This window comes from Pseudobacter ginsenosidimutans (genome assembly GCF_007970185.1).
Lineage (GTDB): Bacteria > Bacteroidota > Bacteroidia > Chitinophagales > Chitinophagaceae > Pseudobacter > Pseudobacter ginsenosidimutans.
In genome coordinates, this window is sequence record NZ_CP042431.1 from 7,381,950 (window position 1) to 7,612,635 (window position 230,686).

At 47.2% G+C, this 230,686-nt stretch carries 197 protein-coding genes and 1 tRNA gene (2 of these 198 only partly in view); 67 read left to right on the forward strand and 131 right to left on the reverse strand.

Features of this window, described 5'->3' with window-relative positions; all coding sequences use genetic code 11:
- A protein-coding gene (locus FSB84_RS28910) for an aminotransferase class I/II-fold pyridoxal phosphate-dependent enzyme (RefSeq protein ID WP_130543937.1) crosses the window boundary here: on the forward strand, positions 1-1,129 show its 3' portion. It extends 134 nt beyond the left edge of the window; only the last 1,129 of its 1,263 coding nucleotides appear in the window; its start codon lies beyond the left edge, outside the window; it ends in the stop codon at positions 1,127-1,129.
- A 435-nt stretch (positions 1,130-1,564) separates the two neighbouring features.
- On the opposite strand, the gene FSB84_RS28915 is transcribed toward FSB84_RS28910, so the two are convergent.
- Complete coding sequence (locus tag FSB84_RS28915) at positions 1,565-2,092, reverse strand: thioredoxin family protein (RefSeq protein ID WP_130543938.1); 528 nt, start codon at positions 2,090-2,092, stop codon at positions 1,565-1,567.
- 39 nt (positions 2,093-2,131) lie between these two features.
- Between FSB84_RS28915 and FSB84_RS28920 the strand changes: the two genes are divergently transcribed.
- Positions 2,132-2,713: a UbiX family flavin prenyltransferase gene (locus FSB84_RS28920; protein WP_130543939.1), complete on the forward strand. Its 582-nt coding sequence runs from the start codon at positions 2,132-2,134 to the stop codon at positions 2,711-2,713.
- A gap of 10 nt (positions 2,714-2,723) precedes the next feature.
- Here FSB84_RS28920 and FSB84_RS28925 read toward each other — a convergent pair whose 3' ends face one another.
- Together FSB84_RS28925 and FSB84_RS28930 are read right to left on the reverse strand one after the other, a co-directional pair.
- Positions 2,724-3,329, reverse strand: coding sequence for a LolA family protein (locus tag FSB84_RS28925; protein WP_158644168.1), 606 nt, complete (start codon positions 3,327-3,329; stop codon positions 2,724-2,726).
- A gap of 168 nt (positions 3,330-3,497) precedes the next feature.
- Positions 3,498-6,107, reverse strand: coding sequence for an FtsK/SpoIIIE family DNA translocase (locus tag FSB84_RS28930; protein ID WP_130543941.1), 2,610 nt, complete (start codon positions 6,105-6,107; stop codon positions 3,498-3,500).
- 113 nt (positions 6,108-6,220) lie between these two features.
- Between FSB84_RS28930 and FSB84_RS28935 the strand changes: the two genes are divergently transcribed.
- On the forward strand, positions 6,221-8,146 hold the full coding sequence (locus tag FSB84_RS28935; RefSeq protein WP_130543942.1) for a sensor histidine kinase: 1,926 nt from the start codon (positions 6,221-6,223) through the stop codon (positions 8,144-8,146).
- Here the strand turns inward: FSB84_RS28935 and FSB84_RS28940 are convergent.
- The 4 genes from FSB84_RS28940 to FSB84_RS28955 are packed head-to-tail and all read right to left on the reverse strand — an operon-like array spanning position 8,143 to position 11,293.
- Positions 8,143-9,171, reverse strand: a complete 1,029-nt coding sequence (locus FSB84_RS28940) for a PDDEXK nuclease domain-containing protein (RefSeq protein WP_317132516.1) — start codon at positions 9,169-9,171, stop codon at positions 8,143-8,145. The two genes, FSB84_RS28935 and FSB84_RS28940, sit on opposite strands and share 4 nt — an antisense overlap.
- A 27-nt stretch (positions 9,172-9,198) precedes the next feature.
- The gene (locus FSB84_RS28945; protein WP_130543944.1) at positions 9,199-9,588 is read right to left on the reverse strand and encodes a DUF423 domain-containing protein; all 390 of its coding nucleotides are present in this window, start codon (positions 9,586-9,588) and stop codon (positions 9,199-9,201) included.
- Positions 9,581-10,090 carry a shikimate kinase gene (locus tag FSB84_RS28950; RefSeq protein WP_130543945.1) on the reverse strand — a complete coding sequence of 170 codons (510 nt, stop codon included), beginning with the start codon at positions 10,088-10,090 and terminating at the stop codon, positions 9,581-9,583. The genes FSB84_RS28945 and FSB84_RS28950 overlap by 8 nt, the downstream gene beginning before the upstream one ends.
- 21 nt (positions 10,091-10,111) lie before the next feature.
- The gene (locus FSB84_RS28955; protein ID WP_130543946.1) at positions 10,112-11,293 is read right to left on the reverse strand and encodes an acyl-CoA dehydrogenase family protein; all 1,182 of its coding nucleotides are present in this window, start codon (positions 11,291-11,293) and stop codon (positions 10,112-10,114) included.
- A 117-nt stretch (positions 11,294-11,410) separates the two neighbouring features.
- Here FSB84_RS28955 and FSB84_RS28960 point away from each other — a divergent pair, with 117 nt between their 5' ends.
- Genes FSB84_RS28960 through FSB84_RS28970 form a run of 3 tightly spaced genes read left to right on the forward strand, consistent with a single transcriptional unit; the run spans position 11,411 to position 13,504 of the window.
- Positions 11,411-11,968, forward strand: coding sequence for an RNA polymerase sigma factor (locus FSB84_RS28960; RefSeq protein ID WP_130543947.1), 558 nt, complete (start codon positions 11,411-11,413; stop codon positions 11,966-11,968).
- Entirely contained in the window at positions 11,965-12,555 is a 591-nt protein-coding gene (locus FSB84_RS28965; protein ID WP_130543948.1) for a hypothetical protein, read from the forward strand. Before FSB84_RS28960 ends, FSB84_RS28965 begins: the two co-directional genes overlap by 4 nt.
- On the forward strand, positions 12,539-13,504 hold the full coding sequence (locus tag FSB84_RS28970) for a DUF4097 family beta strand repeat-containing protein (protein ID WP_130543949.1): 966 nt from the start codon (positions 12,539-12,541) through the stop codon (positions 13,502-13,504). Before FSB84_RS28965 ends, FSB84_RS28970 begins: the two co-directional genes overlap by 17 nt.
- Positions 13,505-13,656: 152 nt before the next feature.
- Here FSB84_RS28970 and pyrF read toward each other — a convergent pair whose 3' ends face one another.
- From pyrF to FSB84_RS29000, 6 genes are all read right to left on the reverse strand, one after another.
- Complete coding sequence (gene pyrF, locus FSB84_RS28975; protein ID WP_130543950.1) at positions 13,657-14,460, reverse strand: orotidine-5'-phosphate decarboxylase; 804 nt, start codon at positions 14,458-14,460, stop codon at positions 13,657-13,659.
- Between the two features lie 18 nt (positions 14,461-14,478).
- On the reverse strand, positions 14,479-15,816 hold the full coding sequence (locus FSB84_RS28980; protein WP_130543951.1) for an FAD-dependent oxidoreductase: 1,338 nt from the start codon (positions 15,814-15,816) through the stop codon (positions 14,479-14,481).
- An 81-nt stretch (positions 15,817-15,897) separates the two neighbouring features.
- Positions 15,898-17,097, reverse strand: coding sequence for a kynureninase (gene kynU, locus FSB84_RS28985; protein WP_262713776.1), 1,200 nt, complete (start codon positions 17,095-17,097; stop codon positions 15,898-15,900).
- Between the two features lie 124 nt (positions 17,098-17,221).
- The gene (locus tag FSB84_RS28990; RefSeq protein WP_130543953.1) at positions 17,222-17,641 is read right to left on the reverse strand and encodes a RidA family protein; all 420 of its coding nucleotides are present in this window, start codon (positions 17,639-17,641) and stop codon (positions 17,222-17,224) included.
- A gap of 9 nt (positions 17,642-17,650) precedes the next feature.
- Complete coding sequence (locus FSB84_RS28995; protein ID WP_130543954.1) at positions 17,651-19,108, reverse strand: aldehyde dehydrogenase; 1,458 nt, start codon at positions 19,106-19,108, stop codon at positions 17,651-17,653.
- Positions 19,109-19,122: 14 nt separating this feature from the next.
- A complete protein-coding gene (locus FSB84_RS29000) occupies positions 19,123-19,908 on the reverse strand; it encodes an SDR family oxidoreductase (RefSeq protein ID WP_130543955.1) in 786 nt (261 codons plus the stop codon).
- Between the two features lie 118 nt (positions 19,909-20,026).
- On the opposite strand from FSB84_RS29000, the gene FSB84_RS29005 reads away from it, so the two are divergent.
- Both FSB84_RS29005 and FSB84_RS29010 read left to right on the forward strand, forming a co-directional pair.
- The gene (locus FSB84_RS29005) at positions 20,027-20,557 is read left to right on the forward strand and encodes a 3-hydroxyanthranilate 3,4-dioxygenase (protein ID WP_192909893.1); all 531 of its coding nucleotides are present in this window, start codon (positions 20,027-20,029) and stop codon (positions 20,555-20,557) included.
- A gap of 7 nt (positions 20,558-20,564) precedes the next feature.
- Entirely contained in the window at positions 20,565-21,551 is a 987-nt protein-coding gene (locus FSB84_RS29010) for an amidohydrolase family protein (protein WP_130543956.1), read from the forward strand.
- Between the two features lie 208 nt (positions 21,552-21,759).
- On the opposite strand, the gene FSB84_RS29015 is transcribed toward FSB84_RS29010, so the two are convergent.
- Genes FSB84_RS29015 through FSB84_RS29030 form a run of 4 tightly spaced genes read right to left on the reverse strand, consistent with a single transcriptional unit; the run spans position 21,760 to position 24,638 of the window.
- The gene (locus FSB84_RS29015; protein WP_130543957.1) at positions 21,760-22,656 is read right to left on the reverse strand and encodes a glycerophosphodiester phosphodiesterase; all 897 of its coding nucleotides are present in this window, start codon (positions 22,654-22,656) and stop codon (positions 21,760-21,762) included.
- Positions 22,657-22,682: 26 nt separating this feature from the next.
- Positions 22,683-23,318: an FMN-binding negative transcriptional regulator gene (locus FSB84_RS29020; protein WP_130543958.1), complete on the reverse strand. Its 636-nt coding sequence runs from the start codon at positions 23,316-23,318 to the stop codon at positions 22,683-22,685.
- Positions 23,318-23,512: a hypothetical protein gene (locus tag FSB84_RS29025; protein ID WP_130543959.1), complete on the reverse strand. Its 195-nt coding sequence runs from the start codon at positions 23,510-23,512 to the stop codon at positions 23,318-23,320. Before FSB84_RS29025 ends, FSB84_RS29020 begins: the two co-directional genes overlap by 1 nt.
- Positions 23,513-23,537: 25 nt before the next feature.
- A complete protein-coding gene (locus FSB84_RS29030) occupies positions 23,538-24,638 on the reverse strand; it encodes an Mrp/NBP35 family ATP-binding protein (protein WP_130543960.1) in 1,101 nt (366 codons plus the stop codon).
- A 104-nt stretch (positions 24,639-24,742) separates the two neighbouring features.
- On the opposite strand from FSB84_RS29030, the gene FSB84_RS29035 reads away from it, so the two are divergent.
- The 4 genes from FSB84_RS29035 (at position 24,743) to FSB84_RS29050 (ending at position 27,624) form a co-directional block, all read left to right on the forward strand.
- Entirely contained in the window at positions 24,743-25,381 is a 639-nt protein-coding gene (locus tag FSB84_RS29035; protein ID WP_165434955.1) for a carboxypeptidase-like regulatory domain-containing protein, read from the forward strand.
- Between the two features lie 61 nt (positions 25,382-25,442).
- Entirely contained in the window at positions 25,443-26,339 is an 897-nt protein-coding gene (locus FSB84_RS29040; protein ID WP_130543961.1) for a 3-hydroxybutyryl-CoA dehydrogenase, read from the forward strand.
- Positions 26,340-26,563: 224 nt separating this feature from the next.
- Positions 26,564-26,941 (forward strand): diacylglycerol kinase family protein, encoded by a 378-nt coding sequence (locus FSB84_RS29045; protein ID WP_130543962.1) that lies wholly within the window; start codon positions 26,564-26,566, stop codon positions 26,939-26,941.
- The gene (locus tag FSB84_RS29050; RefSeq protein ID WP_130543963.1) at positions 26,938-27,624 is read left to right on the forward strand and encodes a DUF1361 domain-containing protein; all 687 of its coding nucleotides are present in this window, start codon (positions 26,938-26,940) and stop codon (positions 27,622-27,624) included. Before FSB84_RS29045 ends, FSB84_RS29050 begins: the two co-directional genes overlap by 4 nt.
- On the opposite strand, the gene FSB84_RS29055 is transcribed toward FSB84_RS29050, so the two are convergent.
- The 3 genes from FSB84_RS29055 to ribD are packed head-to-tail and all read right to left on the reverse strand — an operon-like array spanning position 27,621 to position 30,078.
- Entirely contained in the window at positions 27,621-28,364 is a 744-nt protein-coding gene (locus FSB84_RS29055; protein ID WP_130543964.1) for a hypothetical protein, read from the reverse strand. The two genes, FSB84_RS29050 and FSB84_RS29055, sit on opposite strands and share 4 nt — an antisense overlap.
- 23 nt (positions 28,365-28,387) lie before the next feature.
- A complete protein-coding gene (locus tag FSB84_RS29060; RefSeq protein ID WP_225979920.1) occupies positions 28,388-29,005 on the reverse strand; it encodes an IMPACT family protein in 618 nt (205 codons plus the stop codon).
- A complete protein-coding gene (ribD, locus tag FSB84_RS29065; protein ID WP_225979921.1) occupies positions 29,002-30,078 on the reverse strand; it encodes a bifunctional diaminohydroxyphosphoribosylaminopyrimidine deaminase/5-amino-6-(5-phosphoribosylamino)uracil reductase RibD in 1,077 nt (358 codons plus the stop codon). Before ribD ends, FSB84_RS29060 begins: the two co-directional genes overlap by 4 nt.
- A gap of 75 nt (positions 30,079-30,153) precedes the next feature.
- On the opposite strand from ribD, the gene prmC reads away from it, so the two are divergent.
- On the forward strand, positions 30,154-31,017 hold the full coding sequence (gene prmC, locus FSB84_RS29070; protein WP_130543965.1) for a peptide chain release factor N(5)-glutamine methyltransferase: 864 nt from the start codon (positions 30,154-30,156) through the stop codon (positions 31,015-31,017).
- On the opposite strand, the gene FSB84_RS29075 is transcribed toward prmC, so the two are convergent.
- The 3 genes from FSB84_RS29075 to FSB84_RS29085 form a co-directional block, all read right to left on the reverse strand.
- Positions 31,004-31,402: an ExbD/TolR family protein gene (locus FSB84_RS29075; protein WP_130543966.1), complete on the reverse strand. Its 399-nt coding sequence runs from the start codon at positions 31,400-31,402 to the stop codon at positions 31,004-31,006. The two genes, prmC and FSB84_RS29075, sit on opposite strands and share 14 nt — an antisense overlap.
- 33 nt (positions 31,403-31,435) lie before the next feature.
- Positions 31,436-32,134 (reverse strand): MotA/TolQ/ExbB proton channel family protein, encoded by a 699-nt coding sequence (locus FSB84_RS29080; RefSeq protein WP_130543967.1) that lies wholly within the window; start codon positions 32,132-32,134, stop codon positions 31,436-31,438.
- 87 nt (positions 32,135-32,221) lie between these two features.
- Complete coding sequence (locus FSB84_RS29085; RefSeq protein WP_130543968.1) at positions 32,222-33,154, reverse strand: SPFH domain-containing protein; 933 nt, start codon at positions 33,152-33,154, stop codon at positions 32,222-32,224.
- Positions 33,155-33,237: 83 nt separating this feature from the next.
- Between FSB84_RS29085 and FSB84_RS29090 the strand changes: the two genes are divergently transcribed.
- On the forward strand, positions 33,238-34,212 hold the full coding sequence (locus tag FSB84_RS29090; RefSeq protein ID WP_130543969.1) for a YpdA family putative bacillithiol disulfide reductase: 975 nt from the start codon (positions 33,238-33,240) through the stop codon (positions 34,210-34,212).
- Here FSB84_RS29090 and pepT read toward each other — a convergent pair.
- Positions 34,209-35,465 carry a peptidase T gene (gene pepT, locus FSB84_RS29095; protein ID WP_130543970.1) on the reverse strand — a complete coding sequence of 419 codons (1,257 nt, stop codon included), beginning with the start codon at positions 35,463-35,465 and terminating at the stop codon, positions 34,209-34,211. The two genes, FSB84_RS29090 and pepT, sit on opposite strands and share 4 nt — an antisense overlap.
- Positions 35,466-35,503: 38 nt before the next feature.
- On the opposite strand from pepT, the gene FSB84_RS29100 reads away from it, so the two are divergent.
- Positions 35,504-36,352, forward strand: coding sequence for a CPBP family intramembrane glutamic endopeptidase (locus FSB84_RS29100; RefSeq protein ID WP_158644169.1), 849 nt, complete (start codon positions 35,504-35,506; stop codon positions 36,350-36,352).
- A gap of 11 nt (positions 36,353-36,363) precedes the next feature.
- On the opposite strand, the gene FSB84_RS29105 is transcribed toward FSB84_RS29100, so the two are convergent.
- Positions 36,364-36,981, reverse strand: a complete 618-nt coding sequence (locus FSB84_RS29105) for a hypothetical protein (protein WP_130543972.1) — start codon at positions 36,979-36,981, stop codon at positions 36,364-36,366.
- A gap of 96 nt (positions 36,982-37,077) precedes the next feature.
- Complete coding sequence (locus FSB84_RS29110) at positions 37,078-37,530, reverse strand: FKBP-type peptidyl-prolyl cis-trans isomerase (protein WP_130543973.1); 453 nt, start codon at positions 37,528-37,530, stop codon at positions 37,078-37,080.
- A 145-nt stretch (positions 37,531-37,675) separates the two neighbouring features.
- On the opposite strand from FSB84_RS29110, the gene FSB84_RS29115 reads away from it, so the two are divergent.
- The gene (locus tag FSB84_RS29115) at positions 37,676-38,962 is read left to right on the forward strand and encodes an exo-beta-N-acetylmuramidase NamZ family protein (protein WP_130543974.1); all 1,287 of its coding nucleotides are present in this window, start codon (positions 37,676-37,678) and stop codon (positions 38,960-38,962) included.
- Here the strand turns inward: FSB84_RS29115 and FSB84_RS29120 are convergent, their stop codons facing one another.
- Positions 38,963-39,790, reverse strand: coding sequence for a universal stress protein (locus FSB84_RS29120; RefSeq protein ID WP_130543975.1), 828 nt, complete (start codon positions 39,788-39,790; stop codon positions 38,963-38,965).
- Positions 39,791-39,935: 145 nt separating this feature from the next.
- Here FSB84_RS29120 and fmt point away from each other — a divergent pair, with 145 nt between their 5' ends.
- Complete coding sequence (gene fmt / locus FSB84_RS29125) at positions 39,936-40,871, forward strand: methionyl-tRNA formyltransferase (protein ID WP_225979922.1); 936 nt, start codon at positions 39,936-39,938, stop codon at positions 40,869-40,871.
- A 10-nt stretch (positions 40,872-40,881) separates the two neighbouring features.
- On the opposite strand, the gene FSB84_RS29130 is transcribed toward fmt, so the two are convergent.
- The 9 genes from FSB84_RS29130 to FSB84_RS29165 all read right to left on the reverse strand — a co-directional run bounded on the left by FSB84_RS29130 (position 40,882) and on the right by FSB84_RS29165 (position 48,674).
- The gene (locus FSB84_RS29130) at positions 40,882-41,922 is read right to left on the reverse strand and encodes a LysM peptidoglycan-binding domain-containing protein (RefSeq protein ID WP_130543976.1); all 1,041 of its coding nucleotides are present in this window, start codon (positions 41,920-41,922) and stop codon (positions 40,882-40,884) included.
- Between the two features lie 38 nt (positions 41,923-41,960).
- Positions 41,961-42,365: a methyltransferase RsmF C-terminal domain-like protein gene (locus FSB84_RS31325; protein ID WP_225979923.1), complete on the reverse strand. Its 405-nt coding sequence runs from the start codon at positions 42,363-42,365 to the stop codon at positions 41,961-41,963.
- The gene (locus tag FSB84_RS29135) at positions 42,365-43,357 is read right to left on the reverse strand and encodes an RsmB/NOP family class I SAM-dependent RNA methyltransferase (RefSeq protein WP_225979924.1); all 993 of its coding nucleotides are present in this window, start codon (positions 43,355-43,357) and stop codon (positions 42,365-42,367) included. The genes FSB84_RS31325 and FSB84_RS29135 overlap by 1 nt, the downstream gene beginning before the upstream one ends.
- An 11-nt stretch (positions 43,358-43,368) precedes the next feature.
- Positions 43,369-44,901 carry an NAD(P)(+) transhydrogenase (Re/Si-specific) subunit beta gene (locus FSB84_RS29140; RefSeq protein WP_207234338.1) on the reverse strand — a complete coding sequence of 511 codons (1,533 nt, stop codon included), beginning with the start codon at positions 44,899-44,901 and terminating at the stop codon, positions 43,369-43,371.
- Between the two features lie 27 nt (positions 44,902-44,928).
- Positions 44,929-45,246, reverse strand: coding sequence for an NAD(P) transhydrogenase subunit alpha (locus FSB84_RS29145; RefSeq protein WP_127132442.1), 318 nt, complete (start codon positions 45,244-45,246; stop codon positions 44,929-44,931).
- Between the two features lie 15 nt (positions 45,247-45,261).
- The gene (locus tag FSB84_RS29150) at positions 45,262-46,368 is read right to left on the reverse strand and encodes an NAD(P) transhydrogenase subunit alpha (protein WP_130543978.1); all 1,107 of its coding nucleotides are present in this window, start codon (positions 46,366-46,368) and stop codon (positions 45,262-45,264) included.
- 38 nt (positions 46,369-46,406) lie between these two features.
- Positions 46,407-47,204 carry an O-methyltransferase gene (locus FSB84_RS29155; RefSeq protein ID WP_130543979.1) on the reverse strand — a complete coding sequence of 266 codons (798 nt, stop codon included), beginning with the start codon at positions 47,202-47,204 and terminating at the stop codon, positions 46,407-46,409.
- A 100-nt stretch (positions 47,205-47,304) separates the two neighbouring features.
- Positions 47,305-47,796 (reverse strand): dihydrofolate reductase, encoded by a 492-nt coding sequence (locus tag FSB84_RS29160; protein ID WP_130543980.1) that lies wholly within the window; start codon positions 47,794-47,796, stop codon positions 47,305-47,307.
- A gap of 65 nt (positions 47,797-47,861) precedes the next feature.
- Positions 47,862-48,674 carry a thymidylate synthase gene (locus FSB84_RS29165; RefSeq protein ID WP_130543981.1) on the reverse strand — a complete coding sequence of 271 codons (813 nt, stop codon included), beginning with the start codon at positions 48,672-48,674 and terminating at the stop codon, positions 47,862-47,864.
- 98 nt (positions 48,675-48,772) lie between these two features.
- Here FSB84_RS29165 and FSB84_RS29170 point away from each other — a divergent pair, with 98 nt between their 5' ends.
- The 3 genes from FSB84_RS29170 to FSB84_RS29180 are packed head-to-tail and all read left to right on the forward strand — an operon-like array spanning position 48,773 to position 50,181.
- On the forward strand, positions 48,773-49,300 hold the full coding sequence (locus tag FSB84_RS29170; protein ID WP_130543982.1) for an RNA polymerase sigma factor: 528 nt from the start codon (positions 48,773-48,775) through the stop codon (positions 49,298-49,300).
- Positions 49,281-49,538 carry a hypothetical protein gene (locus FSB84_RS29175; RefSeq protein ID WP_130543983.1) on the forward strand — a complete coding sequence of 86 codons (258 nt, stop codon included), beginning with the start codon at positions 49,281-49,283 and terminating at the stop codon, positions 49,536-49,538. The genes FSB84_RS29170 and FSB84_RS29175 overlap by 20 nt, the downstream gene beginning before the upstream one ends.
- A 1-nt stretch (position 49,539) precedes the next feature.
- The gene (locus tag FSB84_RS29180; protein WP_130543984.1) at positions 49,540-50,181 is read left to right on the forward strand and encodes an ATP-dependent Clp protease proteolytic subunit; all 642 of its coding nucleotides are present in this window, start codon (positions 49,540-49,542) and stop codon (positions 50,179-50,181) included.
- Between the two features lie 31 nt (positions 50,182-50,212).
- Here the strand turns inward: FSB84_RS29180 and FSB84_RS29185 are convergent, their stop codons facing one another.
- From FSB84_RS29185 to FSB84_RS29270, 19 genes are all read right to left on the reverse strand, one after another.
- Complete coding sequence (locus FSB84_RS29185) at positions 50,213-50,437, reverse strand: hypothetical protein (protein WP_147122425.1); 225 nt, start codon at positions 50,435-50,437, stop codon at positions 50,213-50,215.
- Between the two features lie 29 nt (positions 50,438-50,466).
- Positions 50,467-50,601: a hypothetical protein gene (locus tag FSB84_RS31550; RefSeq protein WP_262713777.1), complete on the reverse strand. Its 135-nt coding sequence runs from the start codon at positions 50,599-50,601 to the stop codon at positions 50,467-50,469.
- A 312-nt stretch (positions 50,602-50,913) separates the two neighbouring features.
- Positions 50,914-52,314: a coiled-coil domain-containing protein gene (locus FSB84_RS29190; protein ID WP_130543986.1), complete on the reverse strand. Its 1,401-nt coding sequence runs from the start codon at positions 52,312-52,314 to the stop codon at positions 50,914-50,916.
- Between the two features lie 191 nt (positions 52,315-52,505).
- Entirely contained in the window at positions 52,506-53,336 is an 831-nt protein-coding gene (locus FSB84_RS29195; protein WP_225979925.1) for an SDR family NAD(P)-dependent oxidoreductase, read from the reverse strand.
- 13 nt (positions 53,337-53,349) lie between these two features.
- Positions 53,350-54,504, reverse strand: a complete 1,155-nt coding sequence (locus tag FSB84_RS29200; protein WP_130543988.1) for an ABC transporter permease — start codon at positions 54,502-54,504, stop codon at positions 53,350-53,352.
- Positions 54,501-55,661, reverse strand: a complete 1,161-nt coding sequence (locus tag FSB84_RS29205; protein ID WP_130543989.1) for an ABC transporter permease — start codon at positions 55,659-55,661, stop codon at positions 54,501-54,503. The genes FSB84_RS29200 and FSB84_RS29205 overlap by 4 nt, the downstream gene beginning before the upstream one ends.
- A gap of 15 nt (positions 55,662-55,676) precedes the next feature.
- Complete coding sequence (locus tag FSB84_RS29210; RefSeq protein ID WP_130543990.1) at positions 55,677-56,666, reverse strand: HlyD family secretion protein; 990 nt, start codon at positions 56,664-56,666, stop codon at positions 55,677-55,679.
- Between the two features lie 6 nt (positions 56,667-56,672).
- On the reverse strand, positions 56,673-58,127 hold the full coding sequence (locus FSB84_RS29215) for a TolC family protein (RefSeq protein WP_207234339.1): 1,455 nt from the start codon (positions 58,125-58,127) through the stop codon (positions 56,673-56,675).
- A gap of 19 nt (positions 58,128-58,146) precedes the next feature.
- Positions 58,147-58,785 carry a hypothetical protein gene (locus FSB84_RS29220; RefSeq protein ID WP_130543991.1) on the reverse strand — a complete coding sequence of 213 codons (639 nt, stop codon included), beginning with the start codon at positions 58,783-58,785 and terminating at the stop codon, positions 58,147-58,149.
- A 63-nt stretch (positions 58,786-58,848) separates the two neighbouring features.
- The gene (locus tag FSB84_RS29225) at positions 58,849-60,030 is read right to left on the reverse strand and encodes a porin (RefSeq protein WP_130543992.1); all 1,182 of its coding nucleotides are present in this window, start codon (positions 60,028-60,030) and stop codon (positions 58,849-58,851) included.
- A gap of 28 nt (positions 60,031-60,058) precedes the next feature.
- On the reverse strand, positions 60,059-61,114 hold the full coding sequence (locus tag FSB84_RS29230) for a type II asparaginase (RefSeq protein ID WP_130543993.1): 1,056 nt from the start codon (positions 61,112-61,114) through the stop codon (positions 60,059-60,061).
- A gap of 129 nt (positions 61,115-61,243) precedes the next feature.
- Entirely contained in the window at positions 61,244-62,884 is a 1,641-nt protein-coding gene (aspD, locus tag FSB84_RS29235; RefSeq protein WP_130543994.1) for an aspartate 4-decarboxylase, read from the reverse strand.
- 29 nt (positions 62,885-62,913) lie between these two features.
- Positions 62,914-64,614 carry an aspartate-alanine antiporter gene (aspT, locus tag FSB84_RS29240; protein ID WP_130543995.1) on the reverse strand — a complete coding sequence of 567 codons (1,701 nt, stop codon included), beginning with the start codon at positions 64,612-64,614 and terminating at the stop codon, positions 62,914-62,916.
- 299 nt (positions 64,615-64,913) lie between these two features.
- Positions 64,914-67,355 carry a glycosyl hydrolase family 95 catalytic domain-containing protein gene (locus tag FSB84_RS29245; RefSeq protein ID WP_130543996.1) on the reverse strand — a complete coding sequence of 814 codons (2,442 nt, stop codon included), beginning with the start codon at positions 67,353-67,355 and terminating at the stop codon, positions 64,914-64,916.
- A gap of 91 nt (positions 67,356-67,446) precedes the next feature.
- Positions 67,447-67,965, reverse strand: coding sequence for a DUF1440 domain-containing protein (locus FSB84_RS29250; RefSeq protein ID WP_130543997.1), 519 nt, complete (start codon positions 67,963-67,965; stop codon positions 67,447-67,449).
- A 100-nt stretch (positions 67,966-68,065) separates the two neighbouring features.
- Complete coding sequence (locus FSB84_RS29255; RefSeq protein ID WP_130543998.1) at positions 68,066-68,779, reverse strand: LytR/AlgR family response regulator transcription factor; 714 nt, start codon at positions 68,777-68,779, stop codon at positions 68,066-68,068.
- Entirely contained in the window at positions 68,745-69,827 is a 1,083-nt protein-coding gene (locus tag FSB84_RS29260; RefSeq protein ID WP_130543999.1) for a sensor histidine kinase, read from the reverse strand. Before FSB84_RS29260 ends, FSB84_RS29255 begins: the two co-directional genes overlap by 35 nt.
- Positions 69,828-70,100: 273 nt before the next feature.
- On the reverse strand, positions 70,101-71,090 hold the full coding sequence (locus FSB84_RS29265; RefSeq protein WP_158644170.1) for an outer membrane beta-barrel protein: 990 nt from the start codon (positions 71,088-71,090) through the stop codon (positions 70,101-70,103).
- 612 nt (positions 71,091-71,702) lie between these two features.
- Positions 71,703-74,117 carry a mechanosensitive ion channel family protein gene (locus FSB84_RS29270; protein ID WP_130544001.1) on the reverse strand — a complete coding sequence of 805 codons (2,415 nt, stop codon included), beginning with the start codon at positions 74,115-74,117 and terminating at the stop codon, positions 71,703-71,705.
- A gap of 157 nt (positions 74,118-74,274) precedes the next feature.
- Between FSB84_RS29270 and FSB84_RS29275 the strand changes: the two genes are divergently transcribed.
- The 12 genes from FSB84_RS29275 (at position 74,275) to FSB84_RS29330 (ending at position 99,641) form a co-directional block, all read left to right on the forward strand.
- Entirely contained in the window at positions 74,275-78,381 is a 4,107-nt protein-coding gene (locus tag FSB84_RS29275) for a hybrid sensor histidine kinase/response regulator transcription factor (RefSeq protein WP_207234340.1), read from the forward strand.
- Positions 78,382-78,518: 137 nt separating this feature from the next.
- Entirely contained in the window at positions 78,519-81,383 is a 2,865-nt protein-coding gene (locus FSB84_RS29280) for a TIM-barrel domain-containing protein (protein ID WP_130544002.1), read from the forward strand.
- A 42-nt stretch (positions 81,384-81,425) separates the two neighbouring features.
- Positions 81,426-84,512 carry a SusC/RagA family TonB-linked outer membrane protein gene (locus tag FSB84_RS29285; RefSeq protein WP_207234341.1) on the forward strand — a complete coding sequence of 1,029 codons (3,087 nt, stop codon included), beginning with the start codon at positions 81,426-81,428 and terminating at the stop codon, positions 84,510-84,512.
- Between the two features lie 17 nt (positions 84,513-84,529).
- The gene (locus tag FSB84_RS29290) at positions 84,530-86,119 is read left to right on the forward strand and encodes a RagB/SusD family nutrient uptake outer membrane protein (RefSeq protein WP_130544003.1); all 1,590 of its coding nucleotides are present in this window, start codon (positions 84,530-84,532) and stop codon (positions 86,117-86,119) included.
- Positions 86,120-86,153: 34 nt separating this feature from the next.
- Positions 86,154-87,578, forward strand: coding sequence for a hypothetical protein (locus FSB84_RS29295; protein ID WP_130544004.1), 1,425 nt, complete (start codon positions 86,154-86,156; stop codon positions 87,576-87,578).
- A 70-nt stretch (positions 87,579-87,648) separates the two neighbouring features.
- On the forward strand, positions 87,649-89,073 hold the full coding sequence (locus tag FSB84_RS29300) for a cellulase family glycosylhydrolase (protein ID WP_130544005.1): 1,425 nt from the start codon (positions 87,649-87,651) through the stop codon (positions 89,071-89,073).
- A 111-nt stretch (positions 89,074-89,184) separates the two neighbouring features.
- Positions 89,185-91,599 (forward strand): sugar-binding domain-containing protein, encoded by a 2,415-nt coding sequence (locus tag FSB84_RS29305; RefSeq protein ID WP_130544006.1) that lies wholly within the window; start codon positions 89,185-89,187, stop codon positions 91,597-91,599.
- A 92-nt stretch (positions 91,600-91,691) separates the two neighbouring features.
- The gene (locus tag FSB84_RS29310) at positions 91,692-92,279 is read left to right on the forward strand and encodes an RNA polymerase sigma factor (RefSeq protein WP_158644171.1); all 588 of its coding nucleotides are present in this window, start codon (positions 91,692-91,694) and stop codon (positions 92,277-92,279) included.
- Between the two features lie 74 nt (positions 92,280-92,353).
- On the forward strand, positions 92,354-93,559 hold the full coding sequence (locus tag FSB84_RS29315; protein ID WP_130544008.1) for a FecR family protein: 1,206 nt from the start codon (positions 92,354-92,356) through the stop codon (positions 93,557-93,559).
- A 36-nt stretch (positions 93,560-93,595) separates the two neighbouring features.
- Positions 93,596-97,081 (forward strand): SusC/RagA family TonB-linked outer membrane protein, encoded by a 3,486-nt coding sequence (locus FSB84_RS29320; RefSeq protein WP_130544009.1) that lies wholly within the window; start codon positions 93,596-93,598, stop codon positions 97,079-97,081.
- A gap of 9 nt (positions 97,082-97,090) precedes the next feature.
- Positions 97,091-98,485, forward strand: a complete 1,395-nt coding sequence (locus FSB84_RS29325) for a RagB/SusD family nutrient uptake outer membrane protein (protein ID WP_130544010.1) — start codon at positions 97,091-97,093, stop codon at positions 98,483-98,485.
- 16 nt (positions 98,486-98,501) lie between these two features.
- Positions 98,502-99,641 (forward strand): TlpA disulfide reductase family protein, encoded by a 1,140-nt coding sequence (locus FSB84_RS29330; protein WP_130544011.1) that lies wholly within the window; start codon positions 98,502-98,504, stop codon positions 99,639-99,641.
- Positions 99,642-99,728: 87 nt separating this feature from the next.
- Here FSB84_RS29330 and FSB84_RS29335 read toward each other — a convergent pair whose 3' ends face one another.
- The 15 genes from FSB84_RS29335 to FSB84_RS29405 form a co-directional block, all read right to left on the reverse strand.
- On the reverse strand, positions 99,729-102,281 hold the full coding sequence (locus tag FSB84_RS29335) for a TonB-dependent receptor (protein WP_130544012.1): 2,553 nt from the start codon (positions 102,279-102,281) through the stop codon (positions 99,729-99,731).
- A gap of 318 nt (positions 102,282-102,599) precedes the next feature.
- Complete coding sequence (locus tag FSB84_RS29340; protein WP_130544013.1) at positions 102,600-103,328, reverse strand: endonuclease; 729 nt, start codon at positions 103,326-103,328, stop codon at positions 102,600-102,602.
- 109 nt (positions 103,329-103,437) lie between these two features.
- Positions 103,438-103,986 (reverse strand): hypothetical protein, encoded by a 549-nt coding sequence (locus FSB84_RS29345; RefSeq protein WP_130544014.1) that lies wholly within the window; start codon positions 103,984-103,986, stop codon positions 103,438-103,440.
- Positions 103,987-104,134: 148 nt separating this feature from the next.
- On the reverse strand, positions 104,135-105,451 hold the full coding sequence (locus tag FSB84_RS29350) for a MutS-related protein (protein ID WP_130544015.1): 1,317 nt from the start codon (positions 105,449-105,451) through the stop codon (positions 104,135-104,137).
- Positions 105,421-106,800, reverse strand: coding sequence for a MutS-related protein (locus FSB84_RS29355; RefSeq protein WP_130544016.1), 1,380 nt, complete (start codon positions 106,798-106,800; stop codon positions 105,421-105,423). The genes FSB84_RS29350 and FSB84_RS29355 overlap by 31 nt, the downstream gene beginning before the upstream one ends.
- Positions 106,801-106,807: 7 nt before the next feature.
- On the reverse strand, positions 106,808-108,949 hold the full coding sequence (locus tag FSB84_RS29360) for a Gldg family protein (RefSeq protein WP_147122427.1): 2,142 nt from the start codon (positions 108,947-108,949) through the stop codon (positions 106,808-106,810).
- An 8-nt stretch (positions 108,950-108,957) separates the two neighbouring features.
- Positions 108,958-109,146: a hypothetical protein gene (locus tag FSB84_RS29365; protein ID WP_147122430.1), complete on the reverse strand. Its 189-nt coding sequence runs from the start codon at positions 109,144-109,146 to the stop codon at positions 108,958-108,960.
- 11 nt (positions 109,147-109,157) lie between these two features.
- Positions 109,158-111,512 carry a Gldg family protein gene (locus FSB84_RS29370; protein ID WP_130544018.1) on the reverse strand — a complete coding sequence of 785 codons (2,355 nt, stop codon included), beginning with the start codon at positions 111,510-111,512 and terminating at the stop codon, positions 109,158-109,160.
- A gap of 43 nt (positions 111,513-111,555) precedes the next feature.
- A complete protein-coding gene (locus FSB84_RS29375; RefSeq protein WP_130544019.1) occupies positions 111,556-112,479 on the reverse strand; it encodes an ABC transporter ATP-binding protein in 924 nt (307 codons plus the stop codon).
- 38 nt (positions 112,480-112,517) lie between these two features.
- Positions 112,518-113,888 carry a RagB/SusD family nutrient uptake outer membrane protein gene (locus FSB84_RS29380; protein WP_158644173.1) on the reverse strand — a complete coding sequence of 457 codons (1,371 nt, stop codon included), beginning with the start codon at positions 113,886-113,888 and terminating at the stop codon, positions 112,518-112,520.
- Between the two features lie 16 nt (positions 113,889-113,904).
- Complete coding sequence (locus FSB84_RS29385) at positions 113,905-115,344, reverse strand: BT_3987 domain-containing protein (protein WP_130544021.1); 1,440 nt, start codon at positions 115,342-115,344, stop codon at positions 113,905-113,907.
- A gap of 20 nt (positions 115,345-115,364) precedes the next feature.
- Positions 115,365-119,582: a SusC/RagA family TonB-linked outer membrane protein gene (locus FSB84_RS29390; RefSeq protein WP_130544022.1), complete on the reverse strand. Its 4,218-nt coding sequence runs from the start codon at positions 119,580-119,582 to the stop codon at positions 115,365-115,367.
- Between the two features lie 78 nt (positions 119,583-119,660).
- Positions 119,661-120,809 (reverse strand): FecR family protein, encoded by a 1,149-nt coding sequence (locus FSB84_RS29395; RefSeq protein ID WP_130544023.1) that lies wholly within the window; start codon positions 120,807-120,809, stop codon positions 119,661-119,663.
- A gap of 76 nt (positions 120,810-120,885) precedes the next feature.
- Positions 120,886-121,464, reverse strand: a complete 579-nt coding sequence (locus tag FSB84_RS29400; RefSeq protein WP_130544024.1) for an RNA polymerase sigma factor — start codon at positions 121,462-121,464, stop codon at positions 120,886-120,888.
- 272 nt (positions 121,465-121,736) lie between these two features.
- A tRNA-Val gene (locus FSB84_RS29405) sits at positions 121,737-121,811 on the reverse strand.
- A gap of 109 nt (positions 121,812-121,920) precedes the next feature.
- Here FSB84_RS29405 and FSB84_RS29410 point away from each other — a divergent pair.
- Positions 121,921-122,778: a dienelactone hydrolase family protein gene (locus FSB84_RS29410; protein ID WP_130544025.1), complete on the forward strand. Its 858-nt coding sequence runs from the start codon at positions 121,921-121,923 to the stop codon at positions 122,776-122,778.
- Between the two features lie 58 nt (positions 122,779-122,836).
- On the opposite strand, the gene FSB84_RS29415 is transcribed toward FSB84_RS29410, so the two are convergent.
- Together FSB84_RS29415 and FSB84_RS29420 are read right to left on the reverse strand one after the other, a co-directional pair.
- Positions 122,837-123,346 carry a hypothetical protein gene (locus FSB84_RS29415; protein WP_130544026.1) on the reverse strand — a complete coding sequence of 170 codons (510 nt, stop codon included), beginning with the start codon at positions 123,344-123,346 and terminating at the stop codon, positions 122,837-122,839.
- Positions 123,347-123,694: 348 nt separating this feature from the next.
- Positions 123,695-124,918, reverse strand: coding sequence for a proline dehydrogenase family protein (locus FSB84_RS29420; protein WP_130544027.1), 1,224 nt, complete (start codon positions 124,916-124,918; stop codon positions 123,695-123,697).
- A 130-nt stretch (positions 124,919-125,048) separates the two neighbouring features.
- On the opposite strand from FSB84_RS29420, the gene FSB84_RS29425 reads away from it, so the two are divergent.
- Positions 125,049-126,146 (forward strand): mandelate racemase/muconate lactonizing enzyme family protein, encoded by a 1,098-nt coding sequence (locus tag FSB84_RS29425; protein WP_130544028.1) that lies wholly within the window; start codon positions 125,049-125,051, stop codon positions 126,144-126,146.
- Positions 126,147-126,181: 35 nt separating this feature from the next.
- Positions 126,182-126,709, forward strand: coding sequence for an acyl-CoA thioesterase (locus FSB84_RS29430; protein WP_130544029.1), 528 nt, complete (start codon positions 126,182-126,184; stop codon positions 126,707-126,709).
- A 38-nt stretch (positions 126,710-126,747) separates the two neighbouring features.
- Here FSB84_RS29430 and FSB84_RS29435 read toward each other — a convergent pair whose 3' ends face one another.
- Entirely contained in the window at positions 126,748-127,515 is a 768-nt protein-coding gene (locus FSB84_RS29435) for a lysophospholipid acyltransferase family protein (protein WP_130544030.1), read from the reverse strand.
- 131 nt (positions 127,516-127,646) lie between these two features.
- On the opposite strand from FSB84_RS29435, the gene FSB84_RS29440 reads away from it, so the two are divergent.
- Together FSB84_RS29440 and hxpB are read left to right on the forward strand one after the other, a co-directional pair.
- Positions 127,647-128,372 (forward strand): SIMPL domain-containing protein, encoded by a 726-nt coding sequence (locus tag FSB84_RS29440; protein ID WP_130544031.1) that lies wholly within the window; start codon positions 127,647-127,649, stop codon positions 128,370-128,372.
- 84 nt (positions 128,373-128,456) lie between these two features.
- Complete coding sequence (gene hxpB, locus FSB84_RS29445; protein ID WP_130544032.1) at positions 128,457-129,113, forward strand: hexitol phosphatase HxpB; 657 nt, start codon at positions 128,457-128,459, stop codon at positions 129,111-129,113.
- A gap of 379 nt (positions 129,114-129,492) precedes the next feature.
- On the opposite strand, the gene FSB84_RS29450 is transcribed toward hxpB, so the two are convergent.
- Together FSB84_RS29450 and rpsA are read right to left on the reverse strand one after the other, a co-directional pair.
- Entirely contained in the window at positions 129,493-130,014 is a 522-nt protein-coding gene (locus FSB84_RS29450; protein WP_130544033.1) for a ferritin, read from the reverse strand.
- 103 nt (positions 130,015-130,117) lie between these two features.
- Positions 130,118-132,037, reverse strand: coding sequence for a 30S ribosomal protein S1 (gene rpsA / locus FSB84_RS29455; RefSeq protein WP_130544034.1), 1,920 nt, complete (start codon positions 132,035-132,037; stop codon positions 130,118-130,120).
- 230 nt (positions 132,038-132,267) lie between these two features.
- Between rpsA and FSB84_RS29460 the strand changes: the two genes are divergently transcribed.
- On the forward strand, positions 132,268-132,735 hold the full coding sequence (locus tag FSB84_RS29460) for a DUF1572 family protein (protein ID WP_130544035.1): 468 nt from the start codon (positions 132,268-132,270) through the stop codon (positions 132,733-132,735).
- A 313-nt stretch (positions 132,736-133,048) separates the two neighbouring features.
- Here FSB84_RS29460 and FSB84_RS31590 read toward each other — a convergent pair whose 3' ends face one another.
- The 28 genes from FSB84_RS31590 to FSB84_RS29595 all read right to left on the reverse strand — a co-directional run bounded on the left by FSB84_RS31590 (position 133,049) and on the right by FSB84_RS29595 (position 152,289).
- The gene (locus FSB84_RS31590; protein ID WP_130544036.1) at positions 133,049-133,255 is read right to left on the reverse strand and encodes a GDCCVxC domain-containing (seleno)protein; all 207 of its coding nucleotides are present in this window, start codon (positions 133,253-133,255) and stop codon (positions 133,049-133,051) included.
- Between the two features lie 181 nt (positions 133,256-133,436).
- A complete protein-coding gene (locus tag FSB84_RS31780) occupies positions 133,437-133,658 on the reverse strand; it encodes an NAD(P)/FAD-dependent oxidoreductase (protein WP_394367090.1) in 222 nt (73 codons plus the stop codon).
- Positions 133,574-134,674 carry an aminoacetone oxidase family FAD-binding enzyme gene (locus tag FSB84_RS29470; RefSeq protein ID WP_262713779.1) on the reverse strand — a complete coding sequence of 367 codons (1,101 nt, stop codon included), beginning with the start codon at positions 134,672-134,674 and terminating at the stop codon, positions 133,574-133,576. Before FSB84_RS29470 ends, FSB84_RS31780 begins: the two co-directional genes overlap by 85 nt.
- A gap of 380 nt (positions 134,675-135,054) precedes the next feature.
- Positions 135,055-135,867 (reverse strand): type I methionyl aminopeptidase, encoded by an 813-nt coding sequence (gene map / locus FSB84_RS29475; RefSeq protein ID WP_130544037.1) that lies wholly within the window; start codon positions 135,865-135,867, stop codon positions 135,055-135,057.
- 93 nt (positions 135,868-135,960) lie between these two features.
- Entirely contained in the window at positions 135,961-137,292 is a 1,332-nt protein-coding gene (gene secY / locus FSB84_RS29480; protein ID WP_130544038.1) for a preprotein translocase subunit SecY, read from the reverse strand.
- A 163-nt stretch (positions 137,293-137,455) separates the two neighbouring features.
- On the reverse strand, positions 137,456-137,905 hold the full coding sequence (gene rplO, locus FSB84_RS29485) for a 50S ribosomal protein L15 (protein ID WP_130544039.1): 450 nt from the start codon (positions 137,903-137,905) through the stop codon (positions 137,456-137,458).
- A 57-nt stretch (positions 137,906-137,962) separates the two neighbouring features.
- A complete protein-coding gene (gene rpmD, locus FSB84_RS29490; protein WP_130544040.1) occupies positions 137,963-138,142 on the reverse strand; it encodes a 50S ribosomal protein L30 in 180 nt (59 codons plus the stop codon).
- Between the two features lie 26 nt (positions 138,143-138,168).
- The gene (rpsE, locus tag FSB84_RS29495; RefSeq protein WP_127132382.1) at positions 138,169-138,687 is read right to left on the reverse strand and encodes a 30S ribosomal protein S5; all 519 of its coding nucleotides are present in this window, start codon (positions 138,685-138,687) and stop codon (positions 138,169-138,171) included.
- A gap of 34 nt (positions 138,688-138,721) precedes the next feature.
- Positions 138,722-139,075, reverse strand: a complete 354-nt coding sequence (rplR, locus tag FSB84_RS29500; RefSeq protein WP_130544041.1) for a 50S ribosomal protein L18 — start codon at positions 139,073-139,075, stop codon at positions 138,722-138,724.
- 51 nt (positions 139,076-139,126) lie between these two features.
- The gene (gene rplF / locus FSB84_RS29505; protein WP_130544042.1) at positions 139,127-139,681 is read right to left on the reverse strand and encodes a 50S ribosomal protein L6; all 555 of its coding nucleotides are present in this window, start codon (positions 139,679-139,681) and stop codon (positions 139,127-139,129) included.
- A 168-nt stretch (positions 139,682-139,849) separates the two neighbouring features.
- Positions 139,850-140,248: a 30S ribosomal protein S8 gene (rpsH, locus tag FSB84_RS29510; protein WP_130544043.1), complete on the reverse strand. Its 399-nt coding sequence runs from the start codon at positions 140,246-140,248 to the stop codon at positions 139,850-139,852.
- A gap of 89 nt (positions 140,249-140,337) precedes the next feature.
- Positions 140,338-140,607: a 30S ribosomal protein S14 gene (rpsN, locus tag FSB84_RS29515; RefSeq protein WP_127132374.1), complete on the reverse strand. Its 270-nt coding sequence runs from the start codon at positions 140,605-140,607 to the stop codon at positions 140,338-140,340.
- Between the two features lie 22 nt (positions 140,608-140,629).
- Entirely contained in the window at positions 140,630-141,205 is a 576-nt protein-coding gene (gene rplE, locus FSB84_RS29520; RefSeq protein ID WP_130544044.1) for a 50S ribosomal protein L5, read from the reverse strand.
- Positions 141,206-141,294: 89 nt separating this feature from the next.
- Entirely contained in the window at positions 141,295-141,633 is a 339-nt protein-coding gene (rplX, locus tag FSB84_RS29525) for a 50S ribosomal protein L24 (RefSeq protein ID WP_127132369.1), read from the reverse strand.
- An 11-nt stretch (positions 141,634-141,644) separates the two neighbouring features.
- Entirely contained in the window at positions 141,645-142,076 is a 432-nt protein-coding gene (gene rplN, locus FSB84_RS29530; RefSeq protein ID WP_455430513.1) for a 50S ribosomal protein L14, read from the reverse strand.
- Positions 142,077-142,183: 107 nt separating this feature from the next.
- The gene (rpsQ, locus tag FSB84_RS29535) at positions 142,184-142,441 is read right to left on the reverse strand and encodes a 30S ribosomal protein S17 (RefSeq protein ID WP_130544045.1); all 258 of its coding nucleotides are present in this window, start codon (positions 142,439-142,441) and stop codon (positions 142,184-142,186) included.
- An 86-nt stretch (positions 142,442-142,527) separates the two neighbouring features.
- Positions 142,528-142,737, reverse strand: a complete 210-nt coding sequence (gene rpmC / locus FSB84_RS29540; protein ID WP_127132365.1) for a 50S ribosomal protein L29 — start codon at positions 142,735-142,737, stop codon at positions 142,528-142,530.
- A gap of 70 nt (positions 142,738-142,807) precedes the next feature.
- A complete protein-coding gene (gene rplP / locus FSB84_RS29545; RefSeq protein ID WP_127132363.1) occupies positions 142,808-143,227 on the reverse strand; it encodes a 50S ribosomal protein L16 in 420 nt (139 codons plus the stop codon).
- Positions 143,228-143,310: 83 nt separating this feature from the next.
- Entirely contained in the window at positions 143,311-144,132 is an 822-nt protein-coding gene (rpsC, locus tag FSB84_RS29550) for a 30S ribosomal protein S3 (RefSeq protein ID WP_130544046.1), read from the reverse strand.
- An 81-nt stretch (positions 144,133-144,213) separates the two neighbouring features.
- On the reverse strand, positions 144,214-144,558 hold the full coding sequence (gene rplV / locus FSB84_RS29555; RefSeq protein WP_130544047.1) for a 50S ribosomal protein L22: 345 nt from the start codon (positions 144,556-144,558) through the stop codon (positions 144,214-144,216).
- 77 nt (positions 144,559-144,635) lie between these two features.
- On the reverse strand, positions 144,636-144,908 hold the full coding sequence (rpsS, locus tag FSB84_RS29560) for a 30S ribosomal protein S19 (protein WP_130544048.1): 273 nt from the start codon (positions 144,906-144,908) through the stop codon (positions 144,636-144,638).
- Between the two features lie 26 nt (positions 144,909-144,934).
- Entirely contained in the window at positions 144,935-145,774 is an 840-nt protein-coding gene (gene rplB, locus FSB84_RS29565; protein WP_130544049.1) for a 50S ribosomal protein L2, read from the reverse strand.
- A gap of 78 nt (positions 145,775-145,852) precedes the next feature.
- Positions 145,853-146,152 (reverse strand): 50S ribosomal protein L23, encoded by a 300-nt coding sequence (gene rplW, locus FSB84_RS29570; protein WP_127132353.1) that lies wholly within the window; start codon positions 146,150-146,152, stop codon positions 145,853-145,855.
- Between the two features lie 58 nt (positions 146,153-146,210).
- Positions 146,211-146,849 carry a 50S ribosomal protein L4 gene (gene rplD, locus FSB84_RS29575; protein WP_130544050.1) on the reverse strand — a complete coding sequence of 213 codons (639 nt, stop codon included), beginning with the start codon at positions 146,847-146,849 and terminating at the stop codon, positions 146,211-146,213.
- A 47-nt stretch (positions 146,850-146,896) separates the two neighbouring features.
- Entirely contained in the window at positions 146,897-147,514 is a 618-nt protein-coding gene (gene rplC / locus FSB84_RS29580) for a 50S ribosomal protein L3 (protein WP_130544051.1), read from the reverse strand.
- 420 nt (positions 147,515-147,934) lie between these two features.
- Positions 147,935-148,240 carry a 30S ribosomal protein S10 gene (gene rpsJ / locus FSB84_RS29585; RefSeq protein WP_014220852.1) on the reverse strand — a complete coding sequence of 102 codons (306 nt, stop codon included), beginning with the start codon at positions 148,238-148,240 and terminating at the stop codon, positions 147,935-147,937.
- 954 nt (positions 148,241-149,194) lie between these two features.
- Positions 149,195-149,998: a hypothetical protein gene (locus FSB84_RS29590; RefSeq protein WP_130544052.1), complete on the reverse strand. Its 804-nt coding sequence runs from the start codon at positions 149,996-149,998 to the stop codon at positions 149,195-149,197.
- Between the two features lie 104 nt (positions 149,999-150,102).
- A complete protein-coding gene (locus FSB84_RS29595) occupies positions 150,103-152,289 on the reverse strand; it encodes a S9 family peptidase (protein ID WP_207234342.1) in 2,187 nt (728 codons plus the stop codon).
- Positions 152,290-152,760: 471 nt separating this feature from the next.
- Between FSB84_RS29595 and pnuC the strand changes: the two genes are divergently transcribed.
- Complete coding sequence (pnuC, locus tag FSB84_RS29600; protein WP_130544054.1) at positions 152,761-153,402, forward strand: nicotinamide riboside transporter PnuC; 642 nt, start codon at positions 152,761-152,763, stop codon at positions 153,400-153,402.
- A 2-nt stretch (positions 153,403-153,404) separates the two neighbouring features.
- Positions 153,405-154,460 carry an acyl-CoA dehydrogenase family protein gene (locus FSB84_RS29605; protein WP_130544055.1) on the forward strand — a complete coding sequence of 352 codons (1,056 nt, stop codon included), beginning with the start codon at positions 153,405-153,407 and terminating at the stop codon, positions 154,458-154,460.
- 265 nt (positions 154,461-154,725) lie between these two features.
- On the opposite strand, the gene fusA is transcribed toward FSB84_RS29605, so the two are convergent.
- Positions 154,726-156,876, reverse strand: coding sequence for an elongation factor G (gene fusA / locus FSB84_RS29610; protein WP_130544056.1), 2,151 nt, complete (start codon positions 156,874-156,876; stop codon positions 154,726-154,728).
- Between the two features lie 167 nt (positions 156,877-157,043).
- Between fusA and FSB84_RS29615 the strand changes: the two genes are divergently transcribed.
- The 3 genes from FSB84_RS29615 (at position 157,044) to FSB84_RS29625 (ending at position 160,578) form a co-directional block, all read left to right on the forward strand.
- Complete coding sequence (locus FSB84_RS29615; protein WP_147122432.1) at positions 157,044-158,117, forward strand: S8 family serine peptidase; 1,074 nt, start codon at positions 157,044-157,046, stop codon at positions 158,115-158,117.
- Between the two features lie 98 nt (positions 158,118-158,215).
- Positions 158,216-159,655 (forward strand): T9SS type A sorting domain-containing protein, encoded by a 1,440-nt coding sequence (locus FSB84_RS29620; RefSeq protein WP_147122434.1) that lies wholly within the window; start codon positions 158,216-158,218, stop codon positions 159,653-159,655.
- 74 nt (positions 159,656-159,729) lie between these two features.
- A complete protein-coding gene (locus tag FSB84_RS29625) occupies positions 159,730-160,578 on the forward strand; it encodes a glycosyltransferase family 2 protein (RefSeq protein WP_130544058.1) in 849 nt (282 codons plus the stop codon).
- 15 nt (positions 160,579-160,593) lie between these two features.
- Here the strand turns inward: FSB84_RS29625 and FSB84_RS29630 are convergent, their stop codons facing one another.
- From FSB84_RS29630 to FSB84_RS29650, 5 genes are all read right to left on the reverse strand, one after another.
- Positions 160,594-160,791, reverse strand: a complete 198-nt coding sequence (locus FSB84_RS29630; protein WP_147122436.1) for a hypothetical protein — start codon at positions 160,789-160,791, stop codon at positions 160,594-160,596.
- 14 nt (positions 160,792-160,805) lie between these two features.
- Entirely contained in the window at positions 160,806-160,991 is a 186-nt protein-coding gene (locus FSB84_RS29635; RefSeq protein ID WP_147122438.1) for a hypothetical protein, read from the reverse strand.
- A 74-nt stretch (positions 160,992-161,065) separates the two neighbouring features.
- Positions 161,066-161,533 (reverse strand): 30S ribosomal protein S7, encoded by a 468-nt coding sequence (rpsG, locus tag FSB84_RS29640; RefSeq protein ID WP_127132331.1) that lies wholly within the window; start codon positions 161,531-161,533, stop codon positions 161,066-161,068.
- Positions 161,534-161,565: 32 nt separating this feature from the next.
- Positions 161,566-161,946, reverse strand: a complete 381-nt coding sequence (gene rpsL, locus FSB84_RS29645) for a 30S ribosomal protein S12 (RefSeq protein ID WP_130544060.1) — start codon at positions 161,944-161,946, stop codon at positions 161,566-161,568.
- Positions 161,947-162,066: 120 nt separating this feature from the next.
- Positions 162,067-163,131 (reverse strand): branched-chain amino acid aminotransferase, encoded by a 1,065-nt coding sequence (locus FSB84_RS29650; RefSeq protein WP_130544061.1) that lies wholly within the window; start codon positions 163,129-163,131, stop codon positions 162,067-162,069.
- Positions 163,132-163,367: 236 nt separating this feature from the next.
- Between FSB84_RS29650 and FSB84_RS29655 the strand changes: the two genes are divergently transcribed.
- The 13 genes from FSB84_RS29655 to FSB84_RS29715 all read left to right on the forward strand — a co-directional run bounded on the left by FSB84_RS29655 (position 163,368) and on the right by FSB84_RS29715 (position 180,739).
- Positions 163,368-163,955: an RNA polymerase sigma factor gene (locus FSB84_RS29655; RefSeq protein ID WP_130544062.1), complete on the forward strand. Its 588-nt coding sequence runs from the start codon at positions 163,368-163,370 to the stop codon at positions 163,953-163,955.
- 68 nt (positions 163,956-164,023) lie between these two features.
- On the forward strand, positions 164,024-165,175 hold the full coding sequence (locus FSB84_RS29660; RefSeq protein WP_130544063.1) for a FecR domain-containing protein: 1,152 nt from the start codon (positions 164,024-164,026) through the stop codon (positions 165,173-165,175).
- 94 nt (positions 165,176-165,269) lie between these two features.
- Positions 165,270-165,626, forward strand: a complete 357-nt coding sequence (locus FSB84_RS29665; RefSeq protein ID WP_158644174.1) for an STN domain-containing protein — start codon at positions 165,270-165,272, stop codon at positions 165,624-165,626.
- Positions 165,575-168,925, forward strand: a complete 3,351-nt coding sequence (locus FSB84_RS29670; RefSeq protein WP_147122442.1) for a SusC/RagA family TonB-linked outer membrane protein — start codon at positions 165,575-165,577, stop codon at positions 168,923-168,925. The genes FSB84_RS29665 and FSB84_RS29670 overlap by 52 nt, the downstream gene beginning before the upstream one ends.
- Positions 168,926-168,934: 9 nt before the next feature.
- Entirely contained in the window at positions 168,935-169,876 is a 942-nt protein-coding gene (locus FSB84_RS29675) for a RagB/SusD family nutrient uptake outer membrane protein (RefSeq protein ID WP_147122445.1), read from the forward strand.
- 113 nt (positions 169,877-169,989) lie between these two features.
- The gene (locus FSB84_RS29680) at positions 169,990-170,436 is read left to right on the forward strand and encodes a RagB/SusD family nutrient uptake outer membrane protein (RefSeq protein ID WP_147122447.1); all 447 of its coding nucleotides are present in this window, start codon (positions 169,990-169,992) and stop codon (positions 170,434-170,436) included.
- Between the two features lie 32 nt (positions 170,437-170,468).
- Complete coding sequence (locus tag FSB84_RS29685) at positions 170,469-171,449, forward strand: hypothetical protein (protein WP_130544066.1); 981 nt, start codon at positions 170,469-170,471, stop codon at positions 171,447-171,449.
- 11 nt (positions 171,450-171,460) lie between these two features.
- The gene (locus tag FSB84_RS29690) at positions 171,461-172,234 is read left to right on the forward strand and encodes an RNA polymerase sigma factor (RefSeq protein ID WP_130544067.1); all 774 of its coding nucleotides are present in this window, start codon (positions 171,461-171,463) and stop codon (positions 172,232-172,234) included.
- A gap of 105 nt (positions 172,235-172,339) precedes the next feature.
- Positions 172,340-173,257: an ABC transporter ATP-binding protein gene (locus FSB84_RS29695; protein ID WP_130544068.1), complete on the forward strand. Its 918-nt coding sequence runs from the start codon at positions 172,340-172,342 to the stop codon at positions 173,255-173,257.
- A 10-nt stretch (positions 173,258-173,267) separates the two neighbouring features.
- Positions 173,268-175,613, forward strand: coding sequence for a Gldg family protein (locus tag FSB84_RS29700; protein WP_130544069.1), 2,346 nt, complete (start codon positions 173,268-173,270; stop codon positions 175,611-175,613).
- 11 nt (positions 175,614-175,624) lie between these two features.
- A complete protein-coding gene (locus tag FSB84_RS29705) occupies positions 175,625-177,952 on the forward strand; it encodes an ABC transporter permease subunit (RefSeq protein WP_130544070.1) in 2,328 nt (775 codons plus the stop codon).
- A gap of 5 nt (positions 177,953-177,957) precedes the next feature.
- Positions 177,958-179,262 carry a MutS-related protein gene (locus tag FSB84_RS29710; RefSeq protein ID WP_147122449.1) on the forward strand — a complete coding sequence of 435 codons (1,305 nt, stop codon included), beginning with the start codon at positions 177,958-177,960 and terminating at the stop codon, positions 179,260-179,262.
- 148 nt (positions 179,263-179,410) lie between these two features.
- Entirely contained in the window at positions 179,411-180,739 is a 1,329-nt protein-coding gene (locus FSB84_RS29715) for a MutS-related protein (RefSeq protein WP_147122451.1), read from the forward strand.
- Here the strand turns inward: FSB84_RS29715 and FSB84_RS29720 are convergent.
- Entirely contained in the window at positions 180,736-181,833 is a 1,098-nt protein-coding gene (locus tag FSB84_RS29720) for an MBL fold metallo-hydrolase (protein ID WP_130543735.1), read from the reverse strand. The two genes, FSB84_RS29715 and FSB84_RS29720, sit on opposite strands and share 4 nt — an antisense overlap.
- Before the next feature lie 108 nt (positions 181,834-181,941).
- Complete coding sequence (locus FSB84_RS29725; RefSeq protein ID WP_130543734.1) at positions 181,942-182,634, reverse strand: SMI1/KNR4 family protein; 693 nt, start codon at positions 182,632-182,634, stop codon at positions 181,942-181,944.
- 181 nt (positions 182,635-182,815) lie between these two features.
- Between FSB84_RS29725 and FSB84_RS29730 the strand changes: the two genes are divergently transcribed.
- The 5 genes from FSB84_RS29730 to FSB84_RS29750 are packed head-to-tail and all read left to right on the forward strand — an operon-like array spanning position 182,816 to position 186,232.
- Positions 182,816-183,592 carry a hypothetical protein gene (locus FSB84_RS29730; protein ID WP_130543733.1) on the forward strand — a complete coding sequence of 259 codons (777 nt, stop codon included), beginning with the start codon at positions 182,816-182,818 and terminating at the stop codon, positions 183,590-183,592.
- A 47-nt stretch (positions 183,593-183,639) separates the two neighbouring features.
- Positions 183,640-184,242, forward strand: a complete 603-nt coding sequence (gene rdgB / locus FSB84_RS29735) for an RdgB/HAM1 family non-canonical purine NTP pyrophosphatase (protein WP_165434951.1) — start codon at positions 183,640-183,642, stop codon at positions 184,240-184,242.
- Positions 184,243-184,293: 51 nt separating this feature from the next.
- Positions 184,294-184,842, forward strand: a complete 549-nt coding sequence (locus FSB84_RS29740; protein ID WP_147122453.1) for an RNA polymerase sigma factor — start codon at positions 184,294-184,296, stop codon at positions 184,840-184,842.
- 32 nt (positions 184,843-184,874) lie between these two features.
- Positions 184,875-185,792, forward strand: a complete 918-nt coding sequence (locus FSB84_RS29745) for a hypothetical protein (protein WP_130543731.1) — start codon at positions 184,875-184,877, stop codon at positions 185,790-185,792.
- A 5-nt stretch (positions 185,793-185,797) separates the two neighbouring features.
- Positions 185,798-186,232, forward strand: coding sequence for an acyl-CoA thioesterase (locus FSB84_RS29750; RefSeq protein ID WP_130543730.1), 435 nt, complete (start codon positions 185,798-185,800; stop codon positions 186,230-186,232).
- Here the strand turns inward: FSB84_RS29750 and FSB84_RS29755 are convergent, their stop codons facing one another.
- The 3 genes from FSB84_RS29755 to FSB84_RS29765 form a co-directional block, all read right to left on the reverse strand.
- Positions 186,233-186,970, reverse strand: a complete 738-nt coding sequence (locus FSB84_RS29755) for a shikimate dehydrogenase family protein (RefSeq protein WP_130543729.1) — start codon at positions 186,968-186,970, stop codon at positions 186,233-186,235.
- Positions 186,967-187,740: a phosphosulfolactate synthase gene (locus tag FSB84_RS29760; RefSeq protein WP_130543728.1), complete on the reverse strand. Its 774-nt coding sequence runs from the start codon at positions 187,738-187,740 to the stop codon at positions 186,967-186,969. Before FSB84_RS29760 ends, FSB84_RS29755 begins: the two co-directional genes overlap by 4 nt.
- Positions 187,741-187,827: 87 nt before the next feature.
- Positions 187,828-189,243 carry a tetratricopeptide repeat protein gene (locus FSB84_RS29765; protein WP_130543727.1) on the reverse strand — a complete coding sequence of 472 codons (1,416 nt, stop codon included), beginning with the start codon at positions 189,241-189,243 and terminating at the stop codon, positions 187,828-187,830.
- 279 nt (positions 189,244-189,522) lie between these two features.
- On the opposite strand from FSB84_RS29765, the gene FSB84_RS29770 reads away from it, so the two are divergent.
- Complete coding sequence (locus FSB84_RS29770; protein ID WP_130543726.1) at positions 189,523-189,873, forward strand: hypothetical protein; 351 nt, start codon at positions 189,523-189,525, stop codon at positions 189,871-189,873.
- A 178-nt stretch (positions 189,874-190,051) separates the two neighbouring features.
- On the opposite strand, the gene FSB84_RS29775 is transcribed toward FSB84_RS29770, so the two are convergent.
- The 9 genes from FSB84_RS29775 to FSB84_RS29815 all read right to left on the reverse strand — a co-directional run bounded on the left by FSB84_RS29775 (position 190,052) and on the right by FSB84_RS29815 (position 213,456).
- Positions 190,052-190,705, reverse strand: a complete 654-nt coding sequence (locus FSB84_RS29775; RefSeq protein WP_130543725.1) for a hypothetical protein — start codon at positions 190,703-190,705, stop codon at positions 190,052-190,054.
- A gap of 145 nt (positions 190,706-190,850) precedes the next feature.
- Positions 190,851-191,942: a TlpA disulfide reductase family protein gene (locus FSB84_RS29780; protein WP_130543724.1), complete on the reverse strand. Its 1,092-nt coding sequence runs from the start codon at positions 191,940-191,942 to the stop codon at positions 190,851-190,853.
- 20 nt (positions 191,943-191,962) lie between these two features.
- On the reverse strand, positions 191,963-193,441 hold the full coding sequence (locus FSB84_RS29785) for a RagB/SusD family nutrient uptake outer membrane protein (protein WP_130543723.1): 1,479 nt from the start codon (positions 193,439-193,441) through the stop codon (positions 191,963-191,965).
- Between the two features lie 28 nt (positions 193,442-193,469).
- Positions 193,470-197,081, reverse strand: a complete 3,612-nt coding sequence (locus FSB84_RS29790) for a SusC/RagA family TonB-linked outer membrane protein (RefSeq protein WP_158644175.1) — start codon at positions 197,079-197,081, stop codon at positions 193,470-193,472.
- 203 nt (positions 197,082-197,284) lie between these two features.
- Entirely contained in the window at positions 197,285-198,454 is a 1,170-nt protein-coding gene (locus FSB84_RS29795; RefSeq protein ID WP_158644176.1) for a FecR family protein, read from the reverse strand.
- A gap of 108 nt (positions 198,455-198,562) precedes the next feature.
- Entirely contained in the window at positions 198,563-199,162 is a 600-nt protein-coding gene (locus tag FSB84_RS29800) for an RNA polymerase sigma factor (protein WP_130543720.1), read from the reverse strand.
- 127 nt (positions 199,163-199,289) lie between these two features.
- A complete protein-coding gene (locus FSB84_RS29805) occupies positions 199,290-209,657 on the reverse strand; it encodes a LamG-like jellyroll fold domain-containing protein (protein WP_130543719.1) in 10,368 nt (3,455 codons plus the stop codon).
- Between the two features lie 233 nt (positions 209,658-209,890).
- Entirely contained in the window at positions 209,891-211,702 is a 1,812-nt protein-coding gene (gene yidC, locus FSB84_RS29810; protein ID WP_225979926.1) for a membrane protein insertase YidC, read from the reverse strand.
- Positions 211,703-211,806: 104 nt separating this feature from the next.
- A complete protein-coding gene (locus FSB84_RS29815) occupies positions 211,807-213,456 on the reverse strand; it encodes a CTP synthase (RefSeq protein ID WP_130543717.1) in 1,650 nt (549 codons plus the stop codon).
- A gap of 1,003 nt (positions 213,457-214,459) precedes the next feature.
- Between FSB84_RS29815 and FSB84_RS29820 the strand changes: the two genes are divergently transcribed.
- Both FSB84_RS29820 and FSB84_RS29825 read left to right on the forward strand, forming a co-directional pair.
- Positions 214,460-214,906 (forward strand): helix-turn-helix domain-containing protein, encoded by a 447-nt coding sequence (locus FSB84_RS29820; protein ID WP_130543716.1) that lies wholly within the window; start codon positions 214,460-214,462, stop codon positions 214,904-214,906.
- A 2-nt stretch (positions 214,907-214,908) separates the two neighbouring features.
- Positions 214,909-215,325, forward strand: a complete 417-nt coding sequence (locus FSB84_RS29825; RefSeq protein WP_130543715.1) for a hypothetical protein — start codon at positions 214,909-214,911, stop codon at positions 215,323-215,325.
- Positions 215,326-215,331: 6 nt separating this feature from the next.
- Here FSB84_RS29825 and proC read toward each other — a convergent pair whose 3' ends face one another.
- Genes proC through purL form a run of 3 tightly spaced genes read right to left on the reverse strand, consistent with a single transcriptional unit; the run spans position 215,332 to position 219,401 of the window.
- Positions 215,332-216,129, reverse strand: coding sequence for a pyrroline-5-carboxylate reductase (proC, locus tag FSB84_RS29830; RefSeq protein WP_130543714.1), 798 nt, complete (start codon positions 216,127-216,129; stop codon positions 215,332-215,334).
- A 9-nt stretch (positions 216,130-216,138) separates the two neighbouring features.
- The gene (gene rfaD, locus FSB84_RS29835; RefSeq protein WP_130543713.1) at positions 216,139-217,134 is read right to left on the reverse strand and encodes an ADP-glyceromanno-heptose 6-epimerase; all 996 of its coding nucleotides are present in this window, start codon (positions 217,132-217,134) and stop codon (positions 216,139-216,141) included.
- 32 nt (positions 217,135-217,166) lie between these two features.
- Entirely contained in the window at positions 217,167-219,401 is a 2,235-nt protein-coding gene (gene purL, locus FSB84_RS29840) for a phosphoribosylformylglycinamidine synthase subunit PurL (protein WP_130543712.1), read from the reverse strand.
- Between the two features lie 124 nt (positions 219,402-219,525).
- Here purL and FSB84_RS29845 point away from each other — a divergent pair, with 124 nt between their 5' ends.
- Entirely contained in the window at positions 219,526-220,461 is a 936-nt protein-coding gene (locus FSB84_RS29845; RefSeq protein ID WP_130543711.1) for a glycosyltransferase, read from the forward strand.
- Here the strand turns inward: FSB84_RS29845 and FSB84_RS29850 are convergent.
- Entirely contained in the window at positions 220,458-221,603 is a 1,146-nt protein-coding gene (locus FSB84_RS29850; protein WP_130543710.1) for a glycosyltransferase family 4 protein, read from the reverse strand. The genes FSB84_RS29845 and FSB84_RS29850 overlap by 4 nt on opposite strands.
- A 51-nt stretch (positions 221,604-221,654) precedes the next feature.
- Between FSB84_RS29850 and FSB84_RS29855 the strand changes: the two genes are divergently transcribed.
- Together FSB84_RS29855 and FSB84_RS29860 are read left to right on the forward strand one after the other, a co-directional pair.
- The gene (locus FSB84_RS29855; RefSeq protein WP_130543709.1) at positions 221,655-222,896 is read left to right on the forward strand and encodes a hypothetical protein; all 1,242 of its coding nucleotides are present in this window, start codon (positions 221,655-221,657) and stop codon (positions 222,894-222,896) included.
- A 153-nt stretch (positions 222,897-223,049) separates the two neighbouring features.
- A complete protein-coding gene (locus FSB84_RS29860) occupies positions 223,050-225,245 on the forward strand; it encodes a glutamine synthetase III family protein (protein WP_130543708.1) in 2,196 nt (731 codons plus the stop codon).
- A 98-nt stretch (positions 225,246-225,343) separates the two neighbouring features.
- Here FSB84_RS29860 and FSB84_RS29865 read toward each other — a convergent pair whose 3' ends face one another.
- The 4 genes from FSB84_RS29865 to FSB84_RS29880 all read right to left on the reverse strand — a co-directional run.
- Complete coding sequence (locus FSB84_RS29865) at positions 225,344-226,657, reverse strand: MutS-related protein (protein WP_130543707.1); 1,314 nt, start codon at positions 226,655-226,657, stop codon at positions 225,344-225,346.
- A complete protein-coding gene (locus FSB84_RS29870) occupies positions 226,654-227,985 on the reverse strand; it encodes a MutS-related protein (RefSeq protein WP_130543706.1) in 1,332 nt (443 codons plus the stop codon). The genes FSB84_RS29865 and FSB84_RS29870 overlap by 4 nt, the downstream gene beginning before the upstream one ends.
- A gap of 2 nt (positions 227,986-227,987) precedes the next feature.
- On the reverse strand, positions 227,988-230,174 hold the full coding sequence (locus tag FSB84_RS29875; RefSeq protein ID WP_147122455.1) for a Gldg family protein: 2,187 nt from the start codon (positions 230,172-230,174) through the stop codon (positions 227,988-227,990).
- A gap of 146 nt (positions 230,175-230,320) precedes the next feature.
- On the reverse strand, positions 230,321-230,686 hold the 3' end of the coding sequence (locus FSB84_RS29880; RefSeq protein WP_262713780.1) for an ABC transporter ATP-binding protein. It continues 417 nt past the right edge of the window; the window shows 366 of its 783 coding nt (coding positions 418-783); its start codon lies beyond the right edge, outside the window; its stop codon occupies positions 230,321-230,323.

Consider the following 230,686-nt stretch of genomic DNA (forward strand, 5'->3'; position numbering starts at 1 on the left):
GGAAATGATCGTATGGAGTTTGAATAACTACCTCGGACTGGCCAATCACCCTGAGATCAGAAAGGTGGATGGTGATGCTGCTGCGCAATTCGGACTGGCGCTTCCCATGGGAGCCCGCATGATGAGCGGCAACAGTGTTCATCACGAGCAACTGGAAAGAGAACTCGCCACATTCGAAGGAAAGGAAGATGCAATCCTGTTCAATTTCGGCTACCAGGGAATGGTGAGCCTGATAGATGTACTCTGCAGCCGTCATGATGTGATCGTATACGATGCAGAAAGCCATGCCTGTATCATCGATGGCCTTCGTCTTCATGTTGGACATAGCTACGTTTACAAACACAACGATATCGAGGATCTCGAAAAGCAATTGCAACGCGCCAATGCGATCATCGAAAAACAAAAAGCCGGCGGTGTTCTCGTGATCACTGAAGGTGTATTCGGTATGGCGGGCGATCAGGGCAAACTGAAAGAGATCGTTTCACTGAAAGAAAAATATGGCTTCAGGATCCTGCTGGATGATGCGCATGGATTTGGCACACTCGGCAAAACCGGCGCCGGCGCTGGTGAAGAGCAGGGTGTACAGGACCAGATAGATCTTTACTTCTCCACATTCGCAAAATCGATGGCCAGCATCGGCGCATTTGTTGCCGGCCCCAAAGCCATCATCGATTATATCCGCTACAATATCCGCAGCCAGATCTTTGCCAAGAGCTTACCCATGCCACTTGTAATGGGCAATCTCAAACGCCTTGACATGCTGCGCAGTCAACCTGAACTGAAAGACAAGCTCTGGAGCAATGCAATGAAGCTGCAGAAGGGTCTTAAAGAAAAAGGATTCGATATTGGTAAAACTGACTCCGTGGTTACGCCCGTGTACATGAAAGGTGGTGTGGAAGAAGCAACAGCCATGGTGATGGACCTGCGCGAGAATCATGGAATCTTCTGCTCTATCGTGGTGTATCCGGTAATTCCGAAAGGACATATCATCTACCGTCTGATCCCTACAGCCGTGCATACCGATGCAGACATCAATGCAACACTGGAAGCATTCGAAGCAACCAAGAAAAAACTGGATGCCGGAGAATATAAAGTGGCTGCAATCCCTGATATGGCCGAATCCCGTTAACAGGCAAATAACAAAATAGTATACGAGCCGTCTCTTCATGAGACGGCTTTTTTATTTCTCCGGAGCCAGTTACCCGCCGGGAGGCGAGCAGCCGCAGCACCATGAAAACAAAAAGGCCTCCCAAAAGGGAGGCCCCACTAATCAAATACCATTAACCATTAAACCTTATCCTATGAAAATTCAAATATAAGATGATAGTGGTGAAACAATGGTTGCATAGCTTACCTTTTTTTTCGTAAAAGACCAAATCAGTCATCACGAAAAACCTTTGTAGCTATTTGCATTGCAGAATCCTTGCAAAATCGTTTAGTATAACGATTTTGTAGCCCTCGGGCAGCAATATTTCTTTAAGGAAATTTTAATACGATGGAGTGAACTGTAACGGTGATCATTCTGCGCATCTTCAATGCAACACCGGAAATCATCAGGGTTCTTTTACCAGGAAGATTTGAATTCCTTATGCCATTTATCGAAGGAAATCTTCTTATCGTTCCCTTCACCGAAGTATTTCACCAGCAATTCCAGCTCATTGGGAGCCAGGAAACCAGGGATCGCCTGTGGATCGCCATCAACAGGAATGAACACGGTAGTGGGATAGGATAATTGTCCATTGGTGAGCCAGATGGCAAAATCATGAGCCCGGGCGTTCTTGTTGAAATTATATTCCTTCCCTTTCCAGGTAAAAGTCTTTTTGCTCTCTGCATCTATTTTAACGGGATAGAATTTTGATGTCACGTAGTCGCTCACCTGCTTATTGCTGTACGTGCGTTTGTCCATCACCTTGCACCAACCGCACCAGTCTGTATAAAGATCGATGAGTACTGGTCTTTTTTCCTGCTGCATTTTTGCCGTCACATCTTCCAGGCTCAGCCAGTTGAGTTTAGCCTTTTCTTCCTTCGGGCGTTGCGCGCAGGAAAAAATGGTGAGCCAACTGAACAAAAACGCGAGTTTCAGGGTTTGCATACTTACTTTTGTTTAAGATACAAACATAACTCAAATACCATGCATAAAATTGTGCTGGCGGTAACAGGAGCAAGTGGTTCCATTTACCCAAAGCAGATCATAGAAAAATTGTTGAGCATTCATGATCAATGGCAGGAACTGGCGGTAGTGATGACAGACAATGCGAAGCAGGTTTGGGAAACCGAGCTTGACAACAAAGATTATGAGCGTTTACTGCATGATCCCGCACACCATATCACCACCTGGTCTGTGAAGGATTTCCTGGCGCCATTTGCCTCGGGTTCCGGCAAATTCAACACCATGATCATCGCGCCCTGCTCCATGGGTACATTGGGCCGTATTGCCAATGGCGTGAGCTCCGATCTGATCACGCGCGCTGCAGATGTGATATTAAAAGAAAGGCGTAAACTCATCTGTTTAGTGAGAGATACGCCTTATAATCTGATTCATATCCGGAATATGGAAACCCTGACTTTAGCCGGGGGAATTATTTGTCCTGCCACTCCATCTTTTTACAGCAAACCAACTACTATCGAAGAAGTGGCAGCTACCGTAACCGACAGGGTGCTTGACCTGGCCGGTCTCGATATCAAGACCTTCCGTTGGGGCAGCAGCGAATAGCTGCCGCAGATCAGCGAAGATCAACTTCCTCTACGCCGGGATATTTGCTTTTGTCGAATGTGAAGAGGTTATCAGCCAAAGTTGCTTTACCGTTCATGGTATTGACGGTATAGATGAATTTGTTCTGCTGCTTATCCAGCACTTTGGTGCTGTACAGTGTTTGTGTGGCTTTGTTTACCTGGATGTACACTTTGTGGAACTGTTTGGTCTTGTCCACAGGCGTCATCTCTATTTCCTGCAGGGTCTTACCAGCTTCTTTCTTTTCTCCGTTGAGTTTGTACAGAAAATCTTTATCGTAGAAGTTGGTGAACAATTTCTGGGGAGTGATAGTGCTGCTGCTGTTGTCTACCTTGTTGATGGTTACTTCATTGGCAGCTTTGTCGTAAGTCCATACAGTGGTGCCGTCACAGAAGATCTCCTGACCGGCGAGGCTCACTTTGTATTTGTTGCCTTTCATGGACACAGTTCCTTTTTTTACGCCAAGTACCTTACCGGAATTGTCTTCATTCTTGAGCGTGAAGCTGGCCAGTACTCCTTTAAAGGATTTGAACCTGGCGCTAACTGCATCGAGGATTTTCTTGGCAGCAGGGTCATTGCCTTGAGCAAACCCTGACATTGAGATAGAAACAATTGCAAAAAATAAAAATATTTTCTTCATCGGAGATACTTTTCGTAAAGGCCGCAAAGATATTGTTTGCGCGGCACATGTAAGACGATAATTATGCACCAGAGTTTGCACCTGGTCTTCACATTAACAAATTGCTAATGAATGAGCTTCAAATCATTACAGAAAATTGGCAAGATGCTGTTCCAGGTCCATCTCGGTTTTAATCAGCACATCCCGTGCCTTGCTGCCCTGGCTGGGTCCTACCACACCTGCGGCTTCGAGCTGATCCATGAGGCGACCGGCCCTGTTATAACCAAGTTTCATCCTTCTCTGGAGCAGTGAAGTGGATCCGATCTGGTTCTGCACGATCAGTCTGGCTGCATCTTCGAAGAGCGAGTCCCTGTCGTTCAGATCGAAATCTTTTCCTTCCATGTCTTTTTCGTCTACGTATTCAGGTAAGAGGAATGCCTGGGGATATCCGTTCTGGTTGCCGATATTTTCGCAGACACTGTCCACTTCGGGCGTATCCACAAAAGCGCATTGCAGACGGGTGAGTTCACCGTTATAAGAGATCAGCATATCTCCTTTTCCGATCAACTGTTCTGCACCGCCTGTATCCAGGATAGTGCGGGAGTCGATCTTACTGGAAACCTTGAACGCGATACGGGCCGGGAAGTTGGCCTTGATGGTACCGGTGATGATATTTACGGAAGGACGTTGTGTAGCGATGATCAGGTGGATGCCAACGGCACGCGCCAGCTGCGCCAGACGAGCGATCGGCATCTCCACTTCCTTACCCGCCGTCATGATCAGATCAGCAAACTCATCCACTACCAGCACAATGAATGGCAGGTACTGGTGGCCTTTCTGCGGGTTCAGTTTTCGTTTTACAAATTTCTCGTTGTACTCTTTTATATTTCTGGTGCCGGCTTCCTTGAGCAGGTCGTAACGATTATCCATTTCAATACACAGTGCATTGAGTGTATTGATCACTTTCTTGGTATCAGTGATGATGGCTTCCTCTTCTCCGGGAAGCTTGGCCAGGAAATGCCTTTCGATGGTGCGATACAAACTCAGCTCCACTTTCTTGGGATCCACCAGCACCAGCTTCAATTGGCTCGGGTGTTTTTTGTAGAGCAGTGAAACCAGGATGGCGTTCAGGCCAACTGATTTACCCTGACCGGTGGCTCCGGCCATCAGCAGGTGCGGCATGGTGGCGAGGTCAACAATGAAATTATCATTGTCGATCTTCTTACCGATGGCAACGGGCAAGCTATGATTGTTGAACTGGAATTTTTCGGATGCCAGGAGTGATTTCATACTCACTACTGTCTTCTTCACATTCGGCACTTCAATACCGATAGTTCCCTTACCGGGGATCGGCGCAATGATGCGGATACCAAGCGCTGCAAGGCTCAACGCAATATCATCTTCCAGATTCTTGATACGTGAGATCCGCACACCAGCTGCGGGCACGATCTCATACAATGTTACTGTAGGACCTACGGTGGCGCTGATCTTCTGGATATGGATATCGTAGTTCTTGAGCGTATTGATGATCTGGTTCTTATTGTTCTCCAGTTCCGCAGGGTCCTGGATGATCTTCTCACTGCCGTGTTGTTCCAGCAGATCGAGGCTCGGGTATTTGTAATCACGCAGGTCGAGGGCAGGATCATAGGGAGCCAGCACGGCTGCGGGCGGCGCGTCCTCTCCTACCGTATCAGGAATATCTTCGTCTGAGGGTTCTGGTGAGTAGGTCTTGATCTCCAGTTCCAGGTTGGGCGCCTGGGGTTTATTACTGCGCGGGCTGATCACCGGAGCAGGGATCTCTTCCACTTCCTCCTCCTCTTCTTCAATCTCTTCCTCGTCTTCCTCAAATGGTGCTTCTTCCTCTTCTTCGTGCTCCTCTTCCTCCTCTTCTTCGCCTGTATTGTTCAGCACCAGTTCTTCTGGCTCCGGATCCTTTTCAATGATCTGGAGATCGAGCGGGGCTTCCTCTTCCACTACAGGCGGCGGAGCAACCAGTGCACCATTATCTTTTTTAAGCTGATTCTTCTTATTGGGCTTTACCGGCTTCACTTCTTCTTCCTCATCTTTCTCTTCCACTTTCAGTTCTCCTGTTTCCGGGTCCACATTGGCAGGCACTAGCGACGGCTTGCGTTTAGGCATGCTCGGTACCTTGAATGTTGGATTGAAACGCCAGATGATATAAGCAAGGCCGCCTGCAAAAAGCAGCACGAAGGTGCCCACATTACCGAGCATCTTTACCAACCAGTCGCTCAGCATATTGCCCAGAGCGCCGCCCCAGCTGAAGTCAGAGCCGCCTGCAAAAAAAGAGGCAGCCACACTGAAATACAGAACACCGGCAATCAGGTAGCGCAGGTTGCGCCAGATGGAAAACAGTTTCCTGCCGAACAATCCGTTCACACCCAGAACAAAAAAGAATGAGCAGAACAGGAAGGAGGCAACGCCGAATGCATTGTAAAAAAACTGATGTGATATGTATGCGCCGATATTTCCCAGCAGGTTGCTGGTCTTTACTTCGGTGGAAGGCAATAAAATGGATGCCCCTTTGAAGACCTTGTCCTGGTCTTCCCTCCAGGTAAATACGTAGGATACGAAGGCGATAAACAGGAAACAGCAGAGCAGCAATGCCACGGTTCCGGCAATTTTGTGCGTGCGTTCATCTTTCACCAATTCCTTTACGGTAACCTGTTCTTCTTTCTCAGGTTTCAATTTATCCGGATCGGGCGATTTGCTTTTACTGGACTTTAAGCGGTTGGCCATGATTACAAAGATAAGTAGTAGAAAACAACTGTCATATAACAAATAAAAGCTGCACCTGCACTGGGAAAAATTGTATTTTACAAGGCCAAATCAATGGACCGGCCAAACCCAGGATGAGAAACAACCATTACCTGAAACCTTTCTTACTGATAATTCTACTGGTTTCTACCCTCAGGGGTATGGGCCAGTCAGACAGCGCCGTTGTGAATGTGGCCAGGATCAGGTTGGACTCGTCCATTGGCAAATCCTGCTGGTTCGCTTCGCTTCCCAAAGGCGAAAAGATTGCAGACTCGGCCATTCCCTACCTGGTATTCAGACCCGATATCGTAAAGCGCTTCTATCCGCAGTATCCTCCATCGGCGGAACTGATGGAAAAAGACAATTACCTCCGGTTCGCCCTTTACAATGGCAGCGACACCATAAAAAAGATCTTCTTCCTGCCCGCTTTTTATTGCAGGGATATCAGCTTATTCAAATTCTCTGCCGAAGATCCGGCCGGACAGTTCCAACTCAAACCAACCGGTGAAGAATGTCCCAGATTTCCCGGCTGCCAGCTCATCGTTCTCCAACCCAGGGAAAGGGCCGTGTATTACTGCCGCTTCAATTTCGTTCGCACCAATATAAATATTTTTACTCCATATCTGGTTGAGACCGATTATCTCGATGAATGGATCACCCGCAAACGCGATCTCGATTACAGCCTGGACATCGTTACCTATGTTGCTTCCGGCGTAATGCTGATGATGATCTTCTACTCGCTGGCGGTATATATTCAAAACCGCAACAAGGAATTTATTTATTACGCCATCTATACACTTTGTACGGCCTGCCTGCTCTTCGGAAAATCTTACATGAACATGTCCGCCTCATGGTTCCATTATTTTTATGAAGAGTACCTGGACTTCATGATCATGATCGCAAGCGTATTCACCTACCTGATCTTCGTGCGGAAATTCCTGAGTACGGAAGAGAATCATCCCTGGCTCGACAAATTCCTGAAGGTCACACTCTGGCCGCTGGCCATCCTTGCTGCCATCTTCACGATCCTGTATTTCACTACCAGCAAATACGTAGTGCTGAACAATATGGAATTCGTGATCAAGATTTTCTTCCTGCTGATCGCCATCATGTTCATCGTGTATTCCATTAAACGAAAGGATACCCTGTTGAATTATCTCGCAGGCGGAAGTTTTGCACTGATCTTCTTTGCCATTATTTCACAGGGCATCATCATGTTCGGATGGAATTTCAGCAAAAGCATCCTGCTGTTGAACCGCGCCCTCTTCTATTATGAGCTCGGACTGGTGATTGAACTGATCCTCTTCCTCTCCGGCCTCGCATACAAGAATCGCCGCGATATCATCGAAAGAGTAAAAGAAAGGGAAAGGCTCAAGCTGGATAATGAAAGAAAGGAATTCGAAAAACAAATGGCTGTAGTAACGGCCACACAACATGAGCGGGACCGCATCTCCGCCGATATGCACGATGAACTGGGATCGGGCGTTACCGCCATCCGCCTCATGAGTGAGATCCTGAAAAGCCGCATGAAAGGACAGAGTTTTCCTGAACTGGAAAAGATCTCCAACTCGGCCAACGATCTGCTGGGAAAGATGAATACCATCATCTGGACCATGAAGAGCTCCAACGACACAGTGGAAAGCCTGGTGGCCTATATCCGTGCACATGCCATCGAGTATTTCGACAGTACACCGATCGACTGCAGTGTAAAATTGCCTGTAGTAATCCCGCAGGCAGAGATCTCCGGAGAAAAAAGACGCAATATATTCCTCAGCATCAAGGAAGCACTGAACAATGCGATGAAGCATTCACAGGCATCGCAACTGCGTATCGAAATAACTACCAGGGATAACCGATTAGTGGTGAAGATCGCAGACAATGGCGTTGGCATCGACACTGAAAAATTGCGCCGCTTCGGCAATGGACTTAGTAATATGAAACGAAGGATGGAATTGATTGGCGGCAGCTTTCAGGTGCAGAATTGCAAAGGCGCCGTGCTTGTGTTTGAACTTCCTCTTTAATTTAATTCGCAATCCTTTTCCTCAAAACTTTCTATTTCCTTATTTACTTCTTCCAGCAATTGTTTTTCCGTTGGTAAATAAAGTTCATATTGACTTGCGATAATCTGCTTTTGATTTTCGGGTAGTGTGAATTTTACTACTGCATCGTTTTTATTGGCACAAAGCAAGATACCAATGGTTGGGTTTTCGTATGGCAGTTTTTCTATTCGGTCATAATAATTGACATACATCTGGACCTGACCAATATCCTGATGTGTTAGTTTAGTTGTTTTGATTTCAATAATTACAAAACATTGTAATAAACGATTGTAAAATACCAAATCAACAAAAAACTCATCGCCCTCAATGTGTATTCGCTTTTGCCTTGCTACAAAAGAAAAGCCATTACCTAACTCCAATAAAAAATCTTGTAAATGTGTGATAATGGCACTTTCCAAATCTTTCTCGTAGTATGATGCTTCTCTCTTCAATCCCAAAAATTCCAAAAACATGGGATCTTTAATAATTTCTTTGGCTTCTGATGGTTGCTTTTCATTTTGTGCAACTGCTAATACACTCTCTTTATCATTGCTCAAACTACTGTAGATTTGTCGTTCCAACTGGCGTACAGTCCAGTTGTTTTTTACTGCTTCGGCAATATAAAAATCTCTTTTATCTTGGCTATCATCACTTAATATTAGTTTATATTGGCTCCAACTCAATTGTGCATACATTGTATGCACATTCTCAAATGTTCGGTAAAACTGGCGATAAAGGTTGATTTGTCTTGTAGAAAAACCACTTCCAAACTCAGGTTGCAGTTGTTCTGAAAGATATTTAATAAGAAAGGTTCCATACTCTGCACGTTCTTTTCCTTCTTGTTCTTCTTCAAAAATACGCTTACCAATATGCCAGTACATCAGCGTTCGTTGATGGTCAACGGCACGTACAGCCTTGTCTTTTGACTGCTCTATTATGGCTTTTATGTCTGCTATAATTGATTGGCCGGCAAGTATAGTAGGTTTTCTGCTTTTAAGTTGGATTATGTAGTACTCACTGTGCTACATTGAAGTTTATTTCTTCACTGCAACAGCCCTGAACAAGAACAACCATCCAAGTATAAAGAACACACCACCAATTGGCGTGATGGCTCCGATACCGGACAATCCCACTGTTTCAGTTGCCTTCAATGCAGTAAGAAGATAAAGGGAACCGCTGAACAACACAATACCTGCCAGGAAACTGTTGGCAGCATATTTCAGCCAGCGCTGTGAATAGTTGGAGTAAAGAATGGCCACGATCAGTAAGGCAAAAACATGGTAGAACTGATAGCGAACGCCTGTTTCAAAAGTTGACACTGTTTCAGCGGGTACCAGTTTCTTCAATCCATGTGCGCCGAATGCGCCTAATGCAACAGCCAATGCGCCGAGCAGCGCCGCTGTTTTCAAATATCCTTTATGCATGTAACACTGTTTGAATAAAATCATTCATCGAGATCGAATCTTCCTTGTCGATAATCACATCAGCCTGTTCATAATACATCCTTCTTTCGTTCAGTTTCCGGATGATATGATTGCGGAGGTCTTCATCTTTGATATCTTTCAGCAAAGGCCGGTGCATCCTTTCTTTCAACAGTCGCTGCAGTATCACTTCCACATGGGTGTTGAGCCATACCACGATGCCGTAACGCTTCATGAAATCGATATTGTTGAAGAAACAGGGCGTACCACCTCCGCAGGAGATGATCATGCTGTCTTCCCTTTCAACAAGTTCTTCCAGCATTTGTTTTTCAGCGAGGCGAAAATATTCTTCGCCATTGTCTGTAAAGATATCGGCAATGGACTTGCCTTCCTGTGCTACTATCAGTTCATCCAGGTCATGGAATGGAAGTCCCATGCGGTTGGCAACCTGCTTACCCCAGTGCGTTTTACCTGCACCCATGAACCCTATCAAAAAAATCCTCATTGTGGTGTGATGCTAGTGATATTATTTGAATGCGTTGAATCCTGTAACGTCCATACCGGTGATGAGCAGGTGAATATCGTGTGTGCCTTCATAGGTGATCACACTTTCCAGGTTCATCATATGACGCATCACTGAATATTCTCCTGTAATGCCCATTCCTCCCAGCATTTGGCGTGCATCGCGTGCAATATTGGTTGCTATCTCGCAACCATTACGCTTGGCCATGCTCACCTGTTGCGGATTGGCTTTGTGCTGGTCCATCAGCACGCCTACCCTCCAGTTCAGCAACTGCGCTTTGGTGATCTCGGTGATCATTTCAGCGAGTTTCTTTTGCTGCAATTGAAAACCTCCGATGGGTCTGTCGAACTGCACACGCTCTTTTGAATAGCGCAAAGCAGTATCGTAACAATCCATCGCTGCGCCAACGGTGCCCCAGGCGATGCCGTAACGGGCTTTGGTCAAACAGCTCAAAGGTCCTTTCAATCCTTTTACGTTAAGTATATTTTCCTTCGGAACTTTTACATTATCGAAAACCAGTTCACCGGTAGCGGAAGCGCGCAGGCTCCATTTGCCGTGCGTGGTAGGTGTTGTGAAACCTTCCATTCCGCGCTCCACGATCAGTCCGCGGATATCGCCGGCCTCATCTTTGGCCCAAACAACAGCCACCTGTGAAAAAGGCGCATTGCTGATCCACATTTTGGCGCCGTTGAGGATCACATGATCGCCGGCATCTTTGATATTTGTCAACATGCCTCCCGGGTTTGACCCATGGTCCGGCTCGGTGAGGCCGAAACAGCCCAGCCATTCGCCACTTCCAAGTTTGGGCAGGTATTTTTTACGTTGTTCTTCGCTTCCGAATTCGTAAATGGGGTACATCACCAGGGAACCCTGCACGGAGGCGGTGGATCGAACGCCACTGTCGCCTCTTTCCAGTTCCTGCATCATCAGTCCATAGCTGATATGGTCCAGGCCGCCGCCGCCGTATTCCACGGGGATGGTGGGGCCAAAACAACCCAGATCGCCCATCTGTTTAACGATATGCTGCGGGAACTCAGCTCGCTGGGCATAGTCTTCGATGATGGGAGAAATCTCTTTCTTTACATAATTTCGAACTGACTCCCTCACCAGTTTCTGTTCTTCAGTGAGCAATTCATCGAGCGAAAAATAGTCCGGACTAACAAAAAGATCGGTTTTAGCGGCCATGACGAGCAATTTAATGTGTGCTAATGTAAGAAAAATGGAACGATTTGAGGTGGAAGATGCAACATGTTTGAAATGCCTGTGTCTCTACATTAACTTAAAACAATAAAATCATTCATTTTGGAGCTGACTGCAACCATTGTCCAGGATGAGTTGGTGGAACGCTGTAAACGAGGGGACCCCACCGGCTTCGAAGCCCTTTATCAGCGGTACGCCAGGGCTATGTACAACACGAGCCTGCGCATCGTCAACAATACAGGTGACGCGGAAGACGTGTTACAGGAGGCGTTTTTGGATGCCTTCAGATCTTTGAACGATTTCCATTACCGTTCCACATTCGGTGCATGGTTGAAAAGGATTGTGATCAACAAATCCATCAACATACTTCGCAAAAAGAAAATGCAGCTGAGTGAACTGGACGAGAACGGAGTGGAAGCAATTCCTGAAGAGAAAGGAACCGATGAAGCGGAATTGCAGTTCAGAGTAGCCGAAGTAAAAAGATATATCCAGTTATTACCGGACGGGTATCGCGCTGTACTGAGCCTTTACCTGCTGGAAGGTTATGATCATGAAGAGATCTCAGGGATCCTCGGCATATCGCACAATACCGTCCGCACACAATATGTCCGTGCAAAGCAAAAATTATTGAACCTATTGAAACAAGGAGGAATATCATGAGCCAGTTAGAAAACTTCATCCGCGACCATCGTGAAGAATTCGACGGAGAGGAGCCATCACCCAGGGTTTGGAAAGACCTGCAGCAACAACTACAGGCAGATGCCCAACCAACACTAAAAAAAAATAGCGGTGGCAGGGTGCTCACGCTCACTATCCTGAAATGGAGTGCAGCAGCGGCTATCCTGGTTCTGGCAGGGCTCGGCGTGTTCCATCTCATCAGTCGCCCAGCTCCTTCCGGCACTGCTGAAGTAAAAACAAAAAGAGACGATATCCTCCAGAAGATCAATCCAACCTATGCAAAAGAAGTATACCATTTCACCCAGCTCATTGAATTGAAACAATCCGAGCTCAAACAGATCGAAAAAGATAATCCCGAGCTCTACCAGCAATTCCTGGGTGATATCAGTCAACTGGACAGCTCTTATAATAATCTGAAAAAGGAACTGCCCTCCAACCCTAATCGTGAACAATTGCTGGAAGCCATGATCGAGAACCTGAAAATGCAGACAGAATTGCTTAATCAGCAGCTTCAGATCATTCAGCAGATCAAACAATCAAAAACACAAACCCATGTCAAAAGTATATAACGCACTCTTACTCGTCCTCTCCTTCGCCTTTACAGGGACTGCCATCGCATCGGAAAATCCGCTGGTGGAAAAGAAAAAAGTGTACACCAAATCATATCCGCTGAGTGGCAACGATAAAGTTTCGCTCACCAATAAATTCGGTTCACTGAAGATCAATACCTGGACAAAGAATGAAGTGAAAGTGGAAGTGACCATCAGTGCAGAAGCCAAAACCGAAGAACGCGCTCAGAGTATTCTCGATGGCATCACCATCAATGATAGCAAGAACTCTGAAGGTGTCATTTTCAAAACGAGTATCAAAGGCAATAACAACCAACGCTGGGAAAAAGGCGAGAAACAAGGATTCCAGGTGGACTATGAAGTGTTCCTGCCGGCACAGAACCCTCTTTATGCGGCCAATGAATTCGGCCCTCTTGTGATCGGCGATCATTCCGGTGAGGCTACTGTGATCAGTAAATTCGGCAGCGCCAGGATCGGTAAACTGGGAAATGCAAAAAAGATCCAGGTTGAATTCGGTTCACTCATCCTCGATGCGATGAATAACGGAAATCTCGTCATCAAATTCTCTTCTGTTGAAGTGCGCAAAACCAGCGGAGAATTGAATATAGATGTAGAGCACAGCAGTGCAAAACTGAACCTGGACAATGCCGTGAAGAATGTAACGGTAAAGAACAGCTTCTCTCCACTCCTGCTGGATGTGCCTGCTAATTTTTCCGCTACCTATAATATCCGCACCAGCTTCGCCAAATTCAAGAACAAAACAAGTTTCGCTATCAATAAGGAAGATGAAGATGAAAGCCGCGGACCGAAATTCGATTTCGACTACACAGGTAAATCAGGGGGCGGTGAAACTTCCGTAAAAGTGAAAACCAGTTTCGGGGACATCACCATCGGTCATAACCTGCCATTCAAAGTGGAAGAGAAAAACAAGAAAACTAAAGATATTTAGTCTGCCGTTTGTTGAGGCCGTTACCGGAGATTCCGGTCTCAACAATCAGCAATGTATCAAAACTAGCAGTTAGCAGCGTTCCGAAAGGAATGCTCAATGGCGGGATCACTCAGCAATGGGTATCCCGTTTTGTGCGGTAAAAATTAAAAAGATTATTTCAGATAGCCTGCCATTTCCTGCGCATAAGTTTTCGCTGCTTCAGCGGCCTTCTCTGCAAAATCCTCACCATTACCAGCAAAGATCACGGCACGGCTCGCGTTCACCAGTAATCCCACATCCTTGTTCATGGCTTTGGCGGAGATCTCTTTGAGACTTCCTCCCTGCGCACCAACACCGGGTACGAGGTAGAAATGATCAGGCGTGAGGCTGCGGATAGCTGTAAAAGAATCGGCCTGTGTGGCGCCTACCACGTACATGAGGTTTTCGGGTGTGCCCCATTGTGCGGCAGTGGTCAGCACTTTTTCGTAGAGTAGTCCATTGCCTGCGGGTTGCAGTTCAAAGTCCTGTGCTCCGGGATTGGAAGTGAGACCCAGAAGAATGGTCCATTTGTGTTTGTATTCCAGAAATGGCTTCACGCTGTCGGAGCCCATATAAGGAGCTACAGTAATGGCGTCGAAGTTCAGCGTTTCGAAGAATGCTTTGGCATACTGCGTGGAGGTATTGCCGATATCGCCGCGCTTGGCGTCTGCAATGGTGAAATGAGATTTGCCGATATAATCCACCGTCTTTTCCATGGAATCCCAGCCTCTGCGGCCAAGCGCTTCATAGAAAGCGGTATTGATCTTATAGCTGACGCAATAGTCTTTGGTTGCATCGATGATCATCCGGTTGAACTCGAAAACGGGATCTGCTGCAGCCAGCAGGTGTTTCGGGATCTTTGTAATATCGGTATCCAGTCCTACACAGAGATAGGATTGCTTCTTGCGGATCTCTTCCACCAGTTGTTGACGTGTCATGGGCGCGAAGATACAATCCTATAACTGATCCACAATTTCCCGGTGCAAAACATCATCATCCCAGCGGGAATCAATATCTGCGCGCTGCATGACCTGTTGCATGATGGCTTCCTGCTTCATTCCATTGGCCAGTGCTTCGGAATAGCGGATATGCGGACTGAAGGTAACCAGTGAATACGCGGGGATCCATTTATCGGGGAACTTCTCGTTCAGCTTTGCTTCGATCTTTTTCTGCAGCAGGAATTTAGGATCGGCAACCCTGTCGCGCATTTCCGTGAAATTGTTCACAGCCAGGTCTGCAATGGCATCGGCATCGGGCTTGCGCAGCAGCTGGAATTCCTCCAGGATGGCGTCCCAGTGATCGCCATGATGCTCCATCAGATCATCCAGCACACTGCAATCTTCGAAGCCGGCATTCATGCCCTGCCCGAAGAAAGGAACGATGGCATGGGCCGCATCACCGATCAGCGCGAATTTATCTTCACGTACCCACGGATAACATTTAACTGTTACGAGCGATGAAGTTGGGTTATTGAAAAAGTCTTCCAGGTAAGTAGGCATCAGCGGCACTGCATCGGGGAAGGTCTTCTCGAAGAAGTCTTTCACTTTTTCCTTTGTATCGAGGCGGGAAAAAGACTGTGGTCCTTCGAAGGGGAAGAACAAAGTGCAGGTGAAAGTTTTGTCGAGGTTCGGGAGAGCGATGAGCATGAATTCCTTCCTGGGCCAGATATGCAGGGCATTCACATGCATCGCGAAATCGCCTTCTGCATTGGGCAGGATGGTAAGCTCTTTGTAGCCGCAATCGATATAGAATTGCTGATAATTGAATCGATCGGCCTGTAACTGGTGCTGGAGGCGGGCTGCAGAGAAAGCGCCGTCTGCTCCGAAGATCAGATCGGCTTTTACATCTACAGTCTTTCCATTCGTTTCAAAACTAACTGTATTTGTTTTCCAGTCAACATGCGAGCATTTGTGCTCGAAGAAGATCTCGATGCCATTCTCTTCAGCCAGGTCCATCAATTTTTTGTTGAGGGTACCGCGACTAACGGAGTTGATGAACTGCCCTTCCTTGCCGTAAGGCTGGAAGGCACTGCTGCCATCTATGTGATGGATATAACGGCCATGCATAGGGATAGAGATCTCGCGGATGGCATCGGCCAGTCCGATCTTTTCGAGGGCTTTGAGGCCGCGGTCGCTCAGCGCCAAATTGATTGACCTGCCCGCCGCCACAGTTTCTTTTCTCATATCGGGCCTGCGTTCATAGAGTTTCACTTTATGTCCGCGTTTGGCCATGTATACTGAAAGCAAGGAACCAACAAGGCCTGCGCCAATGATCAAGACTTCTTTTTTTTGCACGGCTGGAAAAATTTATTGTGATGATTTTACTTAGAGTCTGGCCAGTCGCTCGCCTCCCGGCGAGCGACTGCTCTCCGGTTATCAGCCAACCACTGAAGTGGCCAGCACTTCCTTAATGATCTGCCCGAACATCCACACATCTTCAAACTTATTATACATTGGCACCGGCGCCACGCGGATCACATTGGGCTCTCGCCAGTCGGCTATCACACCACGATCCATCAATGTTTTGAATACTTCCTTCCCACGCACCAGCATCAGCAGGCTTACCTGGCATCCACGCTCGGATTCATTTTTCGGCGTGATCACTTCCACCACTTTTGTTCCTGACTGTGCATTCATCTCTTCCAGGATGAATTGCAGGTAACCACTCATGGCTTTTCCTTTCTTCACCAGCGCCGGCATACCAGCTTCATCAAAAATATCCACACTCGCTTTATGAGCAGCCATAGATAGAACGGGCGCATTGCTCAATTGCCATCCTTCAGCTGTTGGAATAGGATCGAAACCGGGCTGCATCAGGAATCGAGTCTCTTTTGTATGTCCCCACCAGCCTGCAAAGCGAGGCAGTTCTTTATTGGAAAGATGTTTCTGATGCACGAATGCACCGGCAACACCACCAGGACCAGAGTTCAGATATTTATAACTGCACCAGCAGGCGAAGTCTACATTCCAGTTATGAAGTTCAAGCGGAATATTCCCTGCACCATGCGCCAGGTCGAAACCCGCGATAGCGCCGGCTTTGTGGGCTGCTTCGGTGATGGTCTTCATATCCAGCACCTGACCGCTATAGTAATTCACACCGCCGAACATAACGAGGGCCAGCGAATCCTTATGTGTGTCGATAGCAGTAAGAATATCTTCGATGCGCATGGTATGTTCCCCTTGGCGTGGAGCTATCTCCACCAATGCATCTTTCAGATCATAGCCGTGGAATTTCAGTTGCGTTTCCAGCGCATATTGATCGGAAGGGAATGCCTTCGCTTCACAAATGATTTTGAAACGCTGTTTGGTGGGCCTGTAAAAACTCACCATCAGGAGATGCAGATTCACAGTGAGCTGGTTCATCACCACCACCTCTTCCGGCAGTGCGCCCACGATCTTGCTTACTTTCTCAGGAAAGATCTCATGGTAAGAGAACCAGGGATTCTTTGCATGGAAATGACCTTCAACGCCATATTCAGCCCAATCGTCCAGTTCTTGCTGAACATATGAACGGACAGTTTTCGGTTGAAGCCCGAGTGAGTTACCGGTGAAATAAATTGCGTCTTTGCCATTCACCTGTGGTATGAGGAATCTTTCGCGAAAAGAACGCAGGGGTCCTGCTGATCGGCTTGTTGTGCAAATTCCAGGGTGTTCTGGTAATTCATTCAAATGCGTTTATGGGTATATGTTATAACAGGTTCTAATCGATGGTAGCGATCACTTTCAGCTCGATAGCGATCGGCGTGGGCAGGCTCTTGATCTCTACAGTTGTTCTGCATGCCTGTACGCTGGTGAAATATTCTGCGTAGATCTTATTGTAAATGGGAAAGTCTTTTTTCATGTTAGTGAGAAAAACAGTCACATCCACGATCTTGTCCCAGCTGCTGCCACTGGCTTCCAGCACGGCTTTCACGTTGGCGAAAACAGAATGGCATTCGGCTTCGATATCATATTTCACGATATGGCCTTCCGCATCCAGCTCCAGTCCGGGAATGGAATTGTCCTTGGCGCTTCTCGGTCCGATACCGGAGAGGAAGAGCAGGTTGCCTACTTTTCTTGCATGGGGATAGGCGCCCAATGGAGTGGCTGCCGATGTAGTATGTACTATTTCTTTGCTCATGATAGTTGTTTACAATTGCACACAGATATTCTTTGCTTCGGTGAAAAAGCGCAATGCTTCCCATCCGCCTTCGCGGCCCACGCCGCTGTTCTTCACACCACCGAAAGGTGTTCTGAGATCGCGGAGCAGCCAGCAGTTGATCCAGATGATGCCGGATTCAACGCGTGCGCCTACACGATGTGCGCGGGTGAGATTGCTGGTCCAGATAGTAGCAGCCAGCCCGTATTGCGTGGCATTGGCGAGTTGCAATGCCTCTTCTTCCGTATTGAATTTTTGAATTGTCACCACAGGCCCGAAGATCTCTTCCTGGTTGGTGACGGTATCAGGACCAACACCTTCGATCACCGTAGGTTGAATGAACCAGCCATTTGCGCAGCGGCCTTCGGGTTGCACGGCTTGTCCGCCAACGAGAATGGTGCCGCCTTCTTCTTTGGCTTTTTCGATGCAGCCCATGACCTTTTCAAAATGTACTTTGCTGACAATAGCGCCCTGCTTGCTTTTTTCATCCATCGGGTCTCCCACTTTCAATGCTTTCACTCTTTCTACAAATTCAGTTTTGAATTTATCATAGATGCTCGCTTCCACCAAAATGCGGCTGCCGCAGAGACAGATCTGTCCCTGGTTGGCGAAGGAAGATTGCACGGTGGTATTCATCATCTTTTCCCAATCACAATCGGCGAATATGATATTCGGGTTCTTACCTCCCAGTTCGAGTGATAATTTCTTGAACACAGGCGCTGCAACAGATGCGATACGTGCTCCTGCGCGTGTGCTGCCCGTAAAAGAAATGGCTTTGATAGCGGGGTGCTGAATAATGGCTTCGCCGGTTACCGGACCAGTGCCATGCAGGATGTTCAGCACGCCGTCCGGCAGTCCGGCTTCTTTCACCACACGTCCCAGCAGGAAAGCTGTGAGTGGTGTTACCTCAGATGGTTTCGCGATCACGCAATTGCCTGCGGCCAGCGCTGGCGCTATCTTCCAGGTGAAGAGATAGAGCGGCAGGTTCCATGGAGAGATACAGCCTACCACACCGATCGGTTGACGAAGAGTATAGTTGATGGCGCTGTCCTCCATTTGGTGGCTCTCGGCAGCAAAATGCATGATGCCGGTGGCGAAGAACCTGAAATTGGCGGAGGCTCGTGGTATGTCCACCTTACGGCTCAGCCAAAGCGGTTTGCCATTATCGTTAGACTCAGCTAAAGCAAACAGTTCTTTGTTATCATCGATGAGCTCCGCGATGCGGTTGAGTATTTCGAATCTTTTTTCCAGCGGAGTAACAGACCAGGTGGTGAAGGCTTTCTGTGCAGCTTTAACAGCTACTGCCACATCCTGTTCATTGCTGTCCGGGATCTTGCCGCTCACTTCACCGGTAGCGGGATTGAAGTTATCGATGAAATTTCCACTCAGCGGTCCGATAAAACTGCCGCCGATGAAATTCTCAAGGTGCCAGGGGATATCTTGTTGCATAACGACTATTCAAATTAAATGGATCCTGTTCTTCCGCCATCTACAGGGATACTGGTGCCCGTTACATAGCTCGCCGCAGGCGAAGCCAGAAAAGCCGCTACTGCAGCCACTTCACCGGGATTACCGAACCTGCGCATCGGTACTTCCTTCGTCATTTCTTCAGCCACTTCCTCTTCAGAGATATTCTTGTTCTTTGAAGCGTTCTTCACAATGCCTTCCAGTCTTGCCGTTGTAGTAGCGCCGGGCAATACATTGTTCACAGTAATATTGAACTGCCCGAGCTCGATGCTCATGGTCTTGGCCCAGCTGGCCACTGCACCACGGATAGTATTGGATACGCCCAGGTTCTTGAGCGGTATCTTAACTGAGGTGCTCACGATATTGATGATCCTTCCGAATTGCGCAGCTTTCATTCCCGGCACAACAGCCTGCGTGAGCAGGTGATTGCAGATCAGGTGCTGATTGAAAGTATTGAGGAATTGTTCAGGCGTTGCTTCAACGATCGGACCGGGAGGCGGGCCTCCTGTATTATTGATCAGGATATGAATGGGATTGGACGCCACATGCGTACGCACCACACGGGCCACATCTTCGGGTTTGCTGAAATCGGCTACAAGATAATTGTGTTGCTGTCTCAGTGCAATATCCAGCTTCAGTATCGCCTGCTTCAATGATTCCTCATTACGGGCCAGGAGCGTACAATTGGCGCCGAGCAAAGCCAGTTCTTCTGCAATAGCCAGCCCGATTCCCTGCGAACTTCCGCAGATCAGGGCATTTTTTCCTTCGAGAGAAAGATTCATAGCAAGCTTTTTTATAGGGCTTCAAATGTACACAGATTAATTATGTTTTGGCCTTCCGCTAAAACATTAACTTTACGGCGCCTGACTTCATAATCATTACATTGCTAAAACCTGTCATATGCCAATTGCAGCACCTTTCAACCTGAAGAAATGGATCGATGACCACCGCGATCTGCTGAAACCTCCTGTAGGCAATCAATGCGTTTACAAGGATGCAGAGAATTTTATCGTGATGGTGGTTGGCGGCCCCAATGCACGTAAAGATTATCACTACAATGAAAGTGAAGAACTGTATTACCAACTGGAAGGAAATATGGTACTGAAGATCATCGACAATGGCGAGCCCCGCAGCATTCCCATCAATGAGGGCGATATGTTCCTGCTTCCCCCGATGACGCCGCACAGCCCGCAAAGGCCCGCCAATACGGTTGGACTGGTGATTGAAAAGATCCGTGAAGATGAAGAGAACGAGAAAGACGCCTTCATGTGGTTCTGCGAGAACTGCGGCAATAAGCTGTTTGAAGAATTCGTATTTGTAAAAGATATCGTGAAGCAACTGCCTCCGATCATGGAAAAATTCTATGGCTCCCCGGAGCTGCGCACCTGTAAAAAATGCGGTACCGTAATGGAGCCGCCTGTGAAAAAGTAATCCCCGCATGAAGATCGACATACACACGCATATCATGCCCGAAAAAATGCCCAACTGGGTACAGAAATTCGGGTACGGAGAATTCATTCACCTGGAACATCGCAACTGCAAAGCCTGCATGATGAAAGGTGATAAATTGTTCAGAGAAGTAGAAGACAATTGTTTCAAAGCCACCCTGCGCGAAGAGGAAATGAATGCAACGGGTGTAGACATCCAGGTACTTTCCACTATTCCTGTTTTATTCAATTACTGGGCAAAGCCCGCGGACGGACTGGAGACCTCCCGTTTCTTCAATGACCATATTGCAGAGACTGCCGGTCTGCAACCTGACCGCTTCATTGGATTAGGCACTGTTCCCTTACAAGACATCGGTCTTTCTGTACGTGAGATGGAACGCTGCGTTCATGAACTGAAACTGCCTGGTCTCGAGATCGGCAGTAATATCAATGGCAGGAATTTGTCAGATCCATCTTTCTTTCCTTTCTATGAAGCCGCATCGGAACTGGGTTGCGCCCTGTTTGTGCATCCCTGGGAAATGATGGGCGAAACACAGATGCAAAAATACTGGCTGCCCTGGCTTGTAGGCATGCCGGCTGAGACCAGTCGCGCTATCTGCAGCATGATCTTCGGTGGCGTATTTGAGAAGTTCCCGAAACTGCGCGTGGCGTTTGCACATGGCGGCGGTTCTTTTCCTTTTACCATTGGCAGGATCCAGCATGGGTTTGATGTAAGACCAGATCTGGTGGCGATAGATAACCCGGTTTCACCAAGGGATTATATCGGAAAATTCTGGGTGGATAGTCTGGTGCATGATGCATCGGCTATGAAATTCCTGATCGACACGATGGGAGAAGATAAGATCTGTTTAGGTAGCGATTATCCTTTCCCGTTAGGCGAGCATGTGCCAGGGAAATTGATAGAAGAGATGGATCTTTCGGAGAATATCAAAGAAAACCTGTTACATAAAAACGCCCTGCGCTGGCTGGGTAAATAAAGATAATAAAATAGAAACCCGGCATCTCTTGCTTTAGCTATTGCATTGCAAGTGATGCCGGGTTTGTTATTGGTCCGGTAGGATGAATTATCTTTTATATTGTTTAATCACTTTTCGTTCCATATTCGGGTCAGGCCAAATTTCAATCCTATAAAAATCAAGTTTAATATACCATTGGTTTATTTTGGGGGAAAGTTGAGGCATATTTCTAAAACAGATCAGGATAATCTGAAATGATCCCATCCACTCCCAATGCTTTCAGTTTATCGATGCCTGCTTTATCATTCACCGTCCAGGGAACGATCTTCATATTGAGCAGATGCGCTTCGTCCACCATGGCTTTGTTCACGCTTACAAAATAGGGACTGTAAATAGTGGGCGTAAATCCGAGCTCATCCAGTTGTTGCTGCATACTGCGTTTACTCACGCCTTCCACCAGCGCGGCTGTCATCACTGCAGGATATTTTGCATGCAGCACTTTCAGTGTGCGGAAATCGAAGCTCTGGATGATCACGCGATGGGCAATGCCTGCTTTGTTGATAACACCCATCAAAAGATCAACGAATTCTTCAGGTGCAGGATGATAGATATTATCACCGGCAGGCTGGGTCTTGGTCTCGATATTATAAAAGACTGGCTTACGTCCTTTTTGTTTTACAGCAGATTCTACCTTTTCGATCAATTCACTGAGCAGAGGTTTGGTGGCAGCCATCTTCTGTTGCTTCGGGAAAGCCGGATTGGGTTTCAATCCTACGTCGTACCGCTGGGTTTCTGCGTAGGTCATCTGGAAAATATTCAAGCTTTTTTCTTCGGCTTCAGACACCAGTGAACCATCTGGTTTTGTGGTGATATGATGATTGAAGAAGGGCTCGTGTGAGAGAATCACCTGTTTGTCTTTGGTGATCACTGCGTCCATTTCCAGGGTAGTAATATTGAGATTGAGGGCATGCAGCATAGCGGGAATAGTATTCTCCGGCATGATGCCGCGGCAACCGCGGTGGCCTTCTGCGTCGAATGCGGGTAGTTGCACAGTAGCTTTTTTCTGTGTGGTACAGGCAGCCAGCAAGAGAGCGCCTGCAACAAATGTATAAACGATCTTCTTCATACCCCAATGTTACAGGATAATGCGGATCATTTGTTCTTAAATAATTGTGATGCTCTTTTTTCCATTTCCGCTGCAATGAACTGCGCATCGGCGGAACCTTTCTTTAATTGCGCGATGATGTTATGATAACTCGCTTCATCACGGTTCTGGCTCAGTTTGAAAGTAGCATCCAGCTTCGATACTTTGATCTCGAAACCTACGATCGCTTTTGCCAGCGGATTCACATATTCCGGTGAAAGGTTTTCATATACAGATGGAGAAGCGGGATCATTCTCAAATAGGTTCTGCGTATCGCGCAGGATCTCCAGCAGCATTGATTCACTGGTGAACTCCATCATACCCTGCGCCTGCGCCGACATATAATTCCAGGTGCCGCCGGAACGCGGATTGCTGTACCAGCTGGGGCTCACGTAGGTATGCGGGCTGGTGAAAAGCGCCAGTACGCGCGGGTTCTGTTCAAATGCTTTGTGATGACTGGTCTTGCGCATGATGTGACCAAGAAGAGAAATAGACTCGCCCTGCTGCCTGATCAGCAGCGGCACCTGGGTTGCTACAGGAGCGCCTCCGGCATCGCTGCCGATCAGGGTTGCAAAGGGATGTTGTTGTATGAAGGCCAGCACTGTGGCCAGATCCTTTTCTACGTATTCGGAAAGGTTATACATCAGTACTTTTTCTTCTTTTTCTTTTGCTGTCCGGGTGCATACGGCTTGGCCGATTGCGAACCGGTGAGCTTTTTCATCTGTCCCGGCGGTAAAGGTTTTGATTTTACCACCGTTGTTTTTTTGGTAGTACGGCAGGCTGTACCGGCTACCAATACTGTGAATAAACAAATAACTGAAAGGATCAATGGCTTCATAGTTGGATATTTTAAAGAGATAAATTTAATCGATCACTTCCACTACCCTCGTAGCCGCCAGGTTTGCATTACGCATCGCGATGCTCCTGATGGTATTGGCGGCAAATTCCATGAAGGCGCGTTTCGTTACATTATCATCACTGATCATAACAGGTTTGCCATTGTCGCCACCTTCGCGGATACCCTGCACCAGCGGGATCTGACCGAGGAATGGAATATCGTACTCTTCAGCAAGTTTCTTGCCACCATCTTTTCCGAAGATATAGTATTTGTTATCCGGTAATTCTGCAGGCGTGAAATAGCTCATGTTCTCCACCAGTCCGATAATGGGCACTTTGATCTGCGCCTGTCCGAACATAGCGATACCTTTCTTGGCATCTGCCAGCGCCACTTCCTGCGGCGTGGTCACTACCACAACGCCGGTCACGGGCACGGTTTGCATCAACGTCAGGTGTATATCACCGGTACCCGGAGGCATATCGATGATCAGGTAATCCAGCTCATCCCAATCCACATCGGTAGCAAACTGGCGGATGGCGCTGCTGGCCATGGGACCACGCCAAACAACGGCATTCTTTTCGTCTACCAGTAATCCGATGCTCATGAGGCGGATACCATATTTTTCCAAAGGAACGATCATTCCTTTTTCGCTTCCTTCCACGGAACGCATCATCGGCCTTTGTCCGCGAACACCAAACATGATGGGAACACTCGGTCCATAAATATCAGCATCCATCAGCCCAACAGAAGCTCCGCTGCTGGCGATGGCTAACGCCAGGTTGGCAGCAACAGTACTCTTACCTACTCCACCTTTTCCACTCACAACGGCAATGATATTTTTCACTTTGGGCAGAACGGCCTGGGTATCTTTACGGGTGCTGCTGGTATTGGCTGTGAAATTCACGGTAACGTTCGCATCTTTGTTCACCAGCAATTTCACGGCGTTCACACAGGCATTCCTGATCAGGTCTTTCATGGGGCAGGCCGGAGTTGTGAGCACAACTGTAAAGGAAACATTGTTCCCATCCACCACGATGTCTTTCACCATGTTGAGTGTCACAATGTCTTTACCAAGATCAGGCTCCTGTACGTTGCTCAAAGCCTGCAATATTTTCTCCGGGGTCATTCGTCTAATTATTTTGTTAAAAGAATCGATTGGCTGCAAAATTAACCATTAAGGAGGGTATTTTGTTGAGTGTATTTTATTCATAGTCTGTATATTTGAACTGCATGAAAAGACATTTACTAATCCTGTTGGTAGTCAGCATTATCGCTCCCTTTGCGGCCAACGCCCAATTTGAGAAACTCAAGGATTCCGTTGTTCAATTGTATGGGATTGTGATGACAGCTGATAGCCTGAAGGGTATTCCTTCTGTGAGTGTAGTGGTAAAAGGACAGAACAGGGGTACCGTCAGTAACGAGCAGGGTGTGTTCTCGATCGTAGTGATGAAGGGCGACCAGATCGAATTCACTTCGGTTGGTTATAAAGCCAAACTGGTAGATATCCCGCGCGATATTGAAGGGAACCAGTACAGCATGATCCAGTTACTGGTGATTGATGCCGAATACCTCCCCGCTACCATCATCAAGCCCCGTCCCACGAAGGAGGAGTTTGAAAGGGATTTCGTGAACATCTCCATTCCCTCCGATGCTATCGAGATCGCACGTCAGAATAATGATGAGTCCAAACGCCGGATCCTGGCCAGAGCCCTCCCCTCCGATGGCCGCGAAGCTTCCAATATGATGCTCCGCAATAATGCCAGCAGGTATTATTATTATGGACAAACACCTCCTCAGAATATCTTCAATCCCTTTGCCTGGGCTGAATTCGTGAACGCCTGGAAAAGGGGCGACTTCAAAAACAAATAACTGTTAGTTTTTTTCTACATTTGCCCCGCTTGTACTTATCAGCATATTAAAAAAACATTGTATGTCATTACAACAGGTAGCCGTCATAGGCGCGGGCACTATGGGCAATGGTATCGCGCATGTATTTGCCCAGGGAGGTTTCAAAGTGAACCTCATCGATGTAAACCAGGCCCAGCTTGAAAAAGCTTTACAGACAATCACAAAGAACTTCGACAGACAAATAGCCAAAGGAAGCGCCACTGAAGATCAGAAAGCTGCTGCCCTCGGCAGGATCACCACTTTCAATGATCTCTCCGCCGGTGTACTCAATGCAGAACTGGTAGTTGAAGCCGCCACTGAGAATGTAGACCTGAAGCTGAAAATTTTCAAACAGCTGGACGAATGCGCCAACCCCAATGCTATCCTGGCCACCAACACCTCTTCCATCTCCATCACTAAGATCGCCTCCGTAACCAAAAGGGCCAATAAGGTGATCGGTATGCACTTCATGAACCCTGTGCCGGTAATGAAACTGGTAGAGATCATCAATGGATATGCTACGGATAAAGATGTAACCGACATGATCGTTGCGCTGAGCAAACAACTGGGCAAGGTTCCCTGCGTGGTGAATGATTATCCGGGTTTCATTGCCAACCGCATCCTGATGCCGATGATCAACGAAGCCATTTACAGTCTTTATGAAGGCGTTGCCGGTGTGGAAGAGATCGATACGGTAATGAAATTAGGCATGGCACATCCGATGGGACCATTGCAACTGGCGGATTTTATCGGCCTTGATGTTTGCTACTCCATTCTCAAAGTACTGCACGATGGATTTGGTAATCCGAAATATGCGCCCTGTCCCCTGCTCACCAATATGGTTACAGCCGGTTACCTCGGCGCCAAGAGTGGAGAAGGATTTTATAAATACACGCCAGGCAGCAAAGACCTGGTAGTAAGCGGTATGTTCAAAAAGTAATCGCAGCTCAACTAATTTCACAGGCGCTCCAAATGTTAAAAATGGAGCGCCTGTTTTATTTTATCTGGCATTTCTGAAAAAGATTTCATTGATTTGTAGAACGAAGGGGTGCAATAATTCCTGCTTCAATTTGATAAAGATCCATCCGGGTCTATTTTTTCCGGCACATACTTTGCAACACAAAGTGCTTTCAACAAGCCGGTCTCATTGTTAAACAACTATCGATGACCAACGAAAAATTCTCTTTCCGGGCCAGGGTCGACAGTTTCGGTTATGCATTCAAGGGTATACGGAACCTGCTCAGGTATGAGCACAATGCCATAATCCATCTGATAGCCACAGCAGTGATCATCATTGCGGGCTTATGGTTAAAAATAGAGCGCTGGGAATGGATCGTGATTGTGATGGCCGTGGGTTTCGTTTGGGTAACGGAGATACTGAACACCTGTGTGGAAAGGATCATGGATTTCATATCCACGGAACAGCATCCAAAGATCGGCGTCATCAAAGACCTGGCAGCAGGAGCCGTTCTGATTGCCGCGCTTACTGCAGTAGTAGCCGGCGCATTTATTTTCATCCCAAAAATCATTGCCCTTTTATGAATACTATGAAACTAACGGCCTTCAATATCCGCCGATTTATTCCTTCCGAGCAAATAGATAAAGCGCTTTCGCTTTCAGTATTGTTCAGTATTGCCATGATTGCCGGCAGGATCATTTATACAGGTCATTTCACTTATCTCTTTCTTGTCTGGAATCTTTTCCTGGCCGTATTGCCTTATCTCATTACGAAGGCCATCAGTCGTGAACCACGCCTGATCAACACGCGTATGAAATTCATCATTGTTTTTCTGCTGTGGCTGTTCTGGATGCCGAATGCTTTCTACATCATAACAGATCTGTTCCACCTTGGCTCTACCCCGAATATGCCGCGCTGGTACGACCTCGCCCTGATCCTGAGTTGCGCCTGGAATGGAGTGATGATGGGAGTATTGAGTGTAAGACAAATGGAAAAGATCTGGCATGTACGTGTGCCGCAGATCCGCGAATGGTGGTTCATGGCGCCCGTGATGTTCCTCAATGCCTGGGGAGTATATATCGGGAGATTCCTCCGTTTCAATACCTGGGATATCATTTCCAACCCATTTGTATTGATGGCTGATATTTTTGAAATGATATTGCATCCGGTGGAGAACAGGATCGCCTGGAGCATGGTGCTCTGCTATGCAGTGCTGATGGGCATCATGTATGTGACGTTGAAGCAGTTGAGTAAGGCGATACGTTAAGGTTGTTGTTTACTTCTTTCGTATTCCAGTGTTCTTACTACAAATGAAAGGTTCTCGGTATATGCCTCATCATCAGCATGAGTGAAAAAAGCAGTTGTGAAACGTTCCAGAACAGCATCGCTTCTTAACCATTCGGACAACTCCGGTACCGGCTTGATCTGTTTATCAAAACATTTCATTTCACCCTTGAATAACCAGGAAAATTCTTGATAGATCAATGCAGTAAGTCGCTTGGTGGCAACCGGACTACTTGCTTTTTCCCATGTTGCAAGCAGTTGAGGTAAGTCTGGATATATCTTAACGATAGGAATGAAGTACTCAAGAAAAAAATCATCCCTGGATATCGGAACCGGCTCTTCCAGGATATTTTTCCATAAACAAAGAAGATAATGAGTAATCGCTTCCCGCTCTTCTGTAGGCCAGGTAAGCCATTTAGCAATTTCAAACTTGATGAAGAATACTTCCACTTCAAAAGCCGGACAGTCCAATTCACCTGTCAATTCAAGGATTCGGGGAAGGAAATGCTTGAGATCAGGTTCCATGCCCCAGGTATAAAGGAGGCTGGTTGAAAAAAGACTTAGATCGTTATTGGTTAAATCCCGAAGGGGTTTGCTGAAAAGAAGGCCATTCATTTCTTCCGGGGTACCTTTCAACGGACTAACGCACATATTGATATCACCCGGATAAACAGAGAAGACTTCGTATAAACGCTCAACAGCTAATCTCAATTCCGCTGTCATGAATAAAGTTTGAAGTTGAATACTTAAGCATTCTTCCTTACCTCCACTCCCCTGATATCTTTAAACCGGTACAAAGCCTCTTCCATTCTGGCTTTGGGGATTCCGATCACCAGCTTGCAGAACAGCATCGCTTCCTGCTCTATTACGGTGCAGTTGAGTTGTTTTACGATCATCATCACATCGTTCATCATCGTGTAATCGAAGGTGAGTGTGTAGTTGGCTTCGATGGCTTTCTGAATGGCCGGTGTTACCTGCAATACCATGGAGGCTGCACTTTTGTAAGCATTGATCAGTCCGGGTACTCCCAGCAGGGTACCACCGAAATAACGCACTACTACAATCAAGGTATCCGTGAGCTGTTTGCTGTCTATCTGCCCCAGGATGGGCTTGCCGGCAGTGCCGGAAGGTTCTCCGTCATCGCTGACGCGAAAGGTATTGCCGTCTGTCCCTAACCGGTAGGCAAAGCAATGGTGAGTGGCTTTGGGATGTTCTTTCTTTACATCCTCCAGCCTTTTCTTGAAATCCTCCACTGATGCTACCGGAAAAGCATAAGCGATAAATTTGCTGCCGCGGTCTTTGAATTCGGCCACGCCTGATTTTTCGATAGTACTATAGAAGTCCTGCTCAATCATTGTTGTCATAATGATACCACCGGTCTTGAAAAGACCTGAATTATGTCTGTTAGAATTTGTTCTGTGTAAACCGATTCCGCCATCAGCAGCCTGGGTGCAGGCAATCCTGTTCCTGCTGTGAGGGCTGTGTTGGTGATCACACGGGCCTCGTCCCAATATCCTGAATCGATGAAGGATTGCAGCAAAACTGCGCCGCCTTCCACCAGCACACTGTTGATCCGAAGCTGGTGCAAACACTTCAATATCTGTGGCACCAGTTCTTTTTTCCTGTCGATCTGTATGTACTGAATTCCATTTTTTTCTCCCTGTCTGATGGCATTGATCACGATGGTCTTTGAACCATCGTTGAACAATTGCAGGGTTTTCGGCAATCGAAGATCTATGTCTACCACCAGCCGGATGGGATCAGGCCCATTCCAGTAGCGCGTATTCAGTTGAGGATCGTCCTGCATGGCAGTATTGGTGCCCACCAGGATCGCCGCTTCTTCGGAGCGCCAGCGATGCACAAATCGATTGGTGAGCGCATTGCTGATCAAAAGACGTTCCCCGGGAATGCCGGCAATGAATCCATCAGCTGTTTGCGCCCATTTCAAAATCACATAAGGGCGATAAGCCGTATGATATGTAAAGAATCTTTTGTTGAGTTCCTTTGCATCCTCCTCACAAATTCCCAGGATCACATCGATGCCAGCTGCACGCATTTTTTCTATGCCCTTGCCATCCACTTCAGGAAAGGGATCACGGCAGCCGACCACTACCAAAGGAATTTTATGACGAATCAGCAAATCTGCACAGGGCGGCGTTTTGCCATAATGCGCACAAGGCTCCAGGCTCACATACATCACGGACTGACTGATCAGGGCTTTGTCTGTTTCAGACACTGCATTGATGCAATTCACTTCTGCATGCGGCCCTCCATATTGCTGATGGTACCCTTCTCCGATGATCCTTCCATTATGCACCAACACCGCGCCCACCAGGGGATTGGGTGCAACATGCCCTGCTCCCAGAACGGCCAGTTCAAGGCAGCGCTGCATGAAGCGCTCATGCACCATTATGGATGGATCGGCGATGTTCAGCATTAGAAAAACTAAGGGGATGATTGGATAACGCCTGCAAATATAACGGTTTCCCGCGGCACACCTTAACTTTGCGCCATGACCATCCAGGATGCCAGAGCATATCTCCAATTACAACTCGCTGCTGTATACGAAAACAGGGAAGCCGCCAATATCGCCGATTGGGTATTGGAAAGCCTTACAGGACTAAGCAGGAGCGCAAGACTGGTTCGCCAGCAGGAGCATCTGACTACGGATCAGAAGGCTTTATTCGATCAGCATCTCCCGGACCTCCTCCGCCATCGCCCCGTTCAATATGTGCTGGGAGAATCCTGGTTCCATGGCTTACGTTTCCATGTAAACGAAAATGTTCTGATCCCCCGCCCTGAAACAGAAGAACTGGTGGACTGGATCATCAATGAACACCAGCACCAGCAACTACTACGCATACTCGATATAGGCACAGGCAGCGGCTGTATTCCCATCGCCCTGAAAAAAGCATTGCCGCAGGCTACCGTATACAGTTGCGATGTGAGCGCAGGCGCACTGGAAGTGGCAAGGAAAAATGCCGCTGATCTTGAAGCGGAAATTCATTTCATCCAACAAAATATCTTAGACGATTCACTTTGGGAGCAACTGCCTGAAGTGGATCTCATCGTTTCCAATCCTCCCTATATTCCTGAACACAACAAGGAGAGCATGCATGCCAATGTGCTGGAACATGAACCACACCTCGCTTTGTTTGTGAGCAATAATGATCCGCTCACCTTTTACAGGGCTATTGCAGAATTATCCGGAAAAAAACTGAAAGAAGACGGAGATGTGTATGCAGAGATCCATGAAGACCTGGGGGCCGCCACCCTGGCGCTCTTTCAGGAGAAAGGATTCGGCAGGGTGACGCTCAGGCGTGATATGCAGGAAAAAGATAGAATGATAAAAGCGGCAGGGCTTACTTCACGTTAGCCACTGTTTTGGCGCCGGCCCTGGTGGCCAGTCGCATAATGCGGAACACTTCCCCGAAATAAGCAGATGTATCGGCATTGATCACCACTACGGGTGTATCCACATGCGTCTTGAACTTCAGGATCTCGGCCTTCACCATGGTATCTATCAGCATGGGATCGATCAGTTTGGTGCCCAGGTAATAATTCTGGTTCTTATCGATACTAACCGTGATATGTTGCTTGGCCTTGGTGTCCTTGGTGCCTTTCGGATTATTTACCTTAACGATATTCGGATTGGCGATAGTAGAAACGATCAGGAAGAAGAAAAGGAGGATGAACAGGATATCGTTGAGCGCTCCTGCATGTAACTCCTGGTGTGATCGTAATCTTCTTCTTAAATTCATGAGCTGTTGTTTTTGCTGTCAGCAGTAGTGCGTTTATCGCGTGGGCTCCTGCAAAATATCGATGAACTCTGAGCTGGCGGCTTCCATCCTGTTCACATTCTTGTCGATCTGTGCATTCAGGAAATTATAACCAACATAGGCCAGCAGACCAATGATCAGACCGGAAGCGGAAGTGATCATCTTGGTGTAGATACCACCTGCAATCTGTGCAGGCGTGAAATCACCGGAGGCATTGATATTGTAGAACAACTGCAACATACCGAAGATGGTTCCGAGGAACCCGAACATCGGTGCGATACCGTAAACGAGTGATAGTACAGAAAGGTTCTTCTCCATTTTGTATACTTCCAGCTTGCCCACATTTTCCATGCTCTTCTCGATGGCGTCGATGGGTTTGCCGATGCGCTGCAATCCTTTATCGATCATACGCGCCACTGGATTGGCGGTGTTCCTGGCCAATGCACGAGCAGACTGCACATTGCCGCTCAGGATATTGTCGCGGATGATGTTCATGAAGTTGGGATCGAGATGGCTTGATTTGCGAATGGAGAGCCATCTTTCAAAAAAGAAGAACACAGCCAGAACAAACAAAGCAGCGAGTGGGATCATCAGCGGACCGCCCCTGGTGAGCATGTCCATCACATTCATTGACTGTTGAGAAGCATCGGTTACCGCTCCTACGGTCTGTTTCACCGTATCAGTAGCGCCAATCTGTAAAAAGAACCAGTTCATCCAGTTTTGTTTAAGTTGTAAATGTAAACAAATGCGTGCCTAAAACGATTGCACCCGTTTATATATTTCTTAAAAGATTGTTATGATCTACCTGTCAGATCCGCCTTTCATTTGAAGCATACCCATGATCTGCCCCATTGTTTTTTGCATGCCTTCACTGCTGCCATCGAGGAAAATGATATTACCCTTGCCCACTTCTGCAAAATTCTTGATGGCTTCGGTCCACATACTGAAGAGGATCACATTGGTATCGAGATTTGCCTGCTTCATTTGTTCAGCAGCCTGACTCATACCTTTGGCCACTTCTTCGCGGAAGAGTGCCACACCCTGACCACGCAATTGTGCTGCCTGCCTTTCCGCTTCTGCAGCGATCTTGATGGCATTGCCTTCTGCTTCCGCAGATTTCGTTTTGGTGATCAGCAATGCCTGTCCTTCATTCTCTGCAGCAGCTTTCAGGTTATTACTGGCCACTACTTTGCTCATGGAGTCCAGGATCACTTTATCGAAAGTGATATCGTTGATCTGCAGGTCCAGCAGGTGATAGCCCCAGGTTTCCAGCAGTACATCGATCTGTTCCTTTACATATTCAACGATCTCTTTGCGCAGTCCGAGGATCTCCGCCTGCCTCTTCGTAGCCACAAAAGAACGGATGGTGCCTTCGATAGTACGTGTAAGCGCCTGCATCAGATCACGCTCACTGAGGAATTTGAATGCTACTTTCTTTATGGTTTCTTCATCATCGTTCTGCACAGCATACAAAAGCATACTCTTGAAATATACGTTGGCCTGGTCTGCAGTCACTGCCTGGAATTCCATTTCAACAGAGCGGTTCTGCACACTTACCCTGCGGTTGATCTGTTCGATGAATGGGATCAGGAACCTTAAACCTGGTCTGATCACACGTTGATATCTACCGAACATGGTGATCACGCCAACATATCCCTGGTTGATCGTTTTCAATCCGGCAAAGAGTATCAGCAGGATTACCAGAACATACCAGTATTGTGTGATTTGATGCATAAAGGAAAAATTTGTGCCAAAATACATTTTTTTGATCAGAGAAAAGAGCGGGTGGGTATCTTTGGAATAACTCAAGCGCGGCTATGGAGAATCAGTTTGACCTCATTATCGTTGGCGGAGGCCCTATCGGGCTGGCCTGTGCACTGGAAGCGGCAAAAGCAGGACTGAGCTATGTGATACTCGAAAAGGGATGCCTGGTGAATTCACTCTATCATTATCCCAGTAATATGACCTTCTTTTCCACTTCGGAGAAGATCGAGATCGGAGGCATTCCCTTCGTTTCCAACAATGTAAAGCCCACCAGGCCGGAAGCGCTGGAGTATTACCGCCGTGTAGCCACCAGCAACCAGGTGCACATCCAGCTCCAGGAAAAAGTAACAGGTATCCGCCAAATCAGCAACGGTTATGCGGTAGCCACCAGCAAGAACAGTTACAGCTCCAGTTATGTCATACTCGCAACAGGCTTCTATGATATTCCCGTTCTGATGCATGTTCCGGGAGAAGAGCTTCCCAAAGTAACGCATTACTACAAAGACCCGCATTTCTATGCCATGCAACGCGTGGTAGTAGTGGGCGCCAACAACTCTGCCGTGGATGCCGCGCTGGAAACTTATCGAAAAGGAGCAGCAGTAACGATGGTGATACGCGAGAACAGTATCGGCAAACGCGTGAAATACTGGGTGAAACCTGATATCGAGAACCGGATTAAAGAAGGCAGCGTCAACGCCTTCTTCAACTCCTCCGTAAAAGAAATAAGAGAGACAACAGTAGATATTCAAACACCGGACGGTGTGGTCACCATTCAAAATGATTATGTGATCGCTATGACGGGCTACCAGCCAGACTTCCAGCTATTGCAGCAGTCAGGGATAAGATTATCCGAAGATGCCGTCCGGCAACCTGATTACAACCCAAACACGATGGAGTCGAATATGCCGGGCATCTATCTGGCCGGTGTAGTATGCGGAGGCATGAACACACATGTATGGTTCATCGAGAATTCGCGTGTGCATGCCAGTAAGATCATCGATGCAATAAAAGAGAAAGCAGTCTCCTAAGCAATACTCCCTTTTTCTTCCCAGATCGCGGCCAGGTGCACAGTCATTTCCACAGCTTTCTCCATATCCTGCACACTTACATATTCATGCTTGCCATGAAAAGCCATTTCACCAGTGAAAAGATTCGGGCAGGGCAGTCCCATGAAGCTCAGCCTGGAACCGTCTGTGCCGCCGCGGGCGCTGCTGGCAATCACTTCCATGCCTGCACGCTCAACAGCTTCCTTCGCAAATGCTGCCACCTGCGGATACTGGTCCAGCACTTCTTTCATGTTACGGTATTGCTCCCGCACCTGTACATCTACACGAGCGCCAGGAAAGATTTTCAACGCATCATTCGCTTTATCGCGGAGATAATCAGCATAGGCAGTGAGCTTGCCTGTAACGAAATCGCGGAGAATGAATTCCACCGTCACTTTCTCACCGATACCTTCTATATGCACGGGATGCACAAAGCCATATCGGCCATCGGTGGTTTCAGGGCTCAGCTCATCCTTGGGTAAGGAATCGATAAAGGCAGAAGCCACTTTGATGGCATTCACCAGCTTGTCTTTACCATAACCCGGATGCGCACTCACGCCGTAGAAAGTAAATGTGATGGCATCTGCGGAAAAGGTTTCATCCTCCACCACACCACGTTCACCTGCATCCAGCGTATAACCGAATTCTGCGCCGAGCTGTTCCATATTCACATGATCCACGCCCCTGCCGATCTCTTCATCAGTGGTGAAGAGAATACGGATAGCACCGTGTTTCACTTCGGGATGGGTGATAAGGTAATTGGCCATATCCATGATCACGGCCACGCCGGCCTTATCATCTGCTCCCAGCAAAGTAGTGCCTGACGCGGTGATGATGTCTTCCCCGATCTTTTTAGAAAGATAGGGATGTTCCCTGGTGGTGATCACCTGCGTGGGATCATCGGGCAGCACGATGTCTGCACCTGAATAATTCTCATGAACGATGGGCTTCACCCCTGCTCCGGTGCAATCCGGCGCCGTGTCTACATGCGAACAGAAGCAGATCACGGGCACCTTTTTCTCGGAATTGGAAGGAATGGTGGCGTATACATAACCGTGGAGATCCACCGAAGCATCAGCAATGCCCATGGCCTGGAGCTCCTTTGCCAGCAGGCGGCTCAGGGTAAACTGCTTTTCGGTGCTGGGAGATGTTTTGGAATGCGGATCGCTCTGGGTGTCGATCGTCACATAACGCAGAAATTTTTCCCTCACAGTAAATGAATACTTATCGAACATGGAATTGTATTTTTGGCAAGATATATAATTACCTACAGATGATGGAACGATTACCAGCTATTCCCAACGGTTGGGTCAGGGTTACAGTTTTTCTCCTGTCATATATTTTCTGCGTGGTGCTGCTGGGCGTACTGCTGGCAACATTGGTGATTACCGGCCGGGTGAACCTGCAGCTGACACCTGCCACCATGCTGCAGCTGGTAGCCATCACTTCTTTGGTAAGTCTCTTCCTGGTGGCGGTGTTCAGGATCTATGCAGACAGGCGTTCAATACAAAGCCTGGGACTAACGCCCTTCAGTAAAGACGGCTGGGTGGGGCTTCTGTTGTCCATCGCGATGCTCGGTTGCGGATCACTGTTATTATACGCCAATGGCAATCTGCACTGGGCAGATTATTCCTTCGATCCATATTATTTCTTCATCGGCCTTGGTCTGATGATCCTGGTGGCCTTCTCCGAAGAGCTGGTGTTCAGGGGCTATATATTAGGCAACCTCCTTGAAGTGAGTAAAAACAAATGGAATGCACTGGCGATTTCTGCCGTATTGTTTGCACTGGTGCATATGAGCAATGCGGGGATCAGCTTTGCAGCGATACTGAACCTTCTCCTGGCAGGATTTCTGCTGGGATTGAATTATGTATATACCAGGAATTTATGGTTTTCCATCTTTTTTCATTTCGGATGGAATTTCCTGCAGGGACCTGTACTTGGCTATGAAGTAAGCGGGCTGGGCATTCCCGGCGTTCTACAGGTGGAGCTGAGTGGCAATCCATTGCTGACCGGTGATAAATTCGGATTTGAAGGATCGCTGATGGCAACATTCCTGTTACTCACAGCGATCCTGCTGCTGTATCTTGCCTTTGAAAAAAGAAAATCAGCTGAAGCGTAGATTTCTTTCCATTATTTCTTTTTTGGTGCAGGCTTTTTAGGCGTTGTGGATTTTGCGGCAGCGGCTGCTTCTGCCCTGGCTTTGGCTTCTGCTTCAGCAGCTTCCACATCGGCATACACGATCCTGTATTCAGGAATTGCCAGCGTGCCAAACACATCGGGAAAAATGTAAATGATGTTCTTCTCTGAATTCTGTCCTGCATCAACGAATGTCCAGGTTTCACCATCATCTTTCGACTGACCTACCAGGTAGGAATAGATGCGGCATTTTCGTTCTTCCATCTGTGTATACCTGATCTTCTCCAGTACACATTGCCATTCATCCGTTCCCTTGTTCATGAGGGTGATCATGGATGTTTGCTCGGGTTTGTCCACGTCCTTATTGGGCTCATTGTGATAGTACATGGTTTTGAAATGCTCTTTATAAGCATCTTTACCACCGTAATATTTTACGGCCGAATAAGTGGTGAGATTGTGAAATGCTTCCCAGTTCTCGTAGAAGTAAGAACGCATCATGCTGTCTGCATAGAATTTTGCTTTCCTGGAAATAGAAGCCGTATCCTGGGAAAATGCGGCGAAAGAAATGAGGCAAATGCACAAAGAGATGCTCAGCTTTTTGAGGGCTTTCATAGGGATTAACTTTGCCGCCAAACTATAAAAAAACCCGGTATTTGTCAATACCGGGTTTTTACTATGTTTTATTGCAGCATTCCACAACAGGAATGCTTAGGGCATAATGATGCGGGAAGGGCTGTCAATAGCTACCAGCTCGATGTCGAACACGAGGTCCTGACCTGCGAGCGGATGGTTGGCATCCAGGGTAACAGTGTCTGCGCCAACACCTGTGATCACTACAGGAATCACTTGTCCTGCTCCGTTAGTCATATTCAGGTGCATGCCTGGTTCGGGTTTCATATCGGGAGGGAAGTTAGCAATAGGGAACTCAACGATCATTCCCGGGTCTTTCGGACCGTAAGCCTGTTCAACCGGAATATTGATAGTCTTCTTTTCACCGATGCTCATTCCTTCAACACCCTGGTCGAACCCGGCAATCACTGAGCCGGTGCCTACCTGGAATTCCAATGGCTCCCTGCCTTCAGAAGAATCGAAAGTGGTTCCATCAGTTAAACGACCATGATAATGCACTTTTACAGTATCGCCGTTTTTAGCTTGTTGCATAACAGTAAAGATTTTTAAGGTATAGGTACAAAGTAACAGGAATTATCCTGCCTTGCCAAATCGGAATTACAGGGCATTTCAGGCTCATGTTCGGGTTCCGGCCCGGAGTTTGGACTATCTTTGAGAACCTAAAAGAAGCCAAAGTATGAAGCGAATTCTCAACGTATTGCTGGTTTTCATTGCGTCAGCCATTTCAGTTGCAGCCCAGGACCCTGCCTGGGGCGTAAGACCGGATGATATCAATAATATTATCACAGGCGCAGAAAGAGTTCCGGCCCTGCTTTCACAGTTGAAGGGGAAAAGGCTCGCCATCTTCGCCAATCATACTTCACAGGTAAAAGGAGTGAACCTGGTAGACCTCCTCCACAGCAAGGGCTTCAGGATTTCCGTTGTATTCGGACCTGAGCATGGATTCAGGGGCACTGCAGATGCAGGGGAAAAAGTCAGTAATTATAAAGATAAAAAAACGGGCATTCCCGTGGTATCACTCTATGGTTCCAAACGCCGCCCATCCGCGGAAGATCTTAAAAATGTTGACCTGATGGTCTTCGATATCCAGGATGTGGGAACCAGATTCTACACTTATATTTCCTCACTGGAAGAATATATGATCGCCGCCTTTGAAAATGGTAAGCCGCTGCTGGTACTAGACAGGCCCAATCCCAATGGTTTTTATGTAGATGGCCCTGTACTGGACACAGCATTCCGCTCCTTCGTGGGTATGCAACCTGTTCCTGTAGTGTATGGCATGACCATCGGGGAATATGCAAAAATGCTGGTTGGGCAAAAATGGATAAAAGGAAAATTCAATCCGGGCAACGCAGCAGTAAAAGAGTTCAACAATCATAAGGATCTTATTGCTTTTCTTCAAAGCAAAGAAAAACTGAAGATGATGATCCTCCCCTGCCTCAATTACAGGCATAGCCAGAAATATATCCTTCCCGTGAAACCCTCTCCCAACCTGCCGGATATTCAAAGCATCTATTGTTATCCCAGCACCTGCTTCTTTGAAGGCACCACATTGAGCGAAGGACGGGGTACGCCGATGCCATTCAGAATATTCGGGCACCCCGCACTTCCATCTTCACTGAAAAGCTTTACGCCAAAGGGTGTGCCGGGAGCGGGTAATCCGAAGCTGAAAGACCAGCTCTGCTATGGATGGGAGATCGAAGGATCACCTGAAGAAATATTAAAACAGATCGATGGCAGGATACAACTGAAATGGTTACTCGAAGCATACCGTCTGTTCCCCAAAAAGGATTCCTTCTTTCTCAATAAAGGGGCATTCTTCAATAAACTGGCAGGCAATGCCGATCTGCAACAACAATTGAAAGAGGGAAAGACGGAAGAACAGATCCGCGCCAGTTGGGAACCCGGCCTGAAAGAGTTCAAGTATATCAGGAAGAAATACCTGATCTATTCAGATCTCTGATTAGGAAACAGGCAATACCATTACCGGGATAGAACTATGCCATGCCAGTCTTTTGGATACACTTTTCCTGAAGATGGCAGCCAGGCCATTTTGGTGACGGTGCAGTGCGATGATCAGCCCTGCTTCTTTTTCACTGGTGAAATCATTGATGCCTGTTACGATATCAGGATCGCTTATGTAATGATATGTTGCGTGGTATTTGTCGAGCAGCGAATGTGTATCGCCGATCTGGTCCCTGAGCCCGGTTACATCGCCTTCTGCCTGACTCACGTTCACCACCAGGAGGTCCGATCCCAATGTATCGAGTACTTTCAACAACAGAGGTGTGTCCATTTTTTCCCTTACATCTTTCAGGTCTGTAGCCAGCACTACTTTATGCGGATATTCCACCACAGTTTCAGAAGGCACGATCAGCAAAGGATAACGGATATTTCCCATGACGCGGATCGCATTGCTGCCGATCAGTAATTTTTCCATACCTGTTCTTCCGGTGATGCCCATCACCACGAGGTCGATCATTTTCTCTTCGCAAATGCGATTGATCCTGCTTTCGAGGATAGTGTCTTCCATAAGAAAGCTCACTTCAATACCAGGCCCTGCCAACTGACGGAGTGAATCCTGCCATACTTCCAACGTGTGGATGGTTTCGTTGCGCAATTCCTCCCTGCCCGCTGCAACCGTTGGCATGCTTTCCAGCGCAGTGTTTGCCTGATCGGCATAAAAGATCAGCAGATGTTCTGTTTTCCATTTTTTGGCAAGCATACAGGCGTACTCTGCTGCAAGAAATGCATTATCGGAAAAATCGGTCAGTAAGAGAATGGATTTCATGAAGCTGATTTTTTAAAAATGAGAGGGCAGACGAAGCTAAGGGAATCAGATTACCTGAATATTAAAAAAAGGAATGCATCTTTGCTACTCCAATTTACGAAGTCCCGGGCAAATCTGAACAGCTCATTTTAAAACTCGATATATCATGAAATCATTTAAAGACCTCCGCATCATTTTTATGGGAACGCCTGAGTTTGCAGTAGCATCGCTGGATGCGCTGGTACAGGCAGGAGGCAATATCGTGGGTGTGGTAACGGCTCCGGACAAACCAGCGGGCAGAGGCATGAAACTCACCGAAAGTGCAGTAAAGAAATATGCAGCCGAACGGGGCCTGAACCTTCTCCAGCCGGAAAAGCTCCGCGATCCTCAATTCCTGGAAGCATTGCGCGCACTGGAAGCCGATATACAGATCGTTGTAGCTTTTCGCATGCTACCTGAAATAGTCTGGGATATGCCCCCCATGGGCACCGTGAACCTGCACGGTTCTTTATTGCCGCAGTACCGCGGCGCAGCGCCAATCAACTGGGCTGTGATCAACGGTGAGGCCTATACGGGCGTTACTACTTTTCAACTGCAGCACGCAATTGATACAGGCAATATCCTGCTGCAGGAAAAATTCGCCATCAATGAAACAGATACTGCCGGAGACGTACACGATACGATGAAGAATATCGGCGCTGACCTGCTGGTGAGAACAGTGCAGGAACTGGCCGCAGGAACCATCCGCCCATTACCACAGGAACAGGCAGCCGAAGGAGTGGAACTCAAACATGCTCCCAAACTTTTCACGGAAACACAGAAAATCGACTGGTCGTTACCGGTAGATCAGGTGTATAACCTGATCCGGGGATTGTCGCCCTACCCTACTGCCTTTACTTATTTGCAGGATAAGACCCTGAAAATTTTCCAGGCAAAGAAAGAACATGGCGAACCTTCACTGCATCCCGGAGCAGTGCTGACAGATCACAAAACGTTTTTGAAATTCGCAGCAGCAGACGGATATATCCATGTGCTGGAAATGCAGCTGGAAGGGAAAAAAAGAATGCTTGTGGAAGATTTCTTGCGGGGGTTCCGGTTTTAACAGGCAACTCCTACCACTCCACATTCACATAGAACTTTCCGATAGTAGCTCCCAGCTCTGTGGCTGCTGCATCACTGAGCCTGAGGTTCAATCCGATGTTCTCCTTCATCTCGGGCATTTGTCCCAATACTTTTGCGTAGACGGTTTTATTGGTAGAAGAGAAAGATACTTTCACGATGGTACCAACAGGTACATTATTCATCAGCGCATAGTATTTACCATCTTTCCATCCGCTGTTACTGCGGAAGATAGCAGCATTGCCTGAAGTTCCTTTGCCGGTATTGTTGAAATTACTCCTGAAATAACCTCCTTTGAAGTTAACGGGACCGCTGTTGCCGGGAGCAGGTTCAGCAGTGGCTGGTGCTGTTGCTTTCGGTTCTTCCTTAACCGGTTCTGTCTTCACAGGCTCTGTCTTCACTGGTTCAGCCTTTGGACCAGGTATATCAATCGGCTGGTTTGGTTTGGAAGGAGGAGGAGTTGTTATGGCTACATCTTTCACTGGTGCAGGCTGCGCCGGAGGGTCGGTTTTAGCGATGGGCTCGGCGCTGGTCACCGGTTTATTGGTTGCCATTGCCACCAGCGGACTCTGGCCGGTTTTTACTTTGAGATATCCTACAATCAGCTTCATGCCGGCACGGAGCTGATCATTCGTTACATTATTCCATTTTTCAAGATTAGCGATCGGCACTTTGTTATGACCAATGCTGATTCGATACATCCATTCTTTATCTGCCACCACGTGATGAACAGGCACCAATACTTCATCGGAGGCTTTGGCGCCATCAAGTGTATAGTTCATGTCTGTAAGCGGGATCTTCAGCACCTGGCCAATGGCCAGTGGTTTTTCCATACTGAGACCATTGAACGGCGCCATCTCTTTCGGGCTCTGGTTATAGATACGTCCCACACTGTACCAGTTCTCTTTGGCTGCTACTGTATGCGTGAGATACAACTGAGGTGTAGCTCCATGCACTACCAGCGGGCTCTGAGCAGATACAAACTGAACCAAAAAAAGACCACAGATCAAAAGAAATCGGCTGATGCTTGTCATAGCTTGCTTGTTTCGTAACCGTGCAAATGTAGAATATTTTAATTGCTTCCGCTTTTCAGGATCCGCCAGTTGGAAGGATAATAATTGTTTACCCTGTTGGGCAGGACCTTCACCCAGCCCAATGGCAGATTTTCATATTTCACCAATGCCCATCCAGTGGGAGCGTCCGATAAAATAACTTGTTCCTTTCTCAAATATTGCAGGGCATCCTCCTTTTTTAACGATACCGCAACAGTTGAAGGATGCAGCAGTGTGCTCATCGCCAGCGAATGATCGGGCACCAGTTGCTGCCCGGCCAGTTTTCCAACGGTGATCCCGGCATGACGCACGTATAAATTGTCAGCAACCACCAGCAATTCCTGTTCCAATAATGCAGGGAATGCCAGCAATTGTTCCTGTTGTTTCCACAGCTGAATGCCCGCGTCCTGATTCAGCCAGGGCATTACGGCCGCCACTTCGCCTTTGGACGCTTTTTGTACTTTAGGCTTCTTCGGAGCACGGTAATGGAATTGCCCCCGTCTTTTTTCCGGAAAGCGGCAAGGAAAAATCCTTCGCCCTTCACCTGATCAGGAAAGAACCGGTAACCAGATCCTTTTCTTTCCGGCGATTGTACTTCCACAATATTCCAATCCGCCTGTAATTGCAAAGGCAGTGATTCCAGTTCAAAATTATTCAGTAACCAGTCGATGATCTGTTCATCTTCTTCTTGTGAATAAGAACAGGTGGAATAAATAAGGGTGCCATCTTCAGCAAGCGATGGATAATAATCGGCCAGGATGCGCTGCTGCCGCTGGCTGCAGAGCTGCACAGCATGAGGGCTCCACTCAGCAATGGCTTCGGGCTCGCGCCGGAACAATCCGCTACCGCTGCAGGGCGCATCGATCACCAGCACGTCGAAGAAATTTTCGAGGGAACTGAAATCAGCGGGATCATTGTTGGTCACCATTACATTCGCCCCACCCCATTTCACGAGATTCTCTTCCAGGATGGAAGCGCGTGATTTGATCACCTCATTGCTCACCAGCAAACTATCTGCAGAGATCAGTGATTGCAGGTGCGTGCTTTTGCCTCCAGGCGCAGCACAACCATCCAGCACACGCAATGACTGGTTCAGATCGAGCGTTTGCCGCATGGCCTGCTCCACAAACATACTGCTGGCCTCCTGCACATAGTAGGCGCCCGCATGCAATAAAGGATCGAATGTAAAGAAAGGACGTTCCTGAAGATAGTAGCCATTGTCTGTCCAGGGGATCTTCCCACTCACGGGCAGGCTTATCCGATAAGTTTCCAGTCCACCGGCCAGCAAAGAAGCTTTGGCCGGATTGACGCGAACGGAGGTCACCTGTTCACCCGAGCGGTGAACGGCTTCAAATGCTTCCCGGTGATAGCCGGGCACTCCTTCCAGCGATTGCAGTAACGCAACCGGTAAATCCATATCACTCCCCATTATAAATTTTTGATCTCACCGATCAGATCCTGCAACACTTTTTTGGCATCGCCAAACAACATGGAAGTTTTAGGTTGAAAGAAAAGATCATTTTCAATTCCTGCATAGCCAGGTTTCATACTCCGCTTGTTCACGATCACATTCTTGGCCAGCTCCACTTCGAGGATGGGCATACCATAGATCGGGGAAGATGGATCACTCTTGGCGGCAGGGTTCACCACATCATTGGCGCCGAGGATCAGCACCACATCGGTTGTTGGGAACTCTTCATTCGCCTGTTCCATTTCTTCCAGCTTATCGTAACTCACATCAGCTTCTGCCAGCAACACGTTCATATGTCCGGGCATACGGCCGGCAACAGGATGGATTGCGTATTTTACTTCCACTCCTTTTGATTCGAGTAATTTCTCCAGTTCATGACAGGCATGCTGCGCCTGCGCTACCGCCAGTCCATAACCCGGAACGATCATCACTTTGTGCGCGTAGCTCATCAGCACTGCGGCATCACTAAGCGTGATCTCCTTGTAAGCGCCCTGAGGTTTAATGCCTCCACCACTCGCGGGTTTATTGCTATTACCGAATGAACCGATGAGCACGTTCTTGAGCGAACGGTTCATGGCCTTACACATCAGGATGGTGAGCAGGGTGCCCGCAGCACCAACAAGGATACCGCCGGTAAGCATTACATTGTTATCATACAGGAAGCCACCGCAGGCTGCGGCCACACCTGTGAATGAGTTGAGCAATGAGATCACTACGGGCATATCGGCTCCTCCGATCGGCATCACGAACATGATCCCATAGATCATCGCCAGACCAAAGGTTGCATAGAACAATACCAATGGCATTGATCCGAGATCTTTCGGCACCACATTATCCAGATTGGGATCAGGCCTGGGTTCCACCGTAGCCACCACCACAATCAGATAAGCAGAAAGGGCCAGCACGGCCGTGAGCATAACAAGATTGAAAATATGTTGTCCTTTGAAAGAAAAATCTTTGATCTTACCATTCAGTTTACCCCAGGCGATCATACTTCCGGCAAATGAAACGGTACCGATCACCAGCCCTGCAAAAATGGTCAGCAGTGTTTCGATTGGAACAGGACGCGTCAACACTGCATCCTGGATCACTTCACCTGCTTCGTAAGATTGCACGATCTTGTCCAGGTATCCCATTTTCGCAAAATGCCCGAACTCTATCATGGAGATAAGCGCGGCGCAGGCGCCTCCCATTCCATTGAAGAGGCTCACCATTTCCGGCATGGCAGTCATCTTCACTTTTTTGGCGGCAAGCGTTCCCACGATACCTCCAATGAGGAGGCCACCAAAGATCCATCCGTAGTTATGTAGTTTGTTGCCTTCGTCGTCACGATATAAAAAGATAGTTCCCACAATGGCCAGCCCCATACCGAAAGCCGCCACCAGGTTGCCTTTTCGCGCAGATGCGGGATGGCTCAGCATTTTGAGGCCGATGATGAAAGTAACGGAAGCTATCAGGTAAATAAGCGTGAGTATGTTTATTTCCAACATGTGTAGTCCGGTTCAGTTGTTTACAATCTACTTCTGAGCTTTTTTATTCTTGAACATTTCCAGCATCCTGTCTGTGACCACAAAACCTCCCACCACATTGAGTGTTCCCAGTACCACAGCGAGGAAGCCGAGTATCAGGGCCACGTAATTGTCGGACTCCGCCTTGCCCATCACAATGATGGCGCCGATGATCACCACACCGTGAATGGCATTGGCGCCACTCATGAGCGGAGTATGCAGCACGCTGGGCACACGGCCGATCACTTCGATTCCCACAAACACCATCAGGATCACGATGTAGATCATCTGCTGATTGATGGCTATCCAGTTGAAGACTGATTCCATATCTGAATACGTTTATTAGTTTGAAACTTTTACCCTTTCATGCACAACCTGTCCATCATGAGTGATGCAGGCGCCTTTCACCAGTTCATCTTCCCAGTTCAGATTGATAGCGCCTTCTTTACTGATGATCAGTTGTAAGAAATTAAGAATATTCTTTCCGTACAATTTGCTGGCATCGGAAGGCATGCCTGCCTGCAGGTTACTGTCGCCGATGATGCGTACGCCTTTGTACTGAACGGTTTCATTATTTTTTGTAACAGGGGTATTGCCTCCGGTAGCTGCGGCCAGATCGATAATAACAGATCCGTTGCGCATACTGGAGAGCATGGCTTCAGAGATCAGGATGGGCGCTTTTTTGCCGGGGATCTGCGCTGTGGTAACAACGATATCAGCTTTGGCAATGCTCTGCGCAATCCGATCTTCCTGTTTCTTTTTATATTCTTCTGTCTGTTCAACTGCATAACCACCTGCCTTGCTGGCATCGGCGGCTCCTTCCACTTCAATGAATTTGGCGCCAAGGCTCATCACTTCTTCCTTCACTGCAGGACGTGTATCGAACACTTCCACTACTGCACCGAGGCGGCGGGCTGTTGCAACGGCCTGCAATCCTGCAACGCCTGCTCCCAGGATCAGGATCTTTGCGGGAGCGATGCTTCCTGCCGCAGTCATGAACATGGGAAAATAACGGCCATAGCTATTCGCAGCCAGCAACACGGCTTTGTAGCCGGCGATATTGGCCTGCGAGCTCAGCACATCCATGCTTTGCGCACGGGTGGTACGGGGCAGCATATCCAAACTGAACGTAGTGAGGCCTGCCTGTGCCCATTGCTGCATCACAGCAGGAGCAAAGAGCGGCTGGTACACACCGATAATGATTTTTGAAGAGATAGATTCCTGGAGGGGATGGATGGCCAGGAGGATATCCGACTGTTGGATCACCTCCCCGCGGGATTTTACCTGTGCTCCCGCATTTGTATAATCTTCATCCTGGCTATATGCTTTTTCTCCGGCGCCCTGCTCTGTGAGTACCGTTATCCCTTTTTTAGTGAGGGTTGCCACGGCTTCGGGCAACAGGGATACACGGGTTTCGGAGGCCGGTTCTTTTAAAATTCCGATCGTCATATTCCTCAGTTATGGGTTCAAGATAGTGAAAAATCCGCCTAAAATCGAATGGTAAAATGTTGCTTCACTTTGAATTCCTCGCGGAAGAAAACGATGCCAACAAAAAAGAGGTCGATGCTCATACGCACCTGGGGATGGGCCTTGATTGCCTCCCAGGCGGCCTCCATTTCTGCGCTCCAGTGAATATCATCCAGCACGATCATGGAAAAATTATGTGTTTGCGGCAGTATCTGGTTGAAATAACGCAGTGTAGGCTCCTTGCGGTGGTTACCATCGATGAAGGCCATGTCTACAACAGGCATACTGGCGAGCATTTCAGAAAGGGTATCGTCGAAATTACCTTCCACCAGTTCCACAAAGGGCAGGTTCATGTCGTGGAAATTGAGCGTGGCTTCTGCAGCGATGGCATTGCTCCCCTCTCCTGTTATCACGTATGCATGCGGGTTGGCCATTGCCATATAGCAGGTAGAGATGCCGAGGGAAGTGCCCAGTTCCAGGATGGTTTCGGGTTGATAGTAATTCACCAAACGGAACAGGAGTTGCGCATATTTGGGAGGCTTGGCCGCATGTTTGGCAATGGAGCTGATGCTTCGGCTCTGTGTTTTGGAAACCGTGGAGCCGGCGCCCAGGTCTTCCACTTCTATCACGGCCTGTTCAGCCAGTAGTTCCTGCCGGAGTGCTTCCACTTTATCGTAGGCGGGGTAATGCTTGTTGTCGTTCAGTACATGGGCGATGAATTCATATACGAAAGGGGAATGAACACCATGGCCCTTTCCATTCATGGCAGTGAGGTAGTAACGGATAAATTTTTGTGCTAGTTGCCAGCGCGAATACATGCAAATCTTACTAAGAATTGATTCAATATGGTATCAGTGGATTTCTCAATAACCGGGTGGGCTGGGTTACTATCACAGGTGACCGATGCTGGTAACAGCATTATTTCCTGCGCCAAATTTGAAAACTGTAGGCGTAAATATGTTTCTCATCGGGTTCAAAATCCTGGTGCCATTCCATTTCCCATTCTGCCGGGCTCAGTTCAGGGAAAAAAGCATCTCCTTCTATAACGGTATGAACGCGTGTCAGCACGATCTTTTGTGCCATTGGCAGGGCCAGTTTGAAGATCTCTCCCCCACCTATCACAAAAGACTCCCTGGCATCGGTATCCGCCGCAACTTTCAGGGCCTCTTCCAGGCTGGGCGTTACGATCACGCCCCCGGCTTTCCAGTCTGCCTGGCGGGTGATCACGATATTGGTCCTTCCCGCTAATGGCTTTCCCAGACTCTCGTACGTCTTTCTGCCCATGATCACCGGAAATCCCCAGGTGGTGTTCTTGAAGAATTTCATATCGTTGGGCAGGCTCCAGAGTAACTGGTTGTCTTTTCCAATTACATTGTTTTCAGAAGCAGCCACGGCAAATGAGATGATCATATATCCTTTCTGGTGAGTGATGAGCTGAATATAAGGCCAGCGAAACTACAATATTAATTTGGAAATTATATCGCAACAGGAGCCTTGATGCCCGGATGGCTCTGATAGTTCTCCAGACTGAAGTCTTCGAAGCTGAAACTGAAGAGATCCTTCACTTCTGGGTTCAGTTTCATCTGCGGCAGCGGGAATGGGGTCCTGGTCAGTTGCAATGCAGCCTGTTCACGGTGATTATTGTACAGGTGTACATCGCCGAAAGTATGCACAAAAGTGCCGGGCTCCATATCGCAGACCTGTGCAATCATCATGGTGAGTAATGCATAGGACGCTGTGTTGAAAGGCACGCCCAGGAAAACATCGGCAGAGCGCTGGTACAACTGGCAGCTCAGTTTAGGTTTGCCGCCATTCACTGCAGGCTCCACGTAAAACTGGAAAAGAGCATGACAGGGCATGAGCGCCATCTCAGGCAGTTCTGCCACATTCCAGGCGCTGACAATGATACGGCGACTATCAGGATTTGTTTTCAACTGTTTCAGAACGTCTTTGATCTGATCGAAGGTTTTGCCGTCAGCGCCGGCCCAGCTTCTCCATTGTTTGCCGTATACCGGACCGAGATCACCATTTTCATTGGCCCACTCGTCCCAGATACTCACGCCATGATCCTTGAGATATTTGATATTGGTATCCCCCTGGAGGAACCAAAGTAATTCGTAGATGATACTCTTGAGGTGCAATTTCTTGGTGGTCACCATGGGGAAGCCTTCACTGAGATCGAAACGCATCTGGTAACCAAAATAACTGGTAGTGCCGGTTCCCGTCCGGTCTGTTTTGGACACGCCTTTGTCCATGATCAGGCGCAGTAAGTCCAGGTATTGTTGCATAGGCGCAAGTTAATAAAAAATGGATTCCGTGAAATTTTTTACCTTTTGGGTGATCTTTGCCTGGTTTCTGGCACCAGTATATAAAACCCTGTGTTCATATGGCAACAATTTCAGAACAGGAAATGTTGAGGATCTACCGGGAAACCTTTCCCGCCGTGGCTTTGATGGTGCGCAACCTGGGTGGAAACCTGGAGTCTGCGAAGGACCTCTTTCATGATGCCCTCGTTATTTACTGCGAAAAGCAAAGCGCCGGCAGCCTGGAAATTAACGTTTCCGAAAGATCTTATCTCAAAGGCATTGTCCGCAACCTCTGGAACCGGCAATTCAGGAACCGCCTTTTCACCACTTCCCTCGATGAATCGGATGAGGAAGAAATGTATTACGAAGAGAACCGTCAGAGCGAATCCCTGCTTTCCACTTCCCTGCTCCGGTTCCTTCAGACAGCCGGGAAAAAATGCATGCAATTGCTGCAGGCCTATTATTACGATCAGCAAAACATGCAGGAGATATCTGAACAGTTCCATTTTTCTTCCGCCCGTTCCGCTACCGTGCAGAAATTTAAATGTCTCGAAAAATTAAGGGAACAATTAAAAACATCGGCCCTGTATGAGGAAAGCTTTGCATGATATGGAACAGGCCGAACGCTTCCTCCATCACCAAATGGATGAGGAAGAGAAGAAAGCATTTGCCGTGCGCCTGCTTACGGAACCTGATCTGCACGAACAGGTAACGCTGCAGCAATACAGTTATCGCCTGATCCGATACCAGGCGCGACAGGAAAAAAAGAAACAACTGGAAAAAATCCACCACACACTCATGCAGGACCCGCAATTCAAACAGATCCTGCACCAAATCTTCCCGTAACATGCCAATCATACCAACGGTCATAGACACCACCACGCGTGGCGCCTATGATATCTACAGCCTATTGCTGAAGGAAAGGATCATTTTTCTCGGCACTGCCATCGACGACAATGTGGCCAATCTCATTGTGGCCCAACTGCTGTACCTCGACAGTGAGAACCATCAACCCATCAGTTTGTACATCCACTCCCCCGGCGGCGTGATCTATGCCGGCTTTGCCATCTATGATACCATGAAGATTCTGAAGTCGCCCGTGAGCACCATTGCAGTGGGATTCAGCGGAAGCATGGGCACAGTTCTCCTCACTGCCGGATCGAAAGGCCAACGCTATGCCCTCCCTCACGCTACCGTGCACATGCATCCTGCCGGTGGCGGAGCACAGGGTTACACAGAAGATGTGCGCATCGCTTACCAGGAACAGGAAAGGTTACAGGACCAACTGTTTTATGTAATCGCTAAAAACACCGGTCATTCCTATGAAGAAATTGAATCGATGTACAGAAGGGACAAATTCATGAATGCTGAAGAAGCAAAAGAATATGGATTGATAGATGAGATACTGGGTGATGCGGAAGACCTTGCAGCCATCCGCAACCTGCAGAAATCCTTTTCTCCTGTCGGGTTCAGGAAACACGGAAAATGATTGCAGGAAATCATACTACGCTTTATCGCTGTTAATAACGGCTAGCAGTATACGATTCTCCGCAACCTTCGATATAACCTGTCCTCGATATTTTCAATCCATCACCGGTAATGTCAAAAGTGATGGATTCAGATGGCGCTGAACTGGTAACAGGTCTCAGCAACCTGATCTTTTTATTGCCAGAAACCTCATATTTAATAAAACCCAGATAAGTTGTGATATTCGACCTGAAACTTCCATCAGATCTAAAATCCACATAAAAACTATCCGCAGGGGCTGGTTCTGTTATATCCGGCCCCCGCCGGGATTGATCCATGTCTCCACCAGCCTCCATCTGCCATTGAGTGGCTGATTGTTCGATTTGCTACAGGCAAAAGCAATAAGCAATAACAGGCCAACTGCCAGGAAGGGTTTTCGCATACAGTCAATTTGAAAATTGACAGTGCCGTAATGCTTACAGTTGCTTCCCCTTTCCAAAAAAACGAAAAATTCCGCCTGAGCTGTACAAAATAAGAGCCGGAACGCCGATAATACAAAAACCTGCGCCAGGTACATTTGACCATGGCACAGGTTCGGGCTACTATATCAGGATCTTTTGTCCGGAGATCAGGTACAGAAAAAGAAAAAAGGATAAGGTGGAGAGTTGCCAGGATAAGGGCATCTTCATGTTCAGCAATCCTGGCGCAAAAAAGGATTGCGGGAACATGGGTTGGAGCGTTGCGGGGAAATAGATCAGGCTGTTTCCTTGGATTTTTCAGTCACCGCTTCCGCTGCCGGAATTTCCAATGGTAAAGGTTCCTGACCTTGCTGCCATTGCATCCAGCCGGCATTGAGGGACCGGGCCAGTTCACTATAGATGCGGACCAGCAGGTTGCTGCTGAGTTCCAGTTTGCTCTCAAGTTCTTTTGCTTTCTGTTGCTCTTTCAGCAGATCATCTCTCAAACCATCCATCACCTGCTGACGGGAGTCGATATCAGTGCGCAGCGTTTGATGCTCGTCCTGCATATTGCGGAGACTGCTTTCCAGCTGGTTCACCAGCAGTGTCTTTTCTTCTATCTGTTGCTGCTGCACCTGTTTTTCCTGCTGACTGATCTGCGCAGTAGCGCGCCACTCGATGGCTTCCTCACTGATCTTCGTTATTTCACTTTGCTTTTCTGTAAGCTCTTCTGATAATACCTGGATGCGGTACTCGAATGAGGCGCTTTTATCCTTCATCTCACGGAGATGGTTAGCTGCTTCATCGGCCTTTCTTTCCAGCTGATGAAAATTCTTTATCCGCTGTTCCAGTTGTTGCTGCAGGAAATCGACCTGCAGCTTTTTTTCCTGCGCCAGGTCCTGCAGGTACTCACCTTCTGTGAGCCTGTTCTTCAACAGGTTATTCTCTTCCTCGGTCTTTGCAAGCAGTTCTTCCAGCACAGTGATCCGCTGGGCATCGATAGAAACTGCATCGGATGGGATTTTGGATTTTGAAGCGGGAGCCTGCTGCTGAAGCGCAGCAAATTTATTTTGTAGTTTTTCATTTTCTGTTCGGAGTGCAGCAAGATCAGCCACCAGCTGATCTTTCTCCTGGCGGTGCTGGCCACCCAGCTCATCCACCTGCTGCGAGAAACAGGCTTGTAGTTTTTCGATCTCAGCTTTCGCATTCACTACGGCCTGCTCAGCATCACGCAACTGCTGCTGCAGTTTTTCCTTCTCTTGTGTTGAAAGTGGTTTTTCATCACCTTCATTGGAATGCTTGCCGTTATAGGCCTTGTTGCGGAGATCTTCATATTTGAATTCCAGCTCTTTGTAATCCTCTTTGAGAGTGGCATAATCTTCCTTATACCGGCGAACTTCAGCCTCATACTTTTTGAGCAGGGTGGTATTATCAGGATTGGAACTGGCAAGCCAATCAGGCAATGGCTCCGAAGAAACAGGACCAGTACCGGCGGAACTCCCTGCCAGCGCCAGTTTCCATTCGGAAGCATCGAGCAGCGGGTGGCCCGTGTCAGCCTCTGCAGGCTTTTTCCGGCGACGATAATGCAGATAGATAGTCATTCCTACGGCTACTACAGTTAATGGCACAGCAATCCATAACACAATTTGCAAAAACTGTTTGAACTCGTAGAGCGATACGAGCAGTAAGGACATCATCAGGTTGAAATTTTTTACGTAGAGTTATTCCATCATTCTTAGAGAGTCAGCGCCTTCTGTTCAGCCACTTCTTTTAAATGTTCGATACGGTGAGGGAGTAGAAACTGTCGTAAAAATTTTCGCAATAATGATACCAAAAATGAACAAAAACCTCATTTGCATGAGGTTTTATCCACATTCGCAAAAAAAGATCAGATAATGGTTTTCACAACACCGCCATCAGCACGCAGCGCTGCACCATTGGTGGCAGATGATAATGGACTGGCAACATACACGATCATATTCGCTATTTCCTCCACTGCTGTAAATCTTTGCAGCAATGATGTTGGGCGTGCATCGGTGAAGAAATTCTTCTCCACTTCCGCAACATTGGTATTCTGATCATTTGCAAGGTCCTGCATGAATGTACCCACACCTTCAGACATTGTAGGTCCCGGCAGCACGGCATTTACCGTTACCTTGCTGCCTTTCGTGTATTCTGCAAGGCCCCTGCTGATGGCCAGCTGTGCTGTTTTGCTCATACCATAATGTACCATCTCTTCGGGAATGAATATTGCTGATTCACTTGAAATGAAAATGATCCTGCCCCAGTTCTTTGCAAGCATGGGTTTGAGATAATGACGGCTCAGGCGAACACCACTCATTACATTGATCTCAAAAAAACGTAGCCAGTCCTCATCGGGGATCTCTGTAAATGGCTTTGGCTCGAAGATGGAAACATTATTGATCAGGATATCCACTTCAGGTAACTGCTTCAGCAAGGCATTCACTTCGTCCACTTTTCCAAAATCCGCTGCAATGCCTTCCACCTTTGATCCCGGCACTTTTGCTTTCAATTCCTCCACTGCCTTGTCAACCCTTTCCTGACTTCTTCCATTGATCACCACTTCAGCCCTTCCTGCAATAACAATGCAGCTGTGGCAAATCCGATCCCTGCTGTTGAACCGGTGATCAATGCTTTCTTTCCCTGTAATTGAAAATCCATAGAAAATATATTTGATGATACGGAAGATAACAGCCATCCGGTAAAATGGTTTACACTTTGTATCTGCGGCGGACATTGATGGCCAGCAATATTGCATAGGCCAGCCAGAGTGCTGACAGATGCACTACCTGCGGAATGGCCTGCCACAGATCGCCTCCCTGTTGTACTATAGTGGTGTAAGCTTGCAGAAAAGGTGTGGTAGGCAATAGCGAGCTCAATGCTTTTAGAAAGAAGGGCAGCTCCTCATAAGGCCAGGCATAACCTGTAATGAGAAAAAATGGATAAGTGGAAAATCCCATGAGCTGTACGGCCAGCAATGTGGTCTTGAACAAAGAGCCGAGCCAGAGCGCCATCGGGATCAGCGTGGCAATGAATAAACCGATCAGCAGCACGAGAGAAAAATAGTCTCCCCGTACCGGTAATTTAAGTATGGTGAAATTAACTGTAAGAAAGAACAATGCATAAATACCATAGAGAACGAAATAAAATGCGCCCTTCCCTGCAAAAGCAGTTGTAAAGCGGTTTCCCGCCAATTGATATAATTCGCCGAAGGTCCGCTCCTGCCTTTCCCTGGCCATACTGGCTGCCAGTCCGATCAATAATGTCTGTTGCAGGATCAGCATCAGCAGACCGGGTAACAGGTAAGCCCCATAACTGGTGCGCTCATTGAACAGGGGCCTGTAATCCAATGCCACGGGATTGGTTTCCTGCATGGCGATGGCTTCCGTCATCCCTTTTTTCTGAAAGTATTTCAGGCGGACGCCCGCACTAACGGTCATGCTCACCTGCGTTACAGCACCCAGGAGGTCGCTGGGTGGCAGAAACCTGCTCACGCTCACTGCCAGAACTATATTGGCCTGCTGCAATGCCATCACTTTTTCTTCCAGACCCTTCTGCAAATAAATATAGCCCTGCACTTCTTCCCTGTTCAGCATTTCCTGCGCCTGCTGCACATCTTTCGCTCCCACCACTTTTATTGCCTGTGTATTGTTGAATTGTTCCGTAAGCAGCCTGGATAAAGAGCTCTGATCATCGTCCACCACTGCCAGCGGCACATTCACTTCTTCTTTATCGATATAGATACTGCCGTAGAAGAATGCATAGAGGAGCGGCGCCAGCAGCAGTGTCAGCAACAGGCTATGGTCTGTGGCAATGGTCCGCACTTCGCGGGCCGCAATGGTCCAGCATCTTTTCAGGCCACTCATACGCCAAGGATTTTATTGCATTGCCGCTGCAATACCAGGATGGCAATGGGATAGGAAATTCCAATGAACACCAGCAATGCCGAAATCTCCGGCCTTGCATAGGAAAGCGGCAGGCTCATCGTGAACACTTTGATGAAGCCATCCAGGAACCAGCTATAAGGCAACAAATGCGAATAGAACTGATCATACCAGGGCATGCCCCATTTCGGGAACGTATAACCGCTGAATACGAATGCAGGCGATGTATAGAAGAGCCCTATATCTGTTGCCAGCATCGTATCCTTAACGATAGCAGAGACCATCACACCCAAACCGATACAGGCCAGTGCCATCAGGGAGTACAACACAAAGAAATTCCATCCTCCCAATCCATCGCCGATACTGAATGCAGGGAACACTACCCAGGCCATCAATATCCAGTTGATCCAGCTCACACTGAGATGCGCAATTGTTTTTCCGATAATGATATCCGATGCAGAACCTTTTGCCAGCAATACCAGCTCTTCCATACTGCGCGTAGTATATTCATAATTCAGCATCAGCACGGCCACCATGATGATCATCATCTGAATGGCTACTGTGATCAGCCCTGGCACCAGGTATTCGCGGTAATTGTAATCAGGATTGTACAATGAATAAGTAGACACAACAATCGGCTGCACCAGCGCCATCGCTTTGGAAGGATTCATTCCTTTCTTCACAAGCTTTTGCAATATCACGCCTGAACCACCGGTGAGCAATACCTGCGCAGCATCTTTATAAATGAGTTTGGCAGGCACCAGGTAGGCGGCATTGGTATAAAGCGTAACAGTAGTGGGTTTCCGGCTCTTGATATCCGATTCCATCCTCCGCGGGAAATGAACGGCGCCCATGATCTCGTTGCGACGCATAGCATCTTTCAGCTCATCGTAATTATTGATGCTCCGGGTGAAATGAATGGTCTCGGTTTGTTCCAGTAAGAAAATAAGCTGACGGGTTGCGGCGGAATTATCTTCATCATACACAGCCATCGGCAGATCATACACTTTTTGACCCTGGTAAATGCCGGCATACAGAAAGAACAGCAGCGGCGGCATCACCACCAGGGCCCAGTAATGCACTGGAAGCGAAAAGATCCGCTTCCATTCCCTGAATATGATTTTGACAATTACCGGCATGATACATTTTATGGCTTACCTGATCAGTTCGGCTGTCATTCCTGAACGCAGCCCCCTGATCTGATCTGCATTTTCGGGTTTGCATTCCACTGTGAATGTGCGGAGCTCAAACTGCCCCCTGTCGCGTGTAGGCACCCAGTTCGCAAATGTGAGGGTGGCGTTTATCTTACTAACGGTACCCTTCATTCGTTGCGGCGTGCAGCCGGGAATATCGAGTGTCACTTTCGCACCTTCGCTCAATCCTTTCATATCATCCTGCCTTACATTGAAACGGACAAAATAAGTGCCCTGTTCCTGGATGGTCATGATGGGATAGCCGATGGAGATGATCTCCCCTTCCTTCACGATCAATGTGGAGATGATGCCATCGTTGGGCGCAGTAATGCGTGTATTTTCCGAGATGGATTTGGTGAGCTCATAGGCCTGCTCAGCCTGTTTGAGAATGGCATTGGCGGCTGCGATCATTTCAGGTTGTGTTCCTTTTTGCAGCATCTCCCAGTTGAGCCTGGCGATCTCCATTTCCTTTTCTGCTGCCTGCATTTTGAATTGAATGATATCCCGCTCTTCGCCAGACACTACTTCCTTATTGTAGAGATTCTGGATCCGCTCAAACGTGGTCCTCGCAAGACTGTACTGGTCCTGCGCGATCTTGTACACATTATTGGAACTGGCCACCAGCTCGGGTCTCGGGCCTTTCTGCAAAAGACTGAGATTGCTTTGTGCCGCTTCGATGGCAGCCAGTGCCTGGTTGTTGATGGCATTGATCTCCTTGGTGCGGACAACGCCGAGCAATTGTCCCTTCTTCACGGTATCGCCGGAATGTACCAATAAGGTGTCCAGCTTTCCCGGAAATTCCGCCGCTACATCAGTGAATTCAGCATCCACCATTCCCAGCAATGCATTGGACGCAGGTTCAGCAGCTTTCCTGAACAGGAAATAAAGGGCGATACCCAGCACTATCACCGGGATCAGAACGGCCCAGTAGTTTTTAAAAAAATTAGACATAGGCAATTATTTCAGGTATGCGGTGATCCGGCTGGCAGATCCAGTTGCGTCCAGGTAATCTGCCAATGCCAGGTAATATCCCAGCACGGCGGTGTAATAGGCTTTGGTGATCTCTTCTTCCACCAGCAAGGATTCATTCACTTCACGTGGTGTACTCATCCTGTTGCGCATCCGTTCTTCCACCTGCTGTGTGGTGAGCGCTGCGGTAGAGCGCGCAGTATCCATGGCAGCGATATCATTCCTCAATGCACTCAGTCTGTTCTGCGCCACGCGCACGCGGGTTTGCAACAGTCCTTTTGTTTGATCGGCCGCAATCTTTGCTTCTTCCAGTAATTCTTTGGAGGCTTTCACCCGCTTGATGGTTTGCGTACCATTGAAGATGGTCCACTGCATTTCAACGCCCACCAGCCAGGGTGGGATCGTCAGCGGAAGATCTTTCTGATAAAGCTGAAGACTGCCGATAGCAAAAATATTCGGCAATGAAAATGATTTGCTGCCCTTGAGACTGGCCTGCGCAAGGTCCTGCTTGCTCTCGATAGCGAGATAAGCCGGATTGGCGGCCCAGAAGTCAGGGGAAAAAGATGGAAGTTCCGTTACAGGTTTATAAGGTAGTGTGTCCGTAATAGTTAGTATGGTATCGATGGGCATGTTGAGCAGTTTGTTGAGCTCTGCAAGAGCTGTCTGCTTTTCCAGTTCCTGGTTCTGTAACCTGCTCCTGGCAATGATCACAGCAGTGCTGGCCCAGTTGCGCTGGTAAGGCGGTAACAAATTCTGTTTCACCATTTCATTGGCATCATATTCGATCCTCGAAAAACTTTTGACGATCTGTTGCTGGCTTTGCAGGATATTGTTGAGATACATGATGCGCAGGTACTGCAAAGCGATCAGCAGTTCCACCTGTTGATTGGCCAGTTCGAGATTGTGACGGCCCGACTTCACTTCTGCCGCAGCCACATCCTGTACTGTTTTCAGCTTATTGCCCAGCCAGATGGGCTGCCTTACTCCCAGTGCAGCGGTGAAATATTGCTGCTTGCTGAGCGCCGGATTGTAATCAGGATAAAACGTATTGAGGATATTCTTTCCTCCATTGTAAATGATGTTCTGCGCATTCTGTGAAAGATCATTGCCGGTGATGGCCTTGTACACCTCATTGGCAGTGTTCACGGCTTGCCGGGAGGAGCCTTCCAGGATGCCATCTTTTACCTGTTGAAGATTTACTTCGAGAGGCTTACTGAGATAGTTGTAACCGGCCAGCAGATCGATCCTGGGAAGATAGGATTGCTTTTCTGCCTGCAGAGCGTACTCTCTTGCTTTCAGGGAGGCGCCGGCCTGTTTGATCAGTAAATTATTATTCCGCGCAAGCGTAAAACAATCTTCGAGGGAAATGTTTTGAGCGCCCGCGCGGAATAACATTCCCGTGAGGAACAAAATCGTTAGCGTTGTCAGGGCTTTCAACTGCATACGCAAAAATTTTTGTGCACTATTTACCAGGGATCACACCTTTCTTCACCATATCTGTAACCACCGTTTTGGTGAAGCCACTTGCCAGCGTTGCTGCATTGCCGGGGTCAAAAGACCGGGTCTGGGCAGAGTACTCGAGTCTGTCTTCCGATACATTGTACAGGTTCGCTTCCAGCACGTAATTGGTGGTATTGGTGTAATAGCCGGGTTCGTAAACGCGGTCGTACATCGTTCTCCAGGAGCGCCAGTAACGGCTGTAATATGTGAAGTACGGCGTGTAAGACACGCGGCCCGGTGTATAGTATTTTTCTTTTTCCTTATCCAGCAGGGTGAGAATAACGATCCCGTCATAACCATCACTTTTTACCTTGCTTACCACATCGGCATCAGACATTTTCTCAAAGGCTTTCGGGCCATAGGATTCGGAAGCGGTGATAGCATTTACATTATTCGCTTTTAATGAATTCACCATTGCTGCTTCCACATTGTCCCTGATAGATCTGTCTTTGTTTCCGGTCAAACCAACTACCAGTACTTTATTGTATTGTTTAAGGTTGGCATTTTCCGCTTTCCAGGAGCTCAGCAGTTCGGTACTGCTGCAGGAGGCAAGGGTGAGCATTACCATCAATGCGGCCATCCCTGTAAAAAACTGTTTCATATTGTTGTATTTAGATGAATAATGTTGTTCATATCATCATCTACAATATTGCTGCCATCCGCCTCAGAGTACATGCAACGGGGCTATAAATCCAAGAGATACCACCCCGGTATTATAGTTCTTTTGACCCAGCACGTCCTTCGCATATTGTGTGTAGTTGTATACCCGGCCAACATAGTTGGCAAAGAATTTCAGGTTGAGCTCCTTGAAGGGAAAATATTCCACGGTAGGAATAAAGCCCCATCCGGTACGCAGTTTCCTGTCTTTATCAGGATCAGGATTTCCTTTCCAGCTGGCCACATCCATGAAACCTACAAAGCTCAGGTTGAGTTTTGGAAGAACGAGATAATCCAGTTTCACCCAGTGGCTGAGATAGGCAACATCCTGTGCAGCAAACCTGTCGCCGCCCGTATCAGGCTTGAATCCTGTAACGATCCCTTTTCGATCCAACTCTTCCTTGCTGTATTTGAAATCATAGGCAAGCTGGAATCTTCCAAAATCCAGTTGATTACCCAACGCCAGGTAATGCATGTAATTACTGCGCGCCTCCTTGAAGATGCTGTAGCTCCAGATGGTCTGCCATTTGCCTCCGAACATCTTGCCTCTCCAATTGGCTACGCCGGCAAGCGGAAATCTTGATTCGGTAATACCGGGAATAGTTCCGTAGATCTCCTGGAAAGTACGTGTGCGGCTGTTCAGCGCCTGGAAACTGAATGAATGATTTTCACTTGCCTGAATGCCGATTCCCATACCCAGCAGGAAGTTGTCTGAGTTTTCGATGATATCTGAATACTCGTAGATATCGATCGGATTAAGATCGAATTCGATACCGCCCCAGTCTGCACAAAGCTTACCGATGGAAAAATTCAGCTTACCGGTTGCCTGCACCTGGATATAGGCAAGGTCTGTGGAACTGCTCATATTGTCTTCCGACTGTGGCATAGTATTCCTTGTATAGCGATCGCGGAAACGGAAGTAAACCTTGTCGTGGATCTTACCTTTTATCTCCAGCCTGAACTGGTTCATGATGAATCGCCCTCTTGTATATTCCCCATCAGCGAATTCATTACGGAGACTGCTCTGCATATTGGCGATCACATTGATATTGCTGAGCAGCTTCTGTTTGATCTCCGGTATCAGGGGCTTCTGGTAATAAAAGGTATCGATCTGCTTGGCCCCTTTTTCCTGCGCCCATGAGGTGATGCATAAGAACAGGAATAATAAGGCCGCTAAAAATTTTCTCATAGATTTTCCGATTTGGTTCTAACCAGGATCAGTATTCGAAAAAATATTGCTGCAATTGTTTCCTGTCTTTTGTTTTTGTAAGCCCGAGCATGAGGAGAATCCTTGCTTTCTGCGGACTGAGATTATCGCTCACCATGGTGCCGAGTTTTTCATCATCGGTTTCATCAAAGAGTGTAACGCGGCCGGTGAAAACACGGGATGATCTCACAATGCTCACACCTTTCTTCACTGCAGCCATCACGGCTTCGGTGTTGGCCTTATTGAGATTGCCGTTACCGAGGCCGCCGGTGATCACACCATCCACGCCATCGGCCACATAGGCATTGAGAGCAGTGGCCGGTGCATCACAGTAAAGTTCGGCTACTGCTACGCGTGGCAGTTTGGTAAGGCCTGAAATATCGAATGGCGTTTGTTTATTGGCTTTATGCACAGAGTTGAAATAGTAGATCACTTTTCCATCATACACCTGTCCGAGCGGGCCGCTGTTGGGAGCAGCAAATCCATTCACATGGGTGGTGCTTACTTTCTCTACATCGCGTGGGTCCCAGATGGATTCATTGAATACCAGCATCACTCCGCGGCCTTTTGAAAGCGGGCTGGCAGCCACTGTAACAGCATCATAGAGATTCTTCGGGCCGTCCGCGCTGATGGCGGTGGAAGGCCGCATGGAACCGGTCAGCACAACAGGATGATCGTACCGCACCGTCAGGTTGAGAAAGTACGCTGTTTCCTCCTGTGTATCGGTTCCATGGGTGATCACAATACCATCTGCTTCATTGTTCTTGAAGATCTCATTGATTCGTTTGTTCAGCTTGATCCAAATGTCTACTGTCATATCCTGGCTGCCTACATTGGACACCTGTTCGCCGGTAATGGTTGCCACTTTGTCTATTCCCGGCACTGCCGCAATCAGATCTTTCACCGGAAGTTCACCGGCTTTGTAAGCGGAGCGATCCGCAGAAGCCCCTGTTCCTGCAATCGTTCCGCCTGTGGCCAGTATCACCACTCGCGGTAATTTCTGTTGCTGTGCAAACAGGGTCTGTAGCAGCCCTGCAAAAACTAAAAGAAGAATGGTCTGTTTCATGGTCTTCCACTTTAAGTGAAGGGAGTAATGAATTTTGCCGGTAAGGCGGAAAGCTTAAGTAGTTCCATTCGCGATTTGTTCCGTCTTCCCGCCTGACCGGCAAGAAATGTTTTATGATGAATTATTTTTCTAATTTCCTTTCCATGCGTTTACATATTCCCGCATGATCTGTGTGATAGCCTTCCCGATCCTTGGATAATCAGTGGTATCGAGATTGGCGAGCGAAACACGAACAGACCATTCCGGGCCGTCGAACCCACCGCCATTCAGCAATACCACGCCGGTTTTTTCTGCCAGCCTGAAAAGAATGTCTACAGGTTCAAAATGACTGGTGAGCCATTTGGTGAATGCATCGCCATACACTTTGGTGGCCCAGATCCTGATATCGATCTCGGTATAGTAACCTGCGCTCATGGGATCGGTCACCAGCGGTATTTCCAGTTCTTTCCACAGGAGTTGCAGTCGCTTGCGAACCAGGTCCTGTGTCAGTTTCTTGTATTTGTCTCTTTTATCCAATAAGGCAAATCCTGCAAAAAGCAACATCTGTGTTTGTTGCGGAAGGGAAAGACCGGCAGTGTGGTTGAGTGCCACATCACGGCTATCTGCCACCAGCCTGTCTATAAAACTCAGCTTCTCCGGTTCCAGTGTGATACTGGAATAGCGTATCGTCAGCCTTGCCTTTTCATGGTCCGGCAGTTGCGCGATATTCTTATCAAAGATGTTTCGGTCGCTTACGGCAATCACGCCGAGACGCCAGCCGGTGCATCCGAAATATTTGGAGAAGGAATACACGCAGATAGTATTCTCCGGGATAACGGCCATGAGAGAACGAAATCCGGGAACGAAAGTGCCATACACATCATCCGTTACCACAATCAGGTTGGGATTGTGCTGTTTGATGATCTTCACTATCTTATTCAGACTACCCGGATGGATGGCCACGGAAGGCGGATTGCTGGGATTCACCACAAACAAAACTTTCACCGCGGGATCCTTCAGTTTTTCCAGCTCTTCATCAGGGTATTGCCAGGTATGCCTTCCATCTTTGTTCATTGACCTGGCAGCAATATTGACTACATTGAATTCGAATCTATCCAGCTTAGGGATCTCGATATATGGCGTGAAAGTGGGCACCATCAGCGCGATGCTGTCTCCTTTCTTCACCAGGAAATTCTGCTGAAGGGAATCGAACACATAGCACATGGCTGCTGTTCCACCTTCCACTGCAAACAACTTGAAAGGATTTTTCGGTTCGGTACGATCACACATTTCCTGCACGATATAATCGCGTACTACCGCTTCCATATGCGTGAGCATACGGTCAGGAACGGGATACTGATCACCGATAATACTTTCAGCAAGCTCATGTACCCAGTCGTCTGCATTGAACTTATGCTGTTTCAGTCCGTATTTGTACAGTCCTTTCAGCAGATCGATGCCGGGCGCTTTCTTATGACTGGTGAGAAATTTTTCGAATCTCCTGGCGATGCCTTTCTTTTCGGGAATACCTGCCAGGCCTCCGGCAAGATCCGCAATGCGGCGGCATTCCTGCAAGCCGAACAAACCGAGTGTAAAGAAAGCTTCACGCGGCGTGGTAGCGATCCAGTTAGGATTGCCACGACCTGCATTCAGCATCAGCGAAGAATTCTTTTTGCTCTCATCCTGCGCCAGGCTGATGAGTGTATTCTTCAACTCGAATGGACTAAGCTGTTCCAGCTTTCGTTCCTGCCTGCGTGTTGTTTTGATCTTTGAGAGAGTTGATGTAGCCATTGGATTATTTTTTTCCGGTGTACAATGGATCATTTCATGAGCAGCACAATCACTACGCCCCAGATGATGAGCAGGGTATTGCCTACTGCATACGTAACGGTGTAACCCAGTGCGGGCGTTTTACTGTCGAGCGCATCCTGGATAGCGCCGAGAGCGGCAGTAGTGGTGCGGGCGCCTGCAGTGCAACCAAGCGTGAGCGCAGGATGGAATTTGAACACATACCGTCCCAGCAGCACGCCTACCAAAAGAGGGCCCAGTGTTGAAATAGCTCCGACGAGGAACAGACTTATGCCAACCTGCTTGAATCCATCAACGAAACTGGGCCCGGTGGTTATACCTACTACAGCGATAAACATGTTAAGGCCCACATTATTCATCACCCAGAGCGCAGGCTCCGGGATCCTGCCGAATGTGGGATGCCGGGAACGTAGCCAGCCGAAGAAGAGACCTGCGATCAGTGCGCCGCCACTTGTACTCAGACTAAGCGGAACGCCACCGATATGAATGGTAAGCACACCGATCAATCCACCCACTACAATACCCAGCCCCACGAACATCATGTCTGTTTTGTTGGTGGGCCGGTCAGGGTAACCGATATGGATAGCCGCTTTATCTACAGCCTTTTTGGTGCCTACCAGTTCCAATACATCGCCCCTGTCTATTTGTGTGTCCGGAAGCACAGGCACGGGAATATCCGCGCGTTTGATGCTCCGGATGAATATGCCATGCATATAATCCTGCTGACGTAATTGTTTAACAGACATTCCTCCCACTCCTTTCCTGCTCACCAGCACGGGCAATACCTCTGCAGGAAAATGAAGCAAATCATCGTCCACCACCTCAGGCCCCAGCAGATGCGATTCCCCGGCAAATGCCTCCCGTCTGCCACTCAGCACCAGCTCATCACCTTTCTTCACTACCGTACCAGGTTGTACTTCTGTAACCTGCTTGCCTACACGAACACGCTCCACAAAAAGACGGCGGTTATTGTCCATTAAATATTTTTCCACTTCCTGTACAGTTCTGCCATTGCTGAACCAATCATTATCGATCTGGAAAGCGCGATAGCTGATCACGGGATTGGCAGGCATCATACCCGGATCACCCGATTCATCACCACTACCCATACTCGCTTCCAGTTCTTTGCTTTTTTGTCTGACAGCAGGAAGCCCACCCAGCAGCCTTGGCCCAACGCTGGCCAGGAACCAGGCGGAGCCTGCAGTTCCGAAGAGATAGGTTACGGCGTAACAAACAGGAATGGCATTGATCATACTGGTTTTCTCTTCCTGCGATATGCCCAATTGATTGATGGTATCGCTGGCCACACCGATCACGGCAGAGATGGTTTGAGCGCCTGCCAGCAAACCGGCTGTCTGCCCTGCATTGTAGCCCATCACTTTTCCGCAGAGCCAGGGAAATACAAGACAAAGCACACAAACAACGGCAGCGAAGATCATCTGCGGCACACCATCTTTTTTCAGGCCACGAAAGAATTGCGGGCCTACACTATAACCCACTGCAAACAGGAACATGAGAAAGAAAACTGATTTTACATTCGGGGAGATATCGATCTTCATCTGACCGATCAGCACACCCACCAGCAATACGGCTGTAACAGTTCCCAGTGAGAACTTACCGATCTTCAATGGTCCTATCGCAAAGCCTAATGCCAGTGTGAGAAAAATCGCCAGTTCCGGGTATTGTTGAAACACGTGTACAAACCATTGCATAAGGAAATATTTATGTTACAACAGCCAATGCGTTTGCAGATGGCTGAACTGAAGCAATCGTAACAAGAAACGGGAGTTACACAATAATCTAACGCCTATGCCAGACCGATAACCAAAACATATTGGAAGCAGCACAGACTTTCAGGGAATGAAACAGGACAATTATTAAACGCTAAGGCTTTGCGACTGCAGAACAGCAGTCATTTGTGAGCTAGACGGTAAAGGTTGGGGAAGGTTGAGCTAATACTTAAAAGTAGTGAATATTCTTATTCAAGTCATTAAAAATCAGGAAATATATTTTAGTGAACAGGTACAAACTTCAACAAACTTCCTTTCGTTGCAGAAAATACGATCAGGTCATCAATGGATTCCCTTATTAATTGCTTTCCAATATAAATGGCCACTCTCCTGCCTTTCCAGGGGTTATCCAATTTAAGTACAGCATTCGCCATTGCTTCTGCTTCAACAAACTCCACCTGTCCGTTAGCGAAAGACGAGCTCACCAGGAATCCCGACCTTGCGGCCAATTTGAAACTGGCCTTCCACTGTTCAGGCCAGGCAGGGAAAACCCGGATCACGGGGTCTTCGCCTGGTGCAGGCGGCAGGCTCTGGCAAAGCGCCAGCTGCAGGGCTTCCGCAGCCCTACCCAGTCTTTGCACACTGGTGGTTTGAGCACCTTCGCGCAGATCCATCCGGTTCCGCAAAGGAATTATCTCCGCTGTTCTCAACTGTGCAGGAATAAGATATTCTGTGGCCTCTTTCAATCCCAGGGTAATGCCTGCAACAGGCAGTTTCGATAACACAAATACTTTTGAATCTTTACCGATGCCCTGCGGATAATAATTGTGATAAGTATTGCGAGCAATGCGAAGCGTGGCAGGGTCCGGGTTCTGCAGGGTACAAAGATCGAAGAACCAGACAGGCATTGTATTGCCGTCCGGCCTGCGCCCGGCATTGCCCTGCTGCACTGGCGGGAGTGAGCCCACCCAGGCATTGCCTGCTTCATTCAGCGGTAACGGACTGAGGTGCTCCAGTACATTTTTCCATTCCCGCTGCAGGCCCTGATCAATTTTCAAAATCATTGCAGCCCTGATGGCCACCGGAAAGATGCCGCGCATTGAAGAGATCTCTTCTACTGTATTGTGCCCGTTCCAGATGGATTCATTATCGTTCACATGACGTATATGGAACAGGCCATCCTCCTCCTGCCGGAAATTGGGAAAGTTGCGATAGAATTCCGCCACGCCTTTCAGCATCGGATAGGCGAACTGTTTCAGAAACGCAGTATCCTGCGTATACTCGAACTGCATCCAGTACTGATATGCGATCTTTGCCCCGCGCGAAAAAATATGCGTGGTATGTCCGAAAGCGCCGCCGCCTTTATCGCCGGTATGCCAGATCCCGTTTTTCCATCCTTCATCTTTCTTCCAGTTCCATCGGCTGATGAAGGGTAGTAACGTATAGGAATAATCGATGAAATGTTGTGATCTGTCTTCCCATTTCTTTTTACACAAATACAGCTCGCGCATTTCCGCAGCAATATCTTCAGGCAGCGGTGGTGTTGGATCGAATCCGGTTACTTCGGGAATGAATACGCCTTTGCTGCCCCACTGTTGCTCTGCTGCCAGTTCATAGCTCCGGTAAGCATTGCTGTACATATTGAACATGGGCTGCAGGAGATCGGTATGATTGGTAGCGAACAATGCATTGTACAAACAGCTCTGATTGGCGCCCCAGTAGAGCCCGCCCCATTTACGTTCATCGCCGCCGGTTGTCCAGAGCATGCCATTGAACTTGGTGGGGTAACTGCCGCGGGAACTGGACGCCATCACATAGAGATAGTATTGGTAATGCTGTTGTATGAAATCAGCATCGCCATTGGCGCTGCTGCATTGAATGTATGACCTTTTCCAGAACTGGTGCCACCATGCACGATGTTCACGCAATAAAGTTTCATTCGAAATGGTGCGGGCTTGTTTGAGTATTTGAATGGCCTTTGCCGCTATATCCTCTGTAGAATCGAAACTGGCAGCAGTTGCTATCAACACACGGTTCCGGGCTGAGCCCCTCAATAACAACCTTACCACACCCTGCTCATCCTGCACAGCTTTTGCATGCGCGTCCGCCTGTATCGCCACTGCGGATGCGCAATAGTACTGGTCTTCCGTGAATTGCTGGGTGAGTACGATATAATCTCCCTGCACATACGCTTTGGATAAGGCACGATGATTGCCTCTGCGCATATCAGGTTTGCGGAGAGAAGACAAAACAACCTGAACGGGTAATTTAATTTTTCGGTTGTCCTTAACTGATACACTCATTACATCGCTGACTGCGCTGGTAAGAATGCTGGCATCCACGCCGCCTCCTTTCACCTGTACAGTGGCGTCATAAGCATCCAGGTGCTGGCTGAAACCGGTATTGGTGAACACCGCTGTTCCGAAATCGATGCTTACTGTGCCGGTTCCGTTACAATAATCCGTATGTCTTTCAAAGAAATTATGGGAAGATGAATTGTTGCCGAATACATCCACCCTGTTGAGCTGGAATTTCAATGCGGAAGGGATAGTCCAGACCAGGCTTCCCATGCGGCCGTTTCCGGTGGGCATGCCATCTTCACTCCTGCCAACTGGCGTTGCATAGTGAAGGTCCGATGCATTTACTATTTTCCGGTAATCAGTTTGAGCTGAAAGTTCAAAAGCACAGAGAAATACAAAAAGCAGTGGGATACATTTTATCATGGCGCCTGATTCTATTCCCAATTAACTGCATTAATCAGCAGACAGACGCCATGATATTGGCTTACTACTAAACAATCTTAACCCTTCACGATCAATTTTCAGGATACTGTTGTTTTTTACTGTAGTATTTGCGGGCCATTAACGCGATCGGCAGCCCGATCATGAACATCAGTATCACGATATTGATAGCGGCCCTCTCCCAGTTGAATGGTGCGGGCCTCAGCTTCGATAAGGGAATTACCAGGCCATTCATGATTGCCCAGGCCACGATCCCGTACAAACATCCCCAGAGCAGTGGATAACGTTGGAGAAATGGCAGATAGGGGAAAAGAAGAAAATAGACAGTGGCGAACATCAGGGCAAAACAATAATGGAACAGCAGTCCAACCAACCCCATACCTATACCGCCTTCGAATGCGGATCTACCAATGGCGCCGCTGGCAATTCCCTGCAGGATCCGCAATGGCTTGAACTCGCCGGACATGATCCCGTTCAGGGTTACAGCGGCAATGATATCCAGCGTTCCCGCTACCAATCCTGCCAGCAGAACTGCTTTGATCACGGACCTGCTGGCCATGTGAACAGGTGATGGTGTTGTAATGGTTGACATATCGAAGGGTTTCTCTAAAATTACCGTTTTACAGAAACGGATAAGACCGAAATCAACCAACAGCGGCCCTGCGCACACAGATAGCAGTTTCCGTTACCATTCAATCCTGCTCCAGCGCGCGCAGCACCAGCTCCTTGTAGCTCCTGCCGATGGGGATCAGTTTCCCTCCCACTTCCACGTCCGTTGCGGTAAATGCATCGATCTTGTCCTTCGCAACAATGAAACTGCGATGAACGCGCAGGAAATTATTCCTTGCAAGCAATTCCTCGATCTGTCCCAATTGGAATTTTGTGAGGATGGTCTTGCCTTTGGTAGTGATGCGGATATATTCTTTGAGGCTTTCGATATAGAGCATTTCATCGAGATAAACTTTCACTCTTTTCTTGCTCACGTTGAAGAAGAAATAAGTGCGTGCAGGAGTAGACGCTGCATTTTCCGCAGCGGGCGTCCTGGCATCCTGCTGTGCTTTCAGTTTGTTCACGGCCATGAGAAAACGGCTGAACTCGATCGGCTTCAGCAGGTAGTCCACCACGTTATGCTCATATCCCTGCAGCGCATATTCCTGATAGGCGGAAGTGATGATCACGGCTGGTGGATGTTTCAGCGATTTAAGAAAATCCAGCCCTTTGAGCTTGGGCAGATGGATATCGAGGAAAATAAGATCGATGGGCTCTTTCTGCAATGTTTCCAGTGCGTAGATGGCATCATCGCATACGCCCCTCAGTTGCAGGAATGGGATCTGCTGAACATAATCCTTCAGCACTTCGGCTGCCAGGGGCTCATCTTCCACTATGATACAACGCCAGGTTTGCATGATTGTTGAGATTAATGGTAAGATGTACTTTGAAAGTATTGGGTTGATTGTAAACGTCGAGTGTATGATGTGCATACATGAGCTCAAGCTGCCTGCGCACATTGCTGAGCCCGATGCTGTCGGTTACTTTGTCCTTGCCATTGTCTTCCTTGGTGTTTTCGATAGTAAAGGTAAGCATCCCTTTTTTCAGGGTCAGTGCAATATGCACATAGGAATCGAATCGCGTTTCGCTGACGCCGTGCTTGAAGGCATTTTCCACGAAAGGCAGCAATAGCAGCGGCGCCACCATTTGTGTTTCAGCATCCAGCTCTTTGTAAAATGTGATAGTGAGGCGATCGCTGTAGCGGATCTTTTCCAGTTCGAGATAATCATCCAGCATCCTGATCTCTTCAGTGAGCGGAATGAAATCCTTGTTGCTTTCGTAGAGCATGAAGCGAAGCAGTTTGGAAAGTTTCATCACTACATCAGGAGTATCTTCAGATTTTTTTCGCGCGAGTGCATAGATATTGTTGAGGGTATTGAAAAGAAAATGCGGATTGGTCTGGTTGCGGAGGTATTTCAATTCGGTTGCGTGCTTTTCGCGCAGTAATTTCTTTTCCCTGTCTTTCCCCGCCAGTTGAATGCGTCCCAGACGGATGGCCACGGCCACTCCGGCTGCAAAGCCTATGTCCATCACCGCTAGTAGAGTTCGACTGATATCTAGCAGTTTCTTTTGCGGAGCCAGATCATAGATGGCATAAGGGATCACATAATGATTGAAGATCACGCGGTATAGCAGTACAGCGAGTACGCACATCAACGCTGCCATTCCGATATTCTTTCGAAGGGAACCTTTCTCATTCAGCACGCGGTTCACGGTAACATACATGAGATAATAAGCCAGTAAAATCTTAGGAATGTTCAGCACCATGATGATGTGCAGCGATATCCACCATTGCTGCCATTGTGTGAATTTGTGCAGTAAAGGCTCCATCCAGACCATTTCCAGCAGGGTGGCCTGTAAAGTATAAACGAACCAGAAGCCGAAATGGAGGAAGAATCTTTTCATGTATCCTTAAAAATCGGAAAAAATATCCGGTGGTGCGAAAAAAACTACGGGAGCAGTATTGCATCTTACAAACAACAGGATTCGTGGAAAAATAGAAAAGAGAAATAGGCGTTCTTTCATTGACAGGCAAGCGCTTACAAGTCGAAACATATACAAAACCTGTCTTTCTGCCGGTAATAAAAAAATTGATATACCGGCAGAAAGACTGGCTAAGTACAAACAATATTAACCCTTGAACTTTGCTGGTGAGCTTTAAGCAGGCACTATTTCAACCTATAATCTTACTCTCAGTCCAAGGTTAGCACCCAGCCCACCAATATTGATATATGATTTCAGGTCGTTTGCCGGAGCATTATCATTCTTGTAATGTGTAACGGTACCGGTTGTGCCGGTAGGTGTATTGGAGTTCTGGTCAAGCGTGGTAACATAGTCGGTATTGCGTTCCGCCACACTTAGATCGCCAAGACCGCGGTTGATATCGCCGCCTACCTGCTGACCGGTATTGGTGTTGATGATCTTCGTGTTCTCGTTATAGGTAGTCACTTCTTTGTTCTTGCTCCGAACGGGAACATTCCTGTACTCTGCTTCCAGGAAAAGTCCCAGTTTTTCATTGATCTTGTACGTGCATCCGAGCGCGCCCTGAAATCCGATAGTTGGATTGGGATGGATCTCTTCTTTACGGTGAATGGCGGTCCTGGCTACAACAAAAGAAGGTTGACCGGCCACAGCGCTGGTTCTGCTGGCATCGGTCTCGATATAAAGCCTTCCCCAGACCGGCACCACAAATCCGAATCGTACATAAGGGTTGAATTTATCGTAGCCCGGGCTCAATACAATGCTGGGTGCGATATCAATGGCCTGCACATTGCCTTTCGATTCAATTCTTCCCACTTCTGTTTCTGTTCCCTGGATGGTGGTCACATTCCTGGTCATCAGGTTTTTCTTGCTGCTGAAATAGTTTGCAGTGAGCTCGATGGAGATATGTTTGTTGATCACATAACCACCGGTGATGCCACCGCGAACACCTTCACCATAAGAGCCGGTGAGTACTTTCTCGCGGATCTTGGTGGTGGCTCCGGTGCCGGGGTTTATGGCATCATGCTCATCGCGCGGAGGATATGGACCAACATCAGGGAATTGTCCGGGAGAAACACTGAAGAAGTAACCACCTGCTACTTTAATGTAAAAACCTTTACCCCATTGTGCATTGGATTGTGTAGACACGGCAATGGCTGCCATCGTTATCAGGAGAATACGGCGCATAAAAAATCGTTTGGTGAACAATAGGTAAGTTGAATGCAAAAATGCTGCCTCGCATTTTGCTGAATTACTACAGAGAAGGAGAATGGAGGTGAATATAAAGATAACGAAAAAAGGCAGATAGGGTTTGTGATAAGCTTTCACCATTGCAGCTGATACATAGAACTGCCGCATACGAAAAGGGTATGCGGCAGTTATTAGATATGAGAAAACTATTCTTTATTTTTCAAATCAGTACCCAGTCCGGTTATTTGCAAGTTGGAATTTCTTTCCAACCTTCGGCGGGCTGTGTTTCAAAGGTTATACAGGGGCCTGGACGTGGAAATTTTCTTTCACTGTAATTACAATATTCGGGTTTTGAAGCTGAAATTTTTAAAAAGGCCAGCTCGCCTTTCTTAAAAAACCGGCAACATCACCGATCTCAAATTTGCATTCAGCTCATTCTTCTTAATCTGCTCTTCATCCTTAGTCTCAGCAAAAAAAAGTAATATTATTGTGTATACGATGGCTCCGAAAACAAGTATTAATCCGAGTAAATTCTTAATTATCGTTGAGTTCACCAGTTTATCGGTTTAGCATTGAACAGACCTTCTTTACTACTTAAACTTTGCTCATTTAATCCACACTCAGATTCTTCGCCTCCATTTGCTGATGCAATCTGATCAGCACATCACTCTTCGCTTCTTCCGATTTGAATACATCGGCACACCAGAAATAAGCTTTCACATCATAGCCGTTCTCATTCACTTTGGTGAACAGCACCTGCGGCTCCCTGTTCTCGAATACGAACTCAGAAGAACCGATGGCTTCCTTGATGGCAGAAGCCACCACTTCCATGTCCTTACTACCACTAACAGACAAATCCATTTCCAGCCTGATCTGGTTATTGGTAAGCGTATAGTTCACGATCTGCTGACTAAGAATATCACCATTGGGTATGATCACTTCTGCGCCATCGGCCGTCATGAGTGTACTGGAGCGAAGACCGATCTCGCGCACGCGACCAGTTTTATCCCCCACTTCCACCGAGTCTCCTATCTGTAACGGACGATCGAAGATGAGGATAATGCCCGACACAAAATTGTTCACGATATTCTGCAAGCCCAAACCGATACCAACACCCAATGCGCCCAACACAATGGTGATCTTATCAACCGGCACACCGGATGCGGCCACAGCCAGCAGGTAGCCCAGACAAAGCAGCACCAGCCTTGCGATCAGTAATCTTGATCGCTGGCTCTTGTTGTGCACCTCATCATCATTACCCGTATCGCCAAAGAAATAACCCACATATTTCTGTAACAGGTGTGCAATCCAGATGATCATGAAGAAAAGCAGCACACCACCAAGCGTGAAACTGGCATTGCCGATGCTTCGATCTCTGGAAAGGAAATCAGACAGCCCGTTGAGCACATTCGTATAGATATTAAGGTTAGTGGTGAATACGATCACCCACAATATGACCACAAGGAAGAGCAGCGGCTTGCGGAATCCGTTCAACACGGGCTCATAATCCAGCCTGGAGCTTACACCACGCTTCGCGCGGCTGGTAACGATCTGCAGCAGTATCGCTTCCATGGCGATCTTGCTGAACACGGCCAGTCCGATCGCTTGTGTGAAAGAGAAGATGGCTGTATTTCCGAGGATCTGCGCCAGCGAGAACCGGCCAGAGATATTACAGAGAATACTGAGTACATTCATCACATTGTGCAGGATGATCACGAAGCGGAGGAATCCTTTCAGCTGCAGATTATCCTTCATGCGTGTGAGGAACATCCAGCCGAAAAATACACTCAATCCATTCAGCAAGATCAGCCAGAGGCGAATGCCCAGACCAGGATCAGCCACATGGTGCATAAAGGAGAAACAAATGTACAGCACCACCATCGCCATCCAGTTCCAGAACAATTTGCGCGGCCATTTTTTCCAGCAGATGATACTGAGGATCACTAACAGCAGGAACTGCATGGATTCGATATAGGCAGAAGGCGCATGCAGATCAAACAGCGGTGCAATGGAGAACATGATGATGAAGGCCGAAACGATATACCCCGATGGCAGGTAATCGAATTCCATTTCCTTCAACGATTGCAACCCGTTCAGTTTTTTCAGTTTCCTGATATTGCGGAACATCCAAAGGAAAAAGATAAAACCGATCAGCAGCAGGAAAAGCCGTTTGTTACCACTGTCTTTGAAATAATATCTAAGCGCCTTCCGTTCTCCATCATACACTTTATCGAAGGATGATTTGGCGTAAGCTGATAAATGAGTGGTATCGCTTTCCCAGAGATAATTGTATTCTTTTCCAAAAATGCGCGCAGCAGAAGTATCCAGCAGGCTTTCCACTTTTTCCAGCAATTGTGTGGCAGTGATGGCATGAGAAGAGGTCTTGGTCTGCAGCATGTTCACTGTGGCCAGGCTCTCTTTCAAATGTGTGGTGCTTTTTCGCCAGTTCTGGCGCATGTCTTTCAGTTGTGCACTGAATTGCTGCCGCATGGCGGTATCGCGGTACAATTGACGCAGCACTGTGTCCTGACGGAAGGTTTTCAGGCTGCTGCGGAGATCATTGAGCCTGTGTTCGGTGCTGTCAAGCAATTCCCGGTGGTCTTTTGCTTCGCGCTGGATATTCATCAGGAGTGTGCGGAACACCTGGAGATTGCGGAGATTGAGAGCGCTGGCGTTATTGAGTACATTGTCTTTGAGCACGGCCAGGACGGAATCATTGTCTGCCTGTCTTTCTATGATCAATTGAACGCCGAGGCCCAGCTCACTTTTGTTGTCCACGTTATCGAGCATCACATAGTTCTTCTCGATAGCCAGCTGAAAATCGCTGCTGGTGAGTTTGGCGGAGTCGGCAAAGAGTTCATTGAAGCCGCGTTGCCTGCGGGCGGTGTCTGTCCGGTTATTGGTGGTATCCCGGAACTGACGTGATGAATCGGGCAGATTACGCTGAATGCGCGCGGAATCCTGCGCAAAGCTGGTCAGGGTAAAAAGATGAAGGATACAGATCAGTATCAGAGGGTTTTTCATGTTGCGTATTTTGCTTTGCTAAACTATAAAAAGAAAACGATAAAATGCAGGGTGCCGGCAGACGCCCGCTTCCCCGCCATAGTCCGATTATGCCGTTACCTGTTTTTTAGGTAAATTGATAAGGTTCCTCAACCAAAACACTGATCAGAAAAACACAATGATGTTTTCGCTGAAATACACGTTGCTGCTAATCGCCATTCTTTTGGGCATCCCTGCTATATCCCAGTACGAGCAATACACTTTTTCCCGGATCGATGTAAGCGCCGGCCTTTCCAATAACCAGGTGAACAGCATCCTCAAAGACAAATACGGATTCCTCTGGTTCGGAACCATGAGCGGCCTCAACCGTTATGATGGCTATTCCATCAAAACCTTCAGGAAAGGTCTCGACAGCAATTCGCTGGCCGACAATTACGTCAGCACCATCTGGGAATGCCCCGGCAACAAACTCTGGATCACTGCCCGCCCGGACGTTAGCATCATAGATCTTTACAACGAAAAGATCAGCCGGAATACAGAACAATACCTCCGTTCACTATACCTGCCAACAGGCAGCATTACATTGATCAAAAAAGACAGGAACAATAATTTCTGGTTCATCTACGCCAACAAAGGCGTGTACATGGTGAACCCCGGCAAAACACCAGTGTTTTACGACAGCTCCGAAGGCAAACGCAGCATCGCTTCCAACGATATCACCGGAATGGCGGAAGACCGGCAGGGCGCCATCTGGCTGGTGCACCGCAACGGCATACTGAACAGGATCGATCCCGTATCCGCAACCGTCACCGCCACCATCGATCAACTCAAAAAAGCGAATAATGGAAATTACAACTGGAGCATTTTCATAGATCGCGACAATGATATCTGGGCCAATACAGGAGACCCCAGAGGCTTATTTTATTACAATCATCAAAACATCATCCAGTTCAACGAGAACAATGCACAACACCGTCTCAATACCAACCTCATTATGGGCGTGGCGCAGGACAATAATGGAATGATCTGGGTAGCCACAGACCATGGCGGCATCAATCTCATCAACAAGCAAAAACAATTCTCCATTCAATACCTGCTCAATGATCCCGAGAACAACAAGAGCATTGGCCAGAACAGCATCAATTCTTTATACAAAGACAATCATGGCATCATCTGGATCGGCACCTACAAACAGGGCATCAGTTATTTTGATGAGAACGTGGGCAAGTTTGCGCATTACAAGCACCGCGCCACCGATCCGCATAGCCTGCAATACGATGATGTGAACCGGTTTGTGGAAGACAAAAAGGGTAATATCTGGATCGGCACCAATGGCGGCGGCCTCATCCACTTCAACAGACAGAACAATAAATTCACGCAGTACCTTCACAACCCATCGGATCCGGGCAGTATCAGTAACAATGTGATCGTGAGCCTTTGTATCGATCATGAACAAACGCTATGGATAGGCACCTATCTCGGTGGCCTCAACAGTTTCGACGGAAAGAAATTCATCCGCTACCGCCACAATGATTCCATTCCTGAAAGCCTCTCCGAAGACCGCGTCTGGGAAATACTCGAAGACTCCCGAAACAATCTCTGGATCGGAACACTCGGCAAGGGACTTGACATACTCGACAGAAAAACAGGAAAGTTCTCCCATTTCCGAAGCAAGGACACCGGCACTTCGGCTCTCCGTTCAGGTTTTATCATGGCGTTAATGGAAGACAAAAAAGGAAATCTCTGGATCGGTACCGCAGAAGGAATCGATGTATACGATCCACACACCAATCTCATCACGCACTACGGACAAAATATTCCGCCCAAAGGGCTCAGCAATTTCAATGTGCTTTCATTGCTGGAAGATGGCAATGGAAAGATCTGGATCGGCACCCGCGAAGGCCTGAATTATTTCGATCCTGAGAAAAATACCTTCAAACATTTCTACCGCGAAGATGGCCTTGCAGACAATACCATCCTCACCATTTTGCAGGATGATCACAACAGTCTCTGGATCACAACGCCCAACGGTCTCAGCAACATTCTGCTGAACAAAGAAACCGGCGGAGGGAATATCATTGCCAGCATTCGCAACTATGAAGAAGTGAGTAATCTGCAGGGAAAAGAGTTCAATGAGAACGCAGCTTTGAAAACAAGGTCAGGCGACCTGATCATCGGCGGCCCCAACGGATTCAACATCATCAATGCGGATTTTAAAGACAAGCAGCAACCCGCTCCCGAACTGGTGTTCACCAATTTTCAGGTATTCAACAGGAATATCGCTGCCGGCGATACCCTCAATAACCGCGTGGTATTGACCAACGCCATCAACGCCACCAGTGAGATCAAGCTCAGGTTCAATGAGAACGTTTTCTCCATCGAATTTGCCGCGCTCAACTTCTCCCATTCAGCCGCCAATAAATATGCTTACAAGCTCGAAGGATTCAATGATGAATGGCTGTACACAGACGGTCATCAACGCAAAACTACTTACACCAACCTCGATCCCGGCTCTTATGTGTTCAAGGTAAAAGCCATGACCAACGAAGGCACCTGGAGCAGTGAAAAAGAATTGCACATAGTGATACAGCCTCCTTTCTGGCGAACGCCGCTGGCCATCATCCTCTATGTGCTGGCCACAGCAGGAATTCTATTTTTGGCACGCAGGATCATCGTGGAGCGCACACGCATGAAATACGAAGTGGAACAGCAACGCAGGGAAGCAGACCGTATGCATGCCATCGATAACATGAAAACGAAATTCTTCACCAATGTAAGTCATGAGTTCAGAACGCCGCTGAGCCTGATCCTCTCTCCGCTGGACAAGATCCTCAAACAATCCCATGACCCCGCACAGAGATCACAGCTGCAGCTCATCCACCGCAATGCCAAACGACTGCTGCAACTGATCAACCAGCTGCTCGACTTCAGAAAGATGGAAGTGCAGCAGTTTGTACTGCATCCTGGCTTTCATGATATTGTGGCTTTCTGCAAAGACATCAGTCAATCGTTCTCCGATATCGCCGAACAGAAGAATATCCGTTTTTCCATTTACAGTGATAGTGAAAAACTGGAAACCTGGTTCGATAAGGACAAACTGGAAAAAATACTGTTCAACTTATTATCTAACGCCTTCAAATACACGCCACAGAATGGAGAGATTGGTATCAGCTTCGAACATACGAAAGACAGCTTCCTGATAAAAGTCAAAGACAGTGGTATCGGCATTCCGCCCGAACAGCATGAGAAGATCTTCGAACGGTTCTTCCAGCTGGATGTTCCTGAAAGTATGCTCAATCACGGCAGTGGCATCGGACTTGCCATCACCAAAGAGTTCGTGCGCCTCCATGGAGGTACGGTTCAGGTAGACAGTGAGCCCGATAAAGGCACCTGCTTTCTCGTTTCCCTTCCCCTGAAAACCGCCGGCGAAGTGAATGGCATCCATCCGGAAACCATTCCTGTTCCAGAAACTATCGTCAATACGGAACCATTGGTAAATGGCGTTCCTGCAGACAAACCCGGTGCCGCTACCATATTAGTTGTGGAAGACAATGAAGATTTCCGTTTCTATCTCAAAGACAATCTCAAGTCAAAATACAATGTGATCGAAGCGGTGGATGGCCGGGACGGCTGGCAGAAGGTGAAACAATTTATGCCTCAGCTGGTGGTGAGCGATATCATGATGCCGAACCTCAACGGTATCGAACTGAGCCGGAGGATCAAGAACGATCCCCGTACTGCCCGCATCCCCATCATCCTGCTCACCGCCATGGACAATGAGGAAGCACAGCTGGAAGGATACAAATCAGGCATCAATGATTATATCTCCAAACCCTTCACATTCGGGATACTGGAAACCCGGATCAGGAATATCCTTTCCCAGCATCAAAAAATGGAAAAGAATATTCTGGGAAAAATGGAAGTGAGTCCGCAACAACCCGCTATCAGCTCTGCCGATGAGCAGTTCATGAAAATGGCGGTGGAGGCTGTGGAAAAGAACCTGGCCAATGCCGACTATTCCGTGGGTGATCTGAGCCGCGACCTCTGCATGAGCCGGGTGGCCGCCTACAAGAAGCTGCTTGCGCTTACCCGCAAAACACCGGTGGAATTCATCCGGAACATGCGATTACAGCGCGCCGCCCAGTTATTATCCAGGAGCCAGCTCTCCGTTTCCGAAGTGGCTTATGAAGTTGGATTCAATAACCCAAAAAACTTTTCGAAATATTTCAAACAGGAATTTGATATTTTGCCATCCCAATACCAGAAAAACAGTACGAACAACTGATACTATTTTAGCCCGGCATCGCCCCTGCCGCCATTCAGTTAACATTTGATACCCCAATCGTGAACGATTGGCCCCCCTTCTACAGTGCGCGAGCAATTAGATTTGTATTCGTTAACAACAAAATCAAACTGCTTGTCATGCTGAGAAAAAAATTCCTCGCATTCAGCTTTGTGCTATTCAACCTGGTGGCCTCCGCCTGCCCTGCCACCTCCTCCTTTGTGATCACTTCAGATGGCGTGATCGTTTACCCGGACGCAGACTATGCACTCAATACCCAGGCAGTACAGATCCAGGTGATTGCGGACAATATCATTCATGTTACGGCAAGTCCTGATAAATCACAGACAGGCTTCACCAGCCTCAGCGTGATCCCGCTTTCCTACCGTCCCGACTGGAAGACAACCTCCACCAAAGAGAAAGTGACCATCAAAACCAAACTGCTCACCGTTGAAGTGGTCCTGCAAACCGGTACTGTTTCCTTTTTCGATAATAATGGAAAAAAGATCCTCGCCGAAAAAGGGATCGGTGGCCGCCGCTTCAGGCCCGTTGCATTTGAAGGACAAAGATCCTGGAACATCACCCAGGTATTTGAAACAAATGAAGCAGACGCCCTCTATGGCCTCGGCCAGCACCAGGATGGTCTCTTCAACTACAACGGACAGCAGGTAAAGCTTTTTCAGAACAATACCGAAGTGGCCATTCCCTTCCTGCTCAGCAACAAGAACTATGGTATCCTCTGGGATAACTATTCCATCACAACTATCGGCGATATCCGCCCGTATCATCAGCTCTCCTCCTTCAGGTTATTCTCGAAGAATGGCGACAATGGCTGGCTCACCGCCACCTATTACAAAGACAGGGAAGGAATGATACCACAGCTCACCCGGGCCGAGACCTCCATCGATATTCCTTATCTCGATGATTACAAACATGTGCTCCCCGCAGGTTTCGTTGCCTCCAAAGGTTCCGTTACCTGGGAAGGAAGCATCGCATCGGATTTCAACGGACTCCATAATATCCGCATGACCTATGGCGGTTATATCAAAATATGGATCGATGGAAAACAGGTATTGAACAAATGGAGAAGAAGCTGGAACCCCGCACCCGCTGTGTTCGGCATCGATATGGAAGCAGGAAAGAAATACCCCATCCGTATCGAATGGATACCCGAAGCCACGGAAGTATACCTCACCTTCAAATGGATAGAACCATTACCAATAACCGAAAAGAACGATTTTGCTTTTTCCTCCGAAGCCGGCAAACAGCTCAATTACTATTTCGTACACGGAAAGGATATGGATGAAGTGATCAGCGGTTACAGGACCATCACTGGTAAAGCATCACTGGTGCCCAGGTGGGCTCTAGGATTCTGGCAAAGCCGTGAACGCTACAAAACACAGGATGAAGTGATCAATACAGTAAAAGAATTCAGGGACAGAAAGATCCCGCTCGACAATATCGTGCTCGACTGGAATTACTGGAAGGAGAACGATTGGGGCAGCCAGGATTTCGATACTGCCCGCTTTCCAAATCCCGACAGCATGATCGGCATCCTGCACAACAAATACCATACAAGGTTCATGATCTCCGTTTGGCCCAAGATCTATGAAGGCATCGATGTATACAAACAGTTCGATGCCAAAGGATGGCTGTACAAACGCAATATCGCAGACCGCATGCGCGACTGGATCGGTGAAGGCTATACCAGCACTTTCTATGACGCCTTCAATGAAGACGCGCGCAATGCCTTCTGGGACCTCATCCACAAAAAGCTCTATGTGAAAGGCGTGGACGCCTGGTGGATGGATGCCAGTGAGCCCGATATCCATTCCAATGTAACACCGGAAAAAAGAAAGGAGCAAATGATCGCTCCCGCTTCACCATATATCTCCGCCGAATACCTCAACGCTTACCCATTGCAAAATGCCAAAGGCATCTATGAAGGACAGCGCGCCGCCGAGCCCAACAAGCGCGTATTCATCCTCACCCGTTCCGGCTATGCAGGCTCCCAGCGATACGGCGCCACCATCTGGAGCGGAGATATTGGCGCAAGATGGGACGATATGAAGAATCAGATCGCGGCAGGCCTCAACTTCTCCATGAGCGGGCTCCCCTACTGGTCCATGGACATCGGAGGCTTCATGGTGGAAGACCGTTACCAACGGGAACAAATGACCGAAAAAGATCAGGAAGAATGGCGGGAAATGCTCACACGCTGGTACCAGTTCGGTAGCTTTACACCTGTGTTCCGTGCGCATGGACAATTTCCTTATCGCGAGATCTGGAACATCGCACCCAGTGATCACCCCGCTTACAAAAGCATCCTGTACTACCAACAACTGCGCTACAGGCTGCTGCCCTATATCTATTCCATTGCCGGAAGAACTTACCATCATGACTATACGATCATGCGCGGCCTTCCTATGGATTTTACTTCTGATTCAATGGTGCTGTCTATCGGCGATCAGTATATGTTCGGTCCCAGCCTCCTGATCAGTCCTGTGTACAGCTATCAGCAAAACAGCCGTCAGCTCTACCTGCCCAATACCAATGGCTGGTACGATCTCTATACCGGGAAACATCATACAGGCGGACAGCAGATCACTGCCGAAGCACCATACGGAAAGATACCCGTATTTGTGAAATCCGGTTCCATCCTGCCTTTCGGGCCGGATCTGCAATACACCGATGAGAAACCTGCAGACACCGTTACATTATTCGTTTATACCGGAAAGGATGCAAGCTTCACGCTGTATGAAGACGAGAATATCAACAACAATTACGAAAAAGGGATCTGCTCCAATATCGATATCAACTGGAATGAAAGCGCCGGAACACTCACCATCGGTGAACGCAAGGGGCAATTCAAAGGCATGAGAGAAAAGAGGATATTCAGGCCCGTATTCATCTCACCAGGTAAACCTACCGGCATCGATCAACCGAAACCAAAAACAAAGGATATACGCTACAACGGAAATGCTGTCACCATTAAACCAACATAAAACCGAACCGCTTTTCATTTAAAAACTGCCAACCGCTTCTATATGAAAAAATCTGACAAACTGCTGAGAGCATCCTCGGCCTGGATGCTGCTTGTCTTCCTATTGACCAGTATAGCGCTACAGGCCCAGACCTCCCGCATCCAGGGAAGGGTGCTGTCGAAGACCAATTCCACTCCGCTTGAAGGCGTTACTGTTAACGTCAAAGGGACCAATACCACTACTCTCACCGATGCAGACGGGCGATTCACGGTAGATGCCAGATCAGGCGATCTGCTGGCCATCTCCTTTGTTGGGCATCGTCCTGTTGAAGTAAAGATCACTGAAGCCGCTTCCTACGAAGTATTGCTGGAGGAAAATATCAGTCAGCTTGACGATATCGTAGTGATCGGTTATGGAACGCAGAAAAAGAAACTCGTTACCGGCGCCAACCTGCAGGTGAAAGGTACAGACATCCAGAAACAAAACACCACCAATGCTTTGCAGGCATTGCAGGGACAGGCACCCGGCGTGCAGATCACCAGCACATCAGGACAACCAGGCGCAGGCATGAACGTGATCATACGCGGTAAGGGAACCATCGGTAATTTCGGGCCGCTCTATGTGGTGGACGGCGTGAATACCGGCGATATCTCTTACCTCAACCCCGCCGATATAGAAAGTATCGATGTGCTCAAAGACGCTGCATCAGCCGCCATCTACGGCTCACAGGGCGCCAATGGCGTTATTCTCATCACCACCAAATCCGGCAGGAACAGTCCGCGCCCCGCCGTTACCTACGATGGATTCTTCGGTATTCAGAACCCTGAACGCAAAGCCAAACTCCTGAATGCAAAGGAATATGCTACCATCATGAATGAAGCAGCAGTGAACTCCGGCAAACAACCTTACTTCACCCAGGAGCAGATCAGCAACTTACCCGTGAACACCAACTGGATGGACGAAATGTTTGTGAAAGATGCCGCCACGCAAAACCATGTGGTGGGTGTTACCGGAGGCAATAACGCTTCCGTATACTCGATGAGCATCGGTTATACGGCACAGGAAGGAATGGTGGGAGGCAAAAGCCTTTCCAATTACGAACGCTACAGTCTGCGACTGAATTCCGAGCACAGCCTTTACCAGAAGATCATCAGGATAGGACAGCATCTGACTTTCAATTACGAGAAAAGCATTGGTATCGGTGTGGGCAATATCTATAACAATACCCTGCGCAATGCATTTGGTGTTAGTCCATTTGTGCCGATGTATGATTCTGTCGGGAAATTCTGGGACAACAGCAATTCCACCTGGAACAACGGCGAAGCCAATCCCTATGCGCTGATGCATTACACCAACCAGCGCCGCAACAATAACCAGCGCGTTTTCGGTGATATATACCTGGTAGTGGAGCCCATAAAAGGGCTTCGTTACAGATCCGCGCTTGGCCTCAACTACACCGCTTACGAAGGAAGATCATACAGTCCGATCTATAAACTTTCAGTTTACAACTTCAATGATTTTACCCGCGCCGCACAAAACATGAGCCGCGGAAGAACCCTGCAATTCGATAACCAGCTCAACTATTCCAGGAATATCAAAGGCGGACATTTTGTGGAAGCGATGGTGGGCACTTCTGCCATCAAAACACAGAATGCCGGCATGTACGGTCAGAACCGCGACCTGATCCTGGCTGATCTCCGGTATGCCTGGCTCACCAATGCCACCAATACCGATGGCGCCAATATCTCGCTCAATGGCGCACCCTATGAAGAAGCGCTGCTCTCTTACTATGGTAGATTGCAATACAATTTCAATGAGAAATTTCTCTTCAACGCTACCATTCGCGCTGATGCTTCTTCCAAATTTGCAGATGGACATCGATGGGGTTATTTCCCATCTTTCTCTGCAGGCTGGATCGCCAGCAATGAAAGTTTTCTGCAATCATCTTCATGGCTCAATTTCCTGAAACTCCGCGCCAGCTGGGGACAGGTAGGTAACCAGGCCGTTGATGGCAACCAGTATGTTACTCCTATCATCTTTGCCAATACCAATTATATTTTCGGAAATGTGGAAGGCATCAATACGCCCGGCGCTTACCCGGGACGGTTATCCAATCCCGCCATACACTGGGAAACCGGTGAACAGACCAATGTGGGTATCGATGCCACTGTGATGAAAAACCTCAATATCAATTTCGATTTTTACATCAAGGATACGCGCGACTGGCTCATCAGGGCTCCGGTGCTGGCCACTGCCGGCGCAGAAGCACCCGTGATCAATGGAGGTACTGTTCGCAATACCGGCGTGGAGTTGGGACTCAACTGGCGCGGCAAAGTTGGGGAACTTAGTTATACTCTCAATCTGAACGGAGCATACAACAAGAACAAGATCGGTAAGATCCCCACACAGGATGGTATCGTTCACGGCAATACCAATACGCTGTATGCAAACTCCCTTGAATTCTACCGCGCACAGGATGGCTATCCCGTAGGCGTTTTCTGGGGATTGAAAACGAATGGCATTTTCCAGTCCGAAGCAGAGCTGGCCGCACACAATAAAAACGGAACAATGATCCAGCCCAATGCACAGCCCGGCGATGTGCGTTATGTTGATATCAACAATGATGGCGTGATCAATGAGAACGACCGCAGTATGATCGGCGATCCAAACCCGGACCTCACCTATGGTTTCGGTATCACAGCGGAATACAAGGGATTCGATCTGATCATACAGGCCAATGGCGTAGCCGGCAATCAGCTGGTACAGTCATGGCGCAATCAATCGGATGCCAAAGCCAATTACTCCACTGCCATTCTTGATCGCTGGCATGGGCCCGGCTCTTCCAACAGGATACCACGCGTTACAGAAGACAACAGGAACTGGACACAGTTCTCCGATCTCTATATCCATGATGGCGATTTCCTCCGCATCAGCAACATCTCTGTCGGATACGATTTCGCCCGCATCGCTAAAAAATCCTTCCTCAGCAAACTGCGCATCTACGCAGCCGCACTCAATGCCATCACCTTTACCAAATATGAAGGCATGGACCCCGAGATCGGTTACGGAGAAGGGTTCTCTTCGGGTGTTGATCTGGGTTATTATCCCAGACCCCGGATATTGATGATCGGTGCAAACTTTAAGTTCTAAGCTCAACTGTTTCAATTATGAAAAAGATTCAACTCTATACATTGCTGTTGGTGCTGATACTTTCAGGCTGCACCAAAACATTCCTCGAAGTGGAAGATGTTACTTCCGTTACCGAGCAGAATTATTACAAGACTCCTGAAGACGCTTACAAAGCGCTGGTAGGCTGCTACGACGGCTTACAACAGGTTTGGAAAGATGGCATCGCTTTACCAGTGGCCGCAGAAGTAATGGCCGACAATACTTTCGGCGGCACCGGAAACTCAGACGGATTCGGTTACCAGATGATGGACGAATTTGATAAACTCCGCTCCCCTGCCGATCAGAATCTTTTTAATCCCAACTGGATCAATTACTATCATGCGCTCTACCGCTGCAATATGCTGCTGAGCAAAATGGATCAGATCGATTGGGCAAACTCCGAATCACTCCGGCCTGTATACGAATCCGAAGCCAGGTTCCTCCGCGCTTATCTATATTTCGATATGACTCGCCTGTGGGGCAGCGTTCCGCTCATAACGGTACCAACAAACGAAAATGTGCCGCAGGCAAGTCCTGATGATATCTACAAACAAATTGCGGAAGACCTGGAATTTGCTGCACAGAATCTTCCCGCAACCAAATACACATCACAGTCGCCTGCTACTTATGGCCGCGTTACCAAATGGGCTGCCGAAGCCCTGATCGGAAGAGTTTTCCTTTTTTACACTGGCTATTATGGTAAAACTGATCTCGCAGGAGTGGTTACCAAAGCAGAAGCCACTACCTGGCTCGTGGATGTGATCAACAACGGAGGATTTGGGCTGGTAAGCAATTTCGCTGATCTCTGGCCCGCAGCTTCCGTAACCACATATGCAGGAGAAGACAATAAAGAAACTGTCTTCGCAATCAAATACACTTTCACCAGCGATTACGATGGCAATACCGATGGCAACCACTGGCTGGTGATGTACGGCCTCCGTGATCAGTTCTCCACTCCCTACGGTAATGGCTGGGGTGGCGGCACTGTCAACCCGAAACTCTGGAATGCATACCAGGCAACTGATACAAGAAGAGAAGCCAGTATCATTTCCATCGTTGATGAAGAGATTGATTTCAAGATGAAAGGAAATCAGCGTGAGTACACAGGTTACTATGTGAAGAAATATACGCCCACTTGTGATGAGGATGGTAACAGCATCGCCGTGAACAAAGGTGGCGCCAATTTCATGGTGGGTCAGTTCCAGGATTATGTGAGCATCCGTTATGCAGATGTATTGCTGATGGCTGCCGAGCTTGGAGCTGCCAGTGCACAGGATTATTTCGATGATGTTAGAAGAAGGGCTTTTAAGAATGCATTCAGTTCCATTCCTGCCAGCCTGGAAAATATCCAGAAAGAAAGAAGACTGGAATTCGCACTCGAAGGCCATCGTTTCTATGATCTGCTCCGGCAGGGCGTTGCCACCGCTGCCAATACCATCGCGGAAGTATCAACCGTGCAGAATGGCGGCGTCAGCACTACCAAAACAATTACTGCTGCAAAGATCAATGAAACGAAAGGACTGGTGCAGATCCCTTACACACAGATCACACTGAGCAATGGTGTGCTGAAACAAAACAATGGATGGTAAGCATTCTGTTCACTTCAATCTTAAACTGAGTTGTATGAAACGAAATATTATTTTTATCTGGACCATGCTGGCGGGATTGCTCCTGGTGAATGCATGTAAGAAACCAGATCACTCACTGGGCGATCCGCTCGCTACTGATCTGATAAAATTCGATATAGTACAGGACTTCAATAAAGATCCCGGTGGTAATACCGTTTATCTCATCAATCAAACGCCCGGCACTGTACCCATGTGGGATTATGGCACCGGTAAATCCATCCGTCAGATCGATACTGTCCGCTTCGCATTCAAAGGCGATTACGTGATCAGGTTCTCCGCAGCCACCGGTGGTGGCATCGTTGAAAAACCTTCAGTGACCATCAAGGTAACGCAGGACAACCTGAACTACGTGAACGATCCGCTCTGGATACTTTTGGCAGGCGGGCCAGGCAATGAAAAAACATGGGTGCTGGATGCGAATGCCAATGGCGATAAGAAAAAATATACAAGCCCGATCTATTTCGCGGGCATGGACAATGCTTACGGCACAAAAAGTGATGATGGCCAAACTGTATTCTGGGGCAAGGTCTGCACCAAACCCGATGGTCCCAATTGCTGGACCTATGACCCTAATTACACCAGCGATACCTGGGCAGCAGAGAAACGCGATTACGGGCATATGACCTTCAGCCTCAAAGGCGGTCCATTCCTCACCACCGATCACAAAGGCGTTGCCGGCTACAATACAGAATCCGGCACCTACTTCCTCGATATTAATACCCTCACACTTACCACAACCAGTGCCACGCCGTTATTTGTGAGCTATTCTCCCAACGATCTTGTTGGCTTGAACAGCTGGAAGATACTGTCCCTTACAGAAGATTTCATGCAGCTGGCTGCAAAGAATAAATCGAAAGATGAATACCAGGTGCTCAACTTCATGTCAAAGACCTACAGCGATAACTGGACGCCGCCACCCACCGAAGAACCCAAACCCGATTCAGGATACAATCCTGTATTCGCGCCCGGTGAACTGATGACCATGCTCACCGGCGGAACCAGCTCCGGCAGGTTCTGGCAACTGGATGCAACAGGCAACCCCGTTGACTGGATCGCGAAAGGCATAGGGTGGACAACCGGCCCGGCTTCATCTGACAACTGGGGCTGGAATGCAGGCTGGACGGCCGCTGTCAGCAATGCCTGGATCCGCTTCGACAATATAGGAGGCAATCATTACACACGTTATCAAAACGGCGCCACTACCAACGGTACCTTCAGCATCAATGAAGCCACCAATGAGATCACACTTTCCGGTAATACACTTTTACTGAATCCCGATAGCTGGATGAGCCCGACAAACAACGTACTGAAAGTAGTGAAGGCTTTCCCGCTTAGTTATCGCACATCTGGTATCTGGTTTGGAACTTCCTATGATGCAACAAAAGACGAATGGCTTTCTTTCCATTATGTAATACCATAGCAGGCAGGTATAAACGCTCCGTTCGTAAAAAGGCGGGGCGTTGCTTTTTCCTGTGGATAAAAATGAAATAATGCGCATAGCCTTTCTATTTATACTCATGCTGTTCCTGGATGGATGCAGCAAAAAATCATCGGCGCCATCGCTCGAGCTGGGATCGCTTATTGAAAACTTTCCTGCAGCCGGTGGCAGTAAAGATATTACCGTTACCACCAGCGGCAGTTTTGCTGCATCTGATACTTCTGCATGGTGCCTCACCACTGCCGGCAACGGTAAGTTCACCGTGCTGGTACAACCGAATATCACCACCGCGGAAAGGAAAACAGCCATTACTATAACGGCAGGCAGTAATCGAAAAGAGTTCATGGTGGTACAGGCAGGCGCCGAACCTGTAGATCCCAATGGAGGCGTAGTGCCCGACAGTATTCCACCGGACGCGAGTGGCATGCGCGATATCACCCCGCAAACACTGGCCCAGGAAATGGTACCAGGTTGGAATATCGGCAACTCGCTGGACGCAACCGGTGGTGAAACTGCCTGGGGTAATCCGCTTATTTCCCAAAGACTGATCGACTCTGTGAAAAAAGCAGGTTTCAAATCCATCCGTCTGCCCGTTGCCTGGAGCAAATTCAGTGATGCCGATGCATTCACCATCGACACCAACTGGATGCGTCGCGTGGAAGAAGTGGTGAATTATGCATTGAGGCGTGATATGTATGTGCTGATGAATATCCATTGGGATGGCGGCTGGATGCAACCCACCAATGCAAAAAAAGATTACGTGAACAACCGGCTCAAAATAATGTGGAAACAGATTGCGAAAAGATTCCGCAATTACAATGATCATCTCATTTTTGCAGGCACCAATGAAGTGATGGCGGATGGCGATTATGGTACACCTACTCCGGAATATTACAATGCACAGAACAGTTTCAATCAAACCTTCATCAACGCCGTTCGCGCTACCGGTGGCCGCAATGCGCACAGGAACCTGGTAGTGCAGGGTTTCAATACCAATATCGGTCATACCATCAATTTCTTTCAACTGCCAACCGATCCGCGCGCCAATAGGATAATGGTGGAAGTGCATTACTACGATCCCTTCAATTTCACGCTGAATGAGAACAGCAATATCACACAATGGGGAAAGGATGCCACCGATCCCGCCAAAACCGAGACCTGGGCAAATGAAACCTGGGCCGATGATCAGTTCCGGCAAATGAAAACAAAATTCATCGACAAAGGAATTCCTGTGATCCTCGGCGAATACGGCGCCATCGCACGAACCAGCCTCGGCAGTCCGGAAGCTAATGCAGATCATGCAAAATACCGCCTGTACTATCTGCAATATGTAACACAGTCCATCAAATCACATGGACTGGTGCCGATGTACTGGGACAATGGCTTTCCCGGCGACAAGAGCATGGCGCTCTTCAACAGGAACACAGGTGAAAAATATTACGCAGATATTATTAGTGTGATCACTTCAAATAATTAATTTACGTGCAATGTCTCAGGTTGATTCGGCAGTCTACGGCAGTTTGGTCTGCCTGTCAGAATGAGGCATTGTACCTAAATCCATTGATACAATATTGAAAAAAGAGAATGCATGAAACCAACTGCTCTGTACATCCTGTTGTCTGTTTTTCTATTTGTTGCCCAAACACGCGCTCAGCATCTAACCCGCGAGAACTTCGATCAGGACTGGAAATTCAAACTGGACAGCGTCAACAATTATGCGAATCCAGGTCTTGCAGACAATAACTGGCGTTCATTGCAACTTCCACACGACTGGAGCATTGAAGGCAGTTTCAGTAATGACCATCCTGCCACGCACAATGGCGGCGCATTGCCAGGCGGCATTGGCTGGTACCGGAAAACATTCACCGTTACTGCATCTGCAGAAGACAAAAGAATCTATATCGAATTCGATGGCATCTATTGTAACAGCGAGGTCTGGATCAATGGACAGTATCTCGGCAAACGCGCTCACGGCTATATCTCTTTTCAGTACGATCTCACACAATACCTGCATTCCGGTAAACCGAATGTGATTGTTGTAAAAGTGGACAACTCATTACAGCCGAATTCAAGATGGTATTCCGGTTCAGGCATCTACCGTCATGTATGGCTGACAACCCTCGCTTCCACACATATCGATCACTGGGGAACATTTGTAAGAAGCAATCATATCAGTTCCTCATCTGCCGATATCCATATCGAAACAAAAATAAGGAACAATGAAGCCCGGAACCGGAAATTGCAACTCGTCACTACCATCTATGACCGAAACAGAAATAAAATTGCTTCCGGCACAAAGGAATTAACAGCTGTGCATGGCACGGCAGTGCCGGTGGAACAGACCATCAGCATCAACAATCCACAACGATGGTCTGTGAATGATCCTTACCTCTACACCATCGAATCAATATTGAAAGATGGCAATACAGAACTCGACAAATACTCCACTACCCACGGCATCCGCAGTTTCAGCATGGATATCGACAAAGGATTTTTCCTGAACGGAGAACACCTGAAGATCCGCGGCGTGTGTAATCACCATGATCTCGGTGCGCTCGGAACAGCCGTGAATACCCGCGCCATCCAAAGGCAACTGGAAATACTGAAAGCCATGGGATGCAATGGTATCCGAACTTCGCACAATCCTCCCGCTCCCGAACTGCTGGACCTCTGCGATAAAATGGGTTTCATTGTAGTGGACGAAACCTTCGATATGTGGAGAAAAAGCAAAACAACATACGACTACTCGATCTACTGGGATGATGAGCATCAGCGCGATCTCCGCGATCATATTCTCCGCGACAGAAATCATCCTTCCGTTTTCTTCTGGAGCATCGGTAACGAGATCATTGAACAATGGGGCGATAGTACCGGCATGGCCATGGCGTTGGAGTTGAGCAGCATCGTACGCGCACTCGATTCCACCCGCATCGTGATTGCCGGCAACAATGAGCCGGGCCTCAACAATAACCTCATCCGGTCAGGAATGTCGGATGTGGTAGGCTACAATTATCAGCAGGCGCAATGGAAGGATTTTCGTACCACATGGCCAGGCAAAAAATTCATCGTCACAGAAAGCACTTCTGCCCTCGCTACACGCGGCCATTACGATAAGGTTCCCTTCCACACCATTCGCCGCTGGCCATCACGCTGGGACAAACCTTTGTTGGACGGCAATGCCGATCATACTGTCTCAGCCTATGATCATGTCAGCGCTCCCTGGGGAAGTACACACGAAGAATCACTCACGCTGCTGGAGAACAATGATTTCATTTCAGGCATGTATATCTGGACAGGCTTCGATTATCTCGGAGAGCCTACCCCCTACACATGGCCCAGCCGCAGCTCCTACTTCGGTATCATCGATCTGGCGGGCTTTCCCAAGGACGTGTATTATCTCTATCAAAGTGCATGGACCAATACACCCGTGCTGCATATCTATCCTCATTGGAACTGGAAGAGCGGAGACACCGTAGATGTTGTAGCTTATTACAACAATGCTGATGAAGTGGAGCTCTTCCTAAACGGCAGATCATTGGGTATCCGAACAAAAGAAAATGGAAAAATGCACGTGAATTGGCGCGTTCCATTTGTAGAAGGAACAGTAAAAGCTGTATCGAAAAAAAATGGACAAACAGTGCTGGTAAAAGAGATCAAGACCGCCGCGGCTCCCGCATCCCTGCAATTAACGGCAGACAGGCAGCTGATCACGGCCGATGGCAAAGACCTCAGCTTTATCACCGTAAAACTATTTGATAAGAAAGGCGTACTGATCCCCGATGCGAAACATCTTGTACAGTTTTCCATTTCCGGACCAGGCACCATTGCAGGCGTGGACAATGGCGATCCGGTAAGTCATGATTCCTTCAAAGCCAGCCAGCGAAAATTGATGGCAGGCATGGCGCTGGTGATTGTACAATCTTCACGCAAACCAGGCACGATCACTGTTACTGCAACAGCAGATGGAGTGAAAGCTGCCAATATTACTATCAACGCAAAATAATCAGGTTGTGGCAGGCCACTTGCCGCCCGGCGAGCGGCTGCCACACTCCGAAATTCGCCCAACATCTTTATATTGCAGGTACAAACCTGCGATTGACAGCAACAGTTCATCATAACAACCCATCTGCCCCGGATACGGTAAGCATTATCAACAGCAATACCTTCCGGGAATTGTACCAGCGGTACCAGCCGGGTCTCTTCTTCCAGGCCTATGCTTTATTGCAGAACCAACAGGAAGCGGAAGACATCGTAACGGATAGTTTCATGAAACTCTGGAATGCCCGTGCACAATTCAATTCAGCAGGCGCAGCTGTGAACTGGATGAGAATTGCCACACGCAATGCCTGCCTTGACCTGCTGAAACACCGCAAAATTGTTCAACACTCACTCAATGAAATAGCAGGCCAGGCAGACAAAGAATGGTACCATGAAGACCTGCTCGGCGAACTGCTGCAGGAAATTCACACCGCAGTTGAACAACTCCCCGAAAAAAGCAGGGAAGTATTCCGCCTCCGTTACATTGATGGATTGAAGAATGAAGAGATCGCCGGCCAACTCGGTATCCGCCACCAGTCCGTCAGGAACCACCTGGCCACTGCCCTGAAAACACTCAGACTGAAATTGCTCGACAAAGACCATTTACTCCCCATCCTTCTCCTGATGCTGAAACTAAGAGACTAAGCCTTCTCCTTCAACCGGATTTTTTTTTCAGAACGGACAGTACAAATCAAATTGCTGATCGTTCAATAATACTGATGGACAGAATTACACTGGACAGGATCAAACCGCTCCTGCGCAAATACATCGATGGGTCACTCAGTGAAGATGAAAATCGAATACTGGAAAAATGGGCCAACGCAGAACCTGCAAACCGCTCATTGATGCAGCGTATTGCCGATCCGGAACAACTGGAAAACGATCTGAGATTATTGCAGCGATCCAACAGCAATATCTTAACCAGGCTGCAGACTGCCATTCCTGAATTGCAGGATGAAAAAACAGTACAGGTTCCGGTAGTGCATCGCATTCATTTCCTCCGCAGGGGATTTGTAAAGTATGCGGCCGCTGTTGTACTCATCGCCGGAGTAGCAGGCTGGATCTGGTTTGCATCGAAATCATCAAAACAGGATAATGAAGGCATCGTTGTACAGGACCAACAGATGATACAACCCGGTGGCAACAAAGCAGTACTTACACTCGCAGATGGCACCACTATTATTTTGGACAGCAGCGCCAATGGCGCCATCGCGCAGCAGGGCAATACCACTATTGAAAAAACCAGCAATGGAGCTATCCGTTACCATAGCGGCAGCGCATCAGGTGCAGTCATGAACAACACCATGCGCACACCAACAGGCGGACAATACCAGCTCACGCTTCCCGATGGCACCAGGGTTTGGCTGAATGCCGAATCCAGCATCACCTATCCTGTAGCATTCAATGAACAGGAAAGAAAAGTAACTATCACCGGAGAAGCCTATTTCGAAACTGCCAAAGATCCTTCCAAACCTTTCCTTGTGAACGTGAACAACCGGAGCACCATCACTGTATTGGGCACTGCATTCAACGTGAATGCCTATGACAATGAAAGTTTGCTTACCACCACTCTTTTGTCGGGCTCTGTACAGGTGCAATCGGATCAGCAGAAACTAATACTGAAACCAGGACAGCAATCCCTGCAATTGAACAACAACGCAATCAGCATCGCGCCAACAACAGACCTTGAAAGAGCAATCGCATGGAAAAATGGAAAATTCGATTTCAATGGCCTCGATCTTCCTGCCGTCATGAGGCAACTGGAAAGATGGTATGATATAAAAGTGGAATTCACCGGCCTGGTTTCAAAAGAAACCTTCAGAGGCAGACTTACCAGGGACCTTAACCTCACGCAGGTATTGGGCATCCTGGGCAATATGGATGTGAAATACAGGCTGGAAGGAAGAAAACTTATCCTCTATTAATTCGGAACAATCCTGTTACTAAACGCTAAACCAACTATGCAACCAACTGCTTATGTTGCAGGGAAGGCTTTCTATGCCCGCCTGCAAAGAACCAAACCACTATTGCTTATGAAGTGCATGATCTTTTTCCTGCTCATCACCATCTCTCAGGCTACTGCCAAAGGATGGGCGCAAACCGTTACTTACACTGCAAAGAACGCCAGTATTGAACAGGCGCTTGAGGCAGTGAGAAAACAAACAGGCTATGAATTCTTTTTCCGCGCCTCGGACCTCAAAGACGCTAAACCCGTTACCATTCAAAGCCGCAACATGCCGCTGGAAGCTTTCCTGAACCAGCTGTTCAAAGACCAGCCCGTTACCTGGGAGATCAGGAACAAGAACATAGTAGTAACACGCCGGCCAACGCCTACGCCTGACCGCTCTCTTACACAGGCAGCGATAGTTGTAACCGGTCGTATCACCGATACAGCAGGCCATCCGTTGCAGGGCGCCACCATTTCAATCAGGGGAAAGAACAATAGCACCACCAGTGATCAGCAGGGCCTGTTCAGCCTCGAAGCCGCAACAGGCGAAACCCTGATCATTTCCTATGTTGGATTTGAAACCACTACTGTAACAGTAAGAAATGAAATGCAGCCGCTCTCCATTCTGCTGAAACCCGCCAGGAAACTGGAAGACGAGGTGGTAGTGAGCACCGGTTACCAACGGCTCCCGCGCGAAAGAGCAACTGGTTCTTTCGGAGTGATGAACCAGGCAGCCATTGAAAAAAGAAGCAACCTCAATATCCTAAGCTATCTGGAAGGACAGGTACCAGGACTGCTCACCGCCTCCGACGGCAGGATCACCATCCGCGGACAAAGCACCATGGTGAATGCCAACAGGGATCCCCTGATTGTTGTAGATGGATTTCCTATCGAACGTTCCGTTCAAACCATCAATGCCAATGATGTTGAAAGTATTTCCGTATTGAAAGATGCTTCCGCAGCTTCCATCTGGGGCGTGAGAGCCGCCAACGGAGTGATTGTGATCCAGACGAAAAGAGGACAATCCAGCAGAAAGCCGCTCGATGTCAATTTCACTTCCACTTTTTCCATTACACCTGTTCCCGATTTTTCAGAACTGCCCTTCGCTTCATCATCCTCCTTTATGGATTTCGAAAAATTCAGGGTGGACAATAATCTCACTTTCTTTTCCGGAAAACCCAGACCTGCCATTTCTCCTGTAGTGGACGCTTATCTCAACAATCCTTCTTCAGTTGCACAGCTGGTGGAATCATTGAAGGGCAACAACGCTTATGACGAGTTTAAAGATCTCTTCATGCATCCCGCCACCAGACAGCAATACGCACTGGCATTATCAGGAAGAGGAGAAAAAACATCACACCGCGCTTCATTCAGCTACGATAAAACAGGAACAGAATTCAAACAGAATATCGCCAACCGTTTTGTGGCAGACCTCTTCGAAACAGTTGAGCTGCATCCCTCCCTGCGTGCAGAACTGGGATTGAATTATGTCAGAAATAATTCCAGCAATAATGGAATGAGTTACGATGATCTGCGCAACCTCCTGCCCTATCAAAGGATCATGGGCGATGATGGCTCCTGCATTCCGCAACCAAATACCTTCTACCAGGCCGATAAAGACGCATTGGTGGCAACAGGATATCCGTACAACTGGAATTACAATCTTCTGCAGGAATTCAGGAATAAAGCCAATAAGACCCTTACCAATAATGTTACAGGGATCGTTGCCCTGAACTACAGGATCATGGATGGCATTGTTGCCCACGCAGGTTACCAGTATGAATCAGGCAATACCAGCATCACCAACCTGTACAATGAAGAAACCTGGTTCACCCGCAACACCGTGAATTTCTCTACTTCCATCAGGAACAATCTCCCGGTTTCAGGAATTCCCAAAGGCAGTATCTACCGCGAGAACAACAATAATTTCTATTCACACACTTTCCGCGGCCAGCTGAAATTCGATCGCAGGCTGGGTAAATCACCCAATCATTATCTCACTGCCATCGCAGGCATGGAGATCAGGGAATTGGGCGACAAATCATCCACCCAAACCAAGTACGGTTATGATCCGCAGAGTCTTCAGTTTGCCAGAGTGAGCTACACTACCAACTATACCGATGTGCTCGGCGCCACCAAACTAATCCCCGACGAAACAAGATTTATCGATAACAGAAATCGATTTGTATCTTTTTTCAGTAATGCAGGCTACACTTTCAACGACAGGTATACATTGAATGCCAGCGCCCGCCTTGACAAAACCAATCTCTTCGGCTCCAGCAAAGAATACCGCAATGTATGGCTCTGGTCTGCCGGTGCAGGATGGCAATTGCACAAGGAACATTTCTTTGATGTACCTGTGATCAATTCACTGGTACTGCGCGCCACTTATGGCATTAATGGAAATGTGGACAGAAGCACCAGTCCGTTCCTGATCGCCAATGTTTCCACCGATCAGCAAACCAATCGCCCTTACGCATACGTAGCCAATCCCGCCAATCCATTGCTGCGCTGGGAGAAAACGACTGTTACCAATTTCGGTATCGATTTCAGTTTGCTCAAAAGCCGCATCCGTGGCTCGATTGAATATTACAACAGGCAGAGTGAAGACCTGCTGGGCGATGCTACCGTGAATGGCACTTACGGATTCAACAGCGCTTATATCAACTATGCAAGTCTCAACAACCGTGGCGTTGACATTCGCCTGTCAGGCGCAGTACTAAACAGGGAATTAAGATGGATCACCACCCTGAATTACAGCTACAACAGGAATAAAGTAACCAAAGTGGACTTCCCGCAAAAAACTGTTGGCTCCTACCTGAGCGTGATAGCACAGAAAGACAAGCCGCTTGATTATCTCTACAGTTATCGCTGGGCCGGCCTTTCCGATGCAGGCGTTCCAAGGGTCTACAATGAAAAAGGTGAGATCATCGATTTCAAAACTGATCTGGCTGATCCTGCAGCCCTCATGTATGAAGGTTCCAGCGTTCCACCTCACTATGGTGCATGGATAAATGAATTCAGTTACAAACGTTTTTCCGTAACTACCAATTTCACTTTCAAATTCGGGCATTATTTCAGAGTGCCTGTGATACAGTACCAGTCGTTGTTCTCCGGAGCTGTGCCCGTTCGCAAAGAATGGGATGCGAGATGGCAGAAACAGGGTGATGAGAACCTTACCAATGTTCCCGCTGCTCCCACCAGTATCACAGGTCTGAATGTGTACGACAAATATTACCAGTACGCTGATATCAATGTGGAAACGGCTTCCATCATCCGTTTCAGGGAGCTGCTGATCAATTATACGCTGCCGGCAAAAATTTCAGCGCGCTATCCCGATGCCAATATCGTGATCGGATTGCAGGCAAGGAATCTCGCATCATTGAATTTTAACAAGGCCGATCTCGATCCCGAATTCCAGCAATTTGTGCCCTTTTCCAATTCTCTTTCCCTGCCTCCCCGTCCTGAACTCTCATTGATCATCAGAGCAAACTTTTAATTGAATCTTATGCAACGCATACAATATATCTTTCTAGTACTGGCCGCAATGGCCATGGGGTCTGCATCCTGCAAGAAATACCTCGACATAGTTCCGAAAGGAAAGATCATTCCTGAAAAGACCGCAGACTATCGTTTGCTGCTGGACCAGGTGAATTCCGCCGGCAAATCATCCGGCTTCGTGAGAAGTTTCAGCAACGACCTGCTCATGAGCGACGATTTGCAGGTGACGCCTTTCTCTGCCAATTTCTATGGCCCCGCTGATCAGAATGTGCTCAGTTTTGCAGAACATTTTTACCAGGATTTTGAATCAGATCCTGACTGGGAAGCTTTGTACAACCAGATCTATGTAACCAACCTGGTGATCTTACAGGTAATGGATTCAAAGAACGGAACAGAACCGGAAAAAGCGCAACTGATGGCGGAAGCAAGGGTACACAGAGCTTACGCTTATTTGACTCTCGTAAACCTCTATGCGAAACATTATGTTGCAGCAACAGCATCCACCGATGCCGGCGTACCGCTGCGCAAAGGACTGGACTTCGAAGAAAAGCTCAACAGGGCCAGCGTGCAGGAAGTGTATGACCTGATCATCGACGACCTGAAACAGGCGCTTGGTCACCTGCCTGAAGCGCCTTCCATCACCCTCAACTACAGGCCCGTGGAAGCCGCTACCAATGCTCTGTTGGCAAGAACCTATCTCTACATGAACAATATGCCCGAGGCATTTAAATATGCAGACGCTTCACTCAAACTCTATGATGAACTTATCGATTACAATACACTTCCCCCCTCCGCTAATTTTCCCGGAACGCTTGCACTTCCGCAGGGACTACAGAACAAGGAAGTGCTTTTGTACAAATCCGTGACCAGTGCTTCATCCCTCTTTTATGCAGACAGTAACCTCATGAAATTGTACGACCTGCAACATGATCTCAGGGGCACCGGAAGATTTGCCAGCGATGCCATCTTCGGTTTGAGCTTTGGCTATATTAATTCCGACTGGTCCGGAAGAACTCCAACCAAAGGGCCTTCCACTGCGGAGATGTATTTGGTACGAGCAGAAACCTATGCCCGCGCTGGTCAAATCAATGATGCCCTCAACGACCTCAACACGCTGAGAAGTTCCCGGTACAAAACCGGCAGCAGTTACCAGCTATCCGCAGCTACTCCTGCAGAAGCGCTGAACCTGGTGAAGGAGGAAAGAAGAAGGGAACTGGCCTTCCTGGGATCCCGCTGGTTCGATATAAAACGATACAATACTTACGATAACAGCAATATAACGGTCATACACAAACTGAATAACAATACCTATACCCTTCCCCCATCCGGCGCCAGAACGGTGCTGCCTATCGGGAGGAAATACATCGCCCTCAATCCGGAAATAACTCAGAACCCGCGATAAATCAAAAAGTAAAACCATGCAAAAGAAAAACGATCATTTCAAACCCTTGTTCCTCCTGCTGTTCACAACAGTAAGCCTCTTCGCACAGGCCCAGAAAAAATTCGAGCTTAAAGGAAAAGTGTCCGAAAGGGACGGACAACTGGTACAACTGGTCCGCGATTATTATGGTAATGCCTCCGTGCTGGCTACTGACACAGTTCGCAACGGTCAGTTCCATTTGTCCACTTCTGTGGAAGAGATCATTCCTGTGTATGTAACTATCCGTGCAGGTAAACAGACCAGCAGTTTCAGTGTGATACTCGAACCCGGAAAAATGAATTTCATTCTCTATCCCAGTGGCCGCAAAGCTGTTACCGGTGGCAAATACAACAAGCTGCTCTTCGGTTATGAGTCGCAACCCGAGTTCATCAAAGCAGATGATGCCATGCGCGCAAACCAAAAGAAGGGACTGGAAAATATCAAAGACCCGCAGGAAAATTATGAAGCCATGCAGGTGTTCCTGAAAAGAAATGAATTGAGAAGTTACCATCTCCAAAAAGTATTCAACACCAGCAAGGACCTGCGTACACGGGTAATGGCCGCAGTGCTGGAAGAATTACAGCCAGACAGGCTCAAATCCATGGAGCTGGTGAATCAGGCAGCGCCTGTGCTTGGAGAGAATAGTCTGCTCATACAGACTGCACGCAAAATGAACCAGAATCAGGAAATGTCTATCAACATGCGGAAAGGCAGGATGAATGGTCAGGCATACATCGATTTTACTGCAGCCTCTTTGAAAGGCGACAGTGTACAATTGTCGAAATTACTGGGAAGCAACAAATACACACTGCTGCAGTTCTGGGCATCCTGGTGCGTTCCCTGTCGTCATGAGATCCCCTTATTGAAAAAACTGTACAACAGTAATCAGGAAAAAGGTTTCGGAATAGTAGCCTTTTCGCTGGATGAGAATAAGTTCGCCTGGACCAAAGCTTCGGAAAAAGAGAATTTCGTTTGGCCGAATATTTCCGATCTGAAAGGATTTACCAGTAATATCATCAAACAATACCAGGTATCAGGCATTCCCGCCAATGTGATCATAGATCAGCAGGGAAAGATCGTAGCAAGCAATCTCGTGGGAGATGATTTGGAGAAGAAGATCGAAGAACTGATGAAATGATCCTGTAAGGATTGAAAACTAAAAAACGGCCTGAGCCCGGTTCATCACCGGTTCAGGCCGTAACACTTAAAACAGATAAGAGCCTTATCAAAAAGAATATCGTACAGTTACTCCATAGGTACGTTGATCGCCCAGTACAGCAGCATACTGACCTGCATTACCTGCAGCAACCAGCAATTGTTCATAGTAATCTTTGTTGAAGAGGTTGCGGCTCCAGGCGAAGAACGACAATCCATTCAGCAGGCGAAAACCAGCCCTGACATTCGCGATCGCATAACCATCAACGTAGAGGTAAGCTGAAGAAGATGGACTGGAGGAGAATTTGGAACGATAAGAACCATCGAATCCAAAAAAGTATTTTCCATTTTGTCCGATGATCTTTTTGGGATTGGTAGACAATTCGCCGCCCAATGATCCTGCCCATTTGGACACGCCGGGCAGCTCGCCACCGGAAATATCCTTGAATGCTGCAGCGCCTCCTGTTTCTTCCAGGGGTACCGGTGCATTCTTGAAGGATTCATACTTTGCATCTGTATAAGCCACGGCGCCGTAGAAGGAAAAATTATCATTGATCCTGTAGTTGGCATCTAACTCTGCCCCATATACGCGCACTTCTTCCGCATTGGCGAGATAGCCACGGTTCACGCCTACTTCAGCAGTTTGCACCTGCGTTTGAAAATCCTTCACCTGTGTATAATGCACAGCCAGGTTCACTGTAAGGCCTCCCAGCGGGTGCGTTTTGGCGCCCACTTCATAGTGTGTTACTTTCTCCGGAGCGATCTGCGCCAGATCAAGCATTGGCTTGCCAGATGCTGTAGGCAAACCGCCGAGATTCACACCAATCGGTTTGTAGCTGGTAGATACAGTAGCAAATGTGTTCACCTTGTTGGATAAATTATACTGTACAGTCAACTGACCGGAGAAATTATTTTCATCAACATCCTTTGTGAATGCCTGGTTGGAATACACAAGGTTCTTCAGAGCGATGAGTGCAGGATCATCGGTCTGCAAACCACCATAGGTCTGACGATCGTAATCCACTTCTTTTTTGTCGTAGTTCCAGCGAATTCCGGGAAGGATGTGCAGGCGGTTGGTGATGGCCCAGTCGATCTGTCCAAACACCGCGCCACCAAAGCTTTTCAGCCTGGATTTGGTTTTGATGCCAAAGCCGTCGAAGAGACCCGGCGTTTTCCATAATTCGCTGGTGGTGCTTTGTGAAAAGCGCCACTGCGCTGACCCCGATTCTTCTATATGCACAGGATCCGTCTTCAGGTCCTGCCCGATAGCGAATACACCGATCACACCACTCAGACGATTTGAGAAATTACCTGCATAGCGGATCTCCTGCGTCCATTGCTTATGTTTGGAAGTTGCCTGTGACAAAGACAATACAGCAAGACCGGTGAAGTCGCGGTCATTGGACGGGTCCCAATTCCAGTAACGCCAGGCAGATGTGGAGGTGAGCGTTCCGTTACCAATCTTCCAGTCGATATTTAACGATACGCCGCCCAGTTCATTGCCTGATCTCCAGGTGGTATTGTGATCGATCACACGGTCAAATGCATTTCGGCTGGGCAACTGATAATTGAGGTCTGCAATGATCTGATCAAACTGACGGTAGGCGGCTCTTTTAGTGGTTACAACGCCTGCGAGCACCTGCGCATAACCATCAGGGTGTTGCTCAGAAACATCACCCGTGAGCGTTATATTGAGGTTCTCGGTTGGTGTGAATAATAATTGTCCTCTTACACCCAGGTTGTTCAAAGTATTTTCTTTTTTTCCCGTTGCCACATTTTTCAATACACCATCACGGTGTGTGCCGGAAAATGAAATGCGGCCTGCCAGTTTGTTTTTGATCAGCGGGCCGGTCACCGATGCTTTGGATTGAATAAAACCAAAATTGCCGTAACTCGCTTCAAAGTTGAGACCTGTAGTGAAACTGGGCTTTCGTGTAGTGATATTGAAAGCGCCGGCAGTAGTGTTCTTTCCGAACAGTGTGCCCTGCGGGCCGCGCAGCACTTCAATCTGTTCAACATCGATAAAATCAAGTGTGGTGGCTGCAGGACGTGCATAATAAACACCATCCACATAAAATCCCACGCCGGGATCGATACCATCATTGGTCAATCCAAAAGTAGAACCCAACCCGCGGATATTGAGAGTAGTATTCCTGGGGTTGGATGAATACAACTGTACAGTAGGAACCTGTTCCTTCAAACGATTCACATTGAAAGCGCCTGTGGCTTCCACTTGTGCCCCTCCTACAACAGAAATAGGAATGGGAACATTCTGTGCAGACTCGATACGTCTCCTTGAAGTGATCACCACTTCAGTAAGGTTGTAATCAACGGACAAAACAACATTGAGCGGTGATGCAGGATTATCACTGATCTCCACCTCCTTGTTGGCAAACCCTGCAGCGCTGAAACGAAGAATAAAAGGGGGCGCTTTTTTAGAGGTAATAGAGAAGTTACCGTGACCATCAGCAATAGCGTAATTGCTGGTTCCGCGGATCAGTACGGTTACACCAGGTAAACCTGCGCCTGTACTGTCTTTTACCCCCCCCGTCACAACATACTGAGCGGAAGCGATGGCGGCCAATAATAGCATCGGCAATAACAATTGGAGTTTCTTTCTCATAGCAAATAAGTATTCCGGGTTAAAAGTTTTGAAAACGAAATCGTTGGTGACACTGAAAAGCAAAAGACTAACACTTGGGAGAGAGGCTTCCCCAACAACAGAAGGAACAACAACAGGTGCGTGCAAAAATCATTAGTCTATCAAATTGGTAGACAAATATATTTAAAGTTTCGTTTCCGCAATAGTTTCACTAAAAAAAATTGGGAGAAGAGAGAGAAAATAGCTGTAATTGCAGTATCCAGCCGGCATAATTGCCGGCTAATCAATCAGTTCCTCTGAAGTAAAAAAAATGAATTCTGCAATGCCTCCGAACAGCATTCAATACTCCTTTTGACAATTCTCACAAAAGAAAGTTCTTCTTTTTGTTTTGCCCAGGTGTGCTTTATGCAGTGGGATCCTGCAGCGTGGACATTCTTTTTTTGTATGTACCTGCCAATGTTTTTTAAGCACATATTCCTTTTTCCATTTCAGGAAATCGAAAGCATATTTCACCACTTCCTGAACCAGTTCCTTTCTTTTCTTCGCAGGGAGGTGGCCCGTTTTACTGGCGGGATGTACGCGGATGCGAAAGAGGACTTCGTTCTTGAAAATATTTCCTGCGCCAGAGAAAATGTGCTGATCGAGGATGGCATCGCAAACCAGCATATCAGGAACTTCTTTCAATTTATCTAATGCCTTTTGATCGCTCCAGGATTTGTTCATCACATCAGCGCTCCAGTCGTAGACTTCATCCAGTGGTTTTTCGATCAGTTGCACAGAGCAGGCGTAGAAATTTACTTCGCCTTTGGAGAATTGAAGCGTCAATCGTGGTTTGGCAGTCTTGCGTTCATTGATAAGATAAGAGCCGAAGAGGAGGAAATGGATCCGCACTGTGAATTTCGGGAAGCAGATGAGGAAATGTTTACCCCAGGTTTTGAAAGTGACAGTTTTGTTCTTCAGTATTTGCAGATCGAATGCTTTTGAAGAACCGGCAACGGCCAGTACTTTTTTCCCCTTGTATGGATCAAGGCTTTCTTTGAGAATAACAATGGAGGGTCCTTCCGGCATATGGGAGCTGTTGCAAACGACGGGCCATGGTGAAATGAAAAAAAGAAAAGCCCTGCAATGCAGGGCTCATAATATTTTTGACGATTCAGGAGAGTGCTCCGGACCTTTGTTATTTGCCAAACAATCCGGCCAGGTTATCCAGGATCCCGCCTTCTTTATTTGAATCGTTGTTTCCTTCGGTTTTGTTTCCACCGATGGCAGCAGTCAGATCATTGAAGTCTGTTTTTCCATCTTTATTGATATCCAGGCTGGATGCGATATTACCCAGATCGAAACCACCGCCGCCCTGGCCGCCGGTCAAACTACCAAGGATAGACGAAAGATCAAATCCGCCGCCGCCGGACTTATTGAACAATTTGCTGATGATCATGGGCAGGATTGAGCTGGCGAGACCACTGGCCTGAGCTCCGCTGATGCCCATCTTGCTGGAAAGATTGCCGGTCAGATCAGACATTACATTTTGCACTACCGGGTTGTTTTCTTTAGCAGCATCGTTTCCGGAAAACATGCTCATGATATTGGCCATTCCGCCATTGCTCATGAGGTTTTGGATGCTTCCAACAATGGATTCACTGGCAATATTGCTGACTACTTCGTTCTGATCATTGGGAACATCGGGGTTTTGCTCAACAACTTCCTGGGATGTTGATTTGATCATTGACATTAATTGCTCCATCATAGACGTACTTTTTAGTGAAATGATGGTGTATGTTAAGCTAAATTTCCGGAATTGAAGTTAAATTTTTTGTTACGTGTAAGTTCATTTATGCCAATAATCCGGCAGAACTGTCAGAATTATTGGGTATTTACTGTTCCAGCAATTCCAAAACCCCTTCATTCCTGATGATCATCATCCCCTGCCTGTCTTCCGTTACCCCTTCTTTCAGCTGATAAGGATACTGAGGTCGATGCCCATCCATAATGGTTGGCATGTACCGGAATTGAATATTATGCAGGCCTTCAAGAGAGGCCCCCACTTCAATAATATGTGTTGAAACGATGAATAAACATTGCGTATAATCCGCAAATCCTTCTATAACTGCGAGAGTTCCATCATAAGCATCCTTCACATTGGTGCCTTTGAACAATTCATCGAACATCAATAACAAACTTTTGCCGCTGGCGGCGGCTTCGGCAGCTTGTTTCACGCGAACCACCTCTGCATAAAAATGGCTATAGCCCAGACCAATATTATCCGCCACATTGATACTGGAATACATGCCTTCCCTCACTGAAAACTCCAACCGCGAAGCAGCTACCGGAAAACCCATATGCGCCAGGTACATGCCGATCCCTACTGATTTCATCAGGGTAGACTTACCTGCCATATTTGCTCCCGTCAAAAAGATCATATTGCTGTTTTTATCCAGCAGCAGGTTATTACCCACAGCTCCATCCAGATTGGGATGACGCAGTCCTTCAGCCATAAAAACATTCTCTGGTGCCGACAGAGCTTTCGCATATCCGAATCCTTTGTCGAGGGCCACTTCACTCACTGCGATATGAACATCCGATTCATAAATGAATGCTAAGATATCTTCCAGTTGCTCATGCAGCCTGCCTTTAAGCAAATGATCATACATAGCGAGCAGCTGTAAAGGCAGTGCCTGGTAAATATCGGTATTGTATAAGCGCTCAATCAACTTATCTGATAGTATTGCTTTAATAGCTGACACCCTTTCTGCATATGGAAATTCCGGATGCGGCATTGAATTCACGAATATATAGCACTTATTAAGCGTTACGATGGTGGCCTGCAACCCCTGCACCATTTTTTTATAACGTTCATCGCGTGTAAGAGAGCTCAATAACTTTTTCAGCACCGTTCTTCCCCATACAAGCACAGTATTCCGGCTGGTTCCGGAGTCGAGGTACTCTTGCATGAGATTCACCTGCTGTACATCAAAAGGAAAAGCAAGGCGTGCATTTTGATGGAATCTGAATATGCTGCTTCGATCATTGATAGCAACAGCATCCGTCAACGGATAACGGAACATATTATCCAGCAACTGCTCTCCTCCTCTTGTTCTCACACGATTGAACAAATGATATACGGAACCCTGCCTGAATTTTGCCAGCAGGTTCAGTTCTTCTATTGTTTGTTTGTCTGTATTGAATTGCATGATGATGATTGATGGTGTACCTGTTTTGATAGCAGCCGGGTCTCCGATCCTGCATTTTTCTTTCCATGTTTCAAGATCTCGAGAATGCCTTCATTCCGGATAATGATCATGCCATGCCGATCATCGGTAATGCCCTTTTCCAACCGATAGGTATACTCAGGGGTATGTCCATTCATCCGGGTGGGCAGGTACAGGAATCCTATATTTTTCTGAGACGCAAGGTCCTCTCCTGCTTCCACAATATGAGAGGAAATGATGCAGAGACTTTTATTATGCCTGGCAAACCCTTTGATCACAGCCACTGTAGCTTCATGTGCATCTTTTACATTGGTGCCCCGAAACAGTTCATCAAATAAAATGAAGAATGATCTGCCGGTACTCAATTCCATTGCCATCTTCTTCACCCGTAACACTTCAGCATAGAAATGACTGGCGCCAATGCCCAGGTTATCCGGCAGGTTGATAGTGGTATAGATTCCATCCATCACCGAAAACTCCATCAAACCTGCTGCTACCGGAAAACCCATATGGGCAATATAAAGAGCTGTGCTCAATGCTCTCAAAAAAGTGGATTTCCCTGCCATATTCGCACCGGTCAAAAAGACAAGGTTACGTGATGCATTCATGGTAATATTATTACCCACCGGCTCTTTCAGTGATGGATGATATACATTTTCCAACCTGAGTATTGCGCTGCCTTTATCAAGCGCCTTTGGAAAAATGAACTTTCTCTCTTTCGCTGTTTGAGCCACCGACACATACATATCGAGATAGTAGATATGACCCAATAGTTTTTCCAATGCTGCTTTTGCAGTAGCACGGAATAAACCATCATAGGCCGTAACAGCTGCATAAGACAGCTTACTACCCTGCTGCTCCCTGAGCACAGGCGCAAATGCAGGATCGGCCAATAGTTCAGCAATCTTTTCCCTTTCGTTTGAATAAGCTATGATTCCCTTTATCTCGCTGCGCTCAATAAACTGTTTCGAAAGCCGGATGATCCCGATAATCGCCGCAACACCATTCCTGATCTCCTTCTCACCCGGAGCCACACGGTGATGACCCGATTTTCCATTGTCTTCACTGAGCGCCAAATATTTTTCTGTAGTATCGAATAAAGAAGCATGCCAGGGGAAACGGATATCAAGCCGTGCAAATGCTTCAATAATATTACTGCGCCGGTTGATCGCTTCTTTTTCTGAAAGCGGATTGCGGAACAACTCTTCCAATACAATTTCTCCTCCACGGGTATGAGCATGATTGTAGATATCGTAAATACCCTTACCATTTTTTCTCCCGAAAATGCCAAGGTCATCGATGGTCTGCTCATCTGTTCTTAATACATTCATGTAATGATTATTTTCGCTTTCTTCTGATCAATAAAATGGTCCCGGCCAGCAGTAATAATCCGGGCAGCACCCATTTCAGTACGATCTGCTGTTTTTTTGCAGCAGATTCTGAAAGTCGCAGCAGTTTGTCCTCAGCCGGTATTTTAGTCATGTAAACAGGAAATTCATTATGCCCCAACCAACTGTACACCGACATCAAAAAGCCCGCATTGAATACAGCACCCAAACGCAGGTTACTGGCATAATCGGCATCGCTTGTTACAACGATCCGCTGGTCTTTATCATTTATTTTCCTCGTTAGTTGAAGCCCTGTGACAAAACTATTCTCCCTGATATCTCCTTCGGCCGGACTTAACGGCGGAAGTGTGGAATCGATGATCAGCTCTCCTGCCTTCAGCCAGGTTTTACCCGGGCTTGTAGCCAATAATACCCGGGCCTTGAATACACTGTCCTGCCTATGTGAAATAGCGGTTACCCCCGGCATCAGCGTCCTGATCGTATCTCTTCCCGGTGTGAGGGATTTCATTACCTGCTCCAATCCCTTGTATAGCTTACTACTCTCAGATGTGATATAGGGGTTTACTTTATCAGGTGTTTCATCAAAGGAGGGCTGTACCAGCTGGCCATTCATCAATTGCACACCCAACTGCTGCAATACAGGGTTCAGTACATATTGCTTGCCAGGCTTGCCCATAAAAAACATATTGCCACCCGCATCTATATAGTTCCTGGTCTTCTGTTGCACCACTTCACTCAATTCCATTCTGGGATCTGCCAGCACAAGAGCAGTACAATTCGCCGGAACATCCTGCAGTGAAAGATTTACGGTATCCACATCATATCCTGTGTTCACCAATGAACCACGACTAATTTTTGCAGCCGAATGAAAGTCGAATTCCCGCTGACCTGTTTTGCGAATGCTGCGCTCCAGTTCTCCTGCAACAAAATAAACAGCAGGGATTTTCTCCGGTTCCAGCAATCGTTTGAACGCAGCGGCAAAATTGCCGGCATCAGGCCAGAATTCAGGATCAGGAAAAGTCCTGAGGAATTCCTTTCTGCCGCGGTATTTCAGTTGCATCACCAGCCTGTAGCCTTCGGAGCGAAGATCGATGAGCTGATGCATTTGCTCAGGAGATTTGTAGCGCGACAAATCATCATCCAATGACTCAGCTTTGATACCTGCTATCTTTTCAAGAGAAAATCCAGGTGGATATATTTTATACAAACCACTGTCTGTGGCTATCGCATCATTGTCGTAGTAATACTCATAACGGAACTGAATATTTGGTTTGAACCGTATAATAGGTTCCCATAATGCGAGGTACTGATCATTGCGGGCTTCGGGCATTCCTTGTTCAAGCCCCTCTCCCAGCAGATTGGCGTACAAAGTTACCTCCAGTGTACTATCGCCCATGCCTTTGATCAACTCCTGCAGCTGTTTGGATATCGTATTGCGTTTGGTAGCTGTAGTATCGAACCAGGCCGTCAATACAGGACGTGAACTACAATAACCAATCACGAGAGAAACGGCCATTACAGTCAGATATCTTCCCCATTTTACATACCAGGCACGGCTTTCTCTTTCCGACCTCAATCTTATCAACGTAAAACCAACAAACATACCACTCACCACTAAAAAATAGATCAGGTCCCTGGTAACGATCAGTCCACCCAATAATTTGTATACTCTGTTCTGCAGCGATAGAAAATAAGTGAGATCCCTGATCAGATCATACCGTTGCCACAAACTGCCAATGTAAGTCAGAAAGAAAATAACGATGAATGTTCCAAGCGCGGATATAACCTGATAACTGCTCAGGGAAGACATGAATAAACCAATAGCTGAGTAAGCACAAAGCAACAGGTAAAAGCCCAATGCTGCAGATAACAATAGTCCATAATCCACCTGTTCTATCGTGAAAGCTCCTATTAGCATGAAGAACACCAGTGTACCCACCAGCATAAGGTTGAACAACATGATCCCCATGTATTTTCCCAGCACGATCTGCCGGAGGCCAACAGGCGAAGAGTGCAGTAATTTTGCCGAACCTGAAAGGGCATCGCGACTGATCAATCCCATCGTTAAAATGGGGATGTACAGATATAGATTTCTAACTGAAGTGGTGAAAAGTCCGGACTTAACAAACATGCCCCAGGTCAATCCCCCTCTCCTTTATAGTTCGGACTATTCTTCATCATGATCTCCTGCCAGTTGGCTGTTCCATAAACAGCTTCTGCATATAGGATGGCAGATTGCACAAAAAATACCACTAATACAAACCAGGCTATCGGAGAGAAGAACAGATAACGCCATTCGTTCTTCGCAATTTTATATATGATCCTCACGGTGATTAAGTTTATTTTCTTTTTCTTCTTACCAATAATATCGTTCCTGCAATCAGCATCATGCCAGGCAGTATCCACACATACAATTTCTTTTGAAGGGTAGCCCATGGAAGACTGGCCTTTATATCATTGTCTGGTGGGGGCGCCGGAATGGGTGTATAAACAGGAAATTGTTGATAGGTCAACCAGCTAAAAAAATATTCGCTGAGCTCAGACATACCTGAATTGCTGATTATATCAGCATCCCCGCTTACAATGATGCGTTGCTCATTTCCACTTAGCTGTCTTGTCAACTTGATTGCAGTGGCTAATGAATCGAATCTGAGATCACCTTCGCTTGCATTGAAAACAGGAGCAGCAGAATCAGTAACCAGCTTACCTGCCTTCAACCAGTTGTTTTTAGGACTGGCCCTGGTAAAGGGTTTGGTTAGGAATAATGGAGCTGCAGTGAAACCACTATCGCTGATAACAGCTACAGGAGTTGAACCAGCCATTCCGATCACAGACATATCTTCGGGATAAAAATTATTCTTCCATAATAGTTTTAGCTCCCTGAGAAAATGATGATTGGCCAGATCGAAAAAATATGGAGTTGAGTACAATGTTATCTTATCTGCAGTTTCATTGGGATCAACCTGCACCAGTTGCCCTGGCATCAATTGCACACCCAATGATTGCAACAATGGATTCAATACATATTGTTTCTTTGGCTCTCCCAGGATCAGCATATTGCCGCCATTATCCAGGTACTTTCGTAGTTTGGAAAGCACCACAGCACTCAGGTCCATTTTAGGATCTGCCAGGATCACAACAGATATATCGGCAGGAAGATCATGTGTTGACAAGTTGGTGGTGTCAAAATCAAAACCAAGGTTCACAAGATGATATTGCCCTGAATATTCCCGCTCCCCTTTTTTAACAAGGCTGCGTTCCAGCTCTCCTGTAATATAAGAGAGCTTCGGCATCTTCGTTCCCAGCACCCGTTTGAATGCTGCATTGAAATAGGTTTGATTGAGGACATATTCCATCTCATTCAATTCAGCGGGCAATACGCGCAGAAAAGTTTTTCTCCCCCGGTAATTCAATTGCATCACCGATCTGTAACCCTCGCTCTTCAGGTCGATTATTTTTTTGATCTCATCGGGAGATTTAAAAAGAGCACTGTCCAGTCTCAACCCTTTTGCCAGGAGTCCGGCAATCTGTTGTTCTGTTTTTCCAGGGAACCGCCTGTACAATCCACTGTCACCGGGAATCATGTGATAATAATATTCATAGCGGAATTTGATATCCGGCTTGAAACGGGTGTACTGTTCCCATGTATCCAGGAAAGCATTCCGGCGGGCAGGTACTACACCAATCGATCCCGAGTTGATGAGATCGAACAGGTTGGTATACATCGTTACCTCCAGGGCACTGTCTTTCATTGCATGAACGATCGCCTGAGTTTCGGGCCGGATCGTATTCACCTTCCGGGCTGAGGTATCCAGATAAGCGGTTATACCTGTACGTGATCCAACATATCCTATCAATAACCCAGCTGCGATAACGCCCAGATACCGGGCCACCCGCACATACCACACCCTCCTTTTCACACCATCACTTAATTTCAGTATGGTGAACACAACAAACAGGGTGATGATCACCAGGTAGTAGAGCAGGTCCTTGCTCCTGATCAATCCTTTTATCAGCCAGTCGATGCGGTTATTGATGGAAAGGAAATAAGTGAGGTCGCGCCAAAAATCATATTCCTGCCACAGAGTACCGATTATTCTCAACCCGTAGAGTACGGTAAAACTGGCGATGGCCGCTACGATCTGGTAACTGGTTAGTGCCGACATGAAGAAGCCGATAGCGCTCAGCGCACACAGCAAGAGATAAATACCCAGTATGGCAGATAATAGCGGACCATAATCCAGCGATACGATATCTGCAAAGCCTTCCACCACAAAAATGCCCATGATCAATACAAAGAACAGGTTGAAGAACATAATCCCCAGGTATTTGCCCAATACGATCTGGCGAATGCTCACAGGCGACGAGTACATCAGCCTGATTGTACCGCTATTGAACTCCTTATTGATAATTCCCATGGTAATCAGTGGCACATAGAGGTAGAGGTATTGCAGTATATTGGTAAAAACATCAGGAAATACCTGTCCGGTCAGCGATAAAACCCTCACGTTTGCCAGCAAATAGAAATAAGGATTATAGAGCATATCGTAATGGAAGCTCTGCGTCAATATAAAAAGTGAGCTTGTATAAAAGAACCCACACATCACCATGAACACGATCAGCGTAACCCATGCCACCGGAGAGTAGAACAGATCACGCAGCTCATTAATTGCTATTTTAAGAACAGTCCTCATTCAAGTAGTTTTGAAAATTATTCGGGAAACATTTCAAGTGGATTTACCTGCTTACCTTATCTGATAATTGTTTGAAAATATCATCCAGCAAGCCCTTGTCCGGATTGATCTCTTTGATCTTCCATCCCGCAGAAACGCTGGTTGCGATTAACCTCTCTGTCAATTCATCTGCATTCCCCTCGAAATAAATCTTTAATTGTTCATTGGTCACGAACTCCACTTTAGACACACCCGGAACATTCATCAGTTCTTCACGGGGAGGAGGGTTACCCATACGGATCAACAATGCATGTGATTGCGCATAATTATTGAAAGCATCCATCGAATCGGAAAACACCACCCTGCCAGATTCTATCATGATGATCTCACGGCAGAGGATATTGATCTCCGATAAAATATGCGATGACAACAGCACCGTATGTTCCTCTGCAATCTCCCTGATCAGTTTCCTGGCTTCGATCAGCTGGTTGGGATCAAGCCCATTGGTTGGCTCATCCAGCACCACCAGACTCGGTTTGTGGATGATAGCCTGTGCAATACCAACGCGCTGCCGGTAGCCTCCGGAGAGATTTTTGATCAATCGTGAACTGAAATGCTGAATGCCGCATCGTTCCTTGGCTTCATCCACGGCAGACCTGATCAGGTGTTTATTGATCTTTCGCAACTCTGCACTGAAAACAAGGTATTCATCGATTGTAAGATCAGTGTACAAAGGAGGTGTTTGTGGTAAGAAGCCAATTTCCTTTTTGGCTTCTTTTGGATATTTACCCATATCGATATCGTTGATGAATACCTTTCCCTCCGTTTGATTCAATGCGCCACAAATAATATTCATAGTGGTGGATTTACCAGCACCATTGGATCCAAGAAGGCCAATGATACCGGCATCCCCGATTTGAATATTGATATCGCGGATTGCCCAGTTACTGGAATATTTATGCGATAAGCGCTCTGTTCTCAGGATCATGTCAGCTAATTATGTGGTAATAAAAAAGGGGTGATTATTTACCGGTTATTGGGAACTATATTGGGATTATTGGCAATGATGATCGGAGAAAACTGCATCAGGTAGCGTGGCGAACCAGGCGCCAGGGTTGAAAGAACGGTAGTATTATCATCATTCATCCTTTCAGGCGTTTGTGCATAAGCCGCTTCCCGGTTCAGTCTTTTGAGGTCGAATAACCTGAGCCCTCCGTGAAAGAATAATTCCCTTCTTCTTTCTTCCAGTACTATTTTCAAAACATCATCGTGATTGTCAGGGGTTGAATTACCGGGCAGGCGATTCTGACGCAAGCGGTTAATCCAGCTCAAGGCCCCATCTGTATCAGCTTTCCTGGCGAGACATTCAGCTTTTATCAGCACTAGTTCCGGCACAGCCACGCTGTAGTTGAATACCTGCCACCCATACTGATAAGTGTTATAATTTCCATCAGCTCCAAAATTCACTGTAAGTCTTGTATCTGTATCTTCAAACAGATCCCTTAGCGCCGGACTGATGAGAAAGGAAGCACCTGAATATTTGGCAAGAAATGAATTATCACTGCAAAGCCGGCCCAGCAATGTTTCAGGGTTTTTAGACAGATCGATCAGAACACCTGGCATAGTGTAGGCTGTATTGTAGTTCAGCAAAGTACTTCTAAGCTCCAATGCCGCGCCGGCAGCGGTTTCTGCAGCTGCATAGTTACCCATAAAGAGATAAGTGCGGGCAAGCAAAGCATAACCGGCAGCCTTTCCGGGCTGGACAATGGTTTGCCCCATCGCAGGGAGGTCTGCACTGTTCACTGCAGCTGTCAGGTCTTTAATGATCTGATCATACACCTGTTGAACAGTAGCCCTGGCAGGAAGAACATTGGCATCAGGCAGCAGGACCAGTGGAACAGCCAATGCTGTAGCCGCTGTTGCCGTCTGATAATGGTCTCCATACAAATTGGCAAGTTGCAGGTAGTACCAGGCACGGTTGATCTGCGCCTGTGCCCTCAGCAGATTTTTTTGTTTTGTATCCCCTTGTGCTTCATCGATCTTGCTGAGTATGATATTCATTTGAAGTATACGGGAATAAGCATTGTTGTACATAAAATCCTGGTCGCCCATATTCCATACATCCTTTGCCCACAGATAATCATGAGCGAAAAAAGAAGAAGTGTCGCTTTGCAGCATGGCATCAGTCATACGTACATCATCACTCATCAGGTCTGCCAGTATGAAATTGCAAAGGGCCAGCGAATCATGATTGAGCATTTCTTTAAAATCAGTAACTGTTGTGGGATTCACCACAGTCTCACTCAGACGTACGCCCAGAAATTTCTTACAGCCCATCAATAGCAGCATGACTAATATGCACAGACCAGGTATTTTTCCATTCAGTGTATGGTTCATACAATTCATTTTTGGTTTAAGGTTGATTGCCATACACACCAAATTCGTTGAAGGAAACCTGGTCCGGCGCTTCCCCTTGTGTTGCTACAACTTCGAACTTCAGGTAACGTGTTGCTACAGGTGTGGGCAGATCGATAAAAAGATTTTCATTGAATACAGATGGCGAAGGGATATTCATCATCTGTGCTGCACTCCAATTAATATTATCGGCACTGGTATACAGTTTTGCCTGTTTCGGATGCCAGGGTCCTTCATTCCCCGCATGCCTGATCATGATACCTTTTACAGTATTCATTTGCCCCATATCGGCGATAAACCATTGCGGCAATAGAGGAACAGCGTCTATAGCAGACCTCCATTGTGTGGCATAATCTCCATCCAGCAGATTGGAGGCGATTTCTCCTGTTGCCTGGCTTTCTGAAGAGGCGGAAAGAATTGTCCAACCCGAACGGGAATAGATCGTATGTGCATCAACGTTCACTCCTATGAATACTGTGCTGTTAGGTGCCGGGGGCACAAAGGCATCATCTTTTATCTTCAGTGGGATGAGATAGTTATTACCGGCAGCAGGTAGGAACTGGCTGGTGAATTCCAGGTTAAAAAGATTCGAGTTCAATAATCCTGCCCCGATCGTATTGGTGGGTGGCACTATATTGTAATATGCTCCGGGCATTGTGACGTAAGACGATTGATGAGCTTCATTGAAACCAGCTGTAAGCTCGGGTGCAGCTACCACGTTAACCTGTAAAGGTTTTCCAAGAAAGCTGTTGACAAAAGCCATAACCCCCACATTAGCGCTGATAAAATCATTATGCGGTATATAATTCCCGTCTGACTGTTTAACCAGTTGAAGGTTGAATATATTCACCTGCTCACCTCCGGCAAAACTCACGAGAGTAGTAGTCACATCCGTAGCCGATACTTTCAGGAACATGGTTTGCCGAAGGGTATCTGCGGGAGGTGTAAGATGGTCATTATCTGTGCCCACCCTTACCGGTAAAATGTATGTTTTACCAGTTTCAATTTTGGAGAAATCCGGAATGATCTGTATTGAATCACCCGACACCAACATCCCTGCTTTAATGGTAATATCAGTATGAGCAAGCTGGAATGCACCTTCCGGCAAAGCAGGCGAGGGCATTTGGGAATTAGTCAGCCGGTCGTAAACAGGGATCAGCTCTGGGTCTATTTTTGCTGAGAGCACAATATCCTGCTCAAAAGCATTCAGAATCCTTACCGGGAATACCATTTTATTGAGCAAAACGACGCTATCCCGGAACAAAAGTGCATTTACCGGCAATAGATTATAGGTGGTTGGCCCATCCGGCTGCGGATCTACATAAACGATATACCTTCCCTGCTCGATAAAACTATTGTCTTTTACGCAGGAAGTGCAGAAGATCAATAACACCTGTATACAGATGAGTGGTGATTGTATCAAATATTTTCTACGCATGAGTTGTTGCCATTATTGGTTTAGAAATTCACTTCCATCGTGAACGAATAGAGCCTGGGAATGGCTAATCCGATCTGTCCGCCTGTTGAAACAGTTTCCGGGTCAACATGCAATCTGTTTCTTGTGATCACGAATGCATTCTGCACCTGTACCGACAAAGTCATTTCTTTGGCAGCTATTTTTTTCAGCCAGTTTTTAGGAGGATGCCAGCCTATCTGCATTTCCTGTAACCGGATATTATCTGCAGACATTATGCTATTGCTTGCATTTTGAATGATGAAAGTTCTGCTTGAATTGTCATTTGTATTGGCCATAGCAGCAATATCAGTATGAGCTTCATCACCGGGCTGTCTCCAGCGGTCACGAATGAGTATACTCCTCTCTGTTGTTCCGGATGGAGAAGGAATATATTCCCTCATTACATGCCCCCAATTGCACATTACTGTTATGCCGGCAAAAAAGGCTTTATAATCCCAGCGTTGGATCAGACCCACTGAAAAAGGGGCACGTATTACGCCGCTGTATATGAGCGCCGAAGCCAGGGTGGCACTGTCTGGTGTAGCTGTTTTTTGTCCGTTCTGATCGTAGATCTGTGGCCTGCCCTGGTTATCGAGGCCTGCCCATCGATAACTCCAGATATTATCTGTACTGTAGCCATTCCGGAAAGCGTTGAGAAAAGCTGATGTCTGGGAAAAATTAACAAGCGGTACATTTCTGGCAATCGTATTATTATAAGAACCATTCAATGTAATGAGGTATTTCAATGCTGTTCTGCGGATCACTTCCAGTTCCAGTTTTAGTTCAACACCACTGCTCACCAGTTCACTGTATGACACCTGTGCTCCCAATCCTGTGGAAGGGTCAGTAGGAACAGGAATATTGTTATTGAGTCCACTGGTCCTTTTCTGATAATACCGGATATCTGCGAGATACCTTTCCTGTAAGAATCCGATCGAAGCATGTGCTTCGAGTATTTTGGTATCGGGTTGTAAGAATCCGAAATTATTGTTCACCACCATGGAATATCCACCGCTGCCATCAGGCGTATTTGTTTCCATCATGAGCGCCATTCCCTGAAAAGGGCTGATATGCTGCAGGGTAAAATCCGCGAGGAGACTACTGATGGAAATTGAATTGAACCAGGTTTCACGTCCGATATCGTAACCCGCACGCATATTGAATTGCGGCCGTCCTTCAGGGGATTTTCCAATACCGCCCGCAATATTCAATAAGTTGTTCCTAAGCCGCAATTTTGCATTGGCGCCAAAATAGCTGAGTGAAGAGGAAGGAGTTTTATTAATGGTATTGTCTTCAATCTGAAGTTTGTTGAAAGTAAGGTCGAACACCAAACGATTATTCAATATCCCAACAGTCAGTTTCTCATACTTATTGCGTGTATTCTGTCCGGTTTGCTGAGCCACATTATAGCTGTTCACCCATATTCCGAAATTGTTCCAGTTAGTTTGCTGGCTGCGGTCAGCAGTGATCTGTACGGGCAGGCGTGGCATTTCAATACCTGTAATACCGGAAGAAACGCTGATATCACTGATCCATTCAGGTAGTTCCAGAAATTTATACCTGCTGATACGCCAGGCAGCTTCTCCATTGTAACTGGAAAATGAAACATAGGGAGGATCATATCCATAATTAGGGCTTAGTACGGTATTATATCTTCCACTCAGCATGATCGTTTGATCGAAAGCATAGCGAACACTGGCATTCCAGCCAAGCTGACGCGTTATATTATTAAATCCGGCATTCGGCGTAAGCAAAGTATAAGGATAGGTAGTAGTTACAGGAAAAAAAGTATTGGGGTCCATATCACCAAAGAGGCCAACCACTCCACGCAGCTGATAGTAATTACCAATGGCTCCAAGCGGATTCAATGGCAACAGGATGTTCTGACCTTTCCCGGTCCCGGGGTCATACCCATAGATCGTTGAATAGGTGGGCATGCTCACAACATTGGAAGAGCCGCCACCGCCGGCCACCGCATTGATCTCATGCTTCCCTGCTTTTTTATTGAAAACAAGGCCTGACCGCAGATCCCAGTTCCTGCTTTTGGTAAAAGACCTGCGCAGTACATCTCCCTTTGGTACATATCTGAAAAGACCTGTTACTATCCGATCAGGATCAGATACATTGGTATTGAAAATAGGTGTTGCATAATCATTCAGTAATTGTCTGGTCTGACTGCTTGCTGCTCCCTGTAACATATTCAGTTCGGAATTCCCTATTGAAGTTTGTACAGCACTGGTCCACAACAAACCAGGCAGCAGTTCCCATTCCATCATCAGCCTGGAGTCCAGGTTCATGTTCTTTTGGATATTGCTATTGACCCTTGCATCCTGCAGGAGATTAATGCCATGATTTTCGTAACCGGCATTCATGAGTACGGCATTGGCATCCGGACTGAATCGTGAATAATCGTATACATAATCCCCTTGCCCGTTGAGCAATAACTGATAAGGCATCAGGGAAGTATTGGTTGGGTCGAAGCCGAATCCCTTATCTGCTTTGCTATGCGTAACAATCACTTGCCAGTCAGCCCTGAGTTTGCTGTTGAAAAAATTGAACCGGTTGGAAAGATTCAATCCAACACTACTGTTTTTACTTTTATAAGCTGTATTACGACTTGTACTCAGATTTCCCGTAGCAGAAAACTGCCAGTGTTTTTTACCACCTGCAATACGCAGCGTATGTCTTTGCTGGAAGATATCCTGTTGCAATAGCTTTAGCTGAGTTTGATTGGATAACCTGCTCAATGAGTCCCATGATACATCGAATGCCTGTTGTGAAATAGCGCCCGACTTCAATTTGAACAATAGCAGTTCTGCAGGATTACGATTGAATGCGAATGCTCCATTATCAGTGCCGCTATAATACAAGAATCCTGAATCGGAAGCTGCTTTCAAGTAATCCAGCAGATCGGCAGAAGAAGCCAGTCTTTGCTTGTTCCGGTTAAGATGCGGAGATGCAGCGTAATAAAAGTTCGTATTGTAATCAATATCCAGTTTGCCTTCCACTCCTTTTCTGGTAGTAATCAGAATGATGCCACCTGCTGCCCTGGGTCCCCATCTGGCAAGCTCTTCAGGGTTCTTGATCACCTTTACCGACTCCACATTGTTCATGGGATAGTCTGACTGAAAACCGTTTTGCACAAAACCATCGATCACAATGAGCATACCGGAAACATTTCCGTTAAAACCACTTACACCTCTTAATTGTGGAATCAAACCATTATTATTGACAGAAGTTGAATTATTGATTTTGTAGCCGACCTTTTTGAATTCTTCTAGCATATCCTGAAAACTTCTTCCGGGCGCAGTACTCTTCCAATAATTATTGTAATAAGTCATCAGATCGTTATAGGATACTACATTCATTCCATTGATGGAAGACGATGCGAGGTCAATCGATTCGAGTACCGTCTGACTTTGAGAGGAGGATTGCAGTGTAAGGCCCGGGATGGTCCCCTGCAATACCTGACCCAGGGTCATATGGCGGCGATTGGTCATGCTGATGGTATCGGTCCAGGGGATTTTTTTCTTAAAGAAATCCTGATTGCTCACCTGCACGGTACCAAGAGATACTGCTTCCTCTTTCATAACAATTTCCAGATTGGCTTCTCCATTGTATCTGATCTCTTCCTTTCCGTAACCTACAGAGGTAAACTGCAATTTGTCTCCTCTTCTTGCCGGAATTTCAAATCGTCCGTCACCATTGGTGATCGAATTCAATTTTTTATTTCCATTTTTTGGGATACTTGTTACCGTTACACCGATCAAAGGAATGCCCAGGGGATTTCTGACCCTTCCCTGTGCGAGCGTATCTTTCATCACTGTGATCCGGAGAAGGTCAGTCTGTGGTGATTCGGTAGACTTTTTTTCTACTATCTGGTGCAGGAAGATGATCTTTCCTTCAATTGAATACGTGAAAGGCTGGTCTTTGCAGATCAGGTCCAGTACTGCTTTCAGGGGAGCGCTCTTTACATTCAGGGAAACTTTTTTTCCCTTTTCCAGCAGGTCTGCATCGAAAAAGAAAGTGTAGCCTGTTTGCTTTTTGATTTCGGCAAAGATCTTTTTGAGCGGCAGATCATCGCCTTTCAAAGTAATCTCCTGTGCTGCACCTCTTGCGGATATCATCATCAGGAGTATGATCAATAAAGGGATCGGTTTCCCCTTCCTCCTACGGATATCTTTAAAATGACCAATAGCAGTGTAGTAAATCGTAAGCATGGTAAGTTTGGTTAGCTTGATCAATAGAAGTCAATTCCTGGCCGGCGAGCCAGGATAGGAACAGGTTGGGAGAAGGTATTATGGTTGTACAGTCAATTGTTTTCCTTCGATCTTGAAATGGACGCCATTCTTTTCGAGACCACGTAGTATCTGCGATAACATGGCATCCATCGGGATCTCTCCTTCGAAGTGTTTATTAAGTGGAACACCGGCAGCATACACAATGTCTAAGTCATACCATCGCGCCAGTTGTCGCATCACGGCTTTCAGATCAGCTTGTTTGAAAAAGAACAGATTGTTTTTCCAGGCCATCGCCTGTTCGATATCTGCATCGATCAGTTTGATATTGTTGTTATGATCGATTTGCGCCTGTTGGCCTGGCGTCAACAGTTGTTGGTTTTTATCTTTCAATACTTTTACCGATCCCTGCAACAGGGTTGTTTTGACAAGTTCTTCATCGGTATAGGCGTTAATGTTGAAATGCGTTCCAAGTACTTCCACTTTCATTCCATTAGCTGTTACATGGAAAGGCTTGCGGGCATTTTTTGCAACTTCAAAATAAACTTCACCTGTGACGGTAACGGCTCTTTCGTTACCGGAGAAAGCAGTGGGAAAAGTAACAGAGGAAGCAGCATTCAGCCATACCTGTGTGCCATCAGACAGGGTGAGCTGGTACTTACGGCCACGCGGTGTACTCATTGTGTTGAAGGATATTGCAGTATGGGTGAGGTTGTCTTTATTGTAGGTCACCTGCCCGTCTTTGTATTCAACTTTTGCACCGTTCTGTTTGGCGATGATTCCATTGCTGAGACTGTCCAAGACCATCTGGGTTCCATCTGCAAGTGTGAGGATGGCTCCGCTTTTTCCCGGTGCCACGTCTTGTTTCACTGTAGCTGGCATTGTAGCTGTATCAGGCTTCAATAATAAGAACCACACACCACAACCAAGCAACAGCAATACACAGGCAACAGCAATACCTCTGACCCGGCGAATACGACGCGTAACGGATGGCAATTGCATGATGATGGCTGATTCAGATGTATGACTTTTGATGATTTCCTGCCAGGCTTTTTCACGTAATTGCTCCAATAATTCCGGGTCTTTCAATCGAGTACGATCCCACTCGAAGGAAGTATACCATTGTTCCAGAAAATCGATTTCCCCGGCACTGGCCTGGCCCGCATTGTATTTTCTGATCAGTGATTCCAATTGGTTTCTTTCCATCATGGTTGTTATTGTGCTCTATCTACAAGAAGAAGAACAGATGAGCCAGGAGAAAGTACCAAAGGAGGAAAAAAAATTCTTAAATAAGGAAAATAAAACGAGCGAGATCATTCCTCCGGAGTTGTTCCCGGATACGTTCCATAGCCAGATAGAGCTGGTTTTTAATGGTCTGTGGCGATAACTCGAGCTGTGTAGCGATCTCCTGCATAGTAAGCTGTTGCTCTTTGGCGAGCCGGTAAATGGTTTTCATTTTTTCCGGCATCACCAGAACAGCAGCAGCCACACAGGCCTGTATCTCTTTGGCCCTGATGCCTGCAAGGATCAGGTCTTCCGAGCTTACAGGTTCCAGTGGTTGCTGAAGAATATGATGCAACCTCACAGATTGTTTCTCATAGTAGTTGAAGATCCTGTGCCGCAGGGCCACGTAGAGATAAGCGCCGATATTATCGGTTACATGGATATTGTCGAGATTATTCCAGAGAGCGATAAAAAGTTCCTGGATGATATCGGAGGAATCATCTTTGCTACGGGTTCTTTTGAATGCCATCTGGAAAAGATCGTCGTGGTATTTCTCGTAGATAAGTCGGAATGCCTGTTCATCGCCCTGTCGGGCGGCAGCAATAAGTATAGGGTCGGTATGTTCTGAATAAGATGGCAACAGGGATTGATTGAAATAAAAGCCTGTAGGGAAGGTTTATAGTGAAGGTGGACGAAACAAAAATGATGTTTTTTGGGGGATTGAGCAAATAAAGAACCTTTGATTGTTTTTTTTGAACTTCATTATGATTTTCAAATCCATTCATGCCGGCGTTTCCCGAACCACTACTTTGTTTATTATCCGTTAAGATATTCACTTAATTTGCTAATAAGTTCTGTATAAGAATGCGATCCGCTGAATGCAAAAAAGACACTCAAATGAGTGTCTCTTTGTGGATCGTGTCAGGCTCGAACTGACGACCCTCGCCTTGTCGAGGCGATACTCTAAACCAACTGAGCTAACGATCCTGATCAGGCATGCAATATACAACACGCAAACAAATTCCCTATGATCAAAGCGGAGTTTTGTTAACTTTAGTTGATACCATTCCATTCTTCACTACATCAAACCACCTGTATGGACCAGCAGATCATCAACCTATTTGATGAATACACGCACAAACCATTGAAGCGCGATGATTTCATCAAACGCCTTGTGCTGCTCACCGGCAGCCTGACCGCCGCCATGACCGCCCTTGCCCAACTGGAAGTCAAATACGATTCCGCAGCAACCGTTGCTGAAAACAATAAAGAGATCATCACTGAACGCATCAATTATCCTACTGACGATATCACCATGAAAGGTTACCTGGCAAGGCCTTCTGCCGCCGGCAAATACGGAGCTGTTGTGGTGATCCACGAGAACCGCGGTCTCAACCCGCACATCGAAGATGTGACCAGGCGTGTTGCCCAGGCTGGTTTCATTGCACTGGCGCCGGATGCGCTTTCAGAATCCGGAGGCACTCCATCAGATGCAGATCAGGCCCGTGATCTTATTGGAAAACTGGACATGCCGAAGACCGTCAATCATTATATAAAAGCATTCGATTACCTGAGATCGAGGTCAGACAGCAATGGTCATTTCGGATGTTTGGGGTTCTGCTGGGGCGGCGCCATGGCCAACCAGCTGGCAGTGCATGTTCCTTCACTGAATGCCGCTGTGGCCTTTTATGGCCGCCAGCCGGATGCAGCCGATGTACCAAAGATCAAAGCCGCCGTGCAACTGCATTATGCTGGAATGGACGAACGCGTGAATGCAGGCATCGCTGCTTATGAAGAAGCGCTCAAAAAAGCCGGGACTGTATACGAGCTTTACATGTACGATGGAGCCCAGCACGCTTTCCATAACGATACCGCCGGACCGCGATACAATGAAGCAGCCGCCAAACTTGCCTGGGAAAGGACTATCAGATTCTTCAATGAAAAACTGAAATAATGTAATAATGAAAAAGAACCGCTGCTGGTCAGTGGCTCTTTTTCATTTCAGCTTAATATTACAATCCCTCAATCTTTGATGGATCAATTGCAGTTGCAATATCCCTTGTCAACACATTGTTCAGAGCTCCTGCATTAGCCGTATTCTCAATCAATACCACCCTCACCTTGTTATGCCATGACTGCGTTGAGGGATAACCGTTCTGGTCTTTTTTCAATCTTACTTTACCAACACCTACTTCGGCCGTTACCCTGATATTCCTTTCAGTCTGATAAGGCACAATGCCCCAGCCCTGAAAATCGGAAGTATAAACATACACCAGGATCGTATTCTTCTCCAGCACTGCGGATGTCAACACATTGGGAGCATTTACATCCAGCCAGAGATAATGGCCGGCGCCTGCTCCGGAAGCAGTCCAGGTAGAAGTGGAAATATCTTTTTCGTAAATTTTCACATTTGCATTGCCGTTAGTTCCTGGTTGTCCTTCCGGGCCCGCAGGTCCTTCTTTCTTGGAACAGGCAGTCATTGAAATTGTAGCCATCAGTACGGGAAAAAGTAATCGTTTCATGTTTCAAAGATTTAATTGGTATGGAAAAAATATAGCGAATAGTCTTTCGAAAAGACGTACCGGTATTTGCAATAAGTACATGCAACAAGCTGCTCTGATGCTACTAACAACAGCCCGGATAATTCAAATGGAACACTATGGATCGCCAGAAGGTGGGGAGAAAAGGCAGGTCCAATAACAGTTATGGATTCCAGGAACAATGAAGCCATCACTAATTATGATGCAATGTAGGATTATTACCGGTTATCACATCACCCGCGAAGCAAAACTACCACAAAGTAGTAGGCGCTGAAATGCAGATCGCCCGCAGGATTGCGGGCGATCGATTCATGTAGTTATGATTTCGCGTTATTGCAGTTTTCGTCTTTCCACTTCTTTTTTGATCAGTCCCAGTTCACGCCCGGTCTGACCAGCCACAGAAGAATTCTCCTGCGCCCTGCGCATGAGATACGGCACCACATCTCCGATAGGTCCGAATGGCAGGTACTTGCTCACTGCAAATCCGGCCCTGGCCAGGTTGAAAGTGATATTGTCGCTCATGCCATACAGTTGGGAAAAATGTACATGCGGATGATTGTGCGGAATTTTCTTTTCATCCAGCAACTGCGTTGCGCGCAGGTTACTGTATTCGTTATGTGATGCAACGATCAGGGCTATCTGATCGATATGATTGAGACAGAATTCAACGCCGGCATTGTAATCGCGGTCGCTGCTGGCTTTGTCTGGTTGGATGGGAGAAGCATAGCTCATCTCTTCTGCACGGCGGCGTTCCTTTTCCATGTAAGCGCCGCGCACCAGTTTGGCGCCAAGAATGAACTCCTTCGTTTGTGCCTCAGCGAAACTATCCTTCAGGAACTGCAGCCTGTCGTGACGATACAACTGAATTGTATTATATACCACTACCCTGTTGCGATTATATTTTTCCATCATCTGCATGGTGAGAGCATCCACGGGATCCTGGATCCAGGTTTCTTCCGCATCCACCAGTACGCCGATCTTATGGTCGGCAGCAGCGCTGATGATCCTTTCCATTCGTTTCACCACACGGTCCCATTCCGCTTTCTCTGCATCGTTCAACACTTCCGTATGCACAGTTCCCTGGTATCCGCTTCGGTCAGTAGCTGCTGCATCCAGTTTCCCGAGCAGGGCAAAACGGGCGAAGCCTGTCACCTTGATACTCATGAAGGGCATCGTACGCTGAGTGGAAGCATATTTGATCACACGGATGAACTCGTCAGTGGCATGATCGAAATTATCTTCTCCTTCCTTTCCTTCCACACCATAATCGAGGATCACCTGCACATTGAATTCGCCAAGCTTATTGGCAACAAGTGCCGTTTGCTCCAGCGTTTCACCGCCAACGAACTGGCGGAAAATAGTATTGCGGATGATGCCTTTGATGGGAAGGCCCACTTTGATGGCCCAGGGCGTAAGACGGGTGCCGATTTTCACCAGGCTCCCGATGCCCATACTGGAAAACAGGAATTTCGCTTTCTTTAATTCTTTGTCGCTCTTGTAAGCAAATGCATACTCTGTGTTATCAAAAGATATTACCGGTGCGGGATTATCCATAAACTACTAACGAATGTTAGGCGCAAAAGTAAGGGAAAGAAACTGAACAAAATATGTGCACACTATCCATTCTCTGACAGGAAGTTAAACAGGACAATTTTTGTTACCTTTCAGCCCATTTCATACTATTATGCTCATCACCAACACCCAAATCTGGAAGTACAGTATCCCTATGCACCCCTTCACTATTGCTACGGGTACAATGCATTACGCGCAAAATATTTTTATCAGGGTCCATACGGACGAAGGCTTTTACGGCGTGGGCGAATGTTCGGCTTTCCCCATGATCGTGGGCGAAACGCAGGCCACCTGTTTTGAGATGGCAAAGGACTTTGCTGCTCTCTGGAAAAACAAGGATGCCTCCGACATCGAAGGGCGAATGGCGGAACTGCATTTGTTCACTGCTTTCAATGCCACAATCAAGAGTGCATTCGATATGGCCCTGTATGATCTTGCCGGCAAAAAGGCCAACAAATCCGTAACCGATCTGCTCGGCGGCGGCAGCAAAGTGCTGGAAACCGATCTCACCATCGGGATCGATACACCAGAAGCCATGGCAGCCAAAGCGGTGGACTATGTGCAGCGCGGTGTACGTATCATAAAAGTGAAACTCGGGAAAAATGCAAAAGACGATGTGGAAAGGATCCGCCGCATCCGCGAAGCAGTTGGACCAGACACTGGTCTCCGCATCGATGCCAACCAGGGATGGTCCTGCGACGATGCCCTCTACGCACTCACAGAGCTCGGCAAATACGATATCCAGTTCTGCGAGCAACCTATGCGCACCTGGAACGACCACCTGCTCCCAGAGCTCCGGAAAGCCTCTCCCGTGAAGATCATGGCGGACGAGAGTGTTTTCAATCACCATGATGCACTCCGGCTCACCAAGGCGGAAGCCTGTGATTATGTCAACATCAAATTCGCCAAATCAGGCGGCATCCTCGAAGCCCTTAAGATCAACAAGGTTTGTGAGGAAGCCGGCATCCCCTGCATGATGGGCGGAATGCTGGAAAGCCGCGTTGCACTTTCCGCTTTTGCACATTTCGCCAAATCACAAAAGAATGTGATCTTCTATGATATGGACACCTGCCTGATCGGCCACCAGGAAGATCCCGTGAAAGGCGGTATCAAATACAACGGATTCTTCGTGGAAACACCCGATACACCCGGTCTTGGCGTGGATGCAGACGATGAATTCCTTAAAAAACTAACAAACGTTATTATCTAAGCACCGGAGATAATATCTTTGCCAAAATTTTAGAAATGGAACGAAAAGCGAAAACCGCTAAGGAATCGTACGTAGTGATGACGGAACTGGTGTTGCCCAACGATACGAATATGTTCGGCAACCTGATGGGTGGACGACTGATGTACTGGATGGATATTGCCGCCGCACTGGCCGCTATGAAGCATTGCGCAGCTCCTGTTGTAACAGCATCGGTAGATAATATCTCTTTCGAAAATCCGATCAAGCTCGGCAACGTTGTACATATCGAAGCAAGGGTATCGCGCGCTTTCAATTCCTCCATGGAAGTGCATATGCGCGTATGGGGAGAAGACGCGATCCAGCAATACAAATACAAAAGCAATGAAGCCTATTACACTTTTGTAGCATTGGACCCCAATGGAAAATCACGTCCCGTACCTCAACTCATTCCTGAAACGGAAGAAGAAAAATTCCTCTTCGAAGGAGCGCTGAGAAGAAGACAGCTCCGCCTCATCCTCGGCGGAAAAATGAAACCAGATGACGCCACAGAATTGAAAGCGCTTTTCCAGCAAGGATTGAAATAAATAGAAAACTCCGCAGCGATGATCACTGCGGAGTTTTTTTATAGATTGCTTTGTTCCTGTTTGGGATTCCTGAATTGCCGTTCCCTGTTCTGTTCAATCGCTTCCATTACCTGCGCCAGGATCTCTTCGGCCGGTGCTTCGTAATCTATTTTCATCGGCTCCTTGAATTTCACGGTGAGTATGGTGCCTTTCTTTTTGAACTTCAGTCCTTTTTTATCGAATGCCCGCCAGAAGCCATTGATCACAACAGGGATCACCACAGGCTTTGCCATCTTGATGATCAGCGCTGTTCCCTTTCTGCCCGGTGCAAATGGTTTGGTGGTGCCCTGCGGGAAAGTGATCACCCAGTTATTCTTCAGCGCATTGGTGATCTTTCTCGTGTCTGACACATCCAGCCCTTTTTGTGCTTCCGTTACTGCATTCTTATTCCAGGTGCGCTTTACCGTTATAGCGCCTGCCACCGTGAATAGTTTACTGACGAAGCTGGCGCGCATCGTTTCTTCAGCCGCTACATAATAAACATTTGAAAAGGGATTGAGCAGGTAATAGGGAACACCAAGCTTGTTCTTCTTCCTCCATTTCACTGCACAGAAAATATGCAGGAAAGTGATCACGTCCGCGAAGTAGGTCTGGTGATTGCTCACGAACAGCACATTTTTTCGTGGCAGTTTGGAAAAATTTTCCGTTCCGCTGATGCGGATCCTGTTCACTATGGCAATCCCGGGATAAGTTACCACTCCCACTATCATATAAATGATCTTGCGGATAATACTGATATGCTTTATCTTTTCCCAGAATGGACTCATCGATGTATCTTATTTGGGGTCAGAGCCGAAATTAATGAATTGTTAAGAAAGAAGATATATACGCATAAAAAGCATCTTTCGTATGTAATCCATTTTATTTTCACATCAGGTAGGTAATAAAATCAAAGTATATGAAAAGGATAATCGCAATCAGTGCATTAATGATCACAACGATGGGAGTATTTGCGCAAAGCCCTGTAGTAAATCCATTCCCTAAAACCATTACAGTAAACGGGAGCGCAGAAATGGAAATTGTTCCTGATGAAATATACGTACAGGTGGAACTGAAGGAATATGAAAAGAAAGGAACGGGAAAAGTGGATCTGGAAAAGATCAAATCCGAATTCCTTCAGAAAGTGAAGAGCGTGGGCATTCCTGATTCCATGGTTACGATTGCCAGTTATGATGGTTACACAGACTACTACTGGCACAGGAAACAACTGAAAAAAAGGAATGACCTGCTGGCATCTATCGCTTACCAGATCAAGTTCACCAGCAGCAGCAAGATGGATGAGCTGGTAAATAAACTGGATGATGAAGCCACTCAGAACTTCACCGTAGTGAGAACATCCCACAGCAAAATGCAGGAGTTCAGGAAGCAACTCAAGATCAGCGCTGTGAAAGCCGCAAAGGAAAAAGCTCAATACCTGGCTGCAGCCGTTGATGAGCAGGTAGGCGCCGCAGTAAGTATCATTGAAAATGATAACTCATTCGAGCCAGTGCCTGTTTACAGGAGTTCACAAGCTTATTTGTCCAATGCAGTAGCCAAAGACGGTATCGGTGGCGTTGCTTCGGGTGTTGATTTCAAAAAGATCAAACTCAGATTTGAGATAAATGCAGTGTTTGCATTGAAATAACTCTACACAATTAGTTTGTTAATACGCAACAGGCCGCCATCCGCGGCCTGTTGCTTTTGATATGCTTTAGTATCTTTGCGGCCTATGAAACCTACAGCAGTAATTTTCGACATGGATGGGCTCTTGATCGATTCCGAACCTTATTGGGAAGAAGCAGGAAAAGAAACCCTGGCAGAATATGGTGTAACGCTTGAAAACGAGCAATACCATGTAACCACAGGTCTCAGGACCAAAGAGTGGGTACAATACTGGTTCGCCTATTTCGATATCAACATGAAGCATGTGGAGGCTGCCGAGGCCACCATCGTTGGAAAAGCTATCGATAAGATCCGCACTAATGGACAGCCGATGCCGGGCGTTCAATATATTTTTGATTTCTTCAAGAACCAGGGATGCAAGATCGGGATTGCCACATCCTCTCCCCTGGCGCTGGTGAATGTGGTAGTGGAAAAACTGGGTATTGGCCAATACCTCGATGCTATCAGATCGGCGGAATTCCTTCCTTACGGCAAGCCACACCCGCAGGTGTACCTTGACTGCGCACAGGCATTGGGTGTATCCCAGTTGCAGTGTATCTGTTTTGAAGATTCTTTCAACGGAATGATTGCCGTAAAAGCAGCCAGGATGAAATGTATCGTAATCCCTGCTCCGGAACAGCATGCGGAGACTCGCTGGGATGCTGCGGATATTAAACTGCGGTCACTCGAAGAAGTGAACGCTTCCATGATCGAAGCCTTGTAGTTAATGTGTGCTGCCGCAATAGTGGAAAAAGAAAATAATGATCAGGATTGCAATAAACAGGTAAAATGGTTTTACAGGACTCTGTTCTTTTGTGGTTTCTGTGCTTTCGTCTTTCATAACAATGGTTTTAGCATGATCAATCTTCGGATGGCGCCGGAGACCAGGCATGAGGTAATGTGCTAATCAGACTTAACCGGAATTTACTACAATTTGGGAGGGGGATAAGGGAACGATGTGCTTTGGGAGATCTAAGGTACTATGTTCCGGTAATATGTAACAATAATTTACTGTAAACAAAAGCAGGGTTCCCGGAAAGGAACTAACTGAAAATAGAAAGAGGGGCCAAACCATGGTCCCTCTTATGTTTGAATACATTTTCCTAGTGTTTGCCGTGGCCGCCTTTGCCGCCTTCTCCGGGCATATTGCCAAGATCGCGGTCGAAGAGGTACATACCGCCCTTGTCTTCCCCGATCAGGTTGAGTTTATCAATCACGGTACGCGCCAGGCTCTCCTCTTCGATCTGTTCGGTTACATACCACTGAAGGAAGTTATGGGTAGTGTAATCTTTTTCCTGGATGCAAAGTTCTACGAGTGCATTGATCTCGTTAGATACTTTTACCTCATGTGAAAGCACGATATCAAATATTTCGCGGATGTTCTGGAAATCTTTCTGGGGAGCTGCAAATGCAGGCACAATAGCATGGCCACCCCGGTCATTGATATAGCTTACAAGTTTCAGCATGTGCATGCGCTCTTCATCGGAGTGATGATAGAGGAACTGCGCCACACCTTTATAACCTTTTACTTCAGCCCATGATGCCATTGCCAGGTAATAGTTGGAGGAAAAACCTTCGAGATCTATCTGGCGGTTGAGCGCTGCTTCAATTTTGCTGGATATCATACGTTAAGAGGTTTTATTGGTTCAATTTACAAAATATGCACATCCGGGAACAAAAAAAAGGCCGTTACTTTCGTAACGGCCTGGTATAATTGAATGATTTCAATTACTGTTGAGGAGCGTCGCCGCCTTGTTTTTCTTCCTGCTTCAGCTTTTCTTTGATTTCAGCCAGAGCGCCGAGGTCACCCAGTGTAGCTTTTTCTACTTTATTCTGGATATTCTTCACAGCTTTCTTGGTTGTATCGGATGCAGCTTTAGCTTCTTTGCGTGCAGCTTCTTTCTCTTCTACTTTGGATTGTTCCCAGAGACGTGTGTGAGAAACAACGATGCGTTTTTCATTGCGATCGAATTCGATCACCATGAACTGACCTGCTTCATCAGCTACCATGCCTTTGCCATCTTCTTTCTGAAGGTGACGGTTGGGAGCAAATCCTTCGAGACCGTAAGGCAGTTGAACGATACCACCTTTGTCGTCACGGCGGATGATAGTTCCTTCGTGCACTGAGCCTACAGCGAATGTATCCTGCAGTGCATTCCAGGGATCTTCTTCCAGTTGTTTGTGTCCGAGTTGGAGCTTGCGGTTCTCTTTATCGATTCCGAGGATCACCACGTCGATATGTTCACCAACTTTAGTGTACTCAGAAGGATGGTTGAAGCGTTTCAGCCAGCTGAGGTCGGAGATATGGATCATACCGCCGATGCCGGGAGCCAGTTCAACAAACACACCGTAAGGAGTGATGTTCTTAACGAGACCGTTGTGACGGCTTCCTTCAGGGAATTTGGTTTCGATGGTAGTCCAGGGATCTTCGCTCATTTGCTTGATAGACAGGCTCATTTTGCGATTGTCCTTGTCCAGGGTAACCACTTTCGCTTCATACTCATCGCCCAGTTTGAAGAACTCTTTGGCGTTGATTGGTGTGTTAGCCCATGTGATCTCACTTACGTGAACGAGGCCTTCAACGCCAGGCATGATTTCGAGGAATGCACCGTAATCTTCGATGTTCACCACTTTGCCTTTCACTACTGCACCTTCATGCACAGATTCTGGCAGGATATCCCATGGGTGAGGAGTCAGTTGTTTCAGACCGAGGCTGATACGTTTCTTCTCATCGTCGAAGTCGAGAACCACCACCTTCAGTTTCTGATCCAGCTTCAGCACCTCGCTCGGATGGCTGATACGTCCCCAGCTGATATCTGTGATATACAGCAGACCGTCCAGACCACCGAGGTCCATGAATGCACCGAAGTCGGTAATATTCTTGATAGTTCCTTCCAGAACCTGACCTCTTTCGAGTTTGCTCATGATCTCTGCACGTTGTGCTTCGATATCGCTTTCGATGAGGGCTTTGTGAGATACTACAGCGTTCTTGATAGCCTCGTTGATCTTAACCACTTTGAACTCCATAGTTTTACCCACGAACTGATCGTAATCAGTAACAGGCTTAACGTCGATCTGAGATCCGGGCAGGAAGGTTTCCATTCCGAATACGTCAACGATAAGACCGCCTTTGGTTTTAGAAGTAACAGTACCGGTGATAACTTCGCCAGTTTTGTGTACTTCCACGATGCGCTCCCATGCACGTGTGATACGGGCTTGTTTGCGGCTGAGGTTGAGGTGACCTTCCCTGTCTTCTTTCTCTACAACCATCACTTCTACTTCATCACCTGTTTTCAGGTTAGGCAGATCGCGGAATTCGTTGAAAGAAACCAGACCATCGGATTTGAAACCGATGTTGATCACAACATCTGTTTTGGTCAGCGCCACTACGAGACCTTTCACCAGTTCACCATCGGAAACGGCTTTGAAAGTTCCTTCGTAAACAGTGTCGTACTTCTCTTTTTCTTCTTTGCTGTAAGTAGCAACATTGCGTTTGTCGATACTCCAGTCAAAATCATCATGCGCACCTGCATCTTCCAATACAGGCTGCGTTTGCGCAGGTACAGTTGTTGTCGCTGCAGCTTCTGCGGAAGCAGAAGACTCCTGTGCATCAGCGTTAAGTTGTTTAACAATGAAATTCTGAAACATGATAAATACCCGAAGGATTTTGATTTCGGGGGAGCAAAGATACGCCAAAATATGGGAAAATACAGGATTTCAGGCCGTTTTTTACCCCTGCAAAAGGTTGATTTTCAAGTGCCCGACAGGATTTTTTTTTAGCGATGTTGAAAAATATGCAGTATTATTTTTACAAAAATACTACCACGTAAAAGTCTTTTCTCACTACTTTTAGGCGAATTTTCTAATCAACAATTGTTATGATCACACCGATCTTGATTCAACTCTTTGAAGAAGGACTTACGAAACTCGCAGATGAAATCAATCAGTATCCCGATGATGCCAGCCTATGGATCCCGTTGGAAGGAATCAGCAATCCCGGTGGAAATCTTTGCTTACACCTGAATGGCAACCTGCAGCATTTTCTGGGCGCTGTGCTGAATGATTCCGGTTATGTGAGGAACCGCGACGCAGAATTTTCATTGAAGAATATCTCCAAAAAGAAATTACTCGATGAAGTGGAAGCAACTAAAATGAATGTTCGTGACACGCTGGAACAACTGAGCAAGAAAACACTCGAAAAAGATTATCCGATCCAGGTATTGGGTGAACCCAGGTCAACCGAACATTTCCTGGTATACCTGCTGGCGCATCTGAACTATCATATCGGACAGATCAATTACCACAGGAGACTGGCAACAACAAAAGTAGCAGCTCCGCAGGCATAAGATCATGCCGGGAAGGTGAACGGGGCTAAGGCTTCGTTCACTTTTTTTATTGCTGTTTTGCGGTTGATGCTTTTCGGCTCTTTGTCTCTTTGGCTGTTCGGCAGATTTGGCTGATTGGGCTGTAACGGCGAAGGGGATATAAAAGACGGGCTGTGAAATGTACCGCCGCGGAAGCCCGGCTTTTATATCGCGCATCGCCTCCTGGTTGAAGGTGCAACAACTTAACAACAGCCGTTGCGGAGAAGAATGGTTGCTCCTTTTCAAATCAATTCAGAAGGATCGCACAGTTCCGATTTTGATTATTTGATGAAACTTAATTGCAACAGGATTTACTCATTTGTATTGGAGGGCACTTGACTGTTCCATAACTGCAAAACACACAGCAGTCGCCATGTTTGGGTTTCAGATGAGCTTCACAGTTGGTGCAGGAGTAAAAATACTGGCAGGCATCTGTTGGCATCTGTTCTGCTTTTTGATGGCCGCAATGTGGACAGGTTATAATCGATTCAGGTATCAGCATTGTTTCATTTTTTTGGTACTGTATACACCTTAGTTGACTCACTGGAATTCCGAACTTCTTCACTTTTCTTCTCTTCCTGTCTCATCTCATCTTTTCTTTTCTCATCTCAGCTTGCTTTCCCCTGCCTTCCTGCGTTTTGTAGTTTTGTTTTATCAATTGCAAGCGTGAATCTGGATTGTATTCATTTCAATTGAGCAGCGATAAATCCGCTGGTCCAGGCATGTTGGAAATTGAAGCCGCCGGTAATGCCGTCTACGTCAAGGATCTCACCTGCGAAATACAGTCCCGGCACCAGTTTGCTTTGCATGGTGCTGGCATCTATTTCGGATAAGCGTATACCCCCGCCGTTACGAACTCTTCTTTGAAGGTGGTTTTGCCACTTACAGCATGTTCCTGCGCACAACAGTTTTTGATCAGTTTGTTCTGCTCTTTTGCAGGAAGGTCTGCCCATCGCAGGTCAGGTTTTATGTCAGATTGTTGAAGAAGATATTCCCATAATCTTTGCGGCAACTGGAAGGGATTCTTCTGACCGATTTTCTGTGCAGCCAGTTCAAAACGGTGGTATTGCAATTCTTCTCGGAAGCTGTTCTCATTGAACTGTGGTAACCAGTTCAACATCACCGTGAATTTGTAATCTTTTTCAGCCAGTTCTCTGGCACCCCAGGCGGAAAGTTTCAGTACGGCCGGACCACTCATTCCCCAGTGCGTGATCAGCAGGGGACCTGATGAGCTCAGCTTACTACCGGTGATCCTTAGTTGCGCATCGGGAACAGATACGCCCATCAGTTCCACGATCGGATTTCCCGGCATGTTGAAAGTAAATAAAGAAGGCACGGGTTCCTCGATAGTATGACCAAGCTGCTGCAACCAGGCAAACATGCTGATCTTTGGAAAGCCGCCACAGGCAATGCATACAGCATCGGCCTCAAAGATCTTTCCATCGGCGGATCTCAACCGGAACCTGTTGCTTTTTCTCTCATCAGTATCTTTATTCACTTCTATCTCTTTCACATCAGTATTCATCCACAGCTCCACTTCATAGCGATTGAGCTCCGCAATCAGGCAGTCGATGATCGTCTGCGAAGAGTCAGTAACGGGAAACATCCTGTTATCTGCTTCAGCCTTGAGTTCCACGCCTCTCTCCTTAAACCATGCAATAGTATCCATGGTAAAAAAATGATGAAAAGCCTTCTTCACAAAATTGCCTCCGCGCGGATACTTCTTCACCATCTCGCTGATAGAATCACATTGGTGTGTAACATTACATCTTCCACCACCAGACACTTTCACTTTCGATAAAACTTTGGAACTTTTCTCCATCAGTATCACCTTCCATCCCGGATTCAATCTCGCAGCATTCACTGCGCAGAAAAAACCTGCAGCACCTCCTCCAATTACGATCAGTTGTTTAGCGCTCAATTCTTCTCAGTATTTACAAACAGAAAAAATAGAATTCAGAAAAATCAAAAAAAGAGAATTCAAAAATTTATCAGAGGTACAAATCCACAAGCACCGCAGTACCCATTCATCGCGCTGACGCACCCGTTCCCCTCTCCTTCCCCCAGTCTGGTGAAGCATCATCTCAGGGTGCCCGGGGCGAAGCGGAATATGAAAGAAGGGCCTTGCAAACGCAAGCGAAAAAGTCCAACCCTGCTCCACAGCCCCATCCCACCAACCAACAGCTCATTAAACAAAACGGTAGCGCCGGTGCATTTCACAGCCCACCTTTCATATTCCGCTTCGCCCCGGCCCCGCAACAAGAAATACAAAAGGCGCCGAAACCAGCGCCTTCCAATATCTTAAGAAACCACTACTCTATCTTTCTTCAACTCCGCATTCGCATTCTCCGCTGCTTCAATGATGCTGTAATCAGACAATATATCCGCCTTTCCTTTCATTACGGCTACATCGTGCTCAAAATGCACAGAGCATTTCTTATCCTGCGTGCGAATAGTCCATCCATCATCTTCGGTATAAACTTCTTTCACACCGAGATTGATCATGGGCTCGATAGCGATCACAGTTCCTTCCTTGAGTTTGGATCCGGTTCCGCGTTTACCGTAGTTGGGCACTTGCGGATCTTCGTGCATTTTTCTGCCGAGACCATGCCCCACGAGTTCGCGCACTACGCCGTATCCGTATTGTTTTTCGGTATGTTCCTGGATTGCATTGCCGATATCACCCACACGATTTCCTGCAATTGCTTTCTCGATCCCTTTGTAGAGCGACTCCTTGGTTACACGGATGAGTTGCATCAGTTCTTCACGAACGTCGCCGATAGCGAAGGTATATGCGTGATCTCCGTGAAATCCATTCTTGTATACGCCAACATCCACGGAAATGATATCGCCGTCTCTCAGTTCTGTTTTATTGGGGAAGCCGTGTACCACCACATCATTCACCGAAGTACAGCTATTGAAAGGGTAGCCATGAAATCCGAGGAATGAGGGAACTGCATCGAAACTGCGAATGATCTCTCCTACTTTCTGATCGATCTGCAGGGTGGTAATGCCGGGTCTGAGCATGGAAGCCACTTCCGTAAGGGTTTGACTTACCAGGCGGGCGCTGATGCGCATCAGCTCAATTTCTTCCCGTGACTTGATATGGACCATATTATTGAACTTCTTTTTGATATTATTCTTTTAAAACAAAACCTGACAACTGATGGTTCAGTTGTCAGGTTTGCTATGCGAAAATAGAATATTTTACATAGATGATGCCGGAGAAACGGTTTGACGTCCCTGGATACGGCCACTTTTCATCAGACCATCATACTGACGCATCAGCAGCTGGGTCTCGATTTGCTGGAGGGTATCGAGGATAACGCCTACCATGATCAGCAGAGATGTTCCACCGAAGAAGGTAGAGAATCCTGGCTGAATACCGAGGCGTTGCGCGAAACCGGGGAGGATACCTACCACGGCCAGCAGAACTGCGCCAGGGAGGGTGATCTTATCCATTACGGCACCGATATAATCGGCTGTAGGCTGACCAGGTTTAACACCGGGGATGAAACCGTTGTTACGCTTGAGGTCATCAGCAATTTGTTTCGGGTTGAAGATAAGTGCTGTGTACAGGAAGGTAAAACCAATCACCATTACAGCGTATACCAGCATGTACCAGTAGTTGCTGTGATCGCTGAATACCTTGGCCACGCCCTTGGTGGTTTCGAAGCCACTGAGAAGTGTGGGAAGGAACATGATCGCCTGGGCAAAGATGATGGGCATTACACCGGCGCTGTTCACCTTCATGGGAAGGAACTGGCGGGCGCCACCGAACTGACGGTTACCAACAATCTGTTTTGCATATTGAACAGGGATCTTGCGAACGCCCTGGATAAGGACGATCAGCCCCATGATGATAGCAACGAGCACAGCGAGCATGATCACAAAATACAGCAGACCGGCGCCGCCTTTGGCTGATTGTGCTCCCCACTCCTGCCAGATGGATTGTGGCAGACGGGCGAGGATACCAACCATGATCACAACAGAAGAACCGTTTCCAAGTCCTTTATCAGTGATCCTTTCAGACAGCCACATTACGAACAATGTGCCACCGGTAAGGATAACGGTAGTGGATATGCGGAACAGATCCCTGAATGCGGGGATCATAGCCGGACCGTTTGTTTGATACAGGTAAGACACGTATGCGTTTGCCTGCAGGATGGTCACAAATACGGCGAGGTAACGAGTGTATTGGTTGATCTTCTTTCTTCCGCTTTCTCCTTCTTTCTGTAATTTCTGGAAAGGCGGATAGAGAATGGTCATCAGCTGCATGAAGATAGATGCAGAGATATAGGGCATGATACCCAGTGCAAGGATAGAAGCTTGAGAGAAGGCGCCACCGGCAAATGCATCGATCAGACCGATGATGCCAGTTCCGCTACCTGCAGTATTGATCAGAGTAGGGTTCATACCCGGCAATACGATATGCGTACCCAGGCGATAAACGGCAACCAGGGTAAGAGTCACCAGAATTTTACTCCTCAGTTCCTCAATACTCCAGATATTCTTAAGGGTTTGTATGAACTTTTTCACGAAACGCAGATGTTTAAGATGATGCCTTTTGTTGAAAACCAGAAACAGGTTTGCCAAAAAGATCTTTAGTTGCAAACCTGTCTCTTTTTTGAGCGATCAATTTAAGTGAATAAAATCGATCCACAAAAAAGACGCATGATAAATGCGTCTTGCAATTTACGAATTACTTTAAAACTTCCACGGTTCCGCCTGCAGCTTCGATGGCAGCTTTGGCTTTTTCGCTTACGGCATTCACCTTGAAATGCACTTTGGTCTTGATTTCACCATTACCGAGGATCTTAACGAGATCGGTACGGCTAACGAGACCATTTATGTACAGGTTCTCCATAGAGAACTCTTGCAGTTCATATTTCTCAACCAGGGTTTCAACCTGACCGAGGTTAAACACTTTGTATTCAACACGGTTGATATTGTTGAATCCGCGTTTGGGGATACGGCGCTGGATCGGCATCTGGCCACCTTCGTGGGCATTTTTACGTTGGTAACCTGCGCGGCTCTGACCACCCTTGTTACCTTTGGTAGAAGTACCACCTTTACCGGAAGCTTCACCACGACCTAATCTTTTTTCTCTATGCGTAGCCCCTTTTGCGGGCCTGATTTCATGTAATTTCATTGTAATTGATTTTAACTCAACGGGGAATCTCCCCTCGCTTTATAGAATTCAGAAAATTTATGCTTCTTCCACTTTCAGCAGGTGGGTAACCTTGCGGATCATACCCAGGATCTGTGGAGTAGCTTCTACTTCTTTGGTAACATTGAGCTTGTTCAGTCCCAGTGCTTTCAGAGTCAGTTTCTGACGCTCGGGCCTGTCAATCGCACTCTTTACCTGTGTTATTTTCAACTTTGCCATTGTTATAAGAATTTCAGGATGCAAAATTAACCATTAAAAACCTTCTTCAGGTTCAGCCTGCGGGTTTTAGCCACAGTGATCGGCTCACGGAGCATGGCAAGGGCCAGCACAGTGGCTTTAACCACGTTGTGAGGATTGGCAGAACCGAGAGATTTGGCCAGAACGTCGGTAATACCGGCGCTTTCCAGCACAGCACGCATGCTACCTCCGGCGATCACACCAGTACCGTGGGCGGCTGGTTTGATCAGCACTTTCGCAGCGCCATCTTTAGCCAGCTGGTCGTGGGGAATAGTACCTTTCATTACAGGCACTTTGATCAGGTTTTTCTTGGCATCCTCAATACCCTTGGTGATTGCCTCCTGAACTTCCTTGGCTTTACCCAGACCATGACCTACCACACCATTTTCGTTACCAACTACAACCAGGGCAGAAAAGCTGAATGCGCGACCGCCTTTAGTAGTTTTTACAACACGGTTAATGGCTACTACCTTTTCTTTCAACTCAAGGTCACCGGCTTTAACTCTGTTTAAATTAACTTTTGCCATTATTGCTATTTGAGATATGAAGTTTGAATGTTAATTAGAATTGTAAACCACCTTCGCGGGCGCCGTCAGCTACATTCTTCACACGGCCATGGTAGAGGTTTCCACCGCGGTCGAATACCACTTTGCTGATTCCCAATTCTGTTGCTTTGCGTGCAATTGCCTGACCTACCAGCTTGCTCTTTTCAGATTTAGTACCTTTTTGAGCAGCGATGTCTTTATCTTTTGAAGAAGCAGATGCCAGTGTTTTACCTTCGTTGTCGTCGATCAGTTGAACGTAGATGTCTGCGTTACTTCTGAAAACTGACAGTCTGGGTTTAGCAGCAACACCAGAAACCTTTTTACGGATCCTGTAACGGATCTTTTGCTTCTTTTCAGCTTTAATGTTCATGACTTTTATTTTATATCCCCCGATACTGCCGGGGGATCTTTTTATTTCAAATTATTTACCAGCAGCTTTACCAGCCTTACGACGGATAACTTCACCAACATACTTAACACCTTTTCCTTTGTAAGGCTCAGGCTTACGGAGGCTGCGGAGTTTGGCAGCTACCTGTCCGAGCAGTTGTTTGTCGATACCCTCGATCGTGATGATGGGGTTCTGACCTTTTTCCTGCTGGGTAGCAACTTTGAGTTCGCTGGGAATTTCAAAGATGATATTGTGAGAGTAACCGAGAGACAGGTCAAGCAGGTTACCCTGGTTGGAGGCTTTATAACCTACACCCACCAGTTCCAGCTTTTTAGTGAATCCTTCAGTTACACCTTTTACCAGGTTGGCCACGAGTGCGCGGTACAGACCGTGCATAGCGCGGTGACGGATCTGGTCGGTAGGACGTGCGAAATTAACCTCACCATCCTTTACCTCAACAGTGATATCCCTGTCGATCGCTTGTTTCAGTTCGCCTTTAGGGCCTTTCACGGTGAGCACATTATCCTTACCTAAGGTAGCAGTAACACCTGCGGGAAGCGTTACCGGTTGTTTACCTATACGAGACATAGTTGATTTTTTTAATAGTTGTTTAAATCCCGGGATAAAAGTGTTCAGTTCCGTATAGAAAACTTAATTGTCAGTCATCCCTCTTGCCCCCACCTACTGGTTTGGGGCTGCAAATATAGAAAAATATAGAAAGGGAGCGGCATAATCTGGCACTCCCCTGAAAATTGTCTAGTAAACGTAGCAGAGAACTTCTCCACCAACGTTCTGCAGTTTAGCCTGCTTGTCTGTCATCACACCGCGGCTGGTGCTCACGATAGCGATACCGAGACCATTCTTCACACGCTTGAATTCAGCAGGGCTGGCGTACTGACGCAGACCAGGGCGGCTGATTCTTTCCAGTGATTTGATAGCTGGCTCTTTGCTGTTGGGATCATACTTCAGGGCGATCTTGATCACGCCTTGTTTGTTATCATCCTCAAATTTATATTTCAGGATATAGCCTTGATCGTACAGGATCTCGGTCATACGCTTTTTCAGATTAGAGGCGGGAATCTCCACGATCCTGTGGCCTGCCATCTGCGCATTACGGATTCTGGTCAGAAAATCTGCTATAGGATCAGTTACCATTTGTATTTGAATTAAACTGTTCTAAATTTTGTTAATAGGATCATACCGGCAAGGGATAGTTGCCCAACCCGGCAGATATCTTATTGTAATTACCAGGAAGCTTTTGTAACTCCCGGAATTTTGCCATTTAAAGCCATCTCACGGAAAGTCACCCTGGAAATACCGAAGTAGCGCATGTAGCCTTTAGGACGGCCGGTTAACTGACAACGGTTTTTCAGACGAACTTTAGAAGAGTTCTTTGGGAGCTCATCCAGCTTCTGCCACTCACCGGCAGCTTTCAGTTCAGCACGTTTTTCAGCGTACTGAGCTACCATGCGTTCTCTCTTTCTTTGTCTGGCTTTTACTGACTCTTTTGCCATAATTGAATTATTTCGAATTTAATTACTGATTGTCTTTTCTGATATTCTTGAACGGCATGCCCAGTTCTTTCAGGAGCTCGTAAGCTTCTTCGTTGGTGCCTGCAGTTGTAACGAATGTGATATCCAGACCTGTGATCTTGTTTACCTTGTCGATATCGATCTCAGGGAAGATGATCTGTTCAGTAACACCCAGTGTGTAGTTACCACGGCCGTCGAATGCTTTATCATTCACGCCCTTGAAGTCACGTACACGTGGGAGCGCAGTGGCGATCAGCCTGTCCAGGAATTCATACATCTTCACACCACGGAGGGTAACTCTGGCGCCGATGGGCATAGCCTTACGGAGTTTGAAGTTGGAGATGTCTTTCTTGGAAAGGGTAGCCACGGCTTTCTGACCAGTGATATTGCTCAGTTCGTCGATGGCGATATCCACCAGTTTCTTATCGGTAACAGCGCCGTTCACACCGCGGTTCAGGCAGATCTTCTCCAGTTTGGGAACCTGCATAACCGTGCCGTAGCTGAAACGTTTCATGAGGGCAGGTACAACATCTTTTTTGTACTTGTCTGCTAACCTCGGAGTATATTTTGTTGTGCTCATGATCTGTAAAGTTTATCCTTTATGTATCGGCCCTGCCCGGACTTTTGCCATCAGCCCTTGCAGGGGATGAGAGCCGGCGGACAGATTAATTATTTAATGACTTCACCGGATTTTTTGGTAACGCGAACGAGTTTACCGTTTTCGCGTGTACGTTTGATTCGGCTACCCTCACCTTTTTTAGCGTCCCACAGCATCACATTGGAGATGTGGATAGCAGCTTCGCGCTTAACGATACCGCCTTTGGTATTACGCGCAGAAGGCTTGGTGTGTCTGGTAACGATGTTAACGCCTTCAACCAGTACGCGCTCTTTGTCTGGAAAAACTTCCAGCACTTTGCGGGGCTTGGTAGCATCTTTATCGTCGCCGGCAATCACAACCACTGTGTCGCCTTTTTTGATATTAAACTTAGGTTTGAATCTGTTGCTCATTTTCTTATGCTTTATCTCGTATGAGAATATTGTTCATCAGGATCGGCATCACACGGGTGATGGCGAAAACTCTGCTTAGAGTACTTCGGGGCCAGTGAAATGATCTTCATGTAACCCTTGTCGCGCAGCTCACGGGCAACGGGTCCGAAGATACGGGTACCGCGTGGCTCGTCTGAAGCGTTGAGAAGTACAACAGCATTGTCGTCGAAACGGATATAAGAACCATCTTTACGACGGAGTTTATTTTTGGTACGAACGATAACCGCTTTAACAACAGTACCTTTTTTGATACCGCCTGCAGGGATCGCGTCCTTCACCGTTACTACGATCTTATCGCCGATCTTTGCATAGTCCTGTCCGCTGTTACCCAGCACACGAATGCACAATACTTCTTTGGCGCCACTATTATCAGCTACGTTTAATCTGCTTTCTTGCTGAATCATTGTTTTAGCTTTTAGCTTCTAGCTATACGGCATTGCCGCCAACAGCTAATGATAAAATTATTATTGAAGGTGTCAGCTACGCTAATCGCCAATAGCTAACTGCTTTACTACTTCGCTTTCTCCACCACTTCTACCAGTCTCCAGCGCTTTGTTTTGCTCAGGGGGCGGGTTTCCATGATTACCACTACATCCCCTACTGTGCACTCCTGCTTTTCGTCGTGTGCGTGGAACTTCGTAGTTTTCTTTACGAACTTACCGTAAATAGGGTGTTTTACTTTTCTTTCTACGGCAACAGTGATAGTCTTTACCATTTTATTGCTGGTAACTACTCCTGTTCTTGTTTTCCGCAAATTTCTTTCAGTCATCTTGATAATTTGAAAGTTTGATTGTTTTGAATTTGAAAACCTCACAGATCCCTCTCTCCGATCACTTTTTCAAATCACACATATTATTATGCCTGTTGTGACTTCTGGGTCAGCAGGGTCTTCAGGCGTGCAATATCCTTACGGAGACTGCGGATGCTCATGGGATTCTCCAGGGGAGAAATAGCGTGAGCGAATTCCAGCTTTTTCAGACGAAGTTCGTCTTCCTGGATCCTGGCTTTCAGATCTGATGCGCTCAGGTCCTGCAGGCTTTTTACGAATTCTATTTTCTTAGACATGATACTCGGTTTGAGAATTTGAAGATTTGATTTCTGAAGCAGTTGCTATTTGCAACACCCAATAATCAAATTATGCTTGATAGTCTCTGCGAACAATGAACTTGGTCTTGATCGGCAGTTTTTGTGCCGCCAGTTCCAGTGCATCTTTTGCAACCTGGAGGCTAACGCCATCAGCTTCGAACAGGATACGACCTGGTTCAACTACAGCAGCCCAGAATTCAGGGTTACCTTTACCTTTACCCATTCTCACTTCAAGTGGTTTGCGGGTAACAGGTTTATCAGGGAAAATACGGATCCACACATTACCCTCACGCTTCATGGCACGTGTCATTGCCTGACGGGCGGCTTCGATCTGACGGTTGGTTAACCAGATAGGTTCGAGGGCCTTCAAAGCGAATGAACCAAAAGCGATGGAAGAACCACGTTTGGCCACTTCCCGGATGCGTCCTTTCTGCGCTTTCCTGTGTTTCGTTCTTTTAGGCTGTAACATTTATAAACAATTTGAAAATTTGTGAATTGGTTATCTGAAGGTCCCGTTTGCAGGGCATCCTTCAAATTGCCCTTTTGCTAAGATTATCCTTTCCTGTTATCACGGCGTTGTCCACCACCACCGCCACCGCGGTTATCTCTTCTGTCTCCACCACCGCGACGGTCACCACCTCCACGACGATCGTCACGACGATCACCATGATGTGAACGGCCACCTTCCTGGCGATTGTCACCTTCACCTTTCGCTCCAACGAAGTTGGGGTTCAGGTCTCTCTTACCAAGTACTTCACCTTTACAGATCCATACTTTGATACCGATCTTTCCGTAAACAGTCAGTGCAAATACATTAGCATAGTCGATGTCCATACGCAGTGTATGCAAAGGAGTACGACCTTGTTTGATCTCTTCCGTACGGGCGATCTCAGAACCACCCAAACGGCCGCCAACTTTGATCTTGATACCTTCAGCACCCATGCGGAGAGCAGAAGCGATCGCCATCTTGATAGCTCTTTTATAGTTGATACGGTTTTCGATCTGACGGGCAATGGTATCGCCAACGATCATGGCATCGAGCTCAGGGCGACGGATCTCGAGGATGTTGATCTGAACATCATCTTTACCTGTCAGCTTTTTCAGCTCTTCCTTGATACGGTCTACTTCGCCACCGCCTTTACCTATGATGATACCGGGCTTGGAGGTATGGATCGTTACGATCAGCTTGTTCAGCGTACGCTCGATCACGATCTTGGAAATTCCTCCCTTGTTGATACGGGCATTCAGATAAGTTCTGATCTTGTTATCCTCGATCAACTTGGTAGAAAAATCTTTTTTGTTACCATACCAGTTAGATTCCCAACCACGGATGATTCCTAACCTGGCACCAATAGGATTTGTTTTCTGACCCATTTATTAGAATTTGAAAATTTGATAATTTGTTGACCTGTATTCCACCGCTCTCTCAGCACTGACCCTACAGATCATTTTTTGTTAGTTTTTAGCATCTACAATGATCGTCACGTGATTGCTGCGCTTGCGAAGGCGGTAAGCTCTTCCCTGCGGAGCAGGTAACATCCTTTTCAGGGTGCGGGCGCCATCAACGAAGATTGTTTTTACTACCAGGTTGGCATCTGCTGCACTTTTTCCTTCATTCTTCTGCTCCCAGTTGTTCACAGCACTTTTCAGCAATTTGTATAATGGCGTAGAAGAGTGTTGCGGATGATGCTCCAGCAATGCCAGTGCTTTTTCTGCTGCCATGCCACGGATCTCGTCTGCGAGCAAACGCATTCTGCGAGGAGATGTGGGATAATTTCTAAGTTTAGCTACTGCTTCCATTGTAATTCTTGTTTCTGGTTCCCGGTTACCGGTTTCCTGTTATTCACCAGGTAACCTGCAACCAGTAACTATTTTGATTAAGCTACTTTTTTACTTGAGTGTCCTTTGAAGTTGCGCGTTGGTGCAAACTCACCCAGTTTGTGACCTACCATGAACTCAGTCACGTATACAGGGATGAACTTGTTACCATTGTGCACAGCCAGTGTGTGTCCTACAAAATCAGGAGTGATGGTAGAACGGCGGCTCCAAGTCTTGAGCACACCTTTTTTGGCTTTACCTTCATTGATCGCCAGAACTTTTTGTTCCAGCCTGGCAGCAACATAAGGACCTTTTTTTATCGAACGAGCCATAGTGCGTTAATTTGAATTTGAGAATTTTACTTTGCTAATTTTTTACCGTTTTTGCGTTGGATGATCAGCTTATCGCTACCCTTTCCACGTGTACGGGTTTTCAGACCCTTAGCATATTTGCCGGTTCTGCTACGTGGGTGTCCACCGGAAGCGCGGCCCTCACCACCACCCATCGGGTGATCAACAGGGTTCATCGCTACACCACGGTTTCTTGGGCGGATGCCTTTCCAACGGTTACGACCAGCCTTACCCATCATCTCGAGGTTGTGATCGCCATTGCTCACGATACCTACGGTAGCGTAGCAATTGATCAGCACCTTTCTCAGTTCACCGGAAGGCATTTTCAAAACTGCATATTTCTCTTCCTTGTTGGCCAGTTGTGCAGAAGTACCTGCAGAACGAACCAGTTTACCACCCTGACCAGGTTGCATCTCGATATTGTGGATGTTGGTACCGAGTGGCATGTTCTTCATCTGAAGCGCATTTCCAACCTCAGGAGTAACAGCGTCTCCGCTAACTACGGTTGCGCCTACCTGTAAGCCCTGGGGAGCCAGGATATATCTTTTCTCACCATCTGCATAGTTCAGCAGGGCGATGAAAGCTGTGCGGTTTGGATCATACTCGATAGAAGCTACAGTGGCAGGAACGCCATTCTTGTTTCTTTTGAAGTCGATCTTACGATACATCTTTTTGTTACCACCACCCATATAGCGCATAGACCTGCGGCCTTGCACGTTACGTCCGCCTGTATTCTTGGCAGATTCCAGGAGAGACTTTTCAGGTTCGTTGGTAGTGATCTCAGCATACGCATTCCCAATTCTCCAACGGGTACCTGCGGTGATCGGTTTGTATTTCTTAAGTGCCATTTGTTGTTACTTATAACAGTTTAAAAATCTTTGTCAATACTTTGCGGCGTTTGACGCGCCATTCCTGATACTATATAATTAGATATTACCGTACAGGTCGATTGCCTCACCTTCAGCTACAGTGATGTAAGCTTTCTTGTAAGCAGGTTTTACACCAGAGATGAAACCAGCTTTCGTGAAGCGGTTCTTTGCTTTTCCGGGAACTACGATGGTGTTCACATCAATCACGTTCACGCCGTAGAAATCCTGGATCGCTTTCTTGATCTCCAGTTTATTGGCCTTACGATTTACACGAAAAGCATAAGTTCTCCTGGCATCAGTGAGCTTATTGCTCTTTTCGGTAACGATCGGTTTTATCAACACTTCTGAGAGTTTCATATAACTCAAATTTGTAATAATTAGACAATTGGTGAAATCCGGAAACAACCGGTTTTCATTAAGCTTCTGCTACTGCTTCTTCTTCGCTGAAGAGTTTGGCAGTGGTTTCAGTCATAACCAGTACGCCCGCATTCACGAGATCGTAAGTGTTCATGTCTGAGATCAGTGTACCTTCCACCCTTGGCAGATTGCGCAGGCTCAGGTATACGTTATCGTTATACTCAGGCAGAATAACCAGGGCTTTCTTGCCATCGATATTCAGCGCTTTCAGAGCGTCAACGAAAGTTTTTGTTTTGGGAGCGTCGAAGTTCAGGTCTTCAACAATCACAATGGCATTTTCCTTTGCTTTGTAAGCGAGTGCACTTACTTTGGCCAGGTCCTTCACTTTACGGTTCAGTTTGAAATCGTAATCGCGGGGCTTGGGTCCGAAGATAGTACCACCACCTTTATACAGCGGGTTACGGAGGTTACCTTTACGGGAACCACCAGTTCCTTTTTGACGGTGCAGCTTCTTGCTGGAACCTTTCACTTCCAGACGGGTTTTCACTTTGTGTGTACCCTGACGCTGAGCAGCCAGGAATTGTTTAACGGCCAGGTAGATAACGTGATCGTTCGGCTCGATTCCGAAGATATCATCGGGGAGCTCAACTGAGCGACCTGTTTTCTGACCTTTTATGCTTAATACATCTAATTGCATCTTACTCTTGTTTTGTGACCCTCACTGGGTCTGTTCAACAGTTAATGTTATTTCTGAACAAATACAACGGCTCCAATATGACCGGGAACTGATCCGCTCACGAGGATATAATTCTTTTCAGGGAAAATCTTAACCACTTTCAGTCCTTTCACTTTCACCCTGTCGCCACCCATACGGCCTGCCATGCGCATGCCTTTGAATACGCGTGAAGCGTCAGAAGAGTTACCGATAGAACCCGGAGCGCGCTGGCGGTCGTGCTGACCGTGTGATTGTTCACCAACACCACTGAATCCATGACGTTTAACTACCCCCTGAAAACCTTTACCTTTTGAAGTACCAACCACGTCAACGGTTTCACCTTCAGTAAAGATCTCTACAGAGATAGTTTCACCTAATGTTTTTTCGAGAGAATAGTCGCGGAATTCTTTAACGACCTTTTTGGCGGGAGTGTTTGCCTTAGCGAAGTGATTTTTTTCGGCGAGAATAGTGTGCTTCTCTTTTTTGTCGCCGTAAGCTATTTGCACTGCACTGTACCCATCGGTTTCTTTTGTCTTAACCTGGGTAACTACGCAGGGACCAGCTTCAATGATGGTGCAAGAAGTTTGCTTACCATCAGGACTGAAGATGCTGGTCATCCCGACCTTTTTTCCAATAATTCCTTTCATCGTTTTTAATTTATGCCTTCGAAAGGTTGAAGAGACAGTTGATGACGGATGACCATCAGGACTTCAATCCCCGTTTGCTACCGACCTTTTCCGTTGTTCACCGAAGCTGCCTGATCCGGAGATCTGCCGTTTGCTTCGTTCATCCCTTCCGGGATGCCCGCTGTTGCCTTTCTGTTAGGAAGCCTCTCTGAGGCATATGGCTCGGCGGGTGATGGAAGTACCGATAGTAAACTAACCTCGAAGGGCTAGTTCATATTTAAATGTTTTCACTCGAACGATTCCCGGAGGAACCGTAATTTTTTTATTTACCCAGCGCTGCTTTATCAGCCGTTTTACCGGCCAGGTTTGCAGAATAGGTTGGAAAGAGCTATGAAAAAACCTTGTCAGGATCCTGGAACCCAGACAAGGTCTCTTAAAATTTTACGCTTTGATCTCAACTTCTACGCCGGAGGGCAGATCGAGTTTGCTGAGCGCATCTACTGTACGGCTGCTGGAAGTATAAATATCCAGGAGACGTTTGTGCGTGCAGAGCTGGAATTGCTCACGGCTCTTCTTATTCACGTGTGGTGAACGCAGAACTGTAAAGATCTTTTTCCTTGTAGGTAAAGGAATAGGGCCTGTTACTACAGCGCCGGTGCTACGCACAGTCTTCACGATCTTCTCTGCTGATTTGTCAACCAGGTTGTGATCGTATGATTGCAATTTGATTCTGATTCGTTGAGACATATTCCAAAACCCATTTTTCGATGGGGATGCAAAGGTAAGGGCTAGTTTCTTTTCTAACAAAAGATTTCCCAAAAACTTTTGATCCCATCCATTAAAAAAGAGCGGCAAAGCTAGTCATTTTAACCAACTTTGCCGCTATTATCTTCCTATTTGCCTGGAATTCAGGAAATAACCCTTAGGCGCTTCAATTACCAGAAACCATTACAAAAGCTAATTTTTTTTATCTTTTTTCTTCGAAGTCATTCGCAATTCCCACTATCACAGGCCCCAAGCCCCTACTCTTCCTCCCCTAACATATATATGGAGGAACCGGCGTACAAAGTCAGATGACCTCTTCCATACCACAAGTATTTGATTATGCAGCTTCCAGCAGTTGTCAGTTTTCATTTCCGGGATGGCAAGATCCAGACACCGCAATCATATAACCCACACAACAGGCCCCACCGGATATACGATTAATATCACCCCATTTACAATTCGTTTATTGTGCACATCCGCTCAGGAAATTTTGAACCGGGTGCCAGACTACTTCAACAAAACCCAGGGTATTCACAGCTGGATCGCATTGCTTCCGGCAGCGGCAGCAAATGCTGAAATTATTCGCGATGCAAACCTCTTCAAATCAGTGCTTCCCGGGTGACTTCAATTACTGAAAATCTCCCTCGGGCCTCCAACACAGAACTTCATCTTTAATTCGAATAAATAATTGTCACACAATGATAAATAATGCCTTACGATGTTTATTGACAATTTTTGTAATGCTTTTCTTCAACTCTAAGCTCACTTATAAGACTGTTTGTACCCAGACAATAAGTTACAATGCAGTCTCAACAAAACAGATTAATCCAGGCTGATTAAAGTGGGGAATTTTATCGTTTGTGGCTTACTGTTAGTCAAATGTGGCTAGCAAATGCATTATACATATATAAAACAAATAGTTACGCTTGATTACTTCTATTTTCCTTCAGACATAGAAGTGAGCGCCGCCGCAGTGCCAACAATCGCTGCTCCGGCCACTACTCCAAAGCCGGTTCCGAAGGCCGTTGTCTTCTTTACATAGGCCCGGCCCAGGGCCAGGTCCGAAGGCTTCACCATCGAATTGGTAATATTGGAGGCATAAAAAGCATGCTCAAACACAACCGGACTGATACTGCCATTCCCTTCGGTTAGCACTGTCAGGTAGCTCCGGAATTTCAAAGGAGAATTCTCCTCTGTAAACCTGGCTTCCTTCACCACCAGCTCCGTTCCATCAGGCAATACTTTCTTCGAGCTTACAAATGTGTTCTTATCTCTGCTATCAACAAAAGCATTGGTTACTCCCAGGGGAGTCTTCTCAATAAAAGATTTTGGTGGGATCATCTGCCAATCCACCGGCAATGGGGTTACTGCACTGAACGTAGTGAAGGAGGTGGAGAAATCCCGGTTCCAGTTCACGCTGTTGGTAACAGCAGTACCGGTGGTCTTCAATTCATCGATCATATAACTGATAGCCTTATCATTCACGATCAGGGCTGACCGCTTCCAGTCGATGGCTATGGGCCGGTCCAGCTTGTTCATGACCCTGATATGCACGGGAGCATTCTCACCCTGGAAATTATAGGTGATCTGAAGACTGTCGTTCTCAATCACAAATTCCCTCGACTCTCCTCCGGCCTGTTTGAGATTGTTATTGTTGCTGTTGATGGTAAGATACTGATACCTGTTGCAACCGGTGGCCGCCAGGATAATACAAATGAAAAGGGGTAGACTATTTTTCATGGTAAGGCTCTTTCAGAACCATTAAATTAACCATTAAAATTGTCTACCCCTGTTAAGGAATAACGAATTTAATATTTTCACTAACTGTATTCCGGGCGTCCGTTCTAGCGGGCTCCGGGCGGACAGTACTGCTTCAGGAAGTTGGTATACATCGTTGCCAGGTGCATGAATGTGCCCTCTCCTTCCGCAAGGCTATGCGTGCGGTTGGGATAGCTCATCAACTGGAATTGTTTATTGTGTTTCACCAGCTCATTGATCAGCATTTCGGCATTGTTGTAATGCACATTGTCGTCAGCAGTGCCGTGGATGTACAGCAGGTGCCCTTTCAGGTTCTTTGCATAAGTGAGCGGTGAACCGGCCAGGTAATCCTGTTTATTCTCTTCAGGCAGGCCCATATATCTTTCTTCATAGATATTGTCATACGTATGCAGGTTGGAAATAGCCGCCACAGAGATGCCTGTTTTGTAGATATCCGGATACTGGAACATCAGGTTGAGGGTGGCTGAACCACCGCCACTCCAGCCCCATACTGCTACGCGACTGGTATCAATGAAATTCCATTTCAACACTTCGCGGGCTGCTGCGGCCTGGTCGCTGATATTCAGTTGTCCGATTTTGCGGTAAAGGGATTTTCTCCATTCGCGTCCTTTCGGAACAGGAGTGCCGCGGTTATCGATGGAGATATAGATATAGCCATCACTGGTCATATCACCGGCATAGAGGAAGTTGCGGCCTACGCCCCACTGGTCTTTCACGTTCTGTCCCCACGGTTCAGTATAAACGTAGAATACAACGGGGTATTTTTTATTGGCATCGAAGTTCTGCGGCTTCACCATCCAGCCATCCATTTCAACGCCTTCGGCAATTTTCAGTTTGAAGAACTCGAGTTTGGATTTGCTTTTATCGGCCTTTGCCATATTGCTTTCGATCTTCGAAGTTCCATCCACAGGTTTATGGTCCTGCAGTGTGATCATTTCGGAAGTACCGGGTGTGTAGTAATTGGAGAACCCGTGAACAGCGTACCTCGCATTGGGACTCACATCGTAGGAATGCATGCCCTGCTGGCTTGCGGGTGAAAGTCTTTCAGCAGTACCCTTTCCATCGATGGCAATGCGATACAGGTATTTCTGCGTGCCGTTATCGGGAGAAGCCATGAAATAAACGTAGCCTCCTTTTTCATCGATACAAACAATATCCATCACATCGTAGTTGCCTGCTGTGATGAGGGTTTCTTTTCCATCGCGGCTTACCCTGTAGAGATGGCGCCAGCCGTCCTTTTCAGAAGGCCAGATGAATTCCTTTCCGTTATTGATCCAGTCCCATCCACCCCAGATATAGTCTTCATCCCAGAGCTGGATCACATCTATCCAGGCGGCATCCTTTTCATTATAGATGCTTTTGGAAACGCCGGTCCTGGTATCGCAGAGCAGGATATTGCTTTCATTTTGCCTGCGATTCATATGCTGCATGATCAGTTCATTGTTGCCGGCCCATTCCAGGCGGGTAACATAGCTTTGCAGTACTTTATCGTTGGGCACTTTCATCCAGCTGGTTTTGGCGGAAGCAATATCCACCACACCGATCTTAAATGGAGAAGGCGCATCGCCTGCAATGGGATATTCCACAGGCACAGCCACCGGATAGATAGAATCGGTATTGTTGATCATCAGGTAGTCCTTCGTGTTCTTGGCATCGATCTGCCAGAAAGCGATCTGACGGCTATCTGGGCTCCACCTGAAACCATCGCGACAGAAGAACTCTTCTTCATACACCCAGTCGAAAGTTCCGTTGATCAGTTTGCGGCTGCCATCTGTTGTAAGCTTTTTGATGGCTCCGGTGGCGAGGTCTTCCACATAGATATTGAATTCGCTTACATATGCCACTTTCTTTCCGTCCGGGGAGAATTTTGCGAACATGAGGCTCGAAGCGGGACGGCCCTTGCCGATCTGTTTGAGGCTGGCGGCTTTCTTATCGTACACCCAATAATTACCTTTTGTATTCAGCCTCCATACCTTACGTGTATCGGTAAAGAGCAGGATCTTCTGATCATCCTCTGAGAAACTGAAGCTGGCAACATCCAGCACATTCTTTTGATTGGCCGGCGTGAGCTGCGTCTTGCTCATCACTACCACGGAAGGACTCTGGGGCGCTATCTGAACGATACCCTGCTTTTGGTCCAGCTCATAGTAGCTGTTCCCGTCCTTTGCCCATTGCAGTTCCTGGGCCATGATGGCATTCATACTCAAAACGCCAACAGCTAAAACTATCAGACTTTTAAAGGTTCTTTTCATATGCATTACCGGCAAAATTTTAGGGCTGGAAATTAAGACAAAAACCATCAGGCCATTAAAAAGAATGATAAATGGGAATAAAGAAGGCCTCCTGCCGGTGCAGGAGGCCCGATACTTTGGAGGTTTAGTTCCAGGTATTAGCTACTAACTTCGAGCCGGTTTGGTGCGTTTCCGGTCGCACCAAAGGCGTAGTTAAGGATACAAAGGAAATCAAATATGTGATGCCGCATCACTAGCTGTTTGCAGGTGTAAGGATTGAATGGATAACTGTGCAGAAAACAGTCATATCCGCTAAATTGAAAAGCTGACCGGAACAGATCATCTTTCGATCCCCATTATTTCATAATTTCGTGTCCGATTCAAGAGGGGGTGCCTTTCAGGCTGAGAATATACCCTTTGAAGAAAACTGCCCAACTGTTTTCTTCATCCACCTGATCCGGGTAATGCCGGCGTAGGGAAAAAACACAAACTATGAACATACAAGAATGGATCCGTCTGCTCTGGCAGCAGATCGGAGAAACGCCGCTGTTGCAATGGATTGCCGTATCACTGGGCGTTGCTGAAGTATTACTGGCCCGCGCCAATAAGATCTGGCTCTATCCTGCCGGCATCGGGGCCACCACACTTTCCGTTTTCATCCTCTTCGAAGCGGGGCTCTATGCGGAATGCCTCCTCAACGGATATTATATCGTAATGAGCATTTATGGCTGGTGGTATTGGGTGAAGAAAAAAGATAAGCCAGCCGTGAAAGTGAGCTTCAGTAATTCGCAGGACTGGCTTACTGTGCTGCTGATTGCAGGGATCGGTTTTGCAGGATTGTATTTGTGCCTGCGGTACTTTACACCCAGTACTGTTCCCGTGGCCGATGCTTTTGTGAGCGCTACTGCCTGGGCAGGCATGTGGTTACTCGCCCGTAGAAAAGTGGAAAACTGGATATTGCTGAATATCTCCAATGCAGTGGCAGTCCCTCTCCTCTTCCATAAACAATTGCCACTGTATGCAGGGCTTACGATATTTTTGTTCGTCATTGCCGTACAGGGATATTTCAAATGGCGGAAAACAGCCAGACAAAATGAGAAAGAAGATAATTTCCTGATGCCATCAATCGAGTGAGTATGAATATTCCATTTTCTGAGTTGATTGCAACGGAAGCAGCAGAAATGATCCGCAATACTGCTGCAGCATCCGAACAGTTCAATCAACTGCATCCTGCACAGCTGGAGCTGATCTACCGCAACAACTGGTTCAATCTCTTTGTACCGAAAGCCAGTGGTGGACTTGAATTATCATTTCCGGAAGCACTGCAACTGGAAGAAGCCCTGGCCTGGGTGGATGGCAGTTTCGGCTGGACCATCACGTTATGCAGTGGCGCCAATTTCTTCATCGGCTTCCTGGAGCCGGCCATTGCTGGTGAATTATTCAGCAATCCCAAAGTTTGTTTCGCCGGCAGCGGCGCAGCAACGGGAACAGCCGAGCTGAAAGCCGATGGCTACCATATCGCCGGTCACTGGAAATATGCAACCGGCGCTCCACACGCCACTGTTTTCACCTGCGTGTGTAATCTGAAAGAGAATGGAGCGATATTGAAAGATGGGAATGGCATTGCCGCCGCAGCCGCTTTCTGGTTATATCCATCCGAGGTAAAACTGCAACAGGACTGGAACATGATGGGCATGCGCGCCACAGCCAGCCTCAGTTTTGAAGCAGGCCCGCTGATCGTTCCCACCAATCGCAGGTTTGAAATCGATCCCGCCTATGCTGTGTTATCACAAGCAGTTTATCGTTTTCCATTTTTACAATTCGCGGAAGCCACCCTCTGTGCAAACTTCTCAGGCATGGCCATGCGATTCCTGGAATTATATTTCCATCATGCGGCAGAGCCTGACAAAGCCGCTCTCAAACTGCAACAGGAATTGATGCAGGCCAGGGATATTTTTTATGAGAAGATCAACAGCAGCTGGACCAGCCTTCTTCAGCAATCACATATTCCTGATGGCCTGCTAACGGAGATCAGTAAGTGTAGTCGTGAATTGTATGCCGTTTGTGGTAAACTGATGCAGGTATTGTATCCGGCAATGGGTATGCATGCAGCAGAAAGCAATACGGAAGCGAACAGGATCTGGCGAAATTTTTACACAGCCAGTCAGCATAAATTGTTGCGGGAGATCTGAGTTATCAATTTGTTAGAAGTCCCGAATTGTACATTAGTTGCCCGCTAATTGGGGATTAGTTGCCTGTTGGTTGTACTCAGAGGTATGCGGAGGCTATGAAGGGGCTATGCGGGACAGTAGTCCGATAGTATGATCCTACCGGGTAAAAAAGGCCTGATAGTTCTGGGATAGTATTAAGACAGTACTGAGACGGTAATCAAACGCGCACAAGTGAAAAAGGGCCGACCTTTCAGGTCAGCCCTATAATATCTGAAGCAAAATGCTATTAATCTTCAACTTTTGCTTTTCCTTTCACCTTCGCGATCACTTCTTCAGCGATGTTGTTAGGTGCAGGAGAGTAGTGAGAGAACTCCATGGTAGAAGTAGCACGGCCGGAGCTCAGTGAACGTAACTGTGTTACGTAACCGAACATTTCAGACAGGGGAACTTTTGCCTTGATCACCTGTGCACCAGCACGGCTGTCCATACCTTCGAGCATGCCACGACGACGGTTCAGGTCACCGGTAACATCACCCATGTACTGATCAGGAGTGATCACTTCCACTTTCATGATAGGCTCCAGGAGAACGGGCTGTGCTTTACGGGCTGCCTCACGGAAACCTGCTTTTGCACAAAGCTCGAAGCTCATTGAGTCAGAGTCAACCGCGTGGAAGCTACCGTCGAATACACGAACCTTCATGTTCTCAACAGGGTAGTTTGCCAGAACACCTGTACCCATAGAAGCCTGGAAGCCTTTCTGGATAGCTGGAACGAACTCACGGGGGATAGATCCACCGAAGATATCGTTCACGAATTGGAAATGTTCTCCGTCGTTTGCTTTCAGCCATTCTTCATCGGCAGGACCGAATTCGAAGATGATGTCGGCAAACTTACCACGACCACCAGACTGCTTCTTCAGCACCTCACGGTGTTCGATGGATTTGCGGAACGCTTCTTTATAAGCAACCTGGGGAGCACCCTGGTTTACTTCTACTTTGAACTCACGACGCATACGGTCGATGATGATCTCCAGGTGCAGCTCACCCATACCACGGAGGATGGTTTGACCGGTATCTTCATCAGTATTTACGCGGAGTGTAGGATCTTCTTCCACCAGTTTGGCGATAGCCATACCCATTTTGTCAACGTCAGCCTGAGTTTTAGGCTCAACCGCGATCGCGATCACAGGCTCAGGGATGAACATGTTCTCGAGAACGATCGGATGGTTTTCGTCGCAAAGGGTATCACCGGTTTTGATCTCCTTGAAACCAACAGCCGCACCGATATCACCTGCTTCGATGAAGTCGATAGGGTTTTGCTTGTTGGCAAACATCTTCATGATACGGCTGATACGCTCGTTCTTGCCAGAACGCATGTTCTTAACATAAGAACCGGCATCGAGGTGGCCGCTATAACACCTGAAGAACGCGAGACGACCTACGAAAGGATCGGTCATGATCTTAAAGGCCAGTGCAGCGAAAGGAGCTTTAGGATCAGCTTTACGCGTTTCCTCTTCACCGGTATCAGGGTTGATACCTTTGGTGTCTTCGATATCCACAGGAGAAGGCAGGTAGCGGCAAACGGCATCCAGTGCAGTTTGTACACCTTTGTTCTTGAATGAAGAACCACACATCATCGGAACGATGCTGAGGTCGATGGTAGCCTTGCGGATAGCCTCGTGTACTTCAGCTTCAGTGATGCTGTTGGGATCATCGAAGAATTTCTCCATCAGTTTATCGTCATACTCTGCAACAGCCTCGATCAGCTGGGCTCTCCAGAGTTCTGCTTCTTCCTTCATGTCGTCAGGAACAGGAATGGTAGTGAAGGTCATACCTTCAGTAGCCATATCCCAGATAACACCTTTCATGGTGATCAGGTCAACCACGCCTTTGAAATCGTCTTCTGCACCGATAGGGAGCTGAAGAGGAACGGCTTTGGCTCCGAGCATTTCCTTCACTTGTTTTACCACGTTCAGGAAGTCTGCACCGGAACGGTCCATCTTGTTCACGAAACCGATACGGGGAACCTTGTAACGGTTAGCCTGACGCCATACAGTCTCAGACTGAGGCTCAACACCGTCAACGGCAGAGAACAGCGCGATCAGACCATCCAGTACGCGCATGGAACGTTCAACCTCTACGGTGAAGTCCACGTGGCCCGGAGTATCGATGATATTGAAGTAGTATTTCTTGGTGTTTGCATCAGCCTTACCGTTAACGGTAGGGAATTGCCACTGGCAGCTAACAGCAGCAGAAGTAATGGTAATACCCCTCTCCTTTTCCTGTTCCATCCAGTCAGTGGTAGCGCCACCGTCGTGTACTTCACCAATCTTGTGGATCATACCGGTATACCTCAGGATACGCTCTGTGGTAGTGGTTTTGCCGGCATCGATGTGAGCCGCAATACCAAAATTTCTTTGTAGTCTTAAGTCTGCCATGACTTGTTTTTGTTTGCTTTTTAATGTGAACAGGGAACAATGCTCCCTGAAATTTGGTGCGCAAAGGTAATCAAAATACCCGGAAAAATACGTGTGGCAGCCGCAAAATTTATGTGGCCAGCGGGCAGTCACAAATATTTAACTTTAAGAACAGCGCCGCCTGAATCATGAGAAAATTCTACCTGCTGCTCGCCTTATCCGGATGGCTGCCTGCCGCAACCGCCCAGGAACCAGGCCCTGTCCCCTCAGGCAGGTTCAGTCCGGCCACTGTCAAAAATTCAACTGACAATCAACCCACTATATGGTGGATCTTTTGCAAAGATACTTCCCTCCTCAGGAAACAGCTCATTAAAATCGGGCCCAATCCCATAACGAGACATGATCCCCGCACGGGCCTCACAGTCCTGAACGCCTCCTGGCGGGAACTGCTGCCCCTGGTCCGCAACGGCCTTATCCGCTATGCCGATCAGCCCCGCATTCCAAAGGAAGAACTCACCATCATAACCTTCGATGCCAGCGCCAATCAGCTCAATACCATCCACCACCTGCAGCCCTCCCTCGATGGCCGTAACCTCGTGCTCAGCCTCAAGGAGCGCAGGCCCGATACCGCCGATATCGATTTCCGCGGCCGCTTCCTCTCAACATCGCTTGCCGATGCAGGTACTTCCACACACGCCACTATCATGGGCACCATGGCCGCAGGTGCAGGCAACTCCCATATTACCGGCAAAGGAGCTGCCAGTGGTGCTACCATCAGCTCCGCCAGCTTCATCAATCTCCTTCCTGAAAAAGAGGAAGACTACCAGCGTTACAATATCAGCGTGCAAAACCATTCCTATGGCACAGCCATCGAGAATTATTACGGGGCCGATGCACTCGCCTATGATGCAAGCCTCATCGCCAATCCGGCGCTTGTACACGTTTTCAGTGCAGGCAATGAAGGACTGGCAACAGCTGAAAGCGGCGCCTACGCCAATATTCCCGGCTTCGCCAATCTCACCGGCAGTTTCAAGATGGCGAAGAACATCATTACCGTTGGCGCTATCGATTCTTTCTACAATATCGCTCCCCTGAGCTCACGGGGACCCGCATACGACGGAAGACTGAAACCCGAGCTCATGGCATATGGACAGGATGGAAGCTCCGGTTCCGCGGCTATCGTTTCCGGCATTGCATTGCTGCTGCAGCAATGCTTCCGGCTCAACCGGGGCAACAATGACCTTCCCCTGCCTCTCTGGTAAAAGCCATTCTCATCAACAGCGCTGATGATCTGTGGAACGAAGGGCCGGATTACGCTTCAGGTTATGGCAATGCCAATGCCGCCAATGCCGTACTAACGATGCACAACAACCGATTTTTCACCGGCGCTGTGCAGAACAGTGAAACCATCATTTACGATCTGAACATCGGGCCTGGCATCAGTCGATTCAAGGCCACCCTCTGCTGGACCGATCCGCCTGCTGATCCCGGCGATAACAAAGCACTTCTGCATGACCTCGATCTGCAATTGAAACATACCGGATCAGGCGCTGTTGTTTATCCCTGGGTGCTTTCACAGGCTGCGCATGCAGATTCTTTGAGCAAGCCTGCGCATCGCAGTATCGATACGATCAACAACACAGAACAGGTTTCACTTAACTTTCCTGAGCCCGGACAATACCAGTTGATCATCAAAGGCAGCAGGGTCAGCGGATCGCAGGATTTTTCCATCGCCTGGCAGGCAGACACAGCAGACAGGTTTCATTGGTATGCGCCTGCCGGTTCCGATCCATTGAGAGGAGGTGCAGCCTATGTTGTACGCTGGGCATCCACTTTTGCTGAAAGCAATGGCATACTTGAATATTCAACAGATGGAGATAATTGGCAGATGATCGCGCATGTGGATCTCGCAAAAAGATGTTACCGCTGGGCAGTACCGGACATTAATTCACTTGTTCGATTGCGCATTACCGTTGGATCGAAAATTATTCAGTCGGATGAATTCATCGTCAGCTCCCGCATTACGGGGTTCACCGGATTCAATTGCACAGATAGTTTCCTGGTCGGCTGGAACAAATCTCCCGGCGTTCCGCAATATTCACTGTTTACGCTGGGAAACGATGACCAGTACCTTCGTTCTGTAATCTCTACCACAGCCGGCACTCACGCTGTTTTCAAAAAGGACCGGCAGCCCTCACTGCTCTATGCCATCGCGCCGGTGATCGGAGGAAAGACCGGGCAAAAAAGTTTCACTTTCGATTATACCACACAGGGAGTAGGCTGTTATATCAAAAACTTTCTCGCTTTCTTACAGGAAACAGACCGGGCCTCTATCACAGCTGAGCTGGGTTCCTTGTATCAGGTAAAACAACTCGTACTGGAAAAGCTGGGATCAGGATCTGCGCGATCATTACAGACTATTGATTTCCCATCCGTCAATTCATATCAATGGGAAGATGACCAGCTCTTACAGGGAGAGAACAATTACCGGCTCAGGATCGAACTGGCAACCGGACAATTCATCTACAGTGAACCTGAGAAAATACTGGTAGTGAAGGATGGCAACTATCTCGTTTGGCCCAACCCTGTTGCCACCAACAGCGGCGTATGGGTACATGCAAAGGATTTCAGTGAAGCCGTTATCGGGTTGTACAACGCACATGGGCAACTGCTGAAACAACAGGCCCTGGTGAATTTTCCGCAATGGCTGCCGGTAGCGGGTTTGAAGAGCGGTTTGTATTACGTGATCATCAGGAAGGAAGGTAAAACGGTTGGCAGGTCATCGGTACTGGTCAAATAATATCCTGCACGCTAAATAAAATTGAGAGCATTGTCGATTCCTTGGTTATTTTTGGCCCCAAAGAACAGAACCCGATGAACCATTCCACCCGCTTTTCGATCCTCATTCCCACCTGGAACAACCTGGCCTATCTCAGGTGCTGTGTTGAAAGTATCAGGAAGAATTCCATCATTCCCCACGAGATCATTGTTCACGTGAATGATGGCAGCGATGGCACACTGGAGTGGGTGAAACAACAACCCGACATCAAATTCAATCACAGCGATACCAATATCGGCATCTGCCTGGCGATGAACCTGGCCAGGCCATTGGCAACAGCAGATTATATCCTGTACATCAACGATGATATGTACACCTGCCCCGGCTGGGATACAGAACTGATGAAGGAGATCCAGCAGATCGGGCATAAGAACTTCCTGCTCTCAGGCACATTGATTGAGCCCGACAGCCATAATGTATGCACCATCAGCAAAGACTACGGAAAAGATATCAGCAGCTTCCGCGAAGAAGAATTGCTGCGCACTTTCAAAGACCTGCCGATGAAAGACTGGCAGGGCACAACCTGGCCTCCGAATATCATGCACAAGGACCTCTGGGACATGATCGGTGGCTACAGCATCGAGTTCTCCCCCGGCTTTTACTCCGATCCGGACCTCTGTATGAAACTATGGTTACTCGGTGTAAGGATCTTCAAAGGAGTAGCGGCCAGTCGCGTGTATCATTTCGGAACAAAATCCACAGGCCGTGTAGTAGCGAATAATGGTTACCGTACGTTCCTGCGCAAATGGGGGATCACACCTAGCACCTTCACTGAATATTATCTGAAAAGAGGAAAGGCATACGATGGCCTGTTGACCGAACCACAGATACCGGGCAAAGTCAAATTCAAGAATTTCATCAAGAAACTGGGACAGCTTTCCTGAGCTGGCACAATCTGTTTACTTCAACCTGTAATAAAAATGGGATTGCGCAGTATCTACAATGATCTCCAGCGTATCATTTGATCTGATCTTCCAGCCAAAATCATTTACATATCCATCCATGTAGAAATGGATACTGTCCTGCGTGGCCTTGTACAGGAATCCATCATCATTGTTGGGATAATAGAGCGAGTCTTTACTGAGACGAAAACTCATATGCGATTCTCCGGTCATAGCCCAGGTCCTATCAACGGGCGGATGGCGAGTGATTCAGCGGATTGTCCGCTGGAATCGTCAATGGGTGCGATGGTAGCGGAATCGTGTTTGGCTCGTGATTCCGTGCCATTGGCTCCCTGTTCATGACAGGCGAGTACCACGATAGTGAGCAGTAACAGATGGGCAAGTGTTCTGATCATAAGGTGCAGGCATTACGGTATAAACAAAAAGCCCCCACCTGGGTGAGGGCTCAGTTATATGGATCAAAGTGACATTAAACTTTGAAGTGAGAGAAGGCTTTGTTTGCCTCAGCCATACGGTGAGTGTCTTCTTTCTTTTTGAAAGCAGCGCCTTCACCTTTAGCGGCAGCAACGATCTCATTAGCCAGCTTCTCAGCCATGCTACGACCGTTCCTCTCGCGGCTGTAGCGGATCAGCCATTTGATGCTGAGGGAGATCTTCCTGTCCGGGCGAACCTCGGTAGGAATCTGGAAGGTAGCACCACCGATACGACGGCTGCGAACTTCAACAGCTGGTGTAACGTTGCTCAACGCCTTTTTCCAAATTTCATAACCGTTTTCATTGGTTGTCTTTGACACGCGATCCATCGCATCATAGAAAATGGTGAAGGCAGTGTTCTTCTTACCTTCCCACATCAGGTTGTTCACGAAGCGCGTAACCAGAGCGTCATTATATTTAGAATCAGGCGCCGGGGCGATCTTCTTGGCTTTTGTCTTCCTCATTTATGAATTATTTATAAATGCGTACTGTTTGATTATTTTTTAGCTTTTTCCTTTTTAGTACCGTATTTAGAACGGCTCTTCTTTCTGTCCTTCACACCGGCAGTATCCAGGCTACCACGTACGATGTGGTAACGAACACCTGGCAGGTCCTTCACACGACCACCCCTTACCAGCACGATTGAGTGCTCCTGCAGGTTGTGACCTTCACCCGGAATATAAGCGATCACCTCTACTTTGTTTGTCAGACGCACTTTGGCAACCTTACGCAAAGCGGAGTTAGGCTTCTTCGGAGTAGTTGTATAAACACGGGTACATACGCCGCGACGGAATGGTGAGGAATCCAGAGCTCTTGATTTGCTCTTTGCCTTGATGATCTCTCTTCCTTTTCTTACCAGTTGTTGAATTGTAGGCATTCTAAACCTTTTGATTTTTGGGACGGCAAAGGTAACCCCCTACCTGTTATTTACCAAATTTTGAAAATCTAATTTGTGAAATATTTTAACTGAGCGTTTTTTTCACTGTAAATGAGCCGTTTACACTTTGAATAACCATCCATGATTATCAGCGGCCCTACCCTCCCGGATATCGGTCAGCCTTCTCTTCATTTCAGGAGCGGCCTTCCACTCTTCCACATTGAAGGTCATTACAAAGTCCTTGTATTTCAGCTCACGGATCGGTGTGATAGTAGCCGCAGTACCTGTTCCAAACACTTCCTGCAACTGCCCCTTCTTGTACAGCCCGATCATTTCCTCGATACTCACCTCACGCTCCTCTACCTTATACCCCATCTCCTTCATGATGGTGATGGCGCTGGACCTGGTTACACCATTCAGGATAGTGCCCTGCTCCAGGTCAGGAGTCAGTACAGTATTGCCGGTAACGAAGAATACATTCATGGTTCCAATCTCCTGCGCATATTTATGCTCGGCCGAATCGGTCCACAACACCTGGTCATACCCTTGTTTGCGGGCCTCTGCTGTCACCAGCATGCTGGCGCCATAGTTGCCTGCCGCCTTTACAAAGCCGATTCCACCGGGAGCGGCACGTGTATAGGTCTCTTCAACATAGATCCTTGCAGGTGTGCTATAGTAAGGCCCTGTGGGGCTCAGGATGATCATGAACTTGTAGGTCTCTGAGGCTTTCACACCAATCACTTCATCAGTCGAGAACATGAAAGGACGGATATACAACGAATGATCGGCATAATCAGGGATCCATTTCTTATCGAGGCTGATCAGCTGGCGCATGCCTTCGATGAAGATCTCTTCAGGAACCTCAGGCATCTGCATGCGTTTTGCGCTGATATTGAAACGGCTCCAGTTATCATATGGACGGAAGATAAATGCCTCACCTGCAGCATTCCTGTACGCCTTGATACCTTCGAAAATAGCCTGTCCGTAATGGATGGCAGCGAGAGACGGAGCCACAGAAAGGTTCTGATAAGGCTTGATCTCTACATTCGTCCACTCACCATTGATATAATCCGCTACCAGCATATGGTCAGTAAAGAGCTTTCCGAAGGGGATATTCTCCAGGGGCGTGTCATTCAACTTGCTACGTTCAGTTTTTGTAACAGGAATGCTATAGGCATCAATCATAATTCCTTTTGTTTTTAGAACCACAAAGAAACGAAGAAAGTAGGTGGCTGCAAAATGAAGGCGATTAAATTACTAACAAATGTTAGCACATCAGCCTTTCACCATCTCCCCGCATCTGATCATATAAAAATTGAACTGCTCCGCAATAAAAATCCTAATTTGGAAAAAATTAACCCGGCCAAAAAACTGATCCGCATGCCCATCACACTGCTTCACCATCCCCTGCTGCATTCCTTTTGAACAATTATCAGACATATACGGACCAACAACTGCTGGATTCCCTCAAACTCAATGAGGAAAAGGCTTTCACAGCAATTTACAACAGGTATTGGGAACAGTTGTACCGCTCGGCATACAGGAAGCTGACTGACAAGGCCGCAGCAAAGGAGATCGTGCACGATGTGCTCATCGATATCTGGAAAAGAAGGGAATCACTTTCAGTGAACCATCTTCCTGCCTATCTTGAAAAAGCCATCCGCTTCCGCGTGATCAATTATATCAACAGGAATAAGTCTTCTCATTTCCTGGATGTTTTTCAAACCATTCTCTACTCTCCTTTCGAAGCAGACAGCCAGGTGAACATGCAGGAATTCCTCAAACTCCTCGATGCCTGGATTGCAGCGCTCCCGGAGAAACGCCGGCAGATCTTCGTCAAATATTATTTCGAAAACCTTTCCGCCAGGGAGATCGCATCGGAATTGGACATATCCGCCAAAACCGTTCAGAACAATCTCAGCATTACCACGCAACAACTGAAAGCATGGCTGACACAACTGATGGTGATCATGATGGTTGTTTCCGGTTCTTCCCATTTCAAAGCCTGAAAAAAAAATTCCCGGTTCGTCGGGAAACAGGTTATTTTTTTGTGACTACAATTTAAACGGCCTATTGCATGCTCAACAGCAGTGATCAGAAATATGTACAGGAATTATTGAAAAGATATGAGCTCGGAACGGCTACAGCGGAAGAAATTCTTTTCGTTGAAACGTACTTCGATTACCAGGATGCAATGAGCCCACGGCAGAATCCTTTCGCTTCTGATGAAGAAAAGACAATGCTGGAAAATGAAATGCAGGCAAGACTGCTTCGGGAGATCCGCGGAGAAGAAGTTCCTGTGATCCCGATGAAACGCAGGTTCCCGGTCAAATGGGCCGCAGCCGCTGTTCTGCTGATAGTCACCGGCATCACCGCTTATCTGTACTTTGGGAATACCCAATCAGATCAGCCTGTGATCGCAGCAACAGAACAAACAACACCTGTATCCCGCGATCGCGCAGTATTGAAACTCGCCAACGGGCAGGAACTGCAGCTTGACAGCCTGCATGGAAAGATCCTGCAAGAGCAGCACCTGACCGTGAACAACGATAGTGGCATGCTGCACTACAACAGCAATTCCACCAAACCGGAAAACCATACGCTCTATACCCGCAATGGCACACAATATGAATTGCAATTGCCGGACGGAACACATGTATGGTTGAACGCAGCCTCGTCCATCACCTATCCTACCATATTCACCGGCAACAACAGAGATGTAACCATCACCGGTGAAGCCTACTTCGAAGTGGCCCGTAACAAGAACATGCCGTTCCGCGTAATGGCAAACGACATGCAGATCGAAGTTACCGGCACTCATTTCAATGTAAATACCTACACCAACGAACCTTTCCTCACAACAACACTGCTGGAAGGTGGCGTAAATGTCACCAGGAACAACAACACCGTGCAGTTAACTCCCGGACAGCAATCACGATCCGGCGCCGATGGAAAAATTTCCATCAGCAACAATGCCATCACAGCAGAAGTAATGGCCTGGAAGAACGGCTACTTTCACTTTGAAAGCGCCAGCCTTTCCACCATACTTCGACAGGTTTCCAGATGGTACGATGTAAACATTGTTTATGATGGCGAAATTCCCGATGAAAAGTATTTCGTGATCATCAAAAGGAACAGCAGCCTGTCCGCCGTATTGAAAGCTTTGCAGGCAAACAATGTGGAGTTTACTATTGAAGGCAAAAAATTAACGGTTAAGGCCATTCAATAATCACCAGATAAAATTTTCAGTATAGTGGTCCCGGTGCATGCATCCCGGGAAGGACTTCTATGCGCTAAAACGAACCAAAACAGAAAGCTTCAAAATGAGAAAGCTCAAAAGACTAATTGCATTGTTGCTGCTGCTCGGCCCTCTCGCGCTGATGGCACAGAACAAAAACCCGCTGGTCACTTTATCAGTAAAAGACCAGCCGCTCAAAGAAGTGTTCCGATCCATTCAATCGCAAACAGGATTGAATATCGCAGTCACGGAAAAGATATTGTCGGAAGCGAAAAAGATCAGTCTCCAGGTTAAGGATATGCCACTGGAAGAAGTGCTGGAGCAGTGTTTGAAGAACTCTGACCTTAGTTACAGCATCGTTGAAGGAACCATCATTGTAAAAAGAAACAAGTGCAGAGCAATCCCTCTCCTGCCAATGGTCCGGTCGCTTCCAGTCTGGTAGTGCAGGGTCGTGTGATGAACAGGTCGGGAGATCCTTTTGCGGGAGCCACGGTGAATGTAAGAGGAAAGAACCGTTCCACCGTTACCAATGAATCCGGCGCCTTCTCCATCCTGGCTGATGAGAATGACCATCTGCTGGTCTCCTTTGTGGATTACAAACCGCAACAGATAAAAGTGAATGGCCGCAACAACATCAGCATTGTTTTGGAAAGGATCGATAAATCCATGGATGAAGTCACTATCTCAAACGGTTTCCAGCGCATACAACAGAAGTACCTCACAGGTTCTGTTACTTCACTGAATATGGATTCCATTATGCAACCGGGATTGAACACGGTTGATAAAATGCTGGAAGGGCGGGTGCCGGGTCTTATCTACATGCAGAATTCCGGACAGGCCGGCGCTGCGCCAAAACTCAGGATCCGTGGCACTTCCACTTATCTGGGTTCCCGTGAACCCTTGTGGGTGGTGGATGGCATCATCCGTACCAACCCCATCCCTATACCTGCGGACAGGATCAATGACCCGGATTTCGTGAATCTGTTGGGCAATGCGGTTTCCGGATTGAATCCCTACGACATCGAGCAGATCGATGTACTGAAAGATGCCACTGCGGCAGCACTGTACGGTGTAAGGGCCGCCAATGGCGTGATAGTGATCACTACCAAAAGAGGAAAGGCCGGCCCGCCAGTGATCAACTATAATGTAACAGGAACCTATACACGAAGACCGAGGTATACAGACAGGGATGTGTATATGATGGACTCCCGTGAGCGTGTGGATGTGTCCCGTGAAATAATCGAAAAGAAAATGCCCCTTCGTGGTTCCGGACTTGAAGCTTATGAACAAGCGATTGCCAACTACTATGCTGGCCATATCGATTTCGCCACTTTCCAGCAACTGGTCAACAGAGCGGAGTCAGTCAATACAGACTGGCTGGCCCACACCATGCGGGATGTGTATACATCCAATCATACGATCGGTATTTCAGGAGGTAATGCGTCTACAACCTATCGTGCTTCAGTAGGTTTTAACTCGGAACCGGGCGTGATCAAAAAAGAGAGCAACAACCTGTATACAGGTTCTTTCAATGTTCAGCTCAAATACAGAAAATTCACAGCGGATTTCAATATTATACTAACAAAGGGAAAGCGCCGGTATACTCCCAGTGAGATCGGTGTAATGAATTATGCCTTTGGCACCAGCCGCGCGATTCCCTTCTACAACGAAGACGGCTCCCCTTACTTTTATTCAACACTTGGTTCTCAAACCATAATTGATCAATTCTATGATTTCAAAAAAATGAACATCCTTCATGAAATGGATCATACCGGAGAAACAGTGGAAAGCAATGAGTACACTGCCAGCGCCAACCTTCGCTACGAGATAGCCAGCGGCATACAGTTTAGCACCCTGCTGGCCCATACCGGAGGCAACACGGACCACAATACCTGGTTCGAAGAAAATACCGATTGGGCATACCGGATCAGGAGTCTGGCCTGGCATGGCTCCCAGCAAGTATTCCGTCCGAATATGGATCTGCTTCCTTTCGGCGGGGAACTTCGTCAGCAGATGGTCAGGAAACAAAACTATACTATCAATGGCCAGCTCGATTTCAGCAGGTACCTCGATTTGAGGAAGAAAAACCTGCTCACCGTAACCCTGGGCAGTGTACTGAATTCCAACCGCAACAGTATTACAGCGCGAACCAGCAGGGGCTACTACCCTGAGCGTGGTTTCAGCTTCGCCGATATCGATCTGGCAAAATATACAAGCTATGCCACCTGGCTGCGGCAATACGGCGGTACGGTGATCACCGAAGAATTACAGAACAGCCTGAGTACCTTTCTGAGTGCCACCTATGTTTTCAACGACCGGTATGTACTAACGGCCACCACCAGCCAGGAATATTCAAATGCTTTCGGATCCAGGAGCAATGAAAAATTCCTGCCAACCTGGGCATTGTCCGGCAGATGGAATATTCATGAGGACTTGTTCAAACAGCTGTCGTGGATCGAGATGGCGGCGCTGCGTTTCTCTTATGGTACGCGTGGCAATATGCTCACCGGTCAAACACCCTATACCATTATACGAAAAGGACCGATCAACACTTATTACGATGCATATGCGTCAACCATTGTTGCTTTCCCCAACCCGGATCTGGGATGGGAAAAGAAACAGGATTATAATGGTAACCTGGAATTCTCGGTCCTGAAAGGAAGGATCAGAGGTTCAATCGGATATTTATACAGCAAAACCACCAATGCCTTTTTGAAGAAGAAAGTGTCTGTGGTGAACGGAGTGCCTGGCAATTCCTATGATGTGAATGGCGGTATCCTGGAGAACCAGGGTGTGGAGTTGAGCCTGAATTTCAGGATCATCAACAACAAGGGCACAGGAAATAAGAAGGGCTTCATGTGGCGTTTCGATCCGCAGCTTGGACAGGTGTTCAACAAGCTGATCAATAACAGTCTGAAAAGCCGGAATGTTTTGGTGGATGATGCCGCACTCACCTACCAGAATTACCTGGCCGGCAATGTGCCTGTCAACGGGAAATCAGTGAACACTTTCTATTCCTATCGTTTCAAAACACTGGACCCCCAATATGGTTTCCCGGTTTTTTACGGGGCAGAACCCGATAACAAAGCAGCGCTCATAGCGCAATACAACAAGATGACGAAGGAAGAGGTCTTCAGTATTGTGATGATTGAATCAGGGAGAAGGGAGCCTGTGTTGCAGGGCGGCATCAGCAATACTTTTACCTATCGGAACTGGTCGCTCGATATCATGTTCTCCTATAGTGTCGGTAACAAAGTCCGATTGCTTCAGATCTCATCAGGCAACTACGGCACTTTCCGCCCCAGTTCGCAGCAGAACCTCCGTAAAGAATTCGTCAACCGCTGGCGTTATCCGGGCGATGAACAAACCACCAATATCCCCGCCATCCAGGGTGGACAGCTTCTTCAATCCGGCTCGTATGCCTGGTGGATAGATGCCGCCTATGTACAGACTAACAGATTTGCCACTGATTATTACCAGATGTACGATTTTTCCGATATCCGTGTAGTGAAAGGAGATCATATCAAACTTCAAAGCGTGGCGTTGGCATATATGGTTCCACGTGAGCTATGCATGAAATTAAATGTTAAAGGAGCAACTGTAAGATTGGCCGGCAGTAACCTCTTCACCATTGCCAACAAAGCTTTGCGCGGACAGGACCCAGCGATATCCGGCTCTTCACCGAATATCAATCTTTCTATCAGGCCCACATATGCGTTCAATCTTAATCTCAGCTTTTAAAAAAATATTATGCAACTACATACTATCAGGATATTGGTACCGCTGTTTTGCATACTGGCCATCAGTAGCTTGTCGTGTAAAAAATTCCTCTCATCCTACTCCCAGAACAACAGCTTTATCGAAACTGCCGGTGACCTGGATGAATTGCTGGTGGGAACGGCCTATTACAATCCTTTGTTCGGTTCAGATTTATTGCTTTATACAATGGACGATGATGCGCAGCTTACCGGCCCGCAACAAAACAATTTCAATTATGAAATATCTGTAGGATGGCATTTCTGGCAGGCTGAGCCCAGGCTCACCAGCGCGGGAAAACTGGGCCTTACTGATAATTTTTACAATGATCTCTATACCAGGATTGCAGGTATCAATACGATACTTCATAATGTTGGTGAATTGGGAAAGAAAAACGAACCTTCCGCCACATTGAAAAGGATTTCCGGAGAAGCACATTACCTGAGGGCTGTCTATTACTTCATGCTGGTGAATTTATATGGTAAACCTTATCAGGTTTCCAGGGCAGCCACCGATTTCGGAGTTCCACTGAAAACAGATCCTGCCATCAAAGATCAGTTCGTTTCGCGCAGTACTACCGGCGAAGTACACCTGCAGATAGTGAAAGACCTGCTGGAAGCTGAGCAGGAACTGGCTGGAGCCAACACCGGTTCTAGCATACGAGTCAACCAGTTGGCTGTGCAGGCTTTACTCAGCCGGGTCTATCTCTTCATGGAAGAGTATGAGAAATCTGCGCTCTATGCAGACAAAGTGATCAAAAGCCATCGTTATGAGTTGAAAGACCTGAACAATCATACAGCGGGCCAGGATTTCCTGTACCGGAATTCAGCAGAAGTAATTTTCACCATGGGTGGCAATTACATCCCTAGTATGATGAACCTCAATTACGAAAAACCAACTTCTCCTTTCTACAGGGTTTCCGATGAGCTGGCCTGAGCTATTCCTCCGATGATCTTCGCCTGAAAGTTTTCCTGGCACGGAACAGCCAGGGGTACCAGCGGGTTATCAAAAAGAGAAGTATCAACGCCTCAGTAGATGATGTATCGGATATGTTCCTGCTTCGCCTGTCTGAAATGTACCTCAACAAAGCAGAAGCACTGGCCGCACTCGGCCGCTCCGAAGAAGCCCGGAATGATTTACAGGAATTGAGGAAAAGACGTTTTCCACCCGCAGCACTGGACCCTGTCAGCCTGGAAGGTGCAGCTCTTGTGAACAGGATCCGTGAAGAACGAAGGCTCGAGCTCTGTTTTGAAGGCCATCGATGGTTCGATCTTCGCCGTTTTGCAGTGAACAGCCAATACCCGTTCAGCAAATCCATCAGGCACCGCTCTATCATTTTTACCGGGAGCGGATATGTGGATAACGGTTATTACGAGCTCGGCCCCTATGAACAGGATGCTGCTGCTTATATCGTACCCGTTGCCAGCGATGAGATAGAGTTCAACAGGGGGCTTATCATCAATGAACAAAGACCTGTCAGACCGCTGAAACAGTAACAATGCTATCATCATTCCAATCCCACATCATCATGAAACATCATACACGCACCATAACTGTTACCCGTATCCTATTCGGCTGCCTGCTGGCTGCCTCGCTGGCAACAAGCTGCCGTAAAGAAAAAATGCCTGCGCCTTCCGGACTCGACGAAGACTATTTTGTAGTACAGGATGATCCCAACGACCCTGTTCAACATGCCAGGTACGAGTTCTACAAAAGCACAGGCATTGCCAGCTTTTACAACGACACCATTAAAAAGAAACAGGTAGGTGAAGTTGATGGAAAACCAAGGTATACCTACTACACCTTATCGATGGTCTACGGATTGTATGGCGGTGCTTACACGGGCTACAAACTGGTGTCGGACAAAACGCAGATACCGGCCTTCCTTGACCTGCTGAAGACAGACTTCCTTCCCAGGCTCCCGGACGCGATCCACTTTCCCAGCATCCTTATGCTCGATTCAATCTACAATAGTGGCTTTCCTGCTCTGAATGTTCAGATCGCCGATGGCTGGACTTCCATGCAGGGATTCAACACCACTGGTTTTTGCGTAAAAAATGTAACAGCCATGAGCAATGATGAGAAAAGAGTGTATATAGCTTCCTTGCTGGCAGGTATTGCGGAAAAACGTTTGAACGATCTGAACGCGGAAAGATTGCAGGATGAGTTTTTCAGTATCTCCAGAGCGGTTTCAAATTCGATCATCCCCGCCTGGGATATCTATTTTGGTATTGCCTTCATATTTTTATACCCTGCCGGTAACCAACCAGCTGCCCATACACTTGGCATCCTGAAATATCCCCGTGTGAAACTGGGAGAGGCGCCACCCATGAATGACCTCGTGAGCATGCCCCGTGCACCAGATGACCTGAGGGCTTACCTTACTGCTGCATTATGTTATACTGAAGAAGAATTCACCAGCCTGTACACTGGAAATGAACTGATCCTGAAAAAATTCAGCGTGATCAGGAATATGGTCCGGGAAGCAGGTTTCAAACTACCCGGATAAAAGCAATAGCCATGAACTCCTGTCAGAGCCATATTGGTTTTGAAGAACATCTTTCACTGCCTCCTGCAGGCAGTGAAGATGTTTCATTGTTTCCGCTTCAATACCAGTTTACCAAAATTGTAGAGAACTGGAGCGGACACCTGCAGCATACAGCCTTCCGGATCACTAAAAACAAACAGGTAACGGAAGATATTGTACAGGAAGCTTTCCTGGAATTATGGAAACACCGGAATAAGATCATTCCTGAAAATCCTGTAGGCTGGTTATCAAAAGCAGTGACCAATCTTGCTCTTAAATATGTAAGAAAAAAAACTGTTCAACTCCGTGTATTCAGGGCATTGAGCCATGAAAAGAATTCCTGCTATTCAAATGTTGAAGAGCGCCTGATCGGAAAAGAAAGCGAGGTATTACTGAACAGTGCTATCAGCAAACTCCCTTCGCAACAGCAAATTGTTCTGCATCTCAGCAAAGAGATCGGTTTGAGAAGACAGGAAATTGCAGCCCATCTGCAAATCTCTCCCAATACTGTAAAAGTGCATTTGCTACGCGCCATGCAATTTGTGAAAGAAAATATTTATTTCATTTTCTTGTTTTCCATTTTCTGCGCCTGCAACAATTTATTTTTCAAAAACAGTAATACAGATGAAAGCTTCAGGGACTTATATAATGCAGAGCAAGTGATCAGTGCAGAGCAGTCAGAAGAATGGATGAGCCTTGCAAAGAACAGCTACACAACAATGATGAAAAATATATCACAGGTAGTTTCAGTTTCCCTTAATCAATAATACCAGCAGACTTCAGGGCGGTACAAAACTAAAACAGATCAAAGCGGCATGCTCTAATGATCCGGCAATGCTATGCCTATACTCAAATAATATAAACCCAATTGCATGATCTTAAAAACAGAAAATCTATCTCACCGTTACAGCAGTACATGGGCCATCAGGGATATCAATATCGAGATCGCTGAACATGGAATTATTGGTTTGCTGGGCTCCAATGGTGCAGGCAAATCCACTACCATGAATATCATCTGTGGTACACTGAATCCAACCGAAGGAAATGTATATATAAACGGGATCAACAAACGAAAAGATCCGGAAGCTGCAAAAAGGGAAATTGGTTTCCTGCCACAGAACCCTCCCCTGTATACCGATCTCACCATCGATGAATACCTGGTGTACACTGCAGAGTTGAGATTGATCGATAAACGGAAGGTCAGAGCTGCCGTAGAAGAGGTAAAAGATAAATGCGGTCTCTCCCATTTCAGCTCACGGCTCATCAAAAACCTGTCGGGTGGCTATCGCCAGCGGGTTGGTATTGCGCAGTCGATCATCCACAAACCCAAACTGGTGGTAATGGATGAGCCCACCAATGGCCTCGATCCCAACCAGCTGATCGAAGCCAGGAAACTCATCAGGGAAATAGCGCAGGAGCATACAGTATTATTATCCTCTCATATTCTTTCAGAGATCAATATCCTTTGCCGGGAGATCATCATGATCGAAAGTGGAAGGATCGTTTTTTCCGATACCATGGATGCTTTTAATAATTACACGCAGGCCCACTCGATCCTGATGAAGTTCGATAACCCACCTGCGAAGGAAATGCTGCAACAGATCAAAGGTGTTACCGGCGTGGAATTTCTCAACAGCCAGCAGGTACGAATCCATTTCGACGGAGACCAGGAGATGAACGACAGGCTCATATCAGCCAGTGTAGAGAACGGATGGAAGCTGCGCGAGATCGGTTACGACAAAGGAATGCTCGATGATATTTTCAAACAACTGTCCACTCAGACTGCATAAATAATTCCCGATGCGAATAATTACAAGGATTGCAAAAAATGAACTTCGCCATCTCTTCTATTCTCCCGTGGCCTGGTTCCTCGCAATTGTGATGTTGGTGATGTGTGCTGCTTACTACACCAACCTGATGTACCTGATAGCGAAAATAGGATCAATAACCAACAAGGTAAACCCTTTAGCAGCGCTGGAGAATATAGACTCCAATACTTACAATATCTACAGCGGCCCTATTGGTTTTTTCGTAAAGGCGCTTAATCAGCTCTACCTGTTTGTACCCCTTCTCACGATGGCCGTCATCAGCAGGGAATTCAACAGCGGAACCATCAAACTATTGTATTCTTCCCCCATCAAGCTCAGGCAGATCGTTCTTGGAAAATATTTAGGCATGATGGTATTCTGTTTTATGCTGATAATGATCGCTGCTCTTTTTATAGTGGTCGGTTATTTCAATATCAAGAATCTCGATCTTCCTCCGCTGCTTTCCGGTTTACTGGCGCTGTACCTGCTGCTCTGTGCGTTGACAGCTATCGGATTTTTTATGTCGAGCCTCACGCATTACCAGATCATCTCCGCCATTGCCAGCTTTACGTTGTTATTCGTATTGTCGAAGATTGGAGGCCTCTGGCAAAAAATTGAATTTGTAAGAGACATTACCTGGTTCCTTTCCATTTCAGGGAGAACGGAAAAAATGATAACGGGGCTGATCACTTCCAAAGACATTATGTATTACCTGCTGATCATCTTCATGTTCATTGGGTTCACTTACCTGAAACTGAATGATGGACTTGAAAAAAGACCCTGGTTTATCAGGACTGTCAGGTATCTCGCTGTTGTGCTGATCAGTTTATCGGTTGGCTATCTCAGTTCAAGACCTGTAGCCACTGCTTACCTGGACACTACGGCGCAGCAGCTCAATACAGCACATCCCAGTACGCAGGAAATTATCCGATCTTTAAATGATGGTCCTTTGGAAGTAACCCTGTACGTTAATATATTCGATCGTAATTCATCCACCTATTCGTACGGACTACCTGAAAGGCGCAATATTTACCTCGATGAATATTGGGAATTCTATCAGCGATTCAAACCTGACATAAATTACAGGTATGAATATTATTATGCTGTGTTACCAGGAGACAGTACCATGTACAAAAGATTTCCGGGAAAATCATTGACGCAGATTGCAGGGCTGGTTGCCAAAATAGCTCAGATCGATTCTTCTTTATTGAGATCTCCTGAGCAAATGTCCAATAAGGCCGAACTGGCATCTGAAAATTACACGCTCTACATCAAATTAAAATATAAGGACCGGTCTGCCATTCTCCGGCCTGCCTTTACCAGAACCCGCTGGCCCAACCAGCAAACTGTGAACGCGGCTATAAGCCAGTTACTGGATATCCCCGTTCCAAAAATTTACTTTCTTACCGGTCAACTGGAAAGAAGTATTTACAAGAAAGGAGAAAGAGAATTTTTTGCGCATACTATCAGTAAAGAAAACAGGCAATCACTGATCAATCTTGGCTTCGATGCAGACTCCCTGAATTTGTCTGTAAGCGATATACCTGCATCTGCTTCCGTACTGGTTGTGGCTGATCCCCGGATGGTATTCCCGGAACCTGTGCTGGCCAAACTGCAACAGTTTATCAGGTCCGGCGGGAATATGCTGATCATGGGAGAGCCAGGTAAACAACATGTATTGAATCCACTGCTTCATGAAACTGGTGTTCAACTGATGGATGGTCAACTTGTACAGATCCACAAGAATGCAACACCGGAAAAGATAACCGGCCAGTTGGAAAAGGAAGCCACTGATCTGTCAGGTGAAGATGCGTTCAGGTATCACAAACATCTGTTATCGTTAGGGATCAAAAAGGAAAAGATCAGCTATGGCTCCGCCGGTGTAGCCGCCCTGTCTGTAACTGAGAAAAAAGATTTTGAAATAAAACCCCTGGTATTGACCCAACCCGGCAAAGCATGGCTGAAAGCCGGAAAGTTGGTGACAGATTCTTCCGCTCCCGTTTTCAATCTACAGGAAGGCGACAAAGTGGAAAACAATTTTCCTGTTGCGATGCAACTGACAAGAAAGATCAATCAAAAAGAACAAAGGATCATCGTGGCCGGAGATGCAGATATCATGAGTGCACTCAGGGAATTCGAGATACTGACACGTTCTGCCTACAGCTGGACTTCCTATAACAAATTCCCGGTTTATACTCCTGTTCCTTTTGCAGAGGATAACATGTATACCATTACAGTTCCCCTGGCATCTGTTCAGAAAACTATTTTCATCTGGATCGTTCCGGCATTGGTGCTCATAGCAGGTACTGTGATCCTTTTAAGAAGAAAAAGAAAATAAATAACTCTATCATGAAAGTCATTTACAGTATAGCGAAAAATGAGTTTCGATACTTGTTTTATTCACCCATTGCCTGGTTTGTATTGCTGGTATTTATGGTGCAATGCGGTTACTTCTACTCTGATTCAATGTATCCTTTGGCCAATGCCCAGGACGTATATGTGAAAAATTCTCCTGACTTCAAGGGCTTCAAGGAACCTTTAACATTGATCACTTTTATCGATGGAAGGTTTTTTCCCAATATCATGCAAAATCTTTTCCTCTTCCTGCCCATTCTCACAATGGGTTTGATCAGCAGGGAAAGCAATAGCGGCACCAGCGCACTGCTGTTCTCCTCTCCTGTCAGCATCAGGAGGATCGTGCTGGGAAAATACCTGGGCATCATGCTTTACAACCTGCTGCTGGTATTGGTGGCAGCCATCTTTGTAGTGGCCGGAATGCTTGTTATCCGTGATGTGGATTATGGTTTACTCCTGTCTGCCCTGCTGAGTTTCTATTTGCTGGTATGCGCCTATTCTGCCATTGGCCTGTTCATGAGCAGCCTCAGTTCTTACCAGGTTGTATCAGCTATGGCCACCTTTTCAGCGATCTTTATCCTCAGTCAGATCGGAGGTCTGTGGCAGCGATATGATCTTGTAAGAGATCTCACCTGGTTCCTTTCACTTCAGGATCGTACAATTAAAATGCTGCATGGACTGATCGTTACCAGGGATATCATTTATTTCATTCTGGTTACTTTGATGTTCATTGCCTTCACCTATCTCAGATTAATGGGGAAGATGGAATTCAGACCCTGGTATATCAGGGCAGGAAAATACTTAGCTGTATCAGGCATGATATTACTTATCGGCTACTTCAGCGCCCGCCCGATGCTTACCGGATACCTCGATGCAACTGCAACACAAAGGAACACACTGCATCCAAACACGCAGGCTGTATTGAAAGAGTTTGGCGACAGTACACTGGAAGTTACACTGTATGTAGATTTGCTGGATAAGTATGCTGCCAGAGGCCTTCCCGAAAGCCGGAATTCAGATTATCTCGCAAAACTCTGGGACCGCTATCTCAGGTTCAAACCAGATATTAAATTCAACTATGTATATTATTACGGCTATGATCCGGTCATTGACGACAGCTTATTGCTGAAGCGGTTCCGTGGTATGGGTGTGGAGGATATTGTAAAGGAATATTGCAGCTTGCTTGAATTCAGTCCTTCTTATTTCAAACCGGCAACACAATTGAAGGTCGGTGCAGATCTTCGTTCACAGGATTATGCAACATTGATACAACTGAAATACAAGGGACGCACTGCCTATGTGCGCACCTATGATGATCCCAAATTCTGGCCGAATGAAAGCAATATGATTCCCGGCCTCAAACGCATACTTGGTCATCCGATCCCTTCGATCGGATTCAGTTCCGGGTCCCTGGAAAGAGGCGTCTACAAAAAAGGTGAAAGAGATTATTCAGTCCACACTGCTGCGAAAAGAACCCGTATGGCCCTTGTCAATAACGGATTCGATGTTGATACGATCAATCTTACTACCTCGGATATCCCCGATCAGTTGTCGGCGCTCGTGATCGCTGATCCTAAAAGAGAACTGAGTGCAGAAGTGCAAAACAAGATCAGTCAGTACGTGAACAAAGGTGGTAATCTGATGATCAACGGAGAACCGGGAAAACAATCTGTGCTCAATCCCGTTTTGTCGCAGTTCGGAATGCAACTGGCAATCGGACAGCTTGTATATCCCACTTATGATGAAACGCCTGATAAAGTGATTTCCTATCTCACTGCGAACAGCAAAGAGCTATGGGCTAAATTTATCGACACAGGCAAAACAAAATTCAATGATACCCTCGCTCTCCTTATGCCGGGAGCAACCCAGGTAATTAACTCGGGTGTTGCCGGCTGGCGATCAGATACACTGGCTACCACGATGCCCGGAAGAACCTGGCTGAAAATGGGACAGGTAGTGATCGATTCCACGCTCCCTCCCTTCAATGCGCTGGATGGAGATATCAGGTTATCATCCTTTCCTACTGTGCAACGTCTGAGAAGGCCGGGCAACGGTAAGGAACAACGGGTGATCATTACAGGAGATGCTGACTATGCCAGCAATTTGAGGCTGAATAAGAACTTTTCCTATCTAACGCCAACCTATAGCTGGATCACCAACAATCTGTTCCCCGTGTATACTCCAAAAAAGGCTGACAAAGATGTTATGCTCAATATTGGTGAACGCGTAGGCTATTATCAGAAAATTATTTTCGTCTGGGTATTACCAGCTTTATTCTTAATCTCAGGAACGATCCTTTTGATCCGTCGAAAAAGAAAATAATAAAGATGTACTTACAAACCGATGAACAAACGATAGAAGATCTGCGGATCTTCGGCAAGCGAGACAGCCAGGGATTGTTCGACCTCTACAATCATTCGCATACCCGCGGCGCAGAAGCAGTATTGAAAGAGATGTTCACCAGGCCATTGAGTGATCAGCAGGAGATCAATCGCAGAAGCGATATCATCAATAGTTTCTCGGGCATGAATATGCGCTTTCCTTTTGAAGGGGCCTTATTCGATATGGCAGAGAAATATCTGCTGGCGGCCGATGAACAGAAAAAGCAGGGCACACAACAGGCCGTGTTGAGTGAAAAAGAGATCAGCAACGGAGTAACGGCATTGATCACACTGGTACAGCAGATCAAAACTTTCATAGAATCGAAGGAAGTTATAGCCATGGCATCCTATACAAGGGAAAGGGAGGCGATTGCCTCCCTCCTCCTCGACCCTGCCTTTGAACCGGTAATGCGCGAACAGCAAAAGTCAAAACTGTCTTATGCGGCTATCACTGCCTATGATCTGCTCTTCCGCCATCGTGAACGAGACAAGATAGAAAGGCTGCTCGCGCAGATCTATCAGCTGGATGTATATCTCTCAGTAGCCAAAGTAGCGCGTGACAGGAAATTCGTATTTCCCAAAGCGTTAGAGAAAGGCAAAAGCATTCTCCGGCTCAAAGGTGTTTATCATCCCGAACTGGCAAAGCCGGTGAGCAATAACTTTTCAATGGATGCTTCACATAACGTGGTGTTTCTCACAGGAGCCAATATGGCGGGAAAATCAACCTTTCTGCGATCCGTAAGCACAGCCGTGTATGTAGCCCATATTGGCTTTCCCGTGGCAGCGGAAGAAATGGAATTCTCTGTGCTCGATGGCATTTACACCACCATCAATCTGCCGGATAACCTGGGCATTGGCGCCAGCCATTTCTATGCAGAAGTGTTGCGTGTGAAGAAAGTGGCATCGGAACTGCAGGCCAACAAATCACTCTTCATTATCTTCGATGAAATGTTCCGCGGCACCAATGTGAAAGATGCGCATGAAGCTACCGTAGAGATCACCATCGCCTTTGCTGCAAAGAGGAATAGCATGTTCATCATCTCTTCTCATATTGTAGAGGCAGGTGAACGATTGCAGCAATCTCCCAGTATTGGGTTCCAGTTCCTGCCTACGCGCATGAACGGCAATGTACCCGAATATACCTATACGTTAGAGCCTGGAATTACGGCAGATCGCCATGGTATGATCATCATACGCAATGAAGGCATCCTGGATACGCTGAAGCATGGCCGTAAACGCGCTGTACAATAAAACATCGGAGTGCCGCCAGTCGCTCGCCTCCCGGCGAGTGACGACTATTTCGTCGTCTCCGGCGACACCCTGTTCGCTGGAGGCCAACAAACAAAAGTCACTCGCCGGAGGCGAGCGACTGGGCACACGCTGATTAAATTTTACAATAATGCAATTCAATACAGATAAACAAACGGTGGATGAGCTGAACCTGCTGGGAAAATTCAGGCAGGGATCGGTATACCATCTGTTCAATGAAGTCAAAACACGGGGAGGAGAACAATTGCTGGACCAGATGTTCCGCAATCCTTTGCTGGATGCAAACAGCATCAACCAGCGCAGCAGCATATTCCATTTCTTCCAGCAATCGAACCTGGGCTTTTCCTTCGATGTGCAACAACTCAATATCATGCGCGAATACCTGGATGGAGGCACCGGAAAGAATGCATTAGCCACCGCCAGCAGCATGATCATCCAGAAACTGCTCAGCAAGCTCACCCGCGATGAACGGTACAAGAGATCAGTACAGGGATTGCAGGCTACTATCGTTACACTGAATCGCTGCCACGGCGTACTGGAACTGCTGCTGCAATTGAAAAGTCCGTTTGCTGACCGCGTCAACCAGTTGCTTCAGATACTTTCCGATAAACAACTGGAAAAACTGCGCAATACGGATATCTATGCAGAGCTCTCCGTTACTACCCTTTCGCAATACGATCACCTGCTGAAGAGCCGGTTCCCTGCTGAAATGGAAAGCCTCCTGCAATTCATTTACGAACTGGACCTGTACATTGCCGTTAGTAATGTTGCGCGAAAGAAAGGATTCACCTATGCAAAGGCCCTGTCAGCTGAAAAAAATGTTTTCCAGGCATCCGGTCTGGCGCATCCCTGCATCGATAAAGCGATTGGAAATAATATCTTCATGAGTGAAGACCAGAATGTGATCTTCCTCACCGGAGCGAACATGGCGGGGAAATCCACCTTGATGAAATCCATCGGCATAGGTATCTACCTCGCTCACATGGGATTCCCGGTAGCTGCAAAGAACTTTGAGTTTTCTGTGCGTGAAGGCATATATTCATCTATCAACGTAGCGGACAATATCGGTCTTGGTTACAGCCATTTCTATGCAGAAGTAGTGCGCGTGAAGCAGGCTGCTGATGCAGCCGCCAGTGGCAAAAGATTATTATTGATGTTCGATGAATTGTTCAAAGGAACGAATGTGAAAGACGCTTACGATGGCACGCTGGCAGTAACGGAAGCTTTTGCCGAATACCAGGATTGCCTCTTCATCGTATCCACGCATATCATTGAAGTGGGTGAAGCATTGAAAGAAACGGACAATATACAATTCAGGTTCATGCCTACCATCATGGATGGAGCCAGACCCCGGTATACTTATGTCCTTGAAGAAGGAATCACCGAAGACAGGCAAGGGATGATGATCATCAGGAATGAAGGCATTCTGGAATCATTGAACGCAGGAGGGGGCTCTTAATTGATCCCCTTCCACCATTGCTGAAAGGATTGCGTGCTGTCGGTAAGGATCACGGGCTGCCCTATCATGGGCGTCTGCAATTTGTACGATTTACCTTCTGAAAGCGCTGTGATCCTTTCCAGTGGCTCGGTCCAGGGATGCTTGCCAAGTGTGAACTTGGAATGGTGTACAGGGATCACATTCCTTGCCTGCAGATCAATGGCGGCCTGGCTCACTTCTTCAGGAAGATTGTGCACAGACTGCCAGGCTTTATCGTACTGACCATCTTCGATGATGGCCCAATCGATTGGACCGTATTTCTTTCCGATCTCGGCAAAGCGGGTATCATAGCCTCCGTCTCCACTGATATAGATCTTCATTTCGGGAGTCTGGATCAGGTAAGACATCCAGAGTGTTCTGCCCCTGGCGAAACCTCTGCCTGAATCGTGGTGCGTAGGCTCCGTATGGATCACGAAGTTTGTATCGATTTCCACTTTTTGATACCAGTCTTTTTCGATGATGTGGCTGGAATCATAACCCCAGTATTCGAAATGCGCACCCACTCCCAGTCCGCAGATCACCTGCTTCACTTTATCTTTCAGTTGTACAATGGATTCATAGTCCAGGTGATCATAGTGGTCATGGGAGATAATGAGATAATCGATCTCCGGCATATCGGCCGCCGAATAAATATTACTTCCTTTGAATGCTTTCACTCCCCAGGGCAACGGCGACGCTTTTCCACTGAAGACCGGATCCACCAGGATCCGTTTTCCATTTACCTGCAAATAGATAGTTGAATGCCCCATCCAAACGGCCAGGTTACTATCCAACGGCAATTGCCTCAGGTCTGTTTTCACAGAAGGCAGGGAATCCACCGGTTGGCGGGATGGATATGTTTTGAACAGGATCTTGTAAATCTCTCCCATCATCGAATAGCCTTCACTGATAGTAGGCTTCTCTACGAGATTGCGGAAACGTCCGTCCTTGTAATGTGGTGATTTTTCTATCAATGCCAGTCTTGCACCTTCGGGATGTTTTCCGAATTGAGGTTGCTGGATATATACAACTGTGATCAATGCCAATACGAGTATCAGCGTTAAAAAGATGAGCATGGTCCGTTTTATGATTTTTAAGAATCGTTTCATCTGAAGAGGTAGACGGGCCAGCGGGAGGAATATTTTAAAGAATGACGGAAATAATCAAGAAAATGCCCGGAGCGGTCATTCATCATTTTCGGCAGCCAGATCATCGGCATTGACTTTCATCATGCCGGCCCAGCCATTCCAGTATTCTTTTCCTGTTTTACCGGCTCCCTCCGGATCGATCCTGAAAAATTCAGGGATGATCTCATAATCATTACGATCCTTATTCAATTCAGTCGTAAAATGGATCTGGCATTCCAGCAATTTGGTGAAGGAAGAAAAGATCACGGGACTGAGACCTTTCAGATCCCCGAAATATTCATGATCATAAACACGGACTGGGAATTCGTTGTGCGCAACAGGTTTTCGTCCATCAAAGACAAATGGCCCAGTATCATTCCCTTCACTGCCGAAGGGGTAGAGTTTCTGAGGGATCAACTTTTCAGGTATTACCCATTCCCAAATTTCACGCAGATGTTTCAATGGCTGATCAGGATGGGAAATGGGAAGTCTGAGTATCTGCGTTTCCGCATTCATGAAGAAATGAGACCGGTGCCAGTTGATAAAACTCTCCGGTAATAATACATTGAATTCTTTTTCCAGGTCATAATACAGATCAACTGACAAATTTCCGGGAATCGCTTTCCATTCATTCCACCCCCGCTCGTTTTTTCCTCCTTTCATTGCAGCCGGACATTCTTCCACATTCAGCATTCTATTGATGTCTATCAACATGAAAGCTTCGAAGAATTGTTTGTTGATATCAGTCATTGTTTCGGTTTAGGGATAGTAATAAAGTTGGAGTTGCGCTGTTGGTGACCACAGCATGCCTAACCGAAAATAAGGATCTATGGCAAGAAAAACAGACAGTTCCAACATAATTGCCTGTTAATGTAAGGAACCCTGTTTTGATAGCCCGGGAACAAGCTTCCTTTTGTATCTTTACCGCGATATGAGCTTCGAGAACATTCAATTGCCTTCCTCCGTTCTGTCCGGCCTCTACAAACAGGTAGTGGTCACAGATGATTATGACCAGGTGCCCGGCAAGCGTGAAAAGAGAATGGAAGAGATGAGCCCGGCAGCGAAAACGCCACAGGCAATGGATTCCCCTCAGGCCGCAAATCAGGGACTGAACGCGGGTTCGGGTCCCGCCAGCTCCACCACAACCGAAGCATCAAATCAGGCGGTCGCAGGTTCGAATCCTGTCTTCCCGACAGCTGCAGCAGAGCCACCACCTGTACAGCAGAAAGCAGGCCCCGCCTTAACTGCTCCTGTTTCCGGCTGGTCCACCAGTCCCTCATTGCCTACTACCCCGCCCGAAGATGCAACTGCTTACCGTTTTCTCGGCAAGAATGCGAAGCATGTGGCCATCATCGTTTATTCCCCGGCAGACGCTTATCTCCCGGACGATCAGTTGCAGCTCCTCACCAAAATGCTGGATGCCTGCAAGCTCAATCTCGGAGATGTGGCCATCATCAACCAGGCTTCGCACCCTGTGCATTTCACACAACTGGCCCAACAACTGAAGGCGGAGAAGACCCTTCTCTTCGGTATCCAGCCAGAACAGATCGGGTTGCCACTGAGTTTCCCTGCCTACAAAGAGCAGGAATATGCAGGCTGCACCTACCTTCTGGCCAATCCCCTCGGCGATATGAACCAACCCAGTGAGGAAGGCAAGATGCTCAAGGGAAAATTATGGGGATGTTTGAAAAAAATGTTCAATATTTAAGGCAGCAAAAGGCGAGGCTTTGCCGGTAGCACGAAATAATTTTACCTATGATCAGGATCGTATTTGCCACTAATAATGCCAATAAGGTCACCGAAATGCAGGCTGCCATCGGCGGTTCGCTGGAAGTGGTGAGCCTGAAAGCTGCAGGTATCAATATCGATATTCCCGAACCTCACGATACTTTGGATGCCAATGCATCTGAAAAATCCAACGTCATCCACCAGCTCACAGGTGAAAACTGTTTCAGTGAAGATACCGGTCTTGAGATCGACGCCCTCAACGGAGAGCCCGGCGTGAAAAGCGCCAGGTATGCGGGGGAAGACAAAGCCTTTGATAAGAATATCGACAAAGTGTTGACTAAAATGGGCGATACAGAAAAGCGTTCAGCCCGTTTCCGTACAGTTATCTCCCTCATCTGGAATGAAAAAGAATATCTCTTTGAAGGAATTTGTGAAGGCCGCATCCTGAGTGCCCGCCAGGGCAGTGGTGGTTTCGGGTATGATCCCATCTTTATACCTGAAGGAGGCAACCGTAGCTTTGCTGAAATGAGTATTGCTGAAAAGAACCAGTACAGCCATCGCCGCAAGGCAGCCGATAAGTTGGTTTTATTTTTGCAAAACGAAACACAGTCCGCTTCTGAGCGTTCATAATAAGAGGATTACAGAAGGTTTTTATATTTACTTTCAACACCGGACAAAAACTTGAGTAACAAAAGCAACTATAACATTACCGAATCCGACTTAATAAAGGGAGCAGTGGCCGGTGACAGGCGCATGCAGGAGGAATTGTACAACAGGTTTTCACCAAAGATGTACGCTGTATGCCTGCGATATGCCAATAACAGCAATGATGCACAGGACTTGCTCCAGGAAGGATTCATCAAGGTGTTCAGGAATCTTCACAGGTTCCGGGCCGAAGGTTCTTTTGAAGGATGGATGAGAAGGGTTTTCGTGAACACCTCCATCGAGTATTTCAGGAAGAAGTCGGCACAACTCTCCAGTGTAAGCGAAAAAGAAGAGAATACGATTGAGGACAGCGATATTTCCGCCCTGGACCAATTGGCGGAAAAAGATATCATTGCCATCATCCAGGAATTGAGTCCCGGATATCGCACTGTTTTCAACCTGTATGTTGTGGAAGGATATTCACACCGGGAGATCGGCGAAATGCTGGGCATCAGCGAAGGCACCAGTAAGAGCCAGCTCGCAAGAGCAAAATCACTGTTACAAAAAAGATCAGTCAATATTTAAGTGATACGCGTAAATCATATACGCGATAAACTATGGAACCCACCATCCAACATAAACTGGCTAATCTTGAGATAGCGCCCCCGCAGGGCGGATGGGAGCTTTTGTCTGCCAGGCTCGTTACTGAATATGATCAGACTGAGATCCGCCTGGCGCAAACCCTGAACGATACTGCGCTCACGCCGCCATCAGGCGCCTGGGCCGCTATCGCCACCGGTCTGCCGTCAGAAGAAGAACTGATCACTACTCCTGTACAGCCTGCACCTGCAAGAGTGGTTTCCTTTCCGTTCGGGAAAGTAGCCGTTGCTGCAGCCGTTCTTATCGTTATCAGTTTTGCAGGCTGGTTCATGCTCAGCTCAGACAATACTACTGCACCTGTTGCGCAAACCGACGCGCCTCCCGGTAACAATGTACAGGCACAACCAAATGCACCTTCCAATTCTCCAAATCGTATCACTACACCTCCTGCCATTGCACAGGAGATCCCTGCAGAACGCACAAGACCATTGGACGTTGAACAGAAAGAAATAGAAAACAATACTCTCATTACAGACGTAACAGAGGATAACCAGCCGATAGATCAGGACCTTCCTGCTGCCGAACCTTCACTGGTTCGCTCACAGAACCTGTCTACCGCTGCTGTGAGCATTCCCAACCGCGCCTACCGAGATGCCGCTGGAAAAGTTGTGATGGACATGAACCTGCTCACCACGCCCGGTACTCAATATGTAACGGTGACCGCGCCAAATGGTGAACAGACGCGCATCTCACGTAAGTTCCTGCCCGTGCTCACCTTCATCAATACCGGCGCAGACAATGGCCAGTTCAATTCCTCCTTCAAGCAAAAGATCCAGGAGCTGCGCAAACAACTGCTGCAACAGGCGTCTTTTGTACCTTCGGCTGCAAATTTTCTCGACATCATGGAACTGAAGGAACTTCTTCAGGATAAATAATACCTATGCCACGCATCAAGATCGATCTGCCCTCTGATTTCGCTTTTACTTCGGTTATACCTGTACGTATTACAGACCTCAACTATGGCAATCATGTTGGCAATGATACCATCCTCTCCCTCATTCACGAATCACGCGTTCAATATCTTCACTCCCTCGGATACGGAGAACTGAACTTTGCAGGCGCCGGCCTGATCATGGCCGATGTTGGGATCGAATACAAAGCAGAGCTGCATTATGGCGATGTAGTACGCGCTTCTGTAGCAGCCGGCGATTTCTCAAAAATTTCATTCGACCTTTATTACAAACTGGAAAAAGAAGAAAACGGAAAAACAATACTGGTGGCCGCAGCCAAAACAGGCATGGTTTGTTTCGATTATGAAAAGAAGAAAGTAACGGCGCTTCCTGCTGAAGCCCGCGAAAAACTTGAAACGAAGTAATTATTTTTCATTCCAGATCCTCCAGCTCTCTTCAGCCTGGATCACCAGCATATCCATTCCATTCTTGATAGCTGCGCCCTGCGCTTCGCCTCTTTGAAGGAATTGTGTTCTTGCAGGATTGTACACGAGATCGTACAAATAATGATTGGAAGATATGGCCTCATAGGGCAATGCAGGCCAGGCATCCTCTTTCGGATACATGCCCACGGGAGTGGTATTCACAATCAGCGTATATTCATCAATGATAGCAGGCGTTACCTGTTCATAGCTTCGCTGATTGGCCGCGGAGGGATTGCGGGAGATAATGAGATAGTCGATTCCTTTCTGCTCCAGCACATAACAGATGGCTTTTGCAGCGCCGCCGGTGCCCAGCACCAGCGCCTTCCTGTGTGAAGGTTGCAGGAATTCACTGAGGCTTCTTTCGAAACCCAGAACATCCGTATTGAAACCGGTGAGCTCACCGTTCTCAATACGGATGCAATTGCAGGCGCCGATAGCTTGTACCACCGGCTCCATATGATGTAAAAATGGAATTACCTGTTCTTTGTAGGGAATGGTCACATTCAATCCGGCCAGGTCTGTATAACTGGCCAGGATCTCTTTCAGCACAGCGATCTCCGGGATCGGAAAGTTTTGGTATACACAATCCTGTATCCCTTCTTTTCTGAACTTTTCCGTGAAGAAAGGCTGTGAAAAAGAATGACCGAGAGGATAGCCGATCAGGCCATATCTTCTCATTGGCTCAGTTCATTATCAAGGAACAAACTGAAAGTATCTCCGCGAAGTCCAACACGCATGGCTTCCAGGGGAATCACTTCTGTTGGTGCGATATTGCCCAGGTTCACATTGCAACCGAGCAGTTCGATGAAATAAAGTTGTTGTGCTTTCTGCGGCGCTTCCCAGAGGATCTTTTCGCCGGGAATCTGTGTGAGGATCTCCTGCACCAGGCCTTCCCGTACTTCGCCTGAGCCACGGTAGATGCCTACGTTGCCTGCTTCGCGCGCTTCTGCAATCACATAGGAGGAACCGGCATTGAGCTCTGCGCGCATCAGTTCGATCCATTTGTAGGGAGGAATGATATGAGCCGCATCCTTGCTGCCCACTTCACTGAGAACGGTGCCATGTTTTGTGAGCTTTTCGATATATCCGCATTTTTCTGCATGGGGAATAGTGATGGAGCCATCACTTACTTCCATGTAAGAGATACCATATTCTTTACAAACACTGATATAGTCGTCGAACTGATTGCGGATGAGAAAAGCTTCAAAAAGTGTTCCGCCGAAATAGATCGGAATATTGTAGCTCTGATAGACCTTGATCTTTTCTTTCAGGTTGGGTGTAACGAAAGAAGTACCGAAACCAAGTTTGACGATATCTACATGGGGGCGCGAAATCTCCATGAAATTATGCACTTCGGAGATACTGAGGCCTTTGTCCATCACCATGGTGATACCATCGTTGCGGGGTTGGGCAGTCCTTTCGGGGATCTGAGAAAGATTGAAATTCATTCGACTGGTTTTACACTTAGGAATTTTCTAAAGTCGCCGCAAAAATAGGGAAGAAACGCAAATGCAACAGTGATTTAAATCATTGGCCTATTTATTCTTTTTGAACCTGGCCACAATATCTGCCACCAACTGGTGTTGCAGGATGGAAGGATCCAGTTCCACGATTTTCTTCAGCAGCCTGGGGCTCTGGCCCATGGCATTTTCCAGTTGCAGTAGAGCTTCCTTGGTCTTGCCCAGCGCCAGATACACGGCTGAAAGATAGAACCTGAATACAGGCTTGTTATTGGTCATATGTAATGCAGCATGCACCTGCTCCAGGGCCTCCTCGTAGAATTCGCCATGGTACAGGCAACGGATCAAGGACTCCCAGCTGGTAACATTCCTGGGCCGCTGTCCTACTACATTAGAAAAATATTGAATAGCTTCCTTGTAATCGCCCAGCTGCATCTTGCACTCGCCCATCGCCAGGTTATATTCCGGTTGTAAACGATGGATCTGCATGGCAGTTTCCAACTGCTTGATGGCCGTGCCCCACTGCCCTTCGTTCATATATGTGCAGGCGATCTTGAAATACAGTTTGCTGTCTTCCTGATTGAGGTGTGAAGCCTTGCGATAATAGAACCTTGCCTGCGCATAGTTCTTCATCCGGTCGAAGCAATGACCGATGGCTTCATAGATCACATCTTCTGGCCTCGACAATTCCAGCACTTTCTCCAGCACCTCGATAGCATCCTTGTACTTACGGAGCCGGATATACGCATCACCCATATTACGGTATGCATAATCGAACTTTTCGTCGATCACCACTGCGTATTTATAGGCGTCGATGGCTTTCTCGTAGAGTTTCAGTCCCTGGTAAGCCGCAGCCAGGTTGAACCAGGCGAGCTCACTGTAGGGATGTTCATCGATGATCTGGTTATGAAGTCGGATGCTTTCCTCGTTGCGGCCTGTAGAGTCTGTCCAGAAACAGATCTTATACAGCGCTTCCTCATTGGTAGGGTCCTGCTCCAGGATCAGTTTGAGACAGTCGAATATCTTATCGAACTCTTCATAATCATCGTATACATCCGCCAGTTCGAAGAGCAGCTCGATCCTTTCCTGCCCCTCGAACAGTTCGAGTGCATTTTCGAGGAGGGCCACAGCTTTGTCCTGCTGGTCAAGCGCCAGGTAAGCGGCGGTTTTGAGAATGTAGAGGTTGATATCATTACTGTCAAGCACAGCCGCATGGCTCAAAACCGTGAGCGCCTCATGGTAGTGGCGGGTGGCGATGAGCAGGTCTGCTTTCTTGATATGCAGGATGGAAGAGTAGGGAAATAGTTCGATCCCCATTTCTGCGGCTACCAGTGCCTGTTGGAGATCTTCCTCGTCATCGTAATAGTCGATGATCTTTTCAAAAGATTCCTCATCCAGGAAAGAATGACTTTTACCATTCTTCAGGTTCTGGAACTGCTTTACCAATTCTTTGATTTCGTCGTTATTCTGGCTCGATGGGTTATCTCTCATGAATCAATGTAATGGTTATTCTAAAGTACCTTTCCTGTTGTTCCCGGCCAAGTTTTGTTATTGACAGGGGTGCATAAGTTTTAATTGGAACCCAACAATTTAGGAACGGGATGCAACATTTTGGTAAAAAATGGAATCATTTTGTGCAAACTGTAACATTTCGGCATCTTAAGCGTTAAAAGAAATATAAAGCCCGGGATGAACGGTTAAAGGAATCCCAATTTTTTATATATTTTTGCACTAATTATGCAGGCAAACTTTACGCTAAAACTTAACCAAATGCTAAGAAGAACGATCATCAGTTGCGCGATGGTTGGGACAGTGGCGCTTGCGTTGGCCAGTAGCGGCGGAGGTGGAAAGAAAGGTAACCAATCGAATGTTCCGCTGAAGCCTGAGTTCACCCCCATCAGGACCACCAATGGTTTTACATTGAAAGCAGGTCCTTTATACACGGGAAGTCAACTGGCCCGTAGCCAGAATTCCGTGAGTTATATTACTTATAACTCATTGGTAACCTACGAACAAGGCAATAAGATCTTTATCCTGCCAAGCTCGGTAAAGATCAAATCACAGCCTCAGTTCCGTTCTAATCTGAATGTTCTGGACCTGAAGGTCCGCTTGCGGAAATAATCCGCCTTATTGTTCAACCCCAGGCAACCGCCTGATCTTCAAAATTGGAGCAGGATGTTATTCGCCGTAAAAATATTGCCAGCCTTCAGGCTGGCTTTTTTATTTCCCCCATTTCCAGCACAAAAAAGGGTCGCCTGCAGTTCACAGGCGACCAGCTAAACTTAGCTAACCCAATATTTTAGAGACTTGTTTTCTTACTTTCTTCGTAGGTCATTTCCCTGTAGCCGGTTTTGGGCAGGTCGAATTTGGAAGCAGGAACAGGATTCAGATTGATGGAAGACACCGTGTATTTGATGGTGAGCTTTCCCTGTACCAGTTCGTATTCCAGGGGAAGGCCATTGAGGCTTCTGAACTGGTAATCGTAATCCTTGTTCTCGGGAATGATATCCGAAGTGTAATACACCGTGAATACAGTGCCATCATTAAGAGTGGCAGTGGCTTTGATACACTTGTAACCCGCGATGGTCTTGGTTTCCGGCGTATTGGTAAAAGTAATGCCGTTGTATCTTTTATTCTTTTCTGCCCAGTTCTGTGGCGTCATGCGGATCAGCAGTTTCTGTCCGCTCACTTCGCGCAGCACTACAGCGGAACCGGTCTTGGAATCGTGAATGGTGGTGGAAGAGAACAGGGCGCTGGCCATTTCGGAGCGGCTCATATTACCCTTGATGTACACGGTAGTGGTAGCGCCATCGAAAGCATCGGCAAGTTTGGGATCGGCGCTGCCGGTGGAAACGGTGGCATCATAGACCATAGTGAGCTCGGAAATCCTTTTCTGCGCATGGGCAGTAGCGATAAGGGAACAAAGGACCAGTAAGAGGGTAAACTTTTTCATGATGCTGGCACGTTGGTGAATATCATAAAGACGGCCCGGATAGCCTTAACCGTTGTCTAAAGTAATAATAAAAAACAGATTTCTAACAAGATATGTCAATAAACAAGAGCCCGCATCAACCAGGTTGTGCGGGCTCTCTGCTATTTTATTGTTTTCCCAGTAACGCATCCAATTTTTTTTCCAACTGTTCCCCCCGCACATTATGACCAATCACCTTCCCTTCCCGGTCGAGTAATAAAGTATAGGGGACGCCTGACATTCCATAAGCCACTCCCATTTTTTTTGCAACAGGGCATTCCCACCCGGTGAGGCTCGATACATGGTACCAGGGCAGCTGATCATCTTTGATCGCTTTCACCCATTTGTCGCGCTTATCATCGATCGATACACTGATCACGGTAAAGCCATCTGCTTTGTAACGGTCATATAATTTTTTCACATTCTGGTTTTCCGCACGGCAGGGCCCGCACCAGGATGCCCAGAAATCCACCAGTACAATTTTTCCTTTCAGCGAATAAAGTGAAACGGTATTGCCGGATGTATCAGGCAGCGTAAAGTCCGGCGCTACCTGACCGAAGTCAGTTCTTCCCAAAATATCACATCGCTCTTTCAACCGGTTGGTATACCAGTTCTCCGGCGTGGCAGGGTCCAGCTGGGAAAGCAATTGCTTCATGTCTGCATAAGTAAGGTGCCCTGTTCCTGCAGAAAGGAATTCTGCTGCCATAATAGTATTGTTATATGTTTTGGCATAACGCTTCCTTAATGGGTAAAAGAACTGATCATATTGCCGGGAAAGCTGCTTCTGCAAAACGGCTGTTGCCGCTTTATCGGTATTGTTCTTCATCAGGGAACGGATCGTATTGATTGAATCGTTCACGGGCGCAAGCTCCTGAAGATATTTCGCATAGGCATCATTGCTGGGTGTGCCGGTTGCAGTAACAGACCCTGTCCAGCTGCCCTGCAAACTGATCTGTCCGGGCTCGATATAGAATTCTACTTTTCTTTTTGAACCGGCAGCATTGAGGTAAACCTTATCGCTAATGAATTTTCCTTTCTGCGAAATAACAAACCTGCCATCTTTGGCAATGCCCTCCTGCAGGGTATCTCCATTGAACCATTTCTGGATCCAGAGTTTCCCATCAGGCAGGCCGCTGATATTTCCATTGATAGTGTAGCCTTGTGCATGGATGGCTGTAATTGAAAATAGCAATATGACTGAGAAGATATATTTTTTCATTTGTTCATTTTTTTTGTGGATCAACGTGGATTTTGTTCGATCTCGGGATTCATTTCGATGTACTTATTGAATATTGGCCAAACCAGCTTGGGATCACCTGCCGGAACACTCACCTGCCTTGAACTGATATAATGCGTTACCGGTAATCCCAATCTTTTAATATCGAAAAGGCGCAGTTCCTTTCCATATAGTTCCCTTCTCCGCTGCAACAGCACTTCGTTCACTACTGCCTGCTGATCGTTATTGAAATCGGCTGCGAGCTTCAGCTGGTAGGTACCTGTTTTGTATCTTTTGTTGCAGATCAGGTTCACATCGTCCAGTGCTTTTTGGAGCTGTCCTGTTCTGGCATAACACTCCGCCCTGATCAAATACATTTCCGGAGTACCGATATGAATATTATCGGCGCCGCTGGAATTGGCCCCATCCTTTTTATACCAGTTGTTGAAGGTGACATTGTATGTTACTTCCTTTCCTGTTTGCTCACCGAGCGCATTGAACCCGGTAAAACGAAGGGTCCTCCTGAGATCATGATTATTGATACCGGAACCCGTATTTTCAAAATCCGGATAGAGCTTATTGAAAGAAGCAGTATCGAGGATCATATAAGTATTGAGCCGGAAATTCTTGGAAGTAGTTTTGTGCAGGATCACTTCCTGGTCTTCCGTGCGCGACATACCGATCAGGTTGGCAACTACCGGCGCACCATTATACAGCGTATTGAAATCATGCAGGAAGCTGCGTATGGCAAGGGCTTTGTCTGCTTCCAGCAAAGCATCTTCGTATTTGCCCATGTACAGGTAAGTACGGGCCAGGATCGCGTGTACAGCAGCCTTGCAGGGGCGGTGCGAATACTGTGCATAGTTGTCCGGCAGATCAGGCAGGGCCAGTTTCAGTTCTGCGATCACGAGGTCATAGATCTTTTGAACAGATGCCCTGGGCAAGGCCGGCAACAGGGAAGCATCGTCGATAATGGGAACGCCGGGATCTGTTGCAGCCGTCTGCGGATTATAATGCTTTGCATAAATGTTCACCAGGTTCAGATAAGCATACGCCCTGTGCACGCGGGCCTCAGCCATCAGTTGTTTTTTGACCGTTTCATTGTCTTTCACTTTTTCCATCTCTATCAGGATGGTGCCAATAAGTGAAACGATATAATACTGGTTCTTCCAGTTCACATCGTCTGTCATCGCTTCGTATAGCCATACCTGTTGCTCGAACGCATAGAGCGCATTTACATGCTGCCGCGTGGTTGTCCAACTGAGCCAGCGCGATGAATCGGCATACACATCATCAGAAACCACATCTACATGTGAGCTTACCTGCGACAAAGAGAACTGGTATCGCTGATTGTCCACATCATCCATCAGTTTCCTGAAATCACTGGTGGTTTTGGCGATGATAACGCCTCTCGGCAATTCTTCGAGAAATTTCTTACATCCTGTAAACAGGAAGCCGGCCAGCAACAACCCAACCGGGACCATGATATTTTTCAACTTCATACAATTCAATTTTTTTGCTCGTCCGGACTTACAATCCGAACCGAACACCTAAAGAATATTGTGCCCTGTTACGCACTACAAACTGAAGTGCTCCATACACGGAAGAGCTGTAACCCGGGAAATCCGGATCGATGCCGGCATCGTTTGCAACCCAGACGGGGCCTAAATTCCGCGCTTCCGCCTGTATGCGTACATCGCGGAACGGGCCAGTGTGTTTCTGCGGCACCCGGTAAGCGAGCGCAATGCTTTGCAGCCTGATGCTGCCCGCATTCATTACATTTCTCGTATTGTATCGCGAAACATAATCGAGCAGCGTCTGCTGACTGGTATTGGTGATCTTTTCATTGAGTGAATACATGCTGGCATTATTCCCGTCTTCCGGTGATTGCCACCTGTTCACCATCAATGCCGGCAACCAGGTGAATGATCTCGTGTAGTTGAGATAACTGTTAGCCATACCCGCTGCAGGATAATCCGCCACAAATACATGCCCGAATTTGTAGAGCAGGCTGATGTTCAGGTCCAGCCCCTTGTAAGTGAAAGTATTCGACCATTGTCCGAAATGGCGCGGGTTCCGTTGCCCCACCACTTTGAAAATGTCAGCAAGGTTCATTGTATTGTAGTTGGGAATATCGGTAACTGCATATTCCTTACCCTGGTACATGAATTTATCGATCCCCTTTTCGTTATATCCCGTCCATTCTGCCGCTGCAACGAAGTCCACGGGTTGATCAGGCAGGTGATAGTAGTAAGAAAGTGTAGTATAAGCGATCAGTGTTTTATTCACCTGTGTGATATTGAAAGCCCTGTTCCTGTTGGTGCCGTAATTGAGACGGCTGGTCCATTTCACTTCAGTGTTGCGGAGAATGGCTCCCTGCAATGTCAGCTCCACACCGGTATTGTTGATATTACCTGTATTGAGTGTGGCCCTGTTGTTCTGGAATCCGTAAGTGCCGTTCACAGCGATCTGCGCCAGCACATCCTGCGCTCTCTTGGCATAGATCTCCAGACCGCCGGTAAGCCTCGATTTGAAAAGAGAAAAGTCCATCCCGATATTGTAAGTGCCGGTGCGCTCCCAGGTGAGGCCGGGATTGGGAGCCGTTTGTACGGCCGCATAGGGAAGCCTCGTAATGGGATCATTCCAGGGATAGCCTGTGATGTATGGACTGGCGCTTTTATCGATATTTCCATTGAACCCATAAGACAAGCGGAACTTGAGCCTGTCTATGAAATGAAAATTGAAGAAAGGCTCATCGCTGATCTGCCATCCCAGTCCTGCAGACCATTGCGGAAGATCGGTATAACTGGAACTTTGGCCATAGAGATTGGTCTTGTCAAGCCGCACACTGGCCGTAACATCATACCTGTTGCGGAAAGTATAGCCGGCATTCGCGTATGTGCTCACGAACCTTTCGTCTGCACCACCCAATTGGAGATAAGGCGTATTGGGCGCTAATGGAATGGTATTGGTGGTACCCTGGTCCCCGGTAAGGATGGGCGGGAAAACAGCATTGTGATTGAGGTTGACAATGCTGGTGAGCGACTGCGGATCATAACCATAATAACCATAATAGACTCGGTCATAATAATTGCGGCGTACTTCCATGCCTCCGAGCACACGCACGGAATGATCCCCAAATGTGCCGGCATAGGTGAGCAGCAATCTTGCATTATGAGAAAACCCGTTCGACTGGTTCTCATTCAACATGCCACCCGGAGGCACAGGGTAAGATCCGTCCTGCCTTGCATAGTTGTTCACCATATTCCTTACATACCAGGTATTCTCATTGAAATATTCCTTACGCAGCACATGGTCTTGCTGGTACTGGTAATAAAAATCCGCTACCAGTCCCGGGAACAGGGTTGCCTGGATATTCGAGAAAAGCCGCACATTGGTGGTTCTGGTGGTATTATCCATATTATCGATATCACGCTTGAGGTTCCAGTCCCAATCGTAAGGCAGTTTGTATTTCGTTGCGGTATCCTTTCTGCGCCAGTGTGGTATATTATAGTAGTTGACCATCCGGGTATAGTTACCATCTTCGTCGAGGATGCGCGACATCTGTGGAATATCGGCCAGGTCGTTCACCACAACACCGTTCTGTTTGAGCTGCGACAGGAAAATATTACTTCCGAAAGAGAACTTCAGCCACTTTTTTGGCATGTACTCATCTGTGAAATTGCCGATCACCTGGAATTCAGAATTGCCTTTGGAATACTGATCATTGAACAGACCGGAGATAGAGGTCCTCACTTTATTCACGTCGCTTCCTCCCTGGAAGGATAAGTTGACTTTCTTGTTGGATTCGATCTTCCGGAAGAAAAGGTCCCGGAATTCATTACGTACATCTATATGCGATAAAGCCTCAAGTTTATTGTTGCCTTCAGCCTCAGAGATGTTTCCTTTTTTCATATCGATCAATACGCTCATTACTTCGGGTATCTCATACCGTGAGCGTGTATTATCGTCAAGGAATTGATCGAACCAGTCTTTTTCCCTGATCATCCACCGGTAGATATCCACGGCATCTTTGCTGGAGGCCCAGGGGATCTTCGATAACCTGGGAACGGGCTGCGCCAGATAGTCTACAGACACCTGCATCAGCGGCTGTCCTTTCTTGTAGCCACCGGATTTGGTGGTGATCACGATCACGCCATTGGCGGCCTGTGAGCCCCAGATGGAAGCGGCGGCGGCATCTTTCAGTACCGTGATACTTTCTACATCAGCCGGATTGATCAGGGACCAGGGATCCACCACGCTGGAGTAAAAAGGGGCGCCATCCACCACAATCAGCGGGTTGTTGTTGCCAAAAGTACCAACACCACGGATCACGATACTTTTGCTGCGTTCGCTGTTCGGGTTCTGGTCTTCATCATATTGTGCTTCGAAGAACATGCCCGGCACCATCCCTTCGATCCTGTCTTTGAGGTTGAAGCTGTTGGACCTGTCGAGCTGTGCTGCGGAGATATGTGTGAAAGCGCCTGTAGCCCGCTCCAGCGGCAATTTCTGGTAACCTGTGGATACTACCACCACATTGGTCATTTCATCGTTCAGGGCTTTCAGTACAACAATGAGATGCCTGGCTTCCGCCACTTTGAGCCTTTGCGTTTCGTATCCTACAAAGGAGAATTCCAATGTTTCACCGGGATCGGTATCGATAGAGAATTCTCCATTCTTTCCTGTAAGGGTATTCTTTGTTTTTCCTTTTATAGTAACGGTAGCGCCGGGTAAAGGCGTACCCACACTGTCAGTAACTCTGCCGGTAACTGTAATGAAGTTGTGAATCGATTCCGGGATACCGGAGATCAGTAAACGCTGTGAACTTTGTTTGGAAGTAGTTCGGTCGCTGGTCCGTGTGAAAACGATGGTTTTATCTTCGATGATGAACCGGAGCGGCTGGTCTTTCACCAGCAATTCCAAAAAGTTACGGAGTGGCATGTTCGTAGCTTCCAGGTCCAGCGGCCTGGAATCTTTGAAAGTGCCTTTTGGAAAGAAAACGAAATAACCTGTTTGCTTCTCGATAGCGGTGAACACTTTTTTGTAACTGAGATCCTTACCTGAAATGGTCACTGTTTGCGAAGTGGCAGCGGCTGAAAGGTGCATACAGCATGCCAGCAGGAAAAAGCTTGTGATTCTCATAATTCGCAGCATTTTGGCCGGGAGACGGCATAGCGGCCATCCTCTAACCTCATTAGCAGTTTTTTGCATACATTGCATTGTTTGGTTAAATAAAGAAATACTTCCGATGTGTTTCGAAAACTGAACATTTGCCGGAAGCGCTTCCAACACTTCCGGCTTTGTTTTTATCACAGGAAACAGGTTATGGTAAGGATGCAGGTTTATTAAGGCAGAACAATCAGTTTAGTATCTTCCAGCCTGAAATGAACACCAGACTGATCAAGTATTTTCAATAAGCCGTTTAGGGTGATATTACGGCTCATCTTACCTTCAAATTCCAGGGCAGGTATCCCCTGCGGGTATTCAACAGTAATATTGTACCAGCGCGATAATTGTCGCATCATCTCGCCGAGGCTTGTATTGCTGAAATCGAAAGCGCCATTCTTCCAGGCCGTGATCTTTTCTATATCAGGATCATCCAGGAGCCTGATATCTTTTTTGTTTCCTCTCATCAATTCCGCCTGCTGCAATGGTTTCAGCAGCACGGCATTGGCGCTGCTGCTTTCAACACGAACACTGCCGTCTATCAGCGTGGTATTGATGTTTCCTTCATCTTCATAGGCATTGATGTTGAAGCTGGTGCCCAGCACTTCCAGCCTGGAGCCATCATCCAGCAATACGCGAAAGGGTTTTGATCTGTCTTTCGCCACTTCGAAGAAGAGCTCGCCGGTGATCTCCACATCGCGTGTTTTATCGCCGAATCGCGCAGGATAACGGATGGAGCTGGCAGCATTCATCCACACGCGGGTACCATCGGGAAGCACCAGTTTGAACTGCTTGCCGCGAGGTGTGCTCATTGTATTGAACAGTATCTTCCCACCGGCTCCATCTCCTGCCTGCCCGTACATTAGCTGATGATCCTGCAGCCTTATGCTTATTCCATCCTGCGTGGTAACGATGCCATCAGATAAGCTGTCTAGCAGAATGGTACTGCCATCGGCCAGCGTAAGCACGGCACCGTTGGTGCCAGGCATGATGGCAGGCGTTGTTCCCTGCTGCACAACAGGATCTGAGTTTCTGCTGCGTGTCAACAGCGGATACATCCAAACACCTGCAGCAATAATCAGAAGAGCGGCAACCCACCAGTAGCGAACAAAGCTGTTCCTCTTTTTTCCCGGCAGCGTAATAACAGATTCGTCTTCCCCCATTCCTTTCAGGATTTTCCGGTATACCAGTTCTTTTACATCACTGGTATCTTCCACTGCATACTGGTTCTGCTGTAGTGCAGATCCAATGGCAGCGTCCAGTTCTTCACCGGCGCTACCGCTGCTCAACTGGTGTAAGAACAGTTTTCTTTCTTCTTCGCTCATGGAGCCGGTAAGAAAGCGTTCCATGTTTTTACGAAAATCATTTTCCATTATGCTTGTTGTTATGGCAACTCCATGGGCTTCTAATACAAACTGCTGAACATTGAAAGTTGGTCCAGTTGGAAAGAAGATATTTTATATATTCTTTTCTATAATCAGTAAAGCGAAGGGGAGCAAATGTTTGTATCTCGATGCAAAATAAGTACGCATGAACCCAAGCGCTTTCACCAGGTGGTTTTTTACAGTGGCAGTGGAGATGCCCAACTGCGTTGCAATCTCTTCATAACTCAATTGTTCAAACCTGCTCAGCCTGAAAACGGTGGCCTGTTGGTCGGGTAACTGATCAGCTGCTTTGTACACTTCCTCGCGAAACTGTTTCATAATGGCGGCTTTTTCAGGAGAATAGGGAGAAGGCTGATCACATACATTGAGCAGGCTTTCGGCCTGGTTATTTTCCCTGGCGGTGCGAAGGGCCGTTTTCACCTGGTTACGCCCGATTACGAAAAGGAAACCGGACAGATTTTCAATTTCAGGTAAGCGTGCCCGGTTCTTCCAGACCCTCAGAAAAGTTTCCTGCACCACTTCCATTGCCAGTTGGGAATTCTGAGTGAATGCGAGCGCCGTAGAATAGATAGTATTGAAATATTCATCATAGAGCAACCTGAATGAAGGTTCATCACCTTCAGCGATGCGATGGAGCAGTTGCCTGTTGATCTGTGGGTCTGTAGGATGCAATAGTCAATTATTAGTATTGGCAGGCCCTAAAAATAAGCAAAAAGGGCCGACCAAATGGTCAGCCCCTTTGTTTTGCCTTTGCCTTAAACTGCCTTAACCGTCCAATAAGGAATTCTCAACCTTTCCTTTATTTTTTGATGAATTTCTGCGATACGATCGTTCCATCTTCCAGTACTATCTGCAACATATAAGTACCTGCAGCCATTTGAGCTGTACTCATGCTGAACTGGTTCCATCCGTTATTGGCTCTGAGTGTAATTTTGCCCAGTACTCTTCCGGCCGCATCCAGGATACTTGCCTGAACAGGTTGGCTGCGTTGAACAGTGAGCTCGAAGCGGAGCGTTGCAGTTACCACGGGATTCGGACGGATCACCAGTCCTTTCTCTCCAGCCCCAGCCAGTTTGGCTGTAACGATCTTAGAGAAAGAAGATCTTCCATCCACATCCACCTGACGGATCCTGTATTGATACAGTACTCCTGTTTTCACATTCCTGTCGTCCACAGAATAATGATTGGTCAGGTTGGTAGTACCCCTGCCTCCTACTGTTGCGATATTGTCAAATACACTGTTGCTCTCACTTCTTTCCACAACAAAGTGATGGTTGTTCAATTCACTGTGTGTGGTCCAGCTCACCTGGATCTTCTGACCCTGAGGTTCCGCCTTCACTTCACCCCAGCTTACCGGAAGCACTTGTGCCAGGTTAACTGTCCAGATGCCACCGAATGTGGAGAAGCCATGTACTCCATCGAAATCAACATATTCAACTCCGTTGACAGTACCGGTGGTGAGTGCGCCATCCGACCATTCCTGTCCGTAGGCTGCAACACCGCCATCTGCTGTAAGGCCGGATACCACTTGTGTTGCTGTTCTATCAGCAGCTTTGAACCAGGTGAATTCATGCGGATCAGTGAGACCGTTGGCAGTTTTGATGGATTCCATATTATTGGTCTCCACATTTTCAGCGCCGGCCTTCTCAGTTGAATTGTAGAACATCCTTACCACAAATCCTGGTTGCGGATTGGCCACTTTATCATAACAGTCTGCGCAATTGATCTCCAGCAGTCGGCGCATGAGGCGTGCGGCCTTCTGTGCATTGCCTTTTCCGAGGTCATTGAAAGCGGCATTCACATTCACTTTGGCAGTGATCTTGCTGCGGTCGATCAGTTGTGTTGGATCGTAGATGGCAGCGATGTATTTGCCGGCATCAACAGGATCTTTAAAGAGGATCCATCCATCGGTATAACATTTATCAGTAGCCGCTACTGTTTCAGCATTGTAAGCAGTGAGCACAGCTTCATTGTCCACGCAATCCCCGCCGGTAGCGAAAGTGAAGTACTGACCGGTAGTGAAATCATAGGTAGTTTCCCATACATCACCACTGAGGTTCATCGGCACTTCTGTAACTGCACCGGTGAAGTCTGAAGAGCTGCTGACGAGCAGGTACATTTTGCCGGCTTTTTCAAGCGGGAGTTTCACTGCACTGGCACTGGTGCTGGCAGGCGCCTGAAGCGTTACAGAAGAAACAGTATTTGTTTCCTGTACTTTCCAGGTTCTGGCGATGCGCTTGCGGTCTACAGGTGCGTTAGTGACAGTCCAGGTTGTTCTGTTACCATTATCATCTCCCAGCAACAGGGCGGTTTTGTTGCCCATATCGTTGGCATTGTCTGTATTGGTTGCGCTGATGCCCATACCATTTCCGAGTGTGATCAGTGCTTCGGCAGTATTTACACTCTTCGATTGTTTCTGATGCAGACCATTACAATCATCGCGGCCGATACCGGTGATATTGAAATTGTAGGCAGCATTACCTGCAGCATTCCAGAGAATCGCTCCATCCGGATCGAGGTAATCATGACCGAGTGTGAGACCATATTTAACACCGAAGTAGCTTGCCACTTTTTGTCTTTCTGTTACAGTAAGCTCGCGATTGAAGATGGCAACTTCAGCCATCTCTCCATCAAAGTACGTGTCATTGGCCACTGTGCTGGCGTTGTTCAACCTTCTTGAACCGATGTTGAGCTGATTTTGTACCGGGAAGAAATTCTGAGCGCCTGTAGTTACAGATGTTCCATTGTATTCGATAACACCAGCTCCTGCCGGAGAAGCGCTTCTGTGCATGTTTGCCAATTGGATCATACCAGGGTTATTGGCTGTAGTCAGCAAGCTGCCTGCATTGACGCCTACCCTGCTCACCCAACCCAACTGTCCGGTAGTATTGGTATAGAACCTGGAGAACTGTTCTGTTCCTGCAGCTGTTCTTCCGAATCCGATGAAATCACCATTGCGTGGGATGATCACTGAGAATACTTCCTCTCCTGCAGCGGCTGCACTGTGGTTGATGGCTGCATTGATCAGTACATTGGATGTACCGTTGAAAGTAATGCTCGGATTGAAGTTGAAGAGCTTGCTGCTGGTATTGTAAGCAGGTTGTGCTGCTGCCGTACCCTGCGTAACATTTGTTGCGTTGATGCTTTGATCAGCCCATACACTAACACCGGTTGCCGTGGTTACGCCTTTATCTGCGCGGTACCAGGTGAAGAGCTGGTCTTTCACACCACCGGGCGCTTCATTGGTGAGATCGGTAACAAGTGTGAAATACTGACCGTCAGCAAAACTGATATTATTGAAAGTTACTGTTTGCGTAGCGGCATCGTAAGCAGAAGCCATGATCACTGTTGTGGTGGCGGCAGTGAAATCATTGCTGCTGTTCACCAGGAGCTTCAGATCACTGAGCGAAGTGCTGGTAGGCACCAATCCTGAAAGGAACATCTGCAGTTGCACCACATCGATATTTCCTGTTTTCTGCACTTTCCATTCGCGTTGCAGGCGGGAGATCTTGCTGCAACCGCCGGGATCGAGTGCAGTTGGATATTCTGTGGTTTTGATACCTGCTGCGCCATCATCGCCCCAAACCAGGAAGCTGAGATCATCAGCAAAGCTGCTGGTATTGTCTGCATTGGTAGCAGCAATCGTGTTCAGGCCGATAGCGATCATATTGCCATTGGCAGCCGTGTTCACGCTACGTGATTGTTTCTGGTTGAGACCCGTCTTATCATCACGGCCGATACCGGTGATATTGTTTTTGTATGCAGCGTTTGCAGTGGCATCCCAGTAAGTGGTACCGGTTATACCATCATAATCAGTAGCTACATAATTGGTAGCGGCCGTCTGGTCCATGGTATATCCATATTTCAATGCCAGGTAAGAACTGATACGTTGACGCTCGTAATCTGCAATGGCCCTGTTGTAAACTATGATCTCATTGATCGGTCCCATCCAGGCCTGGGTGTTCGGAGTAAGTGCACCGATTGTAGCACTTCCCGTTGCAGAGGTTGTCCAGGCTTTGTTTTGTGCAAGCAGTAATCTCCACTTACTGTATAGTGCAGCCGACCCATTGGTTCCGCCTGCCCAGATACCTGTCACTTCCTGCGGCACACCTATAGCTGCCGTTCCTGCAGCGCCTGTTACATCGTTTGAATATCCGGAGAAGATCGCAGAAGTGTTTGTATTCACCAATGCATTGTAGTTATTGGTAGTTCCGGCCCCCCAGCCAAACATATACCTGATTCCGGATACATTCGTTGGTGTTCCAACGCCTACAAGCGTTCTGGGTGTAGTACCGAGCGGGAACCTAGACAAAGTCATGGCCATATTGCTGCTGGTACCGTTGAACACAAAGCCTGGATTATAGTTGGTGGCAGCAGTGGAGAATGTTGGCTGCTGGGCAACTGTTAACTGTGTGGCATTATTCTCATTACCGCTATAATCTATCCAGTTATCGATGGCTGACACACCATCATCCGCACGCAACCAGAGGTTGATGCCAACATTTACATATCCTGGTCCACGAAGCTCTTTCGCAAAAGTGATATAAGCGCCATCAGGCAGGTCTGCTGTGAGTACAGAGGTTAGTCCATCTGCATCCAGCTGATAAGCCACATCAGTTCCATCGAACACATTATCGGCACTCACTACCAGGAAGATCTTTTCATTGCCGCCATTGAGCTTAAACACCACATCGCGATCAGCCCAGTTTGTTCTGTCAACTTTCCAAACCCTTGCCATTCGTGCAGTGAGGTTGTTCAGTCCGCTGATGTTTTCCGTGTAATCGGCAGCCAGGTTATTATCTGCAATGAACAAGTAAGAATTGTTGTTATCGATGGTATTCGCGTTGAGCAGATTGGTGGTTGCGATCTCACCCACGCCCAGCGCCAGGATACCGCCGTTGCTGTTGATACTTTGTTTTTGATAGAGCTCGGTGCAGTCATCGCGGCCAATTCCTGTGATACGGAAATTGTATCCGGCGTTGTCAGTTGCATTCCACATGATGGTAGTACCATCGCTGCCCAGGTAATCCACTGCGCCCGCAGACATGGTGATACCATATTTGAGCGACAGATAAGATTCAACACGCTGCAATTCTGTTCCAGTCAAGGCACTGTTATTATAAACGATCACTTCAGAAATATCACCGCTGTAGAACAGTCCATTATTCATAGCACCGATATTGCCGAGCGTTTGTACATAATTGAAACCTGTAACGGTTGTGTTGGCGCCAACCTGTGTACCATCCTGACGCAGGATTCTTCCCACTGTATTATTATAAGTGGAACTGAGCAGGTCTGTTTTGTTCAGTACAGTTGTACCGCCGTAGAAAGGATTATTGCCCCAGCTGGCTTCAATGGTATTGGCGCCGCCGCCAGGCACATTATTATTGTATTGGAGAAGGATACCCTGGTTAGCAGCTGTTGCTCCCAGAAACACCACTTGCTTTTCATTGAGGTTAGTCGGTTTGGTAACAGCGATGATGCTGTAATTATTATTACCGGCATTCAGCACATTAGCAGGGATATTGAAGAACTGGCTTGTACCATTCAATCGGTAAGCAGGATTATAATTCACAGAACTTTCCACTACAGTAGGAATAGCGCCGGCAGTGGCCTGTGAACCATTCTTTTGGTTACCACTGAAATCACCCCAGCTTCCGCCTGTTTCTGTACCATAATCTGCACGCAACCAGGCAGCGATATTGGTATTCACGCAAGCCGGGCCAACAATCTTGCTGCCCACAGTGAAGTAAGCGCCATCCGGCAGATCGGCCGTATTGATGGTAACTGTACCAGTGAGTGAATTGATCGCATACTCTGTGGTTCCGGTTGCTCCGAATGTTGGATCATTGCTGGTGTTTACCAGGAAATAACGGTCACCATTCTGCGAAAACTTAATAGTGATATCCTGATCAGTCCAGTTGGTGCGATCAACTTTCCAAACCCTTGCCATCCTGAAAGTGGCATTGGGAACAGTAGTAACAGGAACAGAGAAAGTAGTTACATCATTATTGCTTGCCCAGGTGAAGAAGCTGAGATCTTCCATTTCATTGGGATTCTCTGCATTGGTTGCGGCGATAGCTCCGCCAAGGGCGATAGTGATATTGGGATCCGAAACAGAAACGGATTGTTTCTGGTTGAGACCTGTAGCTTCGTCTTTACCAAGTCCGGCGATACCATTAATATATCCTGTATTCTTGGATACAGTCCACATTCGGGTGGTACCGTCTGTTGCTATATAATCAAGGGTTCCATTGGCTAAGGTAATGCCATGCTTCAATGCCATGTATGAGTTCACCTGTTGCAGCTCAGCTGCGCTGAGTGTTCTGTTGTAAACCACCACTTCGTTGATAGTACCTGCATACTGATCGGCAATTGTACCTCCACGCCAGCCGAGACGAAGCGGACTGCCCTGGAATGTCAATACAGGACTTGGAGTTCCGGTAATATTTGTCGATCCGTTCCCGTATAAGGTGAATGCATTTCCTGTACGGCTTACACCCAGCAGATGTGGTGTATTGAGCGTCATCGGGAAATTTGCTGCATTGGATGTTTGCGAAGCGATATTGGTAGCTGTAACAAAGAACTGAGAAGCTGTATTGTAACCATACCCGAATCCGCCATTAGCATCTGTTCCTGCCGCCAGCAATACATCTGCAGTTGTACTGGCTCTCTTGCCAACGCTCACCACTGTGAACGGATTGTTTGCATTGATGCCTGCATTGGAAGTGAAGTTCATATAGTCATTGGTTCCATCCAATACAAGTCCGGGATTGAAGTTGGATGTGCTGGCACTGAACACAGGTTGATTAGCAGTTCCCGCCTGTGTAGCATTGAGATCATTACCACTGTAATCATTCCATGCTGCGCCCGTAGCTGTTCCATCATCGGCACGCAACCAGAACTGTACGCCGTTATTCACCAGGCCAGGCCCTTTGATCTCTTTGGCGAAAGTAAAGTATGCGCCATCCGGGATCATATCTGAAGTGAAGCTTACAGTTCCATCTGTATTCACAGCAATTTCCTGGTTGATAGTTGCAAATGTTGGATCTGTACTGATCAGCAGGTACAGATTGCTGGTAGGATAATGCGATTTCAATGTGAGACTGATATCTTCCCAATTGAATTTACGCACTTTCCAAACCCTGCCCATGCGGGTAGTGGCTTTTGCTCCACTCACTGCTGTACTGAAGGGAAGTGTTCCATTATTATCAGACCAGAAGAAGAAGGATTTATCATTGCGCACAGAATCCAGGTTCTCTTCATTGGAAGACATCACTTCTTCTCCAACAGCAATCGTGAGATAGCTGGCAGTTGTTGCGTTGGCACTGCGGCTCTGTTTCTGGTGCAGTGTACTCATATCATCGCGACCAATGGCGGTGATATTCGCTTTGAAAGCTGGATTGTCTGCACTTGTCCAGATCACTGATGCATCACTGGCGAGGTAGTTCAAAGCTGAACTTGCCTGCTCCAGTGTGATACCATATTTAATAGCCAGGTAGCTGTTTACTTTGAGTTTTTCAGTTTCGCTCAGCTTCCTGTTGTACATGATCACCTCTGGGAGTGATCCTGTGAAGAAGGCGGCAGCACCTGCCCCGATATAGTTTGCATTGGCAAAATTGGAAGTGTTGGCCGCATTATTTACGATACTTCTTCCATCGATATTGGCAGACCACCTGTTACCACCTGCAGCCATATTGAGGATAGTTGGCAAGCCGAGGTCTTTGGGTGCAAAGTTAAAGCTCAATCTCGTGGTTGAACCGAAAGTAGGCCACATTACATTACCGCTGTTCCTGTATGAAGGAGCAGAAGCTGCAGCGGCTACTCCTCCCAGTTGCCAGGGAAATGAGAAAGTGGTTACACCAGATCCATCCCTAACAATTGAAGATGCCTGTACAGAGAACACTTCCGCATTGGTGAAACCGGAAGCAAATACAGGCGTATTCAGGTGTTCATTGTTCGGGAACTGGATATATGCGTTGTAATTATATCCTGTGCTGAACCAGGGAAGGGTCCGGTTGTACATGCGGCTCCATACCCTTTGTGCAGGTCCCTGATCTAATACCTGTGTAACAGTGGTTCCGCTGAGCGTATAATCGTCTCCGGCTTTCATCCAGGTAGCCAGACCATTTGTTACGCCACCGGGATAGAATTGCATACGGCCGAAAGTGAAGTAACAGCCATTCGACAACATGGAAGCAGGAATGGTAACTGTTCCATTCTTATTCATTTTCACTTCATGCGTGATAGTGGCAAAACCTGCATCATTACTCACAAGGAGATAATTCTTATCGGTTGCGCCTGCCAGTTTGAGCGTAATCTCCTGCGCATCTGCAAAGTTGGTCTTCTGCACTTTCCATACACGTGCAAAACGCGCTGTTACATTGGCGCCGGCCACAGCTACAGTGTATGTGGGAGCCAGTTTGTTATTACCCCAGATCAGGGCTGCACGGTCATTGGCAATATCAGTTTCATTATCGTCATTGGCAGAGAAAATGGCATTGCCCATTGCTATGGTCAGACTATCATTCATGCTGATGGTCTTCGACTGGCGCTGGTGTATGATGCCAAGATCATCCCTGTACAATCCGGCAATACCATTGTTATAACCGGCATTAGCCGTAAGGCTCCAAAGTGTGGTGATGCCATTACTGGCGATATAATCGTGGAAAAGCGTAAGACCGCTGCGGATCCCAAGGTAAGTATTTACCTGCTTGCGTTCCGTTTCAGACAGTTTTCGGCTATACAGCACCGTTTCAGCAATATCACCGAAATAAACATATTTGGTGACGCCGCAATATCCGATGTATTCACGGCCTCCGGGCAACGTGAAATTCACAGTATTCGAAGTTGATATGGCAGACTGCTGGCCGCCGTTGAAATCCAGTCCCCATGAGCCCGCTGCCCCATATGTACCCATGATATTCCAGTTGAGTACATTGATGGCAGGCCCTGTTATTGTTGTTGCGGCTTTTCCATCCGTTACAACCTTTGTATTGGGATTATAACCGAGCCTGTCGTTGGTGCCAAAGCTTGTATAAACAGCTCCGTCTACCCAGGTATAGTGGATGCCTCTCGGCGTTCCACCAAAATCATAAGGAAATCCTCTTTGAACATTATTAGATCCTGACCGGAGTACAGTGATCACTTCACCGGCATTGTATCCGGTTACATAACCATATGTGCTACCGTAGAGATAATCGTTCCCATCGAAATTCACATAGTTGTTGAAGTTCAGTCCGGATTTCACTGAAGCGGGATCGCCTGCCAGGATATTGAAGTGACGGTTATTACCACTCGCATCTTCCCAACCGGTATTGGCTACGAGATTACCGCCATTGAAATCATCCGCTTTCAGCCAGACCTGTACACCTGCACTTACACCGGCAGGGCCCGTGGGCTTAACACCGATGCGATTGCTGAACTCCGAGGTACCACAATTATTGCTGGCGCGAAGCGTGGCAGTCCAGAAACCAAACGGCGCCTGGTTCAGGGCTGCAATGGCGGGAGCCGTAACACCGGTAAGTGTACGATTGCCGGAACCAAGTCCGGTGTAGGTATTCACATAATGCTGACCACCAGCACCGGTGACATTGGCATTATTGGCGAAGAGTTCCAGGCTACATGCGTTGGTACCACAAAGCGTGGGCATCTTCACCACCACATTGTAAACACCAGCCGAAGTTTCGGTTGAGCTTACCAGTTGGGGACGGTTCGCCAGCTCATAGCCGCAGTTGGCTTCACTGGAAAGATCGATGCCCGCTCCTTTATTACTGTAAATACTGTTCTGCGTGATCACAATCTTATCTACCCAACGGATATCGATAGCACCCTGCGTACCAGTATTGCTATAAATAGTATTCTTGCTGATTGTAAAATTAGGTACTACATAGGTAGTGGCATTCCAGGGATAAATGCCAATGGCAATACCGGTATTGTTCCTGAAAATGTTTTCTGTGATCAATACAGGGCCACCATCAGAAGTGGTATTACGGGCAAGGAACCAGATAGCTCCCTGGTCCTGCCCCAGACTTCCATTGCGGGCAAATTCATTGCTCTGGATCAATACATTATCATGGTTGTTGGAATGGTTATCACCGATCCGGATAGCCTGCTCATCATAGTCGAAGAACTTATTATTGGTAATGGTCAGTCGTTGGTTGCTAACTGCAGTCATTCGAATGGCCTGGTTAGCGTCATCCGCTACATTCTGCTGATCAGCATTAAATGTATTATTATCGAATGTAACAATATTGGTATTCCCTGCTAACGAAACGTGATTAGCCGATCCACTTCCTACCAGGTTGGTGAAAGTGGAATTCTTCACAGTGAAGTTGGTGCTGGCTGCGTTCGCATAGATGGCATTCACTTCGCAGTTGGCAAAAGTTGTATTGTCGATCTCAACCCCTGAATGATTGGCGGCGAAATAGATCCCATAGTCTCCATCATCCGCTACAGCAGGATCATCCATATTGAAGATGCTGTTCCTGATCACAGCACCGGTAACGATCCCCTGGAAATGAACGGCTCTGGCCGTTACACCGCCGCCACCGGAAACCTCTACGCCCTCCATGAGCAGGTTGTTGGTCTTATCGGCAAAGTAGAAAGCGTATTGTTTATCTTCCAAACCCGTCACCTTCACATTGCGGATGGTGAGATTGGTTTGAGCTGCATTGGCCACCACTCCCCTGTTCAGGTAATGCACACCAGTTTGGGTAATATGCAGGTTTTCCAGCGTAATACCTGCGAGAGCGGCTGTGATTTGCACGCCATTCACACCGGTATTCCTGAGCGTTAGATTCCTGATGATACTTCCACCGGACCCCGCTCCCAGCACGATCTGTGCAATCAGGTTATTACCTCCGGGTGAACTCACGATCCTGGTGGCACGGTCTATACCGTCGATGGTCACCCGCCGTGTAATGGTAGGAAGGGAAGCAGTGATGTTGATTACACCGGAATAATTGATAGTGATGGTGTGTGGAGCGCCTGCAGCATCTGCATTGGCGTTGAGAATGGCCTGCCTCAAAGAACCGGCGCCGGCATTGTTTCCATTGGAAACAACGAAATCTGTTGCATTTACGCTCCCCGCAAATAGTAATATAACGGGTAACAATACGCGCACAAATGCAGTCAGTCTTAGCCTGAATAAGGATAATTGTTTCATTCGATGGGATATAAGATCATTTCAATAAAAGACCCATACGAAATTATATGATATGTTAAGGTCGATTCGTAGGCGGACTTCGGGATGTCTGTAGTAAAACTTCAACATTTTGAGGAAAATTGACATTCATCACCGCAAACCACAATTTTCGGTCATGCCTCTACGTTGCCGGCTGCCGCATAAAAAAAGGCGCACCGTATTTTGTGCGCCTTTTTAGTAATATAACGATAAGCTTATTTTCTCTGTTTGGCTTTTTCCTCGGCCAGCTTCTTTTGCTGTTCCTGCATCTGAGCCAGTCTCTCCTGCCATTTGCTTTGCGTCTTCGGTTTCTTCCTGTTCTCTTCGATCTTTGCCAGGATCTTGTCGTGGTCAATGATGAAGTTCTGTATCACCCACTGCAATGCCAGTGTGATGATGTTGGAAACAGTATAGTACCAGGTCAGGGCCGAAGGCAGACCATTGAATACGAAGAACAGAATGAACGGGAAGATGTACGGCATGTACTTGAGCATCGGATTGTTCTGATCCGGCGTCATGTTCATATTGTAAATGGAGATCAGGAAGCTGGTGATTACAGCTGTGATCGTGAACAGACTGATGTGGTTGCCGATACCGATGATGCTGGTCTTCCAGCTGAACAGCACATCGTAGGAAGCCAGGTTATGCGCCCAGAGGAATTCTTCACCACGCAATGCGATATTGGAGTTGAAGAAGCTATACAATGCAAAGAAGATCGGGATCTGCAGTAATGCCGGGATACAACCACCCAACGGGTTCACTCCTGCTTCCCGGAATAGTTTCATCTGCTCCATACCTACCTGCTGCTGATCGTTGCCAAGTCTTGCCTTCATCTTCTCGATCTCAGGACGAAGTGCTTTCATTTTGGCGCCGCTCAGGTAACTGGTATATACAAGCGGAGAAGTGATCAAACGGATACAGAGCGTGAGCAATGCAATCACCAGACCAAAGCTGCCGATGAAGCTTCCGAAGAAGTTGAACACAGGCATCACGATGTATTTGTTGATCGGGCGAACGAAAGTATACATATCACGGCCCAGGTTCACCAGCTTATCCATTTCAGGTGCGTCCTGCGCTTTCAGGATCTTGTAATCGGTTGGACCGAAATACAATTGCATCGGCAGGGTGGCTACGGAACCGAGTGGTAATTTGGTTTGCAGGGTAGCTGTTGCTTCTGCAAGTATTGGGGATGTCTTGTCTGTATGGCGGAACCATCTTACCTCACCGCCCGTGAATTTATTCTTGCTCACCAGGGTGGTATTGAAGAATTGCTGGGCAACGCTCACCCACTCTACAGGCTTTTCAAATTTGTGGTCAGTCTTATTCTGGATATAATCGAAATCATTGTCTTCGTAAAAACAGATGGTAGACACCTGGCGTTCGTAAGCCACATCGCTCTCGTGCTGCATTGTTTTGGACTGCCATGTGAGGTTGATGGTGCTTTGTGTGAGCAGTTTGTCTGCGCCGTTCAGTTGCACATTCCAGTCGATCATGTAAGCATTGGGCTTCACCACGAAAGTATGCTGGATGGTACCGTTCGCAGAAGGCAGCTGGAATACCACGGTTTGGGAACCGTCAGCATTTTTGGTAACAGTGCCGGGCGTAAAGAACAATTCAGCAGTTTGTGAAGCCTGGTTGGGCGCCACATTCACTGCATAAGAGATCTTATCGAAATCAGTACCGTTCAGTACAACCAGCGAACTATCGTTGAAAGATTTGTAGCTCTTCAGCTCCACTTTGGAAGGTCTTGCACCTTTATTGGTGAAAGTGATCTTGAAAACTTCGTTCTCCACTACAGTGAGGGCTTCCGTTTGCGGAGCCTGAACAGTAGAATCGAATGCAGCTCTTTTAGTGATGCTGTCTTTCAGGGCAACGAGGGAGTCAGCTTTCCACTTTACCAGTGCAACAGAATCATCGTAACGCTGTTTAACAGCCTGCGCCTCATTCGAGTTCTTTGTAGCAGTAAACAGGTAAACGAATAATAATACGGCTAATAACACGAAGCCAATCACCGTATTGCGGTCCATATTCATTATACTATCAATTTAGAGGGAGCAAAGATAGGGGTTTTGGCCTCCCGGCAGTCAGAAACCTGTTGAAGGTCTAACTGCCGGAAAGCCAATATATTTCTTTAGATCATTTCACCTTGCATGGCAGGGTTCTTCACCGCATTCTTCTTTTCGGTGTATTCCTTGGCTGCCGCTATGAAGTTAACGAAGAGAGGATGTGGATTTTCCACGGTGCTCTTCAGTTCCGGGTGGTACTGAACACCAATGAAGAAAGGATGGTTGGGCAGTTCCACAATCTCCACCAGTCCGCTTTCAGGGTTCTTGCCACTGGCCACCATTCCGGCAGCTTCGAACTGTGAGAGGTATTTGTTATTGAACTCCCAGCGATGACGATGACGCTCGCTGATAGTTGTTTTACCATAGATCTTATACGCCAGGGTTCCTTCCTTGATCACACAATCGTAAGCGCCCAAACGCATGGTGCCGCCTTTGGCCGTTACATTCTTCTGCTCTTCCATCAGGTCTATCACGGGATCAGGCGTATTCGGGTTCATTTCCGTTGAATGCGCTTCCTTCAGTCCGAGAATATCGCGGGCCATTTCGATCACGCTCATCTGCATACCCAGGCAAATACCGAAGAAAGGCAGATTCTGTGTACGCGCATATTTAACGGCAATGATCTTTCCTTCCACACCGCGATGTCCGAAACCGGGAGCCACCAGCAGACCGTCAAGGTTAGCGAGTTTCTCGGCTACATTATCTTCCGTGATGAATTCACTGTGCACATTCACTACCTGTACCTTGCATTCATTGATGGCGCCTGCATGTACAAAGGCTTCCAGGATGGATTTGTAGGCATCCTGCAGTTCGATATATTTTCCGATGAGACCGATGGTAACCTGACTCTTGGGATATTTCAGTTTGTCTATGAATTCTTTCCAGCGGGTCAGCTCGGGATCTTTGGTCTGTGTGATATTCAGTTTCTTCATACAGATCACATCCAGCTTCTCGCGCATCATCAGTAATGGCACTTCGTAGATGGTGGGCGCATCGGCAGCTTCGATCACTGCTTCAGTTTTCACATTACAGAACTGCGCAATCTTACGGCGCAGTTCGGTGCTGAGCGGTTTTTCCGTTCTGCACACGATGATATCGGGGTGAACACCTTCCTGGCTCAGCATTTTCACGCTGTGCTGGGTCGGTTTTGTTTTCAGTTCCTTGGCTGCCTTGAGGTAAGGGATCAGCGTGAGGTGGAGCACCACAGTGTCTTCCTCAGGAAGTTCCCACTGCAACTGGCGCAGCGCTTCAATGAAGGGTAAGCTCTCGATATCACCTACAGTACCACCAATCTCGGTGATGATGATATCGTATTCTTTGCTCTGCCCCAGCTGGAGCATTCTGCGTTTGATCTCGTCCGTTATATGCGGGATCACCTGAACGGTTTTGCCGAGATAAGCCCCTTCCCTTTCTTTGTTGATAACGGTTTGATAGATACGGCCGGTGGTTACGTTATTGGCCTGGGAGGTGAAGATATTGAGGAAGCGCTCGTAGTGGCCGAGGTCGAGATCGGTTTCGGCTCCGTCTTCCGTAACATAACACTCACCATGCTCATAGGGATTCAATGTTCCCGGATCCACGTTGATATAGGGATCTAATTTCTGGATCGTAACGCGCAGACCTCTTGCCTGAAGCAATTTAGCCAGCGAAGCTGCAATAATCCCTTTACCTAATGAAGAAGTTACCCCTCCGGTAACAAAAATATACTTGGCCATATTCTATGGTTATTTTACAAATTCGTCTAAGGTTGTGAAAACTGGCTGACCAGGACAGGTATAAACAAAAATTGTCAGCTACATCGTATCCGACGTCCAACTCATTGCATCATACTTTTGTCTTGATTGACTACCCCATTCCCATTGACCAGCGGGAATCAAATGAAGAATAATTCCGGGAGGTCATGCAAAGTTACAATTAATCTTATTCCGGAAAAAATTCCAGTTAAATGCCGGGGGAAAAGATGGGGAGAAATCCGGTTTGATCTTACCGTTTTAAACCAATAAGGCTGAAAGAAGTATAGGTAGGCGTATAATGATTGGTTTTGGATTTAACCAGTTGCGGAGTCTGTTCAGCTTTATCGTTTTTAGCTGAATGGAGGGCTGTAATCAACACAATTTCAACGGCCAGAATAAATAAGCTTATCCTATCGGTCTTCATAGATATTGTTGGTTCAGATTTAGGGTATACAATAAACGATCACCGGGATTATTTTATTATCAGTCCGGCGCTGAAAAAACACATCGTGTTTTTACGAAACACTTAACAAAAATTGAAGGCGAGAGTACCTGTAGCATCTGGTAACGTTATGTAAGTAACCAACCAGGATTTGAATACATCATCAAATCCTATCCATCTGAATTTTCTGACTTGATTTTCGAAGTGCAAATTCACTTATGAGTGAATTTTATTTATTAACTTCGTAAATGTTCTCCTTTAGGTGAAATCAAAATTAGTGTACCTGAATCAGTTTTCGGGTGAAAAAGCAGCTGTTTACAGTATTGCCGTAGAAAACAGCAAAAGATTATTTATCAATCATTTCATTGAACAGTACAAAAACGACTATTTAGAGGAAGTGCTTGATGTTATGGACAGGCTTAGACAAATTGGGCATTACTCGAAAATTATCCGGACCAAACTGAATAATGGCTCATTGGTATTATCTGCAGACGGATCCAGATTTGAAGGGAATCTTCTACTCACCTTTTAAAAACAGATGTCATGAAACGCTTTGATGAAATTGATGAACATAATTATTCCAGTGATCTTATAGATGAAATGTTCAAGCTGATCACTCCTGAAGCCCAGGCTAAAACTCATTACAGAATGGGCCTGGCCGCTAAAATCGATGATGCGCTCAAAGCAAAAGGCTGGAAAAATCAAGACCTTGCAAAAGCATTGAATATTAAGAGCTCCTCCCTGGTTTCAAAGTGGCTGAGTGGCACTCATAATTTCACCGTAGACACACTGGTGTTAATTCAAATGGCCTTGGGTATTCAGTTGTTGGATGTAGGAGAAGAAGACAAACCTAACGCTACATCGCCTGATAATGGCAATACTCCCAATGCTCCGGTTGAACTGGCAAAGAACATTGACGCTATCAAACAAAGTTTGACTTCCGTTGCAAATAGTAATCAAAAAAGCTTTGCTACCATCAACTATAAGTAAGCATGTCGCTCAAACCAAAACAGCAATCATACAAATTGATTGAGATCGATCTGATCTCATTCACACTCCTTCCCAAACCTGCACATAAATTTTCCAAAGCTGATGTGGAATTCAATATCAGACAGGAATTGCAAATGGATCCGGTAAAAGAAATGGTAACAGCATTCACATTGATCTACTTCCGTGAAGCAGGTAAAAAAGAATTCATGGCAAGCATCGAAGTTGCCTGTGCGTTTGAACTAAAAAACATAAAGAAGCTGATCAAAAAAGATGATGTAGCTAAAGGCAGCACTATCTCTGAAGAATTAGATACAGCCATGAACCGGATCGCTGTTGCAACCAGCAGAGGAATATTATTCAGTCAACTTAAAGGGACATATCTGCATGAGTATATCATGCCGCTGCATCCAATTGAATAAATTAAATCAGGGCTTCTGGATCTTATCGTAACTGGCAACGATCCCCTTGATCAGCGAGGAGCTGAAACCCTGGTGTTCCATTTCATTCAAGCCCGCAATGGTACATCCTTTGGGAGTAGTTACCTTATCGATCTCCTGCTCAGGATGCGCGCCGCGTTTCAATAACAGTTCAGCTGCACCGAGTACCGTTTGCGCAGCAATCAGGCTGGCTGTGGCTGCATCGAAACCGATCTCGATCCCGCCCTGGATATTTGCGCGGATATATCGCATGGCATAAGCTGTACCGCAGGCGCCCAGTACGGTAGCCGCATCCATCAGCTTCTCATCGATCCAAACCACACGGCCCAGTTGATTGAAAAGGTCCTCGATATAACTCACATGCTCATTACTTACTTCATGCGCAGAAAGACAGGTCATGCTTTGCTGGATTGCGATAGCCGTATTCGGCATCGCGCGGATGATGGCCAGCTTACTGCCAACGGCCTTGAGGATATTATCGATGGAAATGCCGGTAACCACAGATACCAGCACATGTTTTTGAGGATCGAATACAGATTGCAGTTTGCCCAGTACATCGTTCACCTGGAAAGGCTTCACCGCCAGTATCACCAGGTCGGCAAACCGAACAGCTTCTTCATTATTATCGCTCACCAGTACTCCCTTTTCCGCCAGCGGCCCCAGGGTTTTGGTATTGCGCTTGGTGATGAGGATATTTTCGGGAAGGGAAAAGCCACTGTTGATCAGCCCTTCGGCTATCGCGGTTCCGAGGTTTCCGCCACCGATGATGGCAATTTTTCTGCTCATAGCATGTGTTTAATAGTATTCCCCTGCGCTCAGGTAATTTCTCACGTAATCATCAACCCCATCTTCCAGGGAATAGAAGGGCGCTGAATAGCCGGCCTTTTGGAGCTTGCTCATATTGGCCTCCGTGAAATACTGGTACTTATCGCGGATATCTTCCGGCATATCAATATACTCAATCTTCGAATGCCTGTCAATGCCCGCAAATGTGGCATTCACCAGGTCTTCAAAAGATCTTGCCTTACCGGTGCCGAGATTGTACAGTCCATTATCAACTTTGTGCTGAGCATAGAACTGCTCCATCAGCCAATAACAAACATTGATCACATCCTTCACATATACGAAATCACGTAGTTGCTGTCCATCCTTGAAATCCGGACGATGGCTTTTGAAGAGTTTCACCACGCCATTGCTACCGATCTGTTTGTAGCTATGGAAGATCACGCTGGCCATGCGGCCTTTGTGGTATTCATTAGGACCGTACACATTGAAGAATTTCAGCCCGGCCCAGAACGGCGGCTGCTTCGTTTCTTTCAATGCCCATTTATCGAATTCGTTCTTGGAGATCCCGTAAGCATTGAGTGGCTGCAGCTTGTAAGGCAGTTCATGATCATCATCATATCCAAATTCACCATTGCCATAAGTAGCAGCAGAGGATGCATATACCACAGGAACATTATTGGCCGTGCAGTATTCCCATATCTTTTTGGAATATTCTACGTTTAGGTGTTCGTGAACGGAGTAGTCGAATTCGGTGGTATCGGTTCTGGCGCCGATATGGAAAATGAAATCAATACCCGGTTTATGCTCTTTCAGCCAGTCGAAGAACTGTTCACGCTCCACTTCTGAAGTCCATTTTTTGCCGTCCAGGTTGGGAGTTTTGTCTTCCCTAGAAAAATCATCTACCAGGATAAGGTTGTTGAAACCATGTTCATTGAGGTAGCCTACAAGGCAGCTGCCGATGAAACCGGCAGCGCCTGTAACTACGATACTCATATTCTTGTCCATGCTTTATTGATTGAGCAGATGGAAGATTGTTATTAGAGAGCGCTCATGGCATGCTCTGCTTCATGAGCTGCGAGCAGGTTGTGAATGGCATCATCATATTTCTGTTTCCATCCGCTGATGGGGCCCCAGAAATTGCCGTCCACATCGATACCGCCTTTAGTAACTGCGCCCAGCTCTTCAGCAGGATGACTGCCCAGTACTTTTTTGAAAGCATCGAGTTTAGCCGGACTAACGCTTACCACTACCCTGCTTTGCGCTTCACCGAACCAGTAAGCATCTTTGCGGATACCGGCATCTGCAGCTTTCACGGCAAATCCAAGATTGCGGTTGAATCCACTTTCCATCAGGGTGATGAAGAGACCACCTTCACTCACATCGTGGGCGGATTCGATCACGCCGGCCTTGATCAGCTCAGCCACTTTCTGCTGGAGAACGAATTCTTCTTCCAGGTCAAAATGAGGAGCGGTGCTGAATTCAATACCATGAACCTTGTTGATATATTCAGAAGATCCGAGATCTTCGCGGCTCTTACCGATAAGGAAGAGATGATCGCCTTCGGCTTTGAAGTCGAGGGTCATCTTCTTGTTCACGTTATCCAGCAATCCTACCATACCGATGGTTGGTGTAGGATACACAGGGCCTTCAGGATTCTGGTTGTAGAAAGAAACGTTACCACCGGTTACAGGGGTATCGAACTTGCGGCAGGCATCGCCCATACCCTTGATCGCATTCACGAATTGGTAGTATACTTCAGGATCGTAAGGGTTACCGAAGTTCAAACAGTTGGTAACACCGAGAGGCTCACCACCGCTGCACACGATATTACGGGCAGCTTCGGCCACTGCGATCTGCGCTCCCTTGTAAGGATCGGCAAATACATAACGGCTGTTACAATCCACTGTGAGCGCCAGTCCCTTGTTGGTGGGTTTTGCAACAACCACAGACGCATCGGAAGGTGCATTCGTGGAGGCATTGCCGGTACCTACCATGCTATCGTACTGAACATATACCCAGCGTTTGCTGGCGATATTGGGAATAGTGATGATCTGCTCCGCAACACCACGCAGATCAGTGGGCACTTTCACGCTGTCTGCGTTGAAAGCTGCGATCTTCTGCAGATAAGCAGGCTCTTTGAATTCACGGGTATATTGAGGAGCGCCGCCACCGAGCACGAGGGCTTCAGCAGGAATGCTCGCATCCAGTTCTCCGTTCATGTAGAAATTGAGGATGCCATCTCCGGTTACTTCACCGATCACAGAACAGGGCAGGTCCCATTTCTCGAATACCTGTTCTACCAGGTGTTCTTTTCCCTTTTCTACAACCATCAGCATACGCTCCTGGCTTTCGCTGAGCAGCAGTTCCCAGGATTTCATATTCTTTTGACGGGTAGGAACCTTATCCAGGTCGATGCGCATACCAACGCCGCCTTTGGCGCTCATTTCTGCAGTGGAGCAGATGATACCGGCTGCGCCCATATCCTGCATACCAACTACTGCGCCGGTTTGGATCACTTCCAGACATGCTTCGAGAAGTTTCTTTTCCTGGAAGGGGTCACCCACCTGAACGGCAGGCAGGTCCTGTGCTGATTCAGCAGTGATATCGGCAGAAGCGAAGCTGGCGCCGCCGATACCGTCTTTACCGGTAGCGGATCCCACGAACATCACGGGATTGCCGATACCTTCTGCGGTGGCGGAAACAGTTTCTCCTTTCTTCACGATGCCTGCACTGAATGCATTCACGAGGGGATTGGTATGATAACATTGTTCGAAGTAGATCTCTCCGCCTACTGTGGGAACGCCGAAGCAGTTACCATAGTGGCCGATCCCGTGTACTACGCCGGCCAGCAGGTGCTGTGTCTTTGCTTCAGACAGGTTACCGAAACGGAGCGAGTTGAGGGATGCGATGGGTCTTGCGCCCATGGTGAAAATATCGCGGTGGATACCACCAACGCCGGTAGCTGCGCCCTGGAAGGGCTCGATAGCGGAGGGGTGGTTATGTGATTCGATCTTGAAAACAACGCCGTAATCGTCGCCGATGTCCATCAATCCGGCATTTTCCTCGCCGGCCTTTACGAGCATCTTTTTGCCTTCACGGGGCAGGGTTTTCAGCCACTTGATGGAGTTTTTGTAGCTGCAGTGCTCGCTCCACATGCCGCTGAAAGCGCATAGTTCATTGAAATTGGGGGTACGTCCTAATTTTTCTTTGATCAGTTCAAATTCCTCTGCTGTCAGGCGCAACTGCTGCGCCGTTTTTACTGTTATTTCCATGAAGTGATTTTTTGGCCGGCCCGGAAGGCTCCATCATGTGGAACACGGTATGGACCAGGGAGGTGCAAAAGTACGAACCACTATGCAATCTTATTTATAAATTTATCCTTTGTTAGCGCCTTCTATGAGAATTGCATTCGTTCACAACAACAAGGCATTTTTGTCTGAAACCGAAGCCTATCACAGGTTCTTTGGAAGATATGGCATTGATACCCTGCTGGTGAACAAGGAAGAAATAAAAAATACTCCCTGCGATGTGGAATGGCGCTACATGGGAACAGACCTTTCCCCACGTCGCCGCGGTGTACTGAAAGTGCACGAATATACTTCCACTTCCATCCCGCCCTGGCGCAAACTAAAGGACCTGGGAAAGAAATGGCTCAACGTGGAACCGGATTACCGGCTATTCCTGAATGAATATGTAAAGAAAAGCTTCGGCTTCGAAGATGATGTGCCCAGCGGCTTTCGCGATATGGGCATCCAGGAACATTGGTTTGGCTATGCCGCCACACCATCTTCCAATGAATTCGATTTTGTTTATCTCGGCGATCTCAGTCCCATCCGGGAACCGGAAAAACTGCTCGACTGCTTTGCTGCCGGCAATCTGAAAGAACGCAGCCTGCTGGTGATCGGAAAGGAATACCAGGCATTGAAAGAAAGATATCATTCATCTCCCAATATTCGGTTCATTGGGCCGCTGCCTTATGAAGAAGTCCCTGCTCAATTGAAGCGCGCAAGGTTCGGGATCAATTTCATGATGGACAAAGAGCCATTGAATCAGCAAACAAGCACCAAGCTGCTGGAATACCTGGCTGTTGGCCTGCCGGTGGTGAGCACGCATTATGATTGGATCATGCGGTTTGAACAACAATATGGAGGCAGCTATTGCTATGTGAAGCAGGACCTCTCGGATCTCAACTGGGAGCGTGTCTGTGGAATGGTATATGCGATACCTGATCTCAGCAACTGGACCTGGGAGCAACAGATAAGGAGCTCAGGTGTGCTGGACCTGATAGAAGATCACTGGGGAGGCACTTTTGATGATAATCTTAGTTTTTAGTCGCCCAGGTCTGCATTCAATGTGCCGATATATTCGTCGATCACTTTTTCTATCCCAAATTTCTTGATGATCAGTGAACGCCCGTTCTTGCCCATCCTGGCGCGGTCTTCTGCAGGCAGGTTGATCATCTTTTCCATTTTATCGGCCAGATCGAAGGGATCCTGGCTCTTACAGATATAACCTGTTGAATTGTTCAGCACCACTTCCTTACAGCCCCGGTTAAACGAAGTAATGATGGGGAGCTCCATACTGGCTGCTTCCATCAGGCAGCGTGGTACTCCTTCGTTATAAAAACTGGGGAAGACGAAGCAGTCGGCATGTTCCAGGAATGGACGAACATCTTCTGCAAAGCCCCGGTACTCGATCAAACCCTCCTGGCCCCAGCGCTGCAGGTCTTCCGTTGTGATGGAATCCGGGTGATGTGATTCAAAGAAACCGATCAGCTCGAAGCGGACATCATAATTCTTCTTTTTGAGAATGCGGGCTGCATCTGCATAGATGCCGATACCCTTGCTACGGAGCAAGCGGGTGCTCATCAAAAAAGTGAACACTTCATCTTTGTTCTTTCCGGATTGAAAGGACGGAGAGAAGAAATCAGTGTTCACGCCTTCTCCCGGCAATACTTTCGCTTTCTCGATATTCACGATCTTTTCTGTAATGAATATCTTGGCATCTTCGTTATTGAGGAACCATACTTCCTGGGTATGGCGCAGTGCTTTTTTATAGAGGAACTTGAGTGTGTAATAAAGCCAGTTCCGTTTCGCGAATGGGTAACCGAGACCTGTGATCACCGCCACGGATGGGATCTTCACAGCATTGGCGGCAAGTGAACCATAAATATTCGGCTTGGCCACATAATGGAAGATGAAATCAGGACGGTATTGCTGATAAAGACTTTTCAACTGGCGATAGAAGAACCAGTCAGAGACCGGATTGGCCGTTTTATTATTGAAATCGATGGGCAGGAAATGACAACCGGCTTCCCTGAGATGGATCGAGTAGTTGTCGTCAGGCGCAATGATCAATACATTGTATCCCTGGTCAAGCAGGCAACAGATCACGTCCATCCGGAAATTGTACACAGACCATGCACTATTGGATACGAATGCAATAAGTTTATTTTTTGCTGGATGCCGGGTCATTGTTTGAAATTGCGTCAAAATTATAATTTATAGAATATATTTAGCCATCGGATGTTCACAATATTGTACATAATACTGCTAACAGCCGGCTTTGCCTGGTTGCTGCAACGCATGTTAAAGAACAGGACCGTTATCCTTTCCTATAACGAACTGATCATGGTTTTTGGTGTGAAAGTCTTAGCCGCGGCAGGTTACGGCTACATTTTCCTACACTATTTTGGCGGGGATGATACCTGGTTATTCCATCAACAGGGGATAGAGGAGAAAAATCTCTTATTTCAACAAACAGCACAATTCTTTGCAGATTTTAATCCATTTCTTCCCTTTGAGCGCCATGCTACTTTTTCAGCAGGTTTCAGGAATCTGTTGGGCGATTGGGAATATAATCTTACCGTAAAGCCACAGGCAATCTTCAATATCTTCAGTGGCGGCAATTACTATATAAATATAGTTTTTTTTAGTTTCATAACATTCTGGGGACATTACTGGTTTTTCGAATTGCTGGTGAAAAATTTTCCTGCTCAAAGGAAATGGTGGTTCCTGTTGATTTTCTTTTTCCCTCCGGTGGTTTTCTGGCTCAGCGGATTCAGGGGGGATGCCCTACTCTTCTTCTTCATCACGTTGACGCTGAACCGAGGTTATCACTGGATGAAAACCAGGTCCCTCCGGTCTTTTGTGTGGGCAATCCTGGGGCTTGTTGGCGCTTTCATCATGCGCGCCCCCGTGCCTTTGCTGGCCATCCCGGCCCTTTTCTGCGTATTTATCACGGTAAAGTATAGGGTCAGTCCCTGGAAAGTATGGGCTCCCGTATATGCGGCAGGTATTCTACTCTTCTTTGCCAGTGCCCGGATCTCACCGGAAAAGAACCTGCCACAAATAGTGGTTAACAAACAGGCTGATTTTTTTTCACTGAAAGGAAATACGATATATCAACTGGACACGCTCACCGCGGATACCCGTAGTTTTATTACTGTATTGCCGCAGGCCGCTCTGAACGTCTTTTTCCGGCCTGCTCCCTGGGAAGCCAAAGGGCCTTTACAACTGGTAGCATCAGCCGATATTTTATTATTCTGGGGATTGGTCCTGTATATATTATATAGGAACAGGGGTGATATAAGATTTCAAATCTCCCAGCCCTTTCTTCTTTACTTGTTGATTTTCAGTGTGAGCTATTATATTTTTATCGGCTATACTGTTCCTTACCCGGGCGCCATTGTGCGGTATAAGATCATCCCCGAGCTCTTCCTTTTTACCTGGCTTACCGCTTCAAATAATAAAAAATTACATATTTAGTTTTCAATACTCCCGGACGTTAGTTTTTCGATGTTTGTCGCAAAAAATCGACTTATTTCCACAGTTTCATCAAAAATATTCACATAGCGGGCAAAATATTTCTCTAAACGGGCAATAGATCGTTTATTTGCACAAAGCAAAACACACAAATTAATGGAATCTTTACGTTTTAAAGCCATCAACGACTTGTCTACTCAGTCTAATGGCCATGCCGCTGCGAGTAGAACGAAGATTACCGGAATTTTCGGAGAAAATGTATTTACGCTCAAGACTGCCCGTGAATATTTAAGTGATGAAGCCTACAAGAGTTTGAATGCTTCTGTGAAAGGAGGAAAGAAACTCGATCGCGCTGTAGCCAACCAGATTGCTGCTGGTATGCGTCAGTGGGCTGAAGGCAAAGGTGTAACTCACTACTCACACTGGTTCCAACCCCTCACTGGTACTACGGCTGAAAAACATGATTCCTTCTTTACACTTAAGAGTGATGGCAGCGCAATCGAAACATTCGACGGTGACGGCCTGATCCAACAAGAGCCTGATGCATCTTCATTCCCTAACGGTGGTATCCGTGCAACTTTCGAGGCACGCGGCTACACTGCCTGGGATCCTTCTTCTCCGGCATTCATCATGGAGATCGGCGAAGGCAAAACGCTTTGCATTCCCACCATCTTCGTTTCTTACACCGGTGCTACACTGGATTACAAAGCTCCCCTGCTGAAATCAGTGGAAGCCCTGAACAAAGCTGCGGTAGACGTTTGTAACTATTTCGACAAGAACGTTACCAAAGTAAATGTTACCCTCGGCTGGGAACAGGAGTACTTCGTGATCGACGAAGCTATGTTCAACGGCCGTCCTGACCTCGTAATGTCCGGCAGAACTGTATTCGGACACGCTCCCGCAAAAGGACAACAACTGGAAGATCACTACTTCGGATCTATCCCTGAAAGGATCTATGCTTTCATGAGAGACTTCGAAGAAGAAAGCTATAAACTGGGTATCCCCCTCCGTACACGTCACAATGAAGTGGCTCCTGCACAGTTCGAGTGCGCGCCTATCTTCGAAGAAGTGAGCGTGGCAGTTGACCACAATACGCTCCTGATGGACATCATGGACCGTGTTGCACGCCGTCACAAACTGCGCGTACTGATGCACGAGAAACCTTTCGCAGGCATCAACGGCAGCGGTAAACACAACAACTGGAGCATGGCTACAGATACTGGTGTGAACCTCCTGGCCCCCGGAAAAACTCCGAAGACCAACCTGATGTTCCTCACCTTCTTCGTGAACACCATCAAAGCCGTTCATGATTATGCCGATACCCTCCGCGCTTCTATCGCTTCTGCCGGTAACGACCACCGCTTAGGCGCAAACGAAGCTCCTCCTGCTATCATCTCCGTATTCATCGGTCAGTTCCTGGCCAAGGTTCTGGAAGATGTGAAAGAAAGAGTAGGCGACAAATTCGATGAGCAGGACGAAGCCATCCTGAAACTGGACCTTCACAGAAGCATTCCTGAACTGCTGCTCGACAATACCGATCGTAACCGTACTTCTCCTTTCGCGTTCACCGGTAACAAATTCGAGTTCCGCGCCGTAGGCTCCACCGCCAACTGCGCCAACCCGATGACCACCCTGAACACCATCATGGCTGAAACCCTGAAGAACTTCAAAGCTGAAGTGGACGGCCTGATCGAAAAAGGTGAAAAGAAAGAGATCGCTATCATGCATGTGATCCGCGAGTACATCGTGAGCAGCGAGAAAGTGCTCTTCGAAGGCGATGGCTACAGCGACGAATGGCACCACGAAGCTGCGCGCCGCGGTCTGCCAAACATCCCCACCACTCCGCTGGCGCTGGATGCAATGGTTACAGACAAAGCCAAACATCTCTTCGAAAGCAATAACGTTCTTACACACGTTGAGCTGGAAGCACGCCACGAGATCGAACTGGAAAAATACATCAAGCGCGTACAGATCGAAGCCCGCATCATGGGTGAACTCTGCACCAGCCATATCCTGCCTGCTGCTATCAAGTATCAGAATATCCTGATCAACAATATCAAGGGTCTGAAAGAAGTAGGTCTGGCAGAAGAATCTTTCGCTAACCAGAAACAGATCCTGGTGAAGATCTCCGAGCATATCAACAAGGTGAGCGACCTGGTTGAGAAGATGATCGAAGCAAGGAAAATAGCGAACGCTATGACCAATACACGCACCAAGGCTATCGCTTACCAAAGCCAGGTGAAGGACCAGTACTTCGATGCTATCCGCTACCATGTAGACAAACTGGAACTGCTGGTTGCCGATCAGTATTGGGCACTGCCTAAGTATCGTGAAATGTTATTCCTGAGATAAATGGAAGGGTTGCCAGTTATCGGATAACTGAAAGCTGGTACACTGACATGACAAGCAATGGGCTGCTCCCGGGAGGGAGTAGCCCTTTTTAGTTGACATTATTGCAGCAATTCCAGGATACCTTCATTCCGTATGATCATCATACCCTGCCGGTCTTCGGTTATACCTTCCTGTAATTTATAAGTGTATCGTGGCCTGGAACCCTCCATCACAGTAGGCATATAGGTGAACCGGATATTGGAACTGCCTTCCAGCGCCTCTCCTACTTCAATGATATGTGTTGATACCACAAACAAACATTCGGTGTAATCAGCAAAAGCTTTTGTTACCGCGAGCGTGCCATCATAGGCATCCTTTACATTGGTGCCCTTGAACAGCTCATCGAACATCAATAATAATCTGCCGCCCGTTGCTGCCGCTTCAGCCGCCTGTTTCACCCGGACTACCTCCGCATAGAAATGACTGTATCCCAAACCAATATTATCTGCCACATTGATGGATGTGTACATTCCTTCACGCACAGAGAATTCCACCTCAGCAGCGGATACCGGGAAACCCATATGCGCCAGATACAGTACTATACCCACCGATTTCATCAGCGTGGATTTCCCTGCCATGTTCGCGCCTGTAAGGAAGATCACATTCCTGGTACCGCTCATGCGGATATTGTTGCCTACTGCTCCATCCAGACAGGGATGACTTAGGTTTGCAGCCGAAAGGAGATTCCTTTCAGCAGGCAAAGCTTTGGCATAGGTGAATCCGCGGACTTCCGCCACATTGCCCACAGCAATGTTCAGATCCACCTCATAGATGAACTGCATGATCTCCTGCATCTCTTTTGCCAGGCGGTTTTTCAACAGGTGATCGAAATTGGCAATGGTGCTGACTGGAAGATCCTGATAGATATCGATGTTCAGCAGCTTTTCAATCTGTTTGCTTGAAAGAACTGATTTGGCGGCTTTGATCCTGTCTTCAAAAACATTGTTTGCACCCTGTATGGTTTCGAGAAAAACGGCCGTTTTTTTCAGGGTAACGATGGTTGCCTGCAATCCCTGCACAATCTTCCTGAATCGCTCATCCCTGGTAAGGTTCGATAATATTTTTTTGATAAATACATCAGCCAGCGCCATCGCAGCATTTTTTTTGGCGCCACCATCCAGGTATTCGCGCATCTGGTTGATCTGCATCACATCGAAAGGGAATTGAAGTTTCGATTCCTGGAAGAAACGGAACACAGCACTTCGTTTGTTGATGGCTGTTTCTTCGAGCAGCGGGTGATGGAACATGTCATCCAGCAATTTCTCACCGCCCCTTGTTTTCACTTTGTTGAACAAGTGATATACAGATCCCTGCCTGAATTTCCCGAGCAGGTTGAGCTCTTCCAACGTCTGCTTGTCTATTTTAAAACTCATGCCAGTGAAGATTTAGTTTTTGAGAAAGCCTGCTTCTGTTTTACTCCGTTTTTTAATATCTCCAAAATCCCTTCATTGTTGATGATGATCATTCCATGACGGTCTTCCGTGATGCCCCTTTCCAGTTTGTACGTGTATTCAGGCGTATGCCCATTCATGCGCGTAGGCAGGAATTGAAATCCAACTTTCGGATTTTTCATCAACTGCTCCCCTGCTTCAACAATATGCGATGAGATCACAAACAGGCTGGTTGTTTTTTTAGCAAATGCATGGGTGATGGCCACTGTGGCTTCATGCGCATCTTTCACATTAGTACCCCTGAACAGTTCATCAAAAATGATGAAGAGCGCCTTCCCTTTATGCAGTTCTTCCGCCATCTTTTTAACACGCAATACTTCCGCATAGAAATGGCTGGCGCCGATCCCCAAATTATCCGGCAGGTTAATGGTGGTATAGATCCCATCCATCACCGGAAAGCTCATGGAACGCGCAGCCACCGGGAAACCCATATGTGCGATGTACACTGCAGTGCTGAGTGAGCGCAGGAAAGTTGACTTGCCCGCCATATTCGCACCTGTCAGGAACAACAAAGGCTGTGTTGCATTCAGCGTTATATCATTGCTCACCGGTTTTTTCAATTCCGGATGATACAGCCCCTGGATTTTCAATTCATGATCCCCTTTTTCCAATGCCCTGGGGAAAACGAAATTCATTTTACTAGCTACTGCCGCTACCGACAGCAACACATCGAGTTTGAAAATATAGCCCAGTAACTTTTTGATCTTTGCATGTTCACGAACTCTGAACAAAGTATCAAAAGCCGTTACAGAAGCATAAGACAATTTCCCTTTCGATGTTTCTTTCATGGCCGGCTCAAAAGCAGGGTCAGACAGCAACGCCAATACTTCTTGCCGGTCTGCTGCATATTCTTTTACATCCGCCACTTCTTTTATATGCAAAAACAACTGTGTGGTTTTGATCAGCTCAATCACAGCCGTTACGCCATTTTGGATTTCCTTTTCCCCGAATACTGCTGTATTGGGGGACCTGTTTTCTGCTTCACCGGCATGGATCAAATATTTCTCGGCCATATCGAACAACACAGCACTGTAGGGAAACGCCAGTTTCGCTTTCGCAAATTGTTCAATGACCGAACTTCGCTGGTTGATCAGTTCCCTGTTACCCAGCGGATGGCGGAACATTTCCTGCAATGCAGCCTCGCCACCACGGGTATGGGTTTGATTATAGATATCATAGATACCTGCCGCATCTTTCTTGCTGAAGATCCGCAGGTCATCGATGGTTTGTTCGTCTGTTTGTAGTTGCATGATTATTTTCTTTTACGACGGATCAGGATAATGGAACCCAGCAGCGCCACGGCAGCAGGAAGGATCCATACAAAACTTACTTTCAAAGCGCTGGCCGTATTGGGCGTTATTTTGATGACATTGTCTTTCGGAATAGGTCTTGGTCCGTATACAGGATATTCCTGATGATCGAGCCAGCAATAGATACCACGACCTAAATAGTCTCCTCCCAAATAGCGATTGCTCATAAAGTCTGCATCACCGGCTACAACAATACGTTGCTCTTTATTATTCTGTTTGCGGGACAGGGCTACTACCGGCATAAATGGTCCATTCTTATGATCACCTTCAGCAATATTGATCACAGGTTGCACGGAATCCTTCACCAGCTTTCCTCTTTTCAGCCATACCTGGGGCATAGCTTTTACCAATGGCTGGATTGCAAAGCTTCCTGTATCGCTGTACACCACCGGCGTTACACTTTCCATACCAGTATAGAGACTGTCGATAAATTTTGTTCTAAATTGAATCAGCTTGTGTTCGTCTGCCAGATATGCTGCCGAATCGGTCAGGAAGGGACCGAGTATATCAGGGGTGTTATGCTTACTCACCTGGATCAGGTTTCCTTTGTCGAACTGAACGCCTAATGTTGTCATCAGTGGGTTGAGCAGATCTTCTTTGCCGGGTTCACCAAGGATCAGCATATTGCCTCCTCCATTGATGAATTGTTGAATCTTTTCTTTTTTGATTGCACTCAATTCAGTTTTGGGATCGGCCAGCACCACCATGGCGATATTCTCTTTTTCTGAAAGAATATCCCTGTGGTCCAGCGAAATGGTATCTACATCGAAACCGTTATTGACGAGGGACGGACGATTCTCTTTTGCTCCTGCTCCAATCGAATATCCTCTTTCTCCAAAAATAAACGGATCTCTTTCCAGGTTGCCGGAGATGAACAATACTTTAGGCATTTGGAGATTCTGCAAGCGGGACAGCGCGGCTGCCACCTGTGCCTCATCAGGCCACATTCCCCCATCCTGAAAGGTTCTCAGGAAAGTGGTTTTCCCCTTGTATTTCACTTGCATCACCAGGCCATAACCTTCCTCTTCCAGGTTGATGATCTTCTTCATTTCCTCAGGTGTTCTGAATTTGTTAAGGTCCAGATCCATCGCTTTGGCAACCTCTTTCGCAATATCATGAATGCTTTTCCCGGGGAAGCTTCTGAAATAATAACTGTCTGGGCTGAGATCATAATAATATTCAAACTTGAACTCCATATCAGGTTTGAAACGTTGGTATTGTTCCCATAATCCGCTGAGATATTTGTTACGGCCTTCAGGAAATCCTGCACCAGCATTTTTTCCCAGCAGGTTGGTATACAGGGTCACTTCAAGCGGTTCTTCAGTCAGTCCCTTTACTATTTTTTGCACACGCGGGTGAATGGTATTACTTTTTTCGGCCGTAGCATCGAGGTAGCCCGTGAGCGCGGGCCGGGATGTAACGTACCCCAGCAGAACTGCGCATACAACAAGAGCCAGGTATTTACTGAATGTTACATATTTTGGTTTGGATTCCCGGCCTGATTTCAGTTTCAGTAAAGTGAAGCCAATAAACATGGAGATCACGATAAAGAAATAGAACAGGTCTTTGGTAGTGATAAGGCCAAATAACATCTTTTCAGTTCTGCCTGAGATCGAAAGGAAATAGGTAAGGTCCCTCACGAAATCGATGTCTTGCCATAATGATCCGATACGGCTCAAAATAAAGATGAGGATAAAAGTGCCGATCGCAGAAACGATCTGGTAGGTGGTGAGGCTCGACATGAATAAGCCGATAGCCGCATACGCACAAATCAGCAGATAAAATCCTAAGGAGGCAGATAAGAGCATTCCAAAATCAACCTGTCTGATATTGAAAGCGCCGGCTACCATAAATATTCCCACGATCGATACCAGCAGCAGATTGAAAAGCATCACAGCCAGGTATTTTCCAAAAACGATCTGGCGGGTCTTCACCGGCGAAGAGTATAACAATTTGATACTGCCGTTGCTTACTTCCCTGCTAAGTAGCCCCATCGTGATGAGGGGAATGAAGAGGTACAGGTTCATCATCACATTTACAAATATGCCATCCCTGTCGAGATAGATTATTTTGGTAAATGAAAGGTCAAACCCTTTGAATTTGGGGGATTTCATTCCGAGTTCCTGCATCTTACTCCAGTTATAGATCAAACCGGAATAAAAACAGCGCACTGGATCATGAAAACCACTGCGAGGAACCAGGCCACAGGAGAAAAGAATAAGTTCCTGAGTTCAGCCCTTGCTATTTTGAGAATCGTTTTCATCGATGATAAGTGTTAAGATTGATTTGAAAGATGTTTAAAGATGTCGTCCAGCAGGTTTTTGTCGAGGTTCACTTCCCTGATCTTCCATCTATGCTGAACGCCTGCTTCAATGATATTTTCAGTGACCTCCTGGTCTCCTTCGAAATAAATGCGGGCCTGTTTTTCGGTGAGGTATTCTGCGCGTGAAACACCGGGCACTTTCAGCAGATCGGAAACCGGTGGCGGATTTTCCATTCTTACCAAAACACTTCCGGGCTGAACATAATTATTGAAAGCGTCCATCGTATCGGAGAATACGATTTGTCCACCTTCGATCATGATCACATCACGGCAGAGCAGATGCACTTCCGATAAGATATGTGAGCTCAGCAGTACAGT

Bases quoted from the DNA above. Each gene is read 5' to 3' on its own strand.
- FSB84_RS28915 (WP_130543938.1), bottom strand. From the start codon at position 2,092: ATGCAAACCCTGAAACTCGCGTTTTTGTTCAGTTGGCTCACCATTTTT.
- FSB84_RS28920 (WP_130543939.1), top strand. From the start codon at position 2,132: ATGCATAAAATTGTGCTGGCGGTAACAGGAGCAAGTGGTTCCATTTAC.
- FSB84_RS28925 (WP_158644168.1), bottom strand. From the start codon at position 3,329: ATGTCAGGGTTTGCTCAAGGCAATGACCCTGCTGCCAAGAAAATCCTC.
- FSB84_RS28930 (WP_130543941.1), bottom strand. From the start codon at position 6,107: ATGGCCAACCGCTTAAAGTCCAGTAAAAGCAAATCGCCCGATCCGGAT.
- FSB84_RS28935 (WP_130543942.1), top strand. From the start codon at position 6,221: ATGAGAAACAACCATTACCTGAAACCTTTCTTACTGATAATTCTACTG.
- FSB84_RS28945 (WP_130543944.1), bottom strand. From the start codon at position 9,588: ATGCATAAAGGATATTTGAAAACAGCGGCGCTGCTCGGCGCATTGGCT.
- FSB84_RS28950 (WP_130543945.1), bottom strand. From the start codon at position 10,090: ATGAGGATTTTTTTGATAGGGTTCATGGGTGCAGGTAAAACGCACTGG.
- FSB84_RS28955 (WP_130543946.1), bottom strand. From the start codon at position 11,293: ATGGCCGCTAAAACCGATCTTTTTGTTAGTCCGGACTATTTTTCGCTC.
- FSB84_RS28965 (WP_130543948.1), top strand. From the start codon at position 11,965: ATGAGCCAGTTAGAAAACTTCATCCGCGACCATCGTGAAGAATTCGAC.
- FSB84_RS28970 (WP_130543949.1), top strand. From the start codon at position 12,539: ATGTCAAAAGTATATAACGCACTCTTACTCGTCCTCTCCTTCGCCTTT.
- pyrF (WP_130543950.1), bottom strand. From the start codon at position 14,460: ATGACACGTCAACAACTGGTGGAAGAGATCCGCAAGAAGCAATCCTAT.
- FSB84_RS28990 (WP_130543953.1), bottom strand. From the start codon at position 17,641: ATGAGCAAAGAAATAGTACATACTACATCGGCAGCCACTCCATTGGGC.
- FSB84_RS28995 (WP_130543954.1), bottom strand. From the start codon at position 19,108: ATGCAACAAGATATCCCCTGGCACCTTGAGAATTTCATCGGCGGCAGT.
- FSB84_RS29000 (WP_130543955.1), bottom strand. From the start codon at position 19,908: ATGAATCTTTCTCTCGAAGGAAAAAATGCCCTGATCTGCGGAAGTTCG.
- FSB84_RS29005 (WP_192909893.1), top strand. From the start codon at position 20,027: ATGCCAATTGCAGCACCTTTCAACCTGAAGAAATGGATCGATGACCAC.
- FSB84_RS29010 (WP_130543956.1), top strand. From the start codon at position 20,565: ATGAAGATCGACATACACACGCATATCATGCCCGAAAAAATGCCCAAC.
- FSB84_RS29015 (WP_130543957.1), bottom strand. From the start codon at position 22,656: ATGAAGAAGATCGTTTATACATTTGTTGCAGGCGCTCTCTTGCTGGCT.
- FSB84_RS29020 (WP_130543958.1), bottom strand. From the start codon at position 23,318: ATGTATAACCTTTCCGAATACGTAGAAAAGGATCTGGCCACAGTGCTG.
- FSB84_RS29025 (WP_130543959.1), bottom strand. From the start codon at position 23,512: ATGAAGCCATTGATCCTTTCAGTTATTTGTTTATTCACAGTATTGGTA.
- FSB84_RS29030 (WP_130543960.1), bottom strand. From the start codon at position 24,638: ATGACCCCGGAGAAAATATTGCAGGCTTTGAGCAACGTACAGGAGCCT.
- FSB84_RS29035 (WP_165434955.1), top strand. From the start codon at position 24,743: ATGAAAAGACATTTACTAATCCTGTTGGTAGTCAGCATTATCGCTCCC.
- FSB84_RS29040 (WP_130543961.1), top strand. From the start codon at position 25,443: ATGTCATTACAACAGGTAGCCGTCATAGGCGCGGGCACTATGGGCAAT.
- FSB84_RS29045 (WP_130543962.1), top strand. From the start codon at position 26,564: ATGACCAACGAAAAATTCTCTTTCCGGGCCAGGGTCGACAGTTTCGGT.
- FSB84_RS29050 (WP_130543963.1), top strand. From the start codon at position 26,938: ATGAATACTATGAAACTAACGGCCTTCAATATCCGCCGATTTATTCCT.
- FSB84_RS29055 (WP_130543964.1), bottom strand. From the start codon at position 28,364: ATGACAGCGGAATTGAGATTAGCTGTTGAGCGTTTATACGAAGTCTTC.
- FSB84_RS29060 (WP_225979920.1), bottom strand. From the start codon at position 29,005: ATGACAACAATGATTGAGCAGGACTTCTATAGTACTATCGAAAAATCA.
- ribD (WP_225979921.1), bottom strand. From the start codon at position 30,078: ATGCTGAACATCGCCGATCCATCCATAATGGTGCATGAGCGCTTCATG.
- prmC (WP_130543965.1), top strand. From the start codon at position 30,154: ATGACCATCCAGGATGCCAGAGCATATCTCCAATTACAACTCGCTGCT.
- FSB84_RS29075 (WP_130543966.1), bottom strand. From the start codon at position 31,402: ATGAATTTAAGAAGAAGATTACGATCACACCAGGAGTTACATGCAGGA.
- FSB84_RS29080 (WP_130543967.1), bottom strand. From the start codon at position 32,134: ATGAACTGGTTCTTTTTACAGATTGGCGCTACTGATACGGTGAAACAG.
- FSB84_RS29085 (WP_130543968.1), bottom strand. From the start codon at position 33,154: ATGCATCAAATCACACAATACTGGTATGTTCTGGTAATCCTGCTGATA.
- FSB84_RS29090 (WP_130543969.1), top strand. From the start codon at position 33,238: ATGGAGAATCAGTTTGACCTCATTATCGTTGGCGGAGGCCCTATCGGG.
- pepT (WP_130543970.1), bottom strand. From the start codon at position 35,465: ATGTTCGATAAGTATTCATTTACTGTGAGGGAAAAATTTCTGCGTTAT.
- FSB84_RS29100 (WP_158644169.1), top strand. From the start codon at position 35,504: ATGATGGAACGATTACCAGCTATTCCCAACGGTTGGGTCAGGGTTACA.
- FSB84_RS29105 (WP_130543972.1), bottom strand. From the start codon at position 36,981: ATGAAAGCCCTCAAAAAGCTGAGCATCTCTTTGTGCATTTGCCTCATT.
- FSB84_RS29110 (WP_130543973.1), bottom strand. From the start codon at position 37,530: ATGCAACAAGCTAAAAACGGCGATACTGTAAAAGTGCATTATCATGGT.
- FSB84_RS29115 (WP_130543974.1), top strand. From the start codon at position 37,676: ATGAAGCGAATTCTCAACGTATTGCTGGTTTTCATTGCGTCAGCCATT.
- FSB84_RS29120 (WP_130543975.1), bottom strand. From the start codon at position 39,790: ATGAAATCCATTCTCTTACTGACCGATTTTTCCGATAATGCATTTCTT.
- fmt (WP_225979922.1), top strand. From the start codon at position 39,936: ATGAAATCATTTAAAGACCTCCGCATCATTTTTATGGGAACGCCTGAG.
- FSB84_RS29130 (WP_130543976.1), bottom strand. From the start codon at position 41,922: ATGACAAGCATCAGCCGATTTCTTTTGATCTGTGGTCTTTTTTTGGTT.
- FSB84_RS31325 (WP_225979923.1), bottom strand. From the start codon at position 42,365: ATGCCCTGGCTGAATCAGGACGCGGGCATTCAGCTGTGGAAACAACAG.
- FSB84_RS29135 (WP_225979924.1), bottom strand. From the start codon at position 43,357: ATGGATTTACCGGTTGCGTTACTGCAATCGCTGGAAGGAGTGCCCGGC.
- FSB84_RS29140 (WP_207234338.1), bottom strand. From the start codon at position 44,901: ATGTTGGAAATAAACATACTCACGCTTATTTACCTGATAGCTTCCGTT.
- FSB84_RS29145 (WP_127132442.1), bottom strand. From the start codon at position 45,246: ATGGAATCAGTCTTCAACTGGATAGCCATCAATCAGCAGATGATCTAC.
- FSB84_RS29150 (WP_130543978.1), bottom strand. From the start codon at position 46,368: ATGACGATCGGAATTTTAAAAGAACCGGCCTCCGAAACCCGTGTATCC.
- FSB84_RS29155 (WP_130543979.1), bottom strand. From the start codon at position 47,204: ATGTATTCGCGCTGGCAACTAGCACAAAAATTTATCCGTTACTACCTC.
- FSB84_RS29160 (WP_130543980.1), bottom strand. From the start codon at position 47,796: ATGATCATCTCATTTGCCGTGGCTGCTTCTGAAAACAATGTAATTGGA.
- FSB84_RS29165 (WP_130543981.1), bottom strand. From the start codon at position 48,674: ATGCAACAATACCTGGACTTACTGCGCCTGATCATGGACAAAGGCGTG.
- FSB84_RS29170 (WP_130543982.1), top strand. From the start codon at position 48,773: ATGGCAACAATTTCAGAACAGGAAATGTTGAGGATCTACCGGGAAACC.
- FSB84_RS29175 (WP_130543983.1), top strand. From the start codon at position 49,281: ATGAGGAAAGCTTTGCATGATATGGAACAGGCCGAACGCTTCCTCCAT.
- FSB84_RS29180 (WP_130543984.1), top strand. From the start codon at position 49,540: ATGCCAATCATACCAACGGTCATAGACACCACCACGCGTGGCGCCTAT.
- FSB84_RS31550 (WP_262713777.1), bottom strand. From the start codon at position 50,601: ATGCGAAAACCCTTCCTGGCAGTTGGCCTGTTATTGCTTATTGCTTTT.
- FSB84_RS29190 (WP_130543986.1), bottom strand. From the start codon at position 52,314: ATGATGTCCTTACTGCTCGTATCGCTCTACGAGTTCAAACAGTTTTTG.
- FSB84_RS29195 (WP_225979925.1), bottom strand. From the start codon at position 53,336: ATGGCTGTTATCTTCCGTATCATCAAATATATTTTCTATGGATTTTCA.
- FSB84_RS29200 (WP_130543988.1), bottom strand. From the start codon at position 54,504: ATGAGTGGCCTGAAAAGATGCTGGACCATTGCGGCCCGCGAAGTGCGG.
- FSB84_RS29205 (WP_130543989.1), bottom strand. From the start codon at position 55,661: ATGCCGGTAATTGTCAAAATCATATTCAGGGAATGGAAGCGGATCTTT.
- FSB84_RS29210 (WP_130543990.1), bottom strand. From the start codon at position 56,666: ATGTCTAATTTTTTTAAAAACTACTGGGCCGTTCTGATCCCGGTGATA.
- FSB84_RS29215 (WP_207234339.1), bottom strand. From the start codon at position 58,127: ATGCAGTTGAAAGCCCTGACAACGCTAACGATTTTGTTCCTCACGGGA.
- FSB84_RS29220 (WP_130543991.1), bottom strand. From the start codon at position 58,785: ATGAAACAGTTTTTTACAGGGATGGCCGCATTGATGGTAATGCTCACC.
- FSB84_RS29225 (WP_130543992.1), bottom strand. From the start codon at position 60,030: ATGAGAAAATTTTTAGCGGCCTTATTATTCCTGTTCTTATGCATCACC.
- FSB84_RS29230 (WP_130543993.1), bottom strand. From the start codon at position 61,114: ATGAAACAGACCATTCTTCTTTTAGTTTTTGCAGGGCTGCTACAGACC.
- aspD (WP_130543994.1), bottom strand. From the start codon at position 62,884: ATGGCTACATCAACTCTCTCAAAGATCAAAACAACACGCAGGCAGGAA.
- aspT (WP_130543995.1), bottom strand. From the start codon at position 64,614: ATGCAATGGTTTGTACACGTGTTTCAACAATACCCGGAACTGGCGATT.
- FSB84_RS29245 (WP_130543996.1), bottom strand. From the start codon at position 67,355: ATGATAAAATGTATCCCACTGCTTTTTGTATTTCTCTGTGCTTTTGAA.
- FSB84_RS29250 (WP_130543997.1), bottom strand. From the start codon at position 67,965: ATGTCAACCATTACAACACCATCACCTGTTCACATGGCCAGCAGGTCC.
- FSB84_RS29255 (WP_130543998.1), bottom strand. From the start codon at position 68,779: ATGCAAACCTGGCGTTGTATCATAGTGGAAGATGAGCCCCTGGCAGCC.
- FSB84_RS29260 (WP_130543999.1), bottom strand. From the start codon at position 69,827: ATGAAAAGATTCTTCCTCCATTTCGGCTTCTGGTTCGTTTATACTTTA.
- FSB84_RS29265 (WP_158644170.1), bottom strand. From the start codon at position 71,090: ATGCGCCGTATTCTCCTGATAACGATGGCAGCCATTGCCGTGTCTACA.
- FSB84_RS29270 (WP_130544001.1), bottom strand. From the start codon at position 74,117: ATGAAAAACCCTCTGATACTGATCTGTATCCTTCATCTTTTTACCCTG.
- FSB84_RS29275 (WP_207234340.1), top strand. From the start codon at position 74,275: ATGATGTTTTCGCTGAAATACACGTTGCTGCTAATCGCCATTCTTTTG.
- FSB84_RS29280 (WP_130544002.1), top strand. From the start codon at position 78,519: ATGCTGAGAAAAAAATTCCTCGCATTCAGCTTTGTGCTATTCAACCTG.
- FSB84_RS29285 (WP_207234341.1), top strand. From the start codon at position 81,426: ATGAAAAAATCTGACAAACTGCTGAGAGCATCCTCGGCCTGGATGCTG.
- FSB84_RS29290 (WP_130544003.1), top strand. From the start codon at position 84,530: ATGAAAAAGATTCAACTCTATACATTGCTGTTGGTGCTGATACTTTCA.
- FSB84_RS29295 (WP_130544004.1), top strand. From the start codon at position 86,154: ATGAAACGAAATATTATTTTTATCTGGACCATGCTGGCGGGATTGCTC.
- FSB84_RS29300 (WP_130544005.1), top strand. From the start codon at position 87,649: ATGCGCATAGCCTTTCTATTTATACTCATGCTGTTCCTGGATGGATGC.
- FSB84_RS29305 (WP_130544006.1), top strand. From the start codon at position 89,185: ATGAAACCAACTGCTCTGTACATCCTGTTGTCTGTTTTTCTATTTGTT.
- FSB84_RS29315 (WP_130544008.1), top strand. From the start codon at position 92,354: ATGGACAGAATTACACTGGACAGGATCAAACCGCTCCTGCGCAAATAC.
- FSB84_RS29320 (WP_130544009.1), top strand. From the start codon at position 93,596: ATGCAACCAACTGCTTATGTTGCAGGGAAGGCTTTCTATGCCCGCCTG.
- FSB84_RS29325 (WP_130544010.1), top strand. From the start codon at position 97,091: ATGCAACGCATACAATATATCTTTCTAGTACTGGCCGCAATGGCCATG.
- FSB84_RS29330 (WP_130544011.1), top strand. From the start codon at position 98,502: ATGCAAAAGAAAAACGATCATTTCAAACCCTTGTTCCTCCTGCTGTTC.
- FSB84_RS29335 (WP_130544012.1), bottom strand. From the start codon at position 102,281: ATGAGAAAGAAACTCCAATTGTTATTGCCGATGCTATTATTGGCCGCC.
- FSB84_RS29340 (WP_130544013.1), bottom strand. From the start codon at position 103,328: ATGCCGGAAGGACCCTCCATTGTTATTCTCAAAGAAAGCCTTGATCCA.
- FSB84_RS29345 (WP_130544014.1), bottom strand. From the start codon at position 103,986: ATGATCAAATCAACATCCCAGGAAGTTGTTGAGCAAAACCCCGATGTT.
- FSB84_RS29350 (WP_130544015.1), bottom strand. From the start codon at position 105,451: ATGCAATTCAATACAGACAAACAAACAATAGAAGAACTGAACCTGCTG.
- FSB84_RS29355 (WP_130544016.1), bottom strand. From the start codon at position 106,800: ATGAATGTATTAAGAACAGATGAGCAGACCATCGATGACCTTGGCATT.
- FSB84_RS29360 (WP_147122427.1), bottom strand. From the start codon at position 108,949: ATGTTTGTTAAGTCCGGACTTTTCACCACTTCAGTTAGAAATCTATAT.
- FSB84_RS29370 (WP_130544018.1), bottom strand. From the start codon at position 111,512: ATGAGGACTGTTCTTAAAATAGCAATTAATGAGCTGCGTGATCTGTTC.
- FSB84_RS29375 (WP_130544019.1), bottom strand. From the start codon at position 112,479: ATGATCCTGAGAACAGAGCGCTTATCGCATAAATATTCCAGTAACTGG.
- FSB84_RS29380 (WP_158644173.1), bottom strand. From the start codon at position 113,888: ATGAACCATACACTGAATGGAAAAATACCTGGTCTGTGCATATTAGTC.
- FSB84_RS29385 (WP_130544021.1), bottom strand. From the start codon at position 115,344: ATGCGTAGAAAATATTTGATACAATCACCACTCATCTGTATACAGGTG.
- FSB84_RS29390 (WP_130544022.1), bottom strand. From the start codon at position 119,582: ATGCTTACGATTTACTACACTGCTATTGGTCATTTTAAAGATATCCGT.
- FSB84_RS29395 (WP_130544023.1), bottom strand. From the start codon at position 120,809: ATGATGGAAAGAAACCAATTGGAATCACTGATCAGAAAATACAATGCG.
- FSB84_RS29410 (WP_130544025.1), top strand. From the start codon at position 121,921: ATGGACCAGCAGATCATCAACCTATTTGATGAATACACGCACAAACCA.
- FSB84_RS29415 (WP_130544026.1), bottom strand. From the start codon at position 123,346: ATGAAACGATTACTTTTTCCCGTACTGATGGCTACAATTTCAATGACT.
- FSB84_RS29420 (WP_130544027.1), bottom strand. From the start codon at position 124,918: ATGGATAATCCCGCACCGGTAATATCTTTTGATAACACAGAGTATGCA.
- FSB84_RS29425 (WP_130544028.1), top strand. From the start codon at position 125,049: ATGCTCATCACCAACACCCAAATCTGGAAGTACAGTATCCCTATGCAC.
- FSB84_RS29430 (WP_130544029.1), top strand. From the start codon at position 126,182: ATGGAACGAAAAGCGAAAACCGCTAAGGAATCGTACGTAGTGATGACG.
- FSB84_RS29435 (WP_130544030.1), bottom strand. From the start codon at position 127,515: ATGAGTCCATTCTGGGAAAAGATAAAGCATATCAGTATTATCCGCAAG.
- FSB84_RS29440 (WP_130544031.1), top strand. From the start codon at position 127,647: ATGAAAAGGATAATCGCAATCAGTGCATTAATGATCACAACGATGGGA.
- hxpB (WP_130544032.1), top strand. From the start codon at position 128,457: ATGAAACCTACAGCAGTAATTTTCGACATGGATGGGCTCTTGATCGAT.
- FSB84_RS29450 (WP_130544033.1), bottom strand. From the start codon at position 130,014: ATGATATCCAGCAAAATTGAAGCAGCGCTCAACCGCCAGATAGATCTC.
- rpsA (WP_130544034.1), bottom strand. From the start codon at position 132,037: ATGTTTCAGAATTTCATTGTTAAACAACTTAACGCTGATGCACAGGAG.
- FSB84_RS29460 (WP_130544035.1), top strand. From the start codon at position 132,268: ATGATCACACCGATCTTGATTCAACTCTTTGAAGAAGGACTTACGAAA.
- FSB84_RS31590 (WP_130544036.1), bottom strand. From the start codon at position 133,255: ATGCTGATACCTGAATCGATTATAACCTGTCCACATTGCGGCCATCAA.
- map (WP_130544037.1), bottom strand. From the start codon at position 135,867: ATGGTCCATATCAAGTCACGGGAAGAAATTGAGCTGATGCGCATCAGC.
- rplO (WP_130544039.1), bottom strand. From the start codon at position 137,905: ATGAAATTACATGAAATCAGGCCCGCAAAAGGGGCTACGCATAGAGAA.
- rpmD (WP_130544040.1), bottom strand. From the start codon at position 138,142: ATGGCAAAGTTGAAAATAACACAGGTAAAGAGTGCGATTGACAGGCCC.
- rpsE (WP_127132382.1), bottom strand. From the start codon at position 138,687: ATGGCAAAAGTTAATTTAAACAGAGTTAAAGCCGGTGACCTTGAGTTG.
- rplR (WP_130544041.1), bottom strand. From the start codon at position 139,075: ATGAACATTAAAGCTGAAAAGAAGCAAAAGATCCGTTACAGGATCCGT.
- rplF (WP_130544042.1), bottom strand. From the start codon at position 139,681: ATGTCTCGTATAGGTAAACAACCGGTAACGCTTCCCGCAGGTGTTACT.
- rpsH (WP_130544043.1), bottom strand. From the start codon at position 140,248: ATGGTAACTGATCCTATAGCAGATTTTCTGACCAGAATCCGTAATGCG.
- rpsN (WP_127132374.1), bottom strand. From the start codon at position 140,607: ATGGCAAAAGAGTCAGTAAAAGCCAGACAAAGAAAGAGAGAACGCATG.
- rplE (WP_130544044.1), bottom strand. From the start codon at position 141,205: ATGAGCACAACAAAATATACTCCGAGGTTAGCAGACAAGTACAAAAAA.
- rplX (WP_127132369.1), bottom strand. From the start codon at position 141,633: ATGAGCAACAGATTCAAACCTAAGTTTAATATCAAAAAAGGCGACACA.
- rplN (WP_455430513.1), bottom strand. From the start codon at position 142,076: ATGATTCAGCAAGAAAGCAGATTAAACGTAGCTGATAATAGTGGCGCC.
- rpsQ (WP_130544045.1), bottom strand. From the start codon at position 142,441: ATGACTGAAAGAAATTTGCGGAAAACAAGAACAGGAGTAGTTACCAGC.
- rpmC (WP_127132365.1), bottom strand. From the start codon at position 142,737: ATGTCTAAGAAAATAGAATTCGTAAAAAGCCTGCAGGACCTGAGCGCA.
- rplP (WP_127132363.1), bottom strand. From the start codon at position 143,227: ATGTTACAGCCTAAAAGAACGAAACACAGGAAAGCGCAGAAAGGACGC.
- rpsC (WP_130544046.1), bottom strand. From the start codon at position 144,132: ATGGGTCAGAAAACAAATCCTATTGGTGCCAGGTTAGGAATCATCCGT.
- rplV (WP_130544047.1), bottom strand. From the start codon at position 144,558: ATGGAAGCAGTAGCTAAACTTAGAAATTATCCCACATCTCCTCGCAGA.
- rpsS (WP_130544048.1), bottom strand. From the start codon at position 144,908: ATGGCTCGTTCGATAAAAAAAGGTCCTTATGTTGCTGCCAGGCTGGAA.
- rplB (WP_130544049.1), bottom strand. From the start codon at position 145,774: ATGGCACTTAAGAAATACAAACCGATCACCGCAGGTACCCGTTGGAGA.
- rplW (WP_127132353.1), bottom strand. From the start codon at position 146,152: ATGAAACTCTCAGAAGTGTTGATAAAACCGATCGTTACCGAAAAGAGC.
- rplD (WP_130544050.1), bottom strand. From the start codon at position 146,849: ATGCAATTAGATGTATTAAGCATAAAAGGTCAGAAAACAGGTCGCTCA.
- rplC (WP_130544051.1), bottom strand. From the start codon at position 147,514: ATGAAAGGAATTATTGGAAAAAAGGTCGGGATGACCAGCATCTTCAGT.
- rpsJ (WP_014220852.1), bottom strand. From the start codon at position 148,240: ATGTCTCAACGAATCAGAATCAAATTGCAATCATACGATCACAACCTG.
- FSB84_RS29590 (WP_130544052.1), bottom strand. From the start codon at position 149,998: ATGAAAAATAGTCTACCCCTTTTCATTTGTATTATCCTGGCGGCCACC.
- FSB84_RS29595 (WP_207234342.1), bottom strand. From the start codon at position 152,289: ATGAAAAGAACCTTTAAAAGTCTGATAGTTTTAGCTGTTGGCGTTTTG.
- pnuC (WP_130544054.1), top strand. From the start codon at position 152,761: ATGAACATACAAGAATGGATCCGTCTGCTCTGGCAGCAGATCGGAGAA.
- FSB84_RS29605 (WP_130544055.1), top strand. From the start codon at position 153,405: ATGAATATTCCATTTTCTGAGTTGATTGCAACGGAAGCAGCAGAAATG.
- fusA (WP_130544056.1), bottom strand. From the start codon at position 156,876: ATGGCAGACTTAAGACTACAAAGAAATTTTGGTATTGCGGCTCACATC.
- FSB84_RS29615 (WP_147122432.1), top strand. From the start codon at position 157,044: ATGAGAAAATTCTACCTGCTGCTCGCCTTATCCGGATGGCTGCCTGCC.
- FSB84_RS29620 (WP_147122434.1), top strand. From the start codon at position 158,216: ATGCACAACAACCGATTTTTCACCGGCGCTGTGCAGAACAGTGAAACC.
- FSB84_RS29625 (WP_130544058.1), top strand. From the start codon at position 159,730: ATGAACCATTCCACCCGCTTTTCGATCCTCATTCCCACCTGGAACAAC.
- FSB84_RS29630 (WP_147122436.1), bottom strand. From the start codon at position 160,791: ATGAGTTTTCGTCTCAGTAAAGACTCGCTCTATTATCCCAACAATGAT.
- FSB84_RS29635 (WP_147122438.1), bottom strand. From the start codon at position 160,991: ATGATCAGAACACTTGCCCATCTGTTACTGCTCACTATCGTGGTACTC.
- rpsG (WP_127132331.1), bottom strand. From the start codon at position 161,533: ATGAGGAAGACAAAAGCCAAGAAGATCGCCCCGGCGCCTGATTCTAAA.
- rpsL (WP_130544060.1), bottom strand. From the start codon at position 161,946: ATGCCTACAATTCAACAACTGGTAAGAAAAGGAAGAGAGATCATCAAG.
- FSB84_RS29650 (WP_130544061.1), bottom strand. From the start codon at position 163,131: ATGATTGATGCCTATAGCATTCCTGTTACAAAAACTGAACGTAGCAAG.
- FSB84_RS29660 (WP_130544063.1), top strand. From the start codon at position 164,024: ATGCTCAACAGCAGTGATCAGAAATATGTACAGGAATTATTGAAAAGA.
- FSB84_RS29665 (WP_158644174.1), top strand. From the start codon at position 165,270: ATGAGAAAGCTCAAAAGACTAATTGCATTGTTGCTGCTGCTCGGCCCT.
- FSB84_RS29675 (WP_147122445.1), top strand. From the start codon at position 168,935: ATGCAACTACATACTATCAGGATATTGGTACCGCTGTTTTGCATACTG.
- FSB84_RS29680 (WP_147122447.1), top strand. From the start codon at position 169,990: ATGTTCCTGCTTCGCCTGTCTGAAATGTACCTCAACAAAGCAGAAGCA.
- FSB84_RS29685 (WP_130544066.1), top strand. From the start codon at position 170,469: ATGAAACATCATACACGCACCATAACTGTTACCCGTATCCTATTCGGC.
- FSB84_RS29690 (WP_130544067.1), top strand. From the start codon at position 171,461: ATGAACTCCTGTCAGAGCCATATTGGTTTTGAAGAACATCTTTCACTG.
- FSB84_RS29695 (WP_130544068.1), top strand. From the start codon at position 172,340: ATGATCTTAAAAACAGAAAATCTATCTCACCGTTACAGCAGTACATGG.
- FSB84_RS29700 (WP_130544069.1), top strand. From the start codon at position 173,268: ATGCGAATAATTACAAGGATTGCAAAAAATGAACTTCGCCATCTCTTC.
- FSB84_RS29705 (WP_130544070.1), top strand. From the start codon at position 175,625: ATGAAAGTCATTTACAGTATAGCGAAAAATGAGTTTCGATACTTGTTT.
- FSB84_RS29710 (WP_147122449.1), top strand. From the start codon at position 177,958: ATGTACTTACAAACCGATGAACAAACGATAGAAGATCTGCGGATCTTC.
- FSB84_RS29715 (WP_147122451.1), top strand. From the start codon at position 179,411: ATGCAATTCAATACAGATAAACAAACGGTGGATGAGCTGAACCTGCTG.
- FSB84_RS29720 (WP_130543735.1), bottom strand. From the start codon at position 181,833: ATGCTCATCTTTTTAACGCTGATACTCGTATTGGCATTGATCACAGTT.
- FSB84_RS29725 (WP_130543734.1), bottom strand. From the start codon at position 182,634: ATGACTGATATCAACAAACAATTCTTCGAAGCTTTCATGTTGATAGAC.
- FSB84_RS29730 (WP_130543733.1), top strand. From the start codon at position 182,816: ATGAGCTTCGAGAACATTCAATTGCCTTCCTCCGTTCTGTCCGGCCTC.
- rdgB (WP_165434951.1), top strand. From the start codon at position 183,640: ATGATCAGGATCGTATTTGCCACTAATAATGCCAATAAGGTCACCGAA.
- FSB84_RS29745 (WP_130543731.1), top strand. From the start codon at position 184,875: ATGGAACCCACCATCCAACATAAACTGGCTAATCTTGAGATAGCGCCC.
- FSB84_RS29750 (WP_130543730.1), top strand. From the start codon at position 185,798: ATGCCACGCATCAAGATCGATCTGCCCTCTGATTTCGCTTTTACTTCG.
- FSB84_RS29755 (WP_130543729.1), bottom strand. From the start codon at position 186,970: ATGAGAAGATATGGCCTGATCGGCTATCCTCTCGGTCATTCTTTTTCA.
- FSB84_RS29760 (WP_130543728.1), bottom strand. From the start codon at position 187,740: ATGAATTTCAATCTTTCTCAGATCCCCGAAAGGACTGCCCAACCCCGC.
- FSB84_RS29765 (WP_130543727.1), bottom strand. From the start codon at position 189,243: ATGAGAGATAACCCATCGAGCCAGAATAACGACGAAATCAAAGAATTG.
- FSB84_RS29770 (WP_130543726.1), top strand. From the start codon at position 189,523: ATGCTAAGAAGAACGATCATCAGTTGCGCGATGGTTGGGACAGTGGCG.
- FSB84_RS29775 (WP_130543725.1), bottom strand. From the start codon at position 190,705: ATGAAAAAGTTTACCCTCTTACTGGTCCTTTGTTCCCTTATCGCTACT.
- FSB84_RS29780 (WP_130543724.1), bottom strand. From the start codon at position 191,942: ATGAAAAAATATATCTTCTCAGTCATATTGCTATTTTCAATTACAGCC.
- FSB84_RS29785 (WP_130543723.1), bottom strand. From the start codon at position 193,441: ATGAAGTTGAAAAATATCATGGTCCCGGTTGGGTTGTTGCTGGCCGGC.
- FSB84_RS29790 (WP_158644175.1), bottom strand. From the start codon at position 197,081: ATGAGAATCACAAGCTTTTTCCTGCTGGCATGCTGTATGCACCTTTCA.
- FSB84_RS29795 (WP_158644176.1), bottom strand. From the start codon at position 198,454: ATGGAACGCTTTCTTACCGGCTCCATGAGCGAAGAAGAAAGAAAACTG.
- FSB84_RS29805 (WP_130543719.1), bottom strand. From the start codon at position 209,657: ATGAAACAATTATCCTTATTCAGGCTAAGACTGACTGCATTTGTGCGC.
- yidC (WP_225979926.1), bottom strand. From the start codon at position 211,702: ATGGACCGCAATACGGTGATTGGCTTCGTGTTATTAGCCGTATTATTA.
- FSB84_RS29815 (WP_130543717.1), bottom strand. From the start codon at position 213,456: ATGGCCAAGTATATTTTTGTTACCGGAGGGGTAACTTCTTCATTAGGT.
- FSB84_RS29820 (WP_130543716.1), top strand. From the start codon at position 214,460: ATGAAACGCTTTGATGAAATTGATGAACATAATTATTCCAGTGATCTT.
- FSB84_RS29825 (WP_130543715.1), top strand. From the start codon at position 214,909: ATGTCGCTCAAACCAAAACAGCAATCATACAAATTGATTGAGATCGAT.
- proC (WP_130543714.1), bottom strand. From the start codon at position 216,129: ATGAGCAGAAAAATTGCCATCATCGGTGGCGGAAACCTCGGAACCGCG.
- rfaD (WP_130543713.1), bottom strand. From the start codon at position 217,134: ATGGACAAGAATATGAGTATCGTAGTTACAGGCGCTGCCGGTTTCATC.
- purL (WP_130543712.1), bottom strand. From the start codon at position 219,401: ATGGAAATAACAGTAAAAACGGCGCAGCAGTTGCGCCTGACAGCAGAG.
- FSB84_RS29845 (WP_130543711.1), top strand. From the start codon at position 219,526: ATGAGAATTGCATTCGTTCACAACAACAAGGCATTTTTGTCTGAAACC.
- FSB84_RS29850 (WP_130543710.1), bottom strand. From the start codon at position 221,603: ATGACCCGGCATCCAGCAAAAAATAAACTTATTGCATTCGTATCCAAT.
- FSB84_RS29855 (WP_130543709.1), top strand. From the start codon at position 221,655: ATGTTCACAATATTGTACATAATACTGCTAACAGCCGGCTTTGCCTGG.
- FSB84_RS29860 (WP_130543708.1), top strand. From the start codon at position 223,050: ATGGAATCTTTACGTTTTAAAGCCATCAACGACTTGTCTACTCAGTCT.
- FSB84_RS29865 (WP_130543707.1), bottom strand. From the start codon at position 226,657: ATGAGTTTTAAAATAGACAAGCAGACGTTGGAAGAGCTCAACCTGCTC.
- FSB84_RS29870 (WP_130543706.1), bottom strand. From the start codon at position 227,985: ATGCAACTACAAACAGACGAACAAACCATCGATGACCTGCGGATCTTC.
- FSB84_RS29875 (WP_147122455.1), bottom strand. From the start codon at position 230,174: ATGCAGGAACTCGGAATGAAATCCCCCAAATTCAAAGGGTTTGACCTT.